The 227,840-nt window shown below is 70.8% G+C and carries 214 protein-coding genes, 4 tRNA genes and 2 pseudogenes (2 of these 220 cut by a window edge); 84 read left to right on the top strand and 136 right to left on the bottom strand.

Translation table 11 applies throughout. The features are described 5' to 3' along the window. Positions 1 to 589 carry the 5' portion of an EamA family transporter gene (locus ACIO52_RS13665; RefSeq protein ID WP_402643952.1) on the bottom strand. Its footprint begins 323 nt before the window's first position, so only the first 589 of its 912 coding nucleotides appear in the window; its start codon is at positions 587 to 589; its stop codon lies beyond the left edge, outside the window. Positions 590 to 716: 127 nt separating this feature from the next. Between ACIO52_RS13665 and ACIO52_RS13660 the strand changes: the two genes are divergently transcribed. Further along, on the top strand, positions 717 to 1,607 hold the full coding sequence (locus ACIO52_RS13660) for an RNA polymerase sigma-70 factor (protein ID WP_218721655.1): 891 nt from the start codon (positions 717 to 719) through the stop codon (positions 1,605 to 1,607). A gap of 15 nt (positions 1,608 to 1,622) precedes the next feature. Here the strand turns inward: ACIO52_RS13660 and ACIO52_RS13655 are convergent, their stop codons facing one another. Then, entirely contained in the window at positions 1,623 to 3,149 is a 1,527-nt protein-coding gene (locus ACIO52_RS13655) for an FAD-dependent monooxygenase (RefSeq protein WP_402644438.1), read from the bottom strand. Positions 3,150 to 3,311: 162 nt separating this feature from the next. Then, positions 3,312 to 4,010: a MerR family transcriptional regulator gene (locus ACIO52_RS13650; RefSeq protein WP_218721653.1), complete on the bottom strand. Its 699-nt coding sequence runs from the start codon at positions 4,008 to 4,010 to the stop codon at positions 3,312 to 3,314. Positions 4,011 to 4,122: 112 nt separating this feature from the next. Here ACIO52_RS13650 and ACIO52_RS13645 point away from each other — a divergent pair, with 112 nt between their 5' ends. After that, positions 4,123 to 5,346: an erythromycin esterase family protein gene (locus tag ACIO52_RS13645; protein WP_402643947.1), complete on the top strand. Its 1,224-nt coding sequence runs from the start codon at positions 4,123 to 4,125 to the stop codon at positions 5,344 to 5,346. Positions 5,347 to 5,382: 36 nt separating this feature from the next. After that, positions 5,383 to 6,006: an alpha-ketoglutarate-dependent dioxygenase AlkB gene (locus tag ACIO52_RS13640; protein ID WP_402643944.1), complete on the top strand. Its 624-nt coding sequence runs from the start codon at positions 5,383 to 5,385 to the stop codon at positions 6,004 to 6,006. Positions 6,007 to 6,043: 37 nt separating this feature from the next. Here ACIO52_RS13640 and ACIO52_RS13635 read toward each other — a convergent pair whose 3' ends face one another. Then, positions 6,044 to 6,619 carry a TetR/AcrR family transcriptional regulator gene (locus ACIO52_RS13635; protein WP_218721647.1) on the bottom strand — a complete coding sequence of 192 codons (576 nt, stop codon included), beginning with the start codon at positions 6,617 to 6,619 and terminating at the stop codon, positions 6,044 to 6,046. 97 nt (positions 6,620 to 6,716) lie between these two features. On the opposite strand from ACIO52_RS13635, the gene ACIO52_RS13630 reads away from it, so the two are divergent. From ACIO52_RS13630 to ACIO52_RS13620, 3 genes are all read left to right on the top strand, one after another. Continuing rightward, on the top strand, positions 6,717 to 7,682 hold the full coding sequence (locus tag ACIO52_RS13630; protein ID WP_402643941.1) for a zinc-binding alcohol dehydrogenase family protein: 966 nt from the start codon (positions 6,717 to 6,719) through the stop codon (positions 7,680 to 7,682). 152 nt (positions 7,683 to 7,834) lie between these two features. Then, a complete protein-coding gene (locus ACIO52_RS13625; RefSeq protein WP_402644435.1) occupies positions 7,835 to 8,986 on the top strand; it encodes a serpin family protein in 1,152 nt (383 codons plus the stop codon). Between the two features lie 114 nt (positions 8,987 to 9,100). Beyond that, positions 9,101 to 11,602: an NERD domain-containing protein gene (locus tag ACIO52_RS13620; RefSeq protein ID WP_402643938.1), complete on the top strand. Its 2,502-nt coding sequence runs from the start codon at positions 9,101 to 9,103 to the stop codon at positions 11,600 to 11,602. Between the two features lie 139 nt (positions 11,603 to 11,741). On the opposite strand, the gene ACIO52_RS13615 is transcribed toward ACIO52_RS13620, so the two are convergent. From ACIO52_RS13615 to ACIO52_RS13595, 5 genes are all read right to left on the bottom strand, one after another. After that, on the bottom strand, positions 11,742 to 12,737 hold the full coding sequence (locus tag ACIO52_RS13615; RefSeq protein ID WP_316575329.1) for a hypothetical protein: 996 nt from the start codon (positions 12,735 to 12,737) through the stop codon (positions 11,742 to 11,744). Between the two features lie 81 nt (positions 12,738 to 12,818). Next, positions 12,819 to 13,085: a YciI family protein gene (locus ACIO52_RS13610; RefSeq protein ID WP_308248675.1), complete on the bottom strand. Its 267-nt coding sequence runs from the start codon at positions 13,083 to 13,085 to the stop codon at positions 12,819 to 12,821. Next, on the bottom strand, positions 13,082 to 13,597 hold the full coding sequence (gene nusB, locus ACIO52_RS13605) for a transcription antitermination factor NusB (RefSeq protein WP_218721639.1): 516 nt from the start codon (positions 13,595 to 13,597) through the stop codon (positions 13,082 to 13,084). Before nusB ends, ACIO52_RS13610 begins: the two co-directional genes overlap by 4 nt. 2 nt (positions 13,598 to 13,599) lie before the next feature. After that, positions 13,600 to 14,163 (bottom strand): elongation factor P, encoded by a 564-nt coding sequence (efp, locus tag ACIO52_RS13600; RefSeq protein WP_218721637.1) that lies wholly within the window; start codon positions 14,161 to 14,163, stop codon positions 13,600 to 13,602. A gap of 48 nt (positions 14,164 to 14,211) precedes the next feature. After that, complete coding sequence (locus ACIO52_RS13595; RefSeq protein WP_316575330.1) at positions 14,212 to 15,333, bottom strand: aminopeptidase P family protein; 1,122 nt, start codon at positions 15,331 to 15,333, stop codon at positions 14,212 to 14,214. Positions 15,334 to 15,508: 175 nt separating this feature from the next. Here ACIO52_RS13595 and ACIO52_RS13590 point away from each other — a divergent pair, with 175 nt between their 5' ends. The 4 genes and pseudogenes from ACIO52_RS13590 to aroB all read left to right on the top strand — a co-directional run bounded on the left by ACIO52_RS13590 (position 15,509) and on the right by aroB (position 19,831). After that, positions 15,509 to 15,982 (top strand): prepilin peptidase, encoded by a 474-nt coding sequence (locus tag ACIO52_RS13590; RefSeq protein WP_402643933.1) that lies wholly within the window; start codon positions 15,509 to 15,511, stop codon positions 15,980 to 15,982. Positions 15,983 to 16,161: 179 nt separating this feature from the next. Continuing rightward, positions 16,162 to 17,379, top strand: a complete 1,218-nt coding sequence (gene aroC, locus ACIO52_RS13585) for a chorismate synthase (RefSeq protein ID WP_218717195.1) — start codon at positions 16,162 to 16,164, stop codon at positions 17,377 to 17,379. 245 nt (positions 17,380 to 17,624) lie between these two features. Then, positions 17,625 to 18,131, top strand: a pseudogene (locus ACIO52_RS13580) (shikimate kinase); the annotation flags it as partial. Between the two features lie 584 nt (positions 18,132 to 18,715). Beyond that, entirely contained in the window at positions 18,716 to 19,831 is a 1,116-nt protein-coding gene (aroB, locus tag ACIO52_RS13575; protein ID WP_218717161.1) for a 3-dehydroquinate synthase, read from the top strand. Between the two features lie 49 nt (positions 19,832 to 19,880). On the opposite strand, the gene ACIO52_RS13570 is transcribed toward aroB, so the two are convergent. The 5 genes from ACIO52_RS13570 to alaS are packed head-to-tail and all read right to left on the bottom strand — an operon-like array spanning position 19,881 to position 25,966. Next, positions 19,881 to 20,327, bottom strand: coding sequence for a B-4DMT family transporter (locus ACIO52_RS13570; protein WP_218717162.1), 447 nt, complete (start codon positions 20,325 to 20,327; stop codon positions 19,881 to 19,883). Positions 20,328 to 20,384: 57 nt separating this feature from the next. Beyond that, the gene (locus ACIO52_RS13565) at positions 20,385 to 21,209 is read right to left on the bottom strand and encodes a shikimate dehydrogenase (protein ID WP_218717163.1); all 825 of its coding nucleotides are present in this window, start codon (positions 21,207 to 21,209) and stop codon (positions 20,385 to 20,387) included. Then, the gene (gene mltG / locus ACIO52_RS13560; protein WP_402643929.1) at positions 21,202 to 22,743 is read right to left on the bottom strand and encodes an endolytic transglycosylase MltG; all 1,542 of its coding nucleotides are present in this window, start codon (positions 22,741 to 22,743) and stop codon (positions 21,202 to 21,204) included. Before mltG ends, ACIO52_RS13565 begins: the two co-directional genes overlap by 8 nt. Beyond that, positions 22,740 to 23,303 (bottom strand): Holliday junction resolvase RuvX, encoded by a 564-nt coding sequence (ruvX, locus tag ACIO52_RS13555; RefSeq protein ID WP_402643926.1) that lies wholly within the window; start codon positions 23,301 to 23,303, stop codon positions 22,740 to 22,742. The genes mltG and ruvX overlap by 4 nt, the downstream gene beginning before the upstream one ends. After that, positions 23,303 to 25,966 carry an alanine--tRNA ligase gene (gene alaS / locus ACIO52_RS13550; protein ID WP_316575334.1) on the bottom strand — a complete coding sequence of 888 codons (2,664 nt, stop codon included), beginning with the start codon at positions 25,964 to 25,966 and terminating at the stop codon, positions 23,303 to 23,305. Before alaS ends, ruvX begins: the two co-directional genes overlap by 1 nt. A gap of 71 nt (positions 25,967 to 26,037) precedes the next feature. On the opposite strand from alaS, the gene ACIO52_RS13545 reads away from it, so the two are divergent. Next, the gene (locus ACIO52_RS13545; RefSeq protein WP_218717167.1) at positions 26,038 to 26,760 is read left to right on the top strand and encodes a YafY family protein; all 723 of its coding nucleotides are present in this window, start codon (positions 26,038 to 26,040) and stop codon (positions 26,758 to 26,760) included. 54 nt (positions 26,761 to 26,814) lie between these two features. Further along, complete coding sequence (locus ACIO52_RS13540) at positions 26,815 to 27,213, top strand: nuclear transport factor 2 family protein (protein WP_218717168.1); 399 nt, start codon at positions 26,815 to 26,817, stop codon at positions 27,211 to 27,213. 127 nt (positions 27,214 to 27,340) lie between these two features. Here the strand turns inward: ACIO52_RS13540 and ACIO52_RS13535 are convergent, their stop codons facing one another. Beyond that, on the bottom strand, positions 27,341 to 28,717 hold the full coding sequence (locus tag ACIO52_RS13535; protein ID WP_218717197.1) for a replication-associated recombination protein A: 1,377 nt from the start codon (positions 28,715 to 28,717) through the stop codon (positions 27,341 to 27,343). 86 nt (positions 28,718 to 28,803) lie between these two features. Between ACIO52_RS13535 and ACIO52_RS13530 the strand changes: the two genes are divergently transcribed. The 3 genes from ACIO52_RS13530 (at position 28,804) to ACIO52_RS13520 (ending at position 32,205) form a co-directional block, all read left to right on the top strand. Beyond that, complete coding sequence (locus ACIO52_RS13530; RefSeq protein ID WP_402643922.1) at positions 28,804 to 30,480, top strand: alkaline phosphatase D family protein; 1,677 nt, start codon at positions 28,804 to 28,806, stop codon at positions 30,478 to 30,480. 127 nt (positions 30,481 to 30,607) lie between these two features. Beyond that, positions 30,608 to 30,961 (top strand): YciI family protein, encoded by a 354-nt coding sequence (locus tag ACIO52_RS13525; RefSeq protein WP_218717170.1) that lies wholly within the window; start codon positions 30,608 to 30,610, stop codon positions 30,959 to 30,961. Beyond that, complete coding sequence (locus ACIO52_RS13520; RefSeq protein WP_316575337.1) at positions 30,958 to 32,205, top strand: sigma-70 family RNA polymerase sigma factor; 1,248 nt, start codon at positions 30,958 to 30,960, stop codon at positions 32,203 to 32,205. Before ACIO52_RS13525 ends, ACIO52_RS13520 begins: the two co-directional genes overlap by 4 nt. Positions 32,206 to 32,306: 101 nt before the next feature. Here ACIO52_RS13520 and ACIO52_RS13515 read toward each other — a convergent pair whose 3' ends face one another. Together ACIO52_RS13515 and ACIO52_RS13510 are read right to left on the bottom strand one after the other, a co-directional pair. Further along, positions 32,307 to 33,125 (bottom strand): siderophore-interacting protein, encoded by an 819-nt coding sequence (locus tag ACIO52_RS13515; protein ID WP_308248402.1) that lies wholly within the window; start codon positions 33,123 to 33,125, stop codon positions 32,307 to 32,309. A gap of 76 nt (positions 33,126 to 33,201) precedes the next feature. Further along, positions 33,202 to 34,371 (bottom strand): phosphotransferase family protein, encoded by a 1,170-nt coding sequence (locus ACIO52_RS13510; RefSeq protein ID WP_218717173.1) that lies wholly within the window; start codon positions 34,369 to 34,371, stop codon positions 33,202 to 33,204. A gap of 340 nt (positions 34,372 to 34,711) precedes the next feature. Between ACIO52_RS13510 and ACIO52_RS13505 the strand changes: the two genes are divergently transcribed. Next, positions 34,712 to 35,584 carry a hypothetical protein gene (locus tag ACIO52_RS13505; protein WP_255587335.1) on the top strand — a complete coding sequence of 291 codons (873 nt, stop codon included), beginning with the start codon at positions 34,712 to 34,714 and terminating at the stop codon, positions 35,582 to 35,584. A 9-nt stretch (positions 35,585 to 35,593) separates the two neighbouring features. Here the strand turns inward: ACIO52_RS13505 and ACIO52_RS13500 are convergent, their stop codons facing one another. Both ACIO52_RS13500 and aspS read right to left on the bottom strand, forming a co-directional pair. Continuing rightward, positions 35,594 to 36,562, bottom strand: coding sequence for a DUF389 domain-containing protein (locus ACIO52_RS13500; protein ID WP_218717175.1), 969 nt, complete (start codon positions 36,560 to 36,562; stop codon positions 35,594 to 35,596). Between the two features lie 76 nt (positions 36,563 to 36,638). After that, positions 36,639 to 38,450 (bottom strand): aspartate--tRNA ligase, encoded by a 1,812-nt coding sequence (aspS, locus tag ACIO52_RS13495; RefSeq protein WP_218717176.1) that lies wholly within the window; start codon positions 38,448 to 38,450, stop codon positions 36,639 to 36,641. 183 nt (positions 38,451 to 38,633) lie between these two features. Here aspS and ACIO52_RS13490 point away from each other — a divergent pair, with 183 nt between their 5' ends. Beyond that, entirely contained in the window at positions 38,634 to 39,560 is a 927-nt protein-coding gene (locus tag ACIO52_RS13490) for a neutral zinc metallopeptidase (RefSeq protein ID WP_218717177.1), read from the top strand. A gap of 41 nt (positions 39,561 to 39,601) precedes the next feature. Further along, a complete protein-coding gene (locus ACIO52_RS13485; protein WP_218717178.1) occupies positions 39,602 to 40,102 on the top strand; it encodes a hypothetical protein in 501 nt (166 codons plus the stop codon). Positions 40,103 to 40,172: 70 nt separating this feature from the next. Here the strand turns inward: ACIO52_RS13485 and ACIO52_RS13480 are convergent, their stop codons facing one another. Together ACIO52_RS13480 and ACIO52_RS13475 are read right to left on the bottom strand one after the other, a co-directional pair. Continuing rightward, a complete protein-coding gene (locus ACIO52_RS13480; RefSeq protein ID WP_218717179.1) occupies positions 40,173 to 41,813 on the bottom strand; it encodes a hypothetical protein in 1,641 nt (546 codons plus the stop codon). Further along, positions 41,810 to 42,139 (bottom strand): type VII secretion target, encoded by a 330-nt coding sequence (locus tag ACIO52_RS13475; RefSeq protein WP_402643914.1) that lies wholly within the window; start codon positions 42,137 to 42,139, stop codon positions 41,810 to 41,812. The genes ACIO52_RS13480 and ACIO52_RS13475 overlap by 4 nt, the downstream gene beginning before the upstream one ends. Before the next feature lie 192 nt (positions 42,140 to 42,331). Between ACIO52_RS13475 and ACIO52_RS13470 the strand changes: the two genes are divergently transcribed. Beyond that, complete coding sequence (locus tag ACIO52_RS13470; protein ID WP_218717181.1) at positions 42,332 to 43,306, top strand: NAD-dependent epimerase/dehydratase family protein; 975 nt, start codon at positions 42,332 to 42,334, stop codon at positions 43,304 to 43,306. 10 nt (positions 43,307 to 43,316) lie between these two features. Here the strand turns inward: ACIO52_RS13470 and ACIO52_RS13465 are convergent, their stop codons facing one another. Both ACIO52_RS13465 and ACIO52_RS13460 read right to left on the bottom strand, forming a co-directional pair. After that, positions 43,317 to 44,171, bottom strand: coding sequence for an SGNH/GDSL hydrolase family protein (locus tag ACIO52_RS13465; protein WP_342801487.1), 855 nt, complete (start codon positions 44,169 to 44,171; stop codon positions 43,317 to 43,319). Between the two features lie 59 nt (positions 44,172 to 44,230). Continuing rightward, the gene (locus ACIO52_RS13460) at positions 44,231 to 45,091 is read right to left on the bottom strand and encodes a helix-turn-helix transcriptional regulator (protein WP_402643909.1); all 861 of its coding nucleotides are present in this window, start codon (positions 45,089 to 45,091) and stop codon (positions 44,231 to 44,233) included. Between the two features lie 139 nt (positions 45,092 to 45,230). Between ACIO52_RS13460 and ACIO52_RS13455 the strand changes: the two genes are divergently transcribed. Further along, on the top strand, positions 45,231 to 46,010 hold the full coding sequence (locus tag ACIO52_RS13455; protein WP_402643906.1) for an NAD(P)H-dependent oxidoreductase: 780 nt from the start codon (positions 45,231 to 45,233) through the stop codon (positions 46,008 to 46,010). Between the two features lie 51 nt (positions 46,011 to 46,061). Next, positions 46,062 to 47,075, top strand: a complete 1,014-nt coding sequence (locus ACIO52_RS13450) for an Rv2578c family radical SAM protein (RefSeq protein ID WP_218717185.1) — start codon at positions 46,062 to 46,064, stop codon at positions 47,073 to 47,075. A 4-nt stretch (positions 47,076 to 47,079) separates the two neighbouring features. Here the strand turns inward: ACIO52_RS13450 and ACIO52_RS13445 are convergent, their stop codons facing one another. The 3 genes from ACIO52_RS13445 to hisS all read right to left on the bottom strand — a co-directional run bounded on the left by ACIO52_RS13445 (position 47,080) and on the right by hisS (position 50,173). Next, a complete protein-coding gene (locus ACIO52_RS13445; RefSeq protein WP_316575344.1) occupies positions 47,080 to 48,087 on the bottom strand; it encodes a malate dehydrogenase in 1,008 nt (335 codons plus the stop codon). Between the two features lie 93 nt (positions 48,088 to 48,180). Continuing rightward, a complete protein-coding gene (locus ACIO52_RS13440; protein ID WP_316575345.1) occupies positions 48,181 to 48,828 on the bottom strand; it encodes a hypothetical protein in 648 nt (215 codons plus the stop codon). Positions 48,829 to 48,898: 70 nt separating this feature from the next. After that, positions 48,899 to 50,173, bottom strand: a complete 1,275-nt coding sequence (gene hisS / locus ACIO52_RS13435) for a histidine--tRNA ligase (protein ID WP_316575409.1) — start codon at positions 50,171 to 50,173, stop codon at positions 48,899 to 48,901. Between the two features lie 85 nt (positions 50,174 to 50,258). On the opposite strand from hisS, the gene ACIO52_RS13430 reads away from it, so the two are divergent. Next, positions 50,259 to 51,164 (top strand): peptidylprolyl isomerase, encoded by a 906-nt coding sequence (locus ACIO52_RS13430; protein WP_342801474.1) that lies wholly within the window; start codon positions 50,259 to 50,261, stop codon positions 51,162 to 51,164. 276 nt (positions 51,165 to 51,440) lie between these two features. Beyond that, positions 51,441 to 51,983, top strand: coding sequence for a hypothetical protein (locus tag ACIO52_RS13425; protein ID WP_218717189.1), 543 nt, complete (start codon positions 51,441 to 51,443; stop codon positions 51,981 to 51,983). Between the two features lie 63 nt (positions 51,984 to 52,046). Here the strand turns inward: ACIO52_RS13425 and ACIO52_RS13420 are convergent, their stop codons facing one another. The 21 genes from ACIO52_RS13420 to ACIO52_RS13320 all read right to left on the bottom strand — a co-directional run bounded on the left by ACIO52_RS13420 (position 52,047) and on the right by ACIO52_RS13320 (position 78,725). Next, positions 52,047 to 52,472 carry a DUF4913 domain-containing protein gene (locus ACIO52_RS13420; RefSeq protein ID WP_316575346.1) on the bottom strand — a complete coding sequence of 142 codons (426 nt, stop codon included), beginning with the start codon at positions 52,470 to 52,472 and terminating at the stop codon, positions 52,047 to 52,049. After that, the gene (locus tag ACIO52_RS13415; RefSeq protein ID WP_218717191.1) at positions 52,469 to 54,292 is read right to left on the bottom strand and encodes a type IV secretory system conjugative DNA transfer family protein; all 1,824 of its coding nucleotides are present in this window, start codon (positions 54,290 to 54,292) and stop codon (positions 52,469 to 52,471) included. Before ACIO52_RS13415 ends, ACIO52_RS13420 begins: the two co-directional genes overlap by 4 nt. Positions 54,293 to 54,332: 40 nt before the next feature. Then, the gene (locus ACIO52_RS13410; RefSeq protein WP_402644431.1) at positions 54,333 to 54,845 is read right to left on the bottom strand and encodes a hypothetical protein; all 513 of its coding nucleotides are present in this window, start codon (positions 54,843 to 54,845) and stop codon (positions 54,333 to 54,335) included. A gap of 68 nt (positions 54,846 to 54,913) precedes the next feature. Continuing rightward, positions 54,914 to 56,581 (bottom strand): peptidoglycan DD-metalloendopeptidase family protein, encoded by a 1,668-nt coding sequence (locus ACIO52_RS13405; protein WP_218717192.1) that lies wholly within the window; start codon positions 56,579 to 56,581, stop codon positions 54,914 to 54,916. A gap of 58 nt (positions 56,582 to 56,639) precedes the next feature. Further along, complete coding sequence (locus tag ACIO52_RS13400; RefSeq protein WP_255587337.1) at positions 56,640 to 56,945, bottom strand: transposase; 306 nt, start codon at positions 56,943 to 56,945, stop codon at positions 56,640 to 56,642. Then, complete coding sequence (locus tag ACIO52_RS13395; RefSeq protein WP_402643896.1) at positions 56,945 to 59,317, bottom strand: hypothetical protein; 2,373 nt, start codon at positions 59,315 to 59,317, stop codon at positions 56,945 to 56,947. The genes ACIO52_RS13400 and ACIO52_RS13395 overlap by 1 nt, the downstream gene beginning before the upstream one ends. 7 nt (positions 59,318 to 59,324) lie before the next feature. Next, positions 59,325 to 60,821 (bottom strand): SCO6880 family protein, encoded by a 1,497-nt coding sequence (locus ACIO52_RS13390; protein WP_218722218.1) that lies wholly within the window; start codon positions 60,819 to 60,821, stop codon positions 59,325 to 59,327. Further along, complete coding sequence (locus ACIO52_RS13385; RefSeq protein WP_402643892.1) at positions 60,818 to 62,236, bottom strand: hypothetical protein; 1,419 nt, start codon at positions 62,234 to 62,236, stop codon at positions 60,818 to 60,820. The genes ACIO52_RS13390 and ACIO52_RS13385 overlap by 4 nt, the downstream gene beginning before the upstream one ends. Positions 62,237 to 62,325: 89 nt before the next feature. Next, a complete protein-coding gene (locus ACIO52_RS13380; protein ID WP_402643890.1) occupies positions 62,326 to 63,141 on the bottom strand; it encodes a hypothetical protein in 816 nt (271 codons plus the stop codon). Further along, positions 63,138 to 63,734, bottom strand: coding sequence for a hypothetical protein (locus ACIO52_RS13375; RefSeq protein ID WP_218716424.1), 597 nt, complete (start codon positions 63,732 to 63,734; stop codon positions 63,138 to 63,140). The genes ACIO52_RS13380 and ACIO52_RS13375 overlap by 4 nt, the downstream gene beginning before the upstream one ends. Before the next feature lie 11 nt (positions 63,735 to 63,745). After that, positions 63,746 to 64,000, bottom strand: coding sequence for a hypothetical protein (locus ACIO52_RS13370; RefSeq protein ID WP_218716423.1), 255 nt, complete (start codon positions 63,998 to 64,000; stop codon positions 63,746 to 63,748). Then, the gene (locus tag ACIO52_RS13365) at positions 63,997 to 64,293 is read right to left on the bottom strand and encodes a hypothetical protein (RefSeq protein WP_022566424.1); all 297 of its coding nucleotides are present in this window, start codon (positions 64,291 to 64,293) and stop codon (positions 63,997 to 63,999) included. Before ACIO52_RS13365 ends, ACIO52_RS13370 begins: the two co-directional genes overlap by 4 nt. 94 nt (positions 64,294 to 64,387) lie before the next feature. Then, a complete protein-coding gene (locus tag ACIO52_RS13360) occupies positions 64,388 to 65,032 on the bottom strand; it encodes a hypothetical protein (RefSeq protein ID WP_218716422.1) in 645 nt (214 codons plus the stop codon). Beyond that, entirely contained in the window at positions 65,029 to 65,883 is an 855-nt protein-coding gene (locus ACIO52_RS13355) for a hypothetical protein (protein WP_218716421.1), read from the bottom strand. Before ACIO52_RS13355 ends, ACIO52_RS13360 begins: the two co-directional genes overlap by 4 nt. A gap of 12 nt (positions 65,884 to 65,895) precedes the next feature. Further along, the gene (locus ACIO52_RS13350) at positions 65,896 to 66,951 is read right to left on the bottom strand and encodes a hypothetical protein (RefSeq protein ID WP_255586869.1); all 1,056 of its coding nucleotides are present in this window, start codon (positions 66,949 to 66,951) and stop codon (positions 65,896 to 65,898) included. 55 nt (positions 66,952 to 67,006) lie between these two features. Continuing rightward, on the bottom strand, positions 67,007 to 68,587 hold the full coding sequence (locus tag ACIO52_RS13345) for a cutinase family protein (RefSeq protein WP_402643884.1): 1,581 nt from the start codon (positions 68,585 to 68,587) through the stop codon (positions 67,007 to 67,009). A gap of 278 nt (positions 68,588 to 68,865) precedes the next feature. Continuing rightward, on the bottom strand, positions 68,866 to 71,235 hold the full coding sequence (locus tag ACIO52_RS13340) for a bifunctional (p)ppGpp synthetase/guanosine-3',5'-bis(diphosphate) 3'-pyrophosphohydrolase (RefSeq protein WP_218716420.1): 2,370 nt from the start codon (positions 71,233 to 71,235) through the stop codon (positions 68,866 to 68,868). 162 nt (positions 71,236 to 71,397) lie between these two features. Beyond that, positions 71,398 to 72,408, bottom strand: a complete 1,011-nt coding sequence (locus tag ACIO52_RS13335) for an alkaline phosphatase family protein (RefSeq protein WP_402643880.1) — start codon at positions 72,406 to 72,408, stop codon at positions 71,398 to 71,400. A 128-nt stretch (positions 72,409 to 72,536) separates the two neighbouring features. Continuing rightward, positions 72,537 to 76,757 (bottom strand): type I polyketide synthase, encoded by a 4,221-nt coding sequence (locus ACIO52_RS13330; RefSeq protein WP_402643877.1) that lies wholly within the window; start codon positions 76,755 to 76,757, stop codon positions 72,537 to 72,539. Beyond that, positions 76,754 to 77,020, bottom strand: coding sequence for an acyl carrier protein (locus tag ACIO52_RS13325; protein WP_218716417.1), 267 nt, complete (start codon positions 77,018 to 77,020; stop codon positions 76,754 to 76,756). Before ACIO52_RS13325 ends, ACIO52_RS13330 begins: the two co-directional genes overlap by 4 nt. Before the next feature lie 28 nt (positions 77,021 to 77,048). Continuing rightward, positions 77,049 to 78,725, bottom strand: coding sequence for a fatty acyl-AMP ligase (locus ACIO52_RS13320; protein ID WP_342801872.1), 1,677 nt, complete (start codon positions 78,723 to 78,725; stop codon positions 77,049 to 77,051). A gap of 173 nt (positions 78,726 to 78,898) precedes the next feature. Between ACIO52_RS13320 and ACIO52_RS13315 the strand changes: the two genes are divergently transcribed. Next, positions 78,899 to 79,639, top strand: a complete 741-nt coding sequence (locus tag ACIO52_RS13315) for a metallophosphoesterase (protein ID WP_402643872.1) — start codon at positions 78,899 to 78,901, stop codon at positions 79,637 to 79,639. A 48-nt stretch (positions 79,640 to 79,687) separates the two neighbouring features. On the opposite strand, the gene ACIO52_RS13310 is transcribed toward ACIO52_RS13315, so the two are convergent. The 4 genes from ACIO52_RS13310 to ACIO52_RS13295 all read right to left on the bottom strand — a co-directional run bounded on the left by ACIO52_RS13310 (position 79,688) and on the right by ACIO52_RS13295 (position 84,545). Then, the gene (locus tag ACIO52_RS13310; RefSeq protein ID WP_218716414.1) at positions 79,688 to 80,314 is read right to left on the bottom strand and encodes an NUDIX domain-containing protein; all 627 of its coding nucleotides are present in this window, start codon (positions 80,312 to 80,314) and stop codon (positions 79,688 to 79,690) included. A gap of 116 nt (positions 80,315 to 80,430) precedes the next feature. Beyond that, a complete protein-coding gene (locus tag ACIO52_RS13305) occupies positions 80,431 to 81,735 on the bottom strand; it encodes an adenylosuccinate synthetase (RefSeq protein WP_402643869.1) in 1,305 nt (434 codons plus the stop codon). Positions 81,736 to 81,761: 26 nt separating this feature from the next. Continuing rightward, on the bottom strand, positions 81,762 to 82,709 hold the full coding sequence (locus ACIO52_RS13300) for a hypothetical protein (RefSeq protein WP_316575433.1): 948 nt from the start codon (positions 82,707 to 82,709) through the stop codon (positions 81,762 to 81,764). 258 nt (positions 82,710 to 82,967) lie between these two features. Then, entirely contained in the window at positions 82,968 to 84,545 is a 1,578-nt protein-coding gene (locus ACIO52_RS13295) for an ABC-F family ATP-binding cassette domain-containing protein (protein WP_402643866.1), read from the bottom strand. A 251-nt stretch (positions 84,546 to 84,796) separates the two neighbouring features. Between ACIO52_RS13295 and ACIO52_RS13290 the strand changes: the two genes are divergently transcribed. Next, positions 84,797 to 85,408 (top strand): GNAT family N-acetyltransferase, encoded by a 612-nt coding sequence (locus tag ACIO52_RS13290; protein WP_218716411.1) that lies wholly within the window; start codon positions 84,797 to 84,799, stop codon positions 85,406 to 85,408. Here ACIO52_RS13290 and ACIO52_RS13285 read toward each other — a convergent pair. From ACIO52_RS13285 to ACIO52_RS13260, 6 genes are all read right to left on the bottom strand, one after another. Continuing rightward, on the bottom strand, positions 85,398 to 85,970 hold the full coding sequence (locus ACIO52_RS13285) for an adenine phosphoribosyltransferase (RefSeq protein WP_218716410.1): 573 nt from the start codon (positions 85,968 to 85,970) through the stop codon (positions 85,398 to 85,400). The genes ACIO52_RS13290 and ACIO52_RS13285 overlap by 11 nt on opposite strands. A gap of 47 nt (positions 85,971 to 86,017) precedes the next feature. Further along, entirely contained in the window at positions 86,018 to 87,730 is a 1,713-nt protein-coding gene (locus tag ACIO52_RS13280; RefSeq protein ID WP_218716427.1) for an ABC transporter substrate-binding protein, read from the bottom strand. Between the two features lie 23 nt (positions 87,731 to 87,753). Further along, a complete protein-coding gene (gene secF / locus ACIO52_RS13275) occupies positions 87,754 to 88,935 on the bottom strand; it encodes a protein translocase subunit SecF (protein ID WP_316575435.1) in 1,182 nt (393 codons plus the stop codon). After that, positions 88,932 to 90,635 (bottom strand): protein translocase subunit SecD, encoded by a 1,704-nt coding sequence (gene secD, locus ACIO52_RS13270; protein WP_316575436.1) that lies wholly within the window; start codon positions 90,633 to 90,635, stop codon positions 88,932 to 88,934. Before secD ends, secF begins: the two co-directional genes overlap by 4 nt. A gap of 105 nt (positions 90,636 to 90,740) precedes the next feature. Beyond that, positions 90,741 to 91,082, bottom strand: a complete 342-nt coding sequence (yajC, locus tag ACIO52_RS13265; protein ID WP_218721110.1) for a preprotein translocase subunit YajC — start codon at positions 91,080 to 91,082, stop codon at positions 90,741 to 90,743. Between the two features lie 108 nt (positions 91,083 to 91,190). Beyond that, on the bottom strand, positions 91,191 to 92,681 hold the full coding sequence (locus ACIO52_RS13260; protein ID WP_342802060.1) for an NAD(P)/FAD-dependent oxidoreductase: 1,491 nt from the start codon (positions 92,679 to 92,681) through the stop codon (positions 91,191 to 91,193). A 77-nt stretch (positions 92,682 to 92,758) separates the two neighbouring features. Here ACIO52_RS13260 and ACIO52_RS13255 point away from each other — a divergent pair, with 77 nt between their 5' ends. Then, on the top strand, positions 92,759 to 93,388 hold the full coding sequence (locus ACIO52_RS13255) for a TetR/AcrR family transcriptional regulator (protein WP_308248645.1): 630 nt from the start codon (positions 92,759 to 92,761) through the stop codon (positions 93,386 to 93,388). Between the two features lie 36 nt (positions 93,389 to 93,424). Next, positions 93,425 to 94,003: a DivIVA domain-containing protein gene (locus ACIO52_RS13250; protein WP_218721113.1), complete on the top strand. Its 579-nt coding sequence runs from the start codon at positions 93,425 to 93,427 to the stop codon at positions 94,001 to 94,003. A 13-nt stretch (positions 94,004 to 94,016) separates the two neighbouring features. Here the strand turns inward: ACIO52_RS13250 and ACIO52_RS13245 are convergent, their stop codons facing one another. From ACIO52_RS13245 to ACIO52_RS13220, 6 genes are all read right to left on the bottom strand, one after another. Continuing rightward, a complete protein-coding gene (locus ACIO52_RS13245) occupies positions 94,017 to 94,529 on the bottom strand; it encodes a GtrA family protein (protein ID WP_308248646.1) in 513 nt (170 codons plus the stop codon). A 43-nt stretch (positions 94,530 to 94,572) separates the two neighbouring features. Then, complete coding sequence (gene ruvB / locus ACIO52_RS13240) at positions 94,573 to 95,670, bottom strand: Holliday junction branch migration DNA helicase RuvB (RefSeq protein ID WP_218721114.1); 1,098 nt, start codon at positions 95,668 to 95,670, stop codon at positions 94,573 to 94,575. Between the two features lie 3 nt (positions 95,671 to 95,673). Then, positions 95,674 to 96,273, bottom strand: a complete 600-nt coding sequence (ruvA, locus tag ACIO52_RS13235) for a Holliday junction branch migration protein RuvA (protein ID WP_218721115.1) — start codon at positions 96,271 to 96,273, stop codon at positions 95,674 to 95,676. Then, positions 96,270 to 96,839: a crossover junction endodeoxyribonuclease RuvC gene (gene ruvC / locus ACIO52_RS13230; RefSeq protein ID WP_218721171.1), complete on the bottom strand. Its 570-nt coding sequence runs from the start codon at positions 96,837 to 96,839 to the stop codon at positions 96,270 to 96,272. Before ruvC ends, ruvA begins: the two co-directional genes overlap by 4 nt. Before the next feature lie 110 nt (positions 96,840 to 96,949). Then, entirely contained in the window at positions 96,950 to 97,462 is a 513-nt protein-coding gene (locus ACIO52_RS13225; RefSeq protein ID WP_316575440.1) for an MmpS family transport accessory protein, read from the bottom strand. A 50-nt stretch (positions 97,463 to 97,512) separates the two neighbouring features. After that, positions 97,513 to 98,022 carry an O-acetyl-ADP-ribose deacetylase gene (locus tag ACIO52_RS13220; protein WP_316575441.1) on the bottom strand — a complete coding sequence of 170 codons (510 nt, stop codon included), beginning with the start codon at positions 98,020 to 98,022 and terminating at the stop codon, positions 97,513 to 97,515. A 105-nt stretch (positions 98,023 to 98,127) separates the two neighbouring features. Between ACIO52_RS13220 and ACIO52_RS13215 the strand changes: the two genes are divergently transcribed. Further along, positions 98,128 to 98,628: an SRPBCC domain-containing protein gene (locus tag ACIO52_RS13215; protein ID WP_218721118.1), complete on the top strand. Its 501-nt coding sequence runs from the start codon at positions 98,128 to 98,130 to the stop codon at positions 98,626 to 98,628. A 62-nt stretch (positions 98,629 to 98,690) separates the two neighbouring features. Here ACIO52_RS13215 and ACIO52_RS13210 read toward each other — a convergent pair whose 3' ends face one another. Both ACIO52_RS13210 and pdxT read right to left on the bottom strand, forming a co-directional pair. Beyond that, complete coding sequence (locus tag ACIO52_RS13210; protein WP_218721119.1) at positions 98,691 to 99,446, bottom strand: YebC/PmpR family DNA-binding transcriptional regulator; 756 nt, start codon at positions 99,444 to 99,446, stop codon at positions 98,691 to 98,693. Between the two features lie 92 nt (positions 99,447 to 99,538). Then, positions 99,539 to 100,159, bottom strand: coding sequence for a pyridoxal 5'-phosphate synthase glutaminase subunit PdxT (gene pdxT, locus ACIO52_RS13205; protein ID WP_402643854.1), 621 nt, complete (start codon positions 100,157 to 100,159; stop codon positions 99,539 to 99,541). Positions 100,160 to 100,371: 212 nt separating this feature from the next. Here pdxT and ACIO52_RS13200 point away from each other — a divergent pair, with 212 nt between their 5' ends. After that, positions 100,372 to 102,066 carry an APC family permease gene (locus ACIO52_RS13200; protein ID WP_316576330.1) on the top strand — a complete coding sequence of 565 codons (1,695 nt, stop codon included), beginning with the start codon at positions 100,372 to 100,374 and terminating at the stop codon, positions 102,064 to 102,066. 9 nt (positions 102,067 to 102,075) lie between these two features. Here ACIO52_RS13200 and ACIO52_RS13195 read toward each other — a convergent pair whose 3' ends face one another. Continuing rightward, positions 102,076 to 102,897 carry an acyl-CoA thioesterase II gene (locus ACIO52_RS13195; protein ID WP_218721121.1) on the bottom strand — a complete coding sequence of 274 codons (822 nt, stop codon included), beginning with the start codon at positions 102,895 to 102,897 and terminating at the stop codon, positions 102,076 to 102,078. 79 nt (positions 102,898 to 102,976) lie between these two features. On the opposite strand from ACIO52_RS13195, the gene ACIO52_RS13190 reads away from it, so the two are divergent. After that, on the top strand, positions 102,977 to 103,591 hold the full coding sequence (locus ACIO52_RS13190; protein ID WP_342802057.1) for a hypothetical protein: 615 nt from the start codon (positions 102,977 to 102,979) through the stop codon (positions 103,589 to 103,591). A gap of 79 nt (positions 103,592 to 103,670) precedes the next feature. Here the strand turns inward: ACIO52_RS13190 and ACIO52_RS13185 are convergent, their stop codons facing one another. The 6 genes and pseudogenes from ACIO52_RS13185 to ACIO52_RS13160 form a co-directional block, all read right to left on the bottom strand. Next, a complete protein-coding gene (locus ACIO52_RS13185; RefSeq protein ID WP_316575443.1) occupies positions 103,671 to 104,168 on the bottom strand; it encodes a hypothetical protein in 498 nt (165 codons plus the stop codon). A gap of 155 nt (positions 104,169 to 104,323) precedes the next feature. Beyond that, positions 104,324 to 105,043: an SDR family oxidoreductase gene (locus ACIO52_RS13180; protein ID WP_402643849.1), complete on the bottom strand. Its 720-nt coding sequence runs from the start codon at positions 105,041 to 105,043 to the stop codon at positions 104,324 to 104,326. A 151-nt stretch (positions 105,044 to 105,194) separates the two neighbouring features. Next, a complete protein-coding gene (locus ACIO52_RS13175; protein WP_402643846.1) occupies positions 105,195 to 105,977 on the bottom strand; it encodes an inositol monophosphatase family protein in 783 nt (260 codons plus the stop codon). A gap of 54 nt (positions 105,978 to 106,031) precedes the next feature. Next, on the bottom strand, positions 106,032 to 106,916 hold the full coding sequence (locus ACIO52_RS13170; protein WP_342801424.1) for a LysR family transcriptional regulator: 885 nt from the start codon (positions 106,914 to 106,916) through the stop codon (positions 106,032 to 106,034). 19 nt (positions 106,917 to 106,935) lie between these two features. Next, positions 106,936 to 107,670, bottom strand: a complete 735-nt coding sequence (locus ACIO52_RS13165) for a sulfite exporter TauE/SafE family protein (protein ID WP_218721125.1) — start codon at positions 107,668 to 107,670, stop codon at positions 106,936 to 106,938. A 42-nt stretch (positions 107,671 to 107,712) separates the two neighbouring features. After that, positions 107,713 to 107,934, bottom strand: a pseudogene (locus tag ACIO52_RS13160) (hypothetical protein); the annotation flags it as partial. Between the two features lie 47 nt (positions 107,935 to 107,981). Here ACIO52_RS13160 and ACIO52_RS13155 point away from each other — a divergent pair. Continuing rightward, complete coding sequence (locus ACIO52_RS13155; protein ID WP_402643842.1) at positions 107,982 to 108,182, top strand: hypothetical protein; 201 nt, start codon at positions 107,982 to 107,984, stop codon at positions 108,180 to 108,182. Further along, complete coding sequence (locus ACIO52_RS13150) at positions 108,146 to 108,376, top strand: hypothetical protein (protein ID WP_218721128.1); 231 nt, start codon at positions 108,146 to 108,148, stop codon at positions 108,374 to 108,376. Before ACIO52_RS13155 ends, ACIO52_RS13150 begins: the two co-directional genes overlap by 37 nt. A gap of 69 nt (positions 108,377 to 108,445) precedes the next feature. Here the strand turns inward: ACIO52_RS13150 and pdxS are convergent, their stop codons facing one another. The 12 genes from pdxS to ACIO52_RS13090 all read right to left on the bottom strand — a co-directional run bounded on the left by pdxS (position 108,446) and on the right by ACIO52_RS13090 (position 123,200). Further along, the gene (pdxS, locus tag ACIO52_RS13145) at positions 108,446 to 109,366 is read right to left on the bottom strand and encodes a pyridoxal 5'-phosphate synthase lyase subunit PdxS (RefSeq protein ID WP_218721129.1); all 921 of its coding nucleotides are present in this window, start codon (positions 109,364 to 109,366) and stop codon (positions 108,446 to 108,448) included. Positions 109,367 to 109,593: 227 nt separating this feature from the next. Then, positions 109,594 to 110,799 (bottom strand): winged helix DNA-binding domain-containing protein, encoded by a 1,206-nt coding sequence (locus tag ACIO52_RS13140; RefSeq protein ID WP_218721130.1) that lies wholly within the window; start codon positions 110,797 to 110,799, stop codon positions 109,594 to 109,596. Positions 110,800 to 110,845: 46 nt separating this feature from the next. Further along, on the bottom strand, positions 110,846 to 111,892 hold the full coding sequence (locus ACIO52_RS13135) for an NUDIX domain-containing protein (RefSeq protein WP_218721174.1): 1,047 nt from the start codon (positions 111,890 to 111,892) through the stop codon (positions 110,846 to 110,848). Then, complete coding sequence (locus tag ACIO52_RS13130; RefSeq protein ID WP_316575447.1) at positions 111,892 to 113,016, bottom strand: glycosyltransferase family 4 protein; 1,125 nt, start codon at positions 113,014 to 113,016, stop codon at positions 111,892 to 111,894. The genes ACIO52_RS13135 and ACIO52_RS13130 overlap by 1 nt, the downstream gene beginning before the upstream one ends. Then, positions 113,013 to 113,936, bottom strand: coding sequence for a phosphatidylinositol mannoside acyltransferase (locus ACIO52_RS13125; protein ID WP_218721132.1), 924 nt, complete (start codon positions 113,934 to 113,936; stop codon positions 113,013 to 113,015). The genes ACIO52_RS13130 and ACIO52_RS13125 overlap by 4 nt, the downstream gene beginning before the upstream one ends. Further along, complete coding sequence (pgsA, locus tag ACIO52_RS13120; RefSeq protein ID WP_218721175.1) at positions 113,933 to 114,610, bottom strand: phosphatidylinositol phosphate synthase; 678 nt, start codon at positions 114,608 to 114,610, stop codon at positions 113,933 to 113,935. The genes ACIO52_RS13125 and pgsA overlap by 4 nt, the downstream gene beginning before the upstream one ends. A gap of 5 nt (positions 114,611 to 114,615) precedes the next feature. Continuing rightward, positions 114,616 to 115,170, bottom strand: a complete 555-nt coding sequence (locus ACIO52_RS13115; RefSeq protein WP_218721133.1) for an HIT domain-containing protein — start codon at positions 115,168 to 115,170, stop codon at positions 114,616 to 114,618. Continuing rightward, positions 115,167 to 117,233: a threonine--tRNA ligase gene (gene thrS, locus ACIO52_RS13110; protein WP_402643836.1), complete on the bottom strand. Its 2,067-nt coding sequence runs from the start codon at positions 117,231 to 117,233 to the stop codon at positions 115,167 to 115,169. The genes ACIO52_RS13115 and thrS overlap by 4 nt, the downstream gene beginning before the upstream one ends. Before the next feature lie 142 nt (positions 117,234 to 117,375). Beyond that, positions 117,376 to 118,011: a (2Fe-2S)-binding protein gene (locus ACIO52_RS13105; RefSeq protein WP_218721135.1), complete on the bottom strand. Its 636-nt coding sequence runs from the start codon at positions 118,009 to 118,011 to the stop codon at positions 117,376 to 117,378. Next, the gene (locus tag ACIO52_RS13100) at positions 118,008 to 118,499 is read right to left on the bottom strand and encodes a TIGR02611 family protein (protein WP_218721136.1); all 492 of its coding nucleotides are present in this window, start codon (positions 118,497 to 118,499) and stop codon (positions 118,008 to 118,010) included. The genes ACIO52_RS13105 and ACIO52_RS13100 overlap by 4 nt, the downstream gene beginning before the upstream one ends. A gap of 31 nt (positions 118,500 to 118,530) precedes the next feature. Next, positions 118,531 to 120,762, bottom strand: coding sequence for a bifunctional SulP family inorganic anion transporter/carbonic anhydrase (locus tag ACIO52_RS13095; RefSeq protein ID WP_218721137.1), 2,232 nt, complete (start codon positions 120,760 to 120,762; stop codon positions 118,531 to 118,533). Between the two features lie 245 nt (positions 120,763 to 121,007). After that, positions 121,008 to 123,200 (bottom strand): SulP family inorganic anion transporter, encoded by a 2,193-nt coding sequence (locus ACIO52_RS13090; RefSeq protein ID WP_402643831.1) that lies wholly within the window; start codon positions 123,198 to 123,200, stop codon positions 121,008 to 121,010. A 346-nt stretch (positions 123,201 to 123,546) separates the two neighbouring features. Between ACIO52_RS13090 and ACIO52_RS13085 the strand changes: the two genes are divergently transcribed. After that, positions 123,547 to 123,975, top strand: a complete 429-nt coding sequence (locus tag ACIO52_RS13085; protein WP_342801428.1) for a hypothetical protein — start codon at positions 123,547 to 123,549, stop codon at positions 123,973 to 123,975. A 3-nt stretch (positions 123,976 to 123,978) separates the two neighbouring features. Here the strand turns inward: ACIO52_RS13085 and ACIO52_RS13080 are convergent, their stop codons facing one another. The 5 genes from ACIO52_RS13080 to ACIO52_RS13060 form a co-directional block, all read right to left on the bottom strand. Continuing rightward, a complete protein-coding gene (locus ACIO52_RS13080; RefSeq protein WP_402643828.1) occupies positions 123,979 to 125,193 on the bottom strand; it encodes a VWA-like domain-containing protein in 1,215 nt (404 codons plus the stop codon). Continuing rightward, positions 125,190 to 126,434: an AAA family ATPase gene (locus ACIO52_RS13075; RefSeq protein WP_402643825.1), complete on the bottom strand. Its 1,245-nt coding sequence runs from the start codon at positions 126,432 to 126,434 to the stop codon at positions 125,190 to 125,192. The genes ACIO52_RS13080 and ACIO52_RS13075 overlap by 4 nt, the downstream gene beginning before the upstream one ends. 39 nt (positions 126,435 to 126,473) lie before the next feature. Then, positions 126,474 to 127,736: a hypothetical protein gene (locus ACIO52_RS13070; protein ID WP_402644426.1), complete on the bottom strand. Its 1,263-nt coding sequence runs from the start codon at positions 127,734 to 127,736 to the stop codon at positions 126,474 to 126,476. 300 nt (positions 127,737 to 128,036) lie between these two features. After that, a complete protein-coding gene (locus ACIO52_RS13065) occupies positions 128,037 to 129,515 on the bottom strand; it encodes a glyceraldehyde-3-phosphate dehydrogenase (protein ID WP_402643823.1) in 1,479 nt (492 codons plus the stop codon). Positions 129,516 to 129,657: 142 nt separating this feature from the next. After that, positions 129,658 to 129,729, bottom strand: a tRNA-Val gene (locus tag ACIO52_RS13060). Positions 129,730 to 130,207: 478 nt separating this feature from the next. On the opposite strand from ACIO52_RS13060, the gene ACIO52_RS13055 reads away from it, so the two are divergent. The 5 genes from ACIO52_RS13055 (at position 130,208) to ACIO52_RS13035 (ending at position 132,977) form a co-directional block, all read left to right on the top strand. Further along, positions 130,208 to 130,279: transfer RNA gene (locus tag ACIO52_RS13055), tRNA-Gly, on the top strand. Between the two features lie 40 nt (positions 130,280 to 130,319). Then, positions 130,320 to 130,390: transfer RNA gene (locus ACIO52_RS13050), tRNA-Cys, on the top strand. Between the two features lies 1 nt (position 130,391). Next, positions 130,392 to 130,466, top strand: a tRNA-Val gene (locus tag ACIO52_RS13045). A 182-nt stretch (positions 130,467 to 130,648) separates the two neighbouring features. Beyond that, the gene (gene mraY, locus ACIO52_RS13040; RefSeq protein ID WP_316575457.1) at positions 130,649 to 131,722 is read left to right on the top strand and encodes a phospho-N-acetylmuramoyl-pentapeptide-transferase; all 1,074 of its coding nucleotides are present in this window, start codon (positions 130,649 to 130,651) and stop codon (positions 131,720 to 131,722) included. A 64-nt stretch (positions 131,723 to 131,786) separates the two neighbouring features. Next, a complete protein-coding gene (locus ACIO52_RS13035; RefSeq protein WP_402643819.1) occupies positions 131,787 to 132,977 on the top strand; it encodes a hypothetical protein in 1,191 nt (396 codons plus the stop codon). Here the strand turns inward: ACIO52_RS13035 and ACIO52_RS13030 are convergent. Continuing rightward, positions 132,943 to 133,896, bottom strand: a complete 954-nt coding sequence (locus tag ACIO52_RS13030; protein WP_402643816.1) for a hypothetical protein — start codon at positions 133,894 to 133,896, stop codon at positions 132,943 to 132,945. The two genes, ACIO52_RS13035 and ACIO52_RS13030, sit on opposite strands and share 35 nt — an antisense overlap. A 383-nt stretch (positions 133,897 to 134,279) precedes the next feature. Here ACIO52_RS13030 and ACIO52_RS13025 point away from each other — a divergent pair, with 383 nt between their 5' ends. Next, entirely contained in the window at positions 134,280 to 137,474 is a 3,195-nt protein-coding gene (locus ACIO52_RS13025; protein ID WP_402643813.1) for a hypothetical protein, read from the top strand. A gap of 70 nt (positions 137,475 to 137,544) precedes the next feature. Here ACIO52_RS13025 and ACIO52_RS13020 read toward each other — a convergent pair whose 3' ends face one another. Then, the gene (locus ACIO52_RS13020; protein WP_218721147.1) at positions 137,545 to 138,471 is read right to left on the bottom strand and encodes a LysR family transcriptional regulator; all 927 of its coding nucleotides are present in this window, start codon (positions 138,469 to 138,471) and stop codon (positions 137,545 to 137,547) included. Positions 138,472 to 138,538: 67 nt separating this feature from the next. Then, a complete protein-coding gene (locus ACIO52_RS13015) occupies positions 138,539 to 140,047 on the bottom strand; it encodes a flavin-containing monooxygenase (protein WP_402643811.1) in 1,509 nt (502 codons plus the stop codon). Positions 140,048 to 140,118: 71 nt separating this feature from the next. Here ACIO52_RS13015 and ACIO52_RS13010 point away from each other — a divergent pair, with 71 nt between their 5' ends. Beyond that, the gene (locus tag ACIO52_RS13010; protein WP_218721149.1) at positions 140,119 to 140,658 is read left to right on the top strand and encodes a GNAT family N-acetyltransferase; all 540 of its coding nucleotides are present in this window, start codon (positions 140,119 to 140,121) and stop codon (positions 140,656 to 140,658) included. Positions 140,659 to 140,661: 3 nt separating this feature from the next. On the opposite strand, the gene ACIO52_RS13005 is transcribed toward ACIO52_RS13010, so the two are convergent. Both ACIO52_RS13005 and zapE read right to left on the bottom strand, forming a co-directional pair. After that, the gene (locus ACIO52_RS13005; RefSeq protein WP_402643807.1) at positions 140,662 to 141,462 is read right to left on the bottom strand and encodes a tyrosine-protein phosphatase; all 801 of its coding nucleotides are present in this window, start codon (positions 141,460 to 141,462) and stop codon (positions 140,662 to 140,664) included. 61 nt (positions 141,463 to 141,523) lie between these two features. Next, a complete protein-coding gene (gene zapE, locus ACIO52_RS13000) occupies positions 141,524 to 142,543 on the bottom strand; it encodes a cell division protein ZapE (RefSeq protein ID WP_218721151.1) in 1,020 nt (339 codons plus the stop codon). A 35-nt stretch (positions 142,544 to 142,578) separates the two neighbouring features. Here zapE and ACIO52_RS12995 point away from each other — a divergent pair, with 35 nt between their 5' ends. The 4 genes from ACIO52_RS12995 (at position 142,579) to msrB (ending at position 146,857) form a co-directional block, all read left to right on the top strand. Next, complete coding sequence (locus ACIO52_RS12995; RefSeq protein ID WP_342802070.1) at positions 142,579 to 143,340, top strand: pyrimidine reductase family protein; 762 nt, start codon at positions 142,579 to 142,581, stop codon at positions 143,338 to 143,340. Between the two features lie 32 nt (positions 143,341 to 143,372). After that, on the top strand, positions 143,373 to 144,926 hold the full coding sequence (locus ACIO52_RS12990) for an alpha/beta hydrolase (RefSeq protein ID WP_218721153.1): 1,554 nt from the start codon (positions 143,373 to 143,375) through the stop codon (positions 144,924 to 144,926). Between the two features lie 84 nt (positions 144,927 to 145,010). Beyond that, positions 145,011 to 146,351: a glycosyltransferase family 87 protein gene (locus ACIO52_RS12985; RefSeq protein ID WP_218721154.1), complete on the top strand. Its 1,341-nt coding sequence runs from the start codon at positions 145,011 to 145,013 to the stop codon at positions 146,349 to 146,351. Positions 146,352 to 146,416: 65 nt separating this feature from the next. Further along, complete coding sequence (gene msrB / locus ACIO52_RS12980; RefSeq protein ID WP_218721155.1) at positions 146,417 to 146,857, top strand: peptide-methionine (R)-S-oxide reductase MsrB; 441 nt, start codon at positions 146,417 to 146,419, stop codon at positions 146,855 to 146,857. Between the two features lie 174 nt (positions 146,858 to 147,031). Here msrB and hemQ read toward each other — a convergent pair whose 3' ends face one another. The 4 genes from hemQ to hemE all read right to left on the bottom strand — a co-directional run bounded on the left by hemQ (position 147,032) and on the right by hemE (position 150,817). Next, complete coding sequence (hemQ, locus tag ACIO52_RS12975) at positions 147,032 to 147,727, bottom strand: hydrogen peroxide-dependent heme synthase (protein WP_218721156.1); 696 nt, start codon at positions 147,725 to 147,727, stop codon at positions 147,032 to 147,034. Between the two features lie 233 nt (positions 147,728 to 147,960). After that, on the bottom strand, positions 147,961 to 148,116 hold the full coding sequence (locus ACIO52_RS12970; protein ID WP_218721157.1) for a hypothetical protein: 156 nt from the start codon (positions 148,114 to 148,116) through the stop codon (positions 147,961 to 147,963). Positions 148,117 to 148,270: 154 nt separating this feature from the next. Then, a complete protein-coding gene (locus tag ACIO52_RS12965; protein WP_402643800.1) occupies positions 148,271 to 149,629 on the bottom strand; it encodes a protoporphyrinogen oxidase in 1,359 nt (452 codons plus the stop codon). A gap of 132 nt (positions 149,630 to 149,761) precedes the next feature. After that, positions 149,762 to 150,817, bottom strand: a complete 1,056-nt coding sequence (hemE, locus tag ACIO52_RS12960; protein ID WP_218721159.1) for a uroporphyrinogen decarboxylase — start codon at positions 150,815 to 150,817, stop codon at positions 149,762 to 149,764. A gap of 319 nt (positions 150,818 to 151,136) precedes the next feature. Here hemE and ACIO52_RS12955 point away from each other — a divergent pair, with 319 nt between their 5' ends. Then, on the top strand, positions 151,137 to 151,688 hold the full coding sequence (locus tag ACIO52_RS12955) for a DUF3000 domain-containing protein (protein WP_374104913.1): 552 nt from the start codon (positions 151,137 to 151,139) through the stop codon (positions 151,686 to 151,688). A 22-nt stretch (positions 151,689 to 151,710) separates the two neighbouring features. Then, entirely contained in the window at positions 151,711 to 152,958 is a 1,248-nt protein-coding gene (locus tag ACIO52_RS12950) for an HRDC domain-containing protein (protein WP_402643797.1), read from the top strand. Positions 152,959 to 153,012: 54 nt separating this feature from the next. On the opposite strand, the gene ACIO52_RS12945 is transcribed toward ACIO52_RS12950, so the two are convergent. The 3 genes from ACIO52_RS12945 to ACIO52_RS12935 are packed head-to-tail and all read right to left on the bottom strand — an operon-like array spanning position 153,013 to position 155,746. Continuing rightward, positions 153,013 to 154,059, bottom strand: a complete 1,047-nt coding sequence (locus tag ACIO52_RS12945) for an ABC transporter substrate-binding protein (protein ID WP_402643794.1) — start codon at positions 154,057 to 154,059, stop codon at positions 153,013 to 153,015. 3 nt (positions 154,060 to 154,062) lie between these two features. Beyond that, positions 154,063 to 154,950: an ABC transporter permease gene (locus ACIO52_RS12940; RefSeq protein ID WP_402643791.1), complete on the bottom strand. Its 888-nt coding sequence runs from the start codon at positions 154,948 to 154,950 to the stop codon at positions 154,063 to 154,065. Further along, entirely contained in the window at positions 154,940 to 155,746 is an 807-nt protein-coding gene (locus tag ACIO52_RS12935; RefSeq protein ID WP_402643788.1) for an ABC transporter ATP-binding protein, read from the bottom strand. The genes ACIO52_RS12940 and ACIO52_RS12935 overlap by 11 nt, the downstream gene beginning before the upstream one ends. Positions 155,747 to 155,912: 166 nt before the next feature. Between ACIO52_RS12935 and ACIO52_RS12930 the strand changes: the two genes are divergently transcribed. The 4 genes from ACIO52_RS12930 to ACIO52_RS12915 all read left to right on the top strand — a co-directional run bounded on the left by ACIO52_RS12930 (position 155,913) and on the right by ACIO52_RS12915 (position 160,355). Next, entirely contained in the window at positions 155,913 to 158,003 is a 2,091-nt protein-coding gene (locus tag ACIO52_RS12930) for an ATP-binding protein (RefSeq protein ID WP_402643785.1), read from the top strand. Further along, a complete protein-coding gene (locus ACIO52_RS12925; RefSeq protein WP_218721165.1) occupies positions 158,000 to 158,677 on the top strand; it encodes a response regulator in 678 nt (225 codons plus the stop codon). Before ACIO52_RS12930 ends, ACIO52_RS12925 begins: the two co-directional genes overlap by 4 nt. A 245-nt stretch (positions 158,678 to 158,922) precedes the next feature. After that, entirely contained in the window at positions 158,923 to 159,441 is a 519-nt protein-coding gene (locus ACIO52_RS12920; protein ID WP_342802182.1) for a hypothetical protein, read from the top strand. Positions 159,442 to 159,515: 74 nt separating this feature from the next. Further along, positions 159,516 to 160,355, top strand: coding sequence for a class I SAM-dependent methyltransferase (locus ACIO52_RS12915; protein WP_342802183.1), 840 nt, complete (start codon positions 159,516 to 159,518; stop codon positions 160,353 to 160,355). 54 nt (positions 160,356 to 160,409) lie between these two features. Here ACIO52_RS12915 and dxs read toward each other — a convergent pair whose 3' ends face one another. Next, entirely contained in the window at positions 160,410 to 162,308 is a 1,899-nt protein-coding gene (dxs, locus tag ACIO52_RS12910; RefSeq protein WP_218721168.1) for a 1-deoxy-D-xylulose-5-phosphate synthase, read from the bottom strand. A 305-nt stretch (positions 162,309 to 162,613) separates the two neighbouring features. Here dxs and glsA point away from each other — a divergent pair, with 305 nt between their 5' ends. Together glsA and ACIO52_RS12900 are read left to right on the top strand one after the other, a co-directional pair. Further along, positions 162,614 to 164,422 carry a glutaminase A gene (glsA, locus tag ACIO52_RS12905; protein WP_218721178.1) on the top strand — a complete coding sequence of 603 codons (1,809 nt, stop codon included), beginning with the start codon at positions 162,614 to 162,616 and terminating at the stop codon, positions 164,420 to 164,422. Positions 164,423 to 164,489: 67 nt separating this feature from the next. Further along, positions 164,490 to 165,161 carry an SIMPL domain-containing protein gene (locus ACIO52_RS12900; RefSeq protein WP_218721169.1) on the top strand — a complete coding sequence of 224 codons (672 nt, stop codon included), beginning with the start codon at positions 164,490 to 164,492 and terminating at the stop codon, positions 165,159 to 165,161. Between the two features lie 130 nt (positions 165,162 to 165,291). On the opposite strand, the gene ACIO52_RS12895 is transcribed toward ACIO52_RS12900, so the two are convergent. Together ACIO52_RS12895 and ACIO52_RS12890 are read right to left on the bottom strand one after the other, a co-directional pair. Further along, a complete protein-coding gene (locus tag ACIO52_RS12895; protein WP_402643779.1) occupies positions 165,292 to 166,656 on the bottom strand; it encodes a class I SAM-dependent RNA methyltransferase in 1,365 nt (454 codons plus the stop codon). Then, on the bottom strand, positions 166,653 to 168,650 hold the full coding sequence (locus ACIO52_RS12890; RefSeq protein WP_218716951.1) for an APC family permease: 1,998 nt from the start codon (positions 168,648 to 168,650) through the stop codon (positions 166,653 to 166,655). Before ACIO52_RS12890 ends, ACIO52_RS12895 begins: the two co-directional genes overlap by 4 nt. 173 nt (positions 168,651 to 168,823) lie before the next feature. Between ACIO52_RS12890 and ACIO52_RS12885 the strand changes: the two genes are divergently transcribed. Further along, a complete protein-coding gene (locus ACIO52_RS12885) occupies positions 168,824 to 169,489 on the top strand; it encodes a TrkA family potassium uptake protein (protein WP_218716950.1) in 666 nt (221 codons plus the stop codon). Between the two features lie 5 nt (positions 169,490 to 169,494). Next, entirely contained in the window at positions 169,495 to 170,166 is a 672-nt protein-coding gene (locus ACIO52_RS12880) for a TrkA family potassium uptake protein (RefSeq protein WP_316575472.1), read from the top strand. Between the two features lie 38 nt (positions 170,167 to 170,204). Here the strand turns inward: ACIO52_RS12880 and ACIO52_RS12875 are convergent, their stop codons facing one another. The 3 genes from ACIO52_RS12875 to ACIO52_RS12865 form a co-directional block, all read right to left on the bottom strand. Next, positions 170,205 to 170,825, bottom strand: a complete 621-nt coding sequence (locus ACIO52_RS12875) for a sigma-70 family RNA polymerase sigma factor (RefSeq protein WP_218716948.1) — start codon at positions 170,823 to 170,825, stop codon at positions 170,205 to 170,207. A 127-nt stretch (positions 170,826 to 170,952) separates the two neighbouring features. Continuing rightward, on the bottom strand, positions 170,953 to 171,690 hold the full coding sequence (locus tag ACIO52_RS12870; protein WP_218716947.1) for a DUF3159 domain-containing protein: 738 nt from the start codon (positions 171,688 to 171,690) through the stop codon (positions 170,953 to 170,955). A gap of 3 nt (positions 171,691 to 171,693) precedes the next feature. Beyond that, positions 171,694 to 172,101 carry an OB-fold nucleic acid binding domain-containing protein gene (locus ACIO52_RS12865; protein ID WP_019047972.1) on the bottom strand — a complete coding sequence of 136 codons (408 nt, stop codon included), beginning with the start codon at positions 172,099 to 172,101 and terminating at the stop codon, positions 171,694 to 171,696. A gap of 74 nt (positions 172,102 to 172,175) precedes the next feature. On the opposite strand from ACIO52_RS12865, the gene ACIO52_RS12860 reads away from it, so the two are divergent. Beyond that, a complete protein-coding gene (locus ACIO52_RS12860; protein ID WP_402643772.1) occupies positions 172,176 to 172,904 on the top strand; it encodes an alpha/beta fold hydrolase in 729 nt (242 codons plus the stop codon). A gap of 100 nt (positions 172,905 to 173,004) precedes the next feature. Here ACIO52_RS12860 and ACIO52_RS12855 read toward each other — a convergent pair whose 3' ends face one another. Both ACIO52_RS12855 and dut read right to left on the bottom strand, forming a co-directional pair. Next, a complete protein-coding gene (locus tag ACIO52_RS12855) occupies positions 173,005 to 173,916 on the bottom strand; it encodes a DUF3710 domain-containing protein (protein ID WP_316575474.1) in 912 nt (303 codons plus the stop codon). After that, positions 173,916 to 174,386, bottom strand: coding sequence for a dUTP diphosphatase (dut, locus tag ACIO52_RS12850; protein ID WP_218716944.1), 471 nt, complete (start codon positions 174,384 to 174,386; stop codon positions 173,916 to 173,918). The genes ACIO52_RS12855 and dut overlap by 1 nt, the downstream gene beginning before the upstream one ends. Positions 174,387 to 174,458: 72 nt before the next feature. On the opposite strand from dut, the gene ACIO52_RS12845 reads away from it, so the two are divergent. Further along, positions 174,459 to 174,995: a DUF3093 domain-containing protein gene (locus ACIO52_RS12845; protein WP_218716943.1), complete on the top strand. Its 537-nt coding sequence runs from the start codon at positions 174,459 to 174,461 to the stop codon at positions 174,993 to 174,995. Between the two features lie 14 nt (positions 174,996 to 175,009). Here the strand turns inward: ACIO52_RS12845 and ACIO52_RS12840 are convergent, their stop codons facing one another. Further along, positions 175,010 to 175,312, bottom strand: a complete 303-nt coding sequence (locus tag ACIO52_RS12840; protein ID WP_218716942.1) for a DUF4193 domain-containing protein — start codon at positions 175,310 to 175,312, stop codon at positions 175,010 to 175,012. Between the two features lie 374 nt (positions 175,313 to 175,686). Between ACIO52_RS12840 and cei the strand changes: the two genes are divergently transcribed. Next, positions 175,687 to 176,370 (top strand): envelope integrity protein Cei, encoded by a 684-nt coding sequence (cei, locus tag ACIO52_RS12835; protein WP_218716941.1) that lies wholly within the window; start codon positions 175,687 to 175,689, stop codon positions 176,368 to 176,370. Between the two features lie 44 nt (positions 176,371 to 176,414). On the opposite strand, the gene ACIO52_RS12830 is transcribed toward cei, so the two are convergent. Beyond that, positions 176,415 to 177,311 (bottom strand): inositol monophosphatase family protein, encoded by an 897-nt coding sequence (locus tag ACIO52_RS12830; RefSeq protein ID WP_402643767.1) that lies wholly within the window; start codon positions 177,309 to 177,311, stop codon positions 176,415 to 176,417. A 96-nt stretch (positions 177,312 to 177,407) separates the two neighbouring features. Between ACIO52_RS12830 and ppgK the strand changes: the two genes are divergently transcribed. The 3 genes from ppgK to ACIO52_RS12815 all read left to right on the top strand — a co-directional run bounded on the left by ppgK (position 177,408) and on the right by ACIO52_RS12815 (position 180,913). Then, on the top strand, positions 177,408 to 178,166 hold the full coding sequence (ppgK, locus tag ACIO52_RS12825) for a polyphosphate--glucose phosphotransferase (protein WP_218716939.1): 759 nt from the start codon (positions 177,408 to 177,410) through the stop codon (positions 178,164 to 178,166). Positions 178,167 to 178,410: 244 nt separating this feature from the next. Continuing rightward, complete coding sequence (locus ACIO52_RS12820; RefSeq protein WP_218716938.1) at positions 178,411 to 179,778, top strand: RNA polymerase sigma factor; 1,368 nt, start codon at positions 178,411 to 178,413, stop codon at positions 179,776 to 179,778. Between the two features lie 244 nt (positions 179,779 to 180,022). Further along, entirely contained in the window at positions 180,023 to 180,913 is an 891-nt protein-coding gene (locus ACIO52_RS12815; protein ID WP_218716937.1) for an MHYT domain-containing protein, read from the top strand. Here the strand turns inward: ACIO52_RS12815 and ACIO52_RS12810 are convergent, their stop codons facing one another. Genes ACIO52_RS12810 through ACIO52_RS12800 form a run of 3 tightly spaced genes read right to left on the bottom strand, consistent with a single transcriptional unit; the run spans position 180,914 to position 182,989 of the window. Next, entirely contained in the window at positions 180,914 to 182,092 is a 1,179-nt protein-coding gene (locus ACIO52_RS12810; RefSeq protein WP_316575476.1) for a cation:proton antiporter, read from the bottom strand. It abuts the gene before it with no gap. A gap of 5 nt (positions 182,093 to 182,097) precedes the next feature. After that, positions 182,098 to 182,580: a TrkA C-terminal domain-containing protein gene (locus tag ACIO52_RS12805; protein WP_218716935.1), complete on the bottom strand. Its 483-nt coding sequence runs from the start codon at positions 182,578 to 182,580 to the stop codon at positions 182,098 to 182,100. A 37-nt stretch (positions 182,581 to 182,617) separates the two neighbouring features. Continuing rightward, the gene (locus tag ACIO52_RS12800) at positions 182,618 to 182,989 is read right to left on the bottom strand and encodes a DUF952 domain-containing protein (RefSeq protein ID WP_218716934.1); all 372 of its coding nucleotides are present in this window, start codon (positions 182,987 to 182,989) and stop codon (positions 182,618 to 182,620) included. Between the two features lie 401 nt (positions 182,990 to 183,390). Between ACIO52_RS12800 and ACIO52_RS12795 the strand changes: the two genes are divergently transcribed. Next, positions 183,391 to 183,585, top strand: a complete 195-nt coding sequence (locus ACIO52_RS12795) for a hypothetical protein (protein WP_029903635.1) — start codon at positions 183,391 to 183,393, stop codon at positions 183,583 to 183,585. Between the two features lie 93 nt (positions 183,586 to 183,678). On the opposite strand, the gene ACIO52_RS12790 is transcribed toward ACIO52_RS12795, so the two are convergent. Continuing rightward, the gene (locus ACIO52_RS12790) at positions 183,679 to 184,437 is read right to left on the bottom strand and encodes a TetR/AcrR family transcriptional regulator (protein WP_218716933.1); all 759 of its coding nucleotides are present in this window, start codon (positions 184,435 to 184,437) and stop codon (positions 183,679 to 183,681) included. A 125-nt stretch (positions 184,438 to 184,562) separates the two neighbouring features. Here ACIO52_RS12790 and ACIO52_RS12785 point away from each other — a divergent pair, with 125 nt between their 5' ends. Both ACIO52_RS12785 and ACIO52_RS12780 read left to right on the top strand, forming a co-directional pair. Beyond that, a complete protein-coding gene (locus ACIO52_RS12785) occupies positions 184,563 to 186,311 on the top strand; it encodes a DEAD/DEAH box helicase (protein ID WP_402644421.1) in 1,749 nt (582 codons plus the stop codon). Next, positions 186,311 to 186,853: a hypothetical protein gene (locus ACIO52_RS12780; protein ID WP_316575477.1), complete on the top strand. Its 543-nt coding sequence runs from the start codon at positions 186,311 to 186,313 to the stop codon at positions 186,851 to 186,853. Before ACIO52_RS12785 ends, ACIO52_RS12780 begins: the two co-directional genes overlap by 1 nt. A 36-nt stretch (positions 186,854 to 186,889) precedes the next feature. Here ACIO52_RS12780 and ACIO52_RS12775 read toward each other — a convergent pair whose 3' ends face one another. Beyond that, positions 186,890 to 187,624 (bottom strand): SDR family NAD(P)-dependent oxidoreductase, encoded by a 735-nt coding sequence (locus ACIO52_RS12775; RefSeq protein ID WP_402643758.1) that lies wholly within the window; start codon positions 187,622 to 187,624, stop codon positions 186,890 to 186,892. 146 nt (positions 187,625 to 187,770) lie between these two features. Between ACIO52_RS12775 and ACIO52_RS12770 the strand changes: the two genes are divergently transcribed. Continuing rightward, positions 187,771 to 188,373 carry a TetR/AcrR family transcriptional regulator gene (locus tag ACIO52_RS12770; protein ID WP_402643755.1) on the top strand — a complete coding sequence of 201 codons (603 nt, stop codon included), beginning with the start codon at positions 187,771 to 187,773 and terminating at the stop codon, positions 188,371 to 188,373. Positions 188,374 to 188,381: 8 nt separating this feature from the next. On the opposite strand, the gene ACIO52_RS12765 is transcribed toward ACIO52_RS12770, so the two are convergent. After that, the gene (locus ACIO52_RS12765; RefSeq protein WP_374104832.1) at positions 188,382 to 190,145 is read right to left on the bottom strand and encodes a DEAD/DEAH box helicase; all 1,764 of its coding nucleotides are present in this window, start codon (positions 190,143 to 190,145) and stop codon (positions 188,382 to 188,384) included. Positions 190,146 to 190,458: 313 nt separating this feature from the next. Between ACIO52_RS12765 and ACIO52_RS12760 the strand changes: the two genes are divergently transcribed. Continuing rightward, a complete protein-coding gene (locus ACIO52_RS12760; RefSeq protein ID WP_402644418.1) occupies positions 190,459 to 191,466 on the top strand; it encodes a YihY/virulence factor BrkB family protein in 1,008 nt (335 codons plus the stop codon). Here ACIO52_RS12760 and ACIO52_RS12755 read toward each other — a convergent pair. After that, a complete protein-coding gene (locus tag ACIO52_RS12755) occupies positions 191,436 to 191,675 on the bottom strand; it encodes a DUF3039 domain-containing protein (protein ID WP_189024012.1) in 240 nt (79 codons plus the stop codon). The genes ACIO52_RS12760 and ACIO52_RS12755 overlap by 31 nt on opposite strands. A 143-nt stretch (positions 191,676 to 191,818) precedes the next feature. Here ACIO52_RS12755 and ACIO52_RS12750 point away from each other — a divergent pair, with 143 nt between their 5' ends. Continuing rightward, positions 191,819 to 192,178, top strand: a complete 360-nt coding sequence (locus ACIO52_RS12750) for a DUF3099 domain-containing protein (protein WP_402644415.1) — start codon at positions 191,819 to 191,821, stop codon at positions 192,176 to 192,178. Here the strand turns inward: ACIO52_RS12750 and ACIO52_RS12745 are convergent. Next, positions 192,149 to 193,495, bottom strand: a complete 1,347-nt coding sequence (locus tag ACIO52_RS12745) for an MFS transporter (RefSeq protein WP_316575480.1) — start codon at positions 193,493 to 193,495, stop codon at positions 192,149 to 192,151. The two genes, ACIO52_RS12750 and ACIO52_RS12745, sit on opposite strands and share 30 nt — an antisense overlap. A gap of 201 nt (positions 193,496 to 193,696) precedes the next feature. Between ACIO52_RS12745 and ACIO52_RS12740 the strand changes: the two genes are divergently transcribed. The 3 genes from ACIO52_RS12740 (at position 193,697) to ACIO52_RS12730 (ending at position 197,316) form a co-directional block, all read left to right on the top strand. Then, on the top strand, positions 193,697 to 194,446 hold the full coding sequence (locus tag ACIO52_RS12740) for a VOC family protein (RefSeq protein WP_218716927.1): 750 nt from the start codon (positions 193,697 to 193,699) through the stop codon (positions 194,444 to 194,446). A 213-nt stretch (positions 194,447 to 194,659) separates the two neighbouring features. Continuing rightward, positions 194,660 to 196,177, top strand: coding sequence for a methyltransferase (locus ACIO52_RS12735; protein ID WP_218716926.1), 1,518 nt, complete (start codon positions 194,660 to 194,662; stop codon positions 196,175 to 196,177). 170 nt (positions 196,178 to 196,347) lie between these two features. Beyond that, positions 196,348 to 197,316 carry a sigma-70 family RNA polymerase sigma factor gene (locus ACIO52_RS12730; RefSeq protein WP_022566390.1) on the top strand — a complete coding sequence of 323 codons (969 nt, stop codon included), beginning with the start codon at positions 196,348 to 196,350 and terminating at the stop codon, positions 197,314 to 197,316. A gap of 114 nt (positions 197,317 to 197,430) precedes the next feature. Here ACIO52_RS12730 and ACIO52_RS12725 read toward each other — a convergent pair whose 3' ends face one another. After that, on the bottom strand, positions 197,431 to 200,178 hold the full coding sequence (locus ACIO52_RS12725) for a GNAT family N-acetyltransferase (RefSeq protein ID WP_402643749.1): 2,748 nt from the start codon (positions 200,176 to 200,178) through the stop codon (positions 197,431 to 197,433). Then, positions 200,171 to 201,412 (bottom strand): acetoin utilization protein AcuC, encoded by a 1,242-nt coding sequence (locus ACIO52_RS12720; RefSeq protein ID WP_218716924.1) that lies wholly within the window; start codon positions 201,410 to 201,412, stop codon positions 200,171 to 200,173. The genes ACIO52_RS12725 and ACIO52_RS12720 overlap by 8 nt, the downstream gene beginning before the upstream one ends. Positions 201,413 to 201,541: 129 nt before the next feature. Here ACIO52_RS12720 and ACIO52_RS12715 point away from each other — a divergent pair, with 129 nt between their 5' ends. Together ACIO52_RS12715 and galE are read left to right on the top strand one after the other, a co-directional pair. Beyond that, the gene (locus tag ACIO52_RS12715; RefSeq protein WP_218716923.1) at positions 201,542 to 202,228 is read left to right on the top strand and encodes a metal-dependent transcriptional regulator; all 687 of its coding nucleotides are present in this window, start codon (positions 201,542 to 201,544) and stop codon (positions 202,226 to 202,228) included. A 3-nt stretch (positions 202,229 to 202,231) separates the two neighbouring features. Then, on the top strand, positions 202,232 to 203,212 hold the full coding sequence (gene galE / locus ACIO52_RS12710; RefSeq protein ID WP_218716922.1) for a UDP-glucose 4-epimerase GalE: 981 nt from the start codon (positions 202,232 to 202,234) through the stop codon (positions 203,210 to 203,212). A gap of 19 nt (positions 203,213 to 203,231) precedes the next feature. Here the strand turns inward: galE and ACIO52_RS12705 are convergent, their stop codons facing one another. Both ACIO52_RS12705 and ACIO52_RS12700 read right to left on the bottom strand, forming a co-directional pair. Then, positions 203,232 to 204,395, bottom strand: coding sequence for a DUF4192 domain-containing protein (locus ACIO52_RS12705; protein ID WP_316575483.1), 1,164 nt, complete (start codon positions 204,393 to 204,395; stop codon positions 203,232 to 203,234). A 150-nt stretch (positions 204,396 to 204,545) separates the two neighbouring features. Beyond that, entirely contained in the window at positions 204,546 to 205,286 is a 741-nt protein-coding gene (locus tag ACIO52_RS12700) for a sensor domain-containing protein (RefSeq protein WP_402643744.1), read from the bottom strand. A 196-nt stretch (positions 205,287 to 205,482) separates the two neighbouring features. Here ACIO52_RS12700 and ACIO52_RS12695 point away from each other — a divergent pair, with 196 nt between their 5' ends. From ACIO52_RS12695 to ACIO52_RS12675, 5 genes are all read left to right on the top strand, one after another. Next, positions 205,483 to 206,427, top strand: coding sequence for a PAC2 family protein (locus ACIO52_RS12695; protein WP_218716509.1), 945 nt, complete (start codon positions 205,483 to 205,485; stop codon positions 206,425 to 206,427). A gap of 63 nt (positions 206,428 to 206,490) precedes the next feature. Further along, a complete protein-coding gene (locus tag ACIO52_RS12690; protein ID WP_402643740.1) occupies positions 206,491 to 208,989 on the top strand; it encodes a DEAD/DEAH box helicase in 2,499 nt (832 codons plus the stop codon). Positions 208,990 to 209,093: 104 nt separating this feature from the next. After that, positions 209,094 to 210,209: a type III PLP-dependent enzyme gene (locus tag ACIO52_RS12685; RefSeq protein WP_402643737.1), complete on the top strand. Its 1,116-nt coding sequence runs from the start codon at positions 209,094 to 209,096 to the stop codon at positions 210,207 to 210,209. A gap of 8 nt (positions 210,210 to 210,217) precedes the next feature. Next, on the top strand, positions 210,218 to 211,420 hold the full coding sequence (gene speD / locus ACIO52_RS12680) for an adenosylmethionine decarboxylase (protein ID WP_218716506.1): 1,203 nt from the start codon (positions 210,218 to 210,220) through the stop codon (positions 211,418 to 211,420). Between the two features lie 160 nt (positions 211,421 to 211,580). Continuing rightward, on the top strand, positions 211,581 to 212,141 hold the full coding sequence (locus tag ACIO52_RS12675) for a hypothetical protein (RefSeq protein WP_402643735.1): 561 nt from the start codon (positions 211,581 to 211,583) through the stop codon (positions 212,139 to 212,141). A 53-nt stretch (positions 212,142 to 212,194) separates the two neighbouring features. Here ACIO52_RS12675 and ACIO52_RS12670 read toward each other — a convergent pair whose 3' ends face one another. The 6 genes from ACIO52_RS12670 to ACIO52_RS12645 all read right to left on the bottom strand — a co-directional run bounded on the left by ACIO52_RS12670 (position 212,195) and on the right by ACIO52_RS12645 (position 215,781). Next, positions 212,195 to 212,407, bottom strand: a complete 213-nt coding sequence (locus ACIO52_RS12670; protein WP_218716504.1) for a 4-oxalocrotonate tautomerase family protein — start codon at positions 212,405 to 212,407, stop codon at positions 212,195 to 212,197. Positions 212,408 to 212,421: 14 nt separating this feature from the next. Further along, entirely contained in the window at positions 212,422 to 213,162 is a 741-nt protein-coding gene (locus tag ACIO52_RS12665; RefSeq protein ID WP_342801578.1) for an SDR family oxidoreductase, read from the bottom strand. Positions 213,163 to 213,248: 86 nt separating this feature from the next. Further along, positions 213,249 to 213,839 carry a TetR family transcriptional regulator C-terminal domain-containing protein gene (locus tag ACIO52_RS12660; RefSeq protein ID WP_316575488.1) on the bottom strand — a complete coding sequence of 197 codons (591 nt, stop codon included), beginning with the start codon at positions 213,837 to 213,839 and terminating at the stop codon, positions 213,249 to 213,251. A 47-nt stretch (positions 213,840 to 213,886) separates the two neighbouring features. Further along, on the bottom strand, positions 213,887 to 214,489 hold the full coding sequence (locus tag ACIO52_RS12655) for an energy-coupling factor transporter transmembrane protein EcfT (protein ID WP_218716501.1): 603 nt from the start codon (positions 214,487 to 214,489) through the stop codon (positions 213,887 to 213,889). Then, positions 214,486 to 215,166 carry an energy-coupling factor ABC transporter ATP-binding protein gene (locus ACIO52_RS12650; protein WP_218716500.1) on the bottom strand — a complete coding sequence of 227 codons (681 nt, stop codon included), beginning with the start codon at positions 215,164 to 215,166 and terminating at the stop codon, positions 214,486 to 214,488. Before ACIO52_RS12650 ends, ACIO52_RS12655 begins: the two co-directional genes overlap by 4 nt. A gap of 21 nt (positions 215,167 to 215,187) precedes the next feature. After that, positions 215,188 to 215,781, bottom strand: coding sequence for a biotin transporter BioY (locus ACIO52_RS12645; protein WP_218716499.1), 594 nt, complete (start codon positions 215,779 to 215,781; stop codon positions 215,188 to 215,190). A gap of 186 nt (positions 215,782 to 215,967) precedes the next feature. On the opposite strand from ACIO52_RS12645, the gene ACIO52_RS12640 reads away from it, so the two are divergent. Next, entirely contained in the window at positions 215,968 to 217,062 is a 1,095-nt protein-coding gene (locus ACIO52_RS12640) for a LuxR family transcriptional regulator (protein ID WP_218716498.1), read from the top strand. Between the two features lie 11 nt (positions 217,063 to 217,073). Here the strand turns inward: ACIO52_RS12640 and ACIO52_RS12635 are convergent, their stop codons facing one another. The 3 genes from ACIO52_RS12635 to ACIO52_RS12625 all read right to left on the bottom strand — a co-directional run bounded on the left by ACIO52_RS12635 (position 217,074) and on the right by ACIO52_RS12625 (position 219,050). After that, positions 217,074 to 217,733, bottom strand: a complete 660-nt coding sequence (locus ACIO52_RS12635; protein WP_218716497.1) for a S1 family peptidase — start codon at positions 217,731 to 217,733, stop codon at positions 217,074 to 217,076. Between the two features lie 64 nt (positions 217,734 to 217,797). Further along, the gene (locus tag ACIO52_RS12630; RefSeq protein ID WP_218716496.1) at positions 217,798 to 218,034 is read right to left on the bottom strand and encodes a hypothetical protein; all 237 of its coding nucleotides are present in this window, start codon (positions 218,032 to 218,034) and stop codon (positions 217,798 to 217,800) included. Positions 218,035 to 218,141: 107 nt separating this feature from the next. Next, positions 218,142 to 219,050 (bottom strand): hydrogen peroxide-inducible genes activator, encoded by a 909-nt coding sequence (locus ACIO52_RS12625; RefSeq protein ID WP_218716495.1) that lies wholly within the window; start codon positions 219,048 to 219,050, stop codon positions 218,142 to 218,144. Positions 219,051 to 219,159: 109 nt separating this feature from the next. Between ACIO52_RS12625 and ACIO52_RS12620 the strand changes: the two genes are divergently transcribed. The 3 genes from ACIO52_RS12620 (at position 219,160) to ACIO52_RS12610 (ending at position 221,149) form a co-directional block, all read left to right on the top strand. Then, entirely contained in the window at positions 219,160 to 219,747 is a 588-nt protein-coding gene (locus ACIO52_RS12620) for a peroxiredoxin (RefSeq protein WP_218716494.1), read from the top strand. Positions 219,748 to 219,788: 41 nt separating this feature from the next. After that, on the top strand, positions 219,789 to 220,328 hold the full coding sequence (locus tag ACIO52_RS12615) for a carboxymuconolactone decarboxylase family protein (RefSeq protein ID WP_218716493.1): 540 nt from the start codon (positions 219,789 to 219,791) through the stop codon (positions 220,326 to 220,328). 119 nt (positions 220,329 to 220,447) lie between these two features. After that, complete coding sequence (locus ACIO52_RS12610; RefSeq protein ID WP_218716492.1) at positions 220,448 to 221,149, top strand: PhzF family phenazine biosynthesis protein; 702 nt, start codon at positions 220,448 to 220,450, stop codon at positions 221,147 to 221,149. Positions 221,150 to 221,151: 2 nt separating this feature from the next. Here the strand turns inward: ACIO52_RS12610 and ACIO52_RS12605 are convergent, their stop codons facing one another. Together ACIO52_RS12605 and ACIO52_RS12600 are read right to left on the bottom strand one after the other, a co-directional pair. Beyond that, positions 221,152 to 222,207: an RNA polymerase sigma factor gene (locus tag ACIO52_RS12605; RefSeq protein ID WP_218716491.1), complete on the bottom strand. Its 1,056-nt coding sequence runs from the start codon at positions 222,205 to 222,207 to the stop codon at positions 221,152 to 221,154. Positions 222,208 to 222,268: 61 nt separating this feature from the next. After that, positions 222,269 to 222,847, bottom strand: coding sequence for a DUF5134 domain-containing protein (locus ACIO52_RS12600; RefSeq protein WP_402643726.1), 579 nt, complete (start codon positions 222,845 to 222,847; stop codon positions 222,269 to 222,271). A 116-nt stretch (positions 222,848 to 222,963) separates the two neighbouring features. Here ACIO52_RS12600 and ACIO52_RS12595 point away from each other — a divergent pair, with 116 nt between their 5' ends. The 3 genes from ACIO52_RS12595 to ACIO52_RS12585 all read left to right on the top strand — a co-directional run bounded on the left by ACIO52_RS12595 (position 222,964) and on the right by ACIO52_RS12585 (position 225,180). Then, positions 222,964 to 223,458, top strand: coding sequence for a GNAT family N-acetyltransferase (locus ACIO52_RS12595; protein ID WP_218716489.1), 495 nt, complete (start codon positions 222,964 to 222,966; stop codon positions 223,456 to 223,458). 88 nt (positions 223,459 to 223,546) lie between these two features. Beyond that, complete coding sequence (locus ACIO52_RS12590; protein ID WP_218716488.1) at positions 223,547 to 223,939, top strand: YciI family protein; 393 nt, start codon at positions 223,547 to 223,549, stop codon at positions 223,937 to 223,939. Beyond that, positions 223,936 to 225,180 carry an RNA polymerase sigma factor gene (locus tag ACIO52_RS12585; protein WP_402643722.1) on the top strand — a complete coding sequence of 415 codons (1,245 nt, stop codon included), beginning with the start codon at positions 223,936 to 223,938 and terminating at the stop codon, positions 225,178 to 225,180. The genes ACIO52_RS12590 and ACIO52_RS12585 overlap by 4 nt, the downstream gene beginning before the upstream one ends. 25 nt (positions 225,181 to 225,205) lie before the next feature. On the opposite strand, the gene ACIO52_RS12580 is transcribed toward ACIO52_RS12585, so the two are convergent. Both ACIO52_RS12580 and ACIO52_RS12575 read right to left on the bottom strand, forming a co-directional pair. Continuing rightward, on the bottom strand, positions 225,206 to 226,429 hold the full coding sequence (locus ACIO52_RS12580; protein WP_402643717.1) for an aspartate aminotransferase family protein: 1,224 nt from the start codon (positions 226,427 to 226,429) through the stop codon (positions 225,206 to 225,208). A 54-nt stretch (positions 226,430 to 226,483) separates the two neighbouring features. Then, positions 226,484 to 227,125, bottom strand: a complete 642-nt coding sequence (locus tag ACIO52_RS12575) for a Pr6Pr family membrane protein (RefSeq protein WP_402643714.1) — start codon at positions 227,123 to 227,125, stop codon at positions 226,484 to 226,486. A 192-nt stretch (positions 227,126 to 227,317) separates the two neighbouring features. On the opposite strand from ACIO52_RS12575, the gene hrpA reads away from it, so the two are divergent. Further along, a protein-coding gene (gene hrpA, locus ACIO52_RS12570) for an ATP-dependent RNA helicase HrpA (protein WP_402643712.1) crosses the window boundary here: on the top strand, positions 227,318 to 227,840 show its 5' end (the start). Its footprint extends 3,689 nt past the window's final position; 523 of the gene's 4,212 nt are visible here — the first part of the coding sequence; it begins with the start codon at positions 227,318 to 227,320; its stop codon lies off the right edge, out of view.

Raw genomic sequence — 227,840 nt, 5'->3', positions numbered from 1 at the left:
GCGCGAGCAGGGCCGCGGCGACCGCCATGCCGACGGCGAGGGAGTCCAGGCCGTCACCGGCGTCGGCCACCCGCTTGCCGACGAGGATGTAGGCGGCCCACAGCACCGCCGACGCGACCGCGAACCCCACCCCGACCGGCTCGACATCGAACTGCACCCCGGCCAGCAGCAGCACCCCGACGGTGACCAGCGCGACCGCGAGCACGTCCCTGGCCCGCCGCGAGCCGAGTGTGGCCACGGCCACCGGGCCGAGGAACTCGATGGCGACGGCGGTACCGAGCGGAATCCGCGCGATCGCCTCGTAGAACACGATGTTCATCGACACCGTCACGACACCGAACCCGGCCGCCACCGCGATCCCCCGCCGGGTCCACCGGCTGCGCCACGGTCGTCGCCAGGCCAGCAACGCCAGCCCGGCCGCGGCGGCGCGCAGCCACGCGACGGTCGCGGGTTCGGTGGTGTCGAACAGGAACACGCCCAGGGCGGCACCGAGATACTGCGAGGTCGCGCCGACGACGAACACCAGCGGCACCGACCAGCCGGGCAGGACGGTACGGGCGGGCCGCTCGGTCGTCGAGATCGCATCCATTCCCGGAGTAATCCACAGCCGGGGACGGATTTCAACGCGGAACCGGAGCGTGACCGACCCCACTGTCACACCCCGGCGGGCGGCGGCGTCTCATGGGCATGACCGGCACCGACAGACAGGACCATCCATGAGCGACGGAACCGATGCCGCCACCGCGGCTTTCGTGACGCACCGCAACCTGCTCTTCACGGTCGCCTACGAGATCCTCGGCTCGGCCGCCGACGCCGAGGACGTGCTACAGGAGACCTGGTTGCGCTGGGCCGACGTCGAGCAGGCCGAGATCCGTGATCCGCGCGCCTATCTCGTCCGCATCGCCACCCGGCAGGCACTGACCCGGCTGCGCACCCTCGGCAGGCGCAAGGAGACCTACGTCGGGCCGTGGCTGCCCGAACCACTGCTCACCGCGCCGGATGTCGCCGAGGACGTCGAGCTGGCCGACAGCGTCTCGATGGCGATGATGCTGGTGCTCGAGACGCTCGCGCCGATCGAACGGGCCGTGTTCGTCCTGCGCGAGGTGTTCGACCTGGCCTACGACGAGATCGCCGCAGCCGTGGACAAGAGCCCGGCCGCGGTGCGCCAGATCGCGCACCGGGCCAGGGCCCACGTGGCCGCGCGCAGGCCACGTGGCCCGGTGTCCTCGACGCAGAGCCGCGACGCGCTCGCGGCGTTCGCGCGGGCGGTCGAGACCGGCGACCTGCAGGGACTGCTCGACCTGCTCGCGCCCGAGGTGGTGCTGCTCGCCGACGGCGGCGGCGTGGTCAAGGCGGTCGTGCGGCCGATCGTGGGGGCCGACAAGGTCGCGCGGCTGATGGCGGGCGGCCTGCCCCGGTTCCCCGGGGTGGTGTCGACCGAGCCGACCCAGATCAACGGCGCGCCCGCCCTGCTCCTGCGGCTCGACGGCAAGCTCGACAGCATCGTCACCCTCCGGCTCGACGAGGGTGCGATCACCGGCCTCTACGTGGTGCGCAATCCCGAGAAGCTGTCGCGGATCCAGCAGGCGACCACCGTCGTCCGCTGATCCGCGACGGCCAGGTCAGGGCAGACCGACCCAGGTGTCGAGCGCGGCGCGCAGCGCGGGTGTCGCGACATCGGCGGATTCGTCGATGCCCGCGGCCCAGGCGACGTAGGCGTCGGGCCGCAGCAACAGCGCGTCGGCGGGCCGGTCCTCGGTCTCGGCCGTGACGATCACGATCCGAGGTTCGCGGGCAAGGGCGAGTTTCCGCAGGTCCGCGCGGTCGGCGAGGTCGAGGAAGACCGGCCGTGCGGCATGCAGGAGTTCGGCGACACAGGTCGTGCCCTGTTCGGTGAGCAGTGGGAGATCGGGCGCGAAGGCGCCGGCCAACGGGTGCGGATCGGTGCCGGGAACCGAGTAGCGGACGTCGCCGGCCGAGATCATGCCGGCCAGCCTGCGCAGCGCGGGCTCGTCGGCGAACAGTTCCTGGAACACCGCGCGCAGGGCGTCGGCGGCCTCGTCCTGACCGCGGCGCAGTGCGGCCTGAGCACGGGTCTGCTGCAGGGCCCGGCCCGCCGCGGCGTGGCGTTCGTCGTGGTAGGTGTCGAGCAGTCCGGCCGGGGCGGTGCCCCGCACCGTGGCGGCCAGCTTCCACGCCAAGTTGACCGAGTCGAGCATGCCGACGTTGAGCGCCGTGCCGGTGGCGGGCAGCAGGTGCGCGGCGTCACCGGCGAGCAGGACCCGGCCTGCCCGGTAGCGCTCGGCCCGCCGGGCCTGGAACTGGTAGCGCGACAACCGGACCGGCGCGCCCAGCGGCAGCTCGGCGCCCAGGACCCGCTGGGCGCTGGCACCGAGTTCGGCGAGCGTCAGCGGATCGTCGTTGTCGTATTCGGTGAGGTCGTCCTCGGTGGTCTGGAAGAACATCACCCGCTCGTCGGCCCGCACCGGACCGATCGCGAAGACCCCGCGCTCGGTCCTGGTGAAGCCGGGCCGAATCGGACCGAGGCCGGGCACATCGATCCCGCCGTCGTCGAGGACGGCGACCGAGTCCGGCAGCGCCACCACACCGAGTCGGTTGACCTCGGGAAAGGTGTTGCCGGGGAACGGGATCGCGGCCAGTTCCCGGATCCGGCTGCGCCCGCCGTCGCACCCGACCACATACTGCGCACGGACCCGGTACAGCCCGTCCGGTCCGGTGACCTCGACGGTCACAGCGTCGTCGTCCTGGTCGAGCGCGGTCACCTCGTGTCCGCGGCGGATCTCGGCGCCGAGTTCGACGGCCCGCTCGGCGAGCAGTTGTTCGACCCGCGCCTGCGGAATGCCCATCGCGTCCATCGGCCCGTCCGCCAGCGGGGTGAAGTCGACGTGCATACCGCCGAACGGGAAGATCGGCGCCGGGATCGGGCTGCCGACGGCGGCGAAGCGGTCGAGCAGACCGCGGTAGCGCAGCAGGTCCAGGATCCGGCCGCCGAGGCCACTGGCCTTGTGGGCGGTGCCCGGCTCCGCGCGCCGCTCGAGCACCATGGGGCGCACCCCGGCCAGGGACAGCTCCCCGGCGAGCATCAGTCCGGCAGGTCCGGCGCCGACAACGATCACGTCGGTCTTCATTTCACGCACGTGCGTCACTCCCATTTTCGCCGGTCCGAACGTCGAGGAGCGATTCTGCAGGACGACCGGGGTCTTGCCGCAAGCCCCCCGGTCGGCTATACCTTGGAAGGGGCGAGGAACGTCTTCGGTTCGCCCACTCCGGCTTTCGCCGATCACCACGCGCTATTGCGGCTCGTCGAGCATGCGGAGGTAGCCGTCGAGCTGGGCCGCACCGGCGAGCAGGTGCCGACTGCGCGCGGTCAGCCGGTCCTGCCAGTCCTGCAGAAACGTGCTCAGCGCGGCGGCCCCACCCGCCGCGCGCAGCGACGCGACGAATTGCGCGACCTGGGTCAGCCGATAGCCGCCGCGCCGCAGCTGGCGCGCGATCTCGGCGTCGCGCACTCCCGCCGCCTCGTAGTGGCGATAGCCCGTTGCGGGGTCGCGGTCGGGGCGCAGGATGCCCGCGGTTTCCCAGGTGCGCAAGGTCGCCGGATGCACTCCGATCCGGCGCGCGAGCTCGCCCACGCTCAGCGCTCGACCGGCGATCGGGGCGGGCGCGGTGGTCGACAGACTCCCCAGCGCGGTGGCGACCTCGGTGCGGGTGGCGCGCTCGTCGAGCAACGCGACATGCGCGCCGTCGATGAGCCGGTACGCGGATTCACGATCGCCCCGGTGGACGGCCCGCAGGATCGCGGCCGCCTGCTGATGCCCGTGTCCCCCACGCAAAGCGAGAAAGGCTCGCAGCGCCTGTGCGTTCCGGGGCGTGTAGCGGCGGTAGCCGGACGCGCCGCGGTCGGCGGGTCCGAGGATTCCCGCCTCGTCGTAGTTGCGGATCGCCTGGGCGGACAAGCCGTGTTCCCTGGCCAGATCGATCGGCCGCAAGACACCCCTCCTTTGAGGCTTTTTTCGGCTTTCACCAGTAAAAATCCGCGAAAGCTTCACTCGAACCTTCAACGATACTGTCGAAGGCATGCCCGCCGATCAAGGAGTGTTCATGCCTACCGCCACCACGCCCCGCGAACTCGCACGCGAACTCGACGACGCGGCGAGCCTGGGTCGTGCCGTCGACGATCTGCTCGCGTGCCGTGCCGAACCGCCGGTCCTGCTCGCACTCGGCGAGCCCACCCACGGGATCGCGGCATTTCCGTTGCTGCGCAACGAACTCCTGGCGCAGCTGGCCGAGCGCGGATTCCGGTCGATCGCGCTGGAGTCCGATCTGTTCGCCGCCGCGATCGTCGACGACTACATCAACGGGGCCACCACCACCGACCTCGAGACGGTGCTCGCCACCGGATTCAGCCACCGCTTCGGCGCCGTGCCCGGCAATCGCGAACTCGTCGAATGGCTGCGCAGCTACAACGCGGGCCGCCCCCCCGCGGACCGTCTGCGCTTCTACGGCTTCGACGCGCCGCTCGAGCAGACCGACGTCCCCAGCCCGCGCCCTACCCTGACCGCGGCCGGCGGGTATCTGCCCGAACCACTGCGACCGGCCGCCCTGCGCGACCTCGAGACCCTGCTGGGCGAGGACGCCGACTGGACGAACCCGGCGGCCGTGTACGACCCCGCCGCCTCGATCGGCGGTTCCGACCGCGCCCGCGCGCTGCGCGTGGTGGCCGACGACATCGTGAGCGCGCTGCGCCGCGCGGCACCGGCGCTGCGGCCCGCCGACCCGGCCGGCTACGACCTCGCCCTCGCCAACGCGCGCACGGCCCTCGGCCTGCTGCGCTACCACGCGGCCGTGGCCACACCCGGCGCCGATCGCATCGCGACCCTGCTCAGCGTGCGCGCCGAGATGATGGCCGACAACCTGCTCGCGATCGTCGCCGCGGAGCAGCACCGGGGACCGGCCCTGGTCTTCGCGCACAACGTGCACCTGCAGCGCGCCGGATCCACGCTGACCATGGGCGGCGACGACGCGCACTGGTGTGGCGCGGGCGCGCTCGTCGCGATGAGCCTCGGCGAGAGCTACGCGTTCGTAGCCACCGACGCGAACCCGAAGAGCCTCCCGGGCACCCTCCAGGGCGAGCTGGCCGCGGCCACGCACCGCCGCGCGCTGTTCCCCGCGTCCGCGCTGCGCGCCGCGCTCCCGGCCTCGATCGGCGTGGGCGAGCCGATCGTGCCCGGTCACCTGCCGTTCGAGCCCGCCGGGCTCGCGGGCGCCGACGCGATCGTGTTCGTCGCCGACACCGATGGCACGCGGCACGAATACTGGCACTGACCGAACATACGTTCGAACGCGCGCTAGACTGTCGACATGTCGCTGCCCCTGCAAGGTTCACTGTTCGACGGTGATGCGGTTGCGCTGGGTTCGATCGAGACGATCCGGCGCACCCGCCTCGACGCCACGGCCTGGGTGGATGTCCTCCCCGGCTGGCTGAGCGGCGCGAGTGTGGTGTTCGACCGGTTGGCGGAGCGGGTGCCGTGGCACGCCGAACGCAGACCCATGTACGACCGGGTCGTCGACGTGCCACGGCTCGTCTCGTTCTTCGGCGAGCACGATCCGCTCCCCGACCGAATTCTCGTCGCCGCGCGCGACGCGCTGAGCAGCCATTACGCGGCCGAACTCGGCGAACCCTTCCGCACCGCCGGATTGTGCTTCTACCGCGACGGCCGCGACAGCGTGGCCTGGCACGGCGACACGATCGGTCGCGGCGCCACCCACGACACCATGGTCGCGATCGTCTCCGTGGGCGCGCCTCGCGCACTGCTGTTGCGCCCACGCGGCGGCGGGGCCAGCGTGCGATTCACCGCCGGACACGGCGATCTGCTGGTGATGGGCGGCGCCTGCCAGCGCACCTGGGAGCACGCTGTCCCCAAGACCACGCGACCGGTCGGACCGCGCATCAGCATCCAGTTCCGCCCGCACAACGTGCGCTGACGACGCCTCCTCGGCGGCATGGACCGCGCCGCCAGGCTTACGCTGCGATCAGCACCGAACGCACCAGTTCTCGCACCCCCGCGCGCAACCGGTCGACCTCGCCCGCCCTGGCCAGTTGCTGCGCGAGTTCCCCACCGAGGGTCGACAGCAGGAGCGCGCCGACCGTCTCGGCGTCGATCTCCGGGCGTACCTCGTGCAGCAGGGTGGTGATGTGCTCGGCCCAGAACGCGTGGAATTCCGCGCTGCGAGGGTGCGGGGGCATGGCCCGGTAGGCCGCGATCAGTTCGACGTCGTCGGTGACCATGCTCGTCATCGCGTCGAAGAAGGCCAGTAGCCGGTCGGTCGCCGGGGCGCCGGGACCCAGCGGCGGCGGCCCGCTCGTCACAGCCGCCATCAACGCGATCGCCCCCTCGGCCACCAGCTCGTACAGCAGGCCGGCACGGCTGCCGAAGCGGTGGAAGATGGTCCCCTTGCCGACGCCCGCGGCGGCGGCGACCCGATCCATGGTCACCCCCGCCGCGCCGTGTTCGGCCAGCAGCGCGGCGGTGGCGTCGAGGATCGCTCGACGGTTGCGCGCGGCGTCGGCGCGTTCGGTGGGGCGTGGGCCTGTCATGACATCGCTTCCTCGGCGGCCGCCGATCCGTTGACAAGTTGACCGCCGGTCCATATCGTTCGGATATCTGGACCGGCAGTCAACTTATGGAGTTCTGATGCAGGCAATCGTAATGACCGAGACCGGCGCACCCGAGGTGCTGGTGCCCCGCGCGGTCGACGCACCGCGACCGGGCGCCGGGCAGGTCCTCGTCCGCGCCGAGGCGATCCCGGTGCTCTACCCGGAGACCCTGGTGCGAGCAGGGACGTTCCCCTTCCCCGCCCCGCTGCCCGAGGTCTTCGGTTTCCAGGCGGCGGGCACGGTCACCGAAGTCGGCGTCGGCGTGGATTCGGCACTGCTCGGCGCCAGGGTCGTCGCCGCCACCAGCGGTTTCGGCGCGTACGCCGAACTCGTGGCGGCCGAGGCGGATGCGCTGACCGTCATCCCCGACGGCCTGAGCACCGATCGCGCCGCCGCCACCCAGATGCCGGGTTCGGTCGCCTTGGCCCTGGTCGCGACCGCGGCGCTCACCCCGGGCGACACCGTCCTGGTCGAGGCAGCCGCGACCGGCGTCGGCAGCGTCCTCACCCAGCTGTGCGCGGCGGCCGGGGTCCGTGTCGTCGCCACCGCGGGCGGCACCGAGAAGGCCCGCCTCGCCCGCACCCACGGCGCCGCCGAGGTGATCGATCACACCGCCCCCGACTGGGCCGATCAGCTCCGCGCCACCCTGGCCACCGACACCGTGGATGTCGTCTTCGACTCGATCGGCGGCGACTCCGTGACACCCCTGCTCGACCTGATCACCCCGCGCACCGGCCGCATCCTCAGCTACGGCTGGCTCGCCGGCCTGCCCACCCAGCTCACCGCCGTCGACCTCATCCTGCGCGGACTCACCCTCACCGGTTGCGCGGGCGCGGCCTGGCTCGCCGAGGTCGCACGTCAGCGCGCGGCCGCCCTCGACGCCGCCGCGCGAGGACAACTGACCGTCGCGATCGACTCCGTCGTGCCGCTCACCGAGGCCGCGACGGCTCACCGCATGCTCGAGCAGCGAAGCGCCCTCGGCACGATCCTGCTGCGGCCGTAGGAAGCACGCCGGCGTCGTCGACGGACAACCCCGCGCGAATCGGCCTCCGGGGTGGCCGATAGGCAGACGGCGGCGGTCGGTGAGCCGGTCGGGGTCGTAGGATTCCGGGCATGGGGAGTCGATTGGCGTTGCCTGTTCGTTCGTCGAATGCGCTGACCGCACGATGGACTACGACCTTCGCCGACGATGATGCCCTGGTGTCGGGGGCGGGTGCGTGGCCGTTGCTCGCGGTGCTGGCGGGGGCGGCACAAGGGGCAGCTCGAGTGGAACTGACGGCGGCGGTAGGGGTTTCGGCCGAGTCGGCACACGCGGCCGGGCTGGCGCTGCTGCGGTCGCTCGATTCCTCGGCCGAGATCGCGGTGGCGACCGGCGCGTGGGTACGACCCGGGATCACCCTGCGCGACGCATGGGTCCGCAGCATGCCCGCCGGTACCGCGGGCACGCTGCTGGACCGAGCCGCCCTCGACGCCTGGGCGAGCGAACGCACAGGCGGCCTGATCGAGAAGTTCCCGGTCACCGTGGACGCCTCGACGGCCTTCGCACTGGCCACGGCCCTGGTCGCCCGGACCCGCTGGGTGCGGCCGTTCCAGCTGATCCGGTGGTCCCCGGAATCCGGGCCGCGGCAGGGACATCAGGGGCCGGGGCTGTCCCGGCGCAGCCACGCCGACGGCAGCGTCACCGTCCTCGGCGGCGACGTCACCCGGGTGATGGTCACCGGCACCGGCGATCTCGACGTCCACCTGCTGATCGGCACACAGGGGCCGCGGCAGGCACTGGCCGTCGGCCTGGCCGCGCTCGACGACGAGAATTCCGCACCGGGCACGCCCACTCCTGATACGACGGCCCCGTGCCTGACGGTGACGCGGTGCAAGACCTTCGGCGGGGACAGTGTCGACCTCCAGCTCCCGCCGTTCGAGGTCCGCAGCGCACACGACCTCACCGACCACCCCCAGCTGTTCGGGTTGGCCGCAGCGAGCAGCGTGGAGTCCGCGCGCCTGCCCGGGATCTCCGACTACCCGCTGGCCGTGAGCACGGCCGGGCAGCACGTGATGGCCCGGTTCGACGCGGCCGGGTTCGAGGCCGCCGCGATCACCGCCGTCGCGATGCGCACCGGCAGCGCACCTGTCGAACGGTGGGCGACCGTCACCGCCGTGCACATCGATCGGCCGTTCGGCTTTCTCGCCGTGCACCGGCCGACGGGAACGGCCGTTGTCGCAGGTCAGGTGACCCGCCCACCGCGGGAATGGGATTCGCCGTCCCCCGCCGACGCCACCGCCCGGCCCGCCTCCGGCGGTGCTCGGTGAGAGCGGTAATCGATATTGCCGATCCTGTTGCTCGGCAACAAGATTCGGTTTCGATGTCGCCGACGGAGGTCGTATCCTGGTAGGGGTCCGCAATCGGTTGCTCAGGGGGTCGTGGTGATCGTCGTTGTCGCGGACGAAACCGAACTCGAAGGCGCAGAAGAGATCGTCGCGGCGGCGATCCGGGAATGGGCCGCGTCCGAGGTAGGGGGCGTGGCGATCTTCCGCTGCCATGTGCCGGAAAGCCGGGGCGGATCGGTCGAGGTCGACGCCCTGGTGTGCACGCCCCAGGGCGCCACCGTGGTGGAGGTGAAGGGGTTCACCGCACGCCAGGACGGCGTGCTCGCCACCCCGCCCAACGGTCCGTGGACGGTCGACGGCGAGGAAGCCGCGCTCTATCACGCGGTGCGGGTGCCCAATCCGTTCGTCCAGGTGCGCAGGCAGGTGTTCGCCGCCAAGAATCTGCTGCAGCAGTCCGGGATCTTCGGGTGGGTGAACGCGGTGGTCGCGCTGGTCCCCCAGCCCGGCGCCCAGATCACCCTCGAGGAGGCTCGCATCGCCGATGGGTACCGGGCGGTGCTGATCGAACGCGAGGATGCCTCGTCCCTGCGCGACTATTTCCACGCCGAGACCGGGCGCACGGTCCGGCTCAGCGTCAACGATGTGCGCCGGGTGTTCGCGGCGCTGAACCTCAGCCGCCTGCTGCCCTCCCGGGTCGCCCTGGCCGACCAGGGATTTCCGGCGCGGCTCGCCCCGTCGACCACGAGCAAGCCGGCGCCCACCTCGGTCGGGCTCGGGCAGGCCGACGACGGCGCCGCAGGCGCGGGGGCAGGCGGCACGTCGCGGGCGGGTACCCGGGTGGCGCAGGCGAGCACTCCCGGATTCCTCGCGGCGATCGATCGGCTCACGCATCGGCCGTGGCCGTCGAACGGGGCGCCGGACGCGGATGCGGTGGCATCCCAGCAGGAATCCGCCGAGCAGGCGCCGAGCGTGGTCACCACGACCACCGAGGATGACCCGACGCCCGGCGAGAACTCGATCGGCGCCGCCGCGCCGTTGGCGGGGTTGGTGAGTATGACTGCCACAGCGGACGACTCGCGGGATGCGTCGTCGCCGAGCACAGCGGACTCGGCCGAGCTTTCCGAGGACACAGCGGATGAGCAGGAGCGGGCGGTGGAGTTGCCCGCGGCGGACTCTTCCGACGAAACCGGAACTCCCGTTTCCGCGCCGGACAGTGCCCCCAGCGCGGAAACCGCCCCTGCGCCAGGGTCTGCGCTGGTCGCCCGCACCGGGCCCGACAGCGCGGACCCCGACGGACAGGGTGTCGATCTGCCCGAGAGCACAGGCGACGGATCGGTCGGGGCGGTGAGCGAAGGATCGGCCGCGGAGGAAGCGAGCGTCGCGGTTTCCGGCAGTGGCGGCGCAGCCGAGGATGATCCGTCACCCGTCGAAACGGCTACCGGCGTGGCGGAGCGGAACGAATCCGTCCCCCGGACGGACTCCGCCGCAGCGTTGCCGACCAGCGAAGGTGCGGGAAATGCTGTGTCGCTGGTCAAGTCGACCGACGATCGGTTCGCCGAACCGGAGGTAGCGCAGGTCATCGAATCTCCGAGCAGCTCCCCCTCGTCGAGCAGCGCCGCGAATACCGGGATTCCGCACGAAGCCGAGCTGTCGTCGACCGACGACGAGGAGGCCTACGACGACGAACCCTGGTCCGAGGACGAGGATCCCGACGATCCGGAAGTCGCGGCACCCGGCTACGCCATCGCGGCAGGCACCGTCGCAACCGGTACCGCCGCGGCCGCGGCATGGTCGTCGTCGGCACCGCACGAGCCCGATTTCCCCCGGCACCCCGACCGGTTCGACGATTCCGAACACTGGAGCGACTGGGTCGACCAGGGGCGGACACCAGCTCGTCCGGTCGCGTCGAATCGCACGCGGGCACGGGCATCGAACCGGTCCGGCGGGCCGTCCCTGCTCGAACGCTGGCGCAATACTCCGGTGCGCGAGCGCCGCCCCCGCGAGCGACGGCGACTGCGGATCGGTCCCGGAATCGGCTTGCTGCTGTTCATCGCCCTGTTCGGGGCGGGGTTCTTCGCCATCACCGCGGTGCAGGCGAGCCGGTTCGAGATGGCGGACTACGACCGGATGTGCGGTGACCGCAAGCCGTTCCCGAACGCCGCGGAGTACCAGCGCGACGGTGCGCGCCCGATCTATCTCTCGGGTGAGCTCGCCACCATCGTCGGGGCCAGCGATTCGCCGGCGTGGAATCCCAGCGACACGTCCTCGGTCCAGCTCATCGCCTGCATGCGGCAGACCAGCCTGGGCGATCTCGTCCAGACCTGTCAGCTCCCGGCCGCGCCGGGCGCTCCCATCGGACGCACCGTCAATCTGTTCCGGGCGACCTACGAGATCACCGTCTACGAGCTGCGCACCGGACGGGAGGCAGGGCGCGCGATCATGGTCGGCGAGCGCTACTCCGCCGATCCCGCCAACACCGACCCCGATCGATGCCGCGCCGTCGCCGACGCTCCCGATGTCCTCGGCCGCAGGCTGGGCCTGCCCTCGACAGCGCAGGTCACCGGGTTCCTCGCGCCGCTGGTCCACGCCGATCGTTGAACCGGCTTGACCTCGAGCGCACTCGAGGTTGCAAGATCATTCGCGTGCCCAGCGCACACCCGACACCACGCCACCCAGCGTCGGTCGTGCCTCCGCCGGTTTCCCGTACACCCACCGGCGGAGGCCGTCGGGATCGGGCTCAAGCCACCGGCGCCGCGGGCGTGGCGTGCTGGTCGCCCTCCGCCTCCTGCGCGCGAGTGAGTTTGGCCTGCGCGCGCCGCAGATCCTCGGCGATGATCTGGAGGGCGGGCGGTGTGGTGAGGCCACGCGCGCGAATCAGGTCGCCGACCGATTCCAGCCGGCTCAGCGACGCCGCGACATACCCCTGCAGGACGGCGATGCGGTCGGCGGGCACCGACTGGATCGTCTTGCTCACCAGCGATTCCAGATCGCGTTGCGCCTTGAGGGTGTCGGAGGTGAGCACCGCGAACAGGCCCCACAGATCATCGACCGGTTCACCGGCGACCTGCGCGCGCAATGCCTCGTAGGTCTCGTTGCGCCGGGCCGAGGCCTCCATGACATCGCGCAGCGCGTCGTTGAGGTGCGACCTGGTCGCCTCCGGAATCCGGTACACCCGCGTGGTTTCGGTGGTGCCGATCCGGTCGGCGACCCGGCTGACGATGGCCAGCGCGTCGTCGAGATCGGTGAGCGCCACTCGCAACAGCGGCGCCGTCGTGTGGAAGCGGGGCTCCATCGCCTGCAGGTCGTAGAACTCGTTGATCCGCTTGCTCGCCACCGCGATATCCCGGCTGAGCAGGGCGACATTCTCGTGCAATCCCATCGCGTGCAGCCGCTGGTCGACTGCGGAGTCCAAGGCGGCCAGCACATTCGGATCGCGCGGTTCGTGGATGTGATGCACCGCGGAGGCGATGCCCGACCGGGAGAACGCCTTGGTGAAGAAGATCGTGCTGATCGACAGCGACAGGCCGAGCACGAAATCCGGCTGCACCTTGAAGATCTCGCGCACGCTGCCGCGCGCCATGATCAGGATGGCGAAGACGACCGCCAAACCGAGTGCGGCCCAGAGCAACTGCGCCCGGGTCAGGTGCCAGCTGCTCAGTGATGGTCGTTCACTCACGGTCTCCCCCAGCCCGCCGATCCGACGGCGTTCGATGCTGGTTGCATTCTCCGGCATGTCCCGATGATTCGCATCGGAAGTGGCCGGAACGGCGACAGCCGCGCATCCGGTGGGATGCGCGGCTGTCGCCGGAAGGTCTCACGCCGAGACGGCGATCTCCCATTCGTAGATCGTCAGCTCCGACGCCCCGGTGGTGTGAACCGGATCGGCGTGCGCGATAGCCGTTGCGGCGTCCAGGCTTTCGGCCAGGACGACGTATGCGCCACCGGTGCCGTCGGTGAACCGGCCGCTCTCCTGCAGCCGTCCCTCGGCGAGCAACTCCTGCAGGAACGCGCGGTGCGGTTCGACCACGGACTGATCGAACGCCGGCGTGCGCATGACCATCACGAGGTACTTGTTCGTCACGACCGATCCTCCGGCGCGGGACGCGCGGCCCTGGTGGCCGCCGCGGCGGCACGCACCTGCGGCGCGACCTGCACGACCTGGCCCAGCACACCGTTCACGAACGACGGCGAGTCGTCGGTGGACAGTTCCTTGGCCAGCTCGACGGCCTCGTCGACCGCGACCACCGGGGGAACATCGGTGGCGTGGAACAGCTCCCACACCGCGATCCGCAGGATCGCCCGGTCGACGGCGGGCAGGCGCGACAGCGTCCAGTCCTGCAGGTAGCCCTCGATGGTGCCGTCGACCCGGTCCAGGTCGTCGGCGACGCCTTCGACCAGGACCGAGGTGTAGGCGTGCACGGGAGCCACGCTCTGGTCACGGGTCGCCAGCTCGGCGCGTTCCGTGAGCAGATCGGAGACGTCGACGTCACGCGCCTCCGCCTCGAACAGCAGGTCCACGGCCCGGCGGCGCGCCTTGTGGCGTGCGCCGAGCTTCTTGAACGAGCCCTTTTTGTCTGCCGGGGAGTCCGTCACGATCAGGCGTTGACGCGGCCGAGGTAGTTGCCGTCGCGCGAGTCGATCTTCAGCTTGTCACCGGTGTTGATGAACAGCGGGACCTGAACCTCGGCGCCGGTCTCCAGGGTGGCGGGCTTGGTGCCGCCGGTGGAGCGGTCACCCTGCAGGCCGATGTCGGTGTGCTGCACGACCAGCTCGATGGTGACGGGGAGCTCCACGAACAGCGGCGCGTCCTCGTGCACGGCCACCTGCACGCCCATGTTCTCCAGCAGGAAGCGCGCACCGTCGCCGATGGTGGACTCCGGGATGGAGATCTGATCGTAGGTGTCACCGTCCATGAAGATGTAGTCGGTGCCGTCGTGGTACAGGTAGGTCATGTCGCGCCGGTCGACGGTCGCGGTCTCGACCTTGACGCCGGCGTTGAAGGTCTTGTCGACGACCTTGCCGGACACGACGTTCTTCAGCTTGGTCCGCACGAACGCGGGGCCCTTACCCGGCTTGACGTGCTGGAATTCGACGATCTGCTGGAGCTGACCGTCGATTTTCAGCACAAGGCCGTTCTTGAAGTCGCTGGTGTCCGCCACTGTCCTCGGATCTCCTCGTTCGTTTACTGCGGTCTCTGGGGACCGGCGTCACTCGACGACGGTCAGGTCCTTGCTGGTGAGGGTGAGCAGGTCCGGGCCCGCCTCGCGTACCACGAGCGTGTCCTCGATCCGGACCCCGCCGCGGCCGGGAAGGTACACACCAGGTTCGACGGTCACCGCCACGCCAGCAAGTAGTGTACCGGTACTCGTTTTCGCCACTCCGGGCGCTTCGTGGATCTGCAGCCCGACCCCGTGTCCGAGGCCGTGCACGAACTGCGCGCCGTAGCCAGCCTCCTCGATGACGACCCGAGCGGCGGCGTCGACCTCGGCGGTCCCGGCGCCCGGTTTCAGCGCCTCACGCCCGGCCCGCTGGGAGCGGGCGACCAGCTCGTAGATCTCGCGCTGCCAGTCCTCGGGGGTGCCGAGCACGAGGGTGCGGGTCATGTCGGAGTGGTAGCCGTCGACGACCGCGCCGAAATCGAGTTTGACGAAGTCGCCGGTGGCCAGCACCGCACCGGTCGGGCGGTGATGCGGAACCGCCGAGTTCACCCCGGCGGCGACGATCGTCTCGAACGAGACGGCGTCGGCGCCGTGTTCGAACATCGCCCACTCGAGGTCGCGCGCGACCTGCCGTTCGGTGCGCCCCGGCCGGATCGATCCACGCTCGAGCAGGCTCGCGAGGCCAGCGTCGGCGGCCGCGCAGGCCGCGCGCAGCTGGGCGATCTCGTACTCGTCCTTGACCATGCGCAGCTGCTCGACCAGGCCGTTGGTCGGCACCAATTGCAGTCCGGTGCGCAGTTGCTGGAACGACGTGTGCTCGGCGACGGTCACCACATGGCTCTCGAAGCCGATCCGGCCCAGCTGCCATTCACCGGCCAGCTCGATGATCCGCCGCGCGGTGGCCCGGGAGATCTCGGCGCTCAGATCGGGGACCTGCGCGGCGACCTGCGCGGAGTAGCGGCCGTCGGTGCCGATGACGGTGCGGTCCTCGGCGCCGCGCATGTCCCAGGAGTGCACCAGGAGCACGGCATTGGATCCGGTGAACCCGGTCAGGTAGCGGATATTGACCAGATCGGTGACCAGCAGCGCGTCGACGCCGTTCTCCACCAGCAGGCTCCGCAGAGCACCACGCCGTGCCGCGTGATCAGGACGCGGGGTATCAGCACACATGTGTCAACGCTACCGCTCGACGACCGACACGTCGGCACCGAACGCCGCACTTTCCCGCCATCGGCGCGTCCGCTCCCGGCGGGACTGGACACCGCGTTGTCCACATCGCGCCGAGTTGTCCACATTCGCCGATCGGGCCTCGATCGGGCGGCCGCCGCCGCGCACGATCGAACGCATGACCACTGCCGCGTTCTGCCTGCTCATCGCCTGGTGCTTGCTGCTGGGTGTCATCGATATCCATGCCCGCCGACTGCCCAACGCCCTCACCGGCGTCGGCGCGGCGGCGGTATTCCTCTACGCCTGGCACACGGGCAATCTGGCGACCGCGGTCATCGGGGCCGCGTTGCTGACGATGCCGTACCTGGTGACCCACCTGCTCTCGCCCACCGCGCTCGGCGCCGGTGACGTGAAACTGGCGGTAGGTCTCGGGGCCGCCGCCGCGCTCGCGGGACCGCCGGCGTGGGTGTGGGCGGCCATCGCCGCGCCCGCGCTCACGGCGGCGATCGCGGTGGGCGTGCTCGGTGGGCAGCGGCTGCGGGCGGCTCTGGGTCGCGGGGGCGACAGCGTGCCGTCGATACCGTCGTGGCGACCGGTGCCGCACGGTCCGGCCATGTGCCTGGCCACCGTCACCGCGATGGCGCTGGCATGAGCGCCACCGCGACGCGCCGGGCCGATCACCGACCTGGCGTCGGCGCCCCGGTGCCGGTGGCCACCGCCTCGACGCTGCGCCATCCAGGCGGTGGCCGCCACCGCGCGGCCCGGCGCGGCGGCGACGTGCCGCTCGTCACGTCGGCCCACGTTCCCGACCACGCGTGTCGACATGGGAAGATGGTCGGCGTGTTGCGCTGGATAACTGCCGGAGAATCCCATGGTCCCGCTCTCGTCGCCCTCCTGGAAGGGATGGTCGCCGGAGTCGAGGTGACATCGGACGATGTCTCCGCACAGCTCGCGCGCCGTCGGCTCGGTTACGGGCGCGGCGCCCGGATGAAGTTCGAGGCCGACAAGGTCACCCTGGTCGGTGGCGTGCGCCACGGCCGGACCATGGGTGGTCCGGTCGCGATCGAGGTCGCCAACTCCGAGTGGCCCAAGTGGACCGAGGTGATGTCGGCCGACCCGGTCGACGCGGACGCGCTCGCCGGGATGGCGCGCAACGCGCCGCTGACCCGTCCGCGCCCCGGTCACGCCGACTACTCCGGCATGCTCAAGTACGATTTCGACGACGCTCGTCCGGTGCTCGAGCGGGCCAGCGCCCGCGAGACCGCGGCCCGCGTCGCGGCCGGCACGGTCGCCCGCAACTTCCTGCGTCAGGCCTTCGGCGTCGAGGTGATCTCGCACGTGGTGTCGATCGGCACCGCGGCCAACACCACCGGCGTCATCCCCGGCCCGCACGATCTCGACGCCATCGACGCCAGCCCGGTGCGCGCGTTCGATGCCGACGCCGAGGCGGCGATGATCGCCGAGATCGAGGCCGCCAAGAAGGACGGCGACACCCTCGGTGGTGTCGTCGAGGTGATCGTCTCCGGTCTGCCGATCGGGCTCGGCTCGTTCATCAGCGGCGAGCAGCGGCTCGATTCCCGGCTGGCCGCCGCTCTCATGGGCATCCAGGCGATCAAGGGTGTCGAGGTGGGCGACGGTTTCGAGACCGCGCGCAGGCGTGGCAGCCAGGCCCACGACGAGATGCGTCCCGGGCCTGACGGTGTGCTGCGCTCGACCAACCGCGCGGGCGGTCTGGAAGGCGGCATGACCAACGGTGAGGCACTGCGGGTGCGCGCCGCCATGAAGCCGATCTCGACCGTGCCGCGCGCGCTGTCGACCGTCGACATGTCCACCGGCGAGGAAGCCGTCGCGATCCACCAGCGCTCGGATGTGTGCGCGGTGCCCGCGGCCGGTGTGGTCGCGGAATCGATGGTCGCGCTGGTGGTGGCGCAGGCCGCGCTGGAGAAGTTCGGCGGCGACTCGCTGACCGAGACCCTCGCCAACATCACCGGCTACCTCGAGCGGATCGGCAACCGCCCGCACGTGCCCGCGGACAGCCGTACGCCGTGACCGGGCCGGGACAGGAGGGGGCCGCGGAGGACAACGACGCGGGTCCCCCATCGACTGTCGACACCGGCGGGCAGGCCGACCGAGCCGTCGGCTCCGCTGACGCGGTCGGCACCGTCGACGCGACCAGCACCCGCGCCGCCGACTCGACCGGTGACCGCAGTGCCACCGTTGCGATCGCTGAGGCCGCCGCGAGCAGTGCCACCGATGCGACCGGCGACGCCGACGCGAGCGCCGATACCGAGGCGGTGACCGTACCCCGTGCCCGGGTGGTGCTGGTCGGGCCGCCGGGGTCGGGGAAGTCGACCATCGGACGCAAGCTCGCCAGGGAGCTCGGGGTCGAGCTCTACGACACCGACGCCGGAATCGAGGCCGAAACCGGCCGCTCCATTCCGGAGATCTTCGCCAACGACGGTGAACCGGAGTTCCGGCGGATCGAGGAGCTGGTGGTGCGGCGTGCCGTGCTCGAACACGAGGGTGTCGTGTCGCTCGGCGGCGGGTCGGTGCTGTCGGCGCGGACCCGCGCGGTGTTGCGCACCGCGACCGTGGTCTACCTGGAAATCAGTGTGGCCGAAGGACTTCGGCGCACCGGCTCGAGCAATGCCCGCCCGCTGCTCAACGGCACCGATCCCGGTGCCAAGTACCGGGAGCTGATGCGGATCCGGCGCCCGCTCTACCGCGAGGTCGCCACCGTGCGCGTGCGAACCGACGGGCGCAGCCCCGGCCGGGTCGTGCGGATGATCCTCACCAAGCTGGGCTTGGAATCGGTGCGTACCGATCTCGACGCCGAGCGCGCCGGCGGATCCGGTACCGCCGCTTCGGGTTCGGCCACCAGCAGGCCCGGAATCGGCAGTAACCGGTCGCGGGCGCGTCGCCGCGCCAGGGCACGCGCCGCGGCCGCGCGCCGGGCGAACGAGCAGGCCACGATCGACCGGACCGCGTCGGCGGCGACCCGATCCGCCGACGCCGGGTCGAGCGGTGACGCGGGCACAGCGCAGGGCGAAGCCCGCACGACCGGCACTCGACGCTCCCGGCGTACCAGGTCCCGTCGCGGCGGGGTCCGCATCCGCTCGGCCGCGGGCACGAATCGCGACGCCGACGGCAAGACGGCGACGCGCGCCACCGGCGGCGACCAGGCAACGCAATCCGCGGCGTCACCGGATCGCCCGGCAGGTCAGCGCGCGGGCACCCCCGTGCCGACCGGACAGCGTTCCGGATCGGGCCAGACCGGCGACGCGGACCGCTCGACCGCTCAGGGCGAGCGCACACGGCGCAACCGGCCGCGGCGACGCGGCGGCCGACGCAAGACCAACGACCAGAAAGAATCGGAGCAGCGCACGTGACAGAGCCGACCACCATCCAGGTCCGCACCGCCGACCCGTACCCGGTGATCATCGGACGCGGGCTGCTCGGCGATCTCGTCGAGGCGGTCACCGCGGGCAACGCCGTGCGGACCGTGGCGATCTTCCATCAGCCGCCGCTGGCCGAGACCGCCGAGGTGGTCCGGAAAGCGTTGGCCGACACCGGGATCGACGCGCACCGCATCGAGATCCCGGATGCCGAGGACGGCAAGGATCTGGCCGTGGCCGGGTTCTGCTGGGAGGTGCTCGGCCGGATCGGGCTGACCCGCAACGACGCCATCGTGAGCCTCGGCGGTGGCGCGGCCACCGACCTGGCCGGCTTCGTCGCCGCCACCTGGATGCGCGGCGTGCGCATCGTGCACGTGCCGACCACGCTGCTGGCGATGGTCGACGCCGCGGTGGGCGGCAAGACCGGCATCAACACCGAGGCGGGCAAGAACCTCGTCGGCAGCTTCCACGAGCCGAGCGCCGTGCTGGTCGACCTGGCCACGCTGGAGACGGTGCCGCGCAACGAGATCGTGGCGGGCATGGCCGAGATCATCAAGGCCGGTTTCATCGCCGACCCGGTGATCCTGGACCTCATCGAGGCCGACCCGGAGGCCGCGCTCGATCCCACCGGTGACGTGCTGCCGGAACTGATCCGGCGCGCGATCCAGGTCAAGGCCGACGTGGTGGCGGCCGACCTCAAGGAGTCGAGCCTGCGCGAGATCCTGAACTACGGCCACACCCTGGGGCACGCCGTGGAGCGTCGCGAGCGCTACCGCTGGCGGCACGGTGCCGCTGTCTCCGTCGGCCTGGTGTTCGCGGCCGAGCTCGGCAGGCTGGCGGGTCGCCTCGACGACGCCACCGCCGACCGGCACCGCACCATCCTGGAGAGCGTCGGCCTGCCGGTCAGCTACGACGGTGACGCGCTACCGCAGCTGATGGACGCGATGCAGACCGACAAGAAGACCCGTTCGGGTGTGCTGCGATTCGTGGTGCTCGACGGGCTGGCCAAGCCGGGCCGGCTCGAGGGTCCCGATCCGTCGCTGCTGGCCGCGGCCTACTCCGCGATCGCGCGCGAGGCGTCCACCGGCGGCCCGATCCTGCTCTGAACGGTACTGTGCCCGGCGAGCGCGCTCGCCGGGCACAGTACCAACGGACTCAGACTGCCGGAGCGAACTCCGGTTGCGTAGTGGGAGAAGGGGATTCGGGGGTGCGCCGCGCGCGGCGGCGACCGAAGGCGACCCCCGCGAGCCCGGGCAGGAAGATCAGCAGCATGATGAACGACGCCGCCGAGGTCAGTTCGAACAGCGCGCCGGAGTCGCCGAGTTCGACGCCGGGCACCTGATCGAGGATCAGGCACACGGCACCACTGGCGAGACCGGCCACGGCCCCGGCGGCCAGCCAGCGCACGGTGAGATCATCGGTGGTGCCCGACCGGCCGTCGCGCATCCCCCAGACGACCACGACACCGACGATCACGACGAGGCAGGCGACCCGCCAGATCATGCCGTAGGTCGGCCAGAACGCCATCGCGAAGCCGAGCAGCAGCCGTAAGCCGACGACCAGCGCGCCGAGGACGGTGGCTCGTAACACCCAAGCGGTCATGTGCAACACCTTAACCGGAAAAAACTAGAACAGGTATCAATTCCGGCGATAAGGCGATCAGACCGAGGGCAGGGCCTCGTCGAGCGCGGCCGCCATCGCCGCGCGCGGCGCGGGCTGCCCGGTGAACAACTCGACCTGACCGAAGGCCTGGTTCAGCAGCATCTGCAGGCCGCTGACGACGGTGTGCCCGGCGGCGGCCACCGCCTCGGCCAGCGGGGTCGGCCACGGGTTGTAGATCGCGTCCAGCACCACCGGCGCCGCCGCGACCTGGGCCGCGACCGGGGCGGCCGCCGTCGCGGGAATCGTGCTGACCACCGCGCTCGCCGTCGCGCAGACGGCGGCGAGGGCCTCGGCCTCGAAGCCGATCGTCGACACGGCCAGGCCCAGACGTTCGGCGAGTTCCAGCGCGTCACGCGCGCGGCCCGCGTCGCGTGCGACCACGGTCACCGATTCCGCGCCCAGTTCCGACAGCGCCAGCAGGGCGGGCCGGGCGGTGCCACCGGCGCCCAGCACCACGGCCTCGCGCACCCGGTCGACGCCGCCCCCGCGCAGCGCGCCGAGCACCCCGTCCACATCGGTGCAGTCGGCCAGCCAGCCCGCCTCGGTGCGCACCAGGGTGTTGGCCGAGCCGACCAGGACCGCCCGGTCGGTGCGCGTGTCCGCGCGGGCCAACGCGGCCTCCTTGCCCGGCATGGTCACCGAGAGCCCGACCCACTCCGGTCCGAGCCCGTCGACCAGTCCCGGCAGCTCTTCGGCCGTGCACTCGACGCGCTCGTAGGTCCAGTCCAGCCCGAGCGCGCGGTAGGCGGCCAGATGCAGCTGCGGCGACCGTGAGTGTGCGATCGGCTTGCCGAGCACCGCCGCCTTGCGCGACTCAGCCACCGTAGGGCTTGGAGCTGTCGAGGATGCCGCTGCGCTGAGCCTGGGCGACCAGGCGCAGGTGTTCGGAGTAGCTGTCGGTGAACAGGGTGGTGCCCTCCTTGTCGACGGTGACGAAGTACAGCCACGCGCCCGGCTCCGGATTCTCCATGGCCCGCAACGCGTCCAGTGACGGTGCCGAGATCGGCGTCACGGGCAGGCCGCGCATCGCGTAGGTGTTCCAGGCGGTTTCCCTGGCCCGGTCGGCGTTGGTGGTCGCCACCTCGGTGGTGTCGAGGGTGTAGTTGACCGTCGAGTCGAACTGCAGCATCTGATCGACCTTGAGCCGGTTCACGATCACCCTGGCCACTTTGCTCATGTCCTGTGGCTTCGCCTCCCGCTCCACCAGCGACGCGGACACCAGGGTCTGATACGGCGTCAGGCCCGTGGTGGCGCCCGACTGCAGCAGGCCGGTCGACTCGTAGCGCTGCACGCTCGAGGTCACCAGCTGGCGCAGGATCTGCTGCGGAGTCCCGCTGGGATCGAAATCCCAGGTGCCAGCGGCGATCAGGCCTTCCAGCTGCCGGGACCGGTCCGGGGATTCCCGCACGCCCTTCATCGCCCAGTCCGGCACACCGAGGGCGGCCAGGTCCGTGCTCGCGCCCGCGGCGTCGAGCTGTTCGTAGGTCACGCACTTCTGCTCGGCGCCGTAGCAGCTGGCCTGGGCGACCTTGCGGTAGATGCCGTCGTAGCGCCCGCCGGTGTTCGCGTCGTGCTTGTCGTGCAGCAGCCTGCCCTCGGAGACGGTCACGTTGCCGACCCGCGACTTCCCGCCGACCAGCGTGGCGACGGCGGTGGCGGCCGGGCTGTTCACACCGATCGCGTAGTACCCGGGCTGCACGTTGTTCATCCCCGAATTGCGCACGGCCGCTTCGTAGAAGGCCTCGGGGCTGGCGACCACGCCACGGTCGTGCATGGCACCGGCGATCTGCGAGGCGGTGTCGCCGGGATGCACCTGCACCACGACCAGCGCCCCGGGCGGACCGGCGAAGTCCTCGGCCGGGGCGAACCGGCTCATCAGCTTGTAGCCGGCGAAACCGGCCGCGGAGACGATCAGGACGGCCAGCAGCGCACCGACCACCCAGAGGTTGCGGCGACGCCGTTTGCGCTCGGCGGCCTTGCGCGAGGCGATCCGCGACCGCTTGCGGCCCGACGCCGCCTTGCCGCGGCCCGCGGGCTGCTTGTCGCGTCCGGACGACGGCGTGCCCCGGCCACGGTCGGCGGGGTTGCGTCCACCCGCGCCGCGGCCCACCGGAGCGGCCCGTTGGCCGACCCGGCGCGGCGGAGCCACGGGCTCGGGCTCGGCGTCGTAGAGCTCGTCCTCGTAGCGCGGAATGACGTTGGTGTCGTCATCGTCGTCCCAGCCGGGCGGACCGGCCGGCTGCGGCTCCTCGCGCGCCTCGCGGGCGTCCAGGCCCCAGTCGTCGCGGCGGGGATAGCGCCGATCAGCTTCCCGCGCCCGGTAGCGTTCCTCGGCCCTGGCCCATCGGTCGGTCATGCATCGTCTCCGACCACGCTCGCGTCTGCTGCGTCCTTCAACACCGAACTCCGCTCGTCCAACCATCCTTGCAGAATCGACACGGCTGCCGCCTGGTCGATCACCTGCCGCTGGCCACGTGCGCGAACTCCGCTGTCGCGCAGCGCACGTGCAGCAGACACCGTAGTCAAACGTTCGTCGGAAAGGCGTATCGGAATCGGGTCGATCACCCGGCGCAACTCCCGGGCAAACCGACATGCGATACCCGCCGCCGTGCCGTTTTCACCGCGCAAGGTGCGGGGCAGCCCGATGATCACCTCGACGGCTTCGTACTCCCGCACAATATCGGCAATTCTCGAGATGTCGGCGGGCGGACCCGCCGCGCGCCCGCCGGACTTCGACGGCTTGGCGCGCGGCACGGTCTCCACCGGGGTCGCGAGAATTCCGTCGGGGTCGCTCGAGGCGACCCCGATCCGGACGCTGCCGACATCGATCGCGATCCGGCGGCCCCTACCGGGGTCGGTCGCCGGATCCGGTCGGTCGGCCGGTTCCTGTTCGGCTGGACCTGCGGTGGGTGGCATCAGCCGGCGAGTTCGGCCACCCGGGCACGGACCGCGGCCAGACCGGCCGGGATACCCGACGGATCCGAACCGGAGCCCTGCGCCATCTCCGGCTTGCCGCCGCCGCGACCGGCGATGCTCGGGCCGAAGCTGGCCACCAGGTCGCCCGCCTTGAAGCCCAGATCCTGGGCGGCCTTGTTGACCGACACCACGAACGGCGCCTTGCCGTCGGTGTTGCCGAGCAGCACGACCACCGCGGCCTCGCTGCCGAACCGGCCGCGGATATCGGTGGCCAGGGTGCGCAGGTCGCCCGCGGCGACGCCCTCGGGCGCGGCGGCGGCGACCAGCAACACCGAGCCGACCCGCTCGGCCTGCTCGACGAAGGTGCCCGCCGAGGACAGCACCGCGGCGACCTTGGTGCGCTCGAGCTCCTTCTCCGCCACCTTGAGCCGCTCCACGAGCTGCTCGACCCGACCGGGCACCTCGTCCGACGGCACCTTCAGCGCGGACGCGACACCGGCCAGCAGCGCGCGCTCCTTGGCCAGGTACTTGTAGGAATCCAGGCCGACGAACGCCTCGACGCGACGCACGCCGGAACCGACCGAGGACTCGCCCAGCACCGTGATCGGGCCGATCTGCGAGGAGTGCTCGACGTGCGTACCACCGCACAGCTCCATCGAGAACGGGCCGCCGATCTCCACGACGCGCACCTCGTCGCCGTAGTTCTCGCCGAAGAGGGCCATCGCGCCCATCTCCTTGGCCTTGGGCAGGTCGGTGACGAAAGTGTTCACCGGGAAGTCGGCGCCGACGGCATCGTTGGAGACGGCCTCGATGTCGGCCTTCTGCTGCTCCGACAGCGCACCCTGCCAGTTGAAGTCGAACCGCAGGTAGCCGGGCTTGTTCAGCGAACCGGCCTGCACGGCGTTGGGGCCGAGCACCTGCCGCAGCGCGGCGTGCACCATGTGTGTGCCGGAGTGGCCCTGGGTAGCGCCCCGGCGCCAGGCCGGATCGGCCTGCGCGAGCACGACATCGCCCTCGGTGATCTGCCCCTGCTCGACGGTGGCCTTGTGCACCCACAGCTTCTTGGCGATCTTCTGCACGTCGTTGATGCGCAGCTTCAGGCCCGAGGCGGTGATGGTGCCACGGTCGGCGATCTGACCACCCGACTCGGCGTACATCGGGCTGCGGTCGAGGATGACCTCGACGTCGGACCCGGCCTGGGCGACGGGCACCCGCACGCCGTCGGCGATCAGGGCCAGCACGTTGGCCTCGGAGGTGAGCTCGTCGAAGCCGGTGAACTCGGTGGCGCCGCGGTCGACCAGTTCCTTGTAGACGGTCAGGTCGGCGTGCGCGTGCTTGCGAGCCTGGGCGTCGTCCTTGGCGCGCTTGCGCTGCTCGGCCATGAGCGAGCGGAAGCCCTCCTCGTCCACCGACAGACCCGCCTCGGCGGCCATCTCGAGGGTGAGGTCGATCGGGAAGCCGTAGGTGTCGTGCAGCGCGAAGGCGTCCGAACCGGTGATCTGCTTGCCGCCCTTGGACTTCACCGCGGTGGCGGCGTTGTCGAAGAGGGTCTCGCCGGTGTTCAGGGTCTTCAGGAAGGCCGTCTCCTCGCCCACCGCGACGGTCTCGATGCGGGAGAAATCGGTGGCCAGCTCCGGGTAGGACGGCGACATCAGCTCGGAGACGATCTTCATCAGCTCGCCCATCACCGGCTTCTCGGCGCCGAGCAGGCGGGCCGAGCGCACGATGCGGCGCAGCAGCCGGCGCAGCACGTAGCCGCGGCCGTCGTTGCCGGGGTTCACGCCGTCGGCGATGAGCATCGCTGCGGTGCGGGCGTGGTCGGCGATGACGCGGAAGCGCACGTCGTCGGTGTGCTCGACACCGTAGGACCGGCCCGTGAGCTGCTCGGCCTTGTCGATGATGGGACGCATCAGGTCGGTCTCGTAGACGTTGTCCACGCCCTGGAGCAGGAACGCCACGCGCTCCACGCCCATGCCGGTGTCGATGTTCTGCTTGGGCAGCGGGCCGAGGATCTCGAAGTTGTCCTTGCCGATGCCGGCACCGCGCTCGTTCTGCATGAACACGAGATTCCAGATCTCGATGTAGCGGTCCTCGTCGGCCTCGGGGCCGCCCTCGACGCCGTACTCGGGGCCGCGGTCGTAGTAGATCTCCGAGCACGGACCACACGGGCCCGGAATGCCCATCGACCAGTAGTTGTCGGCCATACCGCGGCGCTGGATGCGGTCGGCGGGTACGCCCATCTCGAGCCACATCCGCTCGGCCTCGTCGTCGTCGAGGTAGACCGTCACCCACAGGCGCTCGGGATCGAAGCCGTAGCCGCCGTCCTCGACGCTGCTGGTGAGCAGTGTCCAGGCCAGGGTGATGGCCTCGCGCTTGAAGTAGTCACCGAAGCTGAAGTTGCCCGCCATCTGGAAGAAGGTGTTGTGGCGGGTGGTGATGCCGACGTTCTCGATGTCGAGGGTGCGCACGCACTTCTGCACGCTGGTCGCGGTGGCGTACGGCGGGGTCTGCTGACCGAGGAAATACGGCACGAACTGGACCATGCCTGCGTTGACGAACAGCAGGTTGGGGTCGGCCAGGATCAGCGAGGCGCTGGGCACCTCGGTGTGTCCGGCACGGACGAAATGGTCCAGGAAACGCCGTCTAATCTCGTGGGTCTGCACAGCTGTCCAGCTTACCGCCTGCAATCCACCGGTTTTGCGCCGGAGTCGGTGGTCTCGGCGACAATCCGAACGTGACCAAGACCGAGCGGCTCTACGCCCTCGCCGAAGAGCTGCGCGCCTACAGTCCGCGGCCGCGCACCGCACGTCAGCTGGCCGCCCGCTTCGAGGTGTCGACCCGCACGATCGAGCGCGATCTCGCCGCGCTGCAACAGTCGGGGCTGCCGATCCGGACCGTGCCGGGCCGCGCCGGCGGCTACGCCCTCGACCGGCACCGCACGCTCGCGCCGGTCAGCCTGACCGCGGCGGAGGCGACCGCACTGGCCGTCGCGCTCCCCCGGCTGGCCGGGACACCGTTCGCGGCGGCCGCGCTGTCGGCGGTGCACAAGGTGGTGGCGGTGCTGCCCGAGCAGGACCGGCTGCGGGCCACGGCGCTGGTCGAGCGGGTGCGGTTCTTCCCGGTCGCGCCCGCACCCGTCCTGTCGCCCGCGATCCTGGACGCCCTCCTCGGCGGGCGGGTGCTGCGGATCGAGTACCTGGATCGGCTGGGCGCGCCCACCGAGCGCGAGGTCGAGCCGCTCGCGTTCGTGGCGGGCCGCGAGCACTGGTTCCTCTACGCCTGGTGCCGGATGCGGTCGGGACTGCGCGGATTCCGGCTCGATCGCGTGGTGCGCGCGCAGGTGCTCGACGACGTGGCGGTGGACCGGGGCATCGACCTGTCGACCATCCCGACCGGCGACGGGCGACTGATCGATGTGACCCCGATCACCGACACACCGTTGTCGCGGACGGACTGAATCCTGGACAGCGCGGGCCGTCACCGGGGCGGCCACTTCACCGGGGAGCAACCCATGACCACCACCGCACCGACCGTCGCCGACCAGCTCGCCGCCCGCTGGACCGCACTCTGGAACACCGACCCCGATCTCGCCCGGGCGCTGCTCACCGACGACTTCCAGCTCCGTTTCGCCGCCACTACCCGCGAGGCCACCGACGGGTTGCGCGGTCCCGCCGACGTGACCGCCTTCGTCACCGGATTCCGGGCACAGCGGCCGGACGTGCGCTTCGTCGTCGACTCGGCCGCGACCGGCACGCTCGATGCCGAAGGTTCCGGCACCTTCGCGGTCCGCTGGCATTCCGAGCGATCCGGGGAACCCGAGCACGGCGGCATCGACATGATGGAGGCCGTCGGGGGCAGGCTGCGCCGGATCTGGTCGGTCGGTGGGTCGGCGCCGTTCGCCGTCGACTGATCCGCCGGAGCCCGCCGCACGGGCACTTCGCCTGCCGGCGGACCGCGCCGTTCACCGTCGACACGATCCGGCCGGATACTCGTCCATCGGCGGATCGGCGCCGCTCGCTGTCGACGACGCGGCCGGGCTAGGTCCCCCGGACGATACGGCGCAGTTTGGCGACGCGGGGGCCCACTTCGCGTTCGAAGCCGTGGTCGGTGGGCGCGTAGTAGTCGGTGCCGACCAGGTCGTCGGGTGGGTACTGCTGGGCGAGCACGCCGTCACGGGCGTCGTGCGGGAACTTGTAGCCCTGGGCGTTGCCCAGCGCGGCCGCGCCGGCGTAGTGGCCGTCGCGCAGATGCGGGGGCACCGCGCCCGCCTTGCCCGCGGCGATGTCGGCCATGGCCGCGCCCAGCGCCGAGGTCACCGCGCCGGACTTGGGCGCGGTGGCGAGGTGGATGGTGGCCTGGGCCAGGGCCAGCTTGGCCTCGGGCAGGCCGACCAGCTGCACCACCTGGGCGGCGGCGGTGGCGGTCTGCAGGGCCATCGGATCGGCCATGCCGATGTCCTCGCTGGCGTGGATCATCAGCCGGCGGGCGATGAAGCGGGGGTCCTCACCCGCGGTGAGCATGCGCGCCAGGTAGTGCAGGGCGGCGTCGACATCGGAACCGCGGATGGACTTGATGAACGCGCTGATCACGTCGTAGTGCTGATCGCCCGCCCGGTCGTAGCGGACGGCGGCCTTGTCGACGCTGGCCTCGACCAGTGCCACATCGACGACGCCGTCGAGCGAGGACTCGGCCGAGGCCTCCAGGGCGGTCAGCGCGCGGCGCGCGTCACCGCCGGCGATCCGGACGATGTGGTCGAGCGCGTCCTCGGCGACGGTGTACTGCCCATCGAGCCCGCGCGGGTCGGTGATCGCGCGGTCGAGGACCTGGCGGATGTCGTCGGGCGTGAGCGATTGCAGTTGCAACACCAGCGAGCGCGACAGCAGCGGCGACACCACCGAGAACGACGGGTTCTCGGTGGTCGCGCCGACGAGCAGCACGATCCGGTTCTCCACCGCCGCCAGCAGCGCGTCCTGCTGGGTCTTGGAGAAGCGGTGCACCTCGTCGATGAACAGGACGGTCTGTTCACCCACGGTCAGCCTGCGCCGCGCGACGTCGATGACGGCGCGGACCTCCTTGACGCCCGCCGACAGGGCCGACAACGCCTCGAAACGGCGCCCGGTGGCCTGCGACAGCAGCGAGGCCAGGGTGGTCTTGCCGGTGCCCGGCGGGCCGTAGAGCAGCACCGACGCCGCCCCGGAGCCCTCGACCAGGCGGCGCAGCGGCGATCCCGGCCCGAGCAGGTGCTGCTGACCGATCACCTCGTCGAGCGACCGCGGCCGCATCCGGACGGCCAGCGGCGCACCGGAATCGCGCCGGATCACCGCGTCGAGACCGTGCTCGGGCGCGGCGGGTTCTCCGGGCACGTCGAACAGGCTCTCGCTCACGTCCAGCAGGGTACCGAGGCGGTCGGACAGGTCCGGGACGGCGCAGGTGACCCGCCACAAAGTTGAACGATTGACCAACTTTACGAACAGGACTTGCGCGTCACCCCGTCGGTGGGATGAGATCGCTCCTCGTGGTCGAAAACAACGGCGTCATCACCTCCGCGACAGGGCAGTTCGCCCGGCGCACCCTGTTCAAAGGCGGGACGGCGGCGGCCGCGGCGGTGTTCGCGAGCACCGCGACGGCCCACGCGGCGGGCGCGGTGTTCCGCCACGGTGTCGCCTCCGGTGACCCGCTGCCCGGCGCGGTGATCCTGTGGACCCGGGTCAGCGTGGCCGAGGACGCGGTCCCCGGCTCCGGCCTCGGCGCCCCCGCGACGGTGCGCTGGGAGATCTCCGCGAACGAGTCCTTCGCCGGGATCGCCGCCTCCGGCACCGTGACCGCGACCGCCGACGCCGATCACACCGTCAAGGTCGACGCGACCGGCCTGGCGCCGGCCACCGACTACTACTACCGCTTCACCGCTCTCGGCGAGACCTCGCCGGTCGGGCGCACCCGCACCGCGCCCGCGACCGACAGCGAGGTCGACCGCCTGCGCCTCGGCCTGGTCTCCTGCTCGAACTGGGAAGCCGGCTGGTTCGGGTCCTACCGGCATCTGGCCGCCCGCACCGATCTGGACGCGGTGGTGCACCTGGGCGACTACATCTACGAATACGCCCGCGGCAAGTACACCGGCCGCAACGGCGCGGTGCGTGGACACGAGCCGGCGAACGAGATCGTCAGCCTGGCCGACTACCGGACCCGGCACGGCCAGTACAAGACCGACCCCGACCTGCTGGCCCTGCACGCGTCGGTGCCGTTCATCTGCACCTGGGACGACCACGAGTCGGCCGACAACTCCTGGCGCGAGGGCTCCGAGAACCACGACCCCGCCGTGCACGGTCCGTGGAGCGCCCGCCGGGCCGCCTCCGCGCAGGCCTACCTGGAGTGGATGCCGGTGCGCGCCGCTCGCACCGGCACCGACGTACAGATCTATCGCCGCCTGCGCTTCGGCACGCTGGCCGAACTGTCGATGCTGGACCTGCGCAGCTACCGCGACCACGAGGCAGGTCCCGGCGCGGGCTGGCGCCAGGCCGACGATCCGGCGCGCACCATCACCGGCCGCGCCCAGATGGACTGGCTGACCGCGGGTCTGAGCTCCTCACCCGCCCGCTGGAAGCTGATCGGCAACTCGGTGATGATCGCGCCGCTGGTGTTCCCGCCGCTCGAGCCCGCCACCACCCAGGCGATCACCGAGGCGATCGGCGTGCCCCAGGGCGGCCTGACCGTCAACGGGGACCAGTGGGACGGCTACACCGCCGACCGGCGCACCCTGTTCCGGACCATCGTCGAGGACAACGTGGCCGATGTCGTCTTCCTGACCGGTGACATCCACACCTCCTGGGCCGCCGACCTGCCGCTGGATGCCGCGAACTACCCGGGCGGAGCGACGGTGGGCGCGGAGTTCGTCATCCCCTCGGTCACCTCCTCCAGCGTCGGCGACCTGCTGAAGGTGCCCGCCCGCACCGCGTCGGTGGCGGCCGAGGAGGCCATCAAGGCGGCCAACCATCACCTGCGCTACACCGAACTCGACTCGCACGGCTTCGGCGTGCTCGAGGTGACGCCCACCCAGACCCAGATGGACTGGTTCTACGTTCTCGACGTCACCGACCCGGCGACCGGTGTGCGCCACGGCGCCTCGTTCGCCGTGCCCGCGGGCGGCCGGGTGGAACCGCGGCCGAACCCGGTGGCCTGAGGGCGGTCACGCCTGGAGGAAATCGGCGCAGAATCTTCGGTGAGGCTGTCGATCGCGGCCGCTGCCGCTCGTCGGGTGAGTACGGCTACCCGACGAGCGGGCAGCCCTCATCCGAAGGAGCACCGTCATGAGCCAGTATCTGGTCCTGATCTACGGCGACGAAGCCGCCTACGCCGCCCTGTCCCCCACCGAACTCGACGACATGCTCGCCGCCCACCGCACCTTCCAGCAGCTCGCCGGTGACGCCAACCTCGGCGGCCAGGCCCTGCAGCCCACCGGCACCGCCACCTCGATCCGTCACACCGCCGACGGCGAGGTCGTCATCACCGACGGGCCGTTCGCGGAAGCCAAGGAAGCCCTCGGCGGCTACTACCTGCTGGAGGCCCCCGACCTGGACGCCGCGATCGCGATCGCCGCGCAGGTGCCCGCGCCGGAGGGCGGCGTCGAGGTCCGCCCGATCAAGGTCTTCCCGCAGCCGTGACCACGACGGCGGCCGCGGCCGTCGAGCAGGCGCACCGTCGCGAGTGGGCCTTCGTGCTCGCCGCGACGGTGCGGCTGGTCCGCGATTTCGACCTGGCCGAGGAGTGTGTGCAGGACGCCTACGCGACGGCGCTCACCGCGTGGGCCACCGATGGTGTCCCGGCCAAGCCCGGCGCCTGGCTGACGACGGTCGCCCGGCGCCGCGGTCTCGATCTGCTGCGCCGCGACAGCACGTTCCGGCGGGCGCTGCCCCGCCTCGTCGTCGACGAGCAGGTCGACGACACCGCCGACCTCGCCCTGGCCGAACTGGACGACCCCGCGATCCCCGACGATCGGCTGCGCCTGATCAGCACCTGCTGTCACCCGGCGCTGGCGCCCGAGGCCCAGATCGCGTTGACACTGCGGCTGGTCTGCGGTGTGACCACCGCCGAGGTGGCGCGGGCGTTCCTGGTCAGCGAGTCGACCATGGCCGCGCGGATCACCAGGGCCAAGCGCAAGATCGCGGTGGCGGCGATCCCGTACCGGGTGCCGTCGGTGCGCGAGCTGCCCCAGCGTCTCGATGCGATCTGCGCGGTCATCCATCTGCTGTTCACCACCGGCCACACCGCACCGGCGGGCGAGCAGCTGGTCCGCGCCGATCTCGTCGAGCGCGCACTCCAGCTCGCGCGGATGATGCGCGCGCTGGTCCCCGACGACCCGTCGGCCACCGGGCTGCTGGCGTTGATCCTGCTGACCGACGCGCGCCGGGCCGCGCGGGTGGACGCGGCGGGCGAGCTGCGCACCCTCGAGCACCAGGATCGCGCCCGCTGGGACCGCGTGGCGATCGCCGAGGGCATCGCCCTGGTGAAACAGGCGCTGCCGCACCTGGATCCGTACACGCTGCAAGCCGCGATCGCCGCCGTCCACGACGAGGCACCCAGCTGGGCCGAGACGGACTGGCCCGAGATCATCGGACTGTACCGGCTGCTCCTGCGGGTGTGGCCGTCACCGGTCGCCCAGCTCAACCACGCGATCGCGGTCGGCCTCGGCGGCGATCCGGAGCGGGCGCTCGCGCTGCTGCGGCCGCTCGGCGCGGAGCCCGCCCTGGCGACCTACGGCTATCTCGATGCGGCCCGGGCGGCGTTCCTGGCCGAGGTGGGCCGGGTCGACGAGGCGGTCGCCGCCTACGAGGCAGCGCTGCTGCTCACCGATAACACGGTCGAGCGGGCGCATCTTCGGAGCAAGCTGGCAGCGCTGATCACCTGAGCGCGGGCCGACCCGCCGCGGAGCTGCGGCGCCCTGCTGTCTCGGCCGGGCGCCACGACGCGGGCAACCCCACCGCCGGTTCCGCAGGTGCGGCGCGCCGATCAGGCGCCTTCGGCGGCCAGCGCGCGCTTCCACTCGCGGAAGCCTTCCTCGGTGCGACCGCGCCGCCAATACCCGGAGACGGACAGCCATTTCGGCGCGACGCCGCGTTCTTTGCGCAGGTAGGGGCGCAGCTGCCGCATGACGGCCTCGGCCTCGCCGTGCACGAACGCCTGCACCTGGCCGGGCAGCCATTCGGCCGCACGGACCGCCGCTACCAGCGGAGCGTGCTCCCCGGCGAGATCGTCGGGAATCCGGTCCGAGGACACGCCGCGATGCACCCAGTGCAGGCGCAGGTCGCCGGGAGAGCCGAGTTCGATCTCGTCCTCCGGGCCGCCCACCTCGACGAACACCTGCGCGGGCGCGCCGGCGGGCAGCGCCTCGACCGCGGCCGCGACGGCGGGCAAGGCCGACTCGTCACCGGCGAACAAGTACCAGTCGGCCGCCGGATCGGGCGCGAACGCGCCACCGGGTCCGGTCAATCGGAACCGCGCGCCCGGCTCGACCGAGCGCGCCCACGGACCCGCGATGCCCTCGTCGCCGTGCACCACGAAGTCGATGCTGATCTCGTGCCGCTCGGGAACGTAGGAGCGGACGGTGTAGGTGCGCAGCACCGGCTGACTCTCCGGGCCGAGTGTGGCGCGCACGGTGTCGAGATCGAACGGCTCGGGATACTCGACGCCGGGCGGGGCGAAGATCAGCTTCACATAGGCGTCGGTGAAGACATTCGGTGTGAATCCGTCGGCGGTGCCGACCACGCGCACCAGGTGCGGGGTCAACCACAGCTTGCGGACGACGGTGACGGTAACCGGTTTCGGCACTACTGCTCCCAACTCCTCGGACCCTCGCCGACGGTACTCCCGTCGGACCGGGAAGTAGGGAGCCTGCGCCGCGCGGCTACTCCGACCAGCGCTCTTCCAGCATCGCCGACACCTGCTCGGCGAAATCACCGACCGCGTCGTCGCCGGTGACGCGCGCGTCCTCGGCCAGCGCCGACCAGCGGTTGATCAGCGCCTCCGAACGCGGCACGGACAGACCGTGTTCGCGGGCGGTGGCGATGCGGGTGTGATCGGCGGGCAGGAACCAGTACGTCGACAGCCACACCCAGATCAGGCGGGCCTCGAGGATCCGCTCGGCGAGCACGGTGTCGTCGGCCAGCGACGGCCACACCCCGACCACGGCCGACCGCCAGGCCTCGACCATCTCCCTGGCGCGGCTGCGCGAGAGCTCGAAATCGCAGAGGCAGCCCGGGAAGGACACGAGCGCGTAGGCGATGTCGAGGGTGGCGTCGCGGAAACCGCCCCACTCGTAGTCGAGGAAGCGGGCGCCCTCGTCGTTCATGATGACGTTGTCGGGGCACAGATCCGAGGGGCTGAACGCGCGGTACCGGCCGCCGGTGAACAGGCGATTGCCGTGCACGATCCGCTCGGCGATCTCGCCCGGCACCTCGATGCCGAGTTCGGCCTCGAGCAGCCCCGGCACATCGGCGATCGCGGCCTGGGCCTGCTGGGCGATCCCGTCGACGCGATGCACCGAGTCGACCCGGCGCATCAGCGCCACGAAGTCGGGCTCGCGGCCCACGGTCGCCGCGTGCATCCGGCCCAGCGCCTGCGCGAAGGCCATCAGCGCGTTGCGGGTGCCCGGCTCGGCGCGGGTCTGCAGCACGGAGGTGAGCAGCGCGTTGTCGCCCAGATCGGAGAGCACCAGCAACCGGTCGGGCACGCTGTGCGCGATCAGGTAGGCGCCGGGGCGCTGTTCGCGGCTGAGCGCGGTGGTGAACTGATAGGACACCGCCTCACGGAGGAATGCCGCATCGATGCTGGCGACTCCGGGCGCCATGCCACCGGTGCGGCGGTCCTGTGCGGAACCGCGCACCTGCTTCACGATCAGCGTGCGCGGCAACGAAAAAGCGTTCTCCGCAACACGCACGCGTAGGACTGTCGTCCTACCACTGCCACTGAGCTCCATCGGATCACTCAGCTTCACCGGAGCACCCATTCGCTTTGTGAGCAACTGTTGTGCTGCGGACACGACGTCGGCGGCGCGTTCGGCCAATAGTGCGGTCATCGCCTCTCAAGCTACTCGTACCTGGTCACTTCTAGCGAGCGGTTACACAACCTTTCCGCGTCGCTCGGCGTGTTGGCACCGTGGTTGCGCGAGTGTCACTGTTCGCTTGACACACCCGACTGTCGTCGGGTTTTCTCATCGTCAACTGCAGTGCGCCACACCGCAAACCGGTTGAGTCGAAAGGTCTACCACAGTGACCGACACGCCGTACGCCGCATCGAGCGATTCACCCGGTGGGCCCCCGGTTCCCGGAGGTGGCGGACAGTTCGCCGAGGGCACGGGCAGACACGAGGCGCCGGGTCGGGCGGGTGCCGCCGGACCGGGGCCGAGCAGGCATGGAATGGCCGGTGGCGCAGGCTATCCGCAATTCGAGGGTCCCGGCGCCGCGCAATACGGCGAGGAGCCGCTCGAGCCGGCGCCGCCGATTGCCGGACCACCGCGATCCGCACCGCAGTACGGTCCGGCGGGCACCGGGCCCGGATACCCCACACCCCAGGCGAAGCCGGACAACCCGGGATACGCCGCCGCACCCGCACCCGGCGTGTCGGCCACCGGCGGCGGGCAGACGCCGGGTTACTACCATTCGGGAGCACAAGCCCTCGATGTCGGCCGCTCGCTGAGCTATGGCTGGGAGCGTTTCCGCGCCAATCCGGGCCCGTGGCTCGGGGTCACCGCGGTCGGCGTGCTCATCTACCTGTCGTTCCTCGCGATCGTCCAGATCTTCGACCCCACCTCGCTGTTCACCGTGCTGTTCCTGTTCCTGGTGGTGCTGGTGGCGCTGTGGCTGCTGCAGGCGGTGATGATCCGCGGCGCGCTGTACGAAACGGACGGCTATCCCCCGGCTTTCGGGTCGTTCTTCCGGTTCGTGAACGCGGGTAATGTCTTGTTGACGGCGTTGCTGGCGTTCGCGGCGACCCTGCTCGCCGCCTCGCTGTGCCTGCTGCCCGGCCTGGTCGTCGGCTTCCTGTGCATGTTCTCGATGCACTTCGTGATCGATCAGGACTACGGTCCGGTCGAGGCGATCAAGGCGAGCGCGCAGCTGGTGCTGGCCAATCTCTGGGCCGCGCTGCTGGTGGCGCTCACGGTCACCCTGGTGACCGTCGTCGGCGCGGCGGCATGCGGGCTCGGTCTGTTCATCGCCGGTCCGGTGTGCGCGATCGCGGTGACCTACGCCTACCGGATGCTCACGGCGGGACCGGTCGCCCGGATCTGAGCCGCGCGGTCAGTGGCTCAGCGGGGTGCTCATCCCGATGGCCCGCTTGAACCGCTCGAAAGGCCCGAGGTCGTCGCCGGCACGGGGACGCAGCTCGAGCACCAGCACGCCGGCCACGACGATGCCCAGCAGGTTCACCGCCAGCTGACCGACCGACTCGAACGCGCGATGCCACTGCCCGATCGTCGCGGCCACTACCGCGTAACCGGCGGCCGGCACGGTGGTGACCGAGATGAACACCCCGATCAGCGCGGCCGACTTCGCGGTCACCAGCGACAGCATGCCCGCCGCGCCCGCGAGCACGGCCACGACCAGCGAGAACGGCCCGACCTCGTAGATGAAGTCCACGTCGTGGGCATCGATGACCCCCTCGGTCGTCACCCAGCCGAGCTTCTCCCACAGCAGGGTGGCGAACAACGTGATCACCATCGCGACCGGGAACGCCACGGCCAGCGCGAGCACCGAGCGCCGGGCCAGCCGCCAGTTGCGGCGCACCAGGGCCACCGACAGCGCGGCCAGCGGCCCGAACTCCGGACCCACCACCATCGCGCCGACGATGGTGACCGGCGAGTTCGTCGCCACCCCGATGGAGGCCAGCAGGCAGGCGATGGTCAGGAACGCGACGAAGGTCGCGTTGAGCGATGACTCCTCGTGGGTCTCTTTGAGCAGTTGCTCCCAGACCACGGCGTCGCTCGGATCACCGGGCGCGGCCCGCACCGCCCGGTCGGCCGCGGCGGACAGCACCGCCTCGACGGGTCCGAGCGTGATACCGCCGGTCTGTTCGATGCCGAGCGCCTTGACGTCGGCGAGGACCTTGTTGGCGGCCTCGCGCGCCACGTCGGCCTGCACGAGATCACCGTGGGGTGCCACGGCGATCCCGCGCGCGACCGTGAGATGAGCGACGCCCGGGTCGGCTTCCAGCGCGCGCACGAGCGCGTCGGTCTGCTCGGGCGGACTGATCACACGCAGATGCAGCACCGGGTGGCCCTTCTGATCAATGCCGCCGTGACGGCGGGGAACTGACCAGAAGGTACCGGGCTACCGTCGGTGACCGCTATTTCTCGGCGGCAGCGGCTTTCGGCGCGTCGGTCTTGCCCTCGCCCTTGACCTCCGGCTTGGCGTCGATGCCCGCCTCCTTGCGCTGCTGCGCGGTGATCGGAGCCGGCGCGTCGGTGAGCGGGTCGACGCCGCCACCGGTCTTCGGGAACGCGATCACCTCGCGGATCGAGTCCTCCCCGGCCAGCAGCGCGGTGATGCGGTCCCAGCCGAAGGCGATGCCGCCGTGCGGCGGGGCGCCGTAGGCGAAGGCGTCGAGCAGGAAGCCGAACTTCTCCTGCGCCTCGTCGTGGCCGATGCCCATCACCTTGAACACGCGTTCCTGCACGTCGCGGCGGTGGATACGAATCGAACCGCCACCGATCTCGTTGCCGTTGCAGACGATGTCGTAGGCGTAGGCCAGCGCCGAGCCCGGGTCGGTGTCGAAGGTGTCGATCGACTCCGGCTTGGGCGAGGTGAAGGCGTGGTGCACGGCGGTCCAGGCCGAGTAGCCCAGTGCCACATCGCCGCTGGCGGTGGCGTCGGCGGTCGGCTCGAACATCGGCGCGTCGACGATCCAGACGAACGCCCAGGCGTTCGGGTCGATGAGATCGCACTTGCGGGCGATCTCGCCGCGCGCGGCACCCAGCAGCGCCCGGCTCGACTTGGTCGTGCCGGCGGCGAAGAACACGCAGTCGCCCGGCTCGGCACCGACCTGCTTGGCCAGCCCGTCGCGCTCGGCGTCGGTCAGGTTCTTGGCGACCGGGCCGCCCAGGCTGCCGTCCTCGTTGATCAGGATGTAGGCCAGCCCCTTGGCGCCGCGCTGCTTGGCCCACTCCTGCCAGGCGTCGAGCTGACGCCGCGGCTGGCTCGCGCCACCCGGCATGACGACCGCGCCGACGTACTCGGACTGGAACACCCGGAACGGGGTGTCCTTGAAGTAGTCGGTGAGCTCGGTGATCTCGACGCCGAAGCGCAGGTCCGGCTTGTCCGAACCGAAGCGGCGCATCGCCTCGGCGTAGGTCATGTGCGGGATCGGGGTGGTGATGTCGTGGCCGACCAGCTTCCACAGCGCGACCAGGATGTCCTCGGCCAGCAGGATCACGTCCTCCTGGCGCACGAAGCTCATCTCGATGTCGAGCTGGGTGAACTCGGGCTGACGGTCGGCGCGGAAGTCCTCGTCGCGGTAGCAGCGCGCGATCTGGAAGTAGCGCTCGATGCCGCCGACCATGAGCAGCTGCTTGAACAGCTGCGGGCTCTGCGGCAGGGCGTAGAAGCTACCCGGCTGCAGGCGCGCTGGCACCAGGAAGTCGCGGGCGCCCTCGGGGGTCGAGCGGGTCAGCGTGGGGGTCTCCACCTCGATGAACTCGTGGCGGGCCAGCACCTCGCGCGCGGCGGCGTTGACCTTGGAGCGCAGCCGGATGGCGTGGCCCGGGCCCTCCCGGCGCAGGTCGAGGTAGCGGTACTTGAGGCGGGCCTCGTCGCCGGGGGTCTCGTCGAGCTGGAACGGCAGCGGCGCGCTCTCGTTGAGCACGACCAGTTCCTTGACGTCGACCTCGATCTGCCCGGTCGGCAGCTCCGGGTTCTCGTTGCCGTCGGGACGCTGCTCCACCACACCGGTGACCTGCACGCAGTACTCCGCGCGGAGCTTGTGGGCCTGCTCGGCCGCCTCGCCCTCGCGGAAGACCACCTGCGCGACGCCCGAGGCGTCGCGCAGATCGATGAAGGTCACACCACCGTGGTCACGACGCCGGGCCACCCAGCCGGTGAGGGTGACGGTCTGACCGGCGTGCTCGCTTCGCAGCGAACCAGCCAAGTGGGTGCGCAGCACGGTATTCCTTTCGACAGACTTCCTGGGGACTCCCCGCCATCGTAGTGAGACACGATCCCCGAGTGGAAACCGATATCTCGGTCGTCGTGTCAAGCTTGTGACGCATGCCCGCCGTGAGCCGCGTCCGGGGCGGTGAATCGTGCTGCAGGACAGCTGGACATCCGAGCGAAGGCGAGTACCGCGATGACCTTCAACGAAGGTATGCAGATCGATCCCGGCCGGGCATCCTCCGGCGGCGGCCCCGGCATGGGCGGCAAGCTCGCCGTGGGTGGCGGCGCGGGCGGTCTGATCCTGCTGGTGATCACGTTGCTCCTGGGCGGCGACCCGGGCTCGGTACTCGGCAGCTTCACCGGCGCGCAGGACACCCAGCAGAGCCAGCCGGGCACCGCGGGTACCCCGGCGCACTGCAAGACCGGCGCCGACGCCAACAAGTACGTCGACTGCCGGGTGGTCGCGACCGCGCAGAGCCTGGACGGGGTGTGGTCGCAGGAGCTGCCCCGGCAGACCGGTCAGCGCTACGTGGAGCCGAAGCTGGTGCTGTTCTCCGGCGCGGTGTCGACCGGCTGCGGCAACGCCACCAGTGACGTCGGCCCCTTCTACTGCCCCGCCGACCAGACCGCCTACTTCGACACCGCGTTCTTCCAGGAGCTCACCGACCGTTTCGGCGCCAGCGCCGGACCACTGGCCCAGGAGTACGTGGTGGCCCACGAGGTCGGCCACCACATCCAGAACCAGCTCGGCGACATCGGCCGCGCCCAGCGCGACCCGCAGGGCGCCCAGTCCGGCGCGGTCCGCACCGAGCTGCAGGCCGACTGCTACGCCGGCATCTGGGCCCATTACGCGGACAAGCAGCCCGCGCCGGGCAGCAGCCAGCCGTTCTTGAAGCCGCTGTCGGACAACGACATCCGCGACGCCCTCTCGGCGGCCAACGCCGTCGGCGACGACCGGATCCAGCGCTCGGCCGGGCGCGGGGTCAACCCGGAGTCGTGGACGCACGGCTCGTCCGAGCAGCGCCAGAAATGGTTTCTCACCGGCTACAAGACCGGCTCGGTCAAGTCGTGCGACACCTATTCCGCCGGTGACCTCAACAACCCGCCCGGGCTACGCTGACCCCCAACGAGATACCGCCACATCGTCTTTCGAGGGGAATCATGCGCCTGACCATGACCGGACTGCTCGTCTGCGCGCTCGCACTGCCCGGTGCGAGCGCGATCGCCCAGGCCGAGCCCGCGCCGCTACCCCTGGTCAGCGTGACCTCGATTCCCGACGGCTGGTCCCAGCGCACCGATCTGCGGCCGGTGCTGCAGGTCTTCGCCGACGGCAAGGCGGTGCACTCGCCCGACGCGGTGAGCAAGGACCGCAAGCCCGAGACCGCGGCCAAGCGGGTCGACGGCACCGTGCCCGAGGACGTGCTCGCGGCCGCGCGCGAGGAGATCACCGCGCTGCGGGAGATCGACTTCGGCATCCCGGCCGGTGAGGGCAAGGGCACCACGATCATCGATCTGATGCCCGACGATGTCGACGGCGAGACCCACCTCGTCGTCTACTCCCCCGATGCGTCCGACGGGCTCAACGACGACCAGAAGGCCGCGCGCAAGCGCTTCACCGACCTCTACAAGAAGCTGGTGGATTCCTTCAAGGAGAAGCGCTGAGCCACCGCGCGACGACCGTGCCCCCGACTCCGGGTCGGGGGCACGGTCGTCTTCGTCCGAGATCCGGTGTCTAGAACCGGTCTTCGTCGGCGTCGCGTTCGTCCTCGTGGACGGCGCCGATGACCTCGGGCGTGGATTCGCCGAGCGGGCCGGTGAGGTCGTCGTTGCCGGTGCGGCTCTGGTAGGGCTGCACGGTACGGCCGTGTTCCTCGTCGTTGTTGCCCTTGCCACCCGCGCCCGCGGCACCGCCGCCGCCCATGAAGCCGGAGCCGCTGGTGCCCGCGGTGGTGGTGGTGCCCAGGCCCGTATTGCCCAGGGCGGTGGACAGGACGCGCCCGGCAGGCATGGCCGACCCGGGAACGGCGGTGGTGGCCTTGGGCGTTCCCGCGCTCGGGGTGCCGCCGGTGCTGCCGCCGGAACCGCCCCGCGCGGTGCCGAGGGCGCCGAGCGCACCGCCGGTGCTGCCGCCGGAACCGCCGGTGCTCAGGCCCGCGGTGGTGGTCGAGCCGGGCGTGGTGGTCGTGCCGCCCTGCGTGGTGCTCGCGGCGGTGGTCGAGTCGTCGGTGGTGCCCGACAGCGCTTCTTCCGCCTGGGTCAGCAGCGGCTCGGCGATGTTCTCCGAGGCCGCCGACAGCACTTCCTCCGGGGAGGGCAGCCCGCTCTGGGCGACCAGGTTCTGCACGACGCCGCTGAGCTGTCCGGTGTAACCGGCCAGCTCACCGCGGGTGGTGTTGACGACCGTGACCGCCGAGCCGAGATGCTCGGTGGCCAGCCCGATGAGGGTGGCCTGCGTCGGCGGCAGCATGATCGTCGGCGCGAGCGCGGTGGCCTGGGCGGCGAAGGTGGTGGCGATCGCCGACAGCTGCGCGTTGCCCGACTGGACGACGGCGGCGGCCTGCTCGGTCAGCGCGGAGATGTCGAAGCCGCGCTGACTGGTCTCCTGCCCCTCGGTCTGCGCCTGCTGGCTGGCGGTGGTCGCCGCGTCGGAGGCCTCGCCCTCCCACAGCTGCTGCACCGTCTTCAGGCCGCCCTGGGCGACGCTCATCGCCGATTCGATCAGCGAGGAGGAGTTGCTCAGCAGGGTGGTCGGATCGAGCGAGCCGAACACCCCGGTGCCGAAACTGCTCAGCAGCTGCAGGATCGGCTCGAACAGCGAGTCGATGCCCGGCAGCGCCGGAATCGAGACGCCGTTGAGCAGCGCGGAGACCGGATCCTCGGTCAGCGTCGTCGCGGCGGCGGAGCTGGTGGAATTCGTGGTACTCGCGGCGGTGCCGCCGCCCGCCGCCCCGGTGAGCGCGCTCTTGGCCTGGTCGAACGCCGTCTGGGCGGTGGCCAGCGCGGGCCCGGCGACCTGGTTGACAGCAGTCTGCGCGCCGCTCAACGCGGCGGAGGCGTCGGACGAGATGCCGGACAGGATGTCCTGCGCGTCGACGGCGCCGCCGGTACCGAGACCGGACAGGCCGGCGAGCCCGGCCGGGGAGACCGCGGCGTTCTGGGCGTCCTCGGTGATCTTCTGCGCGAGGGTGAAGACCGGTTCCGCGTCGGCCTCGAGATCCTCGGGCAGCTGCATCAGCGGGACGTCGAGGATCGCCTGGGCGGCGCTGTAGTCGACGGGGACGGCGCCCAGCGCGGACTGGGTCGCGGCGTCGGCGGTGGCCAGGGCGGTATCGGGGGTGATGACGCCCGCGTCACCGGTACTCAGCGGCTTCATACCGCGCCTCCCATCCCGGCGGACTGGCGGGCCAGGTCGACGGCCAGCGACACGTCCTCGGTATCGAACGTCACCGAGGACCTGAACGCCGCGTCGGACAGCTTGGCGAACTTGGCCGACAGATCGTTGATGTCCTTGGCCTGCAGGGCCTGTGCGGCCGCGAACATCGCCAGGTAGTCGGCGCCGATGAGCCCGAACACCGGGGTCATCGCGGCGACGTTGCCCGCCGCGTCGGTGATGCCCGCCGCGGCGATATCCCCCGCCACGGTCGCGTTCGTCGCCGCGAAGGCGGCGACGGCATCGGTATTGACCGAGAGATCGGCCATGCGAAACCCCCCAACTCGTCGTGAAAATCCTGCTCTGCGAGCGCGATCGGCGGTCGCGGAACTCCCTACGCGCCCGCGCGAGGGCGCAGTGCGCCAAATATAACCGAACACCCCGACCACGATCGAGCCGTGTCGGCTCCGATCCGCGGGATCCGCTTTCAAAACTAGAACATGTTCTATATCCTCGGCGGAATGAAGGTCGCAGTGACCGGCGCAGCCGGCTACCTCGGTACCAACCTGATCCCGCAGCTCCTCGAGCGTGGCCACGAAGTGGTGGCCATCGATCGCGCCGCACCGACCACGTCCGATCCGGCCGTCACCTGGATTTCCGGTGACGTGCTCGATCCGGCGTCGATGCGCGGCGCCCTCGAGGGCGCCGAGGTGGTCTACCACCTGGTCGCACTGATCACCCTCGCCGAGAAGAACGACCTGGCGTGGCGGGTCAACACCGAGGGCGTGCGGGTCACCGCGGAGGCGGCGCTCGAGACCGGCGCGCGGCGCTTCGTACACACCAGCTCGATCCACGCCTTCGACCAGTACCGCGCGGGCGGGCACATCGACGAGACCACGCTGCGCTCCACCGATCCGGGCCTGCCGGTCTACGACCGGTCCAAGTGGGCGGGCGAGCAGGCGCTGCGGCCGGTGATCGAGCGCGGTCTGGACGCGGTGATCGTCAACCCGACCGGCGTGTACGGCCCGGCCGACCACCCGAAGAACCTGTCCCGGCTCAACCGCACCGCCGCCGAGGCGATGCGCGGCCGCACGCCGGTGATGATCGGCGGCGGTTTCGACCTGGTCGACGTGCGCGACGTGGCGCACGGTCTGATCCTGGCGGGCGAGAAGGGCCGCACCGGCGAGAACTACCTGCTCGGCGGCTACATGACCACGCTGATCGACCTGTGCCGGATGGCCGCGGCGCGCACCGGCGCCAAGGGTCCGCGGTTCGCGATTCCGGCCAAGGCGCTGGGCGCCGTCCTGCCGGTGGTCGAGCCGATCAGCAAGCGCTTCGGCTCCGACATCCTGTCCAAGGCCGCGCTCGGCGCGATCCTGTCGGCGCCCATCGTCGACCACGGCAAGGCCGAACGCGAGCTGGGCTACCACCCGCGCCCGACCGCGGAAACCGTCGCCGACCTGGTCGACTTCCTGCGCGCGCCGCGCAGCGCGTAATCCGCACCGCTCACCCCGGCGCCGTCATGGCCGCGCGGAGCACTTCCGCCGTGGCCCGCTGCCCGGCGGCGTTGGGGTGCACCGGCGTCGCGTTGACCTGCGCGGGCAGCAGCGGTTCGACCCAGCGGGTCGCGGGGTCCCGGCAGGCGTCGTGGCCGATGGCCGGGGTATAGATGTCGACGTAGATCGCGCCGTTGGCCTCGGCCTGGCGCCGCAGCGCGGCATTGAGTTCACGTTCGATGCCGCGCGCGTAGTCGACGTCGCCGGTGCTCAGCGGCATCTGCGGATAGCAGTGCCCGGCTTCCGGCAGGACCGCCGGATAGCCCACCACATACACCCGCGCGTGTGGCGCCTGTTCCCGGATCCGGCCGATCGCCGCCCCCATCGCGGGTTCCCCGGCCGCGATGTCGTCGCTGAACCGGGACCCCTGACTGTCGCGACACGGCGCCCCGACATCGCCGGCATTGCCCGCGTTCAGCGCCGAGCAGGTGACGACCATGGTTTGGAACAGGTTCCCGTCGTTGCCACCAGCCTGATAGCTGACGATCCGCGTCCGCGCCGACAGCGCGTCGAATTGCGGTGGCTGATCGGCATATTGCGCCGTGGTCATGTGCGCGGTGGCCGCCGAGGCACAGCTGACATCGGTGAGTTCCCACCCGGTCGCCGCCGCCAGCAGGTGCGGATAGTTCTGTGCCGACCGGGTACACAGCGGCGGACTGCCGGGCACGGGATCCAGCAAGCCGGGCGCGGCGGTATACGAGTCGCCGAGGGCGACATAGCTCACCTCGGGTGCCGGGACAGCACCCGGAAACAGCAGCCCGAGAACGAGCTGGGCGACGACCGCACCGACCACCGGTCTATCCATCGAACACTTCTCACCGAGTCACCGCGGATCGCGGGGCCGACGGTCCGCCACCTGCGATTCTACCGCCGGGAACGGTCGCGTGACTCGGCGCGCGGGCCCGTCGGGCGCCCCTCACCGTCCGCGCCCAAGCCCGCGAGCAGGCGCAGCCCGTCCTCGGTCGGGCTCCCGGGCGCGGCCGACAACACGATCAGCTCCATGCCGGACTCGTCCGGCAGTGCGAAGTTCTCCTGGTGCAGTTCGAGCAGGCCGACCAGTGGGTGCCGGTAGGCCCGGCGGCCATGGGTGCGAGCGCGCACGTCCGCGCGGGCCCAGAGCCGGCGGAAGCGCTCGCTGCCCATGGCGAGTTCGCCGATCAGCTCCGCCAGGCGGCGGTCGTCGGGGTACTTGCCCGCCGCCAGGCGCAGATGCCCGACGACATCGAGGGTGCAGGTCTCCCACTCCGCGTAGAGGCCACGCTCGGACTCCTCGAGAAAGATGTGCCGGGCGGTGTTCAGGCCCGCAGCGGGCCTGCCGTAGAGAAGTCCGGCCAGCCGGTTTCCCGCGACGATGTCGAGGCGATGATCCACGATCAGCGCGGGCGCGCCGCTGACCAGCTCCAGCACCCGCAGCAGCTCGGGCCGAACCCGCCCGCCGGGAGTCCTGGACCGACGGCGACGCTGCCGCGCCAGCCGGTGCAGATGCGCGCACTCGGTCTCGTCGAGGCCGAGGACACGGGCCAGCGCGTCGAGGACCTGCTCGGAGGGCTGGGTCGCGCGGCCCTGCTCGAGCCGGACGTAGTAGTCGACGCTGACCCCCGACAGGTGCGCGACCTCCTCGCGGCGTAATCCGTCGACCCGGCGGTGCCGGTCGACGGGGATGCCGACAGCCACCGGGTCGACCCGGGAACGCCGGGTCCGCAGAAATCCAGCGAGGTCGTCCATGATCTCGAGTATGGTCCCGGCGGGGGCGGTGAAGGTGGCCCTGCCGGTACCAGGAAGTCCCGTCCGACGGACGCGGCGCCCCTGAACGCATGCCCGCGCGGCGCCCAGGATCGACGTCATCCGATCCGAAGGAGTTCCGATGAAAGCACTGATCGTCCACGCCCATCCGGAGCCGAAGTCGCTCAACGGCGCGCTCACCGACGTCGCGGTCGCCACGCTGGCGGGCGAGGGACACGAAGTCCAGGTGAGCGACCTGTACGGGATGAACTGGAAGGCCGTCGTCGACGCCGACGACTATGGTCCCGACGCCTCCGATCCGCTGCGGGTCGTCCTGGATTCGGGCCGCGCCTTCGAGGCGGGCACGCTCGCCCCCGAGGTGCGCGCCGAGCAGGAGAAGCTGCTGTGGGCCGACGTGATCGTCTTCCAGTTCCCACTGTGGTGGTACTCGATGCCCGCCATCCTCAAAGGCTGGGTGGATCGGGTGTTCACCTACCGCTTCGCCTACGGCGTCGGTGAGCACAGCGACACCAGATACGGCGAGCGCTACGGCGAAGGCACCCTCGCGGGCAAGAGGGCCCTGCTGTCGGTGACCGTCGGTGGCCCCGAGGCGCACTACGCCGCGCGCGGTATCAACGGCCCGATCGAGGATCTGCTGTTCCCGATCCAGCACGGCATCCTCTTCTACCCCGGCATCGAATCGCTGCCACCGTTCGTGGTGTACGGCGCCGACAAGATCACCGAGGCGGACTATCCCGACCTCGCCGCGGCCTGGCAGCGGCGGCTGCGGGCGCTGGCCTCGACCGCGCCGATTCCGTTCCGGCGGCAGAACTTCGGCGATTACGAGATTCCCTCGCTGCAGCTGGAGCCGGGCCTGGAACCGGCGGGCCGCACCGGTTTCGGCCTGCATGTGCGCGGCTGACCGGACCGTGCCGCGCTTGACACTTCATCGAACACATGTTCGACTCGCGGTATGCGGTGGCAAGCGCAGACTCTCGACGCCGAGGACGGCGCCCTGCCCGGACTGACCCGGGCGGGGCTGGTGCGCACCGTCCGAACGCCCGAGTTCGACGGCATCACCTTCCACGAGGTGCTGTGCAAGAGCGCGCTGAACAAGATGCCCGAGAGTTCGTCGCTGCCGTTCCGCTGGACGATCAATCCGATGCGGGGGTGCTCGCACGCCTGCCGCTACTGCTTCGCGCGGGGCAGTCACGAGTACCTGGGGCTGGACGCGGGCGAGGACTTCGATTCGCAGATCGTGGTGAAGACGAATGTGGCGGCGGTGCTGCGCAAGGAGCTGACCCGGCGGTCCTGGCAGCGTGAGCCGGTGGCGCTGGGCACCAATACCGACCCGTACCAGCGGGCCGAAGGACGCTACCGGCTGATGCCCGGCATCATCGGCGCCCTCGCCGATTCCGGGACGCCGTTCTCCATCCTCACCAAGGGGCCGCTGCTGCGCCGGGATCTGCCGCTGCTCACCGCGGCCGCGCGGCGGGTGGAGGTGAGCGTGGCGGTGTCGATCGCCATCCTCGACGAGCAACTGCACCGCAGCCTGGAGCCGGGCACGCCGACGCCTCGCGCGCGCCTGGACCTGGTCCGCGCGCTGGCCGACGCCGGCTTCGCCGTCCACGTCATGGTGGCGCCGATCATCCCCTGTCTGACCGACGGCAGCGCCCACCTCGACGCCCTGTTCGCCGCCATCGCCGACGCGGGCGCCGACAGCGCCACGGCCTTCGGCCTGCATCTGCGCGGCAGCACCCGCGGCTGGTTCCTCGGCTGGCTGGCCGCCGAACACCCGGCACTGGTGCGCCGCTACCGGCAGCTCTACGGGCGCGGCGGGAACGTCACACCCGCCTACAGCTCCTGGCTGCGCGAACGGGTCGACCCACTGCTGACCGCCTACGACCTGCGCCGCCCGCAGGGCCGAACCGTCCCGGCGGCGCCGGTCCCGGTGCCGCCGAGCGAGCAGCTCGCCCTGTTCGGCTGAGCGGTCACGGCGCGGTGGCGAACCCGAGATCGATCACCGCGTCCCGCTCGGCGACCAGTTCGGCGACACTGGCGTCGATCTCGGCCCGCGCGTAGTCGTCGAGGTCCAAGTCGTCGACGATGCGGTACTGCCCACCGACGCAGGTGACCGGGAACGAGCTGACCAATCCCTTCGGCACGCCGTAGGAGCCGTCGGAGGGCACGGCCATCGAGGTCCAGTCGTCGGCGGGCGTGCCGAGGACCCAGTCGTGGAGGTGGTCGATGGCGGCGCTGGCCGCGCTGGCGGCCGAGGACGCGCCGCGGGCCTTGATGATCGCGGTACCGCGCTGCTGCACGGTCGGCACGAAGACCTCCCGCACCCACTGCGGCTCGACCAGTTCCGGCGCGGGCTTGCCCGCGACGGTGGCGTGCGTCAGATCGGGGAACTGGGTCGCGGAGTGGTTGCCCCACACCGCCATCCGGGCGATATCGGCCGCCGGGGCGCCGGTGCGCGCGGCCAGCTGGGCGATGGCGCGATTGTGGTCGAGGCGGGTGAGCGCGGTGAAGCGGTCGGCCGGTACGTCGGGCGCGTTGCGCATCGCGATGTAGGCGTTGGTGTTGGCGGGATTCCCGACGACGAGCACCCGCACGTCCGAAGCGGCGACGGCATTGATCGCGGCGCCCTGACCGGTGAAGATCGGCCCGTTCGCGGCGAGCAGGTCGCCGCGCTCCATGCCGGGGCCACGCGGGCGGGCACCGACGAGCAGCGCCACGCTCGCGCCGTCGAACCCGACCGACGGATCGTCGGTGATCTCGATCGAGGACAGCAGCGGGAACGCGCCGTCCTCGAGTTCCATCGCGACCCCCTCGAGGGCGCGCACCGCGGCAGGCACCTCGAGCAGCCGCAAGCGCACCGGGGTGTCGTGCCCGAGCATCGCGCCCGCGGCGATCCGGAACAGCAGTCCGTAGGCGATCTGTCCCGCACCACCGGTGACGCTGACGGTGACCGGAGTTCTGCTGGCTGGGTTGCTCACGACCGACTCCTCGCACTGGACGACTTGGCGCCTCCCACGCTAATCAGTCACCCCGCCCCGAACCGGGATCCGTGAGGCAGAACACCACGAGGGTCAGACGAGTTCGGCGACCTCGGCGTCGGTCAGCACGACCGGCGACACCGCGTCCTTGGCCCGGACCAGCCGCACACCGCGATACAGCGGCCGCTCCCCCAGCCCCGCATCGCGCGCCTCGGCCCGCAACTGCTGCACCAGCACCTCCGACACGGCGACGGCGGCGGCGAGCTCACTGGCGGCCAGCGCGTCGGCGAGCTTGCGCAGCCCGAGTACATGCAGTTCGCGTCCGCTGCCGGAATCGGTGTACATCGCCAGCGGCACCACCTGGATGTCGGCGCCGACGGTCACCTTCAGCACGATCCGGCTGAGCCGGCCGGGGTAGACCAGCAGCTGCACGCCGGTCGCCCGCGCGAGGTCGACGCGCCGCTCCCCGAAGAGCCGGTGCGCGCGGATCTCGGTGCCGCTCAACCACATCCGCCTGCGCCGGAACGCGAATACGTAACCGAGGGTCGGCACGGCAACGACCAGTCCGAGGACGATCGCGAACGGCCAGCTCAACCACAGCGCGGACAGCAGCGTCACGCCCACGCCGACACCGATCGCGGCCAGCGCGAGCCTGCGCAACATCGGCGCGAACACCTCGGGCGCGACCAGGTCGATGCCGACCGGTTCCGTTCCCGCCCGCCCGGACTCCCCGTCCACCATGTCCCTCTCCACCCGGGCGGCCCGTCCGACCCGAGGCGCGGTCAGACTACCGCGCCCCGGATCGCCGGGCTCAGTGTCCGAGCGCGGAGCGCAGCACTCCCACGACCTCGCCCAGGGGCACCTGCCGCTGCTCGCCGGTCGCCATCTCCTTGACCCCGATCGAGTTCTCCTCCAGATCGCGATCACCCAGCACCAGGGTGAATTTCGCGCCGGAGCGGTCGGCGCCCTTCATCGCACCCTTCATCCCGCGCCCGCCGTAGGCCAGGTCGACGCTGATGCCCGCGCCGCGCAGCGCGCCGGCCAGGGCGACCAGTCGCGCCTTGGCGGCGTCACCGAGCGCGATGCCGTACACCTGGCAGCGCGCCGGATCGGCCGCGGCCTTGCCCTCGGCCGCCAGCGCCAGCACGGTCCGGTCGACACCGATGCCGAAACCGATGCCCGACAGCGGCTGCCCGCCGAGCTCGGCCATCAGTCCGTCGTAGCGGCCGCCACCACCGATGCCGGACTGCGCGCCCAACTGGTCGTGCACGAATTCGAAGGTGGTCTTGGTGTAGTAGTCCAGGCCGCGGACCATGCGCGGGTTCACCACGTAGGGCACGCCGAGGGCGTCGAGGTGGGCCAGCACCTGCTCGAAGTGCGTCTTCGCCGACTCGGAGAGGTGATCGATCATCAACGGCGCGTTCGCGGTCAGCTCGCGCACCTCCGGCCGCTTGTCGTCGAGGACGCGCAGCGGGTTGATCTGGGCGCGGCGGCGGGTCTCCTCGTCGAGCGGGAGCCCGAGCAGGAACTCCTGCAGCAGCTCCCGGTACTGCGGGCGGCAGGTCTCATCGCCCAGCGAGGTGATCTCGAGACGGAAGCCGTCCAGGCCGAGGCCGCGGAACCCGGCGTCGGCGATCGCGATGACCTCCGCGTCCAGCGCGGGGTCGTCGACGCCGATCGCCTCGATGCCCACCTGCTGCAACTGCCGGTAGCGGCCGGCCTGCGGGCGCTCGTAGCGGAAGAACGGCCCGGCGTAGCACAGCTTGAGCGGCAGCTGGCCGCTCTTGTCCAGGCCGTGCTGGATCACCGCGCGCATGACGCCCGCGGTGCCTTCGGGACGCAGGGTAAAGCTCTCGCCGTTGCGGTCGGCGAAGGTCCACATCTCCTTGCTGACCACGTCGGTCGACTCACCGACACCACGCGCGAACAGGGCGGTCTGTTCGAATACCGGCAGCTCGATGTGCCCGTACCCGGCGAGTCGGGCGGCGTGGATCAAGCCGTCGCGCACGGCGACGAACTCGGCCGAGCCGGGCGGCACGTAATCCGGGACCCCCTTCGGGGCGGTGAAGCTGCTGGTCTTGGTCACGATCATCCAGTTTTCCCCACGGGCGCCCCTCGAGTCCAACCGGTTACCCTCTAGACGAACCTGACGACACGGGAGGAACGCGGTAGTGCCGAGTAACGAACAGCGACGGGCGGCGGCCAAGCGCAAGCTGGAGCGCCAGCTGGCACGACGGGCCGAGCAGGAGAAGAAGCGCAAGCGCCTGGTGATCGCGGGCTCGGTACTGGGTGTGATCGTGGTCGCCGCCGCCGTGACCGGCGTGTACTTCCTCACCAAGGGCGGCGACGAGGCGGATTCCTCGGCCACCGCGAGCACCTCGGCCACCAGCAAGCGTGAACTACCCCCGGCCGCCGACGCGCCCGCGGTCGCCGCCAAGCCGGCCACCGTCACCTGCGCCTACCCCGTCGGCGCGGAGCCCGCGAGCAAGCCGGTCGCGCCGCCGAGCACCACCACGGTCGCCTCCGGCCCCGACGCGCCGAAGACCAAGGTGTCCATCGATTCCACCCAGGGACCGATCGGCCTCGAGCTCGACAGTGCCGAATCGCCGTGCACCGTCAACAGTTTCGTGAGCCTGGCGCAGCAGGGCTACTTCGACAACACCAGCTGCCACCGCATCTCGGCCGAGGAGGGCTTCGAGATGCTGCAGTGCGGCGACCCCACCGCCAGCGGCATGGGCGGGCCGGGCTACAGCTTCGCCAACGAGTACCCGACCGATCAGTTCCCGACGACCGATCCGGACAACGATCCCGCGCTCAACAGCCCGATCAAGTACAAGCGTGGCGTGATCGCGATGGCCAACTCGGGCCTGACCCCCGAGGGCACCAACGGCAGCCAGTTCTTCCTGGTCTACGGCGACACCATCCTGCCGCCGAAGTACACGATCTTCGGCACCATCGACGAGGCGGGCCTGACGACGCTGGAGAAGGTCGGCGCCGCGGGCGACGACGGATCCATGTCGGCCGGCGGCGGCAAGCCGAAGATGCCGATCAGCTTCAACACCGTCAAGGTGGGCTGACACCGCCACACGCAGCGTGAAACGGGTCGGACGCCGCCATGGCGTCCGGCCCGTTTCCGGTTTTCCGGCCCCGACACCGCCAGAAGATCATCAGAGGCAAGGCAATCCTACGTTTCATCCGGCCGACAGCCTCGAACACCGTACTTTCTCCCCCGCCACTCCATGTCGGCCGAAACTTCTCGACACCTCCCGTGCGTGGCTCCGCCAGACATACAGTCGTGTCCTTCGCGCGGTAGTCTCAGATGTCCACTTCCACAGCAGCATCGGGGAGCAGTCATGGCGGAACTCGACGACATCGGCAGCGAAACGGCGTCCATGATGCGCATCATGCTGCAGATGGCCACCCTGGTCGCCCTCAAGTCGCGTGAGCACGGTCAGAAAGAGGCCGAGGCCCGCGCCAAGGCGGTCGAGGCGAAGATGAAGGAAGCCCGCGAGTTGCAGATCCGCGAGGCGCGCGAGCTGAAGGCCAAGGACCCGCGCAATCTCGAACTGGTGCAGATGATGTCGGTCGGCGCCAAGTCGAGCCAGCCGCGGGGACTGACCCTGGAGAAGGACCCGTCCTCCCCCTTCGCGAGCGGCGCCGCCGCGAAGGCCGCGCAGGCGCCTCAGTTGGGCTACGACTCCGTCGAGCGGCGCGCGGCCATCGCCGCCCATCTCGAACGGGCGGGCGTCGCACCGGAATTGGCCGAGGTGCGCATGCTCGTCGAGATGGGACAGGGCATCTCGCCGGACGAGGCGATCCGCCGCACGAACGCGGGCGCCCGCCGCACCGGCATCGAACGCGGTATCGATCCGCGTGGCCTCGAACGCGGGCGCTGACCCCGGCGAACATGCGTCGCCGGGCGGCCGGAGCACCGGCCGCCCGCGACGATCACCGCGCGGCTACAGCGTCGGCTTGGTCTTGAGCCACGGCTCGGTGACCTCCGGATCGGAGAACATCTCCTGATCCGCGCCCTCCTGGTCGCGCAACGGCAGCGGATCCAGCATGCTCTTGTGCCCGTTGCGCACGCTGCAGTACTTGAACGGCCCACGGGGATCGAACAACTTGGCCATGTGCTGGTCGGCGTGGTCGAGGAACCACACGCTGATTCCCGGCCCGCCCTCGAGCCGATAGTGCTCCCAGGCCTGCCACAGCGCGTCGAGGCGGATGACCGCCTCGGTGTGGCGCCACCATTCGGGGCACCACACGGTGTCACTGATATCGGTGACCTGCCTGCGGTACACCTTGCTCAGGTAGCCGTTGACGAACTCCACGACATTGGGATAGCCGTTGGTGAGGTCGTTGGATCCGGGCATCGGCTGGTTCACAGCGGCTTGACCTCCTCGACATCGCCGTACTGCTCCGGCGGAGTGGAATTCGACAGCACCGGCGTTCCGATCAGATCGTCGATGCGGGTCTTGCGGGTCGGATCGTTGTACTCGATCGACTGTTTGACCGCCGCGGCGTACTCCCCTTCCCACCAGGGCACGGTCCGGACCAGCACGGCGGGCTGCCCCGAGGTGAACACCACCGCGCGACCGCGCGGCAGCGTCGCCAGGCCCTGCGCGGTGAAGGTCACCGAGGAGCTGAGCGAGCGCGAGTAGCTCTTGCTGCTGCCCGACTGCGACATCGACTGCGAGATCGAGTCGTACTCGCCGATCGCCTCGGACCGGTCGCGCAGGAACGCCATGTCGTCGACACCGCTGCCGAGCACCTTGATGTTGGCCGCCGACCACAGCGCGCTCATGCCCGCGTCGCCCCAGCAGCGCGCACCCTGCGCCCAGGACTGCAGCACCGTCATCACCACGATGCCGCGCGAGCCGAAGTGGCTGTACTGCTTGGGCAGATCCTTCCAGCGCACCACGTTGGCCGCCTCGTCGAGCACCGCGAGCAGCGGAATCGGCAGCCGCCCACCGGACGACAGCGAGGCCTTGCGCATGGCCACATCGATGACGGCCTCGGTCAGCGCGCTGACCAGCGGCGCCGCCGAGCCACGGCCCTCCAGCGACAAGCAGTAGAGCGTGCCGTTGCGCTCGATGAACTCGAGTTCGTCGAACTGCAGCCGGTCACCGCTGCCGCGGGTGATCCACGGGTGCACATTCGACATCTGCAGGCAGCGCACCATCTTCTTGGCGGTGCCGAAGATGCCGCTCTTGGTGCGCTGTTCGGCGTTGTACTGCATGGCCAGACCGGAGGCGGTGAAGTCGTGCCCGGCGCCACGCAGGTGCTCGATCGGCTCACTGTTCTGCGGGTTGGTCACCCATTCCCACACCTGGGTGATCGGCTTGCCCGCGATCGCGGCGGCCAGGAACAGCCCGGCCAGCAGGTCCTCGGCCTCGGGATCGAAGAAGCTGTCGGTGTTGTCGGCGCCGCCGCTCTCGGCGTCGGCGAAGTGGCCCGCCAGGCGGGCCGCCCGCATCTCGCAGCCCTCCTTGCGGTGATCGACCCAGGCCAGCGGATCCCAGAACCACACCGGGCGTTCGCCCGCCACGCCCTGCGGGTCGAACACGAAGGTCGCGCTGCCCTTGGCCTCGCGCACATTTCGGGTCGCGTCGACCACGTCGCGCTTGTTCGAGGTGGTCAGCACGGGACCGATGGCCGACAGGATCGCCGGGATCACGCGCGAGGTGGACTTGCCCTGACGCGGGCCCCAGATGTCGAGGTGCAGATCCTCGTAGGAGCCGTAGAGCGGGGAACCGTCGGCGACGGCGACGCCGATCGGCACGCCCGGCGCGTCGTTGGTGCCCAGCCGCACCCCGAGATCGAGGGCCTTCTGGCGCACCCCGGCCTCGGTGATCGAGGCGATGGCGCTGCCAGTGCCCATGTGATCGGCCTTGTCGTCGATCGACAGCCTGCCCTTGACCGCGCGCTTCTTCAGCTGCTTGCGGACCACCACGTAGGCGATGACCGCCGCGATCACCAGCAGCACGATCACCGTCGACGCCCGGGGCCAGTGCAGTTTGCCGCGCGCCAGATCGGCGACCACCGCGATCGGGTTGGCCGGAATGTTCTGCGGCACCACCGACAGCGCGTTGCCCAGGTGCAGCGCGACGGCGAGGGTGATCAGCGTCGCAAAGCCGAACACGATCAGGATCAGCGTCGTGTCGGGTCCGACCGCGGCCGGATCCGTCACCTTCTTCTTCGCCACGTGTGCCTCCTTGTGGACCTTGTCGGATGGTGGTGGGTGCTCAGCGGAACGCGTCGAGGCGCCAGCCTTGCGGCGTCTGCACCACGGTCGCGATGACCGTGCCCGGCGGGAGGGCCTCGGACCGCCCGTTCGGGTAGACGACCGTCTGCTCGATGCCGATCTTGTACTGCGCTACCGCGGGATCCGCGCTCGCCGGCGCCTTCTCGCCGGACGCGAAGGCGAAGGCCTCGACGTGTGCCTTCGCCTTGGCCCAGTCCGCCCACTGCAGCGACGGTTTCGGCGTGTCGGTGGACCCCGTCGAACCGTCCAGCATACGTATCATGCTGGGCCCCAGCCATTTTCGCGCGCGTTGCAGCGACTCGCCCGGTTGTTCGGTGGCCGGGTTCCAGGTGTAGATCTCGCGCAGGGCCACGACCGCGACGCCGTCGGCCGTCGTCGGGTCGACCGTGGCCGCGGCGTCGAGCAGCCGGGTGGTCGAGGTGGCCGAGTCCGGGCGCGCGGAATCGGGATCGCCGCCGCAAGCGGCGATCGGGAGCAGGACCGCCACGAGCATCACCGCCGGAATTGTGCGGATTCGTGTTCTCTCCCACCAGGTTATCCCCGGAATCGGGGAACGTGTGGTCACAACACCCTCCTCGCCCGCGCGTCGCCCGGCACGGCCACCTCGGTGACGCCACCGCCGCCACCGCTGCTCGACGGTGGCACCGCCTGGATCATCTGACCGTTGCCCGCGTAGATCCCCACCTTCGACGGGCCCTTCGGCCCGAACCCGCTGAACACCAGATCGCCGACCGCCATCTTGGAGATCGGTACCTCCCGACCGGATTCCCACTGTTGCTCGGCGGTGCGCGGCAGGATGATCGCGCCCGAGGACGCCGCGAACACCGCGGCGGCGGTCAGGCCCGGCGCGTCGAAGCCGCCGCTGCTCGGGCCCTGGACGCCGCCCCCACCCCACACATACGGGGTGCCGAGCCAGTCGTGAGCGGCCTCGACGATCTGCGCGCCACCGGCGCCCTGTTCCGGCGTGAACCGGCCCTGCGCGCCCGGCGCGCGATACTGCGGCTCCATCGACAAGATGTTGGTGACATACGGCTGGGTCTCGGAGTAGTGCGCCGCCACCTGATTGGGCATCCCGCCCGAGGCCAGCACCGCGCCCTCACCGGCGTTGTATCCGGCCAGGGTCAGCGCGGGCAGGTCGCCGGAGACCCTGCCCGCGGCCATCCAGCCCGCGATCTTGTGGGCGATCGCGCACATGTAGCGGGCCTGGCCGATGATCGCGTCACCGTCGTCCCACACGCTGGCCGTGCCGTTGCCGTCGGCGTCGATGACATAGGGTTTGCCGTCGTCGGGATTGATGCTCACCGCGGTGCCGGGCAGGAACTGGGCCAGACCCTGCGCGCCGGCGGGCGAGGTCAGCCCGCGCCGGAAGCCCGACTCCTGCTTGGCCTGCGCGGCCAGCAGCGACGACGAGATCTCCGGGCACACCGTGCCCGCCCTGCGGTACCAGATCTCCAGCTCCGCGGGCACCTTCCCGTCGGCGAGCGCGCCGCCCGCGCTGCCGAAGCCGCGCACACAGTCGGCGTCGGTCGAGAAGGCCCGCGCGCCACCGACATCCGGGGTCGGCGCGCCGTCGAGCCAGGGCATCGGGTCGATCTGGCGGCCACCGGTGAAGCGGCCGCCGGGCACGATCTCGAAATGCAGGTGTGGGCCGCTGGATTCGCCCGCCGAGCCGACCATCCCGATCGGCTGTCCCGCGGTCACGGTCTCGCCGGTGCGCACCTTCACGCCGCGGTCCCACATGTGGCCGTAGACGGCCGAGAAGGCGCGCCCGTTGGTGTCGACGGAATCGACGACGATCCAGTTGCCGAAACCCGACGCGGGACCGGCGGCCACGACCCGGCCGTCGGACACCGAGTAGATGGTGGTGCCGTCGGCGGCGGCCATGTCGATGCCCTTGTGACCGCCACCGCGCGAACCGAACACGTCGGAGATGGTGAAGGTGCCGGTCTCGAGCGGCAGCGTGCGGCGCAGCGGACCGACGCCCGCGGCCAGCGACGGCGTGCCGGTGACCGCCGGGTTCGCCGTCGTGCTGGGCGTGACGGACGCGGCGGCGCGCGAATCACCGACCGACTCGCCACCCAGCGGCGGCAGCGTCGGGGCCGCCGAACCGCTCAGCACGCCGGTGGTCTCGCAGGTCTCGTCTGAGGAGGGCAGCACGATGACCAGCACGAGCGCGATCAGCCCGATGACCGAGCCCAGCGCCGTCATCAGCATCGTGCGGGCGTTCACCGGCCGCCGCCTGGCGTTCCGCGCCGGGCGCCGGGATCCGGGTCCGCCGCGGCGGTGATCACGTGCGGCGCCGGGTTTCGTTGAGCGTGTCGGCGAGCGTGCGGTTCATCTCGGCCGCGGCGGCGAGTTGCTGCTGCAGCAGCGCCACCTTGCGGCGCAGCGCGGTGGCGTCCATCCGCTCCAGGCTCGGGCCCTCGGCCGCGCGCACCCAGTTGCGCACCGAATTGGCGTGCACGCCGATCTGTTCGGCGACGACCCGGCACGCCTCGGACTCGCTGCGCAGCTTGTCGGTCAGCGCGACGACCTGCGCGACCGCGGCATCGCGCACCTCGGGCGAGACCCGGCGGTAGGACCGGTGCGGCATCATTGCGCACCCCCGTCCGCCGACGGGTCAGGTGCGCCGCGTGGGTTGTCGCCGAACTCGCTGAAACGCTGGTTCGTGTCGTGGATACCGCTTTCCTTCTCCGACACCGTGAACTCCATGTGGAAGGGGATACCGGGACGGCGATCCTCACCGATCTTGAGCAGGAACTTGCCGGTACCGGGCGGCGACGGCCGTTGCTGGCCGGGTTTGAGCGCCTCGCCGGTGAGCGCCTGGGGCGCCGACCAACCGGTGACCATCTCCTGTTCGGCGGCGGTGAACGGCACCGTCGAATCGAGCCTGCTGATCTCCTCGGCGGGCAGGGCACCGAAGATCTTGGCGCGGGCGCGTTCCAGGAAGCCGATCGCCTTGGCGATGGCGGCGTCGGAACCGAGCGCCTGCAGGTCCTTGATGGTGTGGCTGATCATGATCAGCGCGGTGGCCAGGCCACGCTGCAGGCGGGTCAGTTCGTCGACCCGGTCGACCATGAAGTCGCCGAGGCCGAGCACCTGCCACAGCTCGTCCATCACGACCTGGAAGTAGCGCTGCGGACCGAGTTTCGCGTCGGCCAGCACGTGCGCGGCCTCGACCGAGGCGAAGCCGTCGGCCCAGCAGGCCAGCATGACCGCGGCCTTGAGCTTCTTGTCGCCGGTGGGGATGTGCGATACGTCGATGCACACCGCGACGGCGCCGGTGTCGATCGGCACCGTGGTCTGGCCGTTGAAGATGGCGCCGAACGGACCCTGGGTGAGCGCGCGCAGCGAGCGCCGCAGGTTCTTGATCGCGTTCTGGTACTCGTCCTCGTTGTCGGCGCCCGCGTCGAGCATGAGTTCGGCACCGCCGCCGACGATCACCTCGAGCAGGTTCTCCATGATCGGCGGCTTGTCGGGGGCGTAGCCGCTGCCCGGCTGGTAGAGGATGCGCAGCGCGGTCGCGATCAGCGTCTCCTCGAAATCGGCCACCCGCGCGCCGCGGACGAGCTCCACCAGGCCCGCGATGAGCGTCACCTGGCGGGCCCGCAGGTCCTGCAGCACTTGGCGTTGCAGCGCGGGGAACTCCTCGAGGCGGGGCACCACCGAGCCGAGCACGCCCGCCGCCAGCGGGTTCAGCTTGCCGTGGCCGTAGCCGAGGTCGATCACCTGGCCGCCGACGAGTTCGACCATCTTGCGGTAGTCGGGCTTCACGTCGGCCAGGATCAGCGGGGTGATGCCCTGAGCGATGCCGCCCAGCACGATCCGGCGCACCAGCGAGGACTTGCCGAAACCGTTGAGGCCGAGCACGAACAGGCTCGGCGCGGTGATGAAGCTGCCGCGCATGAACCAGTTCATCGGGTCGAAGCAGACCGGGGCGCCGGTGTGCAGATGCGAGCCGAGCGGGGTGCCGATCAGCGGCGCGCCCGCGCCCACCGACCACGGCCACAGACCGGCGACCTGCGCGGTGGTGGCCCGGTACTCGACCGGGCGGCCGACCACGTTCATCTTGCCGCCGCCGGGACCGGAATAGCCGCGATCGGTCAATTCCGCGGTGGTGCGGTCGAATCCGTCGCTGACGACGGCCTCGTTGCGCGCCTGCGCGTTGTTGCGGCGCAGGTCGTCGGTGTGGATGCGGAAGGTCGCCCAGGCCGCGCGCAGTCCCGACTGCTCGCGGGCGATCATCTCGTAGCGGGCGCGGGTGGCGTCGTCGAGCAGCGAGGGGCCGGACTGGCCGCGCCGGTCGGGCCGGTTGCGCGACTTCGCCGAACGGCCCGCGCCCATCGCCCGGTCGGCGGCGTCGTCGGGCCGATCGCCTCGCACCGGGCGCGGTGCCTTGGCGAAGGGGCCCGGCTCGGCCGGACGTGGCTTGCGGCGCGGATCCATCGCGCGCTCGTGGTCCAGGCGCGGGCCGTGGTCCTCGGCGCGCAGGCCGCGGTCGATCCGGGCCTTGGCGGCGCGATCGACCTCGGGGCGCTGACCCCGCGGCCTGCGCTCCCCCGCCGCGGACCGCTCACCACGGCCGGCGCGCGGCTCCTCGCGCCTGCCGCGCCCGTCGTCCTCACGCGGCCTGCGGTTCTCACCGGAGCGCGGTCTGCGGTGGTCCTCGTCGTGCGGCGCGCGCTCGGCCGCCGGACGACGCGGCTCGTCCGCGCGCGAGCGGCCACCCGGTTCCCCGGAACGCGGCCTGCCCTCGCGCGGGCGGCGCTCGCGCTCGGTGTGCTCGTCGGGCACGGAGCTACCGCGCGCCGACTCTCGTTCGGCGCGTTCGGTGCGCTCCTCCAGGCCGAGCACCTCGTCGCTCACGCGCGACGCGCTCCCGACCGGTCGTGGTTCGCGCTCCCCGCGGATCCGGGGCGGCCGGTGGACGGGCCGTAGCGCGATGTCGTCGAAGTCGCGTCCCATGATCGCCTCACCCCGCCAATGCCTTCGGAATGGTCGCGTGCTCGGGCAGGATGACGCCACAACCGAGGGAAGCCGCGAACGCCGCGGCCTGATAGCGGTAGCAACGCCGGATCTTGAGCCGGGCCTGCGTCGAGAGGTCGCGGGTGATGGCCTCGATGCGCGGCAGATCACCGCGCAGCGGCTCGGTGATCGTCACCAGCGCGCCGAAGCGGGTCACACCGTGCCCGCGGGCCTGTTCCTCACGAGCCTGCTGGGTCGCACCGACCCGCAGTGTCGCGGCGGCCGAGACGACACCGCGTTCGCTCTGCTGCGCCACGAGCGCGTTCTTGAAGTCGTCGTCGACGATCTCGGCGGCGTCGGCGGCCGAGTGCGGCCGGTAGACGATCGCGATGCGCTTGCGCGGCACTTCGGGATTCGGCGCGAGCAGCCGCTGCAGCACCCGCTCGTCGACCGCGCCCTCGGGCGCCGCGTCCATCTCCCAGGTGACCGAGCGGCCACCGTCGTGGATCAGGTGATCCCATTTCTCGTCGTGCGAGACCGGACCGGCGTCGTCCCAGCCGAGGCCGTGTCCGCCCGGATCGGCGGCGGCGACCTCGAGATCGGCCTGGGCGGCCGGGTCGTAGCTGCGGCGGATGAAGGAGATGACCTCCTCGGCCGACATCGGCTGCGCCCGCACGCCGGCCTCGGCCAGCGCCGCGCAGATGCCGGGCAGCCTGCGCCCGATCTCCACCGCTTCCTCGGCCGGGTTCTTGCGCCGCTCGGCGGTGGTGGCCTTGAAGGTGATCGCCACGCGCGGCAGCAATTGCACCCGCTCCTGCGGCAATTCGGTGGCCAGCTCGTACATCACCTGCTGGGCCAGCTCCGGCGCCTCCGGGCGGGTGATCGTGGAGACCTCGTTGAGCAACCGGTTACCGGTCTCGGGCACGGTGTCGATCACCGGCACCACCGCGACGATGTCGCTGGTCTGGCCGACCGAGGCGAGGAAGGTGCCCCACGCCGCGACCCAGCGGTCGATCACCGGCTGGTCGACCGCCTCGTGACCCTGCGGCCAAGCCCGCAGCACCACGGTGTACTGCGCGAACGCGGGCAGGTGGATCATCCCGAAGTGGTAGCCGCCGGCGTCGATGCCCTCGTAGAGCTTCGACGGCGCGAGCAGCCCCGGCAGCTTGGTGACGCCGCCGGGGATCCGGGAGAACCGGCCGCCGCGATACACGTGCTCGCCGTTCTTGCGCGAGCGCATCCAGTTGAACATCATCAATCCCGTCTCGTAGCCCGAACGGCCCCCCGTCCGCCACACCAGGGGCACCATCACCAGCGCGCCGAGGCCGCCGACGACGAAACCCCATTTGAATCCACCGACCATGGCACTGATCAAGGCGGTGATCACCACGACGAAACCGATCACGGTCTCTTCCCAGCGCAAGCCGAAAAGGCCCGCGCTGCGCGGCTTCTGCCACAGCCCGTACGAGCGCCGCTCGTAGGTGTCGGTCGAGAGGGTGCTCATCGCGGAATCGTGCTCCTGCCGAGGTCGGGTGAACGATTCGCCCAGCGGTCACCGGCGAGGTCGCCGGCCGCCTGGTCGGCGCGCGAGGCGCTGCCCGCCGCCGCGCGTGCGGCGACGACGTTGCGGGCCGCACCCGAGGGCACCGAGCCCGAACTGGGCGTCGCCGCGGCCGCGCCACCGCCGCCGCGTGGTGGCGGTGTCGGCGCGGGGCCGCGCGGGGCCCCGCCGCCGGGGCCCGCCCCGCCGGGCCGCGGACCCGAGCCCGCGCTGCCGAAGTAGCCCGCCGAGCCGGGGGCCGCGGCGGGCCGGGTGGCGACCGCCTTGGTGCCGATCGCGCCGAGCGCCATCGCGCCCACCGCGGTACCACCGGCCACCATCAGACCGGAACCACCGGTGCCGACCGTGGCGACGGCGGGCGCCACCAGGCGCATCAGCGCGGGCAGCACGAACGCGACGCTGCACAGCAGCACCAGCGCGACCAGCATCCGCTGGGCCTGTTCACCTTCCGGCAAACCGCCCGAGGTCGTGGTCTCGTCGACATGTCCCGCGGTGGTGAACGCGATCATGTACACGATCGCCGCCACCGGCTTGAACAGCATGAACGCGATGATCCAGCCGACCAGCTTCTGATACGACTGCTTGCCGGTCCCGGTCGCCGACGCAGCCGCGGCCAGCGGCAGCACGCCGGCGGCGACCACCAGCAGACCCTGCCGCACGATGGCCAGCACGATCTGGGCGAGCGCGCCGAGCAGGCCGACGATCGCGATGATCAGCACCAGACCTGGCGAGAACGCCTGCAACTTCGACGTCTTCACCATCAGCTCGGCCATGTTCTTGGCATTGCCTCCGGTGGCGTCCTGAATGATCCACTCCGAGAACTTGTCCGAGGCCCGGGTGCCCGCGACGATCACCGCGCCGAGCATCCACGAGCTGAACACGACCCGGGCGAACAACCGGAACGACTCGGCGGCCTCGCTCACGGCCGCCCCGCGTCTGGCCTCGGCCAATCGGCCGCCGGTGATGATCACCGACGCGATCAGCAAGAGCATCTGTATCTGATAGGTGTAGTCGTTGATCTTGGTGAACAGCGCGCCGGAGTCGCTCACCGCCTCGTTGGGCACCTTCATCCAGAAGGTCAGCGCCAGGATCAGCGCCTCACCGAGACCCTTCATCAGCGAGTCGACCACCTTGCCGAAGGTGGAGTCCCAGGCCTTGTCCTTGACCGCGGTCGCCGCGTCGCCCGGATGCGAGGCGGCGTTGCCCGCCTTGCACACCGCCGAGGCCGCGTCACCCAGGGAGATCCCGGGGATGGCGACACCGTCGAGCGTGTCGTGCAGTTCGTTACAGGCCTGGTCGAAGCCGTAGGTCTGGCCGTAGGCCACGGTCGGCGTCGCGATCATCACGGTGAAGATCACCGCGAAGATTGTGAGTATTCGCCTCAGCATTGTTGGCACCCCTCGATGGTCCGCAGGGAATCGATCCGGGCTGTGCTGTACACCGATGCTCACCATTTCGTCCACCCCGCCAGCGATTCCACGTATTCCGTCTGGGTGTTGGTCGTCGACGACGGCTTGAGCCGCCAGTCGCCCGCGTCCCACACCACGATCATCCGCATGGCGGCATACAACTGTTTCCCGTCGATCACCGGCCCGCGCGAGGCGAGCCGAACGATCGCCATGTCGTCGGCGTAGTCGTCGATCTTGAACGCGTCCGACGCCACGAAATAGCGGGTCACCTTCTCCGGCTGCTGTTTCGGCAGCCGGTCGCTCGACAGCGCCGAGTCGTAGGCGGCCAGCTGCGCGGTGCTGACCCGCACCTGTGTCACGTACAGCGAACGGTCGGCCGGCCTGGCGTTGAGCCGGTAGGTGATCTGCGCGGCGGCCAGCGCGGCGCCCTGCGGGGTGCGCGCGTAGCCGACGGCCAGACCGTCCTCGATCCGGGCCGGACCGTCAGAGGTGGAGAACGGCACCGACGCGCCGTAGACCCGTTGCCAGCCGTGCGGTTTCGTCGTGCCCTCGGGCGCGGCGGTCAGCCAGTCCGAATCCACCGGCGAGCGTTGCGTCGAGGGGTCCTGCTCGAGCGGCTGGCCTGCCGGATTGTTCGGAACGTCGACCCGCCTGCCGAACAGATCGACCTCGGGATCGGCGAAACCCGTTCCGCCCGCGGCCTGCGCAGGCGGCGGTGCGACGTCGTCCTCGGTCCCGCCACTGCTGGTGAAGTACACGACCGCGCCGACGACCAGGATCAGGGCGAGCAGCGCACCCGAGGCGATCATGCCGAAAGAAGCGCGGTCGCGCGCGCCCGGCTCCTTCACGCTCACTTCGGTGCCTCCAATGTCACGATGTCGGTGGGTAGTTCGTCGATCGCGTCGACGGGTCGGTCGGTGGACTGCGGGTCGGGCAATTGCAGCCGCCAGTCTCCGCCGTACCAGCCGACCGTGGTGTGGTTCACGGCACGTGAGCTGTCCGAATATTCGGTGTAGACATCGACTCGGGACTGTTCGTCACGGTATTCGGTAATTTTGTAGCCCAACAATCTCGGCGCGTACTCCGGCGCGGCGGGTCCGGTGATCGACAACTGCACCCGGTTGATCGCCCACTCGTCGCGGGCCGGACCCGGCACCAGTTCCTGATTCACCACGGTGGCCCACTGGTTGTCGGGCGCCACCGACAACCGGATGGTGTGCGTCAGCGCCGCCAGCCCGGCGCCGCGCGGGGAATGCTCGAAACCCGTGGCGGCGCCCTGGGTCACCGAGCTCGGCCCCTGATCGGACAAGGGCAGGGCGATGCCCTGGTAGTCCTGCCAGCGCACCCCGGTCGGGGCGGCGGACAGATCGGGGCCGGTATCACCGCCGCGGCCGCAGCCCACCGCCGCGGTCAGCAGCGCGATACCGACCGCGACCGGCCGTGTCATGGTGCTCCCCCTCACGCCGGCAGGAACGCCAGCGCGATCGCGGAGGCGGTACTGGCGACCGCGGCACCGAGCAGGCTCATCAGGACACCGTGCGAGGCGTCGTTGACGGCCAGGTCGGAGCGGAACGCGATCCACAGCCGACCTGCCGACAGGATCATCCAGGCCAGGCACGAGAGCAGGACGAACCAGAGCAGCCAGTTGAGCAGCTGCATCATCGGCGCCAGCACGTCGGCCGGGATCTGCTTGTAGGCGAACACGGTGATCACGTACCGATGACCGCGTTCATGATGGTGCCCGCGCTGGTCGCGACGACACCGCCGATCATGGCGCCCGCCACCATCTTCGGCGACTCGAGGCCGCCGCCGGTCCAGCGCTCCCAGGCGAACTTGCCGCCGGCGTAGGTGATACCGCAGATGCCCGACAGCAGCACGAACCAGGTGAGATACCGCACCAGCTGCAGGATCTTCTCCGAGCCGGGAGGAGCTTCCGGTGTCGGATTACCCACCTGGGCCAGGACGGTGCCGTACGTGTCCTGCACGGCGAGGAGGATCATGCTCATCGGGTGCCTTTCTCCCACTGTAAAGGTGTTGTGCCACAAACACTTCGACGCCGACACACGTTTGTACACCACCGGCGGCCGGCTTGCCCGGCGATCATGATCGACGCTCCCCCGGTGTGGGATCGTCGATGCTCGCCCGGATCGCGGCGATCAGATCGGTCCCGAGCTCACCGATCTCGGCCGGTACCTCGTCGAGCGGATCGGCCCGGCGTTTCCTGGGCGCGATCTCGTCCCCGGGCGACCACACCGGCAGCGCCTCGGACTCGACGAGCGTCCATTCCTCGATCCACGGCACCTGCCAGACGTGCCCGGCCAGCGAGCCGACCACGTCGCGGTAGCGCCGGATCTCCGGCGGCACCCGGCCGGGGCGGGCCGCGACCGTGATCAGGCCGAGCACCAGCGCCGGACCGGCCAGCAACGCGTGGTGCTGGCGCAGCAGGTCGTGCGCGCGGGTGAGGCCGGAGATGGTCTCACGCGCGACGAGGACGACGTAGGGGGATTCGCGCTCGAACACACCGGGCCACTTGCCCCGGGCATCGGCGGCGGGCGCGAGCACATGCGCGAGCGTGGTGGCACCGGAGCCACCGTGGACGCCGAGCAGCCACACCAGTGGCGCGCGGCCGACCCCGGGTACCGGACGCTCCCAGATCGGCGCGCGCAGCGATTCGGGCGGTGCGACGACGCCGACGCCGGCGGGCGTCGGTTCACGACGACGACGAAGATTCATAGCGGCCGTCATGATGCCACCCCGGCGAGCAACCGCCCATATGCCGCACGCGTCGGCTCGGCCAGCTCGCTGTGCCGAACCAGCTCACCGCGGGCCAGATGCGGGTCGTACGGAATCTCGACGACCTCGCGCACCCAGCCGGACAGATGCTCGCGCAAATGCTCGGCTACGCGCGAGTCGTCGTGCGAATACTGGTGGGAGACAACGATGGTCGTGTCCGCCACGACTCCGGCGCCGTCGTCGCCGTAGTGGTCGTCGAGCCATTCCAGCGTCACCCGCAGGCGGTTGGCCGCGTCGACGCGGGCCGGAATGGTCAGGACCAGTGCGATATCGGCGTCGTCGAGCAGCGGGCGCAGTTGCCGACCGGCAATCGGGCTGCCGCCGTCGTAGACCGCGGTGTACCCGCCGGTGGTCAAAGCCCTGGCGACAGTGAGATATGTCGCGCGCCGGCGCAGCGGCGTCGCGTCGCGCCAGAGCAGCCCGAAGCCGGAGGTGGAGCGGGACAGGCAGTCCTCGATCGGGGCGGGTTCGTCGTCGCCGCGGCCGTACACCCACGACTGCAGATTCACCGGGTGCAGGTGCTTGTCGGCGCCGCGCAAGGCGAGATCGCTGCCCGCGGCGGTTGCGTCGACCGCCACCGTGGCCGCGCCCTCGGTGACCAGTTCGGCGGCCAGGCCGAGCGTGGTCGTGGTGGTGCCCGCGCCGCCGCAGCCGCCCACGACAAGGATCGGTCTGCGAGCGCCCTCGGAACGTTCGCCGGTCTTGCGCCGCAACCGCACCACCGGAGCCGGGTCACGCGCCGCGTCACCCGACGGCTCCCCCTCGGGGGCGTCGTCGAGCCATCGGCTCCAGTCGTCTGTCATCGCCTCTGCTCCTTACCCTGCCGCGATGCCCGTGATGAGCGTGCGATCGCCGACCAGCGCTGTGCGCACCGACTGCTTGGTGTAGGTGGCCGGTGCGCCCGCGGGCCGGAACTCGGTGACCTCCACCGTGTACCGGTCGGCGGCGACGGTGGTGATCCGCACACAGTGGGTGGTCCCCACCGGGATGGAGTCGATGCCGCGCTGGATCACGGCGGCCGGCGAGACATCGGCGTCCGGGGTCACGACCGCGCGGGCCTGCTCCCCCGATCGGTTGACGTAGTAGGCGTATTGGAAGGCCAGCACGGCGTCGGGGCCGGAGTCGGTGCCCCCGGCCTCGGCACTGCGCACCACGGCGCCGGTGCGTTCGGTCGGGCACGGACCCGGCGCCTCGGCGGTCAGGTTGCCCGCCGTGAAGTGCAGCGGCGGCGCGGCGTGCTTGGCGGTGTCGCCCCCGCGGCCGAACAGCAGGAAGAACACACCGGTGGCGGCGAGGACGAGCACCAGCACCGAGACGGCGAGCACGATCCAGGTGCGATTGCGGTTGCGGGCGCGCAGCGCGCCGGAGGGCTCGAGTACGCGCGCCTCGTCGTACTCGTCGTCGGCGGCGTCGGTCCAGGGGAACTGGACCAGTTCCGCGTCGTACTCGTCGTCGGGGCCCGGTGCGGGTTCGGCGACCCAGTCCGACCAGCCACCGGTGAATTCGCTGCGCCGCGCGGCCAGTTCGGCGGGCGGTGCGGGCGCGGGCTCCGGTGCGACGTCGACCGGGTACGGCGGCGCCGGATGGACCGGGCGGTCGTAGTCGCCGGCGACACCGTAGTAGGCGTCGCGGTGTTCGTCCCCGGGCGTCCGGTTCGGCGCGTCCGCCGCCGTGGTGGCCGGCACGGGCCCGGTGGGCTCGGCTGCCGGTGCGGCGGACGGGGCGCGCTCGGGGCGCTGCGAATATCGGGCGGGACCGTCGTCCTCGCCCGCCGCCGGGTCGGCGGTGTCCTGGCGCGCAGGGTCGGCTGCCTCGGTCTCCGGTTCGAGCGCCGAGTACCAGCGCGACAGTTCGTTGTACGACTTCAACATTCCCCCCTTTCCGCGGCGCCGGGCACAAGGATTCGCATTGCAGACCTCTCGGTGATCAGTTCACAGAGAACGGACGGGTGGTGGGAGCGGTGGTTCCGGGTAACGCGGCAGGCGGAGTCGTCGCGCCGCCGGATGAGGCGCCATCGGCTCCTGTCCCGAACGGAAATTGTCCCCCACCGGAAGGTGTGGGTGTCGTAGACGCGCCGGTCGGGCTGGTGAAGATTCCGGCACTGCGTTTGTCCGATCCGCCGACCGGGACCGCACCCTGTCCCGAGGCGCTCGCCGCGTCCCGCGCGACGGCGGCGAACCAGTCCGCGACGTACTGGGTCGGGGTCGCGCCCTGCGCGCCGACGCCCATGCGCGAGTACGCGTCGTGGCGCTGGGTGGTGTCCCAGTAGCGCACCCAGGTGGTCACGTCGAGCAGCTCGGCGTTGTCGGTGATGTTCTGCTGGACGGCCGTATAAGCCTCGTTGACCAGCCGGATCCCGGTGGTCGGGGGCACGAGCTGGGGCACCGCGCCGACGAGCTTGGTGCCGAGCAGGGTGAGCCCGGCCAGCGGATTGGACAGTGTCGCGGTGGCCAATTCGGCGATGCTCGCCGGATTGAGCACGGTCTTCACCACGGTGACGACGGCGTTGAGCCCGATCATCCCGACCTTCAGCAGCGCCTGGTAGGCGGCGTTCACGTCGAGCTGACCGCGCGGGTCGGAGGCGTCGGCGATGCGCTGGGAGATCGTCTTCTTCGGCGAGAGCGAGACATCCGCGAGCGTGCTGCCGGAAATATCCTCGTCGACCACCGTCGAGGCCGTCTTGATGGAGGTGAAGGCCAGCGCCTGCGCGATCGAGACCAGCGAGCCGATCGGGTCGCCACCGGACAGTTTCACCTGGCTGACCAGATTGGCCACCGCCCGCAGCAGTGGGGCGCCCTGCGGCGCGTCGCAGGCGAGATCACCTGTCGCGCAGAAGCTCGCGACACGCCCGGTGAGCTTACCGAAATCGGCGGGCTGGGTGTCGCTCGCGCCGAGCCCACCGCCGGGCGCGGGGGCCTGGCGTACCGCGGCCACGGCGTCGAGGGATTCCCCGGAGGTACCGGGTGCCGCGATCGGTGTCGTGCGGTCGGGCGCGCCGGGAAACACCGGGGCGTTCGCGCCGCGGGTCGGGTCGGCGAACAACGCGACCGCGGCGACCTTGTCGGCGGATATCTTCCCGGTGCCCGCGCCCACTTCCTGGGCGAACAACGAGGCCACGTGGGCGCCTTGCGAATACCCGACCACCGCGATGCGCGAGTCCGGGCAGCGCTGCACGACCTGGGCGGCCATCGATCGCAGCCGCTCCAGTCCACCGTCGACCGATTGCGTGTAGGGCACCGCCCCACCCGGTACCGCGCCGCCGAATCCGGCCTCGTACGGGACGTACGCGCGATCGACCAGCCCCGGCTCAGCAGCCTTGGCGAACATCGGCCGGAAGACCGTCGACAGCATGCCGGTGTCGGTACTCGGGGCGGCGTCCGGTGACGATTCTCCTGTGCCCTGAATCCCCAAGGCGTACAGTGCCGGACACGCCGAGATCGACACCTGGGTGGACGGAGCACCGGGCGCGGCCTCGTCCGCGGTGGCCGCGCCTGCCGATACCGTCACCGAAGCGACGGTGAACGCGATGATCGTCCCCGTGAGTCGTGTCGTGCACCGAGCCATATCGATCCGCATCACAGTCCGTTTCGGCTGACCAGTGGAGCGTTGAAACGCAGTAAACCGTAACAGATTCCGGGACCCCGAACCCCTGCCCAAAATGGCCCTTTCACTGCCTCCGGCAAACCCCGTTGTCCCAGCAATCTTCTGGCGATCTACCAGCTGTGTTCCCGCAGACAGCGGCCCGGGCACCCTCGCGAACGAGAGTGCCCGGGCCGGGGTTCGGGTCAGGCCGCGGAGGTCACCCGGTAGACGTCGTAGACGCCTTCGACATTGCGCACGACATTGAGCAGATGACCCAGGTGCTTCGGGTCGCCCATCTCGAAGGTGAACTTGCTGATCGCGACGCGGTCGCCGTGCGTGGCCACCGAGGCGGACAGGATGTTGACCTTCTCGTCGGCCAGCACCTTGGTGACGTCGGAGAGCAGCCGGGTGCGATCGAGCGCCTCGATCTGGATGGCGACGAGGAACACCGACGACGGCGACGGCGCCCACTCGACCTCGATGATGCGCTCCGACTGTTCCTGCAACGATCCGGCATTGGTGCAGTCGGTCCGGTGCACGCTCACCGCGCCACCGCGGGTCACGAAGCCCATGATCTCGTCGCCCGGCACCGGCGTGCAGCACTTGGCCAGCTTGGCCACCGTGCCCGGCGCGCCGGGGATGAGCACGCCGGCGTCTCCGGTGACCCGCTGACGGCTGGGCGTCGTCGACGGCGTCGACCGTTCGGCCAGCTCGTTCTCGACGTCACCGATGCCGCCGAGCTGGGCCATCAGCCGCTGCACGACGTGGTGCGCCGAGACCTGGTGCTCGCCGACGGCGGTGTAGAGCGCGGAGATGTCGGAGTAGTGCAGTTCGTGCGCGACCGCGGTCATCGCGTCCACGCTCATCAGCCGCTGCAGCGGCAGCCCGACCCGGCGGACCTCCTTGGAGATCTGTTCCTTGCCGCTGTCGAGGGCTTCCTCGCGACGTTCCTTGGCAAACCATTGGCGAATCTTGGCCTTCGCGCGTGGCGAGACGACGAAGTTCTGCCAGTCCCGGCTCGGGCCCGCGTTCTGCGCCTTGGAGGTGAACACCTCCACGACCTCACCGTTCTCGAGCTGGCGTTCCAGCGCGACGAGGCGTCCGTTGACCCTGGCGCCGATGCACTTGTGCCCGACCTCGGTGTGCACGGCGTAGGCGAAGTCGACCGGGGTCGACTTCTGCGGCAGCGTGATCACATCGCCCTTGGGGGTGAACACGAAGATCTCCGGCGACTTCAGGTCGAAGCGCAGGGATTCGAGGAACTCGGCGGGGTCGGCGGCCTCTCGCTGCCAGTCCAGCAGCTGGCGCATCCACGCCATGTCGTCGACCTCGGCGGCGTCACCGGAGTGCTTGCCCTTGGTCTCCTTGTAGCGCCAGTGCGCGGCAATGCCGAACTCGGCCGTGCGGTGCATGTCGTGGGTGCGGATCTGCACTTCCAGCGGCTTGCCGTCGGGGCCGACGACGGTGGTGTGCAGCGACTGGTAGACGCCGTAGCGCGGCTGGGCGATGTAGTCCTTGAACCGGCCCGCCATGGGCTGCCACAGTGAGTGCACCACGCCGACCGCGGCGTAGCAGTCACGGACCTCGTCGCACAGGATGCGCATGCCGACCAGGTCGTGGATGTCGTCGAAGTCCTTTCCCTTGACGATCATCTTCTGATAGATCGACCAGTAGTGCTTGGGGCGGCCTTCCACGACGGCGTTGATCCGCGACGCGGCCAGGGTGTTGATGATCTCGGCGCGCACCTTCTGCAGGTAGGTGTCGCGCGAGGGCGCGCGGTCGGCGACCAGGCGCACGATCTCGTCGTACTTCTTGGGGTGCAGGATCGCGAAGGCGAGGTCCTCGAGCTCCCATTTGACGGTGGCCATGCCGAGGCGGTGCGCCAGCGGCGCGATCACCTCGAGGGTCTCCTTGGCCTTCTTGGCCTGCTTCTCCGGCGGCAGGAAGCGCATGGTGCGCATGTTGTGCAGCCGGTCGGCGACCTTGATCACCAGCACGCGAGGGTCGCGGGCCATGGCGATGATCATCTTGCGGATGGTCTCGGCCTCGGCCGCCGCGCCGAGGTTGACCTTGTCGAGCTTGGTGACGCCGTCGACGAGGTGGGCGACCTCCTGCCCGAATTCCTCCTTGAGCTGCTCGAGCGAGTAGCCGGTGTCCTCGACGGTGTCGTGCAGCAGCGCCGCGACCAGCGTCGTGGTGTCCATGCCGAGTTCGGCGAGGATGTTGGCGACCGCCAGCGGGTGGGTGATGTAGGGATCACCGGACTTGCGGAACTGCTTGGCATGCCGCTCGTCGGCGACGTCGAAGGCGCGCTGCAGCAGCGCGAGGTTGGCCTTCGGGTACAGCTCCCGGTGGACGGTGGCCAGCGGTTCCAGCACCGGCTTGACCGCCGCGATGCCGCGCTGGCCGGTCATCCGGCGCGCGAGCCTGGCCCGCACCCGCCGTGAGGCCGAGCTGGGCACGGAGGCGGTCGGTGACTGTTTGGCCGGTTCGGGGGTCGCCGGGGCACCGTCGTTCCGCGGGGCGCCGGTGGACTCCTGCCCAACCTTCGCCTCGCCGAGTTGTCGAGTCATGCCACCGCCTCTCACGCTGCATTCGGACCTGTCGGCCGAGTGCTGCAACCGCCCGGACCACCAACTTTAGTCCCCACACCGACCTGGTGTTCGATTCCCTGCGGTCACAGGCGTGCGACGGTCGCGACTCGGCCCGAAAACCGGCCTCGACCTGCGGATCGTTCAGCGTTCGTCGACCGGGGGCCGCGGGGTCCGCACACTGCGGCCGTCGAGCCTGCCCGGCGGGGCGCCGAGCAGGTCGAGCACGGTCGGGGTGACGTCGACCAGGGTGTACGCGCTGGTCGCGGTGCCCGCGGCGAAGTCGGGGCCGCGCGCGATGACGAAGTTGGCGGTCTCGTCCGGGGTCTGGCCGCCGTGTCCACCGGCCGGGCGGTGCCCGTGATCGGTCGTCACCAGGACGGTCCACCGCTCGCGCGGGTGGCCGGCGGCGCGGCGGTCGACGGCGGCGACGATCTGCCCGATCAGGGCGTCGACCCGCCGGATCGCCGCCAGATAGGCGCGGGAGGCGCCGCCGTGCCGATGGCCTGCCAGGTCGATCTGGTCGAGATGGGTGACGACCAGATCGGGCCCGGTGCGCTCGATCGTGTGCGCCACCTCGGTGGCGGTGCCCGCGTCGGTGGCCGACTCGTCGACGTCGCGCGGATCGGGGGCGGTGGTCAGCGCGAGGTCGGCGCGCCGGTCGCCGCTGCGCGCGATGGTGGCGATCTGGTCCCAGGTGCCGATCGAGACGGTGTGCCGAGCGGGGTCGGCCCGTTCGATCCGGGTGAACACGCTGGGATGGGCCAGGAACGGGCCCGTGTCGAAGCCGTTGTCGGTGATGCCGTGCTCGGTGTCCCACACGCCGGTCAGCGCGCTCGCCCACGACGGCCCGGAGACGGTGATGTGCCCGGCGATGCTGCCGCGCGAGAGCAGTCCCTGGGCGGCGAGGTGACGCAGGCGTGGCGCCTGCACGTCGTCGGCCTTGTCGAACAGCAGCCCGTCGATCCCGATCACCACGACCTTCGCGACGGGTCCGCCGGGGCGCGGAACACCGAACGCGGCCGTCGCGTCGACGGCGGGAACGGGCCTGTCGAAGTAGGTGTCGGAGCCCGCGGCCGAGCACAGCACCGGAAGGGTCAGCAGGGCGGTGGCCAGCGCGACGAACACCCGCGCCGGAGCCGACATCTCGCGCATGTCCTCACGATGCGGCAGCGCGGACGGCCCGGCGAGGGCGGCACGGCGGTGTTCATCGACGTTTCACCGCCGCCGCGCGTCCCGGTCGCCCCGCTGAACGAGAGGCCAACAGTGCCTTGCCGCTTCACCTAGGCCGACGCGGCGAGCTCCTCGGTGAGCACGGCGACGGTCTCGCGGATCTGGTCCTCGGTATGACAGGCGGTGACGAAGAACCGCAGCCGCGCGAGGTCCTCGGGGACCGCCGGGTAGATGATCGGATTGACGTTGATCCCCCGGCGCAGCAGCGTGTTCGACAGCCGCAGCGTCCGGAGGGAATCGCCCACGATGCACGGGATGATAGGGGTGTCGGCGCTGTCACCGGTGTCGATCCCGGCCGCGCGGGCCAGCTCCAGGAACAGCCGCGCGTTGTGCCGCAACCGCGCCAGCGGGGCGGGGTCGGCGCGCAGTTGCCGGATCGCCTCGGCCGAGGCGGCGGCGTTCATCGGCGTCATGCCGACGCTGTAGACGAACCCGGGTGTCGTGTACTTGAGGAAGCGGATCAGCTCGGCGCTGCCCGCCACATATCCCCCGCATCCGGCGAGCGCCTTGGACATGGTCCCGGACCACAGTTCGACATCGCTCCGATCGACGCCGAAGTGTTCGCCGATGCCGCCGCCGTGCGCGCCGAGCACACCGATGCTGTGCGCCTCGTCGATCATCAGCAGCGCCCGGTGCCGCTTCTTGATCTCGATGATCGCGGGCAGGTCGGGGATGTCGCCGTCCTGGCTGTAGACGCCCTCGATCAGGATCAGCACCCGGCGGTAGCGGGGCCGCAGTTCGCCGAGCAGCCGGTCCAGGGCCGCGTGGTCGTTGTGCGGGAACGGCCGTCGCGTCGCGCCCGACAGCACGCACCCCTGCAGGATGCTGTCGTGGGCGAGGCTGTCGTGGATCACCAGGTCCTCGGGCCCGACCAGGTGCCCGATGATGGTGACATTGGTGGAGTGGCCGCCGACCAGCGCGATCGCGTCCTCGGTGCCGAGCAGCCCCGCGAGTTCGGCCTCCAGTTCCCGGTGCACCGGCTTCTCGCCGGAGAGCACCCGGCTGGCCGAGCAGGAGCTGCCGTACCGGGCGACGGCGTCCTGGACGGCCGCGACCACCGCCGGATGACCGGACAGCCCGAGGTAGTTGTAGCTGGAGAAGTTGAGCACCGGGACACCGTCGATCACCGAGGTGTCGCGGGTGACACCGTCGTTGACCAGGAAATACGGATTGTCCAGGCCCAGCGCCGCCGCCCCGGTCATCCGGTCCTCGATCGCCCGCACCTCCGGGAAGTCCGCGATCCGGTACTCCGCGTCGACCGTCACCGGCGCCGGTTCGGGCACCACCGGGGTGAGCCCGGGCCCACCGGCCACCTGACCGGTGACGTACCCGACCACATCACCGACGGTGGTGGCGGCGCTCGGCCACGACGGGTCCACCTGCAGCCCCGGCAGCTTGCGCATCAATCCACCGAACAGGTCCGACAGCATCATCGAGTCGAATCCGAGTTCGCCGGTGAGGGTTTCGCTGTCGCGCAGCCGGTCGACCGCGAATCCGCTGACCCGCCCGCACTCGGCCCGCACGACGTCGGCGACCGCGTTCGGATCGACCGCGGCCGCGCCGGGCCCCGCCGACGGCGGCGCGACGGTCGCCGTGGCGCCCGGCGCCATCCGCGCGAGCAGCGCGTTCTGTTCGCGGAAGAGCGCGATCATCTGGTCCATGGTGGTGTCCTCCGCCGACGGGGCAGGTGGGGTGAGGGTGGTCGGTTCGATCCAGAAGCGGTGCTCGGTGGAGAAGTCGTAGACCGGCAGCCGACGACGGACGCGCTGCGCGGGCTCGTAGAGGTGGTCCCAGTCGGGTTCGAGGCCGTCGCGATACAGCGCGGCGACGGTCTCGGCGAGTTCGCGCCCGGTCGCGCCGGGGCCGGGACTCGGCGCCAGGCACCGCGGCAGCAGGTCGGGCCGCGCCCGGCCGACCAGTGGACTCAGCATGTGGCGCGGGCCGATCTCCACGACGTGGGTGGGATCGGTGTCGAGCGCCGCCGTCAGCGCGTCGCCGAAAAGGACGGTGGCGCCGATGTGTTCGGTCCAGTAGTCGGCATCCATCGTCTCGGTCGGCGCGAGCAGCCTGCCGCGCACGGTCGAATAGATCGGCAGGGTCGGCACCCGATAGGCGCAGTCGCGGGCGACGGCCGCGAACTCCGCGCACATCGGTGCCATGAGCGGACTGTGGAAGGCGTGCGACACGGTCAGCGGCTTGGCGACGATCCCCCGCTCGGCGAGGACGGCCCGGATCCGGCCCAGCGCGGTGGCGTCGCCGGAGAGCACCAGATCGCTGGGCCCGTTGACCGCGCCAACGGCGACCGCGGGTGCGGCCGCGAGCAGCTCGGCGACCTGCTCGCGCGTCGCCCGGACCGCGAGCATCGCACCGCCCTCGGGCAGTCGCTGCATCAGCCTGCCGCGCGCGACGACGAGCCGACAGGCGTCCTCGAGGTTCATCACCCCCGCTACCGCGGCGGCCGTGAACTCCCCGATGCTGTGTCCGAGCACCCAGGCCGGGCGGACGCCGGCGTCGGCGAGCGCTTGCGCCAGTGCGTATTCCATGGCGAAGATCGCCGGTTGCGCGAGCTCGGTGCGATCGATGTCGACGGTGTCGTCGAGCAGCAGTTCCCGGACCGAGACGCCCAGGTGCGCGGCCATCGCGGCGTCGACGGTCCCCAGTGCCCGCCGCAGCGACGGGCTCGCCGCCGCGGCGGCCCTGGCCATTCCGGCGAATTGCGACCCCTGCCCGGTGAACAGCCAGCCGACCCGCACCGGTCCCGCGACCCCGGATTCCGCTCCGACTCGCAGGCGGGCGATCGCTTCGGCCGGATCGTCCGCCACGATCGCGAGCCGGTGCCGCCCCGACGATTTCACGCGATTGCTCGTCCAGCACACCTGCGCGAACCGGTCCGCGGGCACCGCCGCCAGCGCATCCGCCAGCCGAGACGCGTTGCGTTCCAGCCCTGTCGCGTTGTCCGCCGACACCGTGAGCACACCGCCGCCGCTCGCGGGCACGGACTCCTCGACCGGCGCACCGGCCAGCACGAGGTGGGCGTTGGTGCCACCGATGCCGAAGCCGCTGACCCCGGCCAGCGCCGGTCCGGTCAGCGGCATCGGTTCGGCGAGCAGGCGCAACCCGTGCCGTTCCAGCTGCAGTCGCGGATTCTCCTGCTCGGCGAACCGGGTCGGCGCGACGACACCGTGGTGCAGGCTCAGCGCGACCTTGATGAGCCCGGCGACTCCGGCCGCGCCCTCGGTATGGCCGAGATTGCCTTTGATGGACCCGATTCCGCAGGGCCGCGCGCGATCGCGCCCGTGCAGCCCGCCCAGCGCCTTGACCTCGATCATGTCGCCGAGCACCGTCCCGGTGCCGTGCGCCTCGATGAAGTCGACCGCCCCGGCCTCGATCCCGGCCCGGCGGCAGGCCTCGGCGATCACGTGCTGCTGGGCCCACCGGTTCGGCGCGCTGATGCCGTTGCTGCGCCCGTCGGAGTTCACCGCGCTGCCCTTGATCACCGCGTAGATCGGCAGTCCCGCGGCCTGCGCGTCGGCGAGGCGGCGCAGCACGAGCACCGCGACGCCCTCGCCGCGGACGATCCCGTCGGCGTTGCCGCTGAACGGTTTACAGCGCGCGTCGGGTGCCGAGAGCCCCGCCTGGGTGTAGAACACCCCGACCGCCGGCGTGAGGACCAGGTTCACACCACCGGCGACGGCCTGCTCGCAGTCACCGGAAGCCAGTGCGGCACAGGCGAGATGAACCGCGACCAGTGAGGACGAGCACGCGGTGTCGACCGCCAGGCTCGGGCCGCGCAGGTCGAGCTGGTAGGACAGCCGGTTGGCGGTCATGAAGTAGCCGTTGCCCGAGCCGTGCTGCGGAGTGATCGCGGCGTAGTCCGCCATCTGCAGATTGGCCCATTCGTTGGCCATCACCCCGATGTACACGCCCGTGCGCGACCCGGCCTGTTCCCGGGGATCGACGGTCGCGTCCTCGAAGGCGCGCCAGGTGGCCTGCAACAGCAGCCGCTGCTGCGGGTCCATCGTCTCCGCCTCGTGCGGGGTGATCCCGAAGAACTCGTGGTCGAAGGCGTCGGCGTCGTCGATGAATCCGCCGCTGTGGGTGTTGATGGTGCCGGGTCCGCCCGCCGGGTCGTGGAAGTCCTCGGCGTGCCAGCGATTCGCCGGGACCGCCGAGATGGCGTCGCGACCGTCGAGCAGCAGCTGCCACAGTGCCGCCGGATCAGCCGCCTGCGGAAAGCGGCAATCCAGCCCGACGATCGCGATGTCGCTCATGCCGCGTCAGCGAACTCGTCGGCGAGGTAGCCCGCGATCGCGGCGATGGTCGGGTAGTCGAAGACCAGCGTCGGATCGATCTCGAGGTTCCAGCGGTCCTCGATCTCCCCGCACAGCGAGACGGCGGAGACGGAGTCCATGCCGAGTTCGGCCAGCGGGATCGACGGATCCACCTGGTGCGTGGCTCGATCGGTGTAGTCGGCGACGCGCTCGACGAGCCAGTCCTGGATACCGGTCGACGGGTGGGCGGTGGTGGTGAACATGGTCGGCTCCTGGCTGTGGTCGGGTCGATCAGGCGGTCAGCGCGCGGTCGAGCGCCGGTTCGAGGTCCTCGTGCAGTACCCGTTCGAGGCGATCGGCGAGAAACGCCTCGCGCATCGAGCCGCGCTGGATCTTGCCGCTGGTGGTGCGATGCACCGACCGTGCGGAGCGGGCCGCGACGAGCACCACATTCGGCGCGGGCACCTCGAATCCGCGCGCCACCGCGATTTTCATCGCGGAGGTCAGCCCGGCCAGGGTGTCGTCACCGAGCAGTTCCGGCCGCACACCCTGGATCACCACCAGTCGTTCCCGGCCGAGGACATCGACCGAGACGACCGCCCCCGCGTTGCCCGCGAGCGCGGGGTGCAGCTGCTGCACGAGCTCCTCGACGTCGGCCGGGTGGACGTTGCGGCCGTTGACGATCAGCAGGTCCTTGAGCCGGCCCGCGACGAACAGGTCACCGTCGTGGAGCAAGCCCAGATCGCCGGTCCGCAGGAACGGTCCCTCGGTGCCGAGATGGGCGTCGAAGACCTCGCGGGTCTCGGCGGGCCGGTTCCAGTACCCGGCCGCGACGCTGTCGCCGCGCACCCAGATCTCCCCGGTGGCCCCGTCGGGCAGCTCCGTGCGGGTCGCGGGGTCGACGATGCGGATCTCGAGGCCGTCGGCCGCGCGACCGCAGCCGACCAGCGGGGCATCGCCCGGCCGGTCGTAGTACACCGGTGCCGCGTCCATCGCCGCGGCGCTGGCCAGCAGGGTCACCTCGGCCAGCCCGTAGGCGGGCAGGAACGCGGTGGGGCGCAGTCCGGCGGGCGCGAACCGTTCCAGCACCGCCTCGATGGTGCGGGCCCGCACCGGCTCGGCGCCGCTGAGGGCGGCACGGAGGCTGCTCAGGTCGAGCTCGGCGAGCTGCTCGTCGGTGACCCGGCGCAGGATCAGGTCGTAGGCGAAGTTGGGGGCGGCGGTGTAGCTCGCCCGGTACCGGTCGATGGCCTGCAGCCAGCGAACCGGACGCTTGATGAACGTCGTCGGCGCCATGAACACCAGGTTCGAGCCCACGTAGGCGGCGCCGAGCAACATGCCGATCAGACCCATGTCGTGGAACTGCGGGATCCAGCTCACCCCGGTCGACCCCTCGGTCATCCCGCCCGCGACGATCGCGGCCTCGTTGTGCAGCAGATTGCGGTGGGTGACGACGACGCCCTTGGGCGTGCCCGTCGAGCCCGAGGTGTACTGCAGGAAGGCGATCGTGCCCAGGTCGATGTCGGGCAGCTGCCAGGCGTCGGCGTCGCCGAGCGGCTGGTCGGTCGCGACGACGGTCGCGGTGGTGGTGGACGCGACGAGCGCGGCGAAGTCGGCGGTGGTGAGCACGAGCTGGGCGCCGGAGTCGGCGACGACGCCGCGCACCCGCTGCGCGGCCCGGTCCTCGTGCGGCAGCGGTGCCGGGACGGCGACGACACCGGCGTACAGGCAGCCGAGGAACGCGCGCAGGAACGCCATCCCGTCGAGGTAGAGCAACACCACCGGCCGCGCCGACTCCGGCTGCTCGGACAACCACTGGGCAAACGCGCGGGCATCGCGGTCGAGCTCGCCGAAGGTCACGACCTCCTCGACCAGGTCCCGACCGGATTCCCGCAGGTAGATGTAGGAACGGGTGTCCGCGTACCGGGAGAACTGCTGCCTGACGTGGTGCACGTAGCTCGACTGCATGTCGTGGTTCCTTCGGGAGGGTCGGGGGCGTAGTTACTACTCTGCGCTCCTGCACCGCGCACCGGAAGAGACCTCAGGGGCCACCCGCCGAACCCTCAGGGTGGGCACTCCCGCCCCCTTGGTGGACCGGGAATCGCGTTGACAGCCGCATCTCGCTGTGGCCTCCTTGGCGGGTGGGGAACATCGCGCCGATCCGTCTCGCCGCCATCGCCGACCTGCACCTGAGACCCGCCGTGGCCGGCAAGTTCCGGCCCGGCTTCCTCCGCCTCGACCGCCATGCCGACCTGTTGGTCCTGGGTGGTGATCTCACCGAGGGCGGCACCCGGGCGAATACCGCGCTTCTGTGCGCGGAACTGGCCGGTCTCCCGGTCCCGGTGGTCGCCGTCCTGGGCAATCACGACCACGACGAGAACCGTGGCGAGTTCATCGCGCGGCGGCTCACCGAGACCGGTGTGGTTGTCCTGGACGGTGATTCGACCACGCTGACGATCCGCGGGCAGCGGGTCGGGATCGCCGGGGTGATGGGCGGCTCCGGCGGCTTCCCCGGCCACCCTGGTGATCCCGGCTCCGGTTCGGCCGAGCATCGGGCCAGGATGCGCCGCGGACCCGTCGACGCCCAGCGCCTGCGCGAGGCGCTCGACGGCCTCGACTGTGCCCTCCGGATCGCCCTCACCCACTTCGCCCCCGTCGTCGACACGCTCGTCGGCGAACCCACGCCCATCTATCCCGGACTGGGGTGCCACGCCTTGGGCGAGGCGATCGATGCGGGCCGCGCCACCCTCGCTCTCCACGGCCATGCGCACGCCGGCACCGAATACGGGACGACCACGGGAGGCGTTCCCGTGCGCAATGTGTCCTACCCGGTGCTGCGCCGGACGTATGCGGTCTACGACCTACCGGTCGCCGCCGCATAGCCACGCGGCGTCACCACCCTCAGCACGCCGGTGCGCCTCGGCGACCTGCTACGCCGTCTCGCCGAAGGCCCACACGACCGCGGGCCGACCGGTGGCCTTCACCCGCCGCCGTTCGCCGGTGCGGTCCAGCCCCGGGATCGCGGCCAGCGTGCGATTGAGATTGGCCGGGTCGGGACGCGTGCCGTGCAGCGAGGTGCTGAGGTCGACCGCGCGGGTGGCGGGGAACTCCTCGCCCGCCAGCGCCCTGGTCAGGGTCGGGTCCTTCCACAGCAGGCCGGCCAGCAGAGTCCGGCTGGTCTCGACGATCCGATTGTGGTCGAAGGCCAGCGGCGGCACGGCGTCGAACTCGACCCACTCGGCCGGTCCCTCGTGCTCGGCGACGACGGCCCACATGGCGATCGACAGGGTGGGCCCGCGCGGATCGCGGTGCGGTTCGTCGAAAGTGACCAGCTGACCGACCGCGCCGATCGCCTCGACCGGGACACCCAGCTTGGTGTGCACCGCCCGCCGGGCGGCCTCGGCCAGCCGCTCGCCCCGGCCCAGCAGCACACCGGGCAGCGCGAGTTCGCCGGTGAACGGCTCGAACTCGCGAGCGGCGATCCCGATGCGCACCGCGCTGTCGGCCTCCCAGCACCGCAACGTGACGACATCGATCGATACGACGGATTGCTCCACGTCGTCCCATCCTGCCGCAAGCGCGCGCCGAATGGGAACCCGCGCCGCCCTCGCGTTCTCGCTGCGCGCGCCGCCGCCGAGCCCGCCGCGAGCACGGCCCCGCCGACCGGCTTCGTTCACGCCGACCGGGCCGCGGTCGCGCCGAGACGGGCCCCGACGCCCGCCGAATCCGCGCCGAGCACCGGTCGACGCAGGATGCGGTCGTGCCGATCCGGTCCGTGGCCGGTCAACACCACCGGCACCCCGAGGCGGTGGGCGAGCCAGTCCGCCGGGTCCCCGACGACAGGCTCGAGGACCGGTGTCGCCGCCGACAGCAGGTCGGTGAGCCGTCGCTGGTGCTCGAGATCACGCCATCGGCCGGGCACCAGCTCGGCGACCGGGCCCGCCGTGGTCTCGTATGCCGCTGCGGCGCAGGCGGTTCCGGTGACATCGAGATGATTGACCACCAGCCCGTCGATCCCGCCACAGATGTCGACGGCGTAGCGCAACAGGATCGGATCGAGGTGCCCCTGCCGGAACGCACCCTGATAGGGGCCGGTGCCGTTGTGCGGCTCCGGGTTTCCCAGCGGCGCTTCGGTCGGCAGCGGGCCCGCGCCGTGCCTGGTCATGTAGGTCCGGGTGACACCCAGCACGGTGGCGGTGCCGCCGATCCCGGCGATCATCGCGCGGGCGTGGCGCGGTTCCACCGTCGACCACGTGGTGTGCGGGTGCAGACCGCGCCATTCGTCGAGCAAAACACCCTGCGCGCCTTCGAACACGAGCCTGCCGCGCGCCGCCGCCCGCGCGAGTTCGCCGTCGCCGGTGAGACGCACCGCCCCGGCGAAATCGCGGTACATCGCCACCAGCGCGTCGATCGATTCGTAGCCGTGCGCGCTGGGCCCGATCAACGCGTCGTAGTGCGCGGCCAGCCGGTCCAGCTTGCCCCGCAGGATCGCCGGCGTGCGGCAGTCGGCGACCGTCGGAGCCTCGTGTTCCAGTGCGTACCACGCCGTTTCACCGATGCCACGACCGCAGGAACCGTGCCGCGAGGAACCCCTCGCGTCCTCGCGTGCACGGTTGGCCGCGATGTGGATCGGCGTGGTGAGCAGGGCCCGGCCGTCGACGGCGAGCAGGCCCAGCGGATCGGGCACCCCCAGTGCCGCGAGCTGCTCGGACTCGGCGGCGAGCGCGATCGGTTCCACGAGCATGTGCCGCGAGAGCACGGTCGGCACCCCGTGGAAGGTTCCCGCACCGAACTGGGCGAAGGTGTGGTGACGGCCGTCGGCGACGACATTGTGCGCGGCCTGCGCACCGCCGTTGAACCGCACGACCGCCGCCACCCCGAGGCCGGCCTCCGGTGCGCACAGCCAGTCGACCGTCGCGCCCTTGCCCGCGTCACCGAAGCCCAGATCGACGACGACGAGATGTTCCGCACCGACCATGGCCGCGCTCCTTCCCTTCTCGCGTGTCACTTGCCGGGCGGCAGCGCGCGGATCCGCCTGGACGGTCTCGCCCCGAGTGCACGGCCCACCGCGTCGGCCTCGTCCACCGACCCGACATCGCGCAGGTCGGCCAGCCCGGTGTCGACGTCGACCCGGTCCTCGCCCAGCCCGATGGTCAGCGCGATCAGTTCGCACACCGCGCCGGGATCGTCGAGCTTCAGGAAGTTCTGGCCGAGCAGGCCCCGCCAGTGGTCGGCGATCTCCGGATCCCGGTAGTAGGACGACTGATTCGGCAGGATGTAGTAGACGTGCCAGCGCTCGGCGAGTTCACGATAGATCGACTCCACCGACACGTCGCGGCGCACGTGATCGCCGATGACCGCCCTGATGTGGCGGGCGGCCAGGCGCGGCTTGTTCAGCTCGTCGCCGATGATGAACAGGTAGCCCCGCTTCCCGCGCTTGTCCCAGGCGTCGGTCGCGACGTGCTCGGCCAGGAAATAGGCTGCCAGCTCGTAGCTTTCGGACTTCTGCCCGCCACCGCCGCCCTCGAGCAGGATGGCCCGCAACTGCTCGTCCATCCGGTTGTCGGATTCGAACTGCCCGATCTGCAGCGGCACCCGGTCGGTGTCGGCGTCCCCGATCGCCCCGAACAGGATCTGCGGATCCTGCGCGTACCCCTTGCTCTTCAGCAGCCCGTGCAGCTTCCCGAGCTTGTCCTGCATGATCCGCGGCACCCGACCCATCGATCCGGTGACATCGAACAGCACCGCGACCGGCAGCGAATTCCCGTGCTCGGCCGAATCCCGGCACTCCCGCACACCCACGCCGAACGGATCGAGCAGCGGATGCGCGCACCAGGTGTCGTACGGCTGCTCCCGCATCTGCGCGGTGTAGCCGAAGTCGTCCTCCCCCGCGCGCGCCCGGAACGTCTTGCCCGCCCGGTACGCACTGTCATCCCAATGCCCATACCCCATCAGAACCACTCCCTCTCGGTATCGTTGTTTTAGTCTATGCAACCAAAACGGTGATCGTCAAGAGACCTGGGCGCATCCCCACTGCCGACGATGATCCATCGCGTGCTCGGCGACCTGCGCCGGACCGACACCGTCGGCTCGGACAACACCCGGATCCCGTTGGGCGAGGCCAGGTTCGGCCCGCTGTCGCGCTCCGGCTGGGACCACCATGTGCGGCGATCCCGGGGTCATCCGCCGGGCCGCCGCACGGTAGCCGCGCTACTCGACCAGCCCCTCGGGCGTGAGCTCGAGGGTGCGGGTCACCCCGATGTCGTCGAGGAACCGCGCGTCGTGGCTGACCACGATGAGCGCGCCCTCGAAACTCGCCAGGGCCTGGGTCAGATGCGCCAGGCTGGGCAGATCGAGGTTGTTGGTCGGCTCGTCGAGCATCAGCAGTTTCGGCGCCGGTTCGGCGAGCAGCAGGGTCGCCAGGGCGGCCCGCAGCCGTTCGCCGCCCGACAGCGCCGAGGCCGCGATATCGGCGTCGGCCCCGCGGAACAGGAAGCGCGCCAGCTGTCCCCGGATCTGCTCGGCGCTCGCGTGCGGCGCGGCGTCGGCGACGTTGTCGAACACGCTGCGGGTCTCGTCGAACACGTCGAGCCGCTGGGGCAGCAGCCGCCACGGCACCTTGGGCCGTTCGTCGACGATCCGGCGCAGCAGGGTGGACTTGCCCGCCCCGTTGCGCCCGGTCAGCGCGATCCGCTCCGGCCCGCTCACCCTCAGATCGACCACCGGGCCGTTGGCCAGGCGCGCCTGCTGGAGGGTGACGACATCCTGGCCCGGATACAACCGGGTACCGGGCAGGTCGATCCGGATCTCCCGGTCGGCCCGCACCAATTCCTCGGCCTGATCGAGGGTTTCGCGCGCGGAGTCGAGCTTCTCCAGATGCGAGGTACGCAACTTGCCCGCCGACACCTCGGCGGCGTTCTTGCGCAGCCCCGCCACGATCTTCGGCACCCGCTTGTTGTCCTGCATCTTCTGCGCGAACCGCTGTCTGCGGTCCAGTTTGGTCCGCGCCTCGACCAGTTCGCGGGCCTGCTTGCGGACATCGCTGCGGGCGTCGCGCACCGCCGCGCGCGCCGCCTCCTGTTCCTGCTCGACGATGCGTTCGTAATCGCTGAAATTGCCGCCGAAGGACCGGATCTCGCCTGCGCGCAGCTCGGCGATGCCGTCCATCCGGTCCAGCAGGTCCCGGTCGTGGCTGACCACCAGAACCGTGCCGGGGAACTGCCGGATCACCTCGTAGAGACGGGTGCGCGCGACCGCGTCGAGGTTGTTGGTCGGCTCGTCGAGCAGCAGCACGTCGGGCTCGCGCAGCAGTTCGGCGACCAGCCCGAGCAGCACGGTCTCACCGCCGGAGAGCGTGTCGAGGGTGCGGTCCAGGTCGTCGACCGACCCGGCGACGTAGTCCAGGCCCAGCTTGCCGAGCAGCGCGATCGCCTCGTCCTCGATCTGCCAGTGCACCCCGACGGTGTCGAAGTCCTCGGGTTCGCCCTCGCCGCGTTCGATGCGGTGCAATGCGGCCCTGACCTCGGCGATGCCCAGCACGGTCTCCACCCGCTGCCCGGTCTGCATCCCGAGGTCTTGGCGCAGGTAGCCGATTTGCCCCGGCGCCGTGATCGAGCCACGATTCGGGCGCAACGCGCCGGTGATCAGCCGCATCAGGGTGGACTTGCCCGCGCCGTTGCTGCCGACCAGCCCGATCTGGCCGGGGCCGACGACGGCGTCGAGCCCGTCGAACACGACGGTGCCGTCCGGCCAGTGGAAGGAGAGATCGGAAAAAGAAAGAGAGGTCATGCGGATCCCCTATGAGGTGCGACGGATACACGGTGCGCAGAATGCGGACCGTCCGGGAGCGCTACCTCAAGAAATCAACGCACGACTCCGATCGCCGGGAACAAGACCACTCATTGATAACACTCCGCCGCGCCCCCGCGCCACCCCTTTTTCCGGCACCGTGAGCTCGATCACCGGGTCCCACGAAACGCTAGCCTGGACGCCAGGGCGATCCTCAGCCACCGGAGGCTGGATCAGGGACCGGAGGACCGATGACGGAGCCGAGACGAGTACGCGCCGCCGCACCGGCGGACGTGCGAGCCGCCGCCGACGCGCTCGGCGCGGCGTTCCAGCACGACCCGGTCATGGGCTGGATCCTGCCCGACGAGCACCGGCGCGCCGTCGGCCTGCCGCGGTTCTTCGCCACCATGGCCCGCCACATCTTCTTCCCCGCCGACGCCTCCGACCTCGCGGTGCGCCCGGACGGTTCCGTCGCGGGCGCCGCGCTGTGGACGCCGCCGGACCGCCAGCCCGCCGCAAGCGCCGAACTGCGCGTGGTGCCCGGCCTGATCCACGCGTTCGGGCGCCGCGTCGGCGCCGGCAAAACGGTCGGTGACCTGCTCAAGCAGCACCATCCCTCGACTCCGCACTGGTACCTGGCGATGATCGGCACCCGCCCCGAGGATCGTGGGGCCGGATACGGCCACACGCTGCTGCGCTCGCGGCTGGACCGGATCGACGCCGAGGGCGCGGCCGCCTATCTCGAATCCAGCAACCCCGACAATGTGCCGTACTACGAACGCTTCGGCTTCACGGTGACCGACGAGATCCGCATCCCCGGCGGCCCGCCGCTGTGGCTGATGTGGCGCGCGGCTACAGCTTGACGATCGAGGTCACCGGGTAGTCGCCCTGGTGCTCGCGGCCCTGCAGGAACTCGAGTTCCAGGACCACGGCGGCGGCGACCACCTCGGCGCCGACCTCCCGGAACAGCGCGGCCGCGGCGGCGAGCGTGCCGCCGGTGGCGAGGACGTCGTCGAGCAGCAGGATGCGCTTGCCCGCGAGCTCCACCCCGTCGGCCGGGATTTCCAGTGCGGCGGAACCGTATTCGAGCTGGTACTCGCGCGACACGACCGGCGGCGGCAGCTTGCCGCCCTTGCGGATGGCGAGCACGCCGGTGCCGAGGGTGGCCGCGACGCCTGCGCCGAGCAGGAAGCCACGCGCGTCCACGCCGGCGACGATGTCGGCGTCGGGGACCACGGCGGCGAAGCAGTCGATGACCGCGCGGAAGCCCTCGGCGTCGGCGAACACCGGGGTCAGATCGGCGAAACGCACACCCGGCGTGGGGAAGTCGTCGTGCCAGCGGGTCAGCCGCGACACCGCGTCGGCGGCCTTGCTGGTCCGCGCGCTGACCTGGTCGTCGGACTCGACCACCGCGTGCTTGCTCATCGACACCTCTCCCTCACGGTCACGCCCCGCGTGACTGTCACCACTGCTCATCGCTGCAACACCCAGCGATCCATGTTCCATCCGGTTCCGGCCTGGGTCGGCCCGGCGATCCCGTTCTGCATGCCGGTGCCGAAGGCGATCAGGCGCGGGGTCGCGAACAACGGGATGCTCGGCAGCTGCGCCCACAGCAGGTTCTCGGCCTCGGTCAGCAGATTCAGCGTCACGGTCGAGTTCGTCTCGCCCGCAAGCTGATCGGTGATCGCATCGTAGCGACCGTTGGCGAAACCACCGACATCGAGGCCGCTACCGGCCCGCAACGCCGCGAACGCGGCCACCCCGGTGGTCGAGCCTGCCGGACCGGGGACCGCAGCGGTGCCGCCGAGCACGGCGTCGACCGCACCCTCGGCCAGTCTGGCCGGTGTGAAATCCGGTGCGCCCGCGTCGACCACGGTGATGCCCGCGCCGCGGCACGACTCGGCGATCATGGCCACGGTCTTCGCCCGGCGCGCGTCCGGCGCCTGGTAGCCGATCCGGACAGTCGGCTGCGCGGCGCGCGCCGAGGCCAACGTCGCCGTCGCGGCGGGGATGTCGGCACCCTTGTAGCGGTCGGCCGCGCCGATCACGGCCGGGTAGTACAGCGAATCCTGCTGCACGACATGGGCGTTCAGCGGACCCGCGCCGAGTCCGCTCTTCGGCACCTCGCCCGCCTTGCCCAGCGTGTCGAACAGCGCCTGGCGCGGCACACACTGGGCGAACGCGCGGCGCACCTCGACGGGGCCGAACACCCCGCCGGTGGCGAGCACGAGCTGCTCGGCGCTGCGACTGGCGACCGTCTGCTCATCGAAGCCGGCCAGGGCCAGGTCGGCGACCGACCCGGCGCCCAGGTCGACCACGCCGAACGCGTTCTCCTTCGCCTTGGCCGCGTAGTCGGTGCCCTTGGGCCACACCACGATCCGGCTGGTCGCCGGCGGGCTGCCCCACCACTTCTCGTTCGCGACCAGGACCAGACCGTCCTTCGCGGTGAAGGATTCGATCCGGTACGGCCCCGACGACGGGAACCTGGTCAGGTCGAGCGAGCCCGCCTTCATGGTCCAGCCCGCGTTCCAGAAGTCGGCGATCCGGCCGAGCACGGCCCCGTCCCCGGTCTGCAAGGCACTCACCACGCTCGGCACGCCGACCGCCTGCGCCACCACGTGCGCGGGCATCAGCTCGGCGGCGGTGAACAGGGTCCGCCACGGCAGGTAGTGCCTGCCGGGGCGGAACACCACGGTGGCGTCCTTGGAGCCCGGCTGGCAGTCGACCCGCTCGATGTCGGCGTAGCCCGCGGTGCTCGCGGCGTCGAACAGCGGAACCGGGCCGCGGTCACCCGGGCGGGTGAACCGGCCCGAGCGCGCCGACCAGGCCAGCACCAGATCGTCACAGGAGGTCTTCACCCCGTCGGAGTACACCCCGTCCGGGTTGAGCCGGTACTGCACGGTCTGCGTCTCGCCCGGCACTTCCTTCGCGGTACCCGCGTCGGTGTCGGCGACCTGCTGACCGTCCGGTCCGGTGTAGAAGAACCCGGTCAGCACCCGGCCGAACACCGCGGCCGCGCCGCTGCTCGCCCCGAGCGTGCTGCCGCCGTTGTAGCTGGCGACCGCCGCGTCGACGGCGTACCCGATGGAGGGCACCTGGTTCTTGCTCGAGCACCCCGCCACCAGGCCGGTGCTCACGGCCGCCGTGGCCAGCACGGTGATCAGTCGAATCGTGCCGCGTCGCATGATGAGACCCCCTGCTGTCGCCGTCAGTTCCTTCTCTTGTGCCGCTTCCCGCTGGGCCGGGCGCCCGGCCGCGGGGCTCCGGCGTCGCTCGGACGCGGACCGCGCGGCACGCCCGCGGCGGCGCCGACCGGCACCCGGGCACCGGCCGGGCCCGCGGCGCGCTTGGCCAGCACCTTCTTGGTGTGCGCGGCCACCGGGCCCCAGCGCTCCTTGATCGACACCAGCACCGGGACGGCGAGGAAGATCGACGAGTAGGCACCGACGATCATGCCGACCAGCTGCACCAGCGCGAGGTCCTTGAGTGTGCCGACACCGAGCAGCCAGACCGCGATCACCAGCATGCCGATGATCGGCAGGATGCCGATGACGGTGGTGCTGATCGAGCGCATCAACGTCTGGTTGGCGGCGAGGTTCGCCTGCTCGGCGTAGGTGCGCTTGTTCAGGTGCAGCACGCCACGGGTGTTCTCCTCGACCTTGTCGAAGACCACGACGTTGTCGTAGAGCACGTAGCCCAGGATGGTGAGCAGACCGATCACCGCGGCCGGGGTGACCTCGAACCCGACCAGCGAATAGATGCCCGCGGTGACGATCAGGTTGAAGAACAGCGACACGATCGCCGCGATCGACATGTCCCGCTCGAAGCGGATCGCGATATAGATCATCGTGAGCGCGACGAACACCCCCAGCGCGATCAGCGCCTTGTTGGTGATCTGCCCGCCCCAGGTCTCGCTGATCTCGGCGATGCTGATCGCGTTGCGGCTGACCTGGCCGTCGGAGTCCTTGGGCTGGAACGCGTCGAACAGCGCGCTCTGCACCTGCTCGGTCTGGGCCGCGTCCAGGGTCTCCGAGCGCACCTGGATGGTGGCCGAGGCCCCGGAACCGACCTTCTGCACCGACACCGGGCCGTGGCCCAGGGTCTGCGCGTAGACGTCCTCCACCTGCTGGGTGGAGATGTCGGCGGCCGGGATCTGGATGCGCGAACCGCCGGCGAAGTCGATGCCGAGGGTGAAGCCGCGCACCGCGATGCTCAGCACCGAGATCAGCAACAGGGCCGCCGCGATGCCGTAGAACAGCTTGCGGCGGCTGACGATCGGGAAACCGCCGGTGCCGGTGTAGAGCCGCTCGAAGAACCCGTGCTTCGGGGTCTGCGACGCCTCGGCCTGGTCCAGGTACACCGACTCGTCGGTGGGATGGGCGTTGGTCATCGTGACATCTCCTTCGGCCTGGCCTGGCCCGCGGCGCGTTCCCTGGCGATCTGCTGCACCGAGCCGAGACCGTTCACCGACGGCTTCGCCCAGAACGGCGAACGCGAGACGATCATCATCAGCGGCGCGGTGACCAGGTAGAGCACGATCACGTCGAGGACGGTGGTGATACCGAGGGTGAAGGCGAAGCCCTTCACCTGACCGGCGGCGAGCAGGTACAGCACGACCGAGGCGATCAGGCTGACCGTCTTACCGGACAGGTTGGTGCGCTGCGCCCTGGCCCAGCCGCGCGGCACGGCCGAGCGGAAACTGCGACCCTCGCGCATCTCGTCCTTGATGCGTTCGAAGAACACGACGAACGAGTCCGCGGTGAGACCGATACCGATGATCAGACCGGCGATGCCGGCCAGGTCGAGGGTGAACCCGATCCAGCGGCCGAGCAGCACGATGATGCCGTAGACGGCGACACCGGCCGCGATCAGCGAGAACCCGGCCAGCAGGCCGAGCATGCGGTAGACGAACAGGCAGTACAGCAGCACCGCGATCAGGCCGATCGCGCCGGCCAGCAGACCAGCCTTCAGCGAGGACAGGCCCAGCGTCGCCGAGACCGTCTCCGCCTCCGAGGTCTGGAACGACAGCGGCAGCGAGCCGTACTTGAGCGTATTGGCCAGCTCCGCGGCGCTGTCGGCGGTGAAGCTGCCCGAGATCGAGGTGCGGCCGCCGAGCTGCGGACCCTGCTGCACCTGCGGCGCGCTGACGACCTTCGAGTCCAGCACGAACGCGACCCGCTTGTAGACGTACTCGCCGGTCAGCGCGGACCAGGCGTCCGCACCCGAGGACTTGAACTCCAGGTTCACCTCGTGGCGGGCCTGCTGGGAGTTCAGGCCGGAGGTCGCGTCGGCGATCTCCTGGCCGTCGATGCGGCTCGGGCCGAGCAGGAACACCTCGGTGCCGTCCTGCGAGCAGGTGACCAACGGCAGCGCCGGGTCGTCGTTGCCCGCCAGCGGGTCGGGCTTGGTGCAGTCCATGCTCGCCACGGCGACCTGCTGTACGGACTGGTCGGTGCTCTGCCGCAGCGCCTTGGCGTCGGCGATCTCCTTGGCCTGCTGCTGCTGGGTGGAGGTGCCACCGGGAGCCGGGGTCGGCGTCGGCGGTGCCTGCGCCGGGAACACCCGCGACTGCGGGGCCGGGGTGGTCGGCTCGCCCGCCGCCGGAGCGGTGGTCTCGCCGGGCGCGGGCGTCTCACCGGGCGCGGGCGCGCTCGTGGTCGGCGTCCCGCCCTGGGCCGGCGGCACCTGCGGCGCGGCGCCACCGGCCTGTGGCTGCGTCGCGGCCAGCACCGGCCGGATGTACAGCTTGGCGGTGGTGGCCAGCGCGCGGGCCTGCTGGCTGTCCTCACCGGGCACCGTGATGACGAGGTTGTCGCCGTCGATGACCACTTCGGAGCCGGAGACGCCGAGACCGTTGACGCGGTTCTCGATGATCTCCTGGGCCTTCTTCAGGCTGTCCTGGCTGGGCCTGCTGCCGTCGGGGGTGCGCGCGGTCAGGGTGACGCGGGTACCGCCCTGCAGGTCGATGCCGAGCTTGGGCGTGGGGGAATGGTCACCGGTGAAGAACACCAGCGCGTAGATCACGGCCAGCAGCGCGGCGTAGACGCCGAGCAACCGGTACGGATGCGCCGATCCCTGGGAAGGTGGCACAGCAGGTCATCTCCTAGGCGGAAGTCGAGGTCGGAACGGGTGGGCACGACGATGCCCGCGCCGGTGCGTTCCGCAGCGCGGGGCACCGGCGACGAGGGAACGCGATCAGTCCTTGGTCAGCCGGGTCTCGGTCTGCTCCGCGGACTCCTCGACGGTGGCGTCGGTCGCGGGGGTGGTCTCCTCGACCGCCTGCTCGTCGGCCCGGACCTCGCGGATCGCCTGACGCAGCCAGGTGGTGACGACGTCCTCGGCGATCTCCAGGTCGACGGTGGTGTCGTCGAGGTCGACGACGGTGCCGTACAGGCCCGACGTGGTGACAACCTGGTCACCCACCTTCAGACCCTCCTGCATCGACGAGACCTTCTCGGCCTCCCGCTTCTGTTTGCGGATACCGAAGAACATCGGCACGAGCAGGGCGAGGATCAGCAGCGGAAACAGGAAGTCCATCGTCGAAGTCAGTCCCTAGTCAGTGGTGGACGGGCAAGTACGCCTGACAGTCTGCCAGTTCTCCGCCGTGGCGACACACCGGACACCGTCACGACCTCCGCGCGCCGCTCAGGCGGTGCGGCCGTAGGTGTAGTCGTCGAGCGGGAAGCTGACCGCCTCACGGTGCGCGTCGGCGGTACTGGTCGGGCGCAGCAGCGCCGCCTCACCGTGCTGATTGAAGTAGTAGCTGCGCGCGCCGGCGCAGTCACCCCCGTAGAACACCGAGGAGCCCAGCTTGTCGGTGACCCGGTCCAGGAACTCGGCGTTGGCCCGCTCGGTGACCTCGAAGGTCTGTTCGCCGCGCCGGAACAGCTCGGTGAACAGCCTGCCCATGTGCTTCATCTGGGCCTCGATGGTGGTGAAGTACGACAGCCCGCTGTAGGAGTAGGGGCTGTTGAGGCTGAGGAAGTTGGGGAACTTGGGCACGGTGATGCCCTCGTAGGCCTGGAAGCGGTTGTCGCGCCAGAACTTGCCGAGGTTCACCCCGTCCCGGCCGACGATCTCGATGGCCGGGAAGTTCACGTCCCACAGATTGAAGCCGGTGGCCAGCAGCAACGTGTCGATCTCGGTCTTGTGCCCGTCGGCGGTGACGATGCCGTCGGGTTCGACATGGTCGATCGAGTTCGTCTCCAGTCGCACGTGCGGCTTGTTGAACGTCTTGAAGTAGGTGTTGGAAAACGTCGGGCGCTTACAGCCGAAGTCGTAGTGCGGGGTCAGCTGGGCCCGGGTCTTCGGGTCGCGGACCTGCGCGAACAGGTGCGCCTTGGCCAGGGCGGCGGCCGCCTTGTTCAGCGGTTTGGCCTGCGCGTAGTGCAGCACGCCGACGACCATCAGGGCCTCGAGCATGCTCGTGTTGGCCAGCCGTGCCACCTTCTGGGTGAGCGGCACCTTGGCGAACAGTTCCTGGACGGCGCCGGGAATCGGGGCGTCGATCTTGGGCACCACCCAGATGGGCGTGCGCTGGAACACCGTCAGCGCGTCGACCCGCTCGGCCACCTCGGGCACCAGCTGGACCGCGGTGGCGCCGGTGCCGATCACGGCGGCCCTGCGTCCGGTCAGGTCGTAGCTGTCGTCCCAGTCGGTGGTGTGGATGATCTTGCCCGCGAAGGACTCGATGCCGGGGAACGGCGGGGTGTAGGGCTGGGACAGGAACCCGGTGGCCGCGAGCAGGTAGCGCGCGGTGACCGTCTCGCCGCCGGCGATCGAGACCACCCACTGCTGGTTGTCCTCGTCCCAGCGGGCACCGTCGACGGTGGTCCCGAACCGCATCCGCCTGCGCAGGTCGTATTTGTCGGCCACGTGCTCGGCGTACTTCTTGAGCTCGGCGCCGGGGGCGAACAGCCGGGTCCAGTGCGGATTCGGCTCGAAGGAATAGGAGTAGGTCACCGAGGCGATGTCGACCGCCAGGCCGGGATACCGGTTCACATGCCAGGTGCCGCCCAGGTCGTCCTCACGCTCGAGGATCACGAAATCGTGCAGTCCGAGCCGGTCGAGCTCGATCGCGGCGCCGATGCCGCCGAAACCCGCCCCGACCACGACCGCGTCCCATTGAGGTGCCACGCCGAACCTCCACATCATCAGGTGTCTGTTACAGAATGACACATCATTCCGCCGGCGGCGACAGTAACATCGGCCCGGTGACGAAGCCATCTGCCCGCGTCGAACAGCGCAAAGCCGAATTGCGCAGGGAGATCATCGACACCGCGTTCGACTGCTTCTCCGAGAAGGGCTATCACGCCACCGGCATCGCCGATATCGCCGTACGCCTCGGCATCGGGCACGGCACCTTCTACCGCTACTTCGCCAACAAGCGCGACATCATCGACCACGTCATCGACGACGTGACCGGCCGCGTGTTCACCGCGCTGGCCACCGATCTCAGCCCCGAGACCGCGACCACCCTCGACGAGTACACCGCGCTGCTGGACCGGATCGGCGATTCGCTCAATCGTGTGCTGCTCGACGATCCCCGGGTGCCGCAGTTGCTGCTGGTCCACGCGACCGGCATCGACGACGAGCTGACCGCGCGGGTGTTCGGTCTGCTCGACTCCACCGAGGTCGTCATCGCCGGCTATCTGGACCACGGCGTGCGGTGCGGTTACCTGCGCCCGGATCTGGATACTCCCACCACAGCGAAAGCGGCGCTGGGGATGGTGGTCGCGGGCATCGTGCACGGCATGCGAACCCCTGATCCGGCGCTGCTTGCGGTGTACAGTCACGCGGTACGGCGGCTGTTCATCGAAGGCGTCCGAGTTGCTGCGCGATGACGAAAACCCGTGGGATAGAAGGGCAATCCTGACACAATGACCGCTGTGACGCCCGACGATGTGAGCCGCACCCACTTCGCCATGCCGACCCTGGGCCATCGTGGCTACCACGCCGACGAGGTCGACGCGTTCCTCGAGCTGGTCTCGGCCACCCTGGACGGGCAGGGCGTCCTCACCGCCGACGACATCCGGCACGTGCACTTCGGCGCACCGCGTTTCGGTGGTCGCGGCTATCAGGCCGACCAGGTCGACGACTTCCTCGACCGGGTCCGCACCGAACTCGAATACCGCCAGAAGGGCGGCGCGCCGGTCCCGGCGGCCCGGCCCGGCGACGGTGTGGCCGAGATGCTCACCCCGGACGACGTGCACCGCATGCGGTTCAGTCAGTCGGCGGTCGGCAGGCGCGGCTACCACGAGGAGGAGGTCGACGCCTTCCTCGACCTGGTCGCCGCGACCCTGGCGCACAACGGCCCGGGCAGCCTGACCGCCGCCGATGTGCGCGGCGTGCGGTTCACCGACACCCGCCTGGGCACCCGCGGCTACTCCCGCGAGGAGGTCGACGCCTTCGTCGATCTGGTCATCACCGCGCTAGAGCACGTCGAACGCAGGCAGTGACCACCGGGGCGGATCAGCCCTGGATGCTGTGCAGTTCGGCCTCGCGCAGGTCGTCGGGGAAGACGTAGCGACGGAACGCCCAGAACCGGAACGCCATCGCCAGCAGCACGCCCAGGATCTGCCCCGACACGAAGTTGGCCACCGCCTGCACCACCGGATCCACGTGCGGCACCCGCAGATTCAGCACGTACAGCGAGATCGCCTGCGGGATCATCGTGACGCCGATGCCCAGCGCGCTGACGGTGAAGAACAACGCCGCCTCGTGACTGCGCTGCCTGCCGCCGCGGGTGCGGAAGGACCACTCCCGATTGAGGATGTAGGAGGCGATGGTCGCGATCAGCGCGCCGAGCAGGCGCGCGGTCAGCGGCTTGTCGCCGAGCACGGTCAGCTTCACCGCGTACACGACCCCGGTGTCGATGAACCAGGTGATCGCGCCGACGACCGCGAACTTCAGGAGCTCCCGATGCTTCAGGAGCAGGGAACGCAACGGCTCGGGGAATCGCTGCACCACCGCATGGACTGCCACCCGGCCGACAGTAGACGACGATCGGGTGCCTCGCCCAGCGGGCTCAGTCGAGCAGGTCCATGCTCGGGTGCGGTTCGCGCCCCCGTACTTCGATGGCGCCGATGACCAGATCCGGCGGCGGCACCAGCCCGAGATGCTCCCACGCCCCCGCGGTCGCGACCCGGCCGCGCGGGGTGCGGGCGACGAGTCCGGCACGCACCAGGAACGGCTCGCACACCTCCTCGACGGTGGCCGCTTCCTCGCCGACGGCGACCGCGAGCGTGGACACACCCACCGGTCCCCCGCCGAACCCGCGCACCAGCGCGCCGAGCACGGCGCGGTCGAGCCGGTCCAGACCGAGCGCGTCGACGTCGTAGACCTCGAGCGCGGCCATCGCGATCGGGTGGGTGATCACGCCGTCGGCCCTGACCTCGGCGAAGTCGCGGACGCGGCGCAGCAGGCGGTTGGCGATGCGCGGGGTGCCCCGGGAGCGGCCCGCCACCTCGGCGGCGGCGTCGTGGTCGATCCGCACACCGAGGATGCGCGCCGAGCGCTGCAGGATCCGCAGCAGTTCGGCGGGATCGTAGAAGTCCATGTGGCCGGTGAAGCCGAAACGATCGCGCAGCGGACCGGTCAGCGCGCCGGAGCGGGTGGTGGCGCCGACGAGGGTGAACGGGGCGATGTCGAGCGGAATCGAGGTCGCGCCGGGGCCCTTGCCGACCACCACGTCGACCCGGAAGTCCTCCATCGCCAGGTACAGCATCTCCTCGGCGGGGCGGGCCATCCGGTGGATCTCGTCGATGAACAGCACATCGCCTTCGACCAGGTTGGACAGCATCGCGGCGAGGTCGCCCGCGCGTTCCAGGGCGGGGCCGGAGGTGATGCGCAGCGCGGTGCCGAGTTCGGCGGCGATGATCATCGCCATGCTGGTCTTGCCCAGGCCGGGCGGTCCCGAGAGCAGGACGTGATCGGGTGTGGCGCCACGCTGCCGAGCGCCGCGCAGCACCAGGGCGAGCTGCTCGCGCACGCGCGGCTGACCGATGAAGTCGTCGAGCGAGGTGGGGCGCAGACCGGTCTCGGCTTCGCCGTCGGAGTGCAGATACCGCGCGGTGAGGGCGGAATCGTCGGGGTCGCCTGCCGCGAGCTCGACATCGTCGTCCATGGCCTACCTGTTCTTGCCGAGCAGGCCGAGAGCGGCGCGCAGGGCGACGGAGGTGGTCGCGGTGGGCTGGTCGGCCAAGACGGCGTCGACGGCCGGTTCGGCCTGCTTCACGGGGAATCCGAGCCCGACGAGCGCTTCGGTGACCTGTTCACGCACCGGGGTGACCGGGACCTGCGCGCCGGGCGGACCGGCGGGCACCGGCACCAGGTTCACCTTGTCGCGCAGTTCGACGACCATCCGTTCGGCACCGCGCTTGCCGATACCGGGCACCCGGGTGAGCGCGGCGACATTGCTCTCGGCCAGCGCCTTGCGCAGCGCCTCCGGTTCGAGCACGGCCAGCACCGCCATCGCCAGCCGGGGGCCGACGCCGGACACCGTCTGCAACAGGCCGAACAGGTCGCGGGCCTCGGTGTCGGCGAAGCCGAACAGGGTCATCGAGTCCTCGCGCACGATCATCGCCGTGTAGAGGCGGGTCTCCTCGCCGCGGCTGAGCCCGGCCAACGTCGCGGGGGTGGCGTTGAGCCGGTAGCCGACGCCGGCGGCCTCGATCACCACATGATCGAGCGCGATCTCGAGTACCTCGCCGCGTACCGACGCGATCACCCGCGCACCACCTTTCGTTGTTCGGCCAGCCGTTGTTCGTAGCGGCGGCGGACCTCGTCCGCCTGCGCCTGCGCGGCCGCCATCCGGTCCATCAGCGGCGCCCGCCAACAATGACAGATCGCCAGGGCGAGCGCGTCGGCGGCGTCGGCGGGTTTCGGGGCGACCCGCAGCCCGAGGATCCGAGTCACCATGGCGGTGACCTGCGCCTTGTCGGCGGTGCCGTTGCCGGTGACCGCGGCCTTGACCTCACTGGGCGTATGGAAGGCGACCTTGATCCCGCGCCGGGCCGCGGCCAGCGCGATCACCCCGCCCGCCTGCGCGGTCCCCATCGCGGTACGCACGTTGTGCTGGGCGAAGACTCGCTCGATCGCGACGGCCTCGGGCCGATGCGTGTCCATCCATTCCTCGGCCGCGTCGGCCACGGCCATCAGCCGCAGCGCCAGCTCCGCCTCCGGCGGCGTCCGCACCACCCCGACATCGAGCGCGACGACCTTGCGCCCCGGCCCACTGTCCACCATGCTGAGCCCGCACCGGGTGAGCCCGGGATCGACGCCCATCACCCGCACCGGCAGCCCCTTCGAAGACACGAACAGTTGTTCGAAAGTCTAGAGCATTCTCCCGCCCCACCCGACCAGCGACACGGGCGGCGGCCCGCCGCCACCCGTGCGCCGCGCGGTCAGTCGATGGTGACACTGCAGGTGACGAAGCCGAAGGAGCCGGTGGAGGTGTCCTCGTCGAGAACCTTGCCGTCACGCAGGATCCGGCAGCTGACGGTGCCCTCCTCTGTGCCCGTCGTCGTCACGGTGATGCTGCCCATCTTGGCGAAGCCGGAGACGGTGACGTTCTTGCGCCAGGGCACCATCGACCCGTTCGCGGTGTTCTGGTCGAAATCGCCGCTGTAGTAGGTGATGTCGACCTGCGAGGCGGTGCCGTTCACCTCGTAGACCAGGTCGGCGCTGCTGTTGACCTCTTTGTCGACCTGCCAGGCCGCCACGCCGATGATCGCCGCGCACCCACCCCCGAGCAGGACGAGCACCAGCACGACACCGCCGACGATCCACGGCCAGACCGGCTTCTTCTTCGGCGGCTGCGGATACCCGTAGTTCGGCGGATACCCACCCTGCGGATATCCGCCCTGACCCTGCGGATATCCACCCTGATACGGCGGCGGTGGCGGCTGATAGGTCATCGGTCCCCCTCGGGCACAAGCGGATAGAGCCAGGACACTACCCGACGGGACTAATCCAGCGCGGCAACAAAGACCGCGAGCGCGCGATCGTCGAACAGGACGAAGCGCACCTCGTCGACGGCCGGGCCTGCCGCGCGCACGGTCTCGACGGCGATGCGGGCGCCGTCGTCCATCGGCCAGCCGAAGATGCCGGTGGAGATGGCCGGGAACGCCACCGTGCGCGCGCCCAGTTCGGTGGCCACGCGCAGGGATTGGCGGTAGCAGGAGGCCAGCAGGGCCGAGCGGTCCTCGGTGGCCGACCAGACCGGACCGACGGTGTGGATCACCCAGCGCGCGGGCAGCCGACCCGCGGTTGTCGCCACCGCCTGCCCGGTGGCCAGGCCCTTCCCGTAGTGCGAGGCGCGCAGGTCACGGCACGCGGACAGGATCTCGGGTCCGCCCTTGCGGTGGATCGCGCCGTCGACGCCGCCACCGCCGAGCAGCGAGGAGTTGGCGGCGTTGACCACCGCGTCGACGCGCTGTTCGGTGATGTCGCCGCGTACCGCCTCGATCCGGGTCATGGGTCCATTGTGCTGGCCGCGCCGAGCGCGACACCAGCGGATATCGCGGCGTACCGTCGACACCGTCGCCGATCGTCGCTCCACCCGAGCCGAGGAGAACCGCGCATGCCCACACCCACCGGCGAGATCCAGCCGACGCCCGACGGTCGTGATCTGGTGATCACGCGGTCGCTGGGCCTGCCGATCGAGGAGGTGTGGGCGCGGCTGACCGACCCGCACCTGACCGCGGGCTGGTACGGCACCTGGGAGGGGCAGGCGGGCACCGGCAACACCATCAGGGTGCAGATGCGGTTCGAGGAGGGCGAACCGTGGACGGGGATGAACATCGACGAGTGCACCCCGCCGATCCACCTGGGCCTGTCCTCGACCGACCAGATCGGCGTGTGGCGGCTGGAAGTGACGCTGCTCGACACCGGGGCGGCCACCGACGTGCGCCTGGTCCATCACCTCACCTCGGAGTACCAGCTGGCCGAGATCCCGCAGATCGGTCCCGGATGGGAGTACTACGCGGACATGTTCGTGGCCGCCTGCACCCAGACCGAGCGACCGAGCTTCGCCGACTACTACCCGGCGATGGCGGCCTACTACACCGAGCGCGCGTCCTAGCCGGAACACGCACCGCCCCGGCCGAAGTCCCGGCCGGGGCGGTGCGTGAGCGATGCGAGTTCCTACTCGTCGTCGAGCTGGGCGGCGACCTCGTCGGAGATATCGACGTTGGTGTAGACGTTCTGCACGTCGTCGCTGTCCTCGAGCGCGTCGACCAGCTTGAGCACCTTGCGGGCGCCTTCGGCGTCGACCGCGACCGAGACCGAAGCCTGGAAGCCGGACTCGGCGGAGTCGTAGTCGATGCCCGCGGCCTGCAGGGCGCTGCGCACGGCGATCAGATCGCCGGGCTCGCTGATGATCTCGAAGGCCTCACCGTGGTCGTTGACCTCTTCGGCGCCCGCGTCGAGCACGACCTCGAGGATGTCGTCCTCGGTCAGGCCGTTCTTCTCGAGGGTCACCACGCCCTTGCGACCGAACAGGTAGGCCACCGAACCCGGATCGGCCATGTTGCCGCCGTTGCGGGTCATCGCGACGCGGACCTCGCCTGCGGCGCGGTTGCGGTTGTCGGTGAGGCACTCGATCAGCACGGCGACACCGTTGGGGCCGTAGCCCTCGTACATGATCGTCTGCCAGTCGGCGCCGCCGGCTTCCTCGCCGCCGCCACGCTTGCGGGCGCGCTCGATGTTGTCGTTGGGGACCGACGACTTCTTCGCCTTCTGGATGGCGTCGTACAGCGTCGGGTTACCCGCAGGGTCACTACCACCAGTGCGGGCCGCCACCTCGATGTTCTTGATCAGCTTGGCGAAGAGTTTGCCGCGCTTGGCGTCGATTCCCGCCTTCTTGTGCTTGGTGGTGGCCCATTTGGAGTGGCCGCTCATGCCCTACTTCCTTCAGGTCGGTTGCGCGTCTGCCCGGGCGGACAAGCTCGATCCAGCCTACTCGGGCCGCGGGCGCGCAGTGGCCGCGGGCGTTACCGTGCCGAACGAACCAGGTCGACGAACAGCTCGTGCACCCGCAGATCGCCGGTCACCTCGGGATGGAACGAGGTCGCCACGACGTTGCCCTGCCGGGCGGCGACGATGCGGCCCCGGGCCGGACCGTGCGGCACCCGGGCCAGTACCTCCACGCCCTCACCGACCCGTTCGACCCACGGGGCGCGGATGAACACGGCCCGTACCGGCGTGTCGAGGCCGGTGAAATCGAGATCGGTCTCGAACGAGTCGACCTGGCGGCCGAAGGCGTTGCGGCGCACCGTCATATCGATGCCGGACAGGTGCTGGGCGTCGGGCCTGGTGTCGAGCACCTCCGAGGCCAGCAGGATCATGCCCGCGCAGGAGCCGAAGGCGGGCAGCCCGTCGCACAGCCGGGCGCGCAGCGGCTCGAGCAGATCGAAGGCCTGCAGCAGCTTGGAGATCGCGGTCGACTCGCCGCCGGGCAGCACCAGCCCGTCGACGGCAGCCAGCTCCGATTCGCGCCGCACCAGCACCGCGTCGGCGCCACAGTGCTCCAGCGCGGCAACGTGTTCGCGCACGTCACCCTGGAGCGCGAGGACGCCGATGGTCGGCCGGGCGGCAGCGGAGGATGCGTTCACAGGCGCTGAGCTTACGAGCCGGTCCGATGTGCGCCCGCTCACGGTCGCCGTCAAGGTTGTGTCAACGCCGGGGTAGGTTCCGGCGGTTCGGCCCGACACTCACAAGGGTGATCGCACTACTGCCGCGCGGGAGCTCCGGACCTGCGCCGTTCGTCTCGCGCCGACGCGGGCTCACCGTCTCCACCGGCCTGGCCGGGCTGTCCCTGGACGCGATGGCGTCGGTCTCCTACGGTCCCGAGGCGATCGTGCTGGTGCTGGCGACCGCGGGTGGCCTCGGCCTCGGCATGACCCTGCCGGTCACGCTGGCCATCGCGGCGCTGCTCGCGGTCCTCATCGCGTCCTACCGCCAGGTCATCGCGGCGTTCCCCGACGGCGGCGGCGCCTACGCGGTGGCCGAACGCCACCTCGGGCATCGCGCCGGCCTGCTGGCGGCGGCCGCGCTGATCGTCGACTACGTGCTGAATGTCGCCGTCTCCCTCGCTGCCGGCGTCGCCGCGCTGACCTCGGCGTTTCCCGCGCTGCACGGGTACGCGGTGTGGATCTGCCTGGCGGTGCTGGTCGGTATCACCGCACTGAATCTGCTCGGTATCACCGAGAGTGCCCGCGCGTTCATGGTGCCGACGGCGGTGTTCGTCGCCGGCATCTTCGCGGTGATCATCGGCGGGCTGCTGCGCTCCGAACCCGCCGCCGTCACCGCCGGGACGGCGGCGGTGAGCGATATCCACACCGTCGGCGTGCTGCTGTTGCTCAAGGCGTTCTCCAGCGGGTGCGCGGCGCTGACCGGTGTGGAGGCGATCGCCAATGCGGTGCCGAGCTTCCAGGAACCCCGGGTGCGGCGCGCCCAGCGGGCCGAGGTCGCGCTGGGCCTGCTGCTCGGGACGATGCTGATCGGTCTGGCTGTCCTGATCGAGAAGTTCTCGCTGCGGCCGATCGCGGGCACCACCGTGCTCTCGCAGCTCACGGAGGCGGCGCTGGGACACGGCGTCGGCTACTACGTCGTGCAGTTCGCGACGGTGGTACTGCTGGCGCTGGCGGCCAACACCTCCTACGGCGGCCTGCCGACGCTGACCCGGCTGCTCGCCGACGACAACTGCCTGCCACACCGTTTCGCCGTCGCCACCCCGCGTCAGGTGTATCGCTACGGCGTGCTGACCCTCGGCGTGAGCGCCGCGGTGCTGCTGGTGGCCGCCGGGGGCGAGATGAACGCGCTGGTACCGCTGTTCGCGATCGGCGTGTTCGTCGGCTTCACCATCGCCCAGACCGGCATGGTCCGGCACTGGTGGCAGATCAGGTCCGACGGCTGGCGATGGCGGCTCGCGCTCAACGGCTTCGGCGCGCTGCTGACCTTCGTCGCCGCTGTGGTCACCACCGCGATGAAGCTCACCGAGGGCGCCTGGCTGATCGTGCTGGTCCTGCCCGCGCTGATGCTCGGCATGGAGCGAATCCGACACACCTACACCAAGATCGAGCACTCTCGGGGCGTGGTCGGCGTCCTGCCCGCGCGGCCGCGCCGCACGGGCACCGCGATCATCGTGCCGATCGCCGAGGTGTGTGAGCTCAGCCGGGAGGCGCTGTCGGCGGCCCTGTCGATCGGTGACGACGTGACCGCGGTGCATGTCTGTCTACCGGGTGAGTCGACGGCCGCGTTCGCCGCGGCGTGGGAGGCGTGGCATCCCGAGGTGCGCCTGGTCCTGCTCGAGGACAGCGACGCGACCGTCGGCGGACCCGTCGCCGCCTACGTGCGCGCGCATTTCGCGGGCAGGCGCAAGGTCGTCGTCATCGCCGAGGTCGATCCGCCCTCGGGCTGGGACCGTGTCGTGCCCAGCCACCGCAGCGACGAGCTCGAGCGGGTCCTGCGCAGGATGACCGACACCGTGGTGTGTCACCTGCGTGTGCAGGTGCGCTGAGACCCCGGCCTACTTGTGGCGCGGGGTCCGGATCAGACCCTCCTGGACGACCGCGGCGACGAGGTTGCCCTCGCGGTCCCAGATCTTGCCGCCGGTCAGCGCGCGGCCGAAGCCCGCCGAGGGCGAGGACTGGTCGTAGAGCAGCCATTCGTCGGCGCGGAACGGGCGCAGGAACCACATGGCGTGGTCGAGCGAGGCGTCCTGGGTGGGTTCGCCGGGATGGGCCACCTTGGACGAGCCGAGCAGCGTCATATCGCTCATGTAGGCGAGGGTGCAGACGTGGAACAGCGGGTCGTCGGGCAGCTTGTGGCGGTACCGGAACCACACCTGCTGCTGGGAGACATAGCCCTCGCGCTGGGCGACCTGCTCGGACGGGACCGTGCGGATGTCCCAGTGCTCCCACTCCCGCATCGCCCACAGCCGCTCGGGACTCATGGTGACGCTGGCATCGGGCAGCTCGTCGGGGCCCTCCACCGTCGGCATCACGTCCTGGTGCTCGGGCCCCTCGTCACCGCGGTGGAACGAGGCCGACATCGTGAAGATCGCCTGCCCGTCCTGCACGCCGGTGACCCGGCGGGTGCAGAAGGACCGTCCGTCACGGATGCGTTCGACCAGGTAGACGGTGGGTTCCTCCGGATTGCCCGGTCGCAGGAAGTAGCCGTGCAACGAGTGCACCTGGAAGGCGGGGTCGACGGTGCGCACCGCCGAGACCAGCGCCCGGCCCGCGACCTGACCGCCGAAGGTGCGCGTCAGCTGGGATTCGGTGGCCGCACCACGGAAGATGTCCCGTTCCAGCTGCTCGATCTCGAGCGCCTCTTCGATAGTCGCCATGCGCTCGAGATTATCCCGTCGCCGACCGTCTGGTCTGTCCGGCTCGGCACCGGGCCCCGGAATTTGCTGTGATAGTGCCGTGCCGTCGTTCACGCCCACCTCCCCCACCGCCGTGGCGGGACTCGTCGCCGACCGGGTGGCCACGCTGCCGGGGCGGCGCGTGCTCGCCGTCGATGGCGCCGACGCGGCGGCACCGGTCGAGCTGGCCCGCCGGATCGCCGCCACGCTCACCGAACGGGGACGCTCGGCCGAGGTGGTCGCGCTGCACGATTTCGTCCGCCCGGCCTCGCTGCGCATGGAATACGGCCGCGACGACGCATGGTCTTATCGCACAGCCTGGTTCGACTACGACGCGGTCCGCCGCGAGCTCCTCGACGCGCTCCGGGCGAACGGTCGCTGGCTGCCCGCGCTCTGGGACGAGGCCCGCGATCGGTCGGCCAGGGCCGCCCTGCGCCCGGCGCAGGCCGATCTGGTGCTGGTACTGGCCGGGCCGATGCTGCTGGGCCGCGGCCTGGAATTCGATCTCACCGTGCGGCTGGAGCTGAGCGAGCAGGCGGCGCTGCGCCGCACGCCGCCCGCGGAGCAGTGGACACTGCCCGCCCTGCGCGATCACGCCGCCGAACAGCCCGAGACCGCCACCTGGACGGTGCGCTGGGACCACCCCGACCGGGCGGCGTTGCGGGTCGGCCCGTAACACGCTGTCGCCCTGCGACTTTCCCCGGACAGCGCAAAGCCCCGGCCGGTAGTCCGGCCGGGGCTCTCGGTTCCCGCGCTCAGGCGCAGGCGACCGACTGCTGCCCCAGATTGGTCAGCATCCCGCACGCCCAGGTCTTCTGGACCTTCCACTTACCGTCCTCGGCCACGAACGGCACATCCACCACATTGGTCTGACCGTTGAGCGTGAAATTCGCCTTCGCGTTCACACTGTCACCGAACGAGGTCACCTCCGTGACCTGCACCTGCACATTGGCATCCTTGGCCGCCTGCGCCAACCGGTTCGGCAACTCCGGATCCGCCGAACCACCCTGCACGAAATCCAGCTTCTGCTCGTTCGGGATCGACGGATCCAACGCCGTGGTCAGCTGCTCGTTGAGCTGCTCGACAGACGGCACCGGCGGCAGGCTCGCGGTGTTCGTGGCCGCGGCCTTGGCGCTGGTGGTGGTCTTCGCGGCGGGCTTGTCACCCTTGTCGTCGCTGCACGCGCTCAGGCCAAGGGCCGCGACCACGGCCAGGCCCGCGATAGCGACACGTCCGGTCTTGCCAAACTTCATCCACTCGTCCTTACGTCGGGTCAGGAGTTCGCCCTGCGGGCGACGGCACGAACCCGCGCCACACGACGCAGGCCTCGATGCCACGGCCCGGACGCTACCCAGCGATGGTGAGGAAACTCTGAGAACCCGGCAACGGTGGTCTGTGAGAGGCGTCCTCACACCAGGCGATGGCCGCCGTCGACATGCAGGACGGTGCCGGTGATGAAGGGGTTGCGCTGGACCGCGAGGAAGGCTTCGGCGATGTCGTCGGGGGTGCCCAACCGGCCCGCGGGGAGCCGGGCCGCCATCGCGCGGTGGCGCTCGCCTTTGTCGCTGGGGGCGAAGGCATCCCAGATCGGGGTGTCCACCCAGCCGGGCGAGACCGCGTTGACACGCAGCGGGGCGAGTTCCAGGGCGAGCGCGGCGACCAGGCCTGCCAGCGCGGCGTTGACCATGGCGACCAGCGATCCGCCCGGTGCGGGGCGATAGGCGGCGATGCCGGAGGTCACCGTGATCGAGCCGTGGTCGGCGACCCTGGCGTGCTTGGCGACGAGCGCGGGTCCGATCATCTTGGCCGCCACCACCTTCGCCGCGACCGCGGTGTCGAAGGCGGTGATCGGCTGGTAGGCGCCGGTCATGTCGGCGGCGGTGACGACGACGTGGTCGACGGTGCCGGTCTCGGCGAACAGCCGGGCGAGATCGGCTTCGACGGTGATGTCGGCGACGACGGTGCGCAGGGTGCCGGGGTGTGGGCCGAGTTCCTTCGCGGCCGCGGCGAGTCGATCGGCCGACCGGCCCGCGATGGTCACCTCGGCGCCGTCGGCGAGCAATCGGGCCGCCAGGGCCAGACCCATCCCCGAGCCGCCGCCGATGATCACTGTGCTGTTCTCACTCATACGGCCAGCTCAGCACCGGATCCGGGGAAACTCCATGTCCGACGGCCTAACCGGTGTTCGCCGATCTCTAACAGTCCTGGCCACACCAGGATTCGCCCCGGACGCGAGCGCACCGAGGTCCCCACGGTCCGCTCGTGTCCGGGCGCACCGATCAGCGCAGTGCGGCGACCGCGGCGACGAGCTGGGCCCCTGTCCGCGCGTCGGCGGCGGCGATCAGCCCGTGCGGGCCGGTGTGCAGCGGCCCGCCCGCCAGGTTGGTGACCGTGCAGCCCGCGGCCTCGCACACGGCGATGGCGGCGGCGAAGTGCACGCTGTCGCGCAGGTCTCCCCCGGTGACGTAGGCGGCCCGGCGGCCCGCCGCCACCCAGGCCAGCGCCAGCGAGGTCGACAGCACCCGCGCGTGGAACTCCCCCGCGAAGCCGGGCGCGTCGAACAGGCGCGAGGGGCTCGACCAGGGGAATTCATGATCCAGATCGACATCGACGAGCCGGCTGTCGGCCCGGGGTAGCAGCGGCTGATCCGCGCCGTCGCTGCGTAGATAGGCGCCCTGTCCCGCCGTCCAGAACACCTCGTCGGTGAACGGATCGGCGACGGCGGCGACCCCGATGGCGGCGCCGGTGCGCAGCGCGACATTCACCGCGACGAACTCCGTGCCGACCGCGAAATTCCTGGTGCCACAAAGGGGGTCGACCAGCCAGGTGCGGTCACTGCGCGCCGCACCGGTGACTCCGGATTCCTCGGCGAGAAAGCGATCACCCGGACAGGCGGTCGCGAGAACATCGAGAATGGCCTGTTCGGCCGCGAGGTCTGCCTGGGTGGCGAAATCGTCACCCTCCTTGGCGTACCGGGTGAGCGGCGCGTGGAACGCGGACCGGATCACTCCCGAAGCGACTTGTGTTGCGTGAACTGCGATTTCAACATCCGAGTGGTGCACCGTCTCCAGGCTACGCACCCGCGAGATCACCTGTGGGCGAACGCGAACCGGCGGTCACATCGGGGCGCGCCACGGGCCTGTCGCGGTCGTGTCGGCGAGTGCGGCGTGGATCGGATGGCTGCTCGTTGCCCGCCACACCGCCACGTAGTCGACGGTGATCGGTCCGTCCCGCAGCGGGCGCCAGGCGAGGCCGGGATGGTCGCGGACCCGCTCGGAGCTCAGGCCGATCAGGTCGGTGCGATGCGGGAGCACCGCGAGCTGCTGCGCGTGCCCCATCGCGTGGTCGCTGAGCCGGATTCGCGCGCCGCGCGCGGCGAGCTCGGCGAGCAGCGCGCGGTGCAGACCGGGGGCGGCGTCGCGGGCGAAGAGCACCAGCTCCTGATCCGCGAGCAGCTCGGGCGTGATCTCGCTGTGCCGGGCGAGCGGATGCCGGGCGGACACCACGATGCCGAGCCCCTCGCGGGCGACCGGCCGGGCGAGGTACTGCTCGCCGAGCTCGATCGGCCCACGCACCAGCGCCAGGTCCACCTCGTCGGCGGCGAGCATGCGCAACTGGTCGGCGGTGGTGCCGCCGGTGAGGACCAGACGCGCGCCGATCGCCTGGGCGAGCGCGTCGAACCGCGCGGGCAGCCACGGCGGCGCACCGTTGAGCAGCCCGAAGCGCGCCACCTGAGCGCCGTCGGTGCTCGCGCGCCGGGTCTCGCGCACGGCCGTCTCCGCGGCGGACAGGACGGCGCGGCCGGTGCGCAGCAGAGTCTGGCCCGCCGCGGTGAGCTCCACCCGCGGTTCCCGCGTCAGCAGTGGACCGCCGAGTTCGCGTTCGAGCACCCGGATCTGCTGGCTCAGCGTGGGTGTCGTGATGAACAGCCGCTCGGCCGCGCGCCGGAAGTGCAGTTCCTCGGCGAGCACGACGAAATACCGCAACTGCCGAAGCTCCACGCGTGCGACCCTACCGGCCTCAGCGGGCCAGGTAGACGGCCAGACCGAGACCGAGGACACCAACGGTCACCCGCAGCAGCGTCGGCGGGATCACCTTGACCACCGGCGGCCCGCACCAGCCGCCGGCCAGCGCCCCCAGCGCCAGCGCCAGCGCCGCGCCCCAGTGCACCGGACCGAAGGCCGCGAAGCCGACGGCGGCGACCAGATTGGCGATGCCGAGCAGGAAACTCTTCAGCACCGAAGCGCTCCACAGCGATTCGGAGGTACACAGCAGCATCATCGACAGATAGATGACACCGGCGCCCGCCCCGAAGTACCCGCCGTAGGTGGAGATCAGCAGGATCCCCAGCGGCACGATCCACGGCGCGCTCAGCTCACCGACGTGGCGGCGCACCAACGGCTGCACCAGCAGGGCGATCGAGGCGATCGCGACCAGGAACGGCACCACCACCTCGAAAGCGCCGTCGGGGGCCACCAGCAACGCCAGCGCACCCAGTAGCCCGCCGATCGCCGAGAGCACCGCCCAGCGCACCAGCGTCCGCCCCCGCCCGACGAGTTCGCGCCCCGAATTGGCCGTCGCGCCCACCCCGACGGCCACCATCGCGACCGTGTTGGTGACATTGGCGGCCACCGGCGGCAACCCGGCCGCCAGCAGCGCCGGATAGGAAACGATCGAGGCCATCCCGGTGACGAACCCCACCAGACCGGTGAAGAATCCCGCGACGACCAGCAAGAAGAAGTCGAGCGCGGTCACGGACCGACTGTACGGTACGCCCACACGGCAGTAACTCGGGCCTCAGACCAGCGCGCTCACCCTCCGGGCCACCAGCGCTCGGGTGCGATCGGCGGGCGCGGCGGCCAGCCCCGGGGTGCCGATCGCCGACCGCAGGACGCCCAGGCCCACCAGCAGCGCCCCGAGCAGTTCAGCCCGCAACTCCGGATCGGGGCCGTCGAGGCGGTCGGCAAACTCCGGGAGACAGCCGTCGCAGCGCTGGGCGCGCACCTGATCGCGCACCGCGTCGTGGCCCGTGGAGCGTCATCCTCGACGTCTGTGGTCCCGGTGGGATGCCGGGCCGAATCCACTGGGACGACCCGCACCTGCGCGAGCGCTATTCGGGCACCCGCGCGGCCATGCAAGCCTCGCGCGGCAACGATCTGCTCGGCGCGGCGTTCCCGCGCCGCGACCCCACCCGCTATGCGCTCTACAACCCCTGTTGGCGCGCACCGCCATGGCGCGGCCGCTGTCACTCCCGCAGCGGCTGCTGACCAATGCCGCTGCTGCCGTGTTCGGGCACTCGGTGCGCACCGCGGTCCCACCGCTGGCCCGCTTCCTCGACGCACCGCCCGCCGAGCCGGTGAGCGCGTTCCGGCGGCGGACCCGGCTCCCCTTGACGGGCAAGGACTTCGACCCGGTGAACGCCGATCGCCTCGATGCCGTCACCCGGGCGCTCGTGGACTGAGCGGACGACGGCGGGCGCCGTGCTCACGCACGACGCCCGCCGAATACCTGTGGCGCTGATGGCCTCAGCTCACCAGCCGCGCTCGGCGAGACGGTGGGGCTGCGGGATCTCCTCGACGTTGATGCCGACCATGGCCTCGCCCAGGCCGCGCGAGACCTTGGCCAGCACGTCCGGGTCGTCGTAGAAGGTGGTGGCCTTCACGATGGCGGCGGCGCGCTGCTCGGGGTTGCCCGACTTGAAGATGCCGGAGCCGACGAACACGCCCTCGGCGCCGAGCTGCATCATCATCGCGGCGTCGGCGGGGGTGGCGATGCCACCGGCGGTGAACATGACGACCGGCAGCTTGCCGGTCTGGGCGACCTCGCGGACCAGCTCGTACGGGGCCTGCAGTTCCTTGGCGGCCACGAACAGCTCGTCCTCCGACAGCGAGGTCAGGCGGCGGATCTCGGCGCGGATGGTGCGCATGTGGGTGGTCGCGTTGGACACGTCACCGGTGCCGGCCTCACCCTTGGAGCGGATCATGGCCGCGCCCTCGGTGATGCGGCGCAGGGCCTCACCCAGGTTGGTGGCGCCACAGACGAAGGGGACGGTGAAGTTCCACTTGTCGATGTGGTTGGCGTAGTCGGCGGGGGTGAGCACCTCGGACTCGTCGATGTAGTCGACACCGAGGCTCTGCAGGATCTGCGCCTCCACGAAGTGGCCGATGCGGGCCTTGGCCATCACCGGGATGGAGACGGCGGAGATGATGCCGTCGATCATGTCCGGGTCGCTCATCCGGGAGACGCCGCCCTGGGCGCGGATGTCGGCCGGAACCCGCTCGAGCGCCATGACGGCCACCGCGCCGGCGTCCTCGGCGATCTTGGCCTGGTCCGGGGTGACCACGTCCATGATCACGCCGCCCTTGAGCATCTCGGCCATGCCGCGCTTCACGCGGGCGGTGCCGACGGTGTTGGTGGTCTCAGGCGTAGTCACGGCTGTCTCCTGTGTCATGTGCGCCAATCAGGTCGCTCGTTATGGACACCGTCGATTCTAGAACCGTCCGAAATCGGTCTTCATAGCCAGTTGAGGTCCACTGGCCTTGCCACGACCAGCGACGATGCCGCCACCACCTGCCGCTGGCCTGCTCCGGTGGCCCGCCGGACAGCACGCGTCGTCCCTACCACGGTCGGTGCCGGTGACGAACGTCATGACCGCGACGCCCGGCGTGGTGGGTCGGATCAGGGCGCGGCGCCGAACTCGACGTGGACGTCCGAGGCACCGCGCAAGGTCGCCACGGCGGCCGCTTCCGCGCGCACCTGCGCGCGCAACCGGGTGCTCATCGACCGGAACGCGGTGACGGTCAGCGTCAGCGTGCGCCCCTTCTTGCGGGGCCGCCAGATGCCGGCGACGTCCCCCTCGGCCAGCACCACGCCGGGCGCCCCGGCCGTCTTCCACACCGCGCGGTGGTGTGCCGGGTCGACGATGGTCGCCCGATCACGCAGCTGGAGGTAGGGGTCGCTCGGCGGGAGCAGGCGCACTCCGTGCGCGGTGACCGGGGATCGCAGATCGTCCAGGTCGTCGGTGTGGATCCACGCACGCCGCCCCTCGACCTCGACCGGCGTGAGTTCGTCCCGCGCCGCGGCCCACCACGGGTCCACCTGACCGGCGTCGATCCCCAGCCAGGTGGCGAAGTCCTTGCGCGTGGACGGCCCGTAACACCGCAGGTAGCGGCGCAGGAGCGCGGACCGCGCCGCGTCGGGTTCGGTCCGTGGCGGCGACGCTCCCAGCCATTCGCCGAGCAGGACGAACGGCGCGGTGTTGTCGCTACGCGGTGCCAGGCACACGAGACCACGCAGCGTCAGAATCCGGACGCAGAAGTGCACGACGGCCTCCCCCAGCGGCTGGTTCGCGCCGTACGGGCCCGGCGCCCGCCAATCCGCGCGCCGGGCGGGCGACAGCGTGCGCGCGAGGCGCCCGGCGATGTCGCGGCCGAGATCGTCGATCGGCAGCGCACGGTGGGCGAGCACCGGCACGAGTTGGTCGGCGACGCGCTCGACGATGTCGTCCAGGCCGAGATCCAGGGTGCGCAGGGCCGGTTCGACACCACCGATCAGCCGCAGTCGCGCCGCCTCCGTGGTCGGCAGGACACCGGTGGTGAAGACGGGCAGGTCGGCGGTCGGGAAGAAATACGGCGCACCGCGCATACACCACGTCTGCACCAGCGACTTCTCCGTGCCGACCAGGTGCTCGAACCGTGCGACGGTGACGTCCTCGGCGCGGGCGTGCAGGGCGAGCAGCGCCGATCCCGGCGGACTGTTCTGCACGGCGCACGCGCCGGCCACCGCGAGCAGATCCCGGCTCCGGGTCAGCAGGTGATGGGCGCGGAGCCGGAAACCGACCACATCGCCGAGCGCGACACCGACCGAACCCCGACCAGTCGCCACCGATCGCCTCCCGCCGCGTTCCAGGACGACCGGCCGCCCGATCGTGTCAGCGGATCGAGCGTACGACGTGCTCGGTGTCGTCCGCGGCAGCCGCGGCGGCCTCGGCCAGCAGTTCGTCGAGGTGATACGGATAGACCGCCTCGCCCTGATCGTCGAGGGCACGGATGTCGGCCGGGGTGCACCAGCGATGGTCGGTGATGGTGCGGCGCTCGAGCGCGTTCAGAGCCGCCGGGCGCCACTCGAAGCTCGGGGCGCGCAGGGTGAAGAACAGTTCCTCGGACCGGATGAGCTCGCCGTTGAACGGGAACACCGCCACTCGGCGCCACAGCGGGCCACGCAGCGCCGCCGGATCGACCCGCTGACCGGTTTCCTCGTACAACTCACGCACCGCGGCATCGCGCAGGCTCTCCCCCGGCTCGACGCCGCCGCCGACGGTGAACCAGAACGCCACCTCGGGCAGCATCGGATCGTGGCCGCGCAGCAACAGCACCCGGTCCTGCTCGTCGAGCAGCACCACGCGGGCGGAGGTGCGGGTGGTGTTCACCTCGAGGCCGGTCGCCGCGGCGGGCGTGGCCCGCTCGGTGATCTCGAAGTAGTGTGGCAGCGGCGCGGTACCGCCCAAATGCAGCACCCGCACCGGACGACGGGTGCGCAGCGCGAGGGTGTCGCGGACGGCGTCGTTGTGGAAGCGTCGCGCGATCAGCACCCTGGCCTCGGCGTCGGCGAGTTCGGCGACCAGCTGGGGACGCAGCTGGTCGATGTCGACCAGGCTCAGCGCGGCGGAGAGCTGGTTCTCGACGGTCTCCCGGTCACCGCGATCGGCCCGCTCGGCGCGATCGGCCAGGGCGGCGAGCTGGGCGGCCCGTTCGCCGCGGCGCGAGTCGGTGCTCACCGGCCCGGCCATGGCCATCGCCACCGCCCGCGCCACCACCGCGCGCCGGGCCAGCGCCGCGTCGAGCGCCTGCCAGGATTGATCCGAGCGCACGTGCAGCCGGTCGAGCCGGTTGGCCGTGGAATACGCCCAGACACCGAGCGCGAGGACGAGCAGGGCGATCAGCCCGAGAACGAGGACCGAGGTCGCGGAAAAGGTGATCATCCGGCGGCCCGCACCCGGAGATCGCCGACGGTGACGGTCTCGTAGACCCGCAGGATCTGCTCGGCCACCACGGGCCAGTCGTAGGCGGCGACCACCTGGGTCGCGGTGCGCACCAGCCGCTGCCTGGTCTCGTCGTCGGTGAGGACGGTGTCGATCGCGGTGGCCAGGGCGGCGGAATCGCCGACGGGGGTGAGCAGACCCGCGGTTCCGTCGCGCAGCACCCGGCGGAACGCGTCGAGCTCGCTGGCCACCACCGGGGTGCCCGCGGCCATCGCCTCGATCAGGATGATGCCGAAACTCTCGCCGCCCAGATTCGGCGCGACGTAGACATCGGCACTGCGCATCGCGGCGGCCTTCTCCGCGTCGGAGACCTGCCCGAGGAAGCGCAGATGCTCCGCATGCGGGCCCGCCTCGCGGCGCAGCCGGTCTTCGTCACCGCGCCCGACGATGAGGATCTGCACGTCGGGGTGCCGGCCGATGAGGGTGGGCAGCGCGCCGAGCAGCACGTCCATGCCCTTGCGGGGCTCGTCGAAGCGACCGAGGAACAGCACCGTCCTGCCCGCGCGCGGATAGCCGTCGAGCAGCGGACCCCGGGCGAACGCCGAGACGTCGACCCCGTTGGGGATCTCCACCGCGTCCGAGCCGAGTGCTTCCACCTGCCAGCGACGGGCCAGCTCCGAGACGGCGATGCGGCCGTTGATCTTCTCGTGGTACGGCCGCAGCACCCCCTGAAAAGTGCTCAGCACCAACGACTTCGTGGTCGAGGTGTGGAAGGTCGCGACGATCGGGCCCTCGGCGATCTTGAGCGCGAGCATCGACAGGCTCGGGGCGTTGGGCTCGTGGATGTGCAGCACGTCGAAATCGTTGCTGTCGATCCAGCGCCGGATGCGGGTGTAGGCCATCGGGCCGAACGACAGCCGCGCCACCGACCCGTTGTACGGAATCGCCACCGCGCGGCCCGCCGACACCACGAAGTCGGGCAGCGGCGTGTCGTCGGAGGCCGGCGCGAGCACGCTCACCTTGTGTCCGCGTTCGAGGAAGACCCGGGCCAGCTCGACCACATGGGCCTGCACACCGCCGGGAACGTCGAACGAGTACGGGCAGACCATGCCGATCTTCACCGCGGGCCCCCTGTCTGCGCGGCGGAGATCCGCGCCCGCCGCTCGGGCGACAGATCGGCCTCCCAGAGCGGTTGCAGCATGTGCCAGTCGGCCGGATGCTCGGCGATATTGGCGGCGAACCGGTCGGCCAGCGCCTGGGTGGCGGCCGCGACCCCACCGGAGACATCCAGCGGCGCTTCGGTTTTCAGCCCCCAGCCCTCGGTGCCGTCGGCTTCGACGGTGAACCAGCCGTGCACCGGCATCAGCGCGGCGCCGGTCTCGATGGCCAGCTTGGCCGCGCCGGCGGGCATCCAGGTGCGCTCGCCGAAGAAGTCGACCGGCACCCCCTTGCCGGTCAGGTCACGCTCGCCCATCAGGCACACGATCCGGTTCTGCCGCAACCGGTGCGCGAGCTGCCCGAACGGCGGCTGCTCGCCACCGGTCAGCGGGAACACCTCGAAGCCCAGGCTCTCCCGGTAGGCGACGAACCGCTCGAACAGCGATTCCGGCTTCAGCCGTTCGGCCACCGTGGTGAAGGTGTCGTAGTGCTGCACCAGCCACACCCCGGCCATATCCCAGTTGCCCGAGTGCGGCAGCACGAAGATGACGCCGCGGCCCCGTTCCAGGGCCGCGTCGAGGTGTTCCAGGCCGTCGACGTAATAGTCGATGGTGCTGTGGTCCATGCTGGGCAGGCGGAACGCCTCGCGCCAATACCGGGCGTAGGAGCGCATACTCGCGCGCATCAGCTCGGCCGGGACCGCCTCGGGGCCCACCCCGAGCACCCGGGCGAGGTTGCGCCGCAACTGCTCCGGTCCCCCGCCCTTGACCGCCCGGTCGGCGCCGAGATCGAACACCTTGCGCACCAGCGGTTCCGGTGCCGACCGCACCAACCGCCAGCCCGCGGCGTAACCCAGATCGCTCATCCGCTCGGTGAGGCTCACGACGCCGCACCTCCGGCCGCGTCGGGCTGCGGCGTGGGCGGGATGACGGTCCGCGCGCCCGGCGAGTTGCGCACCGCGAGCACCCGCTGGAAGACGGTGACGACGCTGGCCACGACCAGGATCCACATGGCGACGTAGACGGCCCAGGTGAGCCACTCGATGCCCCAGTGCCCGCCGATGCCGGTGAGCCCGGCGCCGACCAGCACGATGACCAGTCGATCGGGCCGCTCGATCAGCCCGCCGTCGGCGGACAGGCCGCTCGCCTCGGCGCGCGCCTTCGCGTACGAGATCACCTGCGAGGTGACCAGCACGACCAGCGTCGCCGCGAACAGCTCCTTGCTCTGCTCGTGGTAGACCGCCCACCACGCCAGGCCGCCGAAGATCGCGCCGTCGGCGACCCGGTCGCAGGTGGCGTCGAGGACGGCGCCGTACTTCGTGCCGCCCCCGCGGGCCCGCGCCATCGCCCCGTCCAGCATGTCGAACATGACGAACAGCCAGATGACCATGGTTCCCCAGAACAGGTGCCCGGTGGGGAACAGCGTGACCGCGGCGGCGATCGTCGCGGTGGTACCGATCAGTGTCATCGCGTCCGGGGTGAGCCCGGTACCGACGAGCGCTTTGCCCAGCGGCGCAGTCGCTTTCGCAAACGTCTGGCGGCCGAAGAAGCTGAGCACGGTTGTTATTCCTCCCACGCCTCCGCCAGCAGCTGCCGCGTCTCGCGCAACAGCTGAGGCATCACCTTCACCCCACCGACCACGGTGATGAAGTTCGCATCCCCACCCCAGCGCGGCACGATGTGCTGGTGCAGGTGGTCGGCCAGCGAACCACCGGCCACACCGCCGAGGTTGAGCCCGACGTTGAATCCGGCGGGTCGCGAGACCCGCTTCATCACCCGGATGGCCCGCTGCGTGAAGGCCATCAGCTCCGCGCTCTCGGCGGGCGTCAGATCCTCCAGGTCGGCGACCCGGCGGTACGGCACCACCATCATGTGCCCTGGGTTGTACGGGTACAAGTTGAGCACCGCGTAGACCTGCTCGCCGCGGGCGATGATCAAGCCGTCCTCGTCGGACATCTTCGGGATGTCGGTGAACGGGTGACCGGTGGCGTCCTTGGGCTTGACCTCACCGGTGATGTAGGACATCCGGTACGGCGTCCACAGCCGCTGCAGCCGGTCCGGCTGACCGGCGCCCGCGTCGATGATCGACCCGGCCTCCGAGGCGATGCTCTCACTCATGAGGACGCCTTCGCCGCGCCGACGACCTCGAACCCGTCCGCGGTGGGCGAGACGTTCGCCCGGTTGGCGATCCAGCTCAGAACGGTGGCCACCGCGTCGTCGACCGGCACGCCGTTCACCTGGGTGCCGTCGCGGAAGCGGAAGCTCACCGCGCCCGCCTCCACGTCGCGCGCGCCGGCCAGCAGCATGAACGGCACCTTCTGCGCGGTCTGGTTGAAGATCTTCTTCTGCATCCGGTCGTCGCTGCGGTCGACCTGGGCGCGCACGCCGGCCTCCTGCAGCCGCTCGATCACCGCGTCCAGGTGCGGGGCGAAGTTCTCCGCGACCGGGATACCGACGACCTGCACCGGCGCGAGCCAGGCCGGGAACGCACCGGCGTAGTGCTCGGTGAGCACACCGAAGAACCGCTCGATCGAGCCGAACAGGGCGCGGTGGATCATCACCGGACGCTGCTTGGTGCCATCGGAGGAGGTGTATTCCAGGTTGAACCGCTCGGGCAGGTTGAAGTCGAGCTGGATGGTCGACATCTGCCAGGTGCGGCCCAGCGCGTCCTTGGCCTGCACGGAGATCTTCGGGCCGTAGAACGCGGCGCCGCCCGGGTCGGGCACCAGGTCCAGGCCGGAGTCGGTGGCCACCTTGCGCAGGGTCTCGGTGGCTTCCTCCCACAGTTCGTCGGAGCCGACGAACTTCTTCGGGTCCTTGGTGGACAGCTCGAGGTAGAAGTCGTCGAGGCCGTAGTCGCGCAGCAGCGAGAGCACGAACTGCAGCGTGGTGGTCAGCTCCGCGTGCATCTGCTCCTTGGTGCAGTAGATGTGCGCGTCGTCCTGGGTCATGCCACGCACCCGGGTCAGGCCGTGGACCACACCGGACTTCTCGTAGCGGTACACCGAACCGAACTCGAACAGCCGCAGCGGCAGTTCACGGTAGGAGCGGCCCCGCGCGCGGAAGATCAGGTTGTGCATCGGGCAGTTCATCGGCTTGACGTAGTAGTCCTGGCCGGGCTTGCGCACGGTGCCGTCCTCGTTGAGTTCGGCGTCGAGGTGCATGGCCGGGAACATGCCGTCGCGGTACCAGTCGAGGTGACCGGAGACCTCGAACAGATGCCCCTTGGTGATGTGCGGGGTGTTGACGAACTCGTAGCCGGCGTCGATGTGGCGCTGGCGCGAGTACTCCTCCATCTCCTTGCGGATGATGCCGCCCTTGGGGTGGAACACCGGCAGGCCGGAGCCGAGCTCGTCGGGGAAGCTGAACAGGTCCAGCTCGAGGCCCAGCTTGCGGTGGTCGCGGCGCTCGGCCTCGGCAAGCAGGTGCAGGTACTCGTCCATCGCCTCGGTCGATTCCCAGGCGGTGCCGTAGATGCGCTGCAGGTCCTCGCGGTCCTGGTCACCGCGCCAGTAGGCGGCCGAGCTGCGGGTCAGCTTGAAGGCGGGGATGAACTTGGTGGTGGGGATGTGCGGGCCGCGGCACAGGTCGCCCCAGAGCTTCTCGCCGGTGCGCGGGTCCAGGTTGTCGTAGATGGTCAGCTCGTTGCCGCCGACCTCCATGATCTCCGGATCATCGATACCGGACTTGTCGCTGATCAGCTCGAGCTTGAACGGCTCCTTCGCCAGTTCTTCCCGCGCCTCGTCGATCTCGACCACGCGACGCGAAAAGCGCTGCGCGCCTTTGATGATCTTCTTCATCCGCGATTCCAGCTTGGCCAGATCCTCGGGGGTGAAGGGCCGGTCGACCCGGAAGTCGTAGTAGAAGCCGTCCTTGATCGGCGGGCCGATGCCCAGCTTGGCGTCGGGGAACTCCTGCTGCACCGCCTGGGCCAGCACGTGCGCGGCCGAGTGCCGGATCACGCTGCGGCCGTCCTCGGTGTCGGCGGCGACGGCCTCGACCTCGACGTCTTCGTCCGGGATCCAGGACAGATCCTTGAGCGCGCCCTCGGCGTCACGGACCACCACGATCGTGTTCGGTCCCTTGGTGGGCAAGCCCGCCTCACGCACCGCCGCGCCCGCGGTAGTCCCGGCCGGCACCCGGACGAGGGCGACAGGGCTGATCGGTGCAGAGGTGGTCACGGGGATGCTCTCCTTGACGTCACGTCCGGCGGGGATGTCCCGCGCGGCGCAGGCTGAATACCTGCGAACGCGACCATGCTATCGGGGCCGCCGACAGCGCGTGTCGATGGACCTGTGACCGCGTGTTGTTCGCTCCGTGCGACTACCCCGCGGCCTCGGCCAGCAGGGCCGCGCGTTCGGCGGCCGGGCGTTTCGGGCAACTGGTGCACATCTGGCACCCCGGTACCTCGTAGACGAGACAGCAGGACAGGCGTTTGACGAAGGTGCGCTCGCCGACGGTGACGAAACGAGGGGCGAGCAGGCGCGAGCCCACCTCGCCGGCCAGCCGGGTCGCGGCCGCCGGTGCGCCCGCGTCCAGCGCGCGGTTGCCGATCGCGTCGGTGACCACGGCCCACAGTGCGGGGACTCCGGCGCCGGACACGGCGGCGACCTGCGCGATGACCGCGGTCAGGGTGTCGCGCAGGGCGGTGCCGACCGCCTCGGCGGCGGCCGCGCGGTCGGCGGCCGAGGCGAGCGCGACCGTCGAACGGAAGCGCACGTGCTCGACGCCCCCGTCGGGCCGGATCTCGCAGTCGAGTTCGTCGAGCGCCGCGATCGGGGCCGCGACGCCCGCGGCGTAGGCGGCGGTGATCTGGTCGACGAGCGCGGAGGCGACCATGCACCACCACAGCGTGCCGCCGACGCGCGGCGTCTCGGTGCCCCAGGCGCGGCTCATCTCGCCGACCCGGGCCGCGACCCACGCGGGATCGGTGAGCAGGCGTCCGGGAACGGTGCTCACGACATCAGGGGACTGCGCAACCATGGCCAATCGACTCCGATCCACCCTGCGACCATCGAAAATGTGCCGAGCAGCCACAGCGTCGCGACGACGAGGGCGAAGGTGGCCACCGCGCCGAGGATCCTGATCGTCCACCCGCGTGAGGTGTACCAACCCATGACGATCCGGTATTTGCCCCGCACCCAGGTCAGGGTGTGGTGGGCCCAGACGAACTCGGTGGCCAGGATGCCGAAGCCCGCGAACACCAGCGCCCAGCCGGGTCCCGGGTACGGGATCGTGACGATCCCGATCAGCAGCACCAGCCCACCGACCACGCCGACGGCGATGCGGTAGCCGAGATTCAGGGTAGGGCGGTGCTCGATGCTCGCCCGGAAGGCGCGCCAGCGCTGCTTGAAGTCCGGCCGCTCGAGGACCGGCTCGGCCGCCGACGCCCCGGCGGCGGAATCCGCCGGGGCGTCGGTGGTGTCGGCGGTCGGCTTGCTCGTCATCGTTCCAGCCTACGAGCCGCCGGGCCCGCGATCACGCCGTAGTCGGCGCACCGTCTCGATCGTCGATGGTGCGCATACCCTCGGCGGTGACCTCGATCACCCGCGCGCCCGCGATGTCGAAAAACAGTCCCGACACCGCCAGCCCGCGCTCGGCGACCGCCCGGCGCACCGCCGGATGCCGGTGCAGCGTCTCGACCTGCACGGCGACGTTGACCATGCCGAGCTGGTCGACCTCGTCGAAGCCCGCGGCCCTGGCCGCGACCGCGACCGGGTGGTCGGCCCGAAACCGGTCCAGGCTCGCCTCGGCGTGCCGCAGCCACGAGCTCAGCCCGCCGTCGGACTCGGCGCCCCGGTAGACCGCCTTCATGGCGCCGCAGGCGGAGTGCCCGCAGACCACGACCGAGCGCACCGCGAGTTCCTCGAGCGCGAACACCAGCGCCGCCTCGACCGAGTCGTCGCCGCTGGTCGGCACCAGATTGCCGACATTGCGGACGGTGAACAGGTCGCCGGGGCCACTCGAGGTGATCACATTGGGCACGATCCGCGAGTCCGAGCAGGTGAGGAAGAAGGAATCGGGGTCCTGCCGGTCCCGCAGCTCGTCCAGGTGCGGGCGCACGACGTGGGCGTGGCTGCGATGGAACGCCGAGACTCCGGCGGTCAGCGCGTCGCTGCCGGACTTCTGGTGCCGCCACGGGCCGAGCAGCTCGTCCCAGGTCGCGCGACCGAAGCCACGGGCGGGCGGGGAGCCCACCGTGTCGGCCATCCTGGCGCTGCCGATCTCCACGAAATCGACGCGGCCACCACCGCTTTCCTGCTGATGCTGCCAGCTCTCGATGGCCTCGAAGGCGGCGTGGTCGAGGAAGTCGACCGTCATCTCCACGGTGACCTCGGCGCCCGCGGGCACCTTGGCGAGCTCGGCCGAGAGCTTGGGCAGGGCCAGGAAGGTGCACGACCCGTCGATGCGGACCAGCCAGCGCTCACCGCCGGGCAGCGGCATCGCGGCGACCTGCACGCGCACCACGCGCCACAGCAGCAGCCCGAAAGCCAGTGCGAGACCGATGATCACGCCCTCGAGCAGGTTCAGGAACACCACGCCGAGCACGGTGACCAGATACACCAGCAGGTCGCCGGTACGGCGGGCCAGCCGGATGTGGGCCAGCTTCACCAGCTGGATGCCGATCACGATCAGCAGGCCCGCCAGCGCGGCCTTCGGGATCTGCTCGACCAGACCGACCAGCGCCACGGAGAACAGCAGGATCCAGCAGCCGTGCATGATCGCCGAGGCCCGGCTGCGCGCACCCGCCTGCACATTGGTGGCGCTGCGCACGATCACGCCGGTCACCGGCAGGCCGCCGACCAGTCCGGACAGCACGTTCGCCGAACCCTGACCGATCAGCTCACGATCGAAATCGGTACGCGGACCGGTGTGCATCTTGTCCACCGCCACGGCGGAGAGCAGGCTCTCGACGCTGGCGATGAGCGCGATGGTGAGCACCATCATGGCGACCGCCGACCAGTTCCCCGACGGCAGTTCGGGCAGTTGCAGCGCGTCGAAGAGCGAGCCGCTCAACACGATCCGTTCCACCTCGGTGGGCAGCACGAGCGAGAGCAGGGTGCCTGCGACGACCGCGACCAGCGGACCGGGCACCGGGCGCAGCCTCGACGGCACGTACTTCCAGCCCAGCATCACCACGATGACGACGGCGCCGACGAACGCGTCACCGCCGTGCAGCGACAACAGCTGACCCGGCAGCTCGATCAGATTGCGCCAGGCGGTGCTGTGCGATGACCCCCCGAGCAGCACGTGGACCTGCTGCAACGCGATGGTGATGCCGATGCCGGCGAGCATCGCGTGCACCACCACGGGGGCGACGGCGAGCGCGGCACGCGCGATGCGGCTGAGCCCGAACAGGATCTGTAACAGGCCGGCGGCGACGACGATGAAACAGGTGGTACGCCAGCCGAACTGGGCGATGGATTCGGCGACGACGACGGTCAGGCCCGCGGCGGGGCCACTGACCTGCAGCACCGAGCCGCCGAGCGCACCGACGACGATGCCGCCGATCACCGCGGCGACCAGACCGGCGGCGACCGGGGCGCCGGAGGCGACGGCGATGCCCAACGACAACGGCAGGGCGACGAGGAACACCACGATCGAGGCGGACAGGTCGTGGCGGAGCAGGGACTGCCGCCAGGACGGCGGCGGGGGTTTCGGCGAGGACGCCGGTGCGGCGGGTGGAGCTAGGTCGTTCGCGACAGACATGGTTCTCCTTCGGCGACGCGGCGCGCGGCCGTGGTCGATGGACGATCTACGTGTCGTGGACGGTCGGGTGACCGCGAGACAGCTTCCAGCGATGAAGCGTCGAACGCCCCGGTGCGTCGGCGAACCGGGGCGGGGTGCCAACCACCGTATTGGTAAAGACTTGGCAAAACCAGTGTGCCGCACGAAGAGTGGGTGTCGCCATAACCGCAGGACCGCTGTGGTGTGGCCCACACCAGGCCCGGCGCTCATACCGGTTCGGCCGCGACCCGGCGATGACTGTCGTCGAACTCGGCGATCCCGTCGGTGGTCACCTCGATGACCCGCGCGGTCGCCAGATCGAAGAACAGCCCCGACACCACCACCCCGCGCTCCTCGATCCCGCCGCGCACCGCCGGGTAGTCCATCAGCGTCTGGACCTGCCGGGCGACGTTCACCATCCCGAGCTGATCGACCGGACCGAAACCCGCCCGCCGGGCCGCCTCGGCGACCGGGTGACCCGCGTGGAATTCCGCCAGAGTCGGCGCGGCGTGCGCGAGCCAGTCGTCGAGGCCGGGACCGGCCTGGACCTGTCCGTACAGCGCCTCCATGGCCCCGCATCCGCTGTGCCCGCACACCACGACCGCGCGCACGTCGAGCTTGTCGAGCGCGTAGATCAGCGCCGCCTCCACCGAGACGTCGCTGCCGCCGACCGGCACGAGATTGCCCACGTTGCGCACGGTGAACAGGTCACCGGGACCGCTGTTGGTGATGACGTTGGGCACGATGCGGGCATCGGCGCAGGTGAGGAAGAAGGTGTCGGCGTCGGGCCGGTGCCGCAGGCCGGCCAGGTGCGGGCGCATGAGGTGCGCGTGGCCGCGGTGATAGGCCGCGATACCCGCCGCGATCGGGTCGACACCGCCGCTGCGGCGCCACGGCCGGATCGCCTCGTCGACCGCCTTGCGGGCGTGGCCGTATTCGGGCGGACCGTCGTGCGCGCGCGCCATCCGCGCGGTGCCGAGTTCGACGAAATCGACCGTGCCACCGCCCGATTCGCGGGCATCGGCCCACTCGGAGAGCAGTTCGCACGCGGCATGATCGAGGAAGTCGACACTGAGCTCCACCGTGACGTCCACGCCGGCGGGCACTTTCGCCAGTTCGCTGGTGAGCCGGGGCACGGCCAGGAAGGTGCAGGGCCCGTCGATGCGCACCAGCCAGGTCCCGTCGGGGCGCGGCGCCGCGGCGATGGTGAACTTCACGACCCGCCACAGCAGCAGCGCGAACGAGGCGATCAGGCCGATCACCATGCCCTGCAACAGGTTCAGCGAGACGACCGCCACGACGGTGACGAGGTAGACGTAGATGTCGCCGGTGCGGCGGGCGCGTTTGATGTGCGCCAGTTTCACCAGCTGCACCCCGATCAGCACCAGCAGTCCGGCCAGCGCGGCGGTCGGGATCTGCCGGACCAATCCGACCAGCGCGATCGCGAATACCAGTACCCAGCAACCGTGCAGCACGGTGGCGGCCCGGCTGCGCGCTCCGGCGTTGGCGTTGGTGATGCTGCGGACGATGACGGCCGCGATCGGCAGGCCGCCCAGCGTCCCGGAGGCCATGTTGGCGGCGCCCTGCCCCAGGAGTTCACGATCGAAGTCGGTGCGCTGACCGGGCCGCATCTTGTCGACGGCGACCGCCGAGAGCAGCGTTTCCACGCTGGCGATGAGCGCGACGGTGAGCATGGTCAGCGCGATCGGCACCCAGCCACCGTGCGGCAGCGCGGGCAACCCGATGCCGTCGATCAGCGAGCCGTCCAAGCGCACCCGGTCCACCGTCAGCGGCAGCACCAGCGAGATCACCGTCGCCACCACCACCGCGACCAGCGGGCCGGGCACCACCCGGACGCGGCGCGGCAGGTATTGCCACCCGATCAGGATGGCGATCACGAGCAGCCCGACGAACAGGTCGCCCTTGTGCACCGACATCACCTGATTCGGCAGCGCGACGATGCTCGCCCACGGCGAGCTGACCGTGGTGCCGCCGAGCAGCACGTGCACCTGCTGTAGCGCGATGATCACGCCGATTCCGGCGAGCATGGCGTGCACCACGACCGGGGCGATGCCCAGCGCGGCGCGCGCGATGCGGCTGAGCCCGAACAGGATCTGCAGCAGACCCGCCCCGACGGTGATGAAACACATGGCGGCCCAGCCGAATTGCTGGACCGCACCCGCGACGACGACGGCGAGACTGGCGGTCGGCCCGCTCACCTGGATCGACGAGCCGCCGAGCAGGCCGGCGACCACGCCGCCGACCGCGGCGGCGATGAGTCCGGCGACGACGGGCGCGCCGGAGGCGAGCGCCACACCCAACGACAGCGGCAACGCGACGAGGAACACCACGATGGACGCCGGAAGGTCTTGCCGAAGAACAGATTTCAGCGAATGGCCCGGATCATTGTCGGTCATCATTCTCCTTCGCCGGGGCGGATCGGCGCCCGGTTCATCGGTCGAACATGCACTGGCAATTGATGCTGAGCTGCGAGCGAACGGCGGCGGAACGGCACTGCTCGAAGAGATTCTCGACCCGAGACACAGGGTCGGGCCAATAGTAAAGAATTACCCAAGCGTTTGGAAAGTCCTCGAGGCGAATGGGACGAATCGCGACTCAACTGTGACGTGCACCACACGCAATACGTCGGGCTCGCGGGGTGCGGCCGATCCGTCGACCGGCCGCAACGATCAGGAATCGAGAAGCGCGGCGCCCGGGTCGGTGGAAACATCGTTTCCGCAGACCACCACAACGAAAGGGTTCCCGATGACCAGCACCTGGGTGCGCCGATCCCACCGGTGGCTCGCCGTGGCCTTCACCGCGATCGTGATCCTCACGGTGATCGCGCTGGCGCTGAGCGGACCGGTCTGGGTGTCCTATCTCCCGCTGTTCCCCCTCGCCGGGCTCTTCCTCTCCGGCAGCGTCCTGTTCGTCCGGTACTACACCGGGAGGTCGGGCGCGGCTCGCCGGACCGGGGCGACCGGCACGCGCGCGCGAACCCGCGGGCTACACCGCTGGGCCGCGGTGGTGTTCGTCGTCACCGTCGTCGCCACGGTGATCGCCCTGTCCCTGCCGGAGCCGATCGTCTGGGTGTCCTACCTGCCGCTGATCCCCCTCGCCGCGCTGCTGTTCTCCGGGCTGTCCATGTTGGTGACGCAGCGTCTTTCGGCGCGGCGCCGGGCCGCCACCGCGTAGGCCTCACCCGATCTCCACCACTCGCGCCCAGGCGGGCGGGCGGTCCGGCACGTAGTCCGGATCGGCCTCGCTCCACGACCCCGCCCGGCGGAACACCCCGACCACCGTCCGGCACGGTGGCCGGGTGTCGGGCCAGGGCGTCTGCCCGTCGGTCAGCGCCACGACCACGTCCGGGCGGGTGCGCAGGGCCGCGGTGAAACCGGTCCGCAGATCGGTGCCGCCACCGCCCATCAAGGTCATCCCCTCGGCCCGGCACAGCGGATCGACGATCCAGACCGCGGCATCGCACGACAGCACGGTGACCAGGTCCCGACGACCGCCGACCGCGCGGGTGATGGCGGCGACTTCCAGCAGCGCGCTGCCCAATTCGACGTCACTGACCGACCCCGAGGTATCGATGACGACCGCGACCCGAGGGGGCATCCGACGCAGGCTCGGCAGCACCACCCCGGGCAGCGCCGCCGAGCGCCGCGCCGGCCTGCCGTAGGTGTAGTCGGCGCCGACCCCGGGGGCCGAGGCCGCCGAGCGCAGGGCGGCGCCCAGCAGATCCCGCCACGGCTGCGACGGATGCAGCGCCTCCTCAGCCCATCGTCGCCACCCCTGGGGCGCGTCGCCCGGTCGGCCGACGATGCCCTGGGCCACCCGGAACCGCACCGCGTCGCGCTCCTGCTCGCTGAGGCCGTCCGCGCCGTCGGGCCCGAGTTCCCAGGCCCGCTCCAGTCCGTCGGCGCCGCTACCGCAATCGAGCCAGGCCATGCCCTCGGTCAGCCTGCCCAGCCGGAACTGCCCGAGGTAGTCCTCCATGAGTTCGCCTGGGGACAGCCCGAGGTCGGCGGGCAGGACCGCCCCCGCGGGCTGGACGAGCCCGTCGCCGAACGCGTCGTCGTTGATCTCGGCGTCGGCGGCGATGTTCATCCGCAGCCGCTCCGCCGGGCCGGTCAGATCGTGCGCGCGGGCGTATCGATCGCTGCGCGCGTGATGCTCGCGCAGCAGGTGCGACACCTCGTGCACCAGGATCGAGGCGAGTTCTTCCACGGACGTGCAGGCCACGAACGCGGGTGAGACGTAGCAGCGCCAGTGCTTGTCCACCCCCATCGTCGGCACCTGCCGCGACTCGACGATGTGCAGCGCGTACAGCGCCGTGGCGAGATAGGGCCGGGCCGACACCGCGGACAGCCTTGCGGCATACAGCTTCTCGTGATCCAGGTGGCCCGTCATCGACGGGCCTCGGCGACGCGGGCCGTGGCCTGCTCGGCCTGCCGGGACACCGAGACCGTGGCGGCGAGATGTTCGATCGACGCCGGGATCTCCCAGTCGTCCCGGCGCAGGGTGGCCAGCGTGGTCGCGGGGACCACCACCAGATCCGGCGCCCCGGTCGCCACGGCCCCGGCCAGCAGGGCCCACGCCGCGTCCCAGCGCGCCTTCTCGGGTCGTCGGCGCACCGCCGCCACCACCGCGTCGAGCACGGCCTGGCGCAGATCGCCCCGGTCGGGCAGCGCGGCGACCGCAGGATCGGCCAGCAGCACTTCGGGATCGGGCAGATCCATCCGATCGATGCTGGTCAGCAGCTCGAAACCGGGACCGTCACCGACGGTCCCGCGCACCAGCATCGACAGCACATCGCGCGCGGCGCCCGCCGCCGTGGCGAACGCGATCAGCCGGACCACCATCTCCCAGCTGCGCGGCGACGGCCAGGCACCGCCGCGCCGGGTTTCGGTGGTGGGCAGCTGATGCACCAGCTTCGGGCGGCCCGCGAGCAGCTCGCACACCGCGCGCCGGGCGAACGCCACCGCCTCCGAGAGCTTTTCGGGCGCGAGGCGGGGCAGCGTCGCCCGCGGCCAGGTGCCGCCGAGGCCGCGCACGACGACCTCGTGGTCATGGGTCCATTGCAGGTGCACGAACCGATTCGCCAGCGGCGGGCTCAGTTCCCAGCCGTCGGCGGCCGAGGAACGCGGGTTGGCCGCGGCGACGATGCGGACCCCTGGCGGCAACCGCAGCGTGCCGATCCGCCGTTCCAGGACCAGGCGCAGCAGGGCCGCTTGCACGGCGGGCGGCGCGGTCGAGAGTTCGTCGAGGAACAGCAGGCCCCGTCCGGCCTCGACCAGCTTCACGGCCCAGTCCGGCGGGGCCATCGGCACCCCGGCGGTCGCGGGGTCGTCACCGAGGATGGGCAGGCCCGAGAAGTCGGACGGTTCGTGCACACTCGCGATCACCGTGGTCAGCGGCAGGTCGAGGGACTCGGCGAGCTGGGTCAGCGCGGCGGTCTTGCCGATGCCCGGCTCACCCCACAGCAGGACCGGGAGGTCGGCGGCGACCGCCAGCGTCAGTGCCTCGAGCCGGGTGTCGGGACGGGGTTCGGTGGTCGTTTCGCCGAGCAGAGCGAGCAGTTCGCCCGCGATGTCGAGTTGGGAGCCGGTGGTTCGGACCGGACGCGGGACGACGGAAATGCGTACAGACATGGGTGTATCACCTTGATGTGCGGAGGAAGTGGGGAAAGGTCAGCGCTTGACCGCGTGGCGCGGACGAACGCCGTCTTCACGGCGGGGGCGGCCGGCGGGCGCGGGGACACCGCGACCGGGCGCGGACAGCCCGGCCCGGAACAGGCCATAGGTGATCCGCCGTCGCGCGGCGGACTCGAGTTCGTCGCGGAGGGGACCGTCGCGCAGCAGCGCCGCGGGACCGAGCAGCCGTTCGACCTCGGCCAGCGCACCGGCGCTGTCACCGTGGTCGAGCCGTTCGCGAATGCCCGTCAGCGCCTCCGGACGACGGTGCGCCCGGTCGATGACCTGTAGGCAGGGAAGCGCAGTGCCGGTCAGCGCGACCAGCAGTTCCTCGCGCCGGATCTCGGCCGGGTCGTGATCGAGCGCGGCCAGGCGCCCGTCGACGAACCCGATCCGGTGCCACTGCCCCCGGCACCACACGAGCCGAGGCCGCTCCGGTCCCCCGAACTTCCGCGAGGCAGCCCGTGGTGACCAGGTCGGGTCTAGTGCCGCGGCGACCAGCGGATGCAGCTGATCGACCGAGATCGCGCCGGCCCGCAGCAGGACCAGATCGGGCAGCGCCCAGGTCGCCGCGTCGGGCAGCACCGGCAAGGCGGACACCGCGCCGCGCCGATATTCCTCGGTGATGCGCACCTGCGCGCCGACCTCGAGGACCACCCGGCGCCGGGCGCCGCAGCGCACCAGAACCATTCCGGCCGTGGACTTCTCGGCCCGCAGCAGGAGCGCGGCCTCCTCGGCCCAGCGATCGACCGCGCATCCGGGCGGCAGCTGTGCGGATGCGTTCTCCCCCGGCGGCGCCCCGCACCGGAGCGGCAGCTCGTCGGCCCTGCGCGCGTCCCACAGGTGCCGGTGCAGATCGAGCCGGAAGCGCCGGTTCGGCCGGGCATGGGGGTGCGGGCTCGCCGCGGCGCCCTCCCAGAGCCCGAGCGCGACGCGCTGACCGGCATCGGCCCAGGCCGGCGCGGTCCGCACCACCAGGTGCACGAATCCTTCACCGCCACCACGGGTTCCGGCGGTCGCGTAGCGCGCCAAGGTGATCGTCAGCCCCGGCCGGAGCAGTCCGTCGGGCGCGACCCTGGGCAGGTGCCAGCGCAGCAGGTCCGGGGCCAGATACCGCAGGTCGGCCCGCACCCGCGCGGCCAGATCCCGGCCGTGGGTCCGGGCCAGCGCGCGCAGATCGAGATCGACGTCGACATGCGCCGCGGCGCAGGCCCCGGCCCAGTCGCCGAGACCGCGGCGCGCGGTGGCGAGATCGATCATGGCGGGTGGCACCGCGAATGCGCGAACCCGCCGCCACAAGGCCAGGCGGGCATCGTCGCCGGGTGGTCCGGCCGCGCGAAGATGCTGCGGATACTGCGGGAATTCCGCTCGATCGAGCGGGAAGGAAGCCGGTGCGATGACCGGCAGGGTGCTCAACGGCCCGGGCGCCGTACGCCCTTTCGACTAGTCGTCATGTGCCCAGTATGCACAACGCCGCCCGGCCCGACAACGCCGACGCCGGGCAGGCGGACGCCGACACGAGGTCGCGCGCCCGCCTGATCCGCAGGTCGCGGAAGGCGATTACCCCGCGTCGGCGGCGGCCAGCGCGGGCTCGGCCGACGGCACGCCGAGCTGCGGGTAGGTCGGATATTCGATGCCCGAGATGTACTGCACGGTGCGCACGACCTGGCACGAGTAGCCGAATTCGTTGTCGTACCAGACGTAGAGGATCGCGGTGTCGCCCTCGACGATCGTGGCGTTGGCGTCGATGATCGACGCCGCGCGCGAGCCGATGAAGTCGCTGGAGACCACGTCGTTGGCAGCGGTGTAGTCGAGGTTGCGGCTCAACGGGCCCGCGAGCGAGACCTGACGCAGGTACGCGAGCACGTCCTCCTTGGTCGTCTCCTGCGCGAGCTGCAGGTTCAGGATCGCGACCGAGACGTCCGGCGTGGGTACCCGGATCGAGTTGCCGGTGATCTTGGCCTTGAAGTCCGGCATCGCCTTCGCGACGGCGGAGGCGGCGCCGGTCTCGGTGAGCACCAGGTTGAACGGCGCGGACCGGCCGCGACGGTCGGCCTTGTGGTAGTTGTCGAGCAGGTTCTGGTCGTTGGTGAACGAGTGCACCGTCTCGACGTGTCCGCGCAGGATGCCGAACTCGTCGTCCATGGCCTTGAGCGGCGGCACGATCGCGTTGGTCGTGCACGAGGCGCAGGAGAAGATCTGCTGGGACAGGTCCAGGCTGCGGTGGTTCACGCCGTGCACGATGTTGGGGACATCGCCCTTGCCCGGCGCGGTCAGCACGACCTTCGCGATACCAGGGCGCAGGTGCTGGGACAGACCGTCGCGATCACGCCACCGGCCGGTGTTGTCGATCAGGATGGCGTTGTCGATGCCGTAGGCGGTGTAGTCGATCGTGGTCGGGTCATCGCTGTAGATGAACTTGATGACGTTGCCGTTGGCGGTGATCGTGTCGTTCTCGGCGTCGACCTTGATGGTGCCGTTGAAGTGGCCGTGCACCGAGTCGCGGCGCAGCAGCGACGCGCGCTTGGCCAGATCGTCGTCACCGCCCTTGCGGACCACGACGGCGCGCAGGGTCAGCCCGTTGCCCGAGCCTGCCTTCTCGATGAGCAGCCGGGTCACCAGTCGCCCGATCCGGCCGAAGCCGTAGAGCACGACATCGCGCGGGCCCTGCGGCTCGGCCTTGTTGCCGTCGAGCACCTCGGTCAGCACCGCCGCGGTGAACTCCGGGATCGACAGCCCGCGGTCATCGGCGCGATAGGCCATGACCAGCTGTCCGAGGTCGATCTTGCACGGCCCCAGGTCCAGTTCGCTGAGCACCTGCAGGAAGGGCAGAGTCTCGTCGACGGACAGTTCCTCGCCGGCGATCTGCCGCGCGAACCGGTGCGTCCGCAGGATGCTGATCACCGATTTGTTCACCAGCGACCGGCTGTGCAGCAGGATCGTCACGCCCTTGCCCCGGTACAGCGTGCCGATGATCGGGATCATCGCCTCGGCGGCGGCTTCCTGAGCGTTCCAGCGGTCAAGTTGTTCGGTGGTCACCACACGTCCTCAGGTTCTCGGTAAGTAGTCTCTACCGATGCTAAGGAGCGCGGAGTTTTCACCGAGACCGGCTCCCCACCAGTGAGGTTTCCGCCACTCCACCAACGAAAAATGACCAGGACGACAGTCCTGGTCATTACTGTGGTCCCAGCTGGTTTCGAACCAGCGACCTTCCGCGTGTGAGGCGGACGCTCTCCCGCTGAGCTATGGGACCGAACACTGTGCCGAGGGGCTCGGTAGGGCCTCTCGAACGAGATGGAACATTAGCACGGCGCACCCTGGTGACACCAAATCGCCTCGTGAACGGGGGCTTCGGGCTCCCTGGCCGCTTTTGCAGACCGCCGTAGTCACACCTTCCCCTGAACGGACTATCGCACTACATGCCTTCATACGCATATCTACGTGTTCTCATGAACGCGGTCTGCGGAGAGTCGAGGGGCCGCGAGGCAGGGATGTCGCCGCGCCGACACGGACGACTGAACCGATGACACACCCACCGCGACCGTCACGGACGATTCGCCGCCATCCACCGCCCCCACACGCCCGGCGACCACCCGAACAACATGCGCGTAATTCACATTTAGGCCCATCTACCAGCCGATTTGTAGTCTGCGCCGACCGTCGGCTAATGTTTTCCTCGCACCACGGAGAGCAGCCAAGCCGCAAGGCCGACAGCCTCCGGAAGTGCGAATGCGGATGTAGCGCAGTGGTAGCGCATCACCTTGCCAAGGTGAGGGTCGCGGGTTCAAATCCCGTCATCCGCTCGAGAGGTAGGTTAGGCATTCATGCCATCCTCCTTTGCGCGGTGGAGTGGCCGAGTGGTGAGGCAACGGCCTGCAAAGCCGTGCACACGGGTTCGATTCCCGTCTCCACCTCGCGCGATTAGCTCAGCGGGAGAGCGCTTCCCTGACACGGAAGAGGTCACTGGTTCAATCCCAGTATCGCGCACCACAAGAAGGCCCCGGTTTCGACCGGGGCCCTCTTGCGTTTCCGGGCCAGGCCGACCGCCGGACCGCGGCATGTAACCCAGGTCACTCCCGACCCGGATACCGTCGGCGCTCCCCTAGGATCGGCACTCGGCGTCGCCGGGCCGGTGTCGGCGACGCGGACCAGCGGCATGGAGGGGCGAGCAGTTGAGGCAGATCCTGATGTCGGCGGGGATCGCCCTGTTCGTCACCATCACCCTCACCCCGGTACTGATCCGGGTCTTCGCGCGCCGTGGCTTCGGCCAGGAGATCCGGATCGACGGACCCGCCAGCCACCAGACCAAACGCGGCACCCCGACCATGGGCGGGCTGGCGATCGGCGCCGGCGTGTGGGCCGGATTCCTCGGATCACACCTGATCGGCCTGCTGTGGGACGCCCCAGGGCCCAGCGCCTCCGGTGTTCTCGTGCTGCTGCTGGCCTCGGCGCTGGGTATGGTCGGTTTCCTCGACGACTCGATCAAGCTGCGCAAACACCGCAATCTCGGCCTGACCGCGGCGGGCAAGTATCTCGGGCAGATCGGTGCCGCGGTCGTGTTCGCGGTGCTGGCGCTGCGTTTTCCCGGCGCGACGGGGCTCACTCCCGCGAGCAACAATCTCTCCTACGTCCGCGACATCAACACCATCGCCTTCGAGTCGCTGATCTTCGTCGCGTTCATCTGCCTGCTGGTGGTGGCCTGGTCGAACGCCGTCAACATCACCGACGGTCTGGACGGTCTCGCGGCCGGCTCGATGAGCCTGACGCTGGGCGCCTACGTGGTGATCACGCTGTGGCAGTTCGAGAACTCGTGCGAGCTCAGCCCGGGCCGGGGCTGCTACAACGTGCGTGATCCGCTCGATCTCGCGGTGGTCAGCGCCGCCGCCGCGGGCGCGTGCATCGGGTTCCTGTGGTGGAACGCCGCGCCTGCCAAGATCTTCATGGGCGACACCGGCTCGCTGGGCCTCGGCGGCCTGGTGGCCGGACTGTCGATCACCAGCCGCACCGAACTGCTCGCGGTGGTGCTCGGCGCGCTGTTCGTCGCGGAGATCCTGTCGGTGCTGCTACAGATCGTCGTCTTCCGCACCACGCACACGCGGCTGTTCCGGATGGCACCGTTCCATCACCACTTCGAATTGAACAATTGGCCCGAGACCGCGGTGATCATCCGGTTCTGGGTGCTGGCCGGCATCGCGTCGGCGATCGGGCTGTGCCTGTTCTACGGCGAGTACATCACCGCGCTGTAGCCGGGAACTGTCGGACCGCCCCGCTACGCTGACCCGACACAGTGAGCGAGCGGGAGGTGGCCCAGTGAGTGCCGGCAACGGGCGGGAACTCGACCACGACATCGCCGCCGATGTCTCCTTCGAGCTCGAGGAACTCGACGAGCTGGTCGCCGAACTGCTCACCGAGCACGCCGAACGCGCCCCCAGGGACGCGCGGATCGTCGCCCTGCGCCTCGGCATCGGCGGGCAGCGCCCGGAAACCCTGACCCGCATCGGCGCCCGCTACGACCTGGCGCGCGACCGGGTCCGGCAGCTCTACGCCAAGGCGATCGGGCAGCTGGTGCGCGAGGCCGCGCGCTCCGGGCACCGCTGCGCCGAGGTGTTCGCGCACCGTTACCCGCGCGACGCGGGCGATCTGCGGCTGGTGCGGGAGCTGCTCACCGAGACCTACGCCACCGACACCGATCTGGTGGCGATGGAATGGTCGTATCTGAAACTGCGCCTGGCCGGGCACGACCAGACCGACGCAAAGCGCGTCGCCGGATACGTGATGCAGCGAATCCTGGGCTGGCAGAAGAAGACCGCCAGCATCCTGGCCAAACTGCATCCCCTCGACGAGACCGACGACCTGGGTCCGCTGCTCGACGACGTCGAATGGGCCGACGGGACCCCCGCTCCCCTGCCGACCGCCTCGGCCCGCGTCGCCGACGGCGACGACGACGGCCGCGGCCGCTTCTACCTCGCCACCGTCGGCCGCGATGTCGCCTACGATTCCGCGCTGGCGGCCCGGCTGCTGCGCACCCTCGACGCCAGCCCGGCCGTGACAGCGTTCCAGGAGGAGCCGACCGCGCTCACCTACGCCTTCGGCGGCGAGGACCACGTGCACTACCCGACCGTCGCCGCGCGGCTCACCGACGGCAGGACGGTGCTGGTCGACGTCGTTCCGCTGGGCCGGATCGCCTTCCATCACACCAGGATCCAGAGCGAGCTCGCCCGCGCCTATGCCCATGACCAGGGCTGGGGCTGGCTGACCTGGACCGGCAGCGCGCTGGACCCGGCCCGGCTGCGGGCCCGCGTCACCGACCCGGCGATCGAGCAACGCCTCGCCGACGACCTCGACAAAGGTCCCTACGATCGCCGCGCGCTGGCGAGCGTGCGCGCCGAGACCGACCTCGATCTGCTCGATCTGGCCGGGCTCGTGCTGCGCAACGACTGGCGGTGGGACCGAACGCCGATGCGGCTCAGCGCGTCACCAGCGCGCCTGCCATCACGGTGATCACCAGCAGCATCGCGCAGCAGGTGAGCCACTGCCACTGATTGATCGTGCGGTCCATCCGGCCGATCGTCGCCCGCAGGCCCGCCGCGATCCGCTGCTGGGCGACCAGTTCGCTGCGCACCCCGGCCAGGGTGATCGCCTCGGCGTCGGCGTTCACGCCCGCGCGGTCGATCCGATGGTGCAGCCGGTTTACCAGCTTCTGCTTGTCGCGCACGGTCTGTCGCGACACCGCCAGCTCGACCCGCTGATCGCGCAGCTCCCTGCGCTGATGCTCGATCATGGCGGCCTGCGCCGCGGTATGCCTCTCCCAGGTGCCCACCTCGGCCCACCCTCCTGTCGTCGAATCCGCGTGACCCCAGTGGATCTCGCCGGTCACCCAGCCCTCGAGGAAGTCACGCAGTTCCCAGCCCGGCCGCACCGGACCGGCGAACCCCGTCTCGCCCGCGGCGAGCATGCCCTGATCGATGCGGTAGTCGGCCGCCGCGGGCGCGAAATCGGCGATGCCGACCGCGGGGACCAGCGGCACCCAGTACCCCTGCGGGCAGACCCACAGCACGTCGTCGATGCCGGCCGCCTGCAGGCGTCGGCGATGCGCGCGGGCCGCGGTGATGTCGAGGGGGCCGCTGCGCACCTCGACCACACAACGCCGATCGCCACGACGCCAGAAGATGTCGACGGGGATGTCGTCGACCCGCGCGTCGACCTCGGCCTCGTCGGCGCCCGCCGCCGTCAGTCTGCCGCAGATCCAGTGCTCGAGCCGCTGGGTATTCCATTGGGTCGCCACGCATTCGGAGCAACCACAGCCGTATCCGGTCCGTTCCGGTGCCGCCCGCCTGGTGCCCTCGGAGATGCCGAGTTCGTCGAGCAGCGCCCGCCGTCCGCACACCACCTGGGTGTCGCTTCGCCGCTTCGTCCTCACACCACACTCCCTCACCGGGGACCCTGACGTGTGCCCGCGCCCACGCCCTGTTCTCCAGGTTCCCGCAGCCACCGACGGGCCGCCAGCCCCCTTGACCCGCGCTCGGGTGCGTCACCGCCCGGTGAGCGAGATCACAAACGCGATTCCACTTGAATATCAAGCTATTTCATTGTGCCGACGTCGCGGAACGTCGCCGAGATCTTGATCATTTCGATACACAGACCGGGCCTGTTGCCCGTCCATTTCGTCCGGATTACGAAACGCTTCGGCGCGTCGCGGATCCGGTCACCGGGACATCGCGACGACGCGGGCGCAGCGCCCGGTGGATATGATCGCTGCGGCCGGGGCGGGCACGCTCGCCGAGCACGGGAAGTAGGGTGTGCATGAACCACGCTGAGCACGACGAGTCCATCGGGTCGATGCTGGCGAGTATCGCCGCGGCGCTGCGTGAGGTCAGTGACAAGCTCGATGTCGTCGCCGCCCGGGTCCAGCAGGAAGTCCCCAGTTTTCCCGCCGATGACGATCTGCCCGACCAGACCAGGATCCGCAGGCTCGAGACCTGGGCTTTCCATGCGTCACAGGACATTTCCCGGCTCAGTGCCCGGCTCGACGCCCTCGACGGCGGCGATCCCGAGCCGGCACCGCGCGCTCGCGGCACCCGCAGCCGCCGCGAAGTGCGGGAGGCCGCCGAAGCCGCGCGCGCGGCCGCCGATTCCGGCGCGGGAGAAGAGCTCTCGTCCCCGAACCCGGCGGGTGACCGGCCCCCGCTGGAGCGCCGACATTCCCGCACCGACCACCTGGGCGACCCGACCTGGCCACTCACCGTCGCCCCGATCCCCCGTCCCTCGACGACCGTCGAACCGGGGAGCGAGCCGACCGGCGAGGCCGCGCAGTTCGCCGATACGGCGCGGTCGGCGCGTTCGGGTCGCGCCGAAGGTCATGCGGCGGGCGGTTCCGCGTCGGCGGGCGGATCGGCCGTGGGCACGCTGGCCGACGGTACGGCCGAGTCCGGCGGTCCGACGCCGCCGGTCAACGGCACGGATCGTGCGCTGCCGGTGAACGGTCGGGATCGCGTGCCGCCGGTGAACGGCCGGGCATCGGTGAACGGGACGTCCCGCGCCATCAGCACGAAGCCGCTCAACGGGGTACGGGTGGTCGATGACTCGGAGTCGCGACGCGACCTTCCGGCGCGCGGGGAAACGGCCGCCGACGAGCGGGGCCGGGGAGCTCGCCGACTCGCTGCCGAGGGTGCCGCTCCCCTGGTCGGTGCGCCCAAGGCGGGGGCTCCCCTGGCCGATGCGCCCCAGGCCGGTGCTCGCCAGGCCGGGGCCCACCAGGCCGATGCGCCCCAGGCGGGTTCTCGCCAGGCCGATATGCCCCAGGCAGGGGCTCCCCTGGCCGATGCGCCCCAGGCGGGTTCTCGCCAGGCCGATGTGCCCCAGGCAGGGGCCGAGGGCGTGCGGGGCGGCGTCGAGCCGACCGCAGCGGCCCACGGTGCCGCGGCAGAGATGTCGGTGCGAGGAACCGGGCACGCGGGCGGAGGGCCCGAGTACAGCACCGGCGTTGCCGGGGCATCCGCTCCCGACTGGCAGACCGAGGCGCAGGCGGGACAGCAGATCATCGCGCCCAGCGCGTCGCAGGCCGGCGAGCCCACCTCGGCGACCGCCCGGAGGCACGCCGACTCTCCTCCCGGCGGACAGCTACCGGTCCGTTCGACTACTTCCGACCAGCCGAACGACGGAGGCGGCAGTGTCGTCGGTCCGGATCGACAGGTCGATCGGTTCACCTCGGCGAGCACCGCCGCACCGCGGCCCGACGATGCCGGGACCGCGCGACCGCCCGCCGATGATGTCGTCCCGACCGAGTCCGCGCGCCGGTGGGCCGAGCGCCTCGCCGCGGCCGCCGCCGACCAGCAGGGCGGCGATGTCGTCCCCACCGCCGCCGCGCGGGCGTGGGCCGATCGCCTGGCCGCCGCCGCGCAGCAGCAGACCGACGATGTCGTGCCCACGGCGACCGCCCGCGAATGGGCCGACCGCCTAGCCGCGGCAGCCGAGTTGGATGCCCTCGCCGCGGCTGCCGGACGAAGTGACGCGGCCGCGACGGCGGAGCGGACCGGCGTCGCCGCGCGGTTGGGGTCGGTGAACGGCCGGGCGGTGGAGCTGTCGGACGACACCGTGATCGAGGCTGTGGAACGGCCAGGCACGCAGCGGTTGCCGCACAACGGTGCGAGCCGGGGTGGCGAGGCCGGTTCGGGTCGTGACGCCGAGATCGGTGGGCGGACGGTGTCGATGTCGGCGCTCGGACGCGAGGGAGCGTCGCCGGAGGCAGATCTGCCAGGGGGGAACGCTACCGGGACAAGTGCACTGTCGGCCGAGGTCGCGGCGCGCCGGGGAGAGTCTGTCGCAGGGGCTGCCGACGAGCTCACCGTGCCGGGTCGAACCGCGCTGGGTGAGGCCGCCCGTGGCGGTGACCGGGTGATCGACGGTGCCCACGCGTCGCAGGCGAATGCCGCTGCCGTCGACATGGCGTCGGATCCGCCGACGGAGACCGGGGTGCGCCCGCCCGCCGAGACCGGTGTGGAGCGGGCCAGGCCGGTCGGCAAGCCCACCGGGGCGACGACCGCGCCGGGAGTGGGCGCTGGACCGGCAGCGGGATCGTCGGAGGCGTTGTCCGGCAATCGGATCGATGCGACGGCCGACGACCTCGAGCGAGTCGTGAGTGATCCCCGGTCTGCCGGTCTCACCGCGGGTGACCGGGGCGAGACGGCCGGTGCCTCCCCGGTGGACGGGTTCGATCCGCGCTCCGCCACGTCACCGGAGCCCGCGGCCTCCGGCACCACCACCAGCGGAATCCACTGGACCTTCACCGACGAGGACCTGACCACGCCGTCGGCCCCGAGTCCGAACGGCTACGCCCGCAACGGCTTCACCGGCGGCGACTCGCAGCGCCCCGGGTCGATGTTCGACGAGGTCCCGCGAGAGCGCCTCACTTCCTCGGGTGACACGCCACCGCCGCCACCCGCCCGCCTCTCCGTGCCGAAGGACCCCGGCCCTGCCGGACAGTCCACCAGCAGCGCCGGGCACGCTGCCTCCGCGGCCGACCGCGCAAGCGCGAGCCTCGAACCCACAACAAGATTCGGTGCCTCGACCAGCGACCACGGCAACGCGGGCCTGGAACCCACCACCCGATTCGGCAGCTCCACCAGCGACTACGACAACGCAGGTCTGGAGCCCGCGACGCGGTTCGGCGGCTCGACCAGCGACCGAGGAACCGAGGGCCTCGAGCCCGCGGGGGGCTCTGGGAGCGAATCGGCGCGGGCCGGTGGGTTCGCCGCGGCGAATGCGCGTGGACCGGAGGCGCCGGCGACCAGCCCGCTCGATCGTGTGGCGTCCGATCCGGCGCCGCCGACCGCGACCGACGCGGCGGGGATCACCGTGACGGGGACGTTCCGGGCGTTCGACATCGAGCGCGCGCACGTCGACAAACTGCAGGCGATGCTGGACGAATTGAAGCGATCGTCGGGGCTGCCGCCGGGGCGGAGCGACGTCTTCGGGCCGCGGACCACAGAGCCCGGCTAGCACCAGCGCAGGAGCAGGCCCGGGCTACCGGTGCCGGAAGCCGTTCGGGGAGACCGGCGTCGGGGGCCGGTCAGACGGGTGCTGCGACCAGGTCGGGGTGCGGGGCGTCGCGCAGGATGACGCCGATGAGGTCGCGCAGTGCTCGGTGGCCTCCGTCGGCGGTGTTGCGGGGATGCCAGGCCATCGCGACGACGGGAGCGGGCAGGGGCAGGGGGATCTCGAACATCGTCAGGCCGAGGGCAACGGCGGCGGGGCGCGACAGCAGTTCCGGGGCGGGACAGACCAGTTCGGTGGTGGCGACGGTGAACAGGGCCGTGGACAGGTCGGGCACGGTGGCGACCACGCGCCGGGTGCGGCCGTGCAGGGCCAGGCGGTCGTCGATGGGGCTGTGGGTGCGGCCGGTGGCCGAGACCTCGAGGTGCTGGGCGGAAGCGTAGGCGGCGACGGTCGGGCGGTCGGCGCCGAAGGGGTGCGTCGCGGCGGCCAGGCCGACCCAGCGGTCGGCGAACAGGCGGGTCACCACCGTCTCCGGATCGGTCTGACCGATCATGCCGACCTCCACGTCGACCCGGCCGTCGCGCAGGGCGACCGCACCGTCCGCGGCGTCGGCGGCCAGCACCCGTACCGTGACACCGGGCAGCTCGGTGCGGACCGCGGCCAGGAGCGGACCGGTCAGGCGCGGGGCCACCGAATCGGCCACCCGGACAACGAAATCGCGGTGGCGTCCCGCGCCGGTGCCGTCGCGGGCGGTGAGCAGCAACCGCGCCTGATCGACCAGGCCCGCGACGTCGTGGCGCAACTCGAGTGCCCGCGGGGTGGGCACGAGTTGTCGGCCGGAGCGCACCAGCAGCGGGTCCCCCAGCACGGTACGCAACCGGGTCAGCGTGCGGCTCATCGCCGAGGTCGACGTGTGCAGACGCCGGGCCGCCTCGGTCACGCTATTGGTCTCGAGCAGCGCGTCGAGGGCGAGCAACAGGTTCAGATCCAGCGCGTCCACGCGAGGATTATCACCAACGCAATGATCACCGCCAAGTGTTGCGGCGGCGGCGATCCGGCGTGTCGGGCTACCGATCGGCAACCGGTGCGGGCGCGGGCGGCGCGGGGACGGTGGCCGGATGGTCACGCAGCACCCGCCGGTAGGTGGCGGGCCGCACCGGGCGCACCCACTGGGCCAGCCGGCTGGTCAGCGGCAGCGGGGTACGCAGGTCGTCGAGCATCTCGTCGATGTTGGCCAGGGAGAACGGAACCACCGACGCGCCCTGGGCGTGATGGCCCTCGGTGCGTTCCCGCGACCACCGCAGCCGCTCGTCGATCTCGGAGTTCATCTGCTCGGGCATCGGCGGCACGAACTTGCCGGTGAGCAGCCCGGCGATCCAATGCGCGCCGACCTCCGCGCTCAGCGCGCTCACATTGGAGTTGTTGTAGCCGGCGAAGGTCAGGTTGGGCACCTCGACCGGCAGGATGTTGCGGAAGAGCCGGAAATCGCCGACCTCGTCGGTCAGGCTGCGCCGCACGAACGGGGTCAGAAACGGCACCTCCTGCTGATATCCGGTGGCGCAGACGACGATCTCGGCCAGCTTCAGGGTGCCGTCGGACAGGCGCACCGCGGGCCCGTGCTGCCCGCCGATCAGCTCGGTGACCTCGGTCTCGCGGTGAACGCTGATCCGGCCCGCCTCGACCTGCTCGGCGAAGCCCTCGGTCGCCAGGCTCGCGCTGCTGTCGGCCATCTCCTCGATACCGCCGGTCGGGAGCAGATCGAGCTCGCGCAGCCGCAGCTTGCGCGTCACCCGCTCCTGCAGCAGATCCAGGTTCGCCTGGCGCAGGCTGAGCCCGTCGAGCCAGCGCTCGACACGGTGCGGCTCCCGCGACCGGAAGTGCGCCTCGCCCAGGCGGGTCAGCAACAGCCGCTCGTAGTCGAGGCCGAAGTCGACCTTGCGCGGCACCTTCCAGGTGAGCCTGCGCGCGACGACGCTGGTCTCGTCGGCCAGATGGCTGACGGCCTCGGCGACATCACAGGCCGACTTGCCGTAGCCGATCACGACCACCGAGCGATCCCGGGCCAACTCGACGTCGTGGAAGTCCGACACGTGGACGAGCCGGCCGCCCGCGGCCGCGAACGCCGCCGCGCCGGGCAGCGCGGGCATGACCGGTTCGCTGAACACGCCGTTGGCGACGATCAGGTGATCGCAGGTCGTGCGGTGCACGCCGTCGCGATCGCGGACCTCGAGCAGCCAGCCGCTGTCGACCGGGTCGGCGGCGACGACCTCGGCGCCCAGTCGCAGGTGCTCGGCCAGGCCGAACTCGTGGACGTACCCGGCCAGGTAAGCCTGGACCTGCTGGCCGTCGGGCCAGCGCGGGAAGTCCTCGGGCATCGGGTAATCGCTGAAGTGGTACCGGAACTTGCTGTTCTGCGCGCGCAGCCCCGGATAGCGTCGGGTGGCGCTCCACACACCTCCGACATCAGGGGCCCGGTCGAACACCTCGACCGGGAAACCCGCCCGACTCAACACTTTCGCGCAGGCCAAACCCGCAACTCCCGCACCGACGATCCCGATGCGGCTACCGCTCGTCATGGCGAGGAGAGTACTCGGCACCGATGCCAGGGTGCCACCGCCGCCGGGCCGACCCGTGCTGTACTGGAACTATGACCAACAGTTCCGTCGTCGTCGATCGGGCCGGGCTCTGGGATGCCGAGGAGCTCAGTGATGTCGCCGCGGCGACCTTCCCGCTGGCGTGCCCGCCGGAAGCCACCCAGGGCGACATCGAGATCTTCCTCGAGCAGATGCTCTCGGGCGAACGGTTCGGCGAGTACCTGTCCGATCCGGAGCGCACGGTCCTCAAGGCCGTCGAGGGCGACGAGATCGTCGGCTACGCCATGCTCGTCGCGGGCAGGCCGATCGATCCGGAGGTGGATGCCCAGGTCAGCCCGGGTGCGGTGGTCGAGCTGAGCAAGATGTACGTGCTGCCGGGACACCACGGCAGCGGCGTCGCCGCCGCGCTGATGACCGCCGCGGTGGCGACCGCCCGCGAGTCGGGCGCGACGGTGCTGTGGCTGGGGGTGAACCAGGCCAACGAGCGCGCCCAGAAGTTCTACGCCAAGCACGGTTTCACGCAGGTGGGAACCAAGACCTTCACGGTCGGCACCCAGGTGCACTCCGACTTCGTGTACGAACGGGCGCTGTGAGGCTCAGACGAGCAGCGCCGCCCGCAGCGCGGTGATCTCGGACTCGGACAGGCCGAGACCGGCGCGGACGTAGCTGTCGAAGCTGCCGTAGCTCTGGTTCGCCTGATCGAAGGCGGCGTCGAGCCAGCTCTGCTGCACGCCGTTGAGCGGGTCGGTGGGCGCGGCGTTGCGGTAGGTGTTGGAGGCCAGGTAGTCGGCGGTGACGGTGGCCCGGTCGACGCCGAGCAGCGTCAGCAGCACCGCCGAGGTCCAGCCGGTGCGGTCCTTGCCCGCGCTGCAGTGGAACAGCACCCCGGTGCCGTCGGCGGCGATGATGTCGCGCAGCACGGCGGCGAACGCCTCGTTGGCACCGGGAGCGGTGATGAACGCGCGGTACATGCCCTCGCCGCCGAACAGCGCGCCCGCCAGGATCAGCGGCGGCGCCTGGCCGATCACGTCGTAGGAGTTGCCGACCGCGCCGACGGGCAGCCGGTCCGCGCCCAGGCCCCGCTCGTAGCCGGTGCGCAGATCGTCGACGACGCGCACATCGAGGGCGCTGAGCCGGGCCAGGTCCTCGGGGGTCGCCTTGTCCAGCGCGCCGGTGCGGAACACCAGCCCGGTGCGCACCCGGTGCCCGTCGGTGGTGCGGTAACCGCCCGCGTCCCTGGCGTTCTGGACGCCGGTGAGGCCGAGCAGCCGATCGGCGCTCCCGATCTCGCTGGTGGGCGCGGGCGCGGCGACGGACTGGCCGAGTGCCGGACCGAGCAGCACCGCTACTCCGGTCGCGGCGGCCAGACTCGCGCGGACAGCACGGCTACGGGTCACGACAGACTCCTTCGACGACGCCGGGGTCACGGTCGGGACGAACGTACCCGGCGCCGGTCGATCACGCGGCGGCGGCCTCGAAGCGTGACAGCGCCAGCAGGCGCGAGATCGCGCGCAGGTACTTCTTGCGGTAGCCGCCGTCGAGCATCTCCTGGGAGAAGATCTCGTCGAGCTTCGCGCCGGAGACCGTCACCGGGATGCTGGCGTCGTAGAGACGGTCGGCCAGCACGACGATGCGCAGGGCGACGGCCTGGTCGGTGACCGGGTGCACGCCGGAGATGAACACCGAGGACACCCCGTTGATCAGGGCGCCGTACTTCGACGGATGCAGCGTGCTCAGGTGCTTCAGCAGCGCGTCGTAGTCGTCGAGGGTGGATCCCGGTGTGGTGGCGGCCCGTTCGGCCAGGATGTCCGGGGAGGTCGGCTCGGGCGCCGGCGGCAGGTCGCGGTGGCGGTAGTCGGGGCCGTCGACGCGCACCGGCTCGAAGATGGAGCCGAGCTTCTTGATCTCGCGCAGGAAGTCCTGGGCGGCGAAACGGCCCTCACCGAGCTGGCTGGGCAGCGTGTTCGAGGTGGCCGCGATGGACACACCCGCGGCGGAGAGCTCGGTGAGCAGGCGCGAGACCATGGTGGTGTCGCCGGGATCGTCGAGCTCGAACTCGTCGATGCACAGCAGGCTGTTGCCGGAGAGGCGCTCGACGGCGTTGACGAAGCCCAGCGCGCCGACCAGGTTGGTCAGCTCGCCGAAGGTGCCGAACGACTTGGGCGCGGGCGCGCTGTGGAAGATCGAGGCGAGCAGGTGGGTCTTGCCGACGCCGAACCCACCGTCGAGGTACAGGCCGGCGCCGGAGACGGCCTTCTTCTTGCCGAACAGGCTCTTCTTGGACGCCGCCTTGTGGATCTTGGCGATCTGACCGGCGAATTCCTCGGCCTTGCGGACCGCGGCCGCCTGGCTGGGTTCCTTGGGGTCGGGAATGTAGGAGGCGAAGCTGACCTCGTCGAACATGGGCGGGGGCACCATCTGCGCGACGAGCTGGTCGGCCGGGACCTCCGGATGGCGATCGACGAGGCGTTCTTGCATGAACGAATCGTACGGACGTGGTTGCATCGGTTCCTATGCAGCGTATCCACAATGTGACCCAGCTCGCAGACCTCGACGACGACGCACTGGCCAGGTGCTATGCCTACCCCCGCCACCTGGAACGGCCCTGGGTGCGCGCGAACTTCGTCAACAGTATCGACGGGGCGTTCACCGTCGACGGTGTCTCGGCCGGGCTGGGCACCGACGCCGACCATCGGGTGTTCGGCCTGCTGCGCGAGCTGGCGGAGGTGATCGTCGTCGGCGCGGGCACCGTGCGCGCGGAGAACTACGGCGGCGCGCACCCCGATCCGGACCGCCGCCGAGCGCATTTCCGGCACGGGATCGGCGGGTCTGCCGACGGTACGCCGCCGCCGATCGCGGTGGTCACCGCGAGCGCGCGGCTCGATCCGGCCGCGAAGTTCTTCACCGACGCCGAGACCCCGCCGCTGATCATCACCACCGCGCACGCCGCCAAGGACCAGGTCGACGCCCTCGGGCGGGCGGGTGCGGAGGTGATCGTCGCCGGGGAGGCCGCGATCATGCCCGCCGCGCTGCTGCGGGTGCTCGCCGAGCGCGGGCTGCAACGAGTGCTGTGCGAGGGCGGGCCGCATCTGTTCGGGCAGCTCGCCGAGGCGGATCTGGTCGACGAACTGTGCCTGAGCACCGCGCCGCTGCTGGTCGGCGGGGCGGGCGGGCGAATCTCGCTGTCGGCGAGCGGTTTCGACATCCCGATGCACCGCAGGCAGCTCGTGCTCGCCGAGGACGGCACCGTCCTGGCCCGCTGGGCCCGTCGATGAAACCTGGCGCCGAACCTGGCAGTGTGTAACCCATGCGCTGGACTCGGGCCGCGGCGACGGCCGCGACACTGTCGATCATGCTCGCGGGCTGTGGGGCCGGACCGTCGGATCGGCCCGTCGTCGCCGTGGAGCGGCCGGGGGTCGGCGGCGCGCAGACCGAGGCGCCCCCGGTGCACGAACCGGCCAAGGCGGACACGCCCAAGACCGACCTGGCCTGGAAGGACTGCACCGCCGCGACACTGAGCTCGCTCGACTTCGGTCCGGCCCCGGCCGGGCTGGTGCTCGAATGCGCCGACTTCTCCACCCCGATCGACACCGCGGGCACCGTGCTCGGCACGTTCCGGGCGGGCGCGCTGCGGGCCCGGCTGCCGCAGACCCCCGTCGACGCCGCGCCGCTGGTGCTCACCTCCGGCGCCGACCGTTCCTCGGCCTCGACGCTGGCCGGGCTGGCTGTCGGGCCGAACAGCGCGCTGCTGGCCGCACAGCCGATCGTCGCTGTGGACCGGCGCGGTATCGGCGCCTCGCAACCCATCGACTGCATCCCGGCGCAACTACGCGCGGTGATGACCGACCTCGGCCAGTTCGGGGTCGGCAGCGACGACCAGGTCGGCGCCGTCGCCGGCTACAGCCAGGACGCGACCATCGCCTGCCGCGACTTCCTGCAGCCCTACGAGGGCACCTTCGACGCGCCGCACGCGGCCGACGACATCGAACAGCTGCGCAAGCAGTGGCAGGTCGACAAGATCAACCTGCTCGGCACGGGCAACGGCGGCAAGGTCGCGCTCAGCTACGCCCGCCGCTACGGCGACCACCTGGCCCGGTTGGTCCTCGACGCCCCCGAACCGGTCGGCGCCGACGTGACGACGAAGACCGAAGCCGCCGTGACCGGCGCCGAAGCCGCGGTGACCGCGTTCGCGCAGCGCTGCAAGGCCGCCAACTGCGCGCTGGGCGCCGACCCGCGGGCCACCATCGTCGGGTTGGTGGCCAAGGCGAACACCGGCGGCCTGGGCGACATCTCGGCCGCCGACCTCTCGACCGCGCTCACCGGGTTCCTGTCGAGCCCGCGCGGCGACCAGGCGAGCCGGGTCACCGCGCTGGCCGACGTCCTCGCCGCCGCCGACCGTGGCGACCGCGCCCCGCTGGCGGCGCTGGTGGCCCGCGAATCCGCGGCGATCAATTCCGACGGCGAGTTCGTCAACCGGTGCACCGACAGCCAGCAGCCGCCGACCCCGGACAAGGCGCGCGAGCTCGCCGGAACCTGGGCCGGCAAATATCCGGTTTTCGGTCGCACCGCCGCGATCGGGATGATGGTCTGCTCGGCCTGGCCGGTCTCGACCGCGCCGCCGCTGCCGACGAAGCTCGATCTGCCGGTGCTGGTGTTCGCCGGTGCCGCCGACCCGGTCGTCGGCGGGGCCGCGGCCTCGGTCACCGGTGCCCTCGGGGCGGCGGGCGCCCGGCACGCCACGATGACCTGGCAGGGGTGGGGACACCCGGTGATCGCTCACTCCGGCTGCGCGCAGAAGGCGGTCGCCGACTATCTCGCCGAGGCGAAATTGCCCGCCGACGGCGGTGCCTGCCCGGCCTGATCCAGGTCGTACGACCATGTGATTCCGGCGCGTCGGACGGGTCCGGCGACACCATCGCTACCCGATCCGGTGTACCGTGCCCCAGTGTTGTTCCGACAGCTCGAGCCCCGCACCGCTCGCACCTCCGCCGAGGTGATCAAGTTCGCACTCTGGCCGTTCGCGGTCATGACCGTGCTGAACCGTGTCTTCATCAAGGCGGTCAACGGATTCGTCACCGACGACTACCGGCCTGTGTACAACGCCTCGTTCGAATTCCTGAACGGCAGGCCGCTGTACACCGCCGACTTCTCCTCGGTCGACCCGCACTATCTCTACTATCCGAGCGGAACCCTGCTGATCGCCCCGGTGGCGATCATCGAATACGAGCTGTCCCGGTGGCTGTTCATCGGTCTCAACGCTGTCGCGATCCTGATCGCCTGGTACCTGCTGCTGCGGCTGTTCAAGTTCGGTCTGGGCTCGATCGCCGCGCCGGCGCTGCTGCTGGCGATGTTCGCCTCCGAGACGGTGACCAACACGTTGGTCTTCACCAACGTCAACGGCTGCCTGCTGCTGGCCGAGCTGGTGTTCCTGCACCTGTTGCTGGCACGGCGGGATCTGTGGGCCGGTGTCGCACTCGGGTTGAGCATCTCGGTGAAGCCGACGCTGGCGCCCCTGCTGCTCGTCGCGGCCGTGCGCGGCCAGTGGAAGGTCTTCATCACCGCGCTCGGTGTGCCGCTGACGCTCACCGCGATCGCCTGGCCGCTGTCGGCCGACCCCGAGAAGTTCTTCACCCGGGTCGTGCCGTATCTGGCGCAGACGCGCGACTACTTCAACAGCTCGATCGGCGGCAACGGGCTCTACTACGGGCTGCCGCACTGGCTGATCCTGCTGGTCCAGGCCGTGATGGCCGGTGTGGTCGCGGTGACGCTGTGGCTGCTGTGGCGTTACTACCGCCACGACGACCTGTTCTTCGTCACCACGTTCTCCGGGGTGCTGCTCACCGCGTCGTTCCTGCTGCTCTCGCTGGGCCAGATGTACTACTCGATGATGCTGTTCCCGTTCCTGATGTCGGTCGTGCTGCGCAATTCCGTGCTGCGCAACTGGCCGGCGTGGCTGGCGATCTTCGGGTTCATGACCTACGACAAGTGGCTCTCGGACCGCTGGCAGAGCACCGGGCGCACGCTCGAGTACCTGCGCGTGACCTTCGGCTGGGGCCTGCTGCTCGTCGTCGTGTTCTGTGTGCTCGGCGACCGCTACCTGGCCGCGCGCCGCGAGGGCAGACTGCGGTTCGGCATCGACCCCGCGTGGATGGCGAACGCGCCGGATTCGCGCGACGGCACCGAGGACGAGCGGCCCGCGCCCGCGGCGGTCTCCGCCACCACCGATCGCGACGATCCGGTCGCTCCGGAAGAGCCGATCGACGACCGCGAACCCGCGCTGAAATAGGGCTCGGCCGGTGCTGTGACGCGACGATCGCGGCGCGCACCGGCCGAAACCATTAGCGTGGAGTGATGAGTTCCGATACTTCGTTGCCCACGCCGCGCATCCAGCTGACGCCGCAGCAGTGGCGGGCGAAACTGGATCCGCAGGAGTACGCCGTGCTCCGTGAGGCCGCCACCGAGCGCCCGTTCGTCGGCGAATACACCGATACCAAGACCGAGGGCGTCTACACCTGCCGCGCCTGCGACGCCGAATTGTTCCGCAGCACCGAGAAATTCGACTCGCACTGCGGCTGGCCGTCGTTCTTCGACCCGGCCGATTCCGACGCGGTGATCCTGCGCGCCGACGATTCGCTCGGCATGCGCCGGGTGGAGGTGCTGTGCGCGAACTGCCACAGCCACCTCGGCCACGTCTTCGAGGGCGAGGGCTACCCGACGCCGACCGACCAGCGTTACTGCATCAACTCGATCGCGCTGCGCCTGACACCGGCCCAACCGGAAGGAACTGCCTGAGCGCGCTGGGTGCCCCGCACGACCCGACCTCGAGGAGGGTCCCGCCGACGAAGTCGGCGGTTCGCGACCGTCCCGTGGATCAGGTGCCGTTGCGTACGCGACGAAGGAGCAAGCAACGGTGCCTGATCGGCGGGACCGCCGGGGCGCGAACTCGAGCGCGCCAGCGCTCCAGAATTACGGCAGTGCGGTGACCAGCTGCTCGACCTCGACGCGCGGGCCGGTGAAGAACGGGATCTCCTCGCGCACGTGCAGGCGGGCCTCGGTGGCGCGCAGGTCGCGCATGAGGTCGACGATGCGGTGCAGTTCGGGGGCTTCGAAGGCGAGGATCCATTCGTAGTCGCCCAGCGCCATCGAGCTGACGGTGTTGGCCCGCACGTCCGGGTAGCCGCGGGCGGCCTTGCCGTGGTCGGCGAGCATCTTGCGCCGCTCCTCGTCGGGCAGCAGGTACCACTCGTAGGACCGCACGAACGGGTACACGCAGATGTAGTTGCCCGGGTCCTCCCCCGCCAGGAACGCCGGGATATGACTCTTGTTGAACTCGGCCGGGCGGTGCACCGCCACGTTGCTCCACACCGGGGCGCTGGCCCGGCCCAGTTCGGTGGTGCGGCGGAAGTCGGCGTAGGCGGCCTGCAGGTCCTCGACGCGCTCGGCGTGGGTCCACAGCATGAAGTCGGCGTCGGCGCGCAGGCCGGCCACGTCGTAGATGCCACGCAGCACGACGCCCTTGTCGGCCAGGCCGTCGAAGAACGCCTGCGCCTCCTTGATCGCCGCGGCCCGGTCCTCGCCGAGCACGCCCGGCTGCACCTGGAACACCGAGAACATCAGGTAGCGAATGGTGGAGTTGAGGGCCTGATAGTCGAGTCGCGCCATGGATCCATCGTGCCACTGCGACGATTTCGCCCGCCGGGTGGGCGGGGATTCGAGATCGGCCGGTCGTCGCCCAGGTGGCGGTCCGCAGCGCCGCCGGATCGTCGATGTCGCGGTAGTGGATGCCGGTCATCCCGAGCGCCCGCGCGGCCGGCACGTCATCGAGCCGATCAGCGATGCACAGGCAACGCTGCGGCGTGACACCGGCCGCCGCGATCTCGTGGTGAACGCGCCCGTCAGTCGGTCGCCGGCCTGGCCGGGAGCCAGGGCGCGGTCTCCTCGCTGCCGAACACGGAGGTCACGGTGGTCGCCGCGCCCTCGTGGAGTTCGACCGGGCCGAGGTCGGGGTCGAGGATCAGGGTGCGGAGGGGCTGCTCGCCGGTGGTGGTCACAGCGGGCGATCATGCAACATCGCTATCGCACCCGGTCGGGGACACGCCGGGGCGATGGGCCAGGACATGTCCAGCCCCATGGATTCGCCCTGCCGACCCGTCGGCTGCCCGAATCTCCCGCCGCCGATACGGTGACCCGCTGTCGGCGCCGGCGCTACTCGACGCGGGAGGTGACGGCGCGGGCGATGCGTTCGGCCGCGGCCGTGCCGGCGGCGACGCAGGCGGGGACGCCGACGCCGTGGAGGTAGGCGCCCGCTACGGCCAGGCCGTCGAGGTCGGCGACGGCGGATTCCAGGGTGGCGATGCGTTCGGTGTGGCCGGGGGCGTACTGAGGCAGGCCGCCGGGCCAGCGTTGGACGATGGCGTGAATCGGGGCGATCTCGGTGCCGGTGACCGTGGTCAGGTCGGCGACGGCGGCGGTGACGAGGTCCTCGTCGGACCAGGACAGCGGGGCTTCGTCGCCGAAGCGGCCGAAGGAGGCACGGACCAGGGCGACGTCGCGGGCGCCCAGGTGCGGCCACTTGCGACTGGACAGGGTGAAGGCCTTGGCGCGCAAGGGTTCTCCGGTGGCGACCAGGATGCCCGAATTGTCCGGCAGGTCGGTGGTGAGGGGCAGCGCCATGGCGACCAGCGCCGAGGAGGACAGTTCGATGCCCGCGGCGGCCGCGGCCGCGACCGGTGACGCGTAGTGCAGCAGACGGGCGGTGACGGGGGCCGGCGTGGCCAGGACGACGGCGTCGACCAGGCCGATCGGATCGACCACCCAGCCCCGGGGCGCGGCGGCCACCCGGGTCGCCGCCAGGGTGGTGACCAGCCGCGCGTCCGACGCGGCGGTCAGGGCGGCGAGCAGGGCGCCGTAACCGTCGCGCAGACCGCCGAAGACCGGCGCGGTGCTCGGCGGCGGCAGGGCCTCGCGAACGGCCTCGGTGAGGCTGCGGGCGCCGCGGTCCAGCGCGGCGGCGAGGGTGGGCAGCGCGGCGCGGAGGCCGATCGAGGCGCTGGTGCCCGCGTAGACGCCGCCCAGCAGCGGGTCGACACTGCGCTCGACCACCTGCCGCCCGAAGCGATCGGCGACGAGACTGTGCACGTCGATATCTGCGCCGGGCGTCCAGTCGAGCGCGCGCTGCGGCTCGGCCGCGACCTGTGCCAGCGTGGCGTCGTCGACGAGCCCGCGCAGGGATTCGGCATCGGACGGGATACCCATCAGGGTGCGCCCGGGCAGCGGATGCGCCGTCCCCTGTGCCCACACCAGCGGCCGCTTGCCCGCCGGGCGGACGAGCTGGTCGTCGATGCCGAGCTCGGTCATCAGCTCGAGCACCTCGGGCCTGCGCCCGACGAAGGCCTCGGCGCCGAGATCCACTGGCTCCCCGGCCAATTCACCGGTGTGCAGCACTCCGCCGACACGCGCGCTCTGCTCGAGCACCACGAGGTCGGCCTCGGCGCCCAGCCGCTGCCGCAGTCGATACGCCGCGACGAGCCCACTGATGCCGCCACCGATGATCGCGATCCGCATGCCTCGACCGTAGTCGCGCGGGCACGCGCGCCGGAACCCACACCCTCGGCGCTGTCACCGGAATCACGAACCGCCCACACCACCCCGACCCTGCGCGGCAACACCGGGCCGAGGTGCCGACACGACGGGGATCTACAGCGAGTGCACCAGCTCCACCAGTGCGGTCAGCACGCCCGGATCGGTATCGGGCTGCACACCGTGGCCCAGGTTGAAGATGTGCCCGGTCGCGCCGAGGGTGATGGCGTCGTCGGCCTCGCGCAGGATGCGGCGGGTCTCGGCCTCGACCGCGTCGAACCCGGCGAACAGGATCGCCGGATCCAGGTTGCCCTGCAGGCCTTTTCCGGCGCCGACGCGGCGCACGGCCTCGGTGAGCGGCACCCGCCAGTCGACGCCGACCACGTCCGCGCCCGCCTCGCCCATCGCGCCGAGCAGCTCGCCGGTCCCGACACCGAAATGGATGCGCGGCACACCCGCCGCGGCGACCTCGGCGAACACCCGCTCCGAGTGCGGCAGCACGTACTCGCGGTAGTCGGCCAGCGACAGCGCGCCCGCCCAGGAGTCGAACAGCTGCACCGCGTCGACACCGGCGGCCAGCTGGGCCTGCAGGAACGCGATGGTGATGTCGGTGAGCGCGCCGAGCAGGGCGTGCCAGGTCTGCGGATCGGCGTGCATCATCGCCTTGGTGCGCTCGTGATGCTTGCTCGGTCCGCCCTCGACCAGGTAGGAGGCCAGGGTGAAGGGCGCGCCGGCGAAGCCGATGAGCGGGGTGTCGCCGAGCGCGTCGGTGAGCAGGCGCACGCCCTCGGCCACCGCGCCGACCTCTTCGGGCCGCAGCCGCGGCAGAGCCCGCACGTCGGCCTCGGTCCGCACCGGCGCGGCGACGACGGGGCCGACGCCCGGCACGATGTCGAGGTCGATGCCCGCGGCCTTGAGCGGAACGACGATATCGGAGAACAGGATTGCCGCGTCGACGCCGTGGCGGCGGATCGGTTGCATGGTGATCTCGCACACCAGCTCCGGGTCGAAGCAGGACTCGAGCATGCCGATGCCCTTGCGCAGTTCCCGGTACTCGGGCAGCGAGCGGCCCGCCTGGCGCATGAACCACACGGGGCGCCTGCTGGGCGTCGCGCCGGTGGCGGCGGCCAGGAAGGGGGCATCGGTCAACCGGCGGCGGGTGTAAGTGCTCATCGGTGTTCATCCTAAGCGGCGGGGCGCGGCGTGCCGTCAACTGTCGCCCCCGCGGCGCACCCGACGGGTACACACGCGGACATCGGACGAACGACCTCCCGGCCCGCCTCATCGCATATCGCGCATCACACCGAGCCCGAGAATGCGCGCTGCGCAACGCAGCCCGGACCCGGCGACGTGTGGCGGCGCGCCTCCGACGACGCCGGGCACGCACGGTCTACCGTTTCTCCTCGTGACACCGCTCGACATCCGCGACGGCGCCGCACCGACCGGGGGAACGCCCCGCGAGCCTGCTTCTTTCCGGGCGGCGGTCGATGCGATGGGCACCGCAACCGTGCACCCCCGAATCGAGCTGGCGCCTATCCGTCCCCCGCAACGGTTGGCGCCGTTCTCCTATGCGCTCGGAGCGGAGGTCACCCACCCCGACAGCGCCATCGTGCCGATCGATTCCGAGGGGGACGCGTTCGGCAGGCTGATCCTGCTGCACGACCCCGAGGGCGACGAGGCCTGGCACGGCGTGTTCCGGCTGGTCGCCTACATCCAGGCCGACATCGACGCCGCGCTCGCCGCCGACCCGCTGCTGCCCGAGGTGGCGTGGAGCTGGCTGGTCGACTCCCTGGAGTCGCGCGGCGAGCCGTTCACCGCCCTCGGTGGCACGGTCACGGCCACCAGTTCGGTCCGCTACGGCGACATCGCGGGCCCGCCCCGGGCTCACCAGCTGGAGCTGCGCGCCTCCTGGACGGCGATGAACACCGAGATGCGCCGGCACGTGGAGGCATTCTGCGAGGTACTGGCCTTCGCCGCCGGGCTGCCACCCGCCGGGATCACCCATTTGCGACCGGAGTCGTATACCCGCACCGATCGCCCTTGAACGCCACGTAGAGTTCACGTTTATGCCGGTCGCCGAGGAACCAACCGCAGCAGAGCCCCTGCTCGCCCCCGCCGAGGGGGTTCCACCCGTGCTGGCGACCGCCGACGAGGTCGCCGCGGCCGCCGCGAAACTCGCCGCGGGCACCGGCCCGCTGGCGGTCGACGCCGAGCGCGCGTCCGGGTTCCGCTACTCCGCGCGGGCCTATCTGATCCAGCTGCGCCGGGCGGGCGCCGGCTCCTTCCTGATCGACCCGATCCCGCTGACCGACGCGCTGATCCCGTTGGCCGCGGCGATCAACCCCCTCGAATGGGTGCTGCACTCGGCCGACCAGGATCTGCCCGGCCTGGCCGAACTCGGGCTGCGGCCGGCCCGGCTCTTCGACACCGAGCTCGGCGGCCGGATCGCCGGTTACGAGCGTGTCGGCCTGGCCGCGATGGTGGAGAACCTGCTGGGCCGGTCGCTGCGCAAGGGTCACGGCGCCGCCGACTGGTCGACCCGGCCGCTGCCCGACGAATGGCTCAACTACGCCGCCCTGGATGTGGAACTGCTGCTGGAGCTGCGCGACACCGTCGCCGCCGATCTCACCGAGCAGGGCAAGATCGAGTGGGCCGCCGAGGAATTCGAGCACGTCCGCACCATGGACCCGCCCGCGCCGAAGGCCGACCGCTGGCGGCGCACCTCCGGCATCCACACGCTGCGCCGCGCCCGCCAGCTGGCGATCGTGCGCGAACTGTGGACCACCCGCGACGAGCTGGCCCGCGCCCGTGATGTCGCGCCCGCCCGCATTCTGCCCGATTCGGCCATCGTGGCCGCGGCCACCGGGGAGCCGCGCAGCATCGCCCAGCTGCGCACGCTGCCGGTCTTCGGCGGGCCGCGCCAGCGACGCTACTCCCGGGACTGGCTGGCCGCCGTCGAGCGCGGCCGCACCCTGCCGGACAAGGAACTGCCGCCGCTGACGCTGCCCTTCGACGGTCCGCCCCCGGTCAACCGCTGGGAACGCCGTGACCCCGCCGCCGCGGCACGCCTGGCCACCGCGCGCAGCGCGATGGGCGAACTCTCCACCGAGTACGCCATCCCGGTCGAGAACCTGCTCTCCCCCGACCTGGTCCGCCGGCTGTGCTGGGACGGGCTGCCCGACTACAAGAACGTCGGCGAACCCGACGAGCTGTCGGCCACGATCGAGGAGTTCCTCCGGGCGGGCGGCGCCCGGCCGTGGCAGCGCGCGCTGGCCGTGCCCGCGCTGGCCAAGGCGCTGACCCCCGCCGAATAGACCACCGGCCCCCGCCGCGTCACGCGACAGGGGCCGAGGGGTGCCGAGAACTGGTCAGGGGGCGGGTTGCGCCTGTTCGACGAACCGGTTGGTGTAGGTGGCCGCGAGGTCGATGCGGTCACGGACCGGAGCCACATTGCGCGAATACTGGCCGAGAATGCGCAGCACGTTCTGAGCGCCTTCGGTTTTCATGAGTCCGTCGCCGTTGAACATGCCGATCGAGTCGCGCAGGGACTGCACGTAGAGGGCCGGATCGCTGCCCGCGTACTGCGAGGGCATCGTCGCGGCGATCTCCTCGGGCGTGTGGGTGTCGATCCAGCGCAGGGTCTGGACGAACGCGTTCGCCAGCTTCTGCACGATCTCCGGGTGCGCGGATACGGTGTCGCACTTCATGTACAGCGAGGAGGCCGGGTACAGACCGCCGAGGGCCGCGCGGGTGCCTTCCTCGTTGCGCATGTCGGTCAGGATCTTCGCGTCGCCGGACTGCACCATCTTGGCGACGGTCGGGTCGGTGGTCATGCCCGCGTCGATGCCGTCGTGGTTCATGCCGGCGATGAAGGTCTGGCCCGCACCGACTTTCACCCGGGTGTAGTCGGAGGTGCTCAGGCCGGCCTGGCCCGCGAGCGCCTGGGTGAGGAAGTCGGTCGACGAGCCCAGCGAGGTGACGCCGAGTGCGCGGCCGCGGAAGTCGGCCGGACTGCGGATGGCGTCGGCGTCGGCGGTGGAGACCAACTCCACCTCCCCCGGCACGTCGGCGAACTGGACCACGGTCTGCAGGCACTGATCCTTGGCCTGCAAGTCGATGGTGTGATCGTAGAAGCCGACCACGGCCTGCACGTCACCGGTCAGCAGCGCGGTCTCGGCACTGGCGCCGGACTGTTCGCCGAGCAACTTCACGTCGAGGTCGTTGGCGCCGAAGGCGCCGAGCTGCTGGGCCAGCATGGCGGGCAGGTAGATCACCTTCTCCAAACCGCCGACCATGATGGTGATCTGGGGCCTGCCGTCGGCCATCGGGATGGTGCGCGAGTCCCGGCACCCGGTGGCCAGCAGCAGCGAACTGATCGCGAGCAGGGCGACGGCGAGCGGCTTGCGGTATCTCATCGTCTACACCCCGTGTCCCGACTGGGCCTGCGAGGGACGCCATTTCAGCAACCGGTTCTCCGCGACCCCGATCAGCCATTCGGCTATCAGCGCGACCACCGTGATGATGATCATGCCCGCGTAGATGCCCGCCGCGTCGAAGGTGCCCTGCGCGTTGGAAATCAGCAGACCCAAACCCTTACTGGCACCGGCGTATTCACCGACGACCGCGCCGATCAGCGCGAAGCCGAAGGCGGTGTGCAGGCTGGACAGGATCCAGGTGGTGGCGCTGGGCAAGACGATCGAACCGAGGATCTGCCGCTTGCTCGCGCCGAGGATGCGGGCGTTGTCGATGACGTTGCCGTCGACCTCCCTGGCACCGGTGAACGCGTTGAAGAACACCGCGAAGAACACCAGCACGACCACGGTCGCCACTTTGGACTCCAGGCCGAGACCGAACCAGATGATGAACAGCGAGGCCAGCACGATGCGCGGAACAGCGTTGAGCGCCTTGATGAACGGGGCGAGCACGTCGGCCCAGTAGCGACTGCGGCCGAGCAGGGTGCCCAGGACGACACCGGCGACGGTGCCGATCACGAAACCGAGCACGGCCTCCTGCACCGTGGTGAAGATCTGCAACCAGATCGAGCCGAACTGCGTTCCCTCGGTGAACCATTCGACGAGCCGGTCCCAGATGAGCGAGGGCTTGGAGTAGAAGAACGGGTCGATCCACACGCTGGCGACCAGTTCCCACGAGCCCAGCCACACCGCGACGAGCGCGGCCCGCAGACCCCACACCCGCAGCGTGGACTTGCGGTGCTCGGCCTTGACCCGAGCCAGGATCTGATCCTCGGTCTCCGCCTCGACCTCCGGTACGGTGACCGCGATCTTGTCCATCGTCTCAAGCGACACGGGTCGCTCCCTTCGTGCGAGCCGCCTCGACCTGATCGCGCAGCGTTTCCCAGATTTCCTTGTAGAGGTCGCGGAACTCCTCGGTCAGGCGTACCTCCTCGACATTGCGCGGCCGTTCGAGCGTGACGCGGAAGTCACCGCACACCGTCGCCGGGCTCGCGGTCATCACCACGACGCGATCGGCCAGGGCGATGGCCTCCTCCAGGTCGTGGGTCACGAAGATCACCGCGGCGTCGGTGCCCGCCCACACGCGCAGCAGTTCGTCCTGCATGAGCTGGCGGGTCTGCACGTCGAGCGCGCTGAACGGCTCGTCCATGAGGATGATCTCGGGCTCGTTGACCAGTGTCTGCGCCAGCGCGACGCGCTTGCGCATGCCGCCGGAGAGCTGATGCGGGTAGTAGTCCTCGAACCCGGCCAGACCGACGATGCGCACCCACTCGGCGGCCTCGGCCTTGGCCTGAGCCTTCGGCACGCCCCGGAACCGCGGGCCGAGCGCGACGTTGTCGAGGACGCTGCGCCAGGGCAGCACGGCATCCTGCTGGAACATGTAGCCGATGCCGTCGGGGATGCCGTCGACATCCTTGCCGCGCACCAGCGTCCGGCCCGCCGAGGTCGGCTCGAGGCCGGACACCAGCGAGAGGGTGGTGGACTTACCGCAGCCGGTCGGGCCGACCACGGCGACGAATTCGCCTGCGGCGACGGTGAAGTCGATGTTGCGCACCGCGGTGTGGATGCCACCGCCGGTTCCGGGGAAGCGCTTCGTCGCGCCCCGGAGTTCGATGAGTGGATTGCTCATTGCTGCTCCTGTGTCCGGCGCCGCTGGGTGTGATGTGCGGCCGCTATCGAAAGATAAGTGGGCTGGGTCACAGTGCGCGCGCTTGTGCGCACAACCAGCGCAACCAGCGATTCGACAGGTTGTGCGCATTGTGCTCACGCGGTCGGGGCGTGCCTACACTGAGCCGGTGAGGCTGTTCCCCCGGGGCGTCCGGCTGCGGACGCAGATCGTGTTGCTGCAGGTCGCGCTGGTCGCGCTGACCCTGGGGCTCGCGTTCGGGGTGTTCGCCTACCTCAGCGATCAGCGGCTCACCGCCGAGTACGGGCAGCGGGCGCTGGCGATCGCGCGGACCGTTGCCAGTGATCCGGTGGTGCGCGCGGAGGTCGCCCGCTATGCGGCGCTGCCGCTCACGCCGGGGCCCGCGCTGCGCACCGAGCTCGCCGGCGGGCAGCTCGAGCGGACCGCCGAGGCGGCCCGGCAGCGCACCGACGCGCTGTTCGTGGTGATCACCGACGATGCCGGACTGCGGCTGGCCCATCCCGATCCGGCCCGGCTCGGCGAGAAGGTGAGCACCGATCCGTCGCAGGCGCTGGGCGGGGCCGAGGTGGTGATCAGCGAGCACGGCACACTCGGCGACTCGGTGCGCGCGAAAGTGCCGGTGCGCGCGCCGGATTCGGAGCGGGTGGTGGGTGAGGTGAGCGTCGGCATCTCCACCGAGGCGGTGGGCGAGCAGCTGACGCGCGACCTGAGCAAGGCCGGTCTGCTGGTGCTCGGCGCGTTGTTCGCCGGGATCGCCGGATCGGTGCTGCTGGCCCGGCGCTGGCACGGGCTGACCCTGGGCCTGCAACCCGCGGAACTGGCCGAGCTGGTGCGCGAACAGGATGTGGTGCTGCACGGTATCGGGGTGGGTGTGGTCGCGGTCGACGACCGGGGGCGCACCACGGTGATCAACGACGAGGCGCGCGCCCTGCTCGGCATCGAGGGCGACAGTGGTCGTCCGGTGGAGACGATCGGGCTGACCCCGCGCGTACTCGCGGCGTTCCGGGCCGCCGACGGGCGCCCGGTCCAGGCGGCGGTCGGCGACCGGATCGTGGTGGTCACCGCGCGCACGGTCACCCGCGACGGGCGGTCGCTGGGCGCGGTGCTGGATGTGCGCGACCGCACCGACGTCGAGTCGCTGACCCGGCAGCTGGACGCGGTGCGATCGATGAGCACCGTCCTGCGCGCCCAGCGGCACGAATTCGCCAACCGGTTACACCTGCTCAGCGGTCTGCTGCACGGCGACCGGCCCGGCGAGGCCGCACGCTACATCGACGAGCTGCTCGGCGCCGGTCCTCTCGGCGCCGCCATGCCGGGCATCGACACGGTGCGTGACCCGTACCTGCAAGCGTTCCTCGCCGCCAAGGCCGCGCACGCCAGGGAGAACAATGTCGAGCTCCGGTTGGGGCCGAGCACCTGGGTCGACGCGAATCTGACTGCGCCCGTGGATGTCACGACGGTGCTGGGCAATCTGCTGGACAACGCGATCGACGCGGTCCGCCCGAGCGGCACGCCGGTGGCCGCCGAGGACGACGCCCGGACCTCGCCGCGTGGCGCCGGTGTCGATCCCGAATCGACAGCACCCACCCGCACGGTGACCCCGCGGCCCTCGATCCATCCGGTCCGCCGATCGGCCGAGAGCGGAATGGGCTCGGCAGCACCGTTCGGCGGGGAATCCACCGATCCGGAGGCCGCCCGAACCGGCACGGAATCCGCGTCACAGCCCTGCGCGGCACCGACCGATCCGGCAGCGATACACGCCGACGCGGAATCCACCGCGCAATCCGGCTCGGCCGCAGTCGACACCGGCACGCAACCCGCAGCACAAGCCGGTGGGGAACCGAGCGGCGTCGGTGATCGAGGCGGGGAGGTCGCGGACGGGTCCGGGGCCGAACCGGGCGGTCGGCGCGCCGAGTCCGGTCCGCGTTTCGCCGTTTCGGCGGTGGTGGAAGTCGAACTGGTGCAAGAGGGTTCGACCCTGCACATCACGGTGGCCGACAGTGGCGGCGGGGTGGCGCCGGAGCTGGTGGACGCGGTGTTCGCGGACGGGGTCTCGACCAAAGAGGGGGCGGGGGTGCCGGGCGGACGCGGGGTCGGGCTCGCGTTGTCCAGGCAGGTGGCCAGGGCGCTCGGCGGGGACGTGTGGCTGGCGTCGGCGGGGACACCGGCGGAGGAACTGAGCGGGGCGGAGTTCATCGCGCGTCTGCCGGGCGTGCTGACCGAAGGAGACCCGCCGTGAGCCGGACCGAGTTCAGCGTGCTCGTCGTGGACGACGACTTCCGGGTGGCGAACATGCACGCCGGAATCGTCGGGGCGCTCCCGGGATTCACCGTGGGCGCGGTCGTGAATACGGTGGCCGCGGCGCGGCAGGCGCTGGCCGAGGCCAGCTTCGACCTGGCCCTGGTGGACGTGTACCTGCCGGACGGATCCGGGATCGACCTGGTCCGGGAGCTGCGCTGCGATGCCATGATGCTCACCGCCGCCACCGAATCCGCCACGGTGCGGGCGGCGGCGACGGCGGGCGCCCTCGCCTACCTGGTGAAGCCGTTCGATCACACCGTGCTCGCCGCACGACTGGCCGGATACGGGCGCTACCGGCGGATCCTGGCGGCGCCGGATGTCACCGCCCGCGACGTCGACGCGGCCTGGGACGCCCTGCGCCCGGCCCCGCCCGCCCCCGACCGTGCCGCCGCCGCGACCTCTCCCACCCGGGAGTTGGTATTGCGGGCGGCGCAGAGCGCGGACGCGCCGATGTCGGCGGGCGAGATAGCGACCGCCATCGGCATCTCACGCGCCACCGCCCAGCGCTACCTCGCCGCCCTCGTCACCACCGGTGACCTACGCATGCAGTTGCGCTACGGCGCGACCGGACGCCCCGAACAGGAGTACTCCCCCACCCGCCGCACCCCCTGATCGCCGCGGGGGCACGCTACCGAGCAACCGCACCATGGCCCGCACCCGCCACACCGCGCCACCACGGTCCACGTCCGACCGCGGCGCTACCGCACCACGGACCGCTCGCCGCTGCGGTGCCACCGCACCGTTATCTGCCCTCGGCACGGCGACGACGACGCGCCGACGTACTGACCGCGAGGTGTAGGAACGGCCACGGTGGGGTACTGAACGGGGTTACGCCCCAGACGGTTTGGAGTACGGCCTTGACCGACCCCCGCTTTCCGCAGCCCTACCAGCCGCCCCGTTTTCCGCCGGGTCCACCCGAGCCGAATGCCGTCACCGCGATCTTCGCCGGCATTCTCGCCGTTCTCGGCGGACTGCGTGGCGTGTTCGGCGCCGTCGCCATCCCGTTCCTGACCACCGACCCCGACTTCGACCCGACCGGGTTCTGGAGCAAGATCCAAGTGCTGCTGGGTGTTTCGGCGCTGTGCTCGCTGATCCTGCTCATCGGCGGCATCCTGATGCTGGCGCGCAAGAAGGTGTCGCGGGTGCTGATCGGGGTCGGCGGGACCGGCACTCTGGCGCTGTCGATCATCACCACGATCGCGCTGTACAACCATCTGGACGCGCAGACCGATGCTTCCACGTCGCTCACCGTGTCGTTCGATTCCGATCTGAGTGTGTTCAACGCGATCGGGTTCCTGTTCAACATCGCACTGCTGGTGCTGACCTTCCTGCCGAGCACGGGGCGCTGGCTGGCCCACCGCCGACCCGGATACTGACCGAAATTCCCTCGACCCGGCGACCTCTCGACGCTAGCGTGGCCTCCTGCCCGTCCCCGTCGAGAGGAACCGCCGTGTCCGAAGCCGAGGCGATCGCCGCCAACCGCGCCAACTGGGACGACCGGGCAGACGTCCACGCGCGCTCGCGGATGTACGACGTCGACGCCTTTCTCGCCGACCCGGCCGCGATTTCCTCGGTGGTGCGCAACGATCTGGCGGTGCTGGCGCCGCACCTGCCCGACACCGGAATCGCCGGGCGCTCGCTGCTGCACTTGCAGTGCCATATCGGCACCGACACCGTGTCATGGGCCCGGCTGGGCGCGGTCGAGGTGCACGGGCTCGATCTGTCCCCGAACTCGCTGCGGCACGCGGCGCGCATCGCCGCGGCCGACGGACGCGACATCACCTGGGTCGAGGGCGATGCCCGGTTCGCCTCGTCGGTGATCGACCGGTCGTTCGACACCATCGTGACGAGCACGGGCACGATCGTCTGGCTGCCCGAACTGACCGCGTGGGCCCGCTCGATCCACGATCTGCTCGCCCCCGGCGGAGTGTTCGTGCTCCGCGACGACCACCCGATCCTGGGCGCCATGGACTTCGAGCCCTGGCGGATCACCGACGACTACCTCGCCGGGGGCGGCGCCCGCACCTATTCGGACGCGGGCACCTACACCGAGGATTCGGCGGGCTCGATCGCGCACACGACCAATCACGAATGGCGCCACGACCTGGGCGAGGTTGTCGGCGCGCTGCTCGCGGCGGGCCTGCGGATCGAGGCGCTGCACGAACTGCCCTACCTGGATTGGCGGCCGTTCGGCGACCTCGTCGCCTGCCCGGAAGGCTGGGCGCTGCCGCCGGGGGCACCACGGATCCCGCTGAACTTCGCCGTCGTCGCCCGGCGTCCCGGGCGGTGAACGCACTGCGCGCTCGGTGTCGTCACCGAGCGCGCAGGATCTCGTGGTCGCCGATCAGCGCGCCCGCAGCCAGCCGCCGATGCGCTGGGCGATCGCGTCGGGGGTCAGACCCAGCTCCTCGAGGATCTCGGCGCGCGAGGCGTGATCCAGGAACTGCTGGGGCACACCGAGATCGCGGGTCGGCACATCCAGACCGGCGTCGCGCAGGCGGGCCGAGACCGTCGAACCGATACCGCCGTGCAGGCCGCCGTCCTCGACGGTGACGACGAGCCGGTAGTTCTCGGCCAGCTTGACCAGCGTGTCCGACACCGGGATGACCCAGCGCGGGTCGACCACGGTGACCGAGATGCCCTGGGGCTCCAAGAGTTCGGCGACCCGCATGGCCGTCTCGGCGAACGGGCCGACCGCGACGATCAGGACGTCGCCGTGCTGGGCCTGCGCCGAGCCGGCACCGGGGACCGCCAGGCGCAGCACGTCGAGACCGTCGAGTCGTTCCACCGCCGTGATGTCCTCGGCGACACTGCCCTTCGGGAACCGCAGCACCGTCGGACCGTCGGAGATCGCCAGCGCCTCGGCGAGTTCCTCGCGCAGGGTGGCGCCGTCGCGCGGAGCGGCGACCCGGATGCCGGGAATGATGCCGAGCAGCGAGAAGTCCCACATGCCGTTGTGGCTGGCGCCGTCGGGGCCGGTGATGCCCGCGCGGTCCAGCACCACCGTGACCGGCTGCTTCAGCAGCGCGACATCCATGAGCAGCTGGTCGAACGCGCGGTTGAGGAAGGTGGAGTAGATCGCGACGACGGGGTGCATGCCGCCCAGCGCCAGACCGGCGGCCGAGGCCATCGCGTGCTGTTCGGCGATGCCCACGTCGAACATGCGGTCCGGGAAGCGCTCGCCGAAGGGCGCCAGGCCGGTCGGGCCGGGCATGGCCGCGGTGATGGCGACGATGTCCTCGCGCCGCGAGGCGTGCTCGATGAGTTCCTCGGAGAACACCGCCGTCCAGCCCTTGGCCTTCTTGCCCGCGAGCGGGCGGCCGGTGAGCGGGTCGATCGGGTCGCAGGCGTGCATCTGGTCGGCGACGTGGTTCTCGGCGTGCTCGTAGCCGTTGCCCTTGCGGGTGACCACGTGCACGACCACCGGTCCGCCGAAGTCCTTGGCGCGGCGCATGGCCGCCTCGAGCGCCACCAGATCGTGGCCGTCGACCGGGCCGACGTACTTCATGCCCAGATCGGCGAACAGTTCCTGCGGGCTGACCGCGTCCTTGATCCCCGCCTTGAGCGCGTGAACCATCGAATACGCCGAATCCCCCACGGCCGGAATGCTTTTGAGAAGGCGCTTCCCGGCGTCGAGGGCGTGCTCGTAGGCGGGCTGGGTGCGCAGCGCGGTCAGCCGGTCGGCCAGGCCGCCGATGGTCGGCGCGTAGGAGCGGCCGTTGTCGTTGACCACGACCACCACCGGACGGTCGGGCGCGCCCGCGATGTTGTTGAGCGCCTCCCAGCACATCCCGCCGGTGAGCGCGCCGTCACCGACGACGGCGACGACGGTGCGGTCCTGCTCGCTCAGCGCGAAGGCCTTGGCCAGGCCGTCGGCATAGGACAGCGCGGCCGAGGCGTGCGAGGACTCCACCCAGTCGTGCTCGCTCTCGGCGCGGCTGGGGTAGCCCGACAGGCCGTCGCGCATGCGCAGCGAGTCGAATCGGTCCTTGCGGCCGGTGAGGATCTTGTGCACATACGCCTGATGGCCGGTGTCGAAGATCAGCGGATCGGCCGGGGAGTCGAAGATCCGGTGTAGCGCGATGGTCAGTTCGACCACGCCTAGGTTGGGGCCGAGGTGGCCTCCGGTGGCGGCGACCTTCTGCACCAGGAACTCGCGGATCTCGTCCGCCAGGTCCCGCAGTTGCGGCACGCTCAGCCGGCGCAGATCTTCGGGTGAATCCACCCGCGACAGCACTCCCACCTGAACTCGCTCCCTCCGGACTACTGTGTGATCCGCCCAGTGTATTTGGCCGTGCGGGCGGCTCCGGCTCGCGGGCCCTTCCGGGTGCCCCGCACCGACGATCACAGCGGGCGTGCCGGTCCCCCGCGGCACGCCGCTGAACAGGGCGCGCCGCCGCCTGGCGCCGTCACCACGGGCCGCGATCGCCTGTGAGGACTATCTCCCCCGCGCGTCCCCGCGGGACCGGCCACGCCGCGTCCTAGAGTGTCGCTGTGGCCGAACCGGACGGTGTTGCGCGCACGATCGACCCCGGCGTGGTGGCGGGCATGCTCGACGAGGTGTACGCGATCTGCCGCGACGACACCTCGGGTGCGCCCGCCGACTACATCCCCGAGCTGGCCGCGGTCGCGCCCGACTCGTTCGGGTTGTGCCTGGCCACCGCCGACGGGCTGATCTACCAGGTCGGCGACACCGATGTCGGGTTCACCATCCAGTCCATCTCCAAGCCGTTCACCTACGCGCTCGCGCTGGCCGACCGCGGTCTGGACGGGGTGGCCGCGCACATCGATGTCGAACCCTCGGGCGAGCCGTTCAACGAGATCGCCCTCGAGCCCGATACCCAGCGCCCCAGCAATCCGATGATCAACTCCGGCGCGATCACCGCGGCCTCGCTGATCAACGGCCGCGACGCCGCCGAGAAGTTCGAGCGGGTCCGGCGCTGCTACTCCCGCTTCGCCGGCCGCGAGCTGACGATGGACCAGGCGGTCTACGAGTCCGAGGCGCGCACCGGCTACCGCAACCGCGCGATCGGCTACATGCTGCGCTCGGTCGGCATCATCGATGTCGACCCCGACGACGCGGTCGACCGCTATTTCCGGCAGTGCTCGATCGAGATCACCTGCGCGGATCTGGCCCTGATGGCGGCGACGCTGGCCGACAACGGGGTCAACCCGAAGACCAGGGAGCGGGCACTGTCGACCGCGCTGACCGAGCGCGTGCTCAGCGTGATGACGACCTGCGGCATGTACAACGCCGCCGGTGACTGGGTGACCACGGTCGGACTGCCCGCCAAGAGCGGCGTCGGCGGCGGGATCATCGCCGTGCTGCCCGGCCAGCTCGGGATCTCGGTGTACTCGCCGCGGCTGGACGGCCAGGGCAACAGCGTGCGCGGCGTCGCGGCCTGCCGGGAACTGTCGCGGCGCCTGGAACTGCACTTCTGTCACGTGACCCGCGCCGCGCGCACCGCCATCCGGGCCGACTACTCGGTGGCGCAGGTGCCCTCGCGGCTGCGCCGCTCCCCCGAGGACGCCGCGGTGCTCGCCGACCACGGCGACCGGGCCCGGGTCTACGAATTGCACGGCGACCTGCTCTTCGCCGGCGCCGAGCGCACGGTGCGCTCGATCGAGAGCAAGGTCGGCGAACTCGACGCCCTGGTCATCGACCTGCGCCGGGTCGGCGAGGTGAGCGCGGTGGCGCGCGAGATGCTCGACGCGCTGCAGAACGCACTGGTCCGGCGGGGCAGCCGGGTCGCCCTGGTCGATCCCGAGGCCCGGCTCGGGCACGAGGCCTCCAGCCTGGACCCCGAGGATCCGCGCGGGCGCGTGTTCGTCGACCGCGACACCGCCACCGAGTGGTGTGAGGACATCATCCTGGCCCGGCACCGGCCGACCGGCGCCGAGAGCCGCCGCTCGATCCCCCTCGACGAGCACCCGCTGCTGGCCGGTCTCGACCCCGAGAACCGTGGTCTGCTCGGCAAGGACTTCGAACCGCGGACCTTCGCGCGCGGCGAGGTGATCGCCGAGCGGGGCGATTCGCGCTGCGGGCTGTTCCTGATCCTGGAGGGCCGCGTGCGGATGACCTTCCCCGGCACCGACGGGCGCGTGCACCGGCTGGTGACGCTGTCGGCGGGGATGACGTTCGGCGAGATCCCGATGCTGCTCGGGCAACCGTTCGTCAACGAGATCATCGCCGAGACGCCGGTGCGGGTGGCGGTGATGCGGCCGGCGGTCTTCGACCAGCTCACCCAGGGCCACCCGCAACTGAAACTGGCCCTGCTGCAACGCCTCGCCGCGGGCGCCTACGCCCAGATGGAGGCCGCGGTGCGGACGCTGTCGGGCAACGCGGGCAACTACTGACGGGGAACTCGGACCCGCCGCGAGACGTTGGGCAGCACAGCATCCTTCGACCGACAGGAGTACCGCGGTGGGCAAGAAGTCCTGGCAGGCGAGCACCACGATGATCGGGCGCGGCACGGTGCGCGCGGTTCCCGATCTGATCCGCGTCACCCTGTCGGTGGAATCGCGCGCCGACACCGTCGCCGCCGCCTACGGCCGCGCCGGTGACCGGGTCAGCGCCGTCGTCGCCGCCCTGCGCGCGGCCGGGGTCAGCGACGCCGACATGGCGACCAGCGGGCTGAGCGTGCGCACCGAGACGGTCTACACCGATCAGGGACGCAGCGAGATCTCCGGCTACCTCGCCACCACCGGGCTCAGCATCGCCCTGCGTGACGGCACCGGCACCGAACCGGCCGACACGGTGGCGGCCGCGGTGACCGCGGGCGGCGACGACGTCCGCCTCGGCGGGCTGACCCGCGGGATCGCCGACCCCGAGCCGCTGCTCGCCCAGGCCCGCGACGCCGCCTTCGACGACGCGAAGACCAAGGCCGCGCAGTACGCCGAGCGCGCGGGCGTCACGCTGGGCGCGGTCGTGCAGATCACCGAGGACACCGCCGTGCCGCTCCCCCGCGCCTACGACATCAGCGCCGAGATGGACAGTGCGCCGATGCTGATGGCCAGGGCCGCTTCGCCGGTGCCGGTGGTTCCCGGGGAGACCGAGGTCGGTGCCACCGTCCGGGTCACCTGGGCCCTGGACTGATCCGAACCGGGTCGCCCGGCAGCGGAGCCCCGGCACGCCTCGGCGGAGTGCTCGCCGAGCGCGGAGGCGCCGCTGCCGACGTCCCGCACCGGTCGATGCCGGGTGGTCCGGCGGCCCGAACCGTCCTCGCTCAGCGGTCGAGCAGGGCGACGCATTCGACGTGGTGGGTCGCCGGGAACGCGTCGAAAGCGCGCAGGTCGGCGAGGCGATAGCCCGCGTCGAGATACAACCCGAGATCGCGCGCGAAAGACGCCGGGTCGCACCCGATGTGGACGATCCGGCGCGGATCGGCGTCGGTGACCGCGGCCACGACCTCCTTGCCCGCACCGGCCCGCGGCGGATCGAGCACCACGACATCGGGGCCGTCGCCGTCGGCGTGGGCACGCACCCAGCGTTCGACACGGTCGGCGCGCAGGTCCAGCCAGGGCAGATCACGCAGCGCGGCGGTGCCGTCGGCGACGGCCGAGCGCGCCGATTCGACGGCGGCGACCGCACCGGTCTGGCCGGTCTGCTCGGCCAGCCGCGCCGCGAACACGCCGACGCCGGCGTAGAGATCCCAGCCCGAACCGCCGGGAGCCAGCCCCGACCACTGCGCGACGAGGTCCGAATAGCATTGCGCGGCACCGCGATGCGCCTGCCAGAAGCCGGTGGCCGCCAATTCCCAGCGCCGGCCCGCCACGTACTCCACGGCTCGGCCGGTGCCCGCCATCACCCATTCCTCGCGGGGGGCGTTGGTGGCCGACTTGCGCGCGGCGGCCCGGTCGCGGATCGCGCCGCGCTCGTCACCGGGGCCGCCGGACTCCCGGCGGCGGGTGGGCCGCTGACCACGGCCACGGCCCGCGCCGCGCGGGGTCGACGGACGACCGCCCGGCTGCACGGTGTCGGGCACCGCCGCCAGTTCCACGATGTGGCGCACACCGTCACCGTCGACGGCGACGACCAGGTCCGAGCCCGGTGTCCAGAGCCGGTCGGCGACACCGTCGAGCGCCCCGGCCACCGGCTGCGGGCAGCGCAGATCCGGGATCACCGCGGTGCTGCGGAAACGGTGGACCCCGGCCCGGCCCGCGTCGTCGACGACCAGCCGCACGCGGGTGCGCCAGCCGCCGGTGGCCTCGCCGGAGTCACCGGCGATCGGCTCGACGGTCACCTCCCGGTCCACCCCGGCCAGCCTGCGCAGCTGCTCGGCCACCACCGTGGCCTTGAGCGCGCGCTGCGCGGCGGGAGTGGCGAAGGAGAAATCACAGCAACCCGCGCCGCCCGGCCCGGACACCGGGCAGGTGGCCGGCACCCGATCGGGCGACGCCTCGACGATCTCGACCGCATCGGCCCGGCAGAACGACCCGCCCCGGTCCTCGGTGACCCGCGCCCGCACCAGTTCGCCCGGCAGTCCGTGGCGCACGAACACCACGCGCCCCTCGTGCCTGCCGACGCAGAATCCGCCGTGCCCGGGCGGCCCGAGCCGGATCTGGAATTCCTGTCCGCGCCAATCGCTCATCGACGACGGCCCGGCTCTTCGAAACCACGGCGCACCGATCCCGGCGCGTTCCCCTCGGCGGCCTGCTTGGCCCGCGTGGAGGAACTGAGCTGCCACGGCACGCTGGTGACCATCACGCCCGGCTCGAACAGCAGCCTGCCCTTGAGCCGCAACGCGGACTGGTTGTGCAGCACCTGCTCCCACCAGTGACCTACGACGTACTCGGGGATGAACACGGTGACGACATCGCGCGGCGCGTCCTTGCGGACCCGCTTGACGTAGTCCAGCACCGGCTTGGTGATCTCGCGATAAGGCGATTCGATCACCTTCAGCGGCACGTTGATCTCGCTGTTCTCCCACTCGCGCACGAGCCTGCGGGTATCGGCGTCGTCGACGTTGACGGTGATCGCCTCGAGCGTGTCCGGGCGGGTCGCGCGGGCGTAGGCCAGCGCGCGCCGGGTCGGCAGGTGCAGTTTGGAGACCAGCACGATGGAGTGGGTGCGGCTGGGCAGCACCCCGTCCCAATCGGATTCGTCGAGTTCGCGCGAGACCGAGTCGTAGTGGCGGTGGATGAGCTTCATCACGACGAAGATCGCCACCATCGTGATGATCGCGATGTAGGCGCCGGCGAAGAACTTGGTGATCAGCACGATCACCAGCACGGTGCCGGTCGCGGTGAGGCCGATGGCGTTGATCACCCTGGACCGCTTCATCTTCGACCGCTGCGCCGGATCGGTCTCGGTGCGCAGCAGGCGCGTCCAGTGCCGCAGCATGCCGGTCTGGCTCAGCACGAACGAGACGAACACCCCGACGATGTAGAGCTGGATGAGCTTGGTCACCTCGGCGCCGAACAGCACGACGAACGCGATCGCGGCGCCGGACAGGAACAGGATGCCGTTGGAGAAGGCCAGCCGGTCGCCACGGGTGTGCAGCTGACGCGGCAGGTAGCGGTCCTGGGCGAGAATCGAGCCCAGCACCGGGAAACCGTTGAACGCGGTGTTGGCGGCCAGCACCAGGATCAGCGCGGTGACGATGGTGATGAAGAAGAAGCCGATCGGGAAGCCGTGGAAGACGGTCTCGGCGATCTGGGCGATCAGCGTCTTCTGCTGGTAGTCGGCGGGTGCGCCGACCAGGTTCGTGGTGTCGTGGGCGTAGACGACGCCGATCTTCTGCGCCAGGATGATGATCCCCATCAGCAGCACGATCGCGATGGTGCCCAGCATGAGCAGCGTGGTCGCGGCATTGCGCGACTTGGGCTTGCGGAACGCGGGCACGCCGTTGCTGATCGCCTCGACACCGGTCAGCGCCGCGCAGCCGGAGGAGAAGGCACGGGCGATGAGGAAGGCGAAGGCCAGACCGTAGAGATGCTCGTCCTCGGCATTGAGCCCGAAACCGGCCGATTCGGCTTCGAGGTCGTCACCGAGCACGAAGATCTGGAACAGCCCCCAGCCCAGCATGACGAACATGCCGACGATGAAGGCATAGGTCGGGATCGCGAACGCCGTACCGGATTCGCGGATGCCGCGCAGGTTGATCGCGGTGAGGATCGCGATCGCCACCACGGCGAACAGCACCTTGTGGGTCGCGACGAACGGGATGGCCGAGCCGATGTTGGAGGCCGCCGAGGAGATCGACACGGCCACCGTGAGCACGTAGTCGACCAGCAGCGCGCTGCCGACGGTCAAACCGGCGTTGGGGCCCAGGTTCTTCGTCGCGACCTCGTAGTCACCGCCGCCGGAGGGATAGGCGTGCACGTTCTGCCGGTAACTGGCGACCACCACGGCCATCACGAACGCGACGGCCAGACCGACCCAAGGCGCGTACAGATAGGCCGAGATGCCCGCGGCCGACAGCACCAGGAAGATCTCCTCCGGCGCGTAGGCCACCGACGACATCGCGTCGGAGGCGAACACCGGCAGCGCGATACGTTTGGGCAACAGCGTGTGGCCGAGCGAATCGCTGCGGAACGGCCTGCCGAGCAGCAATCGCTTGGCTGCCGTCGTCAACTTGGACACCGGGCTGAGCATAGAGGAGAACACCCGCGGCTTCGCGCGCACGTCGGCGCCACACCGGCCCGGTGTCGTGATTGTTTGTGCCGCGTCGCCCGGGGGAAAATGGGCGATGGGAGCATTCGGCGGGTACGGTCCAAGCCGAATGCCACGGGGTTGGCCAGGAACGAGGGTGCGCGGTGTACGTAGTGATCATGGGGTGCGGACGGGTCGGCTCGTCGCTGGCGCGCGCTCTGGTCCGGGTGGGACACGAGGTCACGGTGATCGACCGCGATCCCAGCGCGTTCCGCCGGCTGGGTGAGGGGTTCACCGGGCAGGAAGTAGTCGGCGTCGGCTTCGACCGGGATGTGCTGACCCGCGCGGGAATCGAACGCGCCGACGCCTTCGCCGCCGTGTCCTCGGGTGACAATTCCAACATCATCTCGGCCCGGGTGGCCAGAGAGATGTTCGGCGTGGAGCGGGTCGTCGCCCGGATCTACGACGCCAAGCGCGCCGAGGTCTACGAGCGGCTCGGCATTCCGACCATCGCGACCGTCCCGTGGACCACCGACCGTTTCCTGCGCACGCTCATCGGCGACAACTCGACCACCACCTGGCGCGACCCCACGGGCGCGGTGGCTGTCACGCAACTCACCCTGCACGAGGACTGGTCCGGCCGTACGGTGCGCGATCTGGAACGCGAGCTCGGAGTGCGCGTGGCGTTCATCCTGCGTTTCGGCCAGGGCCTGCTGCCCGAGTCCAAGACCATCGTCCAGGCCGACGATGTGGTCTACGTCGCGGCGACCTCCGGCAGTGTCGGTGAGGCGGTCGCCCTGGCCGCCAAGGCTCCCACAAGCGAGGACTGAACAACATGAAGGTGGCCATCGCCGGAGCGGGCGCCGTCGGGCGCTCGATCGCCAGGGAACTGCTACGCGGCGGGCATCGGGTGATGCTGCTGGAACGTCAGCTCGACCACATCGATCCGCCCGCCATCCCGGATGCCGTCTGGGTGCACGCCGACGCCTGCGAGCTGTCGCTGCTGGAGAACGCGGGACTCGAGACCTACGAGGTCGTCATCGCCGCCACCGGCGACGACAAGGCGAATCTGGTGCACAGCCTGCTGGCCAAGACCGAGTTCGGCGTGCGCCGGGTGGTGGCGCGGGTCAACGATCCGCGCAACGAATGGCTGTTCAACGAGTCGTGGGGCGTCGACGTGGCGGTCTCGACGCCGCGGCTGCTCGCCTCGCTCGTCGAGGAAGCGGTGTCGGTGGGTGATCTGGTGCGGCTGATGACGCTGCGGCAGGGTCAGGCCAATCTGGTCGAGATCACCCTGCCCGCCGACACCCAGCTCGCGGGCAAACCGGTCCGCAGCCTGGTCATGCCGCGCGACACCGCGCTGGTGACCATCCTGCGCGGCGGCCGGGTGATCGTGCCCCAGCCCGACGACCCGTTCGAAGGCGAGGACGAACTGCTGTTCGTCACCTCGGTGGAAGCCGAAGAGGACCTGCGTCTCACCCTGGCCACCCACGGCATCAAACCGTAACCCTCCGATACGGTTTTCGGCGCGCGGGTGGCGCCGGATCAGGCGACCTTCAGCTCCGCGCGCAGCTTGTTGAGCGCGCGGTGCTGCATCACCCGCACGACGCCGGGGCTGGTGCCGATGGCCTCGGCGGTCTGGGCCGCGCTCCAGCCGAGCACGATCCGCATCACCAGCACCTCGCGGTGGTTCGGCGCCAGCACCTGCATGAGATCCCGGGTGGCCGCGCGCCGCTCCAGCGCCAGCGCCCACTCCTCCGGGCCCGCCGCGCCGCACGCCGCGTCGGGCAGCTCGGCCATCGGGTACGCGGTGTGCTTGGCCCGGCGGAAAGCGTCGGAGACCTTGTTGGCGGCGATCCCGTAGACGAAGGCCAGGAACGATTTGCCCTGGTCGCGGTAGCGCGGGATGGCGGTGACGGTGGCCATCAGCACTTCCTGGGTGACATCGTCGGCGGTGACGGTCAGATGCCCGGTGGCACCCATCCGGGCCGAGCAGTACCGGCGGACCAGCGGGTGCACCAGGCGCACGATCTCGGCGACGGCGTCGCGGTCACCGGCCGCGGCGGGCCCGATCAGCGCGTCCAGCTCGGCTCCGATGCGCTTGCTCTCCGACAGCACGGAGGCGTTCGACTTCTTCGATGCGCCGGGGCGGTGCTCGGTAGCCATCATGGTCGCCGGTCCTTTCACGATCACTGCGTTTTTCGGTACGCATTGATCGTGCGACGAACTCGACGGTGCTACCAGGCACCCCAGGGTGGGTACTTCCCCACCTCCGGCGGCGGTCCGGCCACCCTCAGGCGTGAGTGGAATCCGTTCCGGCGCCGGATTTCTCGACCGGCAGGTGGCCGGCCCGGCGCACCGCCCACACGGTGACCACCAGCGCCACCGCCGTCAGCGGCCAGCCCATGCCGATCCTGGCCACGGCCAGCCAGGTGGTGTGATCGGTGTCGTAGAGCTGGGACTGCACCAGATAGCGGGCGCCGAAGACGACCACCCACACGACGGTGGCCAGGTCGTAGAGCCTGCGGATGCGCCGGTCCGCGCGCCAGCCGGTGCCGTGCCCGTTCAGAGCGCCCCAGATCACGCCGACCAGCGGCCAGCGGAACAGGATCGACAGTGCGAACACGCCGCCGTAGACCAGGCTGGTGTAGATGCCGAACAGGAAGAAGCCCTTGGCCTCGCCCATCCGGTAGGCGATGAACGCGCACACCCCGACACCGAGGAACCCGGAGATCGCGGGCTGCACGGGGCTGCGCTTGTACAACCGCCACCCCAGGACTCCCGCGGCGACGCCGAGAGCGGCCCAGATGGCCGCGGTGAGGCCGGCGAAGGTGTTCACCGGGACGAACACCAGCACGGGCAGGGTGGAGTAGATCAGGCCGCTGATGCCACCGAGCTGCTCGAGCAGCGTCTGCTCGGCCTGCTCGACCTCGGCGTCCACCGCGGGGTCGACCGGCTCATCGGTCGCCACGGGCAGTGCCACGGTGGGCTCGGGGTCCGCCTCGATGCGGTACTCGTCGCTGGAGGGCATACGTCAGCTGTTCCCGCGCAATTCGTAGTAGGGGTTGAAGATCACCTTGCGGCCGTCGCGGTCGCCCACGCGGCCACGGACCAGGATCCGCCTGCCCGGTTCGATGCCCGGAATGCGCCTGCGGCCGATCCAGACCAGGGTGATCGCGTCGGTGCCGTCGAAGAACTCGGCCTGTACGGTCGCGCCCGCGGCTTTGGGACACGCCTCGACGCTGCGGAGCCTGCCCAGGATGGTGGCTTCCTCACCGCGACAACAGTCCACCGCGCGCCGGGCACCGGAGGCGTCGGCCGTCTCCGCCAGTTCCTCGGCGTCGAGCTGGTCGATATCGGCGGTCAAGCGGCGCCCGAGTCGACGAAAGTATCCCGAGTCCGGACCCGATCCCGACTTGTGTCCGCCCGTGGATGACGACATGGCACGCTTCTCCCGCTAGTTGGCCGTACACCGCCACTGTAGATGGGCAAACGATCGGCCGCTACGCTCGGTCCGTGTTGCGCATCCCATCCCAGGTCACCGTGGTCGCCCTGCCCGGAACCGGTTCCGACGCCGATTTCGCCGCCCGCGCGTTCGGGCCGGCCGCAGCCGCGCACGGACTGCCATTCCTCGCCGTCGAACCGGACCCCCAGGCCGTGATCGCGAGCTGTACCGCGGCTTTGGCGGCCGCCGCAGCGCGCGGCCCCGTCCTGGCCGCGGGGATCTCCCTCGGCGCCGCGATCGCGCTCGACTGGGCAGCCGGGCACTCGACCGCGGTGGTCGGTGTCATTACGGCATTACCCGCCTGGACGGGTCCCGAAACCGCTGCCTGCCCGGCCGCGCTGAGCGCTTCGGTTACCGCCGAGCAACTCCGCGCCGACGGCCTGGACGCGGTGATCGAGCGGATGCGCGCCTCCAGTCCGGCCTGGCTGGCCGACGCGCTCACCCAATCCTGGCGCGGTCAGTGGCCGCACCTGCCGCGGGCGCTCGACGAGGCGGCGGCCTACGCCTGGCCGACAGTCGAGCGGCTGGCGGGCACCACCGTGCCGGTGGCCGTGGTCGGCGCGAGCGACGACCCAGTGCATCCGATCGCCGTCGCCGAGCAGTGGGCCGCGACACTGCCGCAGGCGCGGCTGCGTCGGGTGACCCTCGCCGAACTGGGCACCGATCCGGCGGTGCTGGGTTCGGCGGGATTCGCCGAACTGGCAGCGCTGCACGCCGATTCGACCCCCGCCCGCGCCTAGACCGAGACCACGCCGAGCGAGTCCGGCGACCGCCCAGACCTCCCGCGACACCGCCGGTTCGCCCGCGCAGCCACGGACACCGGCTGTGCGCGTTCGGTTCTCAGTTCAGGCCGAGCTGCTGCATGGCCGATCCGTCGGCGCCGCGACGCGGCTCGTCGGGCATCTTCGGCGGCAGCGCCGACGTCGGCGCCGCCTGCGCCGCGGCGGCCTGCGCCGCCAGCGCCTGCTGCTGGGCGAGCACCTGCTGCTGATGGGCGGCGGCCAGCTGTTCGGCCAGCTCCTGCGGCAGCACCACCGGGAGCGGATCACGCACCGGCAGCGGCTCGTCACCGCGCCGCACCACGGCGTCGGCCAGGACGGCACGGGCCGCGGTGATCAGCGGACTGCGCTCGTCGACCGCGCCGGACGGGCCCGCGGCGACCAGGCGGATCATCCAGCGCGGACCGTCGACGCCGATGAAGCGCAGGTCGGCGCCCTCGGTGATGGCCTTGACCTCGCGGCCCCACGGCCCCTTCTCCACGGCGACGCTCGCGCCGTCGCCGCGCAGCGATTCGGCCAGATCGGCGGCGACCGTACGCCACTGGCCCGCCGACTTGGGCGCCGCGTAGGCGGCGACGGTGAGCCTGCCGTGCTCGGTGGCCAGGTGCACCGCTTGTGGGGTGCCGTCCGGGCTCATCTCGACCTGGAGCTGCCCGCCGTCGGGCACGGGGATGACCACCGACCCCAGATCGAGTCGGCGCGCGACCATCTCGTCGGTGACCTCGCTGATGTCGTACGGACCGGCCGCGGCGTCCGGCTCGTGGTCGAAGTTGCCGTAGATGCGCTCGTCGGTCGGGGCGTCGTCGAAGTCCAGGTGCGCGAAATCGGGGCGCTGGAATTCGTCGGTGTCGTACTCGTCCTCGAACTCGTCGAAGCCGTCGGCATCGGTGTAGTCGTCGGCCTCGGCGTACTCCGCCTCGTCGTAGGCCGCGTCCGCCCGCGGTGCGCGCTTCTTCTTCCCGAACAGACCCATTACGCCTCCTCGCCGGCCAGGCTGGCATGCCCGCCGCTCGACCCGTATCCGCCGGTACCGCGGGCGGTCTCGTCGAGATCGTCGACCTCGGCGAAATCGACCAGTTCGACCCGCTGCACCAGCAATTGCGCGATGCGATCGCCGCGCCGCAGCTCGATGGCCGTGCGCGGATCGTGGTTGATCAGGCACACCTTGATCTCACCGCGATAGCCCGCGTCGACCGTGCCGGGGGTGTTGACCACCGACAGGCCGGCCTTGGCGGCCAGGCCGGACCGGGGATGGATCAACCCGACCGTGCCGACGGGCAGCGCGATCGCGATCCCGGTGCCGACCAGCACCCGCTCGCCCGGTTCGATGATCACGTCCTCGGTGGTACACAGATCGACGCCCGCGTCACCCGGATGGGCACGCGTCGGCACAGGGATGCCGGGATCGAGCCGCCGCAGCGGAATCGGTGCAAGTGCGTTCACATCGGTCGAGCCTACGCGGTCGGCGCCGGACCTTCTCGTCGCCGCCCTGGTGCGGTGACCTAGTGTTGAGGGGTGCCCGACCAGCCCCATTCGCCGACCACCGACCCCGCCGCCACCGAGCGCTCAGCGTCCTCGGGACACGGTGTCTCGCCCTACCGCGAACGCCTGTGGGTGCCGCTGTGGTGGTGGCCGATCGGATTCGCCATCGCGGGCCTGCTGGCCGCCGAGATCCACATGGGCGCGCCCGGCGTGCGGGCGTGGTTGCCCTACGTGCTGCTGGCGCCGATCCCGGTCTGGATCCTGCTGTGGATGTCGCGGCACCGCCTGGAGGTCACCGTCGCGCCCGACGGTACGGCGGAACTGCGCGTCGACCGCGCCCACCTACCGGTGAGCTTCGTCGCGCGCGCCGCGGCCGTCGCACCGACGGCCAAGAGTGCGGCGCTGGGCCGACAGCTCGACCCCGCCGCGTATGTACAGCACCGGGCGTGGATCGGCCCGATGGCGCTGCTCGTACTCGACGACCCGGACGACCCGACGCCGTACTGGTTGGTCAGTACGCGCAGGCCGGACCGGGTCTTGGCCGCGCTCGGACTCCCGAGCGCGGGCTGACCCGTCGCGTCGCGCTAGGCGGCGCAGTCCATGCAGATCAGCTGGCCGCCCTTCTCGCTGGCCAGTCGGCTGCGGTGGTGCACGAGGAAGCAGCTCGAACAGGTGAACTCGTCGGCCTGCTTCGGGACCACCCGAACGCTGAGTACCTCATCGGACAGGTCCGCGCCGGGAAGCTCGAACGATTCCGCCGTATCGGACTCGTCGATGTCCACGACGGCGGACTGCGCCTCGTTGCGGCGGGCCTTCAGCTCCTCGAGCGAATCCTCCGACACTTCGTCGGATTCGGTGCGCCGCGGTGCGTCATAGTCGGTTGCCATGTCGTCTTCCCCTCAGTCCTTACTCCGTATATCCCGGATCAGTTCGATGGCCGTACCCCACTGGGGTCCGGCGTTCGTACCGCCCCGCCGGTGGTGCACCTCACACGTACACCGGCCGCCTATCAGGGTCGATCGAGGATCGATGACTCCGACAGCGTTCGGTTAACGCAGGACATGCCCTTGTTGTTCCCGCGACCGACCACCGTTTCACCGGTGATTATTCGATCTGGGCGGCCAGACAATAGCGGACCTACGGACAAATGTCGCAATCAAAACCCGGCCGAGTCGAAACCGACGACGAATCTTCACCTGGCGGGAAACTCGCCGAGACCTCCCGCACTCGCGCATCGCCGCCGGACTCGTAGAGTGAGCGCGTGGTTTCACTGATCACCGAAGGCAGCGCGACCGATCGCGACGGCAAACCCTTCCCGCGACGGCGGCCCGAGCTGTGGCTCGCGCTCGTCCTCGTGCTGGCTCTGGTGAGCCTGTTCGTCTGGATCACGGCGTTTCGGACCCATGACGACAGCAACGAGCCGATGGCGTGCAACGCACCGAGCACCCCGACGGCCACCAACGCGGCCCAGCCCGCGCCGCTGGGCACCCGGATGGGCCCCTCCCGGCTCGACGACGTCGATCCGGCGGCGCTGTCGGAGTCGAAGGTGCGCGTGTTCAACGCCAACGGCAAGAGCGGTCAGGCCGGTCACATCGCGGCCGCGCTGGGCGACCTCGGGTTCGCGGGCGCGCCGGGGACACAGGTCGGTAACGATCCGGTCTATGTCAACGGGGACCTCAACTGCACCGGCCAGATCCGCTATGGCGTCAACGGCAGGCCCGCGGCGGCCTCGGTGCAGCTGGTCGCGCCGTGCGCCGAGCTGATCGAGGATCCGCGCACCGACGACACCGTCGACCTGGTGCTCGGCCTGGCCTTCGGCGAATCGCTGCGTCCCGGCGCCGACGCCGAGGAGGTGCTGCGGTCGCTGAAGAACCTCGCCCCCGGCGCCAGCTCGTCCTCGATCGATCCCGCGCTGCTCGACGCCGCCCGCACCGTCAAGTGCTGAGCTGAGCCACGCGCCGCGGGTCTCTCGCCCGCGGCGCGTGCGCGTCAGTCGGGCAACGCGGTGGTCGCGCCGACGCGGGTGAGCAAGACGGTCAGATCGGCCGCGACGCCCGGCGCGGCCACGATCGTCAGCTCCCCCGCCGCGCCATCCACGGTGATGTCGGGAACGCGCACGACCGCACCGGCCTCCGCCGCGATCAGCGCGCCCGCCGCCCAGTCCCACGCGTTGAGGCCGTGCTCGTAGTAGGCGTCGAGTTCGCCGGCCGCGACGTGGCACAGGTCCATGGCCGCCGCGCCGAGCCTGCGGATGTCGCGGATCTCCGGGAGCACCTCGGTCAGGAACTGCGCCTGGCGCGCGCGCCGCTGCCTGCCGTAGGCGAAGCCGGTGCCCACGAGCGCCACCGCCAGCGAATCCTCCTGCGCGCACTCCAGTTTCGTGCGGGTGCCGTCGGCGTGCACGGCGTAGGCGCCTGCCCCGCGCGCGGCGCTGTAGGTGGTCGCCGCAGCGACGTCGACGACCGCGCCGGCGACCGGCGCGCCGTCGCGCACGGCGGCCACCGAGACGGCGTAGCCGGGCAGGCCGTAGAGGAAGTTCACGGTGCCGTCGATCGGGTCGACGACCCAGGTGATCGCGCCCGCGGCGGTCGCGCCGACATCGCCGCCGCCCTCCTCGCCCAGGATCGCGTCGGCGGGCCTGCGCTCGGCCAGCAGCGCGCGGATCAGCTGTTCGGATTCGGTGTCGACGACGGTGACCGGATCGGTGACGTGCCCCTTCGTCGCCACCGCACCCGCGACCGGGCCACCGGCGGCGAATACCTCGGGTCGGCGGGCACGCACGTGCGCGGCCGCCGCCTCGGCGAGTTCGACGGCCAGCAGCCGCAACTCCTCGTGGTCGGCGGCGGTCGGGGCGAGGACGGTCTCGGACACGATGGGTTCGGGCACGACTCCATCGGATCACATGTGGCGGCGGCTCGCGCGCAGGGTGACTACCGCTACTCTTTGTCAGGCACATCGACCGCGTCAGCAAGGGGTTGAACCATGTCCGCTCGGGGGCACGCATTCGGCATCGATATCGGCGGTAGTGGGGTGAAGGGCGCCCTGGTCGACCTGGCCACCGGCACGCTGACCCACGAGCGCCTCAAGATCGCCACGCCACAGCCGTCCACGCCGGATGCCGTCGCCGGCGCGGTGGCCGAACTGGTGGCACTGGCGGACTGGGACGGCCCGGTCGGACTCACCCTGCCCTGCGTGGTGCTCGACGGCCACGCCAGGACCGCCGCCAACATCGACCACGCGTGGATCGGCACCGACGCCCGCGAGCTGTTCTCGAAGGCGCTGGGCGGGCGCGCGGTGACCGTGCTCAACGACGCCGACGCCGCCGGGCTGGCCGAGGACAGCTACGGCGCCGCCCGTGAGCTCGACGGGCTGACGCTGCTGCTGACCTTCGGCACCGGGATCGGCTCGGCGCTGATGTACAACGGCACCCTGGTGCCCAACTCCGAGCTCGGCCATCTGGTGGTCGGCGGTGACGAGGCCGAGCATCTGGCCGCGGCGTCGATCAAGGACCGCGAGGAGCTCACCTACCCGCAGTGGGCCGAGCGGGTGAGCACGGTGCTGCGGCACCTCGAGGACCTGTTCTGGCCGAAGGTCATCGTGGCGGGCGGCGGCATCAGCCGTGATCACGAACAGTGGATCCCGTTGCTCACCAACCGAACTCCGGTGATTCCGGCCGTGTTGAAGAACACGGCGGGTATCGTCGGCGCGGCCATGGCCATCGACAAGGGCATCGCGCCGTAGCCCGGCGCGGAGGTCGGCGCAACGCCTGGGTGGCATCGTGCCATGAGTACCCTGGTTGGATCGTTACAATGGAACACGTCCGGCGGTGAGCCGGTGAAACCTTCCGGCCGCGGCCGGTCGCGAGAAGACCGGTGAACAGACCGGCTCCACCCGACCGACGCACCGCCGGTGCAACCCGACCGACCGCTCCGCCGGAAAACCACTCTGGCGTGACGCCGCACGAGACCGTCACGAAAGGGCGTACGTGGTAGCCACGAATACCCGTCAGACCGCCGACTCGGCCGACGCCGACGCCGACGCCACCACTCCGGCCAAGAAGGCTCCGGCCAAGAAGGCCGCTGCCAAGAAGGCCCCGGCGAAGAAGGCCGTCGCCAAGAAGGCTCCGGCCAAGAAGGCTGCCGCCAAGAAGGCGCCCGCCAAGAAGACCGCCGCCAAGAAGGCGACGTCGGCCGAAGGTGGCGAGGAGCAGCTCGACGACGAGTCGATCGAGCTCGACGATCTCGGCGACCTCGAGGTCTCCGAGGACGAGCTCACCGACGGTGACGCCCTGGTCGAAGAGGTGGCCGAGGACACCGCCGAGGAGACCGAGACCGAGGAGCCGTCCGAGAAGGACAAGGCTTCCGGCGATTTCGTCTGGGACGAGGAGGAGTCCGAAGCGCTGCGTCAGGCGCGCAAGGACGCCGAGCTCACCGCCTCCGCCGACTCCGTGCGCGCCTACCTCAAGCAGATCGGCAAGGTCGCGCTGCTCAACGCGGAGGAGGAGGTCGAACTCGCCAAGCGGATCGAGGCGGGCCTGTTCGCCGCGGAGAAGATGCGCGAGTTCGCCGAGGCGGGCGAGAAGCTGTCGGTGACCACCCGCCGCGATTTCAACTGGATCGTGCGCGACGGCAACCGGGCCAAGAACCACCTGCTCGAGGCCAACCTCCGGCTGGTGGTCTCGCTGGCCAAGCGCTACACCGGTCGCGGCATGGCGTTCCTGGACCTGATCCAGGAGGGCAACCTCGGCCTGATCCGCGCGGTCGAAAAGTTCGACTACACCAAGGGTTACAAGTTCTCGACCTATGCGACGTGGTGGATCCGTCAGGCCATCACCCGCGCCATGGCCGACCAGGCCCGCACCATCCGTATCCCGGTGCACATGGTCGAGGTCATCAACAAGCTCGGCCGCATCCAGCGCGAGCTGCTCCAGGACCTGGGCCGTGAGCCCACGCCGGAGGAGCTGGCCAAGGAAATGGACATCACGCCGGAGAAGGTGCTGGAGATCCAGCAGTACGCGCGTGAGCCGATCTCGCTGGACCAGACCATCGGCGACGAGGGCGACAGCCAGCTGGGTGACTTCATCGAGGACTCCGAGGCCGTCGTCGCGGTCGACGCGGTGAGCTTCACCCTGCTACAGGATCAGCTGCAGTCGGTGCTGGAGACGCTGTCCGAGCGTGAGGCGGGCGTGGTGCGCTTGCGCTTCGGCCTCACCGACGGCCAGCCGCGCACCCTCGACGAGATCGGCCAGGTCTACGGCGTGACGCGTGAGCGCATCCGTCAGATCGAGTCGAAGACCATGAGCAAGCTGCGCCACCCGAGCCGCTCGCAGGTGCTGCGCGACTACCTCGACTAGCGCCGACGACACGAGAGCCCGTGTCCATCTTCGGATGGGCACGGGCTTCTTTATTTCCGAATGCACGTGCCGATCGGTCGGTATTCCCCATGAGCCGAATTCGGTAACCGTTTCGTGATCAAACCCACAGTGACGGATTGCGCTGTGAACGACGTGGATTCGCGATCTTCGCCGTATCGTCACTCCCAGCTTTTCGTTCTACCGCCGGCCGGTCAGCGGTACTGGCATTGAGGGTTTTCGCGGCGTGCTCGACATCTATCACTTCAGCTACGGCTGGATCACTCCCGTTCTCGCGTATTTCATGTCCGTCACCGGGTGCCTGCTCGGCCTGCAGTGCGCGGCCCGCGGCCGCAACGCGGTGGAGGGACGGGTCGGCTGGCTGATCGGCGCCGCGATCGCGATCGGCGGGACCGGCATCTGGGTCATGCATTTCATCGCGATGCTCGGCTTCTCCATCCGCGGCGCGGAGATCCGCTTCGACATTCCGCTGACGCTGTTCAGCGCGATCACCGCGATGGTCGTCGTCGGGATCGGGCTGTTCATGGTCAACAAGCCCCAGCCCACGCTGCGCTCGCTGCTGGCGGGCGGGACGATCACCGGGCTCGGCGTCGGCACCATGCACTACTCCGGTATGTACGCGATGAAGTCGACGGCGACGGTGAGCTACGACGCGAAGTTCGTCACCCTGTCGATGGTGATCGCGGTGGTCGCCTCGATCGTGGCGCTCTGGTTCACCTTGCGCGTCAAGGGTTTCCTCGCGACGGTCGGCGCGGCGGTCATCATGGGCGTCGCGGTCTGCGGCATGCACTACACCGGCATGGCCGCCATGCACGCCCACTCGAACCATCTGGCGGCGCCGCCCGCCGGCTCGGGCGCGATGGACCTGCTGGCCCCGCTGATCGGTGTCAGCAGCATCGTCACCATGCTGGTGCTGATCAGCGTGAGCCTCACCGAGATCGAGAACGAGGAGGCGCTGCCGCGGATGTGGCTGACCTCCCGCCGCCGGCCCCAGCCCCGCCCGCAGCGCGAGGTCACGCCGGTGGCACCGATGCCGCCGCACCCCTACGTGGAGCACCACACCGAGGAACTGGTCTACGACGGCGTCGGCGCCTGGCCGCGCCGGGTCGTGGACTGATCAGCTCGGCGCCAGACCCACACGGCGCCGGGTGAATTCGACGACCGGCTCGACGACCCTGGCCGCGATCGGTCCGAGGATCGCCATCAGCAGCACATAGGCGGAGGCGAGCGCGGCCAGCCGGGGATCGACCTTGCCGTAGGCGACCGCCAGACCGGCGATGACGATGGAGAACTCGCCGCGCGCCACCAGCGCGGCGCCCGCCCGCGCGCGACCCATCCGGCGGATCCCCTGCCTGCTCGCCGCCCACCAGCCGACGCCCACCTTGGTGCCCGCGGTGACCACCGCCAGCGCCACCGCCCAGCCGAACACCGGCGGGATCGCGGCCGGATCGATGGACAGCCCGAAGGCGACGAAGAAGATCGCGGCGAACAGATCGCGCAGCGGCTCGAGCAGTTTGGCCGCCTCGTGCGCGGTGGAGCCCGAGATCGCGATGCCGAGCAGGAACGCGCCGACCGCGGCCGAGACGTTGAGCGCCGAGGCCGCGCCCGCCACCAGCAGCGCGGCGCCGAGCAGTTGCAGCAGGAACACCTCGCGGTCGGCGCTGTCGAGCACCGCCGAGACCACCCGCCCGAACCGCAACGCCACCACCAGCACCACCGAGATGGTCGCCAGCGCGACGGCCAGCGACATCAGCCCACTCAGCAGGCTCAGGCCCGCCAGCATCATGGTCAGGATCGGCAGGTATACCGCCATCGCCAGGTCCTCGAGCACCAGGATCGACAGGACCACGGGAGTCTCGCGGTTACCGAGGCGGCCGAGGTCGTCGAGCACCTTGGCGACGATCCCCGACGACGAGATGTAGGTGACGCCGCCGAGCACCACGGCGCCGGTCACGCCCCAGCCCAGGATCAGCGCCACCGCGGCGCCGGGCAGCGCGTTGGCCACCAGATCCACCAGGCCCGCCGCCCAGGAGCGCCGCAGACCGGTCATCAGCTCGGGGGCGGTGTACTCCAGCCCGAGCAGCAACAGCAGCAGCACGACACCGATCTCACTGGCCAGGTGCCCGAACTCGGTGGCCGCCTCCAACTGCAGGTAACCGCCGCGGCCGAAGGCCAACCCACCCAGCAGGTACAGCGGGATCGGCGACATGCCGAACCGGCCCGCCACCCGCCCGCAGATCCCCAGCGCGAACAAGATCACACCGAGCTCGAGCAGAGCCAGGGCCTGCGAGGTCACGGCGGTCAGCCGTGCGCGAGGATCTTCGCGGCCGCGTCCAGGCCGTCCGGGGTGCCGACGACCACGAGCAAGTCACCCTCGGTGAAGGTGAAGTCGGGGCCGGGCGACGGGTGCAGCTGACCGGCGCGCATCACCGCGACGATCGAGGTCTTGGTGCGGGTGCGCATCGCGGTCTCACCGAGTGTGCGTCCCGCGTAGGGCGATTCGTCCCCGATCGCGAGCTGCCGGGTGGTGATGCCCGGCAGATCACGATGGTCGTCGTTGAGTTTGGCGACCAGCTGCGGCGCGCCGAGCAGGTTCGCCAGTACCGACGCCTCGTCGGTGGACAGCGGCACCTGAGCCGCGATCGCGTCCGGGTCGTCGGGTTTGGACACGATCAGGTCGATGTCACCGTCGCGGTGGGCGACCACCCCGACGCGGCGCCCCGACTTGACCTCGAAATCCTTGCGCACTCCGATCCCCGGTAGCGCTGTGACGTCGACGTTCACCCCTCCACAGTAGCCGCGCACCCCGCGCCGATGTGGCCTACGCCACTGTGCCGCGCCGGGGCGTATCGAAGCGGCCGTCCGGTCCCGGCAAATACGTGGCGGCCTCGAGCACGGCGGCGACGGGCAGCGGGGCATAAAGATGCGGGAACAACATCGAGGCCGGATCGGTCGGCACGCCCGGCTCCCAGCGCACCTCGCCGGTGAACCGGGCCGGGTCGAGCCACAGCACCACGAGGTCGGTGCGGCCTGCGAAGAGCCGGTTGGCGGGCAGATGGACCTGAGCGGGCGTGGACAGGTGCACGAAGCCGCTCTCCGACAGCGAGGGCGGTCGGCGCTCGCCTGCCCGTTGTGCGTCGTCCCATTCTTGGGAAGTACACAGGTGAACCAGCGTGTGAGTGTCGGACGTCACGGGTAATCTCCGGGTAGACAACAGGATCGGACGTTCACGACCCTGTCACAGGATGATCGGTACGGCGCACTTCGAGGTCGCTCGGGACGTAACGAGCAACACCGCAGCGAGCGACATATCGGTGAGTGACAGGAGCGAGTGGGAGGTGGCAGCGACGGCACCGCGAGTGGTCGGCGAGGGCTCGTGACCACGACCAGCACATGTTCGCTTTCAGCGAAACCGCAGGTCGTGTTATCGAAAACACAAAGATTCACTTCCGGGAACAAAGCCTGAACCCCGAACGTCTGACAAAGTAGTCGTACCCCTGCTGGGAAGTAGCGGACGCGAGCCACGTGGAGTGACCACGGGGCCCACACCTAGGCGAACGGCCACGCAGCGCCGGGAGCCGGGACGGAGGAGTCATGCCAGGAACCCTGACCAGCACCCCACTGACCGCGGTCGATCGTTGCGATCGTTGCGGGGCGGCTGCCCGAGTGCGTGCCGTTCTTCCCGCGGGTGGCGAGTTGCTCTTCTGCCAGCACCACGCGAATGAACACATGGACCGTTTGCGCGAGCTCGAAGCCGTGATCGACACGGAATCCGCTCCCGCTCTCTGACCACTCCTCGCGTCCGAAACAACAACATCTGACAACAGAACACCCGACAGCGGGCGATCCGGAATCCGGACGCCCGCTGTTGCGTGTCCGGGATCAGCCCGCGGCGTCGGCGAGGATGCCGTCGACCAGCGTCGCGACCCCGTAGACGAAGGCACCGTCGGGATCGGCCGGTGCCTGGTAGTGCTCGCCGACGGTGGTGCCGACGCGCCCGGCCAGCGGGAACTCCTCGGCGGGCATCACCTGGGCCAGCAGGGGGCCGTGCACCTGCCACCAGTCCGCGTCGCTGAGCTGGGCCGTCGCGCCCGCCGCCGCGACGGCGAGGCGGGCGTTGCCGGTGGCGAAGTCGGTGAGCACCGCGATCGCGCGGTCCATCGCGAGATCGTCGAGCCCGATGCCCTCGATCGCGGCGAGTTGACGTTCGTAGCGGCGCATCCTGGCCGGGCCGAGGACCTGCCGCCACGGCGAGACCCCCAGCAGCCAGGGATGGGCGATCAGCTCGGACCGGATCCGGGTCGCGACGGCGATCATCCGGTCGCGGATCGGCAGGTCGGCCGGGATCGGCGGGTCGTCGGCGGCGACGGCGTCGACCATGAGCACCAGCAGCGCGTCCTTGCTGGGGACATAGGTGTAGAGGCTCATGGCGCGCAACCCGAGTTCGGCGGCGACCGCGCGGATCGTCAGCTTCTCGATGCCGTCCCGGTCGGCCAGCGCGATGCCCGCGGCGACCACCGCGTCGACCGTGACACCGGGTTTCGGGCCGCGCGCGCCCGGCTTGGCCGGCAGGGCGTGCCGCCACAGCAGTTCGAGGATGCGGGTGGCCTGTGCGGTGGATTCGTCGCCGTCGGTGGGCACGCGCCGTCCTTTCTGGCGGTCGGGAACAAACTCAGTACAGTGTACGTTGTTAGGTCGTTCGTGCTGCCCGATCAGAGGAGACCGCTCTGCCCGCCACCCAGGCCACCTATCTCCCCGACCGTCACCTGTTCGCCCTGTGGACCTGGACCGGCCACGGCGCCGGTCCCGCGCCGACGGACGTCGGCGACCAGGAACGGCTCACGCTCGCGCTGCCGGTCGGCGAGCGCGGCGCGATCGAGCCGACCGAGATCCCGGCGGCCGTGGTGACACCCACCGAGCTGGCCGCGCTGGCCGCCGTCGACCTCGCGCCGTCGACGCTGGCGTGGCGTGCCCTGCTCGGCCCGGACGCCGAGGTCCGACCCGACGCGGCCGCCGACCTGCCCGTCGCCGCCCATGCCGTCCCCGATGCCGTCGGCACCGCAGTGTGCTCGGCGCAGCGGGCGGTCCGGGTACTGCGGGAGACCGAAGTGGCCGCCGTCGAGCTGGCCGGGCTGCTCGACGCCACCCTGCGCCCCTACCAGGTGCGGGGCGTGAGCTGGTTGCGCGAGACCGTCGCCGCCTACGGCGGTGCGGTACTGGCCGACGAGATGGGTCTCGGCAAGACCGTGCAGACCATCGGGTTCCTGCGGGGCCGGGCCGACGGGCCGCAACTGGTGGTATGCCCGACCTCGCTGGTGGGCAACTGGGTGCACGAGATCGCGCGGTTCGCGCCGGATCTGACCGCCGTGTCCTGGCGCGGCGGCGAGGTGCCCGCCGCGCCCGACACGATCGTGGTCACCGGATATCCGACGCTGCGCCTGCACGGGGCCGCGTTGACCGAGACCTCCTGGGCCACCGTGGTGTTCGACGAGGCCCAGGCACTGAAGAATCCGCGCACCCAGGTGTCGCGGGCCGCCAAGGCACTCCCCGCCGACGCCAAGGTCGCGCTGACCGGCACGCCGGTGGAGAACCATCTCGACGAGCTGTTCGCGCTGCTGCACCTGACCGTGCCGCGACTGTTCGCCCACCGCACCCAGTTCCGGCGCCGGTTCGTCAAACCGATCGAGGAGGGATCGGCCGCGGCGGCGGCCCGGTTGCGCGACGCGGTGGAACCGGTCGTGCTCGGGCGTAAGAAGCTCCAGGTCGCGGCGTCGCTGCCGGCGAAGATCCACAGCGACCTGCTGTGCGATCTGACCGCCGAGCAGGAACGGGTCTACGACGCGGTGCTCGCCGAGGCGCTCGACGAGGGCTTCGGGTCCGGTCTGCAGCGTCAGGGCCGCGTGCTCGCCGCGCTCACCGGGCTCAAACAGGTGTGCAACCATCCCGGGCTGGTCTCCGGCGATCTGGACGAACTCGCCGGGCGCTCCGGCAAACTCGACCTCTGCACCGACATCGTGGCCACCAATCTCGACACCGGCGACCCCACCCTGCTCTTCACCCAGTACCGGGCGACCGGCGAGCTGCTGGTGCGCCATCTCGCCGAACAGTTCGGCGTCACCGCGCCGTTCTTCCACGGCGGGCTCGACGCCGACCAGCGGGCCGGGATCGTCACCGCGTTCCAATCACCGGACGGCCCACCGGTGCTCGTGCTGAGCCTGCGCGCCGCGGGCACCGGCCTGACCCTCACCCGCGCCGCCGACGTGATCCACTTCGATCGCTGGTGGAATCCGGCCGTCGAGGCGCAGGCCTCCGACCGGGCCCATCGGATCGGGCAGACCCGCACCGTCACCGTCACCACGCTGACCAGTTCGACCACCGTCGAGGAGCACATCGCCGCGATGCACACCCGCAAGTCGGCGCTGACCGACCTGTCCGACGCGGCCGGCATCGCCGAACTGGCCCGCCTCGACGACGACGCGCTGGTCGACATCCTGCGCCGGAAGCGAGCGAACTGATGCCCGACAACGAATTCGGCTTCACGCCCTGGGGCCGGGACTGGGTCCGGCTGGCCGAGCCGCTGCGCCAGACCAAGCCGGAACCGCTGCTGCCCCGCGCCCGCAGCATCGCCCGCAATCACGGCGTCCGCACCGAGATCGAGGGGCGCACGGTCCGCGCCCATCTGCATCGAGGTGGTCAGGCCTCGATCGCCCATGTCGAGGTGGTGCCGCTGACGCGGGCCGCGGTGACCACGATCGCGCACACGATCCCCGATCCCTCGGTGATCACCGACGAAATGCACCGTGCGCTGCTGGACGTGGGCCACTCGCCTGCTCCGGCCCTGGCCGGCACCGACTGTTCGTGCTCGGCGCGCACCGCCCGGTGCGTGCACATCCTCGCGGTGCTGTACACGATCGCCCGGCAGGTCGACGAGAACCCGCGGCTCGCCCTGGAGCTGCAGGGCTACTTCGACGCGACCGACGACGCCGAGGCACCCGTCCAGGAGCACCGCTGGACCAGCGTCCATGCTCTCGATCCGACGCGGTTCTTCGCGGTCTGACACATCGGGGCGGCGCCGGGCGGTCTGCCGGCCCGCTCAGGCGTTGGTGCCGCCGTCGATGGTGATCACCGCGCCGGTGATGGTCCGCCCGGCGGGACCGGCGAGGAACGTGACGAGATCGGCGACGTCCTCGGGCGTGCCGAAACGGCCCAGCGCGCTGAACTCCCGCTGGACCGGCGCGTGATCGCTGCCCGCCGGGTTCATGTCGGTGTCGGTGGGTCCCGGCTGCACCAGGTTGACGGTGATCCCGCGCGGGCCGAGTTCGCGGGCCAGCGCCTTGGTGTAGCCGTTGAGCGCCGACTTGCTCAGGTTGTAGAGCGCCAGGCCGCCGAAGAGCGCGCGATCGGTCAGGTTCGACCCGATGGAGATGATCCGTCCACCCTCGCCCAGATATGCCAGCGCGGCCTGGCCTGCGACGAACGGGGCGCGCGCGTGGATGCCGAGTGCGCGGTCGATCTCGTCGAGCCCGAATTCCCCGTACGGCTTGGCCGGAAAGATGCCCGCGTTGTTCACCAGCACGTCCAGCCCGCCCAGGTCCCGGGCGGTGCGGTCGACCGCGGCGACGATCTGCTCGGCGTCGGCGCTGTCGGCCCGGATCGGCACGGCCCGCCTGCCCAGCGCCTCGATATCGGCGGTGACGGCCTTCGCGGCGACCTCGTCGCGCTGATAGGTGAACGCCACGTCGGCGCCCGCGCCCGCCAGTGCGCGGGCGATGGCGGCGCCGATCCCCCGGCTGCCGCCGGTCACCAGGGCCACGGTGCTGCTCGTCATCGGTTCGCTCCTTTGTGTAGTGATCAGTACACAAATAGCCAAGCGCACGACGACGGGGCGCGTCAAGAGTTTCTTATCGATCGACACAGAATTCACTGGCCTGCGGCGCAGGGGTATATTTGTCGGTCGACACAGAAAGGTTCGCCATGGCAGAACGCGGCCGCCCGCGCGGTTTCGACCGCGACATCGCCCTGCGGCGTGCCATGGAGGTGTTCTGGGAGCGCGGCTACGACGGCGCCTCGATGGCCGACCTCACCACCGCCATGGGCATCAACTCCCCCAGCCTCTACGCCGCCTTCGGCGACAAGGAAGCCCTGTTCCGCGCCGCGGTCGAGCTCTACGGCCGCACCGAAGGGTCACGCACGGCGCGGGCCCTGCGCGAGGAACCCACCGCCTACACCGCCATCGAGGCGATGCTGCGCGACAACATCACCGTCTACACCGATCCCGAGCTGCCGCACGGTTGCATGGTGGTCCTGGCAGGCGCGACCTACACCACGCGCAACGCCTCGGTCCGTGCATTCCTCGCCGAAGCCCGCCGGCACACCACCGCCGACATCCACGCGCGGCTCGACCGCGGCGTCGCCGACGGCGACCTGCGGCCCGGCACCGACACCGCCGCGCTGGCGGCGCTGTACAGCACCGTCCTCTACGGGCTCTCGATCCAGGCCAGAGACGACGTCGGCCATGCCGAACTCAGCGCGGCCGTCGACAGCGCCCTCGAGGTACTCGCGGCGGCGACGACGTAGCCGACGCGCTACTGACGCCGCAGGGCGGCGATGCGCTCGGTCAGCTGATCGGCGGTGGCCAATGCCGTGGGTGGGCCACCGCATTCGCGACGGAGCTCGCCGTGGATCACGCCGTGCGGTTTGCCGGTGCGATGGTGGTGCATCGCGACCAGGCTGTTGAGTTCCCGGCGCAGTTCGCCCAGCTTGTCCGACGTCGCGACCCGCTCGACGACCGCGGCGGGCGCGGGAGCGACGGCCTCCTGGGCACTGCGATCGGCGAGCTGACGCGTCTGCCGCTCGCGCAGCAGCGCGCGCATCTGGTCGGCGTCGAGCAGACCCGGGATGCCCAGGTAGTCGGCCTCCTCGTCGCTGCCGGCGATGGTGGCGGTGCCGAAGGACGAGCCGTCGTAGATCACCTGGTCGAGCTCGGCGTCGGCGGCCAGGGCGACGAAGGACTTCTCCTCCTCGCCCGGCTCGTCCTTGGTCTTGTTCGCGTCGATGAGCAGCTCGTCGTCGAGCGCGTTCTTCTCGCGATGCGGCTTGCCGATGACGTGATCGCGCTGCAACTCGAGCTGGGCGGCCAGGTCCAGCAGCACCGGCACCGACGGCAGGAAGACACTGGCGGTCTCGCCGGGCTTGCGCGCACGCACGAACCGGCCGATGGCCTGAGCGAAGTACAGCGGGGTCGACGCGCTCGTCGCGTACACGCCGACGGCCAGGCGCGGCACGTCGACGCCCTCGGACACCATGCGCACCGCGACCATCCACGGCTGGGTGCCCTTGGCGAACTCGTCGATACGGCTCGAGGACTGCGGGTCGTCGGAGAGCACCACGGCGGGCCGCTCGCCCGAGATGTGTTCCAGCAGTTCGGCATAGTCGCGGGCACGTTCCTGATCGGTGGCGATCACCAGGCCGCCCGCGTCGGGGATGCCCGAGGCGCGCAGCTGGCGCAGCCGGGTGTCGGCCGCGCGCAGCACCGCCGAGATCCAGTCGCCCGCCGGGTCCAGGGCGGTGCGCCAGGCGCGCGCGGTCTGCTCGGCGCTGAGCGGTTCGCCTAGGCGGGCGGTGTGTTCCTCGCCCGCGCTGTCGCGCCAGTGCGCGTCACCGGAGTAGGCCAGGAAGACCACCGGGCGCACGACGCCGTCGGCGAGGGCGTCGGCGTAGCCGTAGGAGTGGTCCGCGCGCGACCGCGGGAAGCCGGCCTCGTCGGGCTCGTAGGTGACGAAGGGGATCTTGGAATCGTCGCTGCGGAACGGGGTTCCGGTCAGCGCGAGCCTGCGCGTCGCGTCGCCGAAGGCCTCCTCGGTGGCCTCGCCCCAGCTCTTGGCGTCGCCCGCGTGGTGGATCTCGTCGAGGATCACCAGGGTGCGGCGGTTCTCGGTGCGCACCCGGTGCCGCGCGGGATGGGCTGCGATCTGGGCGTAGGTCACCACGACGCCGTGATAGTCGCCGGAGGTGCCGCCGGTGCTGTTGGAGAAGCGCGAGTCGAGCTGGATGCCGGAGCGGGCGGCCGAGGCGGCCCACTGGTGCTTGAGGTGCTCGGTCGGCGCGACAACGGTCACCTGATCGACCGTACGATCGGCCAGCAACTCCGCGGCTACCCGCAGCGCGAAGGTAGTCTTACCGGCGCCGGGGGTCGCGACCGCGAGGAAGTCACGTGGCTTGGTGGCAAGGTATTTCGTGAGCGCGCGCCGCTGCCAGGCGCGCAGGGAGCCACCCGGCGCACCCCCCGCGGCCGCATCGCCCGGTGTACCCGCTTCTCTCGCCGCAGCGACGCCACCCGACCCAGTCACGCAGACGACCCTAGCCGCCCGATGCGGCGTGTCGCCAAACCGACGCGGGGTGGGCGACCGGCATCACAACCCAGCCCGAGGTCACCGGCCATTTACCTGTTACCCGCCGACACGATGCCCGGCCCGCACCACGCGGACCGCCGAGGTGCGGGATGCTGGAGACACGATGAGCAACGACCAGATCCGGGCAGCCGATGCGGCACACCCGCCGCAGGCACCCCTGCCCGGCGGTCTACCCGCGCAGCCAGTGACCGCGGCCGGGGCCGACGGGCAACGTCCCCGCGAACACACCCGGGTGGTGCGGTGGCTGCTCATGGTGTGGCGGCTGGTGGTCCGGGTGTCGCAGAAGTGCTGGAACAACTCGATCTTCGCCAAGTCGGCCGCCGCCGCCTTCTGGCAGACGCTCTCGCTCGCGCCGCTGCTGCTCGGCCTGCTCGGCAGCCTCGGCTACGTGGGCGGGCTGTTCGGGCCCGACACGGTGCAGATCGTGGAGGCCAAGATCATCGCGTTCAGCCGGGAGTTCTTCAGCCCGTCGGTCGTCTCCGACCTGATCGAACCCACCGTCGACGACGTGCTGGGCCGCGGCCGCGGCGCCGTGGTGTCGGTGGGCTTCGTGCTGTCGCTGTGGGCCGGGTCCTCGGCGATGGCGACCTTCGTCGACGCGATCGTGGAGGCCCACGACCAGCAGGACGCCCGGCACCCGGTCTGGCAGCGGATCTTCGCGCTGCTGTTGTACGTGCAGTTCCTGGTCGCGGCGGTGCTGATCCTGCCGGTGATCGCGCTCGGACCCACCCGGATCGGCCGGGTGCTGCCCGAGGCCTGGCGCGAACCCGGCCTGCGCCTGATCGACACGTTCTACTACCCGATCGTCGGCTTGCTGCTGATCGTCGGGCTGACCACGCTCTACAAGCTGGCCCTGCACAAGTCGCTGCCCTGGCACCGGCTCTTCGGCGGCGCACTGGTGGCGGGGGTGTTCTTCATGGGCGCCAGCGATCTGCTGCGCCGGTATCTGGCCTGGATCACCGCCACCGGCGTCAGCTACGGCGCGCTGGCCACCCCGATCGCGTTCCTGCTGTTCACCTATTTCCTCGGCTTCGCGGTGATTCTCGGCGCGGAGTTCAACGCCGCGGTGCAGGAATTCTGGCCGGCCAGGGCCACCCGGATGGAGCAGGTCAAGGAATGGTTCAGCAATCAGGTCCGCGGTGACGACGACGAACGCGAGGACGACGGACGCGACGAAGCGGCCGACGCCTCACCCGAGGCGCCGACCACACCGATCACCGAACCCGCTCAGTCGCCGCCCTTGCGCAGGCCGTCGTAGACCTTCTTGCAGTCCGGGCAGACCGGTGAGCCCGGCTTGGGCGAACGCGTCACCGGGAAGACCTCGCCGCACAGCGCGACGACCATCGTGCCCATCACGGCACTCTCGGCGATCCGGTCCTTCTTCACGTAGTGGAAGAACTTGGGGACGTCGTCGCCGGTCGTCTCGTCGGTCGTGGTTTCCGGGCGTACCAGAGTGTCTGTACTCACGCCTTCCATGATGCCGCATCCCGAGCGCGCACCGCTGACCAGCCGCGTGTGCGTTCGTCGGCGGCGAGTGGAAGACTCGGGGTATGCAGTCCCACGGCGACACCCCCGGCGCCGACGAGCCGACACCGGACCCGGAGGTGACGATGCCCGCCGCGCCGAGTTCCTCGCGCGGCTTTTTCCCGGGCGCCGACGCCAAGCACCCGGTGCTCATCACCGAGGCCGCGCCGTCACTCGACGACCAGCATCGCGCCCGCGTCCGCCGCTACACGATCATCATGGCCTTCCGCATCCCCTGCCTGATCCTGGCCGCGGTCGCCTACAGCGCGTTCGAGAACCCGCTGATCTCGATTCTGATCATCGTGGCCTCGGTGCCGCTGCCGTGGATCGCCGTGCTCATCGCCAACGACCGTCCGCCGCGCACCAAGGACGAGCCGAGCCGCTGGGACGGCCGCGCGAACCAGATCGCGCTGGACTCACGTCCGCACAAGGCCATCGACGGCTGACGGCCGCCGCACCAGCATCGACATCAGCGCCGCCAGGCCGCACAGCGCGCCGGCGAGGTACCAGGCCAGGTCGTAGGAGCCCTGCAGGTCGCGAATGAGACCCGCGCCGGTGGCCGCGATCGCCGCGCCGACCTGATGGGCGGCGAACACCCAGCCGAACGCGATCGGCCCGTCGGCGCCGAACAGTTCCCGGCACAGCAGCACGGTCGGCGGGACGGTGGCGATCCAGTCCAGGCCGTAGAAGACCACGAACACCCACATGCTCGGCTGGGTGTGCGGGCCGAGCAGCGAGGGCAGGATCAGCAGCGAGAGCCCGCGCAGCGAGTAGTACCCGAGCAGCAGGTAGCGCGGATCGACGCGGTCGGAGAGCCAGCCCGAGGCGATGGTGCCCGCCACGTCGAAGATCCCGACCAGCGCCAGCAGGCCCGCCGCGGTGGTCGGCGGCATGCCGTGGTCGTGGGCCGCGGTCACGAAGTGCGTGCCGACCAGGCCGTTGGTGGAGGCGCCGCATACCGCGAAGCCGCCTGCCAGCAGCCAGAATCCGGGCCTGCGCGCAGCCGAGGCCAGCACCCGCAGCGCCCGGCTCGCGCCACCGGCGACCGCGACGCGCACCCCCGCGTCCGATCCCGCGGGTGCGCCGTAGGCCCGCACCCCGACATCGCTCGGGTAGTCCCGCACGAACAGCCACACCAGCGGCACCACGGCCAGTGCCACGGCCGCCACGATGACCGCGGGCAGCCGCCAGCCGTGCGCGTGCGCCAGCATCGAGACCAGGGGCAGGAACACCAGCTGACCGGTCGCGCCCGCGGCGGTGAGCACGCCGGTGACCAGACCGCGGCTGCGCACGAACCAGCGGCCGGTGATGGTGGCGACGAACGGCATCGACATCGAGCCGACGCCCACTCCGACCAGCAGACCCCAGGTCGCCACCAGCTGCCAGGCCTGGGTCATGAACACCGTCAGCCCGCTACCCGCCGCGATCAGCACCAGCGCCGCGCACACCACCCGGCGGATGCCGAAGCGATCCATCAACGCGGCCGCGAACGGTGAGATCACCCCGTAGAGCAGCATGTTCAGCGACACGGCCGCCGAGATCGTCGCGTGTGACCAGCCGAACTCGACGTGCAGCGGGTCGATCAGCACGCTGGGCACCGATCGGAAGGCGGCGGCGCCGAGCAGGGCGACGAAACCGACGCCCGCCACGATCCAGGCCGGGTGCGGGGCGCGACCGCGCCGATCGGTGGCGTCGGGGACGGCCGGGGCGCCCTCGGCCGGGTCGTCGCCGGCGGGCGGCAGGGGTGCGCGGAGATCGGTCACCGGAACAGGGTGCCGGAACCTCGCGGCACGAACGAGTGGCCGCGATGACATCTTTCGCAGATATCCTGCCAACCCGCGGTCCGGCGTGATCACGGTCGACAGCGCGCCCACGGCCGCCTACCGTGCGGACAGGACCTCCGGTCCGGGCCGGTACTTCGTCGGCCCCACCGCGTACCCGATCCATCTCGAAACGGAGACAGCATGATTCGCTGGACGTGGGCCTTTCTCGACCGCCCCGCCGCCGGTTTCGACGACTGCGTCCGGTTCTGGGCGACGGTCACCGGCTCCACCGTGTCCGAACCTCGTGGCGCGCAGGGCGAATTCGTCACCCTGCTCCCGGCCGCCGGTCCCGCCTGGCTCAAGATGCAGCGCGTCGGTGGCGACGGCGGCGTCCACCTCGATCTCGATGTCGACGACATCCCCGCCGCGATGGCGACCGCGACCGATCTCGGCGCCCGGGTCGTCACGGTCGAACGCGACTACACCGTGCTGGAATCGCCCGCCGGACAGACATTCTGCTTCACCCCGGTGCACGCCGATGCCCCCGCGCCCGAGGACGAGACGCCGCCGCCGGTCGTCGTCTCGACCGCGCCGGACGGCACCGTGACTCGCCTCGATCAGATCTGCCTCGACCTGTCCCCCGCCGACATCGCGACCGACACCGTGTTCTGGCGAGCGCTGACCGGCTGGACCCACCAGCCGGGCCGCCGCCCCGAATTCTCCCGCCTGCGTGGCCCCGACCAGCCGCTGCACTTGCTGCTCCAGCGTCTCGACGAGGCCCGGCCCGCCGGCGCCCACCCCGACCTGGCCTCCTCGGACATCGCCGCCACCGCCGCCTGGCACGAATCCCTGGGCGCCACCCGGGTCGCCGACGGCGAACGTTGGATCGTGCTGCGCGACCCCGGTTCCGCGGTCTACTGCGTCACCGGCCGTGACCCCTATACCGGCTGACACAGCGGCAACCGGGCCCACCTTCGTCACTGTCGCGCGTTCGCCCGGCGGCCGAGTGCCCCGGGCGCATCACCCGGGCGGGGTAGCGACACCGTCGACCACCCGCCGGGGGACGCATCCGCCGACGGCCTGCGGTCGCATGTCCGGCGTGGCGCGCGACACGCGGCCGTAGCTGGTCGATCCGGGCACGCGCCGCCCTGGCACAGTAGGCGGGTGTCTACGAACCCCACCGCCACCGGTTCCCTGCTCACCGCGCTGTGCCCGGACCTGCGCACGGCGTTGATCCGCGTCGGCTACGACGCCGACACACTGGTGGAGGCGCTGGGTCCCGACGTGCACGCCGCGCTGGGCCGCTCCGAGCCGGTGCCCGTGCGCCGGGTGGCACGTGCGGCGGGCGAGCTGGGCACGCTGATCCGGCTGCTGCTGCTCGGTGACGCGCTGCCCGCACGCGAGGTCGCCGCCGCGCTGTCGCCGGTCCGGATCGACGACGCCGTCGCGGCGGGTCTGCTGGCCCGCGACGGTGACGAGCTCAGGGCCGCACTGGATCTGCGCCCGCTCGACACCGGCGCCGGCACCCGCTGGATCCTGTCCGACCTCGACGATTCGATGCGCAGGCGCACCCTCACCGAGGACCATGTGCTCGGGGTCGGGCACGCCTCGCTGTCGCTGCTGCGCGCCACGCCGACCGAACCGGTGGGCACCCTGCTGGACCTGGGCACCGGCTGCGGCGTGCAGGCCGTGCACGCGGCGAGCTACGCGGGCCGGGTCACCGCCACCGATGTCAACTCCCGGGCGCTGTGGCTGGCCGAGGCCACCGCCGCGCTGAACGAACTCGACATCGAACTGCTCGAAGGGTCCTGGTTCGAGCCGGTCGCGGGCCGCACCTTCGATCAGATCGTGGCCAATCCCCCGTTCGTGGTGGGCCCCGCGCGCATCGAGCACACCTACCGCGACTCCGGGCTCGCGCTGGACGGCGCCAGCGAGCTGGTGATCGGGCAGGCGCCCGGCTTGCTGGCCCCCGGTGGCACCGCGGCCATGCTCGCCGCCTGGGTGCATATCGAGGGCCAGGACTGGCGGCAGCGGGTGTCGTCGTGGCTGCCCGCCCACGGCGTCGACGCCTGGGTCGTGCAGCGCGACGTCGCCGATCCGGCACTCTATGTGGGTACCTGGCTGCGCGACGCCGGGCTGGACCCGCGCGACCCGGCCGCCCAGGCCAGGGCCGAGGCGTGGCTGGCGGCGTTCGAGGCCGCCGATGTCGAGGGCATCGGGTTCGGGTTCGTCTACCTGCACGCCATCGACGGGCCGACCGAGCTGATGGCCGAGGACCTCACCCACGGCTTCGACGATCCGCTCGGCGACGAGGCGCCCGCCTACTTCGCCCGCTCGGCCTGGCTGCGCGCCGTGGCCGCCGACGACCGCCTCGCCTGGACCTCCCGTTTCGCCCCGAGCCCGGCCACCGCCCTGGAACGGGTGTATCTGCCCGGCGAGCACGGGTGGGAGGAGCAGGTCGCGCGGCTGCATCGCGGCGACGGTCCGCGCTGGCAGCACGAGGTCGACGAGTCCACGGTGGCCCTGATCGCGGGAATGCGACCGGACGGTCTGCCGTTGTACGAACTGCTCGAACTGCTGGCCCTCGCCGAGGGCGCCGATCAGGTGACCCCGGAGTTCGCCGCCCAGGCACTCGGTGTCGTGGCCGGTCTGGTGCGCCACGGATTGGTGCGACCCGTCTGAGCCGACCGGCGGTGGGGGCCGAGTTCCGGCCACGGTGCTCTTCTCAGGAACTTCTCAGCCGTACAGGTGGGAACACGCAGCTCAGAGCGGTTTATCACCAGCGCGATCGGGAACTTTCTCTAAGTCGGGTCCGTTGATCGGAGTGAGACACCACCGACAGGAGGCAAGTCATGACAAGCCCCGCCACTACTCGTGTGCGCCCCAGCGAGTCCGATATCGACGCCCAGAGCCCGGCCGCCGACCTGGTACGCGTGTACCTGAACGGAATCGGCCGCACGGCACTGCTCACGGCGGCCGACGAGGTCGAGTTGGCCAAGCGTATCGAGGCGGGCCTGTATGCCCAGCACCTGCTCGAGACGGGTAAGCGGTTATCGGCGACCCGCAAGCGTGATCTGGCGATTCTGGTCCGCGAGGGGCAGGCCGCCCGCTCGCATCTGCTCGAGGCCAACCTGCGCCTGGTCGTCTCACTGGCCAAGCGCTACACCGGCCGCGGTATGCCGCTGCTCGACCTGATCCAGGAGGGCAACCTCGGACTGATCCGCGCGATGGAGAAGTTCGACTACGCCAAGGGCTTCAAGTTCTCCACCTACGCCACGTGGTGGATCCGCCAGGCCATCACCCGCGGCATGGCCGATCAGAGCCGTACGATCCGGCTCCCCGTGCACCTGGTCGAGCAGGTCAACAAGCTCGCCAGGATCAAGCGTGAACTGCATCAGCAGCTCGGCCGCGAGGCCACCGACGCCGAACTCGCCAACGAGTCGGGCATCCCGGTGGAGAAGATCGCCGACCTGCTCGATCACAGCCGCGACCCGGTCAGCCTCGACATGCCGGTCGGCAACGACGAGGAAGCCCCGTTGGGCGACTTCATCGAGGACTCCGAGGCCACCTCCGCCGAAAGCGCGGTCATCGCCGGCCTGCTGCACCACGACGTGCGCAGCGTCCTGGCCACCCTCGACGAGCGCGAACAGCAGGTCATCCGTCTGCGCTTCGGCCTCGACGACGGCCAGCCCCGCACCCTGGACCAGATCGGCAAGCTGTTCGGGCTGTCCCGCGAGCGGGTCCGCCAGATCGAGCGCGAGGTCATGTCCAAGCTGCGCAAGGGTGAGCGCGCCGATCGGCTGCGCGCCTACGCCAGCTGATCTCCGAGAACCCGACGGCCCCGCGGGGTCGTCTGCCGAAACGCCGACCGGTGTCCGCGACCTCTCCCCTCCGGGGTCGCGAGCCGGTCGGCGTTGTTCGTCGGGGACCCCCGCTCAGGCCAGTCGGCGCGGACCGGTGTCGAACCGGCTCGGCTCCGGGCCGATCCGGGCGCGCGCGTAGATGATCTCGGCCGAAGACGGCGCCGCGAGCACCGGATCGCAGGACAACTCGCGCATCTGCGGGATGTCGTCGAACAGGGCCGAGATGCGTTGCGCCAGTCCGGCCAGCGCCGCCTTGTCGACCGCCGGTCCGGCCTGCCCACCGGACAGCAGCGGCGCGGCGCGTGGCGCCTCGATCAGGGCCACGGATTCCTCGGCGGTGAGCGGCAGCGCGCGGAACGCGCGGTCCCCGAGCAACTCGATGATCAGGCCCGAGAGCCCGAATTCGATCACCGAACCGAACGAGGGGTCGTCGGTGACGCGCAGAACACAGCCCATGCCCTTGGTCGCCATCTTCTGCACGTGCAGCAGCGGATCGCCGCAGATCTCGACCAGATCGGTGTAGGCCTGGCGGACCGCGTCGGGCGTCCACAGGTCCAGGCGCACCCCGAGCAGGTCCGGCCTGCGCCGCCACAACTCCCCGGTGGCCTTCGCCGCGACCGGATAGCCCAGTTCCTCGCCGGCCGCCACTGCCTGCTCGGCGTCGCGCACCGCCCGGAACTCGACCACGTCGATGCCGTAGCAGCCCAGCAGCCGCACCGTTTCCTCGTCGGTGAGCCAGCGCCCACCCGAATCCGCCAGCCAGCCCGCCACCAGGTCCGCCGCCGCCGCGGTGTCGATGCCCGGCGGTCGCACGACCGGGGAGACCGGCCGGTCCCGCCAGCGGGCGTACCGCTCGACCCGGGCCAGCGCCCTGGCCGCGCGTTCCGGGTCCGGATAGGACGGGATCGAGCCCCTGGCCGGCGCGCCACCGGTCGTGCGCACCGCCAGCAGCTTCGGAATGCCCGACTCGGCGACGAAGGTGGTCAGCACCGGTTTGTCCTTGCCCGGCGCCGCCGCGGCCGCCGCCCGCAGCGCGTCGGCGAAGCCGGCCATCGGTACCGGCACCGGCGGGGCCACGACGACGATCACGGCGTCGACCTCGTCACTGCGCAGCGCGGCCTGCACCGCCTCCCGGTAGTCGGCCGGGGTCGCCTCCGGGCCCAGATCCACCGGCCCGTCGACCGGCGCGCTGTGGACGGTGCGCTCGGTCGGCCGCACACCGGGTCCACGATCCACGACCGAGGCGGGCCGGCGCACCCGCAGGCCTTCGCCGTGCGCGGCATCGATGGCCAGCCAGTTCAGCGCGGCGCTGTTGCCGACCACCGCCACCCGTGGCCCGCGCGGCAACGGCTGACACGCCAGCAGCGCCGCACAGTCGAACAGTTCCGAGATGGAGTCGACCTGGATGATCCCGGCCTGGGCGAACAGGTCACGCACCACCGTGCGATCCATATCGGCGCCCGCGGCCAGCCTGCCGCTGCTCACCGCCACGATCGGCTTGCCCCGCGCCACCCGCCGGGCCAGCCGGGAGAACTTGCGCGGATTACCGAAGCTCTCCAGGTACAGCAGGATCACCTCGGTATCGGCGGCGGTGTCCCAGAACTGCAGCAGATCGTTGCCGGAGACATCGGCGCGGTTACCCGCCGACACGAACGTCGACAAGCCGAGATTGCGCGCCGCGGCCTCCCCCAGGATCGCCGCGCCGAGCGGGCCGGACTGGCAGAAGAACCCGATCCGCCCGCGCTCGGGCAGCACCGGGGCCAGGGTGGCGTTGAGGCCCACCGCCGGGTCGGTGTTGGCGATGCCGAGTGCGCTGGGCCCGACCACCCGCATACCGTGGCCGCGCGCCGCGGCGACCAGCTCGTGTTCGGCGGCCAGGCCCTCGGGCCCGGTCTCGCCGAAGCCGGCCGTGAGCACCACCAGGCCCTTCACCCCCTTGGCCATACAGTCGTCGAGCACCGACCCGATCGCGGCCGGAGGCACCGCGACGACCGCCAGGTCCACTTCGTCGGGGATCTCGCGGACCGTGGCGTAGGCGCGCACGCCTCGCACCGATCGGCGGTTCGGGTTCACCGGGAACACCGGCCCGCTGAAGCCGCCGGCGAGCAGGTTCGCCAGCACGGCGCCACCGACCCTGGTCCGCTCGGGCGAGGCGCCGATCACCGCCACCGACCCGGGCGCCAGCAGGTTGCCGACGCTGCGGGCCTCCGAGGCCGCCTCCCGCGCATCCCGCACGGTGCGCAGCGCTTCGGTGGGATCGATCGCGAACTCCAGGTGCACCTCGGCGCCGTCCCGACTGCGCTGCAGCTGATAGCCGGCGTCGCGGAACACGGTGATCATCGCCTCGTTCTCGGCGAGCACCTCCGCGACGAAGGCCATCACCTCGTTCTCGGCCGCCGCGCCGGCGAGGTGCTCGAGCAGCACCGAGCCCAGACCACGGCCCTGGTGCTCGTCGGCGACCACGAAGGCCACCTCGGCGGCGCGCGGGCCTCGACGATCGAGCAGTTCGTAGCGGGCGACGCCGATGATCGCGTCCCCGAGCAGGGCGACCAGCCCGACCCGATCGTGGTAGTCCACATGGGTGGTGCGGTACATGTCCTTGGGCGAGATCCGCGGGTACGGACCGAAATAGCGCAGATACCGGGTGCGATCCGACAGCGCGGCGTGGAACGTGGCCAGCGCCGGGGCGTCGGCGGGCACGATCGGGCGCACGCGGACCACGCCTCCGTCGGAGGCGAGCACATCGCCGTACCAGTGTTGGGGTGGCGCAGGCGGATTCGCGGGCGTATCGGGGGTGTCGGGCAGCAGCGGCTCAGTCACGAGGGTCCTCCGGGTCGAGCCCGAGCAGGGCGAAGCTCGCCCGCCGGGTGGCCGTGATCGCGGTGTCGATCGCCCGCTGGGCCCGGATCTGGCCCGCGTCGCCGACCTCGGGGGTGCCGCCGGGACCGTCCCAGGGCAGGTAGGCGGTGTCGCCGCCGTCGCCCATGCTGGTCGGCGGCTGCACCCGGGGCGCGGCGGCGCGGACCTGGTCGATCCAGCCGGCCGGGACCGGCGTCTCCGGCGCCAGCGGCCGGTCCAGAGCCGCGGCGAGCAGATGCGTCCAGGCGCGCGGTACCACCCGCACCACGCCGTACCCCCCGCCCCCGATCGCCAGCCAGCGGCCCTCGGCATGGCGGTCGGCCAGCTCGCGCATCGCCAGGAAGGCCGCGCGCTGGCCGTCCACGGTGAGTTCCAGGTCGGCCAGCGGGTCCTCGCGATGGGTGTCCACCCCGCACTGGCTGACGATGATCTGCGGCCGGAAGGCGGCCACCGCGCCGGGCACGACCGCGTGGAATCCACGCAACCACTGGGCATCCCGGGTGCCGGGCAGCAGCGGCAGGTTGATCGAGGTGCCCTCCGCCGCGCCGAGCCCGGTCTCGGTGGGCCAGCCGGTGTTGGGCCACAACGTCGCCGGATGCTGGTGCAGCGAGATCGTCAGCACTCGTGGATCGGCGTAGAAGGCACGCTGGACGCCGTCGCCGTGGTGGACGTCGACATCGAGGTAGGCGATACGGTCGAAGCCGTGGTCGAGCAGCCACGAGATCGCGATCGCGGCGTCGTTGTAGATGCAGAAGCCGGCCGCGGCGTCGGGCATGGCGTGATGCATGCCACCACCGATGCTCACCGCCCGCCGGGTCCGCCCGGCCGCGATCTCCCCGGCGGCGGCGAGGGTACCGCCCACGATGACCGAGGCCGCCTCGTGCATGCGGGGGAAGATCGGGTTGTCGGCGGTTCCCAAGCCGTACATCGTGTCCTCGGGCGTCGGTGGTCCGTCACCGGCGCGCCGCACCGCCTCGATATAGGCGCTGCTGTGCACCCGCAGCAGGTCGGCCTGGGTGGCCGCGGCAGGTGCCAACGGCTCGACACCGTCGAGCACGCCCAGACTTTCGGCCAGCGACATGGTGAACTGCAGGCGCGCCGGTTTCATCGGGTGCTCCGGACTCCAGGTGTAGCCGAGGAATCGCTCGGTCCACACGACGGTCCCGGGCTCTTCGCTGTGCGGCGGCGTGACCATGCTCGCCACGCTAGTCGGAAGCAGCGACCCCCGTGACGCGTTGACATGCAGTAGAAATAGGGCCGCCGGTCCGGCGGGCGGACGGGCGTTCGCGCGTGGGTAGAATTCGTGCCGACGAAGGGGTAACAGGTGAAGGATCTGGTCGACACCACGGAGATGTATCTCCGTACCATCTACGACCTCGAGGAAGAGGGCGTGGTGCCGCTGCGGGCACGCATCGCCGAGCGGCTCGAGCAGAGTGGTCCGACGGTGAGCCAGACGGTCGCGCGGATGGAACGCGACGGCCTGCTGCTCGTCGCGGGTGACCGCCACCTCGAGCTGACCGACAAGGGCCGCGCCATGGCGGTCGCGGTGATGCGCAAGCACCGGCTCGCCGAGCGGTTGCTGGTCGACATCATCGGCCTCGACTGGCAGAACGTGCACGCCGAGGCGTGCCGCTGGGAGCACGTGATGAGCGAGGAGGTGGAGCGGCGCCTGATCGAGGTGCTCAACCACCCGACCACCTCGCCCTACGGCAACCCCATTCCCGGTCTGGACGAGCTCGGCCTCGGCGATACCCCCGCTGCCGAGGAGACGCTGGTGCGCCTGTCCGACCTGCCCAACGGCGCGCTGCACGCCGTCGTGGTGCGCAGGCTGGCCGAGCACATCCAGACCGACCCTGAGGTCATCGGCAGGCTGCGCGAGGCGGGTGTGGTGCCCGACGCGCGTGTCACCGTCGAGACCAAGCCGGGTGCGGTGCTGATCACGGTGCCGGGGCACAACGGTTTCGAACTGTCCGAAGAGATGGCGCATGCCGTCCAGGTGAGGCTGGTCTGATACGTGAAACTTCTGGTCACCGGCGGCGCCGGCTACGTGGGTGGCGTGTGCGCCGCCGTCCTGCTCGAGGCGGGCAACGAAGTGGTCGTCGTCGACGACCTGTCGACCGGTAACGCCGACGGCGTCCCGGCCGGTGCCCGCTTCGTCGAGGGCGACATCGCCGTCGCGGCGCCGGAGCTGTTGCGCGCCGAATCCTTCGACGGCGTGCTGCATTTCGCGGCGCAGTCGCTGGTCGGCGAGTCGGTGGAGCAGCCGGAGAAGTACTGGCACGGCAACGTCGTCAAGACGCTGACCCTGCTCGAGGCGATCCGCGAGACCGGTACCCCGCGCCTGGTGTTCTCCTCCACCGCCGCGACCTACGGCGAACCCGAGCAGGTGCCGATCACCGAGTCGGCGCCGACCCGCCCCACCAACCCCTACGGTGCGAGCAAGCTGGCCATCGACCACGCCATCACCTCCTACGCGGCAGCGCACGGCCTGGCCGCGACCAGCCTGCGCTACTTCAACGTGGCGGGCGCCTACGCCGGTCTCGGCGAGAACCGGGTCGTGGAAACGCATCTGATCCCCCTCGTGTTGCAGGTGGCGCTGGGCCACCGCAAGGCCATCTCCGTCTACGGCACCGACTGGCCGACGCCGGACGGCACATGCGTGCGTGACTACATCCACATCCGCGACCTGGCGCAGGCGCATCTGCTGGCGCTGTCCTCGTCGCAGCCCGGCAGCCACCGGATCCTCAATCTCGGCTCGGGCACCGGTTTCTCGGTGCGCGAGGTGATCTCGGCGTGCGAGCGGGTGACCGGCCTGCCGATCGAGGCGATCGACGCGCCGCGCCGCCCGGGCGATCCGGCGGTGCTCATCGCCTCCAGCGACCGCGCGATCGCCGAGCTGGACTGGCGGCCCGAGCACAACGATCTCGACGAGATCGTCTCCGACGCCTGGGAATTCCTGCGGTCGCTCGGCGACAAGGCGCACAGCGCGCGCTGATCTCCGCCGCTCGCCGTCCTCACCGGTGGAGCGGGCCGATGTCGACCCCCAGATCAGCCGCGATCTGGTGACCGCACTGCGCGAGTTTGCGCAGCCGTTCCGGCCGCAGCCCGCTCTGCAGCGAGGTCTCCAGCAGCACGGCCATCGGGTGGGTGGCATCGGCCTCCACCGCCGCGGCGAGGGCGACGCCGGCGAACGGCCCGTCCCCGCGCAGGTAGGCGCTGAAGCCCAGCAGTGCCGCGGCCTCGGCGCGGTCGGCGCCGGGCGTGGCCCGGGCGAGTTGAGCCCACAGCTGTTCGGCGGCCTCGGCGTGATCGCCCAGCGCCAGCCCGTACATCGCGTCCCGGATCGGCCGGTCGCGCAGCGTGGCCGCCAGCTGCGCGAGTTCGCGATCGGCACGCGGCGCGCCGGAGGCGGCGTCGGCGATCTGCCACAGGACCCATTCCAGCGCCCTGCGCTGATAGGCCACCGTGTGCCCGGCCCGTGTCGCCGCGGACAGGCCACCGCGATAGCGCGCGACGGCCGGTCCGAGCCGGCGCCGCACCTCGGCGCACAGTCGTCGGTCGGGCCGCACCAGGGCGGTGAGTTCACCGCGCGAGCGGCGGATCTGTCTGCCGTCGAGCACGTGGGACAGCGCCACCATCGACGACGCCGGATCACCGACGACCCCGCCCGCGCCGCGATGGAACAGGTCGCGGAAGCGCGCCCCGGCCACGATCGAGGGCACCGACCAGGCCCCGCACACGGCGATCCCCTCGTCACCGAGTGCCTCGAGCAGCGACGCGGCCCGAAGCGCCTGCATCACCCCGCCCCCGGCCTCGTCGACGAACACCGCCAGCACCCCGCCGGCATGCTCACGCAGGCAGATCGATCCGACGCAGGCGGTGAACTGGCCGATCCGGTGCGGATCGGCGAGCGCGTCCAGATCGAATCGCACCACCGCCTCGATCGCCGTTGACCCGCCCGGGGCCGCCTCGTGCAGGACGGCGACGACCAGCGAGCGTTCGGGGACGAAGCCGAGCATCGCGGGCAGGGCGGCGATGAGCTCGCCGGGATCGTCCACCCGCAGCGACGGCTGCGGTGGTCCGGCGGGGTAGCCGGGGGTGGATTCGGCGCAGGTGAGTGCCCGGGGAAAGGGTCCGGAGCGAGTGGCCCGGCGGGTGGAGTTCGTCGACGATGTCATGGCTCCACCGTGCCCGTGGCCCCCGACGGCACCGGGCGCCCGACCTGGGCGTTGTGCTGCCCTGTTGACGGCCCCGCGGCTGGGGAGCGATCCCGGTCCCGGCGTCGCGCCCGGACCGAACCTGTCACCCCCGCGTGCTAGGGCCGCGGGTCAGGCCCCGCGGACCCGGCGCACGGCGGTCGCGAACATCTCCGCGACGGCCTGCTGGTCGGGCAGGCCCGCGCCGAAGGTCATCGACGTCACCGTGATCCGCACGTCGCCGATCTGCCCGATCGTGGTCTGCATGGTCTGGGTCAGCCCGGCCCCGCCGACGTCGGGAACGACAGTGCGCCGCAACGACACCGCGTCGTCGGCGCCCGTCGGGCTCGTGGTGTCGAGCACGGTCGTGACGGTCGATTCCGCGCCCGCCCGGCTGACCCGGATCTGCTCGCACCCGGCGAGGCGGTCTCGCAGGCGCGCTGGCGCCTCGGTGGTGCGCGAGAGTTCGACGGTGAGCGTGGCCCGGCTCGCGTCGTCGTTGCCGACCGCGACCGCGGCCGGTTCGGCGCCGGGCTCGGGGTCCGGCGGCGTGCACTTCGCCGGGCGGACGGTGGCGCCCGCCCCCACCCCGTCCAGATCGCCCGCCGCCGCGGCCGCGGCCTGCGGGGGCAGGACGACGGCCGGGTAGCGGGCCGGGAACTGCTGGGCGGTGGGCAGCAGATCGGCGAGCGCGCCGTCGATGTGCCGCACCGCGATCGCGCTCTGGGCGACCGGCGTGCCGTCGATGCTCTGTCCGCACCCGGTCAGCGCCAGCCCGGCGAGCACCACCGAGCAGGCGAGGGTCCGGCGCCGCTGCCCGGGGCGCCGGACCCGATCGCCGCCGTGGGCCGGTGTCGTCTCCGCCACGTTCACCCCTCCCACTGTGCCCCACCGGGCCGGTCGGGGCGTCATCGCCACGCCGCACGGGAATGTCGAGGCAGCGGTGGCTGTTGTGTAGCAGGACGAGCCGTCCTCCGGCCGTGTGCGATGCGTCTGCTCGCGTGGGGGACAATGGAGAAACGCCTCCCCCGCCGCGAGCGTTGGTGGACCGCGCAGGAAGGAGTACGCGATGGATGATCAGTCGCACATGTACGAGCTGGAGTTCCCGGCACCGCAGCTGTCGTCGGACGACGGCGCCGGTCCCGTGCTGGTGCACGGCCTGGAAGGTTTCACCGACGCCGGTCACGCCGTGCGCCTGGCGACCACCCACCTGCGCGAGAGCCTGGAATCCGAACTCGTCGCTTCCTTCGACGTCGACGAGCTGCTCGACTACCGCTCGCGCCGTCCGCTGATGACGTTCAAGACCGATCATTTCGCCGAGTACGCCGAACCCGAGCTGAACCTGTGGGCGCTGCGCGACACCGCCGGCACCCCGTTCCTGCTGCTGGCCGGCCTGGAACCGGATCTGCGCTGGGAGAAGTTCACCACCGCGGTGCGGCTGCTGGCCGAACAGCTCGGCGTGCGCCGCACGATCGGCCTGTCGGCGATCCCGATGGCGATCCCGCACACCCGTCCGCTCGGCGTCACCGCGCACTCCTCGGACCGTTCGCTGATCGGCGATCACCAGCGCTGGCCCGGTGAGCTGCAGGTGCCCGGCAGCGCGTCCTCGCTGCTCGAATTCCGGATGGCCCAGCACGGACACGAATCGCTCGGGTTCTCCGTGCACGTGCCGCACTATCTGGCCCAGACCGACTATCCCGAGGCCGCCCAGACCCTGCTGGAGAACGTCGCCGACAGCGCAGGCCTCGAACTGCCGCTCACCGCGCTGGGCGAGGCCGCCGCGCGGGTGCGCGAGCAGGTCGCCGAGCACATCGCCGGCAACGAGGAGGTCGAGACGGTCGTGACGGCGCTGGAACGCCAGTACGACAGTTTCGTCACCGCCCAGGAGAGCCAGTCCAGCCTGCTGGCGGGCGACGGTGAACTGCCCAGCGGCGAGGAGCTCGGCGCCGAGTTCGAGCGCTTCCTCGCCGAACAGGGCGGTTACGGCGACACCTCCCGCGACAGCGAGGACTGAACCGCCGGGCCGTGCGCAGGTCTGGGCACGGCGACGCCCGCCTCGCCCACTAGGGTGGTCGGAGTGGATCTGACCGACCTGCTCGAAATCCCCGGGACCGACGCCGACGCGCTCTACGAGTCGTTCGCGGCGTGGGCCGCCGAGCAGGGCACGCCCCTGTATCCGGCGCAGGACGAGGCGCTCATGGAGCTGGCCTCGGGATCCAACGTGATCCTGGCGACGCCGACCGGATCGGGCAAGTCCCTGGTCGCGGTCGGCGCGCACCTGTTCGCGATGGCCAACGGGCAGCGCAGCTACTACACCGCGCCGATCAAGGCGCTGGTCAGCGAGAAGTTCTTCGCGCTGTGCGAGGTGTTCGGCGCGACGAACGTCGGCATGGTCACCGGCGACGCCGCGGTCAACGCCGACGCCCCGATCATCTGCGCGACGGCGGAGATCCTGGCGAACCTGGCACTGCGCGAGGGCGCGGCCGCCGAGGTCGGCCAGGTGGTGATGGACGAGTTCCACTTCTACGCCGATCCCGATCGCGGCTGGGCCTGGCAGGTGCCGATCATCGAGCTGCCGCGCGCGCAGTTCCTGCTGATGTCGGCGACGCTGGGCGAGGTCGACTTCTTCGCCGAGGATCTCGAGCGCCGCACCGGCCGCTCGACCGCGGTGGTCGCGGGCACCGAACGCCCTGTCCCCCTGACGTTCTCGTATGTGCGCACCCCCGTCACCGAGACGCTCGAAGAGCTGGTGACCACCCATCAGGCGCCGGTGTATGTCGTGCACTTCACCCAGGCCGCCGCGCTGGAACGCGCCCAGGCGCTGACCAGCGTGAACTTCGCCACCCGCGCCGAGAAGGACGCGATCGCCGCCGCCATCGGCGAATTCCGCTTCGCCGCCGGCTTCGGCAAGACCCTCTCGCGGCTGATCCGCCACGGTATCGGCGTCCACCACGCCGGCATGTTGCCCAAGTACCGCAGGCTGGTGGAGAAGCTCGCCCAGGACGGCCTGCTGAAGGTGGTGTGCGGCACCGACACCCTCGGCGTCGGCATCAACGTGCCGATCCGCACGGTGCTGCTGACCGGGCTCACCAAGTTCGACGGGGTGCGGACCCGCAGGCTCAAGGCCCGCGAGTTCCATCAGATCGCCGGCCGCGCCGGCCGCGCCGGATTCGACACCATGGGCACCGTCGTCGTGCAGGCGCCCGAGCACGAGGTGGAGAACGCGCGCCTGATCGCCAAGGCGGGCGACGATCCGAAGAAGCAGCGAAAGGTGCAGCGCCGCAAGCCGCCCGAGGGTTTCGTGTCCTGGAGCGAGGAGACCTTCGACCGGCTCGTTGCCGCGCAGCCCGAGCCGATGGTGTCACGTTTCGCGGTGACCAACGCGCTGCTGCTCAACGTGATCGCCCGGCCAGGCAACTGCTTCGACGCCATGCGCCACCTGCTCGAGGACAACCACGAGCCGCGCCCGGCCCAGCGCAAACACATCCTGCGTGCCATCCGGCTCTACCGGGCGCTGCGCGATGCCGGTGTGGTGCAACAACTCTCCGAGCCCGACGCGCAGGGTCGGATGGCCCGGCTCACCGTCGACCTCCAGCGTGACTTCGCTCTCGATCAGCCGCTCTCGCCGTTCGCGCTGGCGGCCTTCGAACTGCTCGATCGCGACAGCCCCACCTACACCCTCGATGTCGTCTCGCTGATCGAGGCGACCCTGGAGGACCCCCGGCAGCTGCTGATGGCCCAGCAGCACAAGGCGCGCGGGGCCGCCGTGGCCGAGATGAAGGCCGACGGCATCGAATACGAGGAGCGCATGGAGCTCCTGGAAGAGGTCACCTGGCCCAAGCCGCTGGCCGAGCTGATCGAGCCCGCCTTCGAGACCTACCGGGCCGGGCATCCGTGGGTCTCGGAGTTCGCGCCGTCGCCGAAGTCGGTGGTGCGCGACATGATCGAGCGCGCGATGACCTTCGCCGAGCTGATCTCGTTCTACGAGCTCGCCCGCTCCGAGGGTGTGGTGCTGCGCTACCTCGCCGATGCCTACCGCGCGTTGCGCCGCACGGTGCCCGACGCGGCCCGCACCGAGGAGCTCGACGATCTCGTCGAGTGGCTGGGCGAGCTGATCCGCCAGGTGGATTCGAGCCTGCTCGACGAATGGGAGCAGCTCACCAATCCGGGCGCGGAGAACGACGCCGAGCAACTCGCCTTCGGCGCGGAGTCGGTGCGCCCGATCTCGGCCAACGAGCGCGCCTTCCGGGTGATGGTGCGCAACGCCATGTTCCGCCGGGTCGAGCTCGCCTCGCGACAGCGCTGGTACGACCTCGACGAGCTGAGCCCGGGCCCGGACTGGGCCGAGGATTTCGCCCCCTACTTCGACGAGTACGCCACGATCGGCACCGGCCCCGACGCCCGCGGCCCGCAGCTGTTCCAGGTGGAGCAGCGGCCCGGTTTCTGGCATGTGCGCCAGGTCCTCGACGACCCCGCGGGCGACCACGGCTGGGCACTGACGGCCATCGTCGATCTGGAGGAGTCCGACGCCGCGGGCGAGGTGGTGTTCGACGAGGTCACGGTGTCGGCGGGCTGACTGATACCCGTTCCCTATCGTCGAAAATGACGAATGTTTGACGGATTCGTTGTTGGGTAGGCGCCGCTGATACTCTCTCCCGGCCGCCGACCGAAAGTTCAACTATGCCCGAATCCCCGTACCTTGTCATCTACCCCGAGCGGGTACGTGCCAATTACCGAGCTCTCGCCGCCGCCGTGTCGGCGCGGCGCAGCCGGGGCACCCGGATCAGGTACGCGGTGAAAGCGGCACCGGTCGACGAGTTGCTGACGCTGCTCGACGTCGAGGGCGCCGAGTTCGATGTCGCCAGCATCGGCGAGATCGAGCAGGCACTGCGCCTGGGGATCGACGCGGCCAAGCTCTGCTACGGCAATCCCATCAAGAAGAGCGCCCACATCGCGCGCGCCTTCGCCCTGGGTGTGCGCCGCTACGCCTTCGACACCGAGGACGACCTGCTGCGCATCGCCGAGCACGCGCCCGGCGCGGAGGTCGAGTGCCGGTTCCTGTCCTCGGCGCCGGAGTCGCGCACCCCCTTCGGCACCAAGTTCGGCTGCGCGCCCAGCGAGGCGCTGCGGCTGCTGGTGCGCGCCCGCGATCTGGGCTTGGCGGTGGGTGGCCCGTACTTCCACGTCGGCTCCCAGCAGCTCGATCCGGCCGCCTGGCGGATCGGTATCCGCCAGGCCGGTGAGATCGTGACCGCGTTGGCGGACAAGGACATTCACGTCGCCGCGGTCAACGTGGGCGGCGGTCTGCCGATCTCCTACGCCGACGCGGCCCCCGAGCTCGACGCGATCGCGGCCGCCATGACCGCGGCCGCCGCGCAGTTTTTGCCCGAGTCCACCGGCCTGGTCGTCGAACCCGGCCGCGCGCTGGTGGGCAACGCGGGCACCATTCACGCCGAGGTCGTCGGCGTGCGATTCGCGCCGGATGGCCGGCGCTGGGTGTATCTCGACATCGGCCGATACAACGGTATGGCCGAGACGGAGAACGAGTACATCGCCTACCGGTTCGTCACCGATCGCGACGGCGATCCGGTCGACGAGGCGGTGGTCGCGGGTCCGACCTGCGACGGCGACGATGTACTGTATCAACGCACGAAGGTCCTTCTGCCGACCACGTTGCGAGCCGGTGATCAGATCCAGATCCTCGACACCGGCGCCTATACCGCGAGTTATTCGTCGGTGTCCTTCAATGGTTTTCCGCCCTTGACCGTTCATGTCTCGGGCGCTGAGCGAGAGTGAGTTTGCCCATGACGGCGGAATTCACCGGCTGGCACGTGCTGGCCGAGTTCGGTGGTGTCGACACAGACCTGTGTGACGATCTCGAACGACTCGAATCGGCGTTGCGTGAGTCTCTGATCGCGGCGGGCGTCACCATCTGCGATGTCGTTCACAAAAAGTTCGATCCGCAGGGGGTGACCGTCCTCGCCCTGTTGTCGGAGTCCCACGCCTCGATTCACACCTATCCGGAGTCCGGCGACATCTTCGTCGACGTCTTCACCTGCGGCAGCATCGGCGCGGGCGCGACGAAGGCGGTAGAACTCCTGCGAGACAAGTTGTCTCCCAAGGATGTTCGGATGAAGGTCGTCCAGCGCGGCCACGGGGCCGAGAAGATCTACGAACCGGTGGGCGACGGCCTGACCCGGATCTGGGATCTGCACGAGGTGATCGTGGACACGAACACCCCGTTCCAGCACATGGTGATCGCGCGCACCGATCAGGGCATCTCCCTGTTCTCCGACGACGACCGCCAGTCCACCGAGTTCTCCCAGGTCACCTACCACGAGGCCATGATGGTCCCGGCGTTCGTGCTGGCCGAGAAGCTGGACCGGGTGCTGATCATCGGTTCCGGTGAGGGCGTGGCCTCGCAGATGTCGGTGGCGGCGGGGGCGACCCTGGTCGATCACGTCGATATCGACCAGCGCGAGGTCGAGCTGTGCGCCCGGCACCTGCCCTACGGCTACACCCCCGAGGAACTGGCGGCCGCGGTCGCCGGTGAGGGCCCGGTGCACGTGCACTACGCCGACGGCTGGGACTTCCTGGCCAACGCGCAGGAGGCGGGCACCCGTTACGACGTGATCGTCATCGATCTGCCCGACGAGCGGGTCGAGGACGCCCAGCACAATCGCCTCTACGAGTCGGAGTTCCTGTCCCGATGTAAGGCACTGCTGGCGCCCGGCGGCGTGCTGTCGGCCCAGGCCGGCTGCGCGACCATGTGGCGCAACGAGACCCTCAAGCGGTCGTGGGGTCGGTTCCACGAGCAGTTCGCCACCGTGGTCCCCTACGGCAGCGACGAGCACGAGTGGACCTTCCTGTTCGGCCTGAACGAGAAGATCGAGGACCCGGTCCGCGGCATGACCGACCGCCTGGCCCTGCTCCCCTACCGCGCCGAGACCATCGACGCGCGCGCTCTCGAGCGCGGCGCGATCGAGCCCTACGCGCTGCGCGCCTGAGCTCGCTCGCGACAGACGACGAAGGCGGTGCCCCGGATTGCCGGGGCACCGCCTTCGTCGTGGCGGCGGCCGATCATCGGCGGGCTCTCGATTCCGGTGCCGCGAGGCACCGAATGTTGGCACTATGCGAAGGCATGCTCCGACAGAATCGAGTCCGCTCATGACACCGACACCGTTGTCCGCCGCCGGTCTGATGCCGGTCCGTGTGCCCTCGGACCGCCGCCCCCGCCTGGACGCGCTGTCGCGGGCCGGCCGCACCGGGTTCCGCGCGATGTTCGACTCGGCGCCCGAGGTGACGGCGAGCGATTTCGCCCGGCTGGACGGTGATGTGACCATGCGATCGTTCCCCGGGTCCGCCGAACGCGTGCTCGGGCCGGTGATGGCGCGGCCGTCGTATTTCTGGGTGGCGAAGTCGTTTCGTCACGTGGACGGCGAGATGGCGGTGGGACACAACGTCTTCCGCCTGCTGGGCGGGATGCGGGCCCTGAATTTCGTGGCGACCGTGGGTGCTTCCGTGCTCGACGGGCGTCCGGCGGTGCTGTTCGACTACGACGATCCGCGGGTCGGTTCGCGCAGGCCCGCCCGGCGGATCTACGACGAACTGCGCGAGGTCGAACCGGATCTGTGGCTGGGGCCGAGCTACTTCGTGAGCGGCTCGAAGCGAATCCCGATGGGCTGGTTCGCCCTCGACGCCTCGGTGCCGTTCGACGGCCCGGCCTGACACAGCGGTGCGCCGGGCGCGGGAGAACCCACGCCCGGCGCACCGCCGCGCACTCAGTCGCGGGCCGCGCGTCGCGCGCGATACTCCGCGACGTTGACCCCGCCGACACCCCAATCCGTGAGCGCCACTTCGTCGATCACCACATAGGTGCTGTCGGGCGACTTGCCGAGCACCTCGAACAGCAGATCGGTGACGCCCTTGATCAACTGCCCCTTCTGCTCCGGGGTGACCCCTTCATCGGTGACCTTGATATTCACGTACGGCATGGTTGGTTTCCTTTCTACGCCGCTCTACCCGAAATGAACCCGCCGTCGACGGGGAGGATGTGGCCGGTGACGAACTCGGCATCGGTCAGGTACAGCACGGCCGCGGTGGTGTCGGCGACTTCACCGATCCGGCCGAGCAGGGCCGCGCTCGCGGCGGCGCGCTCGTCGCCGTCACCGAACAGCGGGGTGCGGATGATGCCGGGCGCGACCGCGTTCACCCGGATCCGCGCCGGCGCCAGCTCGGCGGCCAGGCTGGTGGTCAGGGCGTGGACACCTCCCTTGCTGATCAGCGCGGCCGAGGCGGGCAGCCCGGTCATCGCGTGATCGATGAGCACGGTGCCGATATTGACGATGCTGCCGCCGTCGCCCTGGGCGAGCAGCTGCCGCACCACGGCCTGGGTGGTGAAGTAGGTGCCCTTGAGGTTGCCGCCGAGGTAGCGGTCGAGCTCGGCCTCGGTGACGTCCACGAACGGGGTCGCCCCGAAGACGCCCGCGCTGTTGATCAGCGCGTCGACCCGGCCGAATCGGTCCAGGGCGGCCCGCACGTACGCCGAACCCGTCGCGGGCGAACCGATGTCGCCTGCCACGGTGGCCACCCGATCGGGCGCGGCCAGTTCCGCGGCGACCTCGGCGAGCTTGTCGGGGTCGCGCCCGCCCAGCACCACCGCGTCACCACGGGCGACGAAGGCGCGAGCGACATCGCGCCCGATTCCACTGGATGCCCCGGTCACGACGACCGTTTTCGGAGTCGGCATCGGCTGTTCCTCTCAGATGTAAGACGACCGGTCGTCTCTGAATAGGCGACCGGAAGTTGAGACCAATCGGTCGGATAGTGACGTGGTTACGGCCGGAAGTAGTCGTCGAGCAGGCGCCGCAGACACTTGTCCAGCGGCTCGACGGTGCGATCGATCTTCATCCGGATCACCGCGCCCTCCCAGGATTCGAGGAGCAGATCGGCGAGGTCGACGGCGTCGAGGTCGGCGCGCACCGTCCCCTCCGCCTGCGCGGTGCGCAGCGCGCCCGCCACACCATCACGCCAGGCAGCCCAGGCCGCCGACAGAGCGGTGCGCAGCGTCTCGCTGCCCTCGAGCTCGCCGCCGAGGTTGACGATCAGGCAGCCGCCGGTGAAGTCGCGGGCCACGAAATCCGCGGTGAGCGTGGCGAAGAAGCGACGCAGACCGGTAAGCGCATCGGGCGCACCGGTGAACGCCTCGGCCAGGTTGCGCTGCACACAGAGCGAGTGATGCTCGATCACCGCGTGCGCGAAGCTCTCCTTGCTGTCGAAGTAGTTGTAGAACGACCCCTTCGGTACGCCGACCTTGTCGAGCACCTGCTTGATGCCGGTGCCGTGGTAGCCGTTGAACAGCAGACCGACCGCGCCCTCCTCGATCAGGAGTGCTCGCGTGTCGTCGCTACGCCGGGGTCGTGCCATGCGAGTAACTATACGACCGGTCGTCTACTAATGGCAAGGGTGACCGCTCAGTCGTCGTCGACGCCGCGGGCCGCCAGCGCCTCCCCCATCGCGTCGGCGGTCCGCAATGCCCGCACGAGCACGGGCGTGACCAGGGCGGTCGCCGACCAGGACACCCCGCGGGCCCGGCGCGCCTCGGCGACGTCGTGCACGATCTGCGCCAGGAGGGGGACACAGCGGATGGCCAGCGCCAGCAGCAGCCCCACCCGCTCGGGATCGACCCCGACCCGGCGCAGCGGGCCGAGGGCGCGGGTGAGGGCGTCCAGCATGTCGGTCACCCGGGTCGTCACGGTGACCAGGGCCGCGAGGGCGACCGAAGCGAGGAGCACCCCGCAGACGACGACCGCCCGGGTGGGCGAGGTGGTCAGCAGCTGGAACGCGCCGATGATCAGGGTCATCCACAGCACCGGGCGCAGCTGGGCCAGCGCCACCCGCCAGGAGATCCGCGCGAGCGCGAACAGGCAGACGATCACGAGCACGAGACCGCCGACACCGAGCGGACCGCGCACGAACACCGTCATCGCGACGATCGCGGCGACCAGCAACGCCAGCTTCACCCCCGCGGGCAGCCGGTGCAGCGGGGAATCGCCCGGGCTGTAGAGGCCGATCATGCGACGAGCCGCCGGTAGGCGTCGACCGCCTCCGCGGGCGGGCCGTCGTAGGCGACGGACCCGTTGTCCAGCACCACGACTCGATCGAAGCCGTCGAGCAGGGCGAGCTGGTGGGTCACCACGATCACCTGCTGGTCGAGGGCGGCCAGCGCCGCCGACACCCGGCGGGCGTTGCGCAGATCCAGCAGGGTGGTCGGCTCGTCGGCGATGATCACCTCGGGTTCGCGGATCAACGCGGAGCCGATCGCGAGCAACTGCTTCTGCCCGCCCGAGAGCAGATGCGCCGGATGGTCGGCGTGCGCGGACAGGCCGAACCGGTCGAGCATCCGCGCCACCCTGGCCGCGATCTCGGGCTTGCCCAGACCACTGCGCCGCAGCGAGAACGCCAGATCCTCGGCGACGGTCGGCATGACGATCTGGGTGTCGGGATCGGTGAACACGAAGCCGACCTTGCGCCGCACCTGCGCACCCTTGCGGGCGGCGTCGATCCCGTCGACGGTGACGGTGCCCGACGTCGGCGTCAGCAGGCCGTTGAGCATCCGGGCGAGCGTCGACTTCCCCGAGCCGTTGGCGCCGATGAGACCGACCCGCCGTTCGGTGATTCGCAGGTCGATCTCGCGCAGCACGGTCCGCTCACCGAACCGGTGCCCCACCGCGTCGAGGACGATCTCGCTCACGCGCGCCGCCCGGCCACGCGCTCAGCCACGGATCAGTCCGGGGTAGGCCCGGTGCACGCCCTTGGCCACGACCGTGGCGATGACGACCTTGGCCAGGTCACCGGGCACGAACGCGAAGTTGGTCGACACCGCGGCCCACACCCCGAGATCGGTGCGGATCAGCAGACCCGCGGTGCCGAACAGGTAGATGACCACGATGCCGCCGAGCGCGTTGATCAGCAGGCCGGGCACGATCGGATATTTCGGCAGGATCAGCGCGGTCAGCGCGCCGATCACCAGCGTGGCGGGAATCCAGCCGATCAGATAGCCCGCGGTCGGCGAGGCCAGCGCGGTCAGGCCGGTGCGGCCGCCGGAGAGCAGCGGCAGGCCGATCAGGGTCAACGCGATGAAGACCGCGACCGCGGCGGTGCCCTTGCGCGCGCCGAGGATCGCGCCGGTCAGGATCACCCCGAGGGTCTGCAGAGTGATCGGGACACCGCTGAACCCGACGGTGATCGCGCCCGGCAGCCCCAGGGCGGCGATCAGCGCCGCGAACACCGCGATCTGCGCCAGGTCCCGCGCGGCGAAACCGACCGCGGGCTTAGGGGATTTCTCGACATCGGGCACGGCTGACATCCTTCACCACGGAATTGAACGACGTTCAAGATAGCAGGTGAGGGGCCTGCGGGCGCACCCGGACGGCAGCGGAGGGCATTTCGCCCCGCGCGAAGATCGACTACGATTCGAAGGTTGGGACCTCCCGGGCGGCGCTCGCCGCACGACGGCAGCGCGCCGACGACCCGTGGTCGAGGAAAGGCCATCATGTCGATAGCGCTACAACGTTTTTCGAACTTGATCGCCGCGATCTACGCCGCAGGCAACGACCCGGACCGATGGGACTCGGTCATCGGGGAGATCACCGACACCTTCGGCGCGGTCCACGGATTTCTCGTCATCGCCGATCCGGCCGCCGCCCGCTTCGCGATCAAGACCTCGGGGGCCGGTTGCCCGCCGGATCTGTCGACCCGGCTCGAGCACATCGCCGAGCGGGTGCAACAGCTTCCGGTCGGCAGCACCGCCACCAGCGACGATCTGTTCGCCGTGCCGGGGCACGACAGCGCCCTCGCCGATCAGGTGAACGCCAACGGCCTGTCCAACAGCCTCCTGGCCCGGCTCAGCGACGATCGCCCGTCGTCGTGGATCTGCCTGACGATGCCCGATCACCAGTCGATCACCGGACACCCCGCGAGCCTGGCGCTGCTGCGGGTGCTGGTGCCACACCTGCGCGGGGCCCTGCGAACGCAGTCCCGGCTGGTCGCGCTGTCGCGGGACCGGGCCTTGGCGCTCGCGACCCTGGAGCAGGCGCACTACGGGATCATGATCGTCACCACCGACGCGGCGGTGGTCTTCGCCAACTCGATGGCCGAGCGGATCACCCGGCAGTCGGACGGGTTGTCGGTGGACACCTTCGGCTGCCTGCGGGCCGGTTCGTCGACCACCCAGCTCCGGCTGCGCTCACTCATCGACCAGGCCGCGGGACCGGACTACAGCAGCGGCAACGTCGCGGTCGCGCGCAACTCCGGCCGCAAGCCGCTGATCCTGCGGGTCTCCCCGCTCGACGGTATCGCCGGCGACGGACTGTGGGACCGCGCGGTGCTGCTCCTGGTCGCCGATCCGGACCACGACCCCGAACCGGAGCCGACGGCGCTGCACGATCTGTACGGCCTGACCGATGCCGAGACCCTGGTGGCCATGGGAGTGCTGCGCGGCGACGGCTTGCCCGCCGTCGCCGACCAGCTCTCGGTCTCGGTATTCACCGCCCGCACCCACCTGCAGCATATTTTCGCCAAGACGAAAACACACCGTCAGGCCGAATTGGTCCGGCTGTTGTTGACCACTGCCATTTCCGCGCAGTAACTATTCGCGCATCAAATCGGATGGTATCCCGCGCCGATTCCACCCTGCGCGTCGACGTCGGCGAGAATCAGCGAGAAATTCGCGCCGACCTGGGGACCGATACACGGCAGCCCGATATATCCGTTGACGATCGCGACGAGCGTCGAACCGACGACGACGGGCGCGCCCGAATCGCCGACGATCACGCAGATCTGGGTCAACGTCCACGAGGCGCCACCGAAGACGTCCCCGTAGACCAGGCCACAGGTCTGCCCGGTGGTTCGTCCCTCCTTGCACGCGACGGCCGGGAACTGCGCGGGCACTCCGACGTCGGTGATCGTGGTCGAGCCGACGTGGTTCACCGGGATCACCGCGCCCTCGTCGAAGGCGATGACCGCGTAGTCCAGGTCGCTGCCCACCAGCGCGATCGTGCCGACGTTGCCCGCCTCGGGATCGGCCTCCGCGGCCACACCCATGCCCGCACCGGCCGCAGCGCAGTGCGCGGCGGTGAAGCCGACCAGCCGACCGGAACCATCTCGGCCGATGGTCGTGAGTGTGCAGGTGGAGCCGTCGTCGAGGACGATGCCCGAGCCGCCACCGAGGGTCACCGGGGCAGCTCCCTGCGCGGTCCCGGCGGTACCCCAGATCAGCAGCAGTGCGGCGGCGAGAGTCCACCACCGACCCCGTGTCATAGGGACACTCCCGCGCTGATGTGCGGGAGTGCCTCGAGTGCTTCCTGTTTTCGGCATCTGCGTGTCAGACCACGCAGACCGGGAACAAGATGGGGACCGTGATCAAGACGATGCCGCATGCGAGGAAGGCACCGGGGATCGTGATGAACGGTGACAACACAACAGGCTCGACCTGGACCGGCACCGGTGCGACGGGGACGGGGTCCGCCGCGGGCGCTGCGCCGGCTACACCGGCACCTAGGGCGATCATCGGTGCACAGGCGAGCACCGCGATGGTTGAACGAATCTTGTACATGGCCATTCCTTAGACTGTCTCCCACATTTGTCGTGCCGACTCCATGACGGAATCGTCACCCTATAAAGGACAGCACCGACGGCCCGGAATATCGTCGTACGAACAGATGAGATCTAAAAGGGCCGCTTCGATCTGATCACCGCTGCGAGGTATTCGTAATCCTCGGCTCGCGCGGATGACCCCCGATATGCCAGCCCGATCGTGCGGCCCGGCGCGGGATCGGCGAAGCGCGCGGTGTCGAGCGTGGCGCGAGCGGTCTCGGCGGCCACCGCCATCTGCGGGATGAGGGTCACCCCGAGACCGCCCGCGACGCACTGCACCACGGTCGTGAGCGAGGCGGCGCGGGTGTCGCCGACCGCACCGGGGTGCACCTCGGCGGTGCGGCACAGTTCGAGGGTCTGGTCGCGCAGGCAGTGCCCCTCGTCCAGCAGCAGCAGGGGCATGTCGGCCAGCACCGGCGCGGCCAGATCGGTGCGCCCGGCCAGCTCGTGCCCGCGCGGGGTGACAAGCACGAATTCCTCGGAGTACAGCGGGATCTCGACCAGACCGGGCGCCTCGGTGGGCAGCGCGAGCAACGCGACGTCGAGGACGCCGGTGCGCAGTCCGTCGAGCAGCCGGGCGGTCTGGTCCTCCACCACCTGCGGCACCAGCGTGGGCAGTTTGCGGCGCAGCTCGGGCAGTAGCCCCGGCAGCACGTAGGGCGCCACGGTCGGGATGATGCCCAGGCGAAGGACGCCGCCGAGCCCGTCACCGGTCGCCGAGGCGACGAAGCGGTCGGCGGCCTCGAGGGTCGCCATCGCCTGCGGCAGCAGCCGCATCCCGGCCGCGGTGACCAGTACGCGGCGGGTACTGCGCTCGATCAGCTGCAGCCCGAGTCCGTTTTCCAATGATGCCAACGCCTGCGATAACGTGGGTTGGCTCACAGTCAAACGCGCTGCGGCGGTACCGAAATGCCGGTATTCGGCGACGGCGACGAACGCACGCAGCTGCGACAGGGTTGGCTGATAAGTCTGATCAGTCACGCCTATCAGTGTACGACGAGCAATCGGCTTTACCTTTCAGTACGCTTTCGGCAAGATCCCTACGGGCTCACACGACGAGCGCGACCACACCACGAATGAGGAGATGAGCATGGCTCTGCTGACCATCGGCGACCAGTTCCCGGCATACAACCTCAAGGCCGTCATCGGAGGTGACCTGTCGAAGGTCGACGCGCAGCAGCCGGACGACTACTTCACCCAGATCACCAGCGACGACCACGCGGGCAAGTGGCGCATCGTGTTCTTCTGGCCCAAGGACTTCACCTTCGTGTGCCCCACCGAGATCGCCGCGTTCGGCAAGCTGAACGAGGAGTTCGCCGACCGTGACGCGCAGGTCCTCGGCGCCTCGGTGGACAACGAGTTCGTGCACTTCCAGTGGCGCGCCCAGCACGAGGATCTCAAGACCCTCCCCTTCCCGATCCTGTCGGACCTCAAGCGTGAACTGGCCACCGCCACCGGCGTTCTCAACGCCGACGGTGTCGCCGACCGCGCCACCTTCATCGTCGACCCGAACAACGAGGTGCAGTTCGTCTCGGTGACCGCCGGTTCGGTCGGCCGCAACGTCGACGAGGTGCTGCGCGTGCTCGACGCCCTGCAGTCCGACGAGCTGTGCGCCTGCAACTGGAAGAAGGGCGATCCGACCATCAACGCGGGCGAACTGCTCTCGGCCAGCGTCTGATCCACCTTTCCCACCGAATACCCCAGAGGAGCCCCACTGTCATGAGCATCGAGAACCTGAAGAACTCCCTCCCCGAGTACGCCAAGGACCTCAAGCTCAATCTGTCCTCGATCGCGCGCACCACGGTGCTCAGCGAGCAGCAGCTGTGGGGCACCCTGCTCGCCTCGGCCGCCGCGACCCGCTCGGCGACCACGCTGCGCGAGATCGCCGAGGAAGCCGCCGACGTGCTCTCCGCGGAGGCCTACGAGGCCGCGCTGGGTGCCGCGTCGATCATGGGCATGAACAACGTGTTCTACCGCGGCAAGGCGTTCCTGGAGGGTCGCTACGACGACCTGCGCGCCGGTCTGCGGATGAACATTATCGGCAACCCGGGCGTCGACAAGGCCGATTTCGAGCTGTGGTCGTTCGCGGTCTCCTCGATCAACGGCTGCGCGCACTGCCTGGAAGCGCACGAGAAGACGCTGCGCGAGGCCGGTGCGTCGCGCGAGGTGATCTTCGAGTCGCTGCGCGCGGCGGCCATCGTCGCCGGTGTCGGCCAGGCGGTGCAGTCCACCGAGGCCCTGGCCTCGGCCACCGTCTGAGGTGACCCCACCGCGGCCCCCGACCGGATTCCGGGCGGGGGCCGCGGTCGTTTCCCGAGGACACGACCGGGCCCGCGCGATCCCGTCACGCCCGCGTACCGGCCGGTAGGCTCGCGATCATGAACGCACATGATGTGCCCGATGCCCCGGACATCCAGGTCGAGGTCGTCCGAGTGTTCACCGATCCCGCCGGGCAGCTCGGCAACGCGCTCGGCATCGCCCGGGCCGGCGATGTCGTCGCGCTCGACAAGCAGGAGCTGGCCGCCCGGCTGGGCTTCAGCGAGACCACCGTCGTACAGGATCCCGTGGACGGGGTCGCCGACGTCCGGATCTACACGCCCACCGTGGAACTGCCGTTCGCCGGGCATCCGAGCGTGGGCACCGCGTGGTGGCTGGCCGTGCAGCGGACGCCGGTCCACACCCTGCAGGTGCCCGCCGGTCCGGTCGCCGTCACCCAGACCGACGGCCTGACCTGGATCACCGCCCGCGCCGAGTGGGCGCCGGACTTCACCTTCCACGAGCTGGCCTCGGCGGAGGAGCTCGCGCTGCTGCGGCCCGAGGACATCACCACCGGCCAGCACTACTTCTGGGCCTGGACCGACGAACCGCGCGGCGCCCTGCGCTCGCGAATGTTCGCCCCCGCCATGGGGATCGCCGAGGACGAGGCGACCGGTGCGGCCGCGGTCGCGCTCACCGCGCAGTTGCGCCGCGGCCTGGTGGTGACCCAGGGACAGGGGTCTCAGCTCTACACCGAATGGGATTCCGACGGCTGGGTGCGCCTGGGCGGGCGGGTCGCCGAGGACCACGTGGTGGTGCTCTGAGCTCAGTGGCCCGGCGGGCCGCCGAAGCGGCGCAGCCAGGGTGGCCGGGCGGTCCAGTGCCCCCGTCGGGAGGTGTCGGGGCTGGTCAGGTCGGCCAGGATCCTGGCTTCCAGGTGCCGGGGCGGCGTGCGCTGGTCCTCGACCGCCAGGCGGGCGAGCACGTCGTGCACCCCCCGGACCCGGTCGGCGAACTGTGCCAGGCCGGCCGGGCTCACGGTGGCCAGCTTGTTCTCGATGTGGTGGTGTTCGAGTTCGGCGACCGCGTCGAGGGCGTAGGCGTCGGCCAAGGCGAGCAGTGAGCCCGGGGGGCTCCAGGATCGCGCGGGGCCCACGGGCAGGGTCCGCTGCTCGGCCAGCCGCTCCACGCTCTCGGCGAGCAGCCGGGTGACAGCGGGCACCCGCAGGCCCAGTTCGCGGCCGATCGCCCGGTAGGTGCGCCCACCGTAGTAGGCGAGCACGAACACCTCGCAGTGACTGTCGAGCGGGTCGGCGAAACCGAGCCGGGCCGAGGCGGCGAGCCAGGGGATGTCGTCGCGGTCGTGGCGGTCCAGCCGCAGCCGTTGCACGGCGAGCCGATGGACCTGGGCCAGCAGCCAGGTCTGCTCGGCGCTGAACTCCGGTTCGCCGCGACCCACATAGGGGGCCAGCAGCTCCGGCTCGGACGCGGGCGGGCGGACGCCGCCGACCCGGGAGCCGTCGCGATCGTAGACCGCGCCGCGGCCGAAACCGGTGTCGCGACGCTGACCGCCGACGAATGCCGAACGGCCCCAGGGTGTCCCGAGATCGGGACCGGAGTCCGCCGCGGGGTCGCCCGGCGGCGCCGGCGGCTCGGGATCGACCGTCCACGGTGTCGTGCGCAACCGCCGATATCCCTCGCGGACAACGTCTTCGGCCGCGCCCCGGCGGTGCAGTATCCGCAGCGCGAGACCGAAGGCCGCGGCCCCGGTGGCCCGGAAGAGCGTGCGCAGCGCGTCGCGGTCGTCGGGCTCGGACGGGAGGTCGGGGACGGACCGCTCGACGCCACCGGCCGCCGGGTCGGGACTACGCTGCCGGTTCATCGTCGAATTCCTGTCCACACAACGGCAATTCGCAGCGCGAGCGGTTGTGGATCGGTATTCACTACCCGATCGCGGCGATCAGCATGAAGGCGGTACCGATATCCATCACCACATGGGGGATCAGCGCCGAGGTCAGTGGATGGGCGCCGACGGGGTGGACGAACCGGTGCGGGCGCGGGCCGTGACCGATGGTACCGAGCGCGAGCAGGGCGTCGAGCGCGAACAGCGCGGCCAGCGCCGCCGCGGGCCAGCCCGGACCGCTCTCGTGCTCGCCACCGTGACCGGCCATCGCGTACAGCATCGCCGCGGCCGCCAGCGTGTGGTAGCCGAGTGCGAGCACGCCGTCCGGCCCCGCCGCGGCCCCCCGGTCGAGAACACGCTCGACCAGCAGGATCGCGAAGGCGACGGTGAGTGCGGTGAGCACGCCGCGCACGGCCAGCGGATGGGTCGCGGCGGGGAACACCAGCATCGCCAGCATCATCAGGCACATGAGCAGGTGGGCGCTGTCGGCCGCCGCGTCGACCCGGTGGCTGGGTGCCACCCGGCCGGTCAACCGCCGCGCGACGATGATCGTCGCCAGCACGAACGCGGCGACCACCGGCCACCGCACGAGTGCATAGTGCTCAACGAATTCGGCCACACCCCACCACCTTCGAGTCGAGACCCGCGCTCCCCATGCTCGCATCGACCACGGTGCCCGCGGGGGCGTTTGCCCCCACGCGAACGCGCGCACCGGTGATGACGGATCATGGACCGATGTCCGACGCACACTCCGTGGCCTCGGCGCAGGCATTGCGCGTGACGGTCGACGATCTCTCCGGCGCCCCCATCCGCGACCTGCTGACCGGCCACCACACCGAGATGGCCGCCAACTCCCCCGCCGACAGCATGCACGCCCTCGATCTGGCCGCCCTGCGCGATCCCGCTGTCACGGTGTGGAGTGCCTGGGTGGGCGACGAGCTGGCCGGGTGCGGTGCGCTCAAGGAACTCGACCCCGCCCACGGCGAGATCAAATCCATGCGCACCGCCGACGGGTTCACCGGCCGTGGCGTCGCCGCGGGCGTGCTGGCCGGCATCGTCGCGGAGGCACGGCGGCGCGGCTATGCGCGACTGAGCCTGGAGACCGGCTCCCACGAGTTCTTCGCCCCCGCGCGCCGCCTCTACCTGCGGCACGGTTTCACCGAGTGCGGGCCGTTCGCCGACTACGTCCTCGATCCGCACAGCCAGTTCTTCACTCTCGCCCTCGGCTGACCCGCGATGTCGACAACACCCGATCGGCTCCGACGTTCCGGGTGAGGATGGGCCGAGACGGGCGCATCGACGATCGTGAGGAGCCGAGATGAAGTACGTGATCCTGATCCATTCCAACCCGCAGCCGTGGGGCCATCCCACCAGCGACTACCTGCCCGAATACCAGGCGCTGTCGCAGGCGGAGCGGGACCGGGGCAACGCGGAGTTCGAGCAGTTGCTCGGCGAGCTGCACGAGCGCGGCGAGCTGGTCACCGGGGAGGCGCTGGCGGCGCCGGAGACCTCGCGGCTGTATCGCTGGGCCGACGGCAAGCCCTTGGTCAGCGACGGACCCTACTCCGAAGCCAAGGAACACCTGGCCGGGTTCTTCCTGATCGATGTGGAGAGCCAGGAGCGGGCCGAACAGATCGTCGCCCGGTTCGCCGGGCCGGGTGAGACCGTGGAACTGCGGCCGACGATGTGGCCGGGCGGCGACGACCAGTGAATCAGCGGGTGGTCGAGGACGTCTGGCGCCGGGAGGCGCCCTACGTCCTGGCCGCCCTGCTGCGCAGGCACGGCGATCTCGGCGACTGCGAGGACGCCGCCCAGGAGGCCGCCGAGGCGGCGACCGCGCAGTGGGGCACCGACGGACTGCCCGCCAATCCCCGGGGCTGGCTCATCACCGTGGCCGCGCGGCGGCTGATCGATCGGGTCAGGGCCGATCAGGCGCGGTCGGGGCGCGAGGCGGCCGTCGCGGTGGCGCGGCCCGCCGACAGTGGTCTCGCCCCACCCGCCGATCAGGTCGTGCCCGACGACGGCGACGACACCCTGCGCCTGTTCCTGCTGTGCTGTCACCCGAGCCTGAGCCGCTCCTCACAGGTAGCGCTCACCCTGCACGCGGTCGGCGGGCTGAGCGCCGCGCAGATCGCCGCCGCCTACCTCGTGCCGGAGCGCACCATGACCCAGCGGCTCACCAGGGCTCGCGCCACCCTGCGGGCGGCGGGCGCCCGCTTCGCGCTGCCGGATGCCGACGCGCTCCCGGCCCGGATCGCGGCCGTGCTCGATGTCTGCCACCTGCTGTTCGTGGCGGGCCACACCCGCTCGGCCGGTGGCGCGCTGGTGGATCGAGACCTGTCCGAGGAGGCGATCCGGCTGACCCGGGCGTTGGCCGCGGCGATCCCCGACCACGACGAGATCGCGGGCGCGCTGGCGCTGATGCTGCTCACCCACGCCCGCTCGGCGACCCGGATGCGCGGCGGTGACCTGGTCCCGCTGGCCGAGCAGGACCGGACCCGCTGGGATCGGCAGGCGATCGAGGAGGGTGTCGCGATCCTCGAACGGGTGCTGCCCCGAGGCCATGTCGGCCGATTCCAGGTGCAGGCGGCGATCGCGGCGGTGCACGCCGAAGCCACGACGTGGGGCGCGACCGACTGGGCGCAGATCCGCGTGCTCTACGACATGCTCGACCGGATCGCGCCCGGCCCGATCGTCACCCTCAACCGCGCGGTCGCGGTCGGGATGGCGGACGGGCCCGCGGCCGGGCTGGCCATGGTCACGCCACTGCTCGACGATCCGGTGATGGCGCGCCACCATCGGACCTACGCGGTGCGCGCCCATCTGCTCGAACTGACCGGCGCCATCGACGACGCGCTCGAGAACTACCGCCGCGCGGCGCGGCTGACCGCCAGCGTCCCCGAACAGCGCTACCTCAACGACCGGGCCGAGCGGCTGGAACGGGGTCGGTAGCATCTGCCGCCGACCCCGTGGGCGATCAACCCAGAGCGCGGGTGAAGCCCTCGACGAGCTCGACGACCTGGGCGTCGGTCATCACGAACGACGGCGAGATCTGCATCGCGCCCTGCCCGGCGGCGCGGCCCGAGATGCCGTGCTCGCGCAGGGTTTTCACCATGCCGGGGCCCTCGGACGGATCGGCCAGCTGCACGGCGGCCACCGCGCCGAGACCACTGCGGACCTCGGCGACGCGCGGGTGCTCGGCCAGCGGCGCGAGCAGCGTGTGCAGGGTGCTCTCCAGGCGGGCCGCCTCCTCGAGCAGTCCTTCGCGTTCGATGATGGCCAGATTGGCCAGCGCCGCGGCCGCCGCGCCCGCGTGCCCGCCGTAGGTGTAGCCGTGCCGCCACCAGACGCCACCGGCGAAGAACGGCTCCGCCAGATGCGGTGCGATGAACACCGCGCCCATCGGCAGATAGCCCGAGGTCAGCCCCTTGGCGGTGGTCACCAGGTCGGGTTCGAGACCGAACTTGGTGGAGGCGAACCAGCTGCCGCCGATCCGGCCGAAGCCGGTCACCACCTCGTCGGCGACGAACAGGATCTCGTGGTCGCGGCAGATCTGGCGCACCTCGGCCAGGTAGCCCGCCGGCGGCAGGTACACCCCGCCCGCGCCGATGATCGGCTCGCAGAAGAACGCCGCGATCTGCTCGGCGCCGATCTCCTCGATCAGGGCCAGCAGCGACTTCGCGTCGTCCCATTCGACGGTGCGGGTGTCGGTGACCAGTTCGCCGTAGCCTTCCCGATTACCGGCCAGACCACCGATCGAGGTGCCCGCGTAATGCATGCCGTGGTAGGCCAGGCGGCGCCCGACCAGGATCTTCTTGTCGGTGCGGCCCAGCTCGTGCCAGTACCGGCGGGCCAGCTTGGCGGCGGTCTCCACCGAGTCCGAACCGCCGGAGGTGAAGAAGATCTTGCTGCCCGGCACCGGCGCGATCCGCGACAGCTTCTCGGCCAGTTCCTGGGTCGGCGGCTCGGTGAGATCACCGAAGTTCGAGTAGTGCGCGATCGTGCGCAACTGCTCGGCGACCGCGTCGGCGATCTCGGCGCGACCGTGCCCGACATTGGCGAACCAGAGTCCGGCGGTGGCGTCGAGGTATCGCCTGCCCGCGGTGTCGTAGACGTAGGCACCGTCGCCACGGGCGACGACGAACGCACCGTCACGAGTGACGGCGCCCATATCGGCGAATCCATGCCAGAGCGCATTCATGGCTCCACACTTACCCGAACCGGAGCGGTCCCGCTCGGCGGACTCGCGCATGTCTCAGTCCGCGGACCTGCGTTCGCGCCACCAGGCCGGCAGATCGCCCAGCGACGCCATGGCAACCGCCAGCGCCGCGAAGACCAGCGTCAGCACGACCAGGCCGATGGCCATCGACAGGTATCCCTGCTGGCGCGGATCGATGAACGGATAGGGATACCAGTCGACGATGGGTCCGCGGATCAAGCTGTACACGCCGTAGACCAGCGGGAAGATCAGCCACTGCCCGATCAGCTGCGGGCTGGGCCGCAGCCGCTGCGGCATCGCGACCAGCAGCCAGTCCAGCAACAGCACCAACGGCAGATACCGGTGCATCACATCGTTGATCCACTTGTCGTTGAGCATCACGTCGATGCGCGACAGCAACACCGCGTACACGACCATCGTGATGAGCATGTAGAGCGTGGCCGCGCCGCGGAACAGCTGCCAGCCACGCCCCTGCGGCGCGAGCAGCCCGCCCACGAGCAAGGCGATCACGCCGAGGATGTTCGATTCGACGGTGAAGTAGCTCAGATAGTTGGCCAGCGAGAACGTCGCGGAGTCGATGTTGCGCACCGGAATCCACAGCAGCGCGACCGCACCGAGGACGCCGAACCCGATCCGCAGAATCCTGATCCACCACGCCGTGCCCATCGCTGCGCTCATGTCGGGATCATCGCATGCGGCGACCGCGAAAACGCCGGTCTGGAATGTCGCGTCGCCGCATCGACCGCGACCGGACCGGACACGCGCGGGCGAACAGCACCCGCCGCCGGTGTGTCGTTGGTCTCGACCACACCGGCCGTCGACGGCGTGGCGGGAAAACCGGTGGCGGGCTTCGCTAGGCTGGTAGGCGCAATGACCAGGACAGCTAGCACCGGTACCCGCGCGCTGCGCACCCGCCTGGCGGAGGTCTCGCTGCGCGACGAACACCGGCTCCGGCGCAAGCTCGACCGGTCGCGCCCCGAGCACCTGCCCGCTCTCGAGGCGGAGATCGCCGCCGCCGAAACCCGCGTGGCGAATCGCCGCGCGGCGGTCCCGCCGATCACCTACCCCGAGCAACTCCCGGTCTCCGCGCGCCGCGACGACATCGCCGCCGCCATCGCCGCGCACCAGGTCGTGATCGTGGCCGGGGAGACCGGCTCCGGCAAGACCACCCAGATCCCGAAGATCTGCCTCGAGCTCGGCCGCGGCATCCGCGGCACCATCGGCCACACCCAGCCACGGCGCCTGGCCGCGCGCACCGTGGCCGAGCGTATCGCCGAGGAACTGGGCACCGAGCTGGGTGACGTGGTCGGCTACACCGTCCGCTTCACCGACCAGGCCTCCGACCGCACGCTGGTCAAGCTGATGACCGACGGCATCCTGCTCGCCGAGATCC

It is taken from the genome of Nocardia sp. NPDC087230, from assembly GCF_044744725.1.
GTDB classification, from domain to species: domain Bacteria; phylum Actinomycetota; class Actinomycetes; order Mycobacteriales; family Mycobacteriaceae; genus Nocardia; species Nocardia canadensis.
Note: the sequence above shows the minus strand (reverse complement) of the source record. Positions and strands in the feature narration are given on the sequence as shown.

What these genes read in the sequence shown, in the direction of transcription:
- ACIO52_RS13660 (WP_218721655.1), top strand. Translation starts at nt 717, where the DNA reads ATGAGCGACGGAACCGATGCCGCCACCGCGGCTTTCGTGACGCACCGC.
- ACIO52_RS13655 (WP_402644438.1), bottom strand. Translation starts at nt 3,149, where the DNA reads ATGAAGACCGACGTGATCGTTGTCGGCGCCGGACCTGCCGGACTGATG.
- ACIO52_RS13645 (WP_402643947.1), top strand. Translation starts at nt 4,123, where the DNA reads ATGCCTACCGCCACCACGCCCCGCGAACTCGCACGCGAACTCGACGAC.
- ACIO52_RS13640 (WP_402643944.1), top strand. Translation starts at nt 5,383, where the DNA reads ATGTCGCTGCCCCTGCAAGGTTCACTGTTCGACGGTGATGCGGTTGCG.
- ACIO52_RS13635 (WP_218721647.1), bottom strand. Translation starts at nt 6,619, where the DNA reads ATGACAGGCCCACGCCCCACCGAACGCGCCGACGCCGCGCGCAACCGT.
- ACIO52_RS13630 (WP_402643941.1), top strand. Translation starts at nt 6,717, where the DNA reads ATGCAGGCAATCGTAATGACCGAGACCGGCGCACCCGAGGTGCTGGTG.
- ACIO52_RS13615 (WP_316575329.1), bottom strand. Translation starts at nt 12,737, where the DNA reads ATGCCGGAGAATGCAACCAGCATCGAACGCCGTCGGATCGGCGGGCTG.
- ACIO52_RS13595 (WP_316575330.1), bottom strand. Translation starts at nt 15,333, where the DNA reads ATGTGTGCTGATACCCCGCGTCCTGATCACGCGGCACGGCGTGGTGCT.
- ACIO52_RS13590 (WP_402643933.1), top strand. Translation starts at nt 15,509, where the DNA reads ATGACCACTGCCGCGTTCTGCCTGCTCATCGCCTGGTGCTTGCTGCTG.
- aroC (WP_218717195.1), top strand. Translation starts at nt 16,162, where the DNA reads ATGGTCGGCGTGTTGCGCTGGATAACTGCCGGAGAATCCCATGGTCCC.
- ACIO52_RS13570 (WP_218717162.1), bottom strand. Translation starts at nt 20,327, where the DNA reads ATGACCGCTTGGGTGTTACGAGCCACCGTCCTCGGCGCGCTGGTCGTC.
- mltG (WP_402643929.1), bottom strand. Translation starts at nt 22,743, where the DNA reads ATGACCGACCGATGGGCCAGGGCCGAGGAACGCTACCGGGCGCGGGAA.
- ruvX (WP_402643926.1), bottom strand. Translation starts at nt 23,303, where the DNA reads ATGCCACCCACCGCAGGTCCAGCCGAACAGGAACCGGCCGACCGACCG.
- ACIO52_RS13540 (WP_218717168.1), top strand. Translation starts at nt 26,815, where the DNA reads ATGACCACCACCGCACCGACCGTCGCCGACCAGCTCGCCGCCCGCTGG.
- ACIO52_RS13530 (WP_402643922.1), top strand. Translation starts at nt 28,804, where the DNA reads ATGAGATCGCTCCTCGTGGTCGAAAACAACGGCGTCATCACCTCCGCG.
- ACIO52_RS13525 (WP_218717170.1), top strand. Translation starts at nt 30,608, where the DNA reads ATGAGCCAGTATCTGGTCCTGATCTACGGCGACGAAGCCGCCTACGCC.
- ACIO52_RS13510 (WP_218717173.1), bottom strand. Translation starts at nt 34,371, where the DNA reads ATGACCGCACTATTGGCCGAACGCGCCGCCGACGTCGTGTCCGCAGCA.
- ACIO52_RS13505 (WP_255587335.1), top strand. Translation starts at nt 34,712, where the DNA reads ATGGCCGGTGGCGCAGGCTATCCGCAATTCGAGGGTCCCGGCGCCGCG.
- ACIO52_RS13490 (WP_218717177.1), top strand. Translation starts at nt 38,634, where the DNA reads ATGACCTTCAACGAAGGTATGCAGATCGATCCCGGCCGGGCATCCTCC.
- ACIO52_RS13485 (WP_218717178.1), top strand. Translation starts at nt 39,602, where the DNA reads ATGCGCCTGACCATGACCGGACTGCTCGTCTGCGCGCTCGCACTGCCC.
- ACIO52_RS13480 (WP_218717179.1), bottom strand. Translation starts at nt 41,813, where the DNA reads ATGAAGCCGCTGAGTACCGGTGACGCGGGCGTCATCACCCCCGATACC.
- ACIO52_RS13475 (WP_402643914.1), bottom strand. Translation starts at nt 42,139, where the DNA reads ATGGCCGATCTCTCGGTCAATACCGATGCCGTCGCCGCCTTCGCGGCG.
- ACIO52_RS13470 (WP_218717181.1), top strand. Translation starts at nt 42,332, where the DNA reads ATGAAGGTCGCAGTGACCGGCGCAGCCGGCTACCTCGGTACCAACCTG.
- ACIO52_RS13465 (WP_342801487.1), bottom strand. Translation starts at nt 44,171, where the DNA reads ATGGATAGACCGGTGGTCGGTGCGGTCGTCGCCCAGCTCGTTCTCGGG.
- ACIO52_RS13460 (WP_402643909.1), bottom strand. Translation starts at nt 45,091, where the DNA reads ATGGACGACCTCGCTGGATTTCTGCGGACCCGGCGTTCCCGGGTCGAC.
- ACIO52_RS13455 (WP_402643906.1), top strand. Translation starts at nt 45,231, where the DNA reads ATGAAAGCACTGATCGTCCACGCCCATCCGGAGCCGAAGTCGCTCAAC.
- ACIO52_RS13450 (WP_218717185.1), top strand. Translation starts at nt 46,062, where the DNA reads ATGCGGTGGCAAGCGCAGACTCTCGACGCCGAGGACGGCGCCCTGCCC.
- ACIO52_RS13440 (WP_316575345.1), bottom strand. Translation starts at nt 48,828, where the DNA reads ATGGTGGACGGGGAGTCCGGGCGGGCGGGAACGGAACCGGTCGGCATC.
- ACIO52_RS13425 (WP_218717189.1), top strand. Translation starts at nt 51,441, where the DNA reads ATGGCGGAACTCGACGACATCGGCAGCGAAACGGCGTCCATGATGCGC.
- ACIO52_RS13410 (WP_402644431.1), bottom strand. Translation starts at nt 54,845, where the DNA reads ATGCTCGTGGCGGTCCTGCTCCCGATCGCCGCTTGCGGCGGCGATCCC.
- ACIO52_RS13400 (WP_255587337.1), bottom strand. Translation starts at nt 56,945, where the DNA reads ATGCCGCACCGGTCCTACCGCCGGGTCTCGCCCGAGGTGCGCGATGCC.
- ACIO52_RS13395 (WP_402643896.1), bottom strand. Translation starts at nt 59,317, where the DNA reads ATGGGACGCGACTTCGACGACATCGCGCTACGGCCCGTCCACCGGCCG.
- ACIO52_RS13390 (WP_218722218.1), bottom strand. Translation starts at nt 60,821, where the DNA reads ATGAGCACCCTCTCGACCGACACCTACGAGCGGCGCTCGTACGGGCTG.
- ACIO52_RS13375 (WP_218716424.1), bottom strand. Translation starts at nt 63,734, where the DNA reads ATGACACGGCCGGTCGCGGTCGGTATCGCGCTGCTGACCGCGGCGGTG.
- ACIO52_RS13365 (WP_022566424.1), bottom strand. Translation starts at nt 64,293, where the DNA reads ATGAGCATGATCCTCCTCGCCGTGCAGGACACGTACGGCACCGTCCTG.
- ACIO52_RS13360 (WP_218716422.1), bottom strand. Translation starts at nt 65,032, where the DNA reads ATGACGGCCGCTATGAATCTTCGTCGTCGTCGTGAACCGACGCCCGCC.
- ACIO52_RS13355 (WP_218716421.1), bottom strand. Translation starts at nt 65,883, where the DNA reads ATGACAGACGACTGGAGCCGATGGCTCGACGACGCCCCCGAGGGGGAG.
- ACIO52_RS13350 (WP_255586869.1), bottom strand. Translation starts at nt 66,951, where the DNA reads ATGTTGAAGTCGTACAACGAACTGTCGCGCTGGTACTCGGCGCTCGAA.
- ACIO52_RS13340 (WP_218716420.1), bottom strand. Translation starts at nt 71,235, where the DNA reads ATGACTCGACAACTCGGCGAGGCGAAGGTTGGGCAGGAGTCCACCGGC.
- ACIO52_RS13335 (WP_402643880.1), bottom strand. Translation starts at nt 72,408, where the DNA reads ATGCGCGAGATGTCGGCTCCGGCGCGGGTGTTCGTCGCGCTGGCCACC.
- ACIO52_RS13330 (WP_402643877.1), bottom strand. Translation starts at nt 76,757, where the DNA reads ATGAGCGACATCGCGATCGTCGGGCTGGATTGCCGCTTTCCGCAGGCG.
- ACIO52_RS13325 (WP_218716417.1), bottom strand. Translation starts at nt 77,020, where the DNA reads ATGTTCACCACCACCGCCCACCCGTCGACCGGTATCCAGGACTGGCTC.
- ACIO52_RS13320 (WP_342801872.1), bottom strand. Translation starts at nt 78,725, where the DNA reads ATGCAGTCGAGCTACGTGCACCACGTCAGGCAGCAGTTCTCCCGGTAC.
- ACIO52_RS13305 (WP_402643869.1), bottom strand. Translation starts at nt 81,735, where the DNA reads ATGGTCGGTGCGGAACATCTCGTCGTCGTCGATCTGGGCTTCGGTGAC.
- ACIO52_RS13300 (WP_316575433.1), bottom strand. Translation starts at nt 82,709, where the DNA reads ATGGGGTATGGGCATTGGGATGACAGTGCGTACCGGGCGGGCAAGACG.
- ACIO52_RS13295 (WP_402643866.1), bottom strand. Translation starts at nt 84,545, where the DNA reads ATGACCTCTCTTTCTTTTTCCGATCTCTCCTTCCACTGGCCGGACGGC.
- ACIO52_RS13290 (WP_218716411.1), top strand. Translation starts at nt 84,797, where the DNA reads ATGACGGAGCCGAGACGAGTACGCGCCGCCGCACCGGCGGACGTGCGA.
- ACIO52_RS13285 (WP_218716410.1), bottom strand. Translation starts at nt 85,970, where the DNA reads ATGAGCAAGCACGCGGTGGTCGAGTCCGACGACCAGGTCAGCGCGCGG.
- ACIO52_RS13280 (WP_218716427.1), bottom strand. Translation starts at nt 87,730, where the DNA reads ATGCGACGCGGCACGATTCGACTGATCACCGTGCTGGCCACGGCGGCC.
- secF (WP_316575435.1), bottom strand. Translation starts at nt 88,935, where the DNA reads ATGACCAACGCCCATCCCACCGACGAGTCGGTGTACCTGGACCAGGCC.
- yajC (WP_218721110.1), bottom strand. Translation starts at nt 91,082, where the DNA reads ATGGACTTCCTGTTTCCGCTGCTGATCCTCGCCCTGCTCGTGCCGATG.
- ACIO52_RS13250 (WP_218721113.1), top strand. Translation starts at nt 93,425, where the DNA reads ATGACCGCTGTGACGCCCGACGATGTGAGCCGCACCCACTTCGCCATG.
- ruvB (WP_218721114.1), bottom strand. Translation starts at nt 95,670, where the DNA reads ATGGACGACGATGTCGAGCTCGCGGCAGGCGACCCCGACGATTCCGCC.
- ACIO52_RS13225 (WP_316575440.1), bottom strand. Translation starts at nt 97,462, where the DNA reads ATGACCTATCAGCCGCCACCGCCGCCGTATCAGGGTGGATATCCGCAG.
- ACIO52_RS13220 (WP_316575441.1), bottom strand. Translation starts at nt 98,022, where the DNA reads ATGACCCGGATCGAGGCGGTACGCGGCGACATCACCGAACAGCGCGTC.
- ACIO52_RS13215 (WP_218721118.1), top strand. Translation starts at nt 98,128, where the DNA reads ATGCCCACACCCACCGGCGAGATCCAGCCGACGCCCGACGGTCGTGAT.
- ACIO52_RS13210 (WP_218721119.1), bottom strand. Translation starts at nt 99,446, where the DNA reads ATGAGCGGCCACTCCAAATGGGCCACCACCAAGCACAAGAAGGCGGGA.
- ACIO52_RS13200 (WP_316576330.1), top strand. Translation starts at nt 100,372, where the DNA reads ATGGCGTCGGTCTCCTACGGTCCCGAGGCGATCGTGCTGGTGCTGGCG.
- ACIO52_RS13195 (WP_218721121.1), bottom strand. Translation starts at nt 102,897, where the DNA reads ATGGCGACTATCGAAGAGGCGCTCGAGATCGAGCAGCTGGAACGGGAC.
- ACIO52_RS13185 (WP_316575443.1), bottom strand. Translation starts at nt 104,168, where the DNA reads ATGAAGTTTGGCAAGACCGGACGTGTCGCTATCGCGGGCCTGGCCGTG.
- ACIO52_RS13180 (WP_402643849.1), bottom strand. Translation starts at nt 105,043, where the DNA reads ATGAGTGAGAACAGCACAGTGATCATCGGCGGCGGCTCGGGGATGGGT.
- ACIO52_RS13155 (WP_402643842.1), top strand. Translation starts at nt 107,982, where the DNA reads ATGCCGGGCCGAATCCACTGGGACGACCCGCACCTGCGCGAGCGCTAT.
- ACIO52_RS13150 (WP_218721128.1), top strand. Translation starts at nt 108,146, where the DNA reads ATGGCGCGGCCGCTGTCACTCCCGCAGCGGCTGCTGACCAATGCCGCT.
- pdxS (WP_218721129.1), bottom strand. Translation starts at nt 109,366, where the DNA reads ATGACACAGGAGACAGCCGTGACTACGCCTGAGACCACCAACACCGTC.
- ACIO52_RS13115 (WP_218721133.1), bottom strand. Translation starts at nt 115,170, where the DNA reads ATGAGTGAGAGCATCGCCTCGGAGGCCGGGTCGATCATCGACGCGGGC.
- ACIO52_RS13100 (WP_218721136.1), bottom strand. Translation starts at nt 118,499, where the DNA reads ATGACGAGCAAGCCGACCGCCGACACCACCGACGCCCCGGCGGATTCC.
- ACIO52_RS13095 (WP_218721137.1), bottom strand. Translation starts at nt 120,762, where the DNA reads ATGTCTGTCGCGAACGACCTAGCTCCACCCGCCGCACCGGCGTCCTCG.
- ACIO52_RS13090 (WP_402643831.1), bottom strand. Translation starts at nt 123,200, where the DNA reads ATGATGACCGACAATGATCCGGGCCATTCGCTGAAATCTGTTCTTCGG.
- ACIO52_RS13085 (WP_342801428.1), top strand. Translation starts at nt 123,547, where the DNA reads ATGACCAGCACCTGGGTGCGCCGATCCCACCGGTGGCTCGCCGTGGCC.
- ACIO52_RS13080 (WP_402643828.1), bottom strand. Translation starts at nt 125,193, where the DNA reads ATGACGGGCCACCTGGATCACGAGAAGCTGTATGCCGCAAGGCTGTCC.
- ACIO52_RS13075 (WP_402643825.1), bottom strand. Translation starts at nt 126,434, where the DNA reads ATGTCTGTACGCATTTCCGTCGTCCCGCGTCCGGTCCGAACCACCGGC.
- ACIO52_RS13070 (WP_402644426.1), bottom strand. Translation starts at nt 127,736, where the DNA reads ATGATCGATCTCGCCACCGCGCGCCGCGGTCTCGGCGACTGGGCCGGG.
- ACIO52_RS13025 (WP_402643813.1), top strand. Translation starts at nt 134,280, where the DNA reads ATGAACCACGCTGAGCACGACGAGTCCATCGGGTCGATGCTGGCGAGT.
- ACIO52_RS13015 (WP_402643811.1), bottom strand. Translation starts at nt 140,047, where the DNA reads ATGACGAGCGGTAGCCGCATCGGGATCGTCGGTGCGGGAGTTGCGGGT.
- ACIO52_RS13010 (WP_218721149.1), top strand. Translation starts at nt 140,119, where the DNA reads ATGACCAACAGTTCCGTCGTCGTCGATCGGGCCGGGCTCTGGGATGCC.
- zapE (WP_218721151.1), bottom strand. Translation starts at nt 142,543, where the DNA reads ATGCAAGAACGCCTCGTCGATCGCCATCCGGAGGTCCCGGCCGACCAG.
- ACIO52_RS12995 (WP_342802070.1), top strand. Translation starts at nt 142,579, where the DNA reads ATGCAGCGTATCCACAATGTGACCCAGCTCGCAGACCTCGACGACGAC.
- ACIO52_RS12990 (WP_218721153.1), top strand. Translation starts at nt 143,373, where the DNA reads ATGCGCTGGACTCGGGCCGCGGCGACGGCCGCGACACTGTCGATCATG.
- msrB (WP_218721155.1), top strand. Translation starts at nt 146,417, where the DNA reads ATGAGTTCCGATACTTCGTTGCCCACGCCGCGCATCCAGCTGACGCCG.
- hemQ (WP_218721156.1), bottom strand. Translation starts at nt 147,727, where the DNA reads ATGGCGCGACTCGACTATCAGGCCCTCAACTCCACCATTCGCTACCTG.
- ACIO52_RS12965 (WP_402643800.1), bottom strand. Translation starts at nt 149,629, where the DNA reads ATGCGGATCGCGATCATCGGTGGCGGCATCAGTGGGCTCGTCGCGGCG.
- hemE (WP_218721159.1), bottom strand. Translation starts at nt 150,817, where the DNA reads ATGAGCACTTACACCCGCCGCCGGTTGACCGATGCCCCCTTCCTGGCC.
- ACIO52_RS12955 (WP_374104913.1), top strand. Translation starts at nt 151,137, where the DNA reads ATGGGCACCGCAACCGTGCACCCCCGAATCGAGCTGGCGCCTATCCGT.
- ACIO52_RS12950 (WP_402643797.1), top strand. Translation starts at nt 151,711, where the DNA reads ATGCCGGTCGCCGAGGAACCAACCGCAGCAGAGCCCCTGCTCGCCCCC.
- ACIO52_RS12945 (WP_402643794.1), bottom strand. Translation starts at nt 154,059, where the DNA reads ATGAGATACCGCAAGCCGCTCGCCGTCGCCCTGCTCGCGATCAGTTCG.
- ACIO52_RS12935 (WP_402643788.1), bottom strand. Translation starts at nt 155,746, where the DNA reads ATGAGCAATCCACTCATCGAACTCCGGGGCGCGACGAAGCGCTTCCCC.
- glsA (WP_218721178.1), top strand. Translation starts at nt 162,614, where the DNA reads ATGCTCGACGAGGTGTACGCGATCTGCCGCGACGACACCTCGGGTGCG.
- ACIO52_RS12895 (WP_402643779.1), bottom strand. Translation starts at nt 166,656, where the DNA reads ATGAGCGATTGGCGCGGACAGGAATTCCAGATCCGGCTCGGGCCGCCC.
- ACIO52_RS12880 (WP_316575472.1), top strand. Translation starts at nt 169,495, where the DNA reads ATGAAGGTGGCCATCGCCGGAGCGGGCGCCGTCGGGCGCTCGATCGCC.
- ACIO52_RS12875 (WP_218716948.1), bottom strand. Translation starts at nt 170,825, where the DNA reads ATGGCTACCGAGCACCGCCCCGGCGCATCGAAGAAGTCGAACGCCTCC.
- ACIO52_RS12870 (WP_218716947.1), bottom strand. Translation starts at nt 171,690, where the DNA reads ATGCCCTCCAGCGACGAGTACCGCATCGAGGCGGACCCCGAGCCCACC.
- ACIO52_RS12865 (WP_019047972.1), bottom strand. Translation starts at nt 172,101, where the DNA reads ATGTCGTCATCCACGGGCGGACACAAGTCGGGATCGGGTCCGGACTCG.
- ACIO52_RS12855 (WP_316575474.1), bottom strand. Translation starts at nt 173,916, where the DNA reads ATGGGTCTGTTCGGGAAGAAGAAGCGCGCACCGCGGGCGGACGCGGCC.
- ACIO52_RS12840 (WP_218716942.1), bottom strand. Translation starts at nt 175,312, where the DNA reads ATGGCAACCGACTATGACGCACCGCGGCGCACCGAATCCGACGAAGTG.
- ppgK (WP_218716939.1), top strand. Translation starts at nt 177,408, where the DNA reads ATGTCCGCTCGGGGGCACGCATTCGGCATCGATATCGGCGGTAGTGGG.
- ACIO52_RS12795 (WP_029903635.1), top strand. Translation starts at nt 183,391, where the DNA reads ATGCCAGGAACCCTGACCAGCACCCCACTGACCGCGGTCGATCGTTGC.
- ACIO52_RS12780 (WP_316575477.1), top strand. Translation starts at nt 186,311, where the DNA reads ATGCCCGACAACGAATTCGGCTTCACGCCCTGGGGCCGGGACTGGGTC.
- ACIO52_RS12775 (WP_402643758.1), bottom strand. Translation starts at nt 187,624, where the DNA reads ATGACGAGCAGCACCGTGGCCCTGGTGACCGGCGGCAGCCGGGGGATC.
- ACIO52_RS12770 (WP_402643755.1), top strand. Translation starts at nt 187,771, where the DNA reads ATGGCAGAACGCGGCCGCCCGCGCGGTTTCGACCGCGACATCGCCCTG.
- ACIO52_RS12760 (WP_402644418.1), top strand. Translation starts at nt 190,459, where the DNA reads ATGGTGTGGCGGCTGGTGGTCCGGGTGTCGCAGAAGTGCTGGAACAAC.
- ACIO52_RS12750 (WP_402644415.1), top strand. Translation starts at nt 191,819, where the DNA reads ATGCCCGCCGCGCCGAGTTCCTCGCGCGGCTTTTTCCCGGGCGCCGAC.
- ACIO52_RS12740 (WP_218716927.1), top strand. Translation starts at nt 193,697, where the DNA reads ATGATTCGCTGGACGTGGGCCTTTCTCGACCGCCCCGCCGCCGGTTTC.
- ACIO52_RS12730 (WP_022566390.1), top strand. Translation starts at nt 196,348, where the DNA reads ATGACAAGCCCCGCCACTACTCGTGTGCGCCCCAGCGAGTCCGATATC.
- ACIO52_RS12720 (WP_218716924.1), bottom strand. Translation starts at nt 201,412, where the DNA reads ATGGTCACGCCGCCGCACAGCGAAGAGCCCGGGACCGTCGTGTGGACC.
- ACIO52_RS12705 (WP_316575483.1), bottom strand. Translation starts at nt 204,395, where the DNA reads ATGACATCGTCGACGAACTCCACCCGCCGGGCCACTCGCTCCGGACCC.
- ACIO52_RS12695 (WP_218716509.1), top strand. Translation starts at nt 205,483, where the DNA reads ATGGATGATCAGTCGCACATGTACGAGCTGGAGTTCCCGGCACCGCAG.
- ACIO52_RS12685 (WP_402643737.1), top strand. Translation starts at nt 209,094, where the DNA reads ATGCCCGAATCCCCGTACCTTGTCATCTACCCCGAGCGGGTACGTGCC.
- speD (WP_218716506.1), top strand. Translation starts at nt 210,218, where the DNA reads ATGACGGCGGAATTCACCGGCTGGCACGTGCTGGCCGAGTTCGGTGGT.
- ACIO52_RS12675 (WP_402643735.1), top strand. Translation starts at nt 211,581, where the DNA reads ATGACACCGACACCGTTGTCCGCCGCCGGTCTGATGCCGGTCCGTGTG.
- ACIO52_RS12670 (WP_218716504.1), bottom strand. Translation starts at nt 212,407, where the DNA reads ATGCCGTACGTGAATATCAAGGTCACCGATGAAGGGGTCACCCCGGAG.
- ACIO52_RS12665 (WP_342801578.1), bottom strand. Translation starts at nt 213,162, where the DNA reads ATGCCGACTCCGAAAACGGTCGTCGTGACCGGGGCATCCAGTGGAATC.
- ACIO52_RS12660 (WP_316575488.1), bottom strand. Translation starts at nt 213,839, where the DNA reads ATGGCACGACCCCGGCGTAGCGACGACACGCGAGCACTCCTGATCGAG.
- ACIO52_RS12655 (WP_218716501.1), bottom strand. Translation starts at nt 214,489, where the DNA reads ATGATCGGCCTCTACAGCCCGGGCGATTCCCCGCTGCACCGGCTGCCC.
- ACIO52_RS12645 (WP_218716499.1), bottom strand. Translation starts at nt 215,781, where the DNA reads ATGTCAGCCGTGCCCGATGTCGAGAAATCCCCTAAGCCCGCGGTCGGT.
- ACIO52_RS12640 (WP_218716498.1), top strand. Translation starts at nt 215,968, where the DNA reads ATGTCGATAGCGCTACAACGTTTTTCGAACTTGATCGCCGCGATCTAC.
- ACIO52_RS12635 (WP_218716497.1), bottom strand. Translation starts at nt 217,733, where the DNA reads ATGACACGGGGTCGGTGGTGGACTCTCGCCGCCGCACTGCTGCTGATC.
- ACIO52_RS12630 (WP_218716496.1), bottom strand. Translation starts at nt 218,034, where the DNA reads ATGGCCATGTACAAGATTCGTTCAACCATCGCGGTGCTCGCCTGTGCA.
- ACIO52_RS12620 (WP_218716494.1), top strand. Translation starts at nt 219,160, where the DNA reads ATGGCTCTGCTGACCATCGGCGACCAGTTCCCGGCATACAACCTCAAG.
- ACIO52_RS12615 (WP_218716493.1), top strand. Translation starts at nt 219,789, where the DNA reads ATGAGCATCGAGAACCTGAAGAACTCCCTCCCCGAGTACGCCAAGGAC.
- ACIO52_RS12610 (WP_218716492.1), top strand. Translation starts at nt 220,448, where the DNA reads ATGAACGCACATGATGTGCCCGATGCCCCGGACATCCAGGTCGAGGTC.
- ACIO52_RS12605 (WP_218716491.1), bottom strand. Translation starts at nt 222,207, where the DNA reads ATGAACCGGCAGCGTAGTCCCGACCCGGCGGCCGGTGGCGTCGAGCGG.
- ACIO52_RS12595 (WP_218716489.1), top strand. Translation starts at nt 222,964, where the DNA reads ATGTCCGACGCACACTCCGTGGCCTCGGCGCAGGCATTGCGCGTGACG.
- ACIO52_RS12590 (WP_218716488.1), top strand. Translation starts at nt 223,547, where the DNA reads ATGAAGTACGTGATCCTGATCCATTCCAACCCGCAGCCGTGGGGCCAT.
- ACIO52_RS12580 (WP_402643717.1), bottom strand. Translation starts at nt 226,429, where the DNA reads ATGAATGCGCTCTGGCATGGATTCGCCGATATGGGCGCCGTCACTCGT.
- ACIO52_RS12575 (WP_402643714.1), bottom strand. Translation starts at nt 227,125, where the DNA reads ATGAGCGCAGCGATGGGCACGGCGTGGTGGATCAGGATTCTGCGGATC.